Source organism: Pseudomonas sp. Z1-29, from assembly GCF_051131995.1.
Taxonomy (GTDB): domain Bacteria; phylum Pseudomonadota; class Gammaproteobacteria; order Pseudomonadales; family Pseudomonadaceae; genus Aquipseudomonas.
The window spans coordinates 3889402-4120087 of record NZ_CP071645.1; the positions used below are offsets into that span (position 1 = coordinate 3889402).

The 230686-nt window shown below is 62.2% G+C and carries 182 protein-coding genes, 10 tRNA genes and 4 pseudogenes (2 of these 196 running past the window's edge); 79 read left to right on the plus strand and 117 right to left on the minus strand.

Annotated elements, in window-relative coordinates; translation table 11 throughout:
- Together J3P84_RS17555 and J3P84_RS17560 are read left to right on the plus strand one after the other, a co-directional pair.
- On the plus strand, window positions 1–284 hold the 3' end of the coding sequence (locus tag J3P84_RS17555; RefSeq protein WP_434624771.1) for a LysR substrate-binding domain-containing protein. The gene continues 631 nt to the left of window position 1, outside the view; 284 of the gene's 915 nt are visible here — the last part of the coding sequence; its start codon lies beyond the left edge, outside the window; the stop codon is at window positions 282–284.
- Window positions 285–401: 117 nt separating this feature from the next.
- The gene (locus J3P84_RS17560; protein ID WP_305495615.1) at window positions 402–665 is read left to right on the plus strand and encodes a hypothetical protein; all 264 of its coding nucleotides are present in this window, start codon (window positions 402–404) and stop codon (window positions 663–665) included.
- Between the two features lie 216 nt (window positions 666–881).
- Here J3P84_RS17560 and J3P84_RS17565 read toward each other — a convergent pair whose 3' ends face one another.
- Window positions 882–1448, minus strand: coding sequence for a TetR/AcrR family transcriptional regulator (locus tag J3P84_RS17565; protein WP_434624774.1), 567 nt, complete (start codon window positions 1446–1448; stop codon window positions 882–884).
- Between the two features lie 194 nt (window positions 1449–1642).
- On the opposite strand from J3P84_RS17565, the gene J3P84_RS17570 reads away from it, so the two are divergent.
- The 6 genes and pseudogenes from J3P84_RS17570 to J3P84_RS17595 all read left to right on the plus strand — a co-directional run bounded on the left by J3P84_RS17570 (window position 1643) and on the right by J3P84_RS17595 (window position 7470).
- Window positions 1643–2425 (plus strand): SDR family NAD(P)-dependent oxidoreductase, encoded by a 783-nt coding sequence (locus J3P84_RS17570; RefSeq protein ID WP_434603639.1) that lies wholly within the window; start codon window positions 1643–1645, stop codon window positions 2423–2425.
- 106 nt (window positions 2426–2531) lie between these two features.
- Window positions 2532–2714 (plus strand): annotated as a pseudogene (locus J3P84_RS17575) (LysE family translocator); the annotation flags it as partial.
- A 67-nt stretch (window positions 2715–2781) separates the two neighbouring features.
- Window positions 2782–4800, plus strand: coding sequence for a DKNYY domain-containing protein (locus J3P84_RS17580; protein WP_434624776.1), 2019 nt, complete (start codon window positions 2782–2784; stop codon window positions 4798–4800).
- Between the two features lie 69 nt (window positions 4801–4869).
- Window positions 4870–5781, plus strand: coding sequence for a transcriptional regulator GcvA (gene gcvA / locus J3P84_RS17585; protein ID WP_305495621.1), 912 nt, complete (start codon window positions 4870–4872; stop codon window positions 5779–5781).
- Between the two features lie 68 nt (window positions 5782–5849).
- Complete coding sequence (locus tag J3P84_RS17590; RefSeq protein WP_434624778.1) at window positions 5850–6677, plus strand: EamA family transporter; 828 nt, start codon at window positions 5850–5852, stop codon at window positions 6675–6677.
- Between the two features lie 31 nt (window positions 6678–6708).
- Window positions 6709–7470, plus strand: a complete 762-nt coding sequence (locus tag J3P84_RS17595) for an SDR family oxidoreductase (protein ID WP_434624780.1) — start codon at window positions 6709–6711, stop codon at window positions 7468–7470.
- Between the two features lie 277 nt (window positions 7471–7747).
- On the opposite strand, the gene J3P84_RS17600 is transcribed toward J3P84_RS17595, so the two are convergent.
- The 9 genes from J3P84_RS17600 to thrS all read right to left on the minus strand — a co-directional run bounded on the left by J3P84_RS17600 (window position 7748) and on the right by thrS (window position 15214).
- Window positions 7748–7824, minus strand: a tRNA-Pro gene (locus J3P84_RS17600).
- Window positions 7825–7914: 90 nt separating this feature from the next.
- The gene (locus tag J3P84_RS17605) at window positions 7915–8271 is read right to left on the minus strand and encodes a MerR family transcriptional regulator (protein WP_003179985.1); all 357 of its coding nucleotides are present in this window, start codon (window positions 8269–8271) and stop codon (window positions 7915–7917) included.
- Window positions 8252–8554 (minus strand): integration host factor subunit alpha, encoded by a 303-nt coding sequence (gene ihfA / locus J3P84_RS17610; protein WP_002553164.1) that lies wholly within the window; start codon window positions 8552–8554, stop codon window positions 8252–8254. Before ihfA ends, J3P84_RS17605 begins: the two co-directional genes overlap by 20 nt.
- Before the next feature lie 3 nt (window positions 8555–8557).
- On the minus strand, window positions 8558–10936 hold the full coding sequence (gene pheT, locus J3P84_RS17615; protein WP_434624782.1) for a phenylalanine--tRNA ligase subunit beta: 2379 nt from the start codon (window positions 10934–10936) through the stop codon (window positions 8558–8560).
- A gap of 36 nt (window positions 10937–10972) precedes the next feature.
- Complete coding sequence (gene pheS, locus J3P84_RS17620) at window positions 10973–11989, minus strand: phenylalanine--tRNA ligase subunit alpha (RefSeq protein WP_003203624.1); 1017 nt, start codon at window positions 11987–11989, stop codon at window positions 10973–10975.
- Between the two features lie 109 nt (window positions 11990–12098).
- The gene (gene rplT / locus J3P84_RS17625) at window positions 12099–12455 is read right to left on the minus strand and encodes a 50S ribosomal protein L20 (protein ID WP_053121417.1); all 357 of its coding nucleotides are present in this window, start codon (window positions 12453–12455) and stop codon (window positions 12099–12101) included.
- 30 nt (window positions 12456–12485) lie between these two features.
- Window positions 12486–12680, minus strand: coding sequence for a 50S ribosomal protein L35 (gene rpmI, locus J3P84_RS17630; RefSeq protein WP_002553160.1), 195 nt, complete (start codon window positions 12678–12680; stop codon window positions 12486–12488).
- A gap of 60 nt (window positions 12681–12740) precedes the next feature.
- Entirely contained in the window at window positions 12741–13292 is a 552-nt protein-coding gene (gene infC / locus J3P84_RS17635; RefSeq protein WP_169432615.1) for a translation initiation factor IF-3, read from the minus strand.
- The gene (gene thrS / locus J3P84_RS17640; RefSeq protein ID WP_305495660.1) at window positions 13292–15214 is read right to left on the minus strand and encodes a threonine--tRNA ligase; all 1923 of its coding nucleotides are present in this window, start codon (window positions 15212–15214) and stop codon (window positions 13292–13294) included. Before thrS ends, infC begins: the two co-directional genes overlap by 1 nt.
- Window positions 15215–15587: 373 nt before the next feature.
- On the opposite strand from thrS, the gene J3P84_RS17645 reads away from it, so the two are divergent.
- Together J3P84_RS17645 and J3P84_RS17650 are read left to right on the plus strand one after the other, a co-directional pair.
- Window positions 15588–15890, plus strand: a complete 303-nt coding sequence (locus tag J3P84_RS17645) for a hypothetical protein (RefSeq protein ID WP_305495662.1) — start codon at window positions 15588–15590, stop codon at window positions 15888–15890.
- Between the two features lie 289 nt (window positions 15891–16179).
- Complete coding sequence (locus tag J3P84_RS17650) at window positions 16180–16392, plus strand: cold-shock protein (protein WP_003179963.1); 213 nt, start codon at window positions 16180–16182, stop codon at window positions 16390–16392.
- A gap of 68 nt (window positions 16393–16460) precedes the next feature.
- On the opposite strand, the gene J3P84_RS17655 is transcribed toward J3P84_RS17650, so the two are convergent.
- Both J3P84_RS17655 and J3P84_RS17660 read right to left on the minus strand, forming a co-directional pair.
- The gene (locus J3P84_RS17655) at window positions 16461–16775 is read right to left on the minus strand and encodes an I78 family peptidase inhibitor (protein ID WP_434569076.1); all 315 of its coding nucleotides are present in this window, start codon (window positions 16773–16775) and stop codon (window positions 16461–16463) included.
- A 162-nt stretch (window positions 16776–16937) separates the two neighbouring features.
- Window positions 16938–17243 (minus strand): hypothetical protein, encoded by a 306-nt coding sequence (locus J3P84_RS17660; protein WP_434569077.1) that lies wholly within the window; start codon window positions 17241–17243, stop codon window positions 16938–16940.
- A gap of 130 nt (window positions 17244–17373) precedes the next feature.
- On the opposite strand from J3P84_RS17660, the gene J3P84_RS17665 reads away from it, so the two are divergent.
- Complete coding sequence (locus J3P84_RS17665; RefSeq protein ID WP_305495666.1) at window positions 17374–17571, plus strand: hypothetical protein; 198 nt, start codon at window positions 17374–17376, stop codon at window positions 17569–17571.
- Between the two features lie 41 nt (window positions 17572–17612).
- On the opposite strand, the gene J3P84_RS17670 is transcribed toward J3P84_RS17665, so the two are convergent.
- The 8 genes from J3P84_RS17670 to J3P84_RS17705 all read right to left on the minus strand — a co-directional run bounded on the left by J3P84_RS17670 (window position 17613) and on the right by J3P84_RS17705 (window position 25155).
- A complete protein-coding gene (locus J3P84_RS17670; protein WP_434603602.1) occupies window positions 17613–18641 on the minus strand; it encodes a nucleoside hydrolase in 1029 nt (342 codons plus the stop codon).
- Between the two features lie 28 nt (window positions 18642–18669).
- Window positions 18670–19074: a D-ribose pyranase gene (gene rbsD / locus J3P84_RS17675; protein ID WP_434603600.1), complete on the minus strand. Its 405-nt coding sequence runs from the start codon at window positions 19072–19074 to the stop codon at window positions 18670–18672.
- On the minus strand, window positions 19071–19985 hold the full coding sequence (rbsK, locus tag J3P84_RS17680) for a ribokinase (RefSeq protein ID WP_434624787.1): 915 nt from the start codon (window positions 19983–19985) through the stop codon (window positions 19071–19073). The genes rbsD and rbsK overlap by 4 nt, the downstream gene beginning before the upstream one ends.
- A gap of 23 nt (window positions 19986–20008) precedes the next feature.
- Window positions 20009–21028: a LacI family DNA-binding transcriptional regulator gene (locus J3P84_RS17685; protein ID WP_305495672.1), complete on the minus strand. Its 1020-nt coding sequence runs from the start codon at window positions 21026–21028 to the stop codon at window positions 20009–20011.
- A gap of 3 nt (window positions 21029–21031) precedes the next feature.
- On the minus strand, window positions 21032–22009 hold the full coding sequence (locus tag J3P84_RS17690; RefSeq protein ID WP_305495674.1) for an ABC transporter permease: 978 nt from the start codon (window positions 22007–22009) through the stop codon (window positions 21032–21034).
- Window positions 22006–23559: a sugar ABC transporter ATP-binding protein gene (locus J3P84_RS17695; protein WP_434624790.1), complete on the minus strand. Its 1554-nt coding sequence runs from the start codon at window positions 23557–23559 to the stop codon at window positions 22006–22008. The genes J3P84_RS17690 and J3P84_RS17695 overlap by 4 nt, the downstream gene beginning before the upstream one ends.
- Window positions 23560–23614: 55 nt before the next feature.
- Entirely contained in the window at window positions 23615–24574 is a 960-nt protein-coding gene (locus J3P84_RS17700; protein ID WP_434569083.1) for a sugar ABC transporter substrate-binding protein, read from the minus strand.
- 134 nt (window positions 24575–24708) lie between these two features.
- On the minus strand, window positions 24709–25155 hold the full coding sequence (locus tag J3P84_RS17705) for a hypothetical protein (RefSeq protein WP_434624792.1): 447 nt from the start codon (window positions 25153–25155) through the stop codon (window positions 24709–24711).
- 326 nt (window positions 25156–25481) lie between these two features.
- On the opposite strand from J3P84_RS17705, the gene J3P84_RS17710 reads away from it, so the two are divergent.
- The 3 genes from J3P84_RS17710 to J3P84_RS17720 all read left to right on the plus strand — a co-directional run bounded on the left by J3P84_RS17710 (window position 25482) and on the right by J3P84_RS17720 (window position 27727).
- Window positions 25482–26570, plus strand: coding sequence for an asparaginase (locus J3P84_RS17710; RefSeq protein WP_434624794.1), 1089 nt, complete (start codon window positions 25482–25484; stop codon window positions 26568–26570).
- Between the two features lie 162 nt (window positions 26571–26732).
- Window positions 26733–27032 (plus strand): DUF1654 domain-containing protein, encoded by a 300-nt coding sequence (locus J3P84_RS17715; protein WP_434569086.1) that lies wholly within the window; start codon window positions 26733–26735, stop codon window positions 27030–27032.
- Window positions 27033–27037: 5 nt separating this feature from the next.
- Complete coding sequence (locus J3P84_RS17720) at window positions 27038–27727, plus strand: endonuclease (protein WP_434624796.1); 690 nt, start codon at window positions 27038–27040, stop codon at window positions 27725–27727.
- Between the two features lie 135 nt (window positions 27728–27862).
- Here J3P84_RS17720 and J3P84_RS17725 read toward each other — a convergent pair whose 3' ends face one another.
- Window positions 27863–28228 (minus strand): SPOR domain-containing protein, encoded by a 366-nt coding sequence (locus tag J3P84_RS17725; protein ID WP_434603587.1) that lies wholly within the window; start codon window positions 28226–28228, stop codon window positions 27863–27865.
- Between the two features lie 247 nt (window positions 28229–28475).
- On the opposite strand from J3P84_RS17725, the gene csrA reads away from it, so the two are divergent.
- Window positions 28476–28670, plus strand: coding sequence for a carbon storage regulator CsrA (gene csrA, locus J3P84_RS17730; protein WP_003179932.1), 195 nt, complete (start codon window positions 28476–28478; stop codon window positions 28668–28670).
- A gap of 373 nt (window positions 28671–29043) precedes the next feature.
- Here the strand turns inward: csrA and cysS are convergent, their stop codons facing one another.
- Window positions 29044–30426 carry a cysteine--tRNA ligase gene (gene cysS, locus J3P84_RS17735; RefSeq protein ID WP_434624798.1) on the minus strand — a complete coding sequence of 461 codons (1383 nt, stop codon included), beginning with the start codon at window positions 30424–30426 and terminating at the stop codon, window positions 29044–29046.
- Between the two features lie 21 nt (window positions 30427–30447).
- A complete protein-coding gene (locus tag J3P84_RS17740) occupies window positions 30448–32145 on the minus strand; it encodes a glutamine--tRNA ligase/YqeY domain fusion protein (RefSeq protein WP_434624800.1) in 1698 nt (565 codons plus the stop codon).
- Window positions 32146–32395: 250 nt separating this feature from the next.
- Between J3P84_RS17740 and J3P84_RS17745 the strand changes: the two genes are divergently transcribed.
- Together J3P84_RS17745 and J3P84_RS17750 are read left to right on the plus strand one after the other, a co-directional pair.
- Complete coding sequence (locus J3P84_RS17745) at window positions 32396–32899, plus strand: peptidylprolyl isomerase (RefSeq protein WP_434624802.1); 504 nt, start codon at window positions 32396–32398, stop codon at window positions 32897–32899.
- Window positions 32896–33663, plus strand: a complete 768-nt coding sequence (locus J3P84_RS17750; RefSeq protein ID WP_434624804.1) for a UDP-2,3-diacylglucosamine diphosphatase — start codon at window positions 32896–32898, stop codon at window positions 33661–33663. The genes J3P84_RS17745 and J3P84_RS17750 overlap by 4 nt, the downstream gene beginning before the upstream one ends.
- A gap of 109 nt (window positions 33664–33772) precedes the next feature.
- Here J3P84_RS17750 and J3P84_RS17755 read toward each other — a convergent pair whose 3' ends face one another.
- The 7 genes from J3P84_RS17755 to J3P84_RS17785 form a co-directional block, all read right to left on the minus strand.
- Window positions 33773–35302: a DHA2 family efflux MFS transporter permease subunit gene (locus tag J3P84_RS17755; protein WP_434624806.1), complete on the minus strand. Its 1530-nt coding sequence runs from the start codon at window positions 35300–35302 to the stop codon at window positions 33773–33775.
- Between the two features lie 166 nt (window positions 35303–35468).
- Window positions 35469–36665: an efflux RND transporter periplasmic adaptor subunit gene (locus tag J3P84_RS17760; RefSeq protein ID WP_434624808.1), complete on the minus strand. Its 1197-nt coding sequence runs from the start codon at window positions 36663–36665 to the stop codon at window positions 35469–35471.
- A 15-nt stretch (window positions 36666–36680) separates the two neighbouring features.
- A complete protein-coding gene (locus J3P84_RS17765; protein WP_434624810.1) occupies window positions 36681–38150 on the minus strand; it encodes an efflux transporter outer membrane subunit in 1470 nt (489 codons plus the stop codon).
- Window positions 38147–38620, minus strand: a complete 474-nt coding sequence (locus tag J3P84_RS17770) for a MarR family winged helix-turn-helix transcriptional regulator (RefSeq protein WP_305495695.1) — start codon at window positions 38618–38620, stop codon at window positions 38147–38149. The genes J3P84_RS17765 and J3P84_RS17770 overlap by 4 nt, the downstream gene beginning before the upstream one ends.
- 212 nt (window positions 38621–38832) lie before the next feature.
- A complete protein-coding gene (locus J3P84_RS17775) occupies window positions 38833–42507 on the minus strand; it encodes a translocation/assembly module TamB domain-containing protein (protein ID WP_434624812.1) in 3675 nt (1224 codons plus the stop codon).
- A complete protein-coding gene (locus J3P84_RS17780; protein WP_434624814.1) occupies window positions 42504–44231 on the minus strand; it encodes an autotransporter assembly complex protein TamA in 1728 nt (575 codons plus the stop codon). The genes J3P84_RS17775 and J3P84_RS17780 overlap by 4 nt, the downstream gene beginning before the upstream one ends.
- A gap of 65 nt (window positions 44232–44296) precedes the next feature.
- Window positions 44297–44941, minus strand: coding sequence for a GNAT family N-acetyltransferase (locus tag J3P84_RS17785; RefSeq protein ID WP_434569098.1), 645 nt, complete (start codon window positions 44939–44941; stop codon window positions 44297–44299).
- A gap of 177 nt (window positions 44942–45118) precedes the next feature.
- Here J3P84_RS17785 and xthA point away from each other — a divergent pair, with 177 nt between their 5' ends.
- The 4 genes from xthA (at window position 45119) to J3P84_RS17805 (ending at window position 48992) form a co-directional block, all read left to right on the plus strand.
- Window positions 45119–45931 carry an exodeoxyribonuclease III gene (gene xthA, locus J3P84_RS17790; RefSeq protein WP_434624816.1) on the plus strand — a complete coding sequence of 271 codons (813 nt, stop codon included), beginning with the start codon at window positions 45119–45121 and terminating at the stop codon, window positions 45929–45931.
- Window positions 45932–46141: 210 nt separating this feature from the next.
- Window positions 46142–47476 carry a substrate-binding domain-containing protein gene (locus tag J3P84_RS17795; protein ID WP_434624818.1) on the plus strand — a complete coding sequence of 445 codons (1335 nt, stop codon included), beginning with the start codon at window positions 46142–46144 and terminating at the stop codon, window positions 47474–47476.
- A 480-nt stretch (window positions 47477–47956) separates the two neighbouring features.
- Window positions 47957–48235: a DUF6124 family protein gene (locus tag J3P84_RS17800; RefSeq protein WP_434624820.1), complete on the plus strand. Its 279-nt coding sequence runs from the start codon at window positions 47957–47959 to the stop codon at window positions 48233–48235.
- 478 nt (window positions 48236–48713) lie between these two features.
- The gene (locus tag J3P84_RS17805) at window positions 48714–48992 is read left to right on the plus strand and encodes a DUF6124 family protein (RefSeq protein WP_305495705.1); all 279 of its coding nucleotides are present in this window, start codon (window positions 48714–48716) and stop codon (window positions 48990–48992) included.
- 153 nt (window positions 48993–49145) lie between these two features.
- Here the strand turns inward: J3P84_RS17805 and J3P84_RS17810 are convergent, their stop codons facing one another.
- The gene (locus J3P84_RS17810) at window positions 49146–50384 is read right to left on the minus strand and encodes a M20/M25/M40 family metallo-hydrolase (protein WP_434624822.1); all 1239 of its coding nucleotides are present in this window, start codon (window positions 50382–50384) and stop codon (window positions 49146–49148) included.
- Window positions 50385–50459: 75 nt separating this feature from the next.
- Entirely contained in the window at window positions 50460–51539 is a 1080-nt protein-coding gene (locus tag J3P84_RS17815; RefSeq protein WP_434624824.1) for a diguanylate cyclase, read from the minus strand.
- A 203-nt stretch (window positions 51540–51742) separates the two neighbouring features.
- Here J3P84_RS17815 and J3P84_RS17820 point away from each other — a divergent pair, with 203 nt between their 5' ends.
- The 6 genes from J3P84_RS17820 to J3P84_RS17845 all read left to right on the plus strand — a co-directional run bounded on the left by J3P84_RS17820 (window position 51743) and on the right by J3P84_RS17845 (window position 58885).
- Entirely contained in the window at window positions 51743–52672 is a 930-nt protein-coding gene (locus J3P84_RS17820; RefSeq protein ID WP_434624826.1) for an alpha/beta fold hydrolase, read from the plus strand.
- Between the two features lie 150 nt (window positions 52673–52822).
- On the plus strand, window positions 52823–54322 hold the full coding sequence (glcD, locus tag J3P84_RS17825) for a glycolate oxidase subunit GlcD (protein ID WP_434624828.1): 1500 nt from the start codon (window positions 52823–52825) through the stop codon (window positions 54320–54322).
- Window positions 54322–55380: a glycolate oxidase subunit GlcE gene (glcE, locus tag J3P84_RS17830; RefSeq protein ID WP_434624830.1), complete on the plus strand. Its 1059-nt coding sequence runs from the start codon at window positions 54322–54324 to the stop codon at window positions 55378–55380. Before glcD ends, glcE begins: the two co-directional genes overlap by 1 nt.
- Window positions 55381–56601: a glycolate oxidase subunit GlcF gene (gene glcF, locus J3P84_RS17835; RefSeq protein WP_434624832.1), complete on the plus strand. Its 1221-nt coding sequence runs from the start codon at window positions 55381–55383 to the stop codon at window positions 56599–56601.
- A gap of 88 nt (window positions 56602–56689) precedes the next feature.
- Window positions 56690–58066, plus strand: a complete 1377-nt coding sequence (gene hglS / locus J3P84_RS17840) for a 2-oxoadipate dioxygenase/decarboxylase HglS (RefSeq protein WP_434624834.1) — start codon at window positions 56690–56692, stop codon at window positions 58064–58066.
- A 300-nt stretch (window positions 58067–58366) separates the two neighbouring features.
- A complete protein-coding gene (locus tag J3P84_RS17845) occupies window positions 58367–58885 on the plus strand; it encodes an Hcp family type VI secretion system effector (protein WP_434624836.1) in 519 nt (172 codons plus the stop codon).
- Window positions 58886–59060: 175 nt separating this feature from the next.
- Here J3P84_RS17845 and J3P84_RS17850 read toward each other — a convergent pair whose 3' ends face one another.
- The 6 genes from J3P84_RS17850 to J3P84_RS17875 all read right to left on the minus strand — a co-directional run bounded on the left by J3P84_RS17850 (window position 59061) and on the right by J3P84_RS17875 (window position 65846).
- Window positions 59061–59231, minus strand: a complete 171-nt coding sequence (locus J3P84_RS17850) for a hypothetical protein (RefSeq protein WP_434624838.1) — start codon at window positions 59229–59231, stop codon at window positions 59061–59063.
- 189 nt (window positions 59232–59420) lie between these two features.
- Window positions 59421–59663, minus strand: coding sequence for a hypothetical protein (locus tag J3P84_RS17855; protein ID WP_434624840.1), 243 nt, complete (start codon window positions 59661–59663; stop codon window positions 59421–59423).
- A 65-nt stretch (window positions 59664–59728) separates the two neighbouring features.
- A complete protein-coding gene (locus tag J3P84_RS17860; protein WP_434624842.1) occupies window positions 59729–60799 on the minus strand; it encodes a lipocalin-like domain-containing protein in 1071 nt (356 codons plus the stop codon).
- Entirely contained in the window at window positions 60789–63260 is a 2472-nt protein-coding gene (locus tag J3P84_RS17865) for an FtsX-like permease family protein (RefSeq protein ID WP_434624844.1), read from the minus strand. Before J3P84_RS17865 ends, J3P84_RS17860 begins: the two co-directional genes overlap by 11 nt.
- Complete coding sequence (locus J3P84_RS17870) at window positions 63257–63925, minus strand: ABC transporter ATP-binding protein (protein ID WP_305495727.1); 669 nt, start codon at window positions 63923–63925, stop codon at window positions 63257–63259. Before J3P84_RS17870 ends, J3P84_RS17865 begins: the two co-directional genes overlap by 4 nt.
- Window positions 63926–64148: 223 nt before the next feature.
- Window positions 64149–65846 (minus strand): sulfatase-like hydrolase/transferase, encoded by a 1698-nt coding sequence (locus tag J3P84_RS17875; RefSeq protein WP_434624847.1) that lies wholly within the window; start codon window positions 65844–65846, stop codon window positions 64149–64151.
- Window positions 65847–66223: 377 nt separating this feature from the next.
- On the opposite strand from J3P84_RS17875, the gene J3P84_RS17880 reads away from it, so the two are divergent.
- The 16 genes from J3P84_RS17880 (at window position 66224) to J3P84_RS17955 (ending at window position 84684) form a co-directional block, all read left to right on the plus strand.
- Window positions 66224–67579 (plus strand): UDP-glucose dehydrogenase family protein, encoded by a 1356-nt coding sequence (locus J3P84_RS17880; RefSeq protein WP_305495731.1) that lies wholly within the window; start codon window positions 66224–66226, stop codon window positions 67577–67579.
- Entirely contained in the window at window positions 67576–68658 is a 1083-nt protein-coding gene (locus J3P84_RS17885; RefSeq protein ID WP_434624849.1) for an NAD-dependent epimerase, read from the plus strand. The genes J3P84_RS17880 and J3P84_RS17885 overlap by 4 nt, the downstream gene beginning before the upstream one ends.
- A complete protein-coding gene (locus J3P84_RS17890; RefSeq protein WP_434624851.1) occupies window positions 68645–69391 on the plus strand; it encodes a sugar transferase in 747 nt (248 codons plus the stop codon). The genes J3P84_RS17885 and J3P84_RS17890 overlap by 14 nt, the downstream gene beginning before the upstream one ends.
- The gene (locus J3P84_RS17895) at window positions 69392–70036 is read left to right on the plus strand and encodes a CpsD/CapB family tyrosine-protein kinase (RefSeq protein ID WP_434569118.1); all 645 of its coding nucleotides are present in this window, start codon (window positions 69392–69394) and stop codon (window positions 70034–70036) included.
- A gap of 20 nt (window positions 70037–70056) precedes the next feature.
- Window positions 70057–71079, plus strand: a complete 1023-nt coding sequence (locus tag J3P84_RS17900; RefSeq protein WP_434603537.1) for a polysaccharide biosynthesis/export family protein — start codon at window positions 70057–70059, stop codon at window positions 71077–71079.
- 17 nt (window positions 71080–71096) lie between these two features.
- The gene (locus J3P84_RS17905) at window positions 71097–72689 is read left to right on the plus strand and encodes a GumC family protein (protein ID WP_434569120.1); all 1593 of its coding nucleotides are present in this window, start codon (window positions 71097–71099) and stop codon (window positions 72687–72689) included.
- Window positions 72686–73789, plus strand: coding sequence for a glycosyltransferase family 4 protein (locus J3P84_RS17910; protein WP_434624854.1), 1104 nt, complete (start codon window positions 72686–72688; stop codon window positions 73787–73789). The genes J3P84_RS17905 and J3P84_RS17910 overlap by 4 nt, the downstream gene beginning before the upstream one ends.
- Entirely contained in the window at window positions 73786–75153 is a 1368-nt protein-coding gene (locus J3P84_RS17915; RefSeq protein ID WP_434624856.1) for an O-antigen ligase family protein, read from the plus strand. Before J3P84_RS17910 ends, J3P84_RS17915 begins: the two co-directional genes overlap by 4 nt.
- Complete coding sequence (locus J3P84_RS17920; RefSeq protein WP_434624858.1) at window positions 75153–76112, plus strand: glycosyltransferase; 960 nt, start codon at window positions 75153–75155, stop codon at window positions 76110–76112. The genes J3P84_RS17915 and J3P84_RS17920 overlap by 1 nt, the downstream gene beginning before the upstream one ends.
- Window positions 76105–77241, plus strand: coding sequence for a glycosyltransferase (locus tag J3P84_RS17925; RefSeq protein ID WP_434624860.1), 1137 nt, complete (start codon window positions 76105–76107; stop codon window positions 77239–77241). Before J3P84_RS17920 ends, J3P84_RS17925 begins: the two co-directional genes overlap by 8 nt.
- 12 nt (window positions 77242–77253) lie before the next feature.
- Window positions 77254–78258, plus strand: coding sequence for a polysaccharide deacetylase family protein (locus J3P84_RS17930; RefSeq protein WP_434569125.1), 1005 nt, complete (start codon window positions 77254–77256; stop codon window positions 78256–78258).
- Complete coding sequence (locus J3P84_RS17935) at window positions 78255–79559, plus strand: lipopolysaccharide biosynthesis protein (protein ID WP_434603527.1); 1305 nt, start codon at window positions 78255–78257, stop codon at window positions 79557–79559. The genes J3P84_RS17930 and J3P84_RS17935 overlap by 4 nt, the downstream gene beginning before the upstream one ends.
- A gap of 536 nt (window positions 79560–80095) precedes the next feature.
- On the plus strand, window positions 80096–82054 hold the full coding sequence (locus tag J3P84_RS17940) for a hypothetical protein (RefSeq protein ID WP_434624863.1): 1959 nt from the start codon (window positions 80096–80098) through the stop codon (window positions 82052–82054).
- The gene (locus tag J3P84_RS17945; protein ID WP_434624865.1) at window positions 82051–82740 is read left to right on the plus strand and encodes an N-acetyltransferase; all 690 of its coding nucleotides are present in this window, start codon (window positions 82051–82053) and stop codon (window positions 82738–82740) included. Before J3P84_RS17940 ends, J3P84_RS17945 begins: the two co-directional genes overlap by 4 nt.
- 5 nt (window positions 82741–82745) lie before the next feature.
- Window positions 82746–83918, plus strand: coding sequence for a GNAT family N-acetyltransferase (locus tag J3P84_RS17950; protein ID WP_434624867.1), 1173 nt, complete (start codon window positions 82746–82748; stop codon window positions 83916–83918).
- Window positions 83890–84684, plus strand: coding sequence for a ChbG/HpnK family deacetylase (locus J3P84_RS17955; protein ID WP_434624869.1), 795 nt, complete (start codon window positions 83890–83892; stop codon window positions 84682–84684). The genes J3P84_RS17950 and J3P84_RS17955 overlap by 29 nt, the downstream gene beginning before the upstream one ends.
- Window positions 84685–84832: 148 nt before the next feature.
- Here the strand turns inward: J3P84_RS17955 and J3P84_RS17960 are convergent, their stop codons facing one another.
- Window positions 84833–85375, minus strand: coding sequence for a hypothetical protein (locus tag J3P84_RS17960; RefSeq protein WP_434624871.1), 543 nt, complete (start codon window positions 85373–85375; stop codon window positions 84833–84835).
- 96 nt (window positions 85376–85471) lie between these two features.
- Entirely contained in the window at window positions 85472–85699 is a 228-nt protein-coding gene (locus tag J3P84_RS17965; protein WP_434624873.1) for a hypothetical protein, read from the minus strand.
- A gap of 171 nt (window positions 85700–85870) precedes the next feature.
- On the opposite strand from J3P84_RS17965, the gene J3P84_RS17970 reads away from it, so the two are divergent.
- Window positions 85871–86812, plus strand: coding sequence for an alpha/beta hydrolase (locus J3P84_RS17970; protein WP_434624875.1), 942 nt, complete (start codon window positions 85871–85873; stop codon window positions 86810–86812).
- Between the two features lie 182 nt (window positions 86813–86994).
- On the opposite strand, the gene J3P84_RS17975 is transcribed toward J3P84_RS17970, so the two are convergent.
- From J3P84_RS17975 to J3P84_RS18000, 6 genes are read right to left on the minus strand one after another with little or no spacing between them, the layout of a single operon-like run.
- Complete coding sequence (locus J3P84_RS17975) at window positions 86995–88737, minus strand: ABC transporter substrate-binding protein (protein WP_305495764.1); 1743 nt, start codon at window positions 88735–88737, stop codon at window positions 86995–86997.
- Window positions 88738–88788: 51 nt separating this feature from the next.
- Window positions 88789–89061 carry a DUF2160 domain-containing protein gene (locus tag J3P84_RS17980; protein WP_305495766.1) on the minus strand — a complete coding sequence of 91 codons (273 nt, stop codon included), beginning with the start codon at window positions 89059–89061 and terminating at the stop codon, window positions 88789–88791.
- Window positions 89062–89071: 10 nt separating this feature from the next.
- Entirely contained in the window at window positions 89072–89872 is an 801-nt protein-coding gene (locus tag J3P84_RS17985; RefSeq protein WP_305495769.1) for a carbohydrate ABC transporter permease, read from the minus strand.
- A gap of 10 nt (window positions 89873–89882) precedes the next feature.
- On the minus strand, window positions 89883–90749 hold the full coding sequence (locus J3P84_RS17990; protein ID WP_305495771.1) for a carbohydrate ABC transporter permease: 867 nt from the start codon (window positions 90747–90749) through the stop codon (window positions 89883–89885).
- Window positions 90746–91855 carry an ABC transporter ATP-binding protein gene (locus J3P84_RS17995; protein ID WP_434569134.1) on the minus strand — a complete coding sequence of 370 codons (1110 nt, stop codon included), beginning with the start codon at window positions 91853–91855 and terminating at the stop codon, window positions 90746–90748. Before J3P84_RS17995 ends, J3P84_RS17990 begins: the two co-directional genes overlap by 4 nt.
- Entirely contained in the window at window positions 91855–92949 is a 1095-nt protein-coding gene (locus tag J3P84_RS18000; protein WP_305495775.1) for an ABC transporter ATP-binding protein, read from the minus strand. Before J3P84_RS18000 ends, J3P84_RS17995 begins: the two co-directional genes overlap by 1 nt.
- A 334-nt stretch (window positions 92950–93283) precedes the next feature.
- Here J3P84_RS18000 and J3P84_RS18005 point away from each other — a divergent pair, with 334 nt between their 5' ends.
- Window positions 93284–95134 carry a sigma-54-dependent Fis family transcriptional regulator gene (locus J3P84_RS18005; protein WP_434624880.1) on the plus strand — a complete coding sequence of 617 codons (1851 nt, stop codon included), beginning with the start codon at window positions 93284–93286 and terminating at the stop codon, window positions 95132–95134.
- Window positions 95135–95573: 439 nt separating this feature from the next.
- Here the strand turns inward: J3P84_RS18005 and J3P84_RS18010 are convergent, their stop codons facing one another.
- Window positions 95574–96104: an anti-virulence regulator CigR family protein gene (locus J3P84_RS18010; RefSeq protein ID WP_434624882.1), complete on the minus strand. Its 531-nt coding sequence runs from the start codon at window positions 96102–96104 to the stop codon at window positions 95574–95576.
- Window positions 96105–96459: 355 nt separating this feature from the next.
- On the opposite strand from J3P84_RS18010, the gene J3P84_RS18015 reads away from it, so the two are divergent.
- The 3 genes from J3P84_RS18015 (at window position 96460) to J3P84_RS18025 (ending at window position 97658) form a co-directional block, all read left to right on the plus strand.
- A complete protein-coding gene (locus J3P84_RS18015) occupies window positions 96460–96657 on the plus strand; it encodes a hypothetical protein (RefSeq protein WP_305495781.1) in 198 nt (65 codons plus the stop codon).
- A 290-nt stretch (window positions 96658–96947) separates the two neighbouring features.
- Window positions 96948–97376 (plus strand): DUF2628 domain-containing protein, encoded by a 429-nt coding sequence (locus J3P84_RS18020; RefSeq protein WP_434624884.1) that lies wholly within the window; start codon window positions 96948–96950, stop codon window positions 97374–97376.
- A 105-nt stretch (window positions 97377–97481) separates the two neighbouring features.
- Window positions 97482–97658, plus strand: coding sequence for a DUF3606 domain-containing protein (locus J3P84_RS18025; RefSeq protein ID WP_434624886.1), 177 nt, complete (start codon window positions 97482–97484; stop codon window positions 97656–97658).
- 902 nt (window positions 97659–98560) lie between these two features.
- On the opposite strand, the gene J3P84_RS18030 is transcribed toward J3P84_RS18025, so the two are convergent.
- On the minus strand, window positions 98561–99565 hold the full coding sequence (locus tag J3P84_RS18030; RefSeq protein ID WP_434624889.1) for an NAD(P)/FAD-dependent oxidoreductase: 1005 nt from the start codon (window positions 99563–99565) through the stop codon (window positions 98561–98563).
- Between the two features lie 219 nt (window positions 99566–99784).
- Between J3P84_RS18030 and pip the strand changes: the two genes are divergently transcribed.
- The gene (gene pip / locus J3P84_RS18035) at window positions 99785–100765 is read left to right on the plus strand and encodes a prolyl aminopeptidase (protein ID WP_434624891.1); all 981 of its coding nucleotides are present in this window, start codon (window positions 99785–99787) and stop codon (window positions 100763–100765) included.
- Between the two features lie 45 nt (window positions 100766–100810).
- On the opposite strand, the gene J3P84_RS18040 is transcribed toward pip, so the two are convergent.
- From J3P84_RS18040 to J3P84_RS18060, 5 genes are all read right to left on the minus strand, one after another.
- Window positions 100811–101014 carry a hypothetical protein gene (locus J3P84_RS18040; RefSeq protein ID WP_434624893.1) on the minus strand — a complete coding sequence of 68 codons (204 nt, stop codon included), beginning with the start codon at window positions 101012–101014 and terminating at the stop codon, window positions 100811–100813.
- 61 nt (window positions 101015–101075) lie between these two features.
- Window positions 101076–101306 (minus strand): hypothetical protein, encoded by a 231-nt coding sequence (locus J3P84_RS18045; RefSeq protein WP_434624895.1) that lies wholly within the window; start codon window positions 101304–101306, stop codon window positions 101076–101078.
- A 432-nt stretch (window positions 101307–101738) separates the two neighbouring features.
- Window positions 101739–102485: a hypothetical protein gene (locus J3P84_RS18050; protein WP_434624897.1), complete on the minus strand. Its 747-nt coding sequence runs from the start codon at window positions 102483–102485 to the stop codon at window positions 101739–101741.
- Window positions 102486–102620: 135 nt separating this feature from the next.
- Window positions 102621–103169: a DUF2867 domain-containing protein gene (locus J3P84_RS18055; RefSeq protein WP_434624899.1), complete on the minus strand. Its 549-nt coding sequence runs from the start codon at window positions 103167–103169 to the stop codon at window positions 102621–102623.
- Window positions 103170–103385: 216 nt separating this feature from the next.
- Entirely contained in the window at window positions 103386–103598 is a 213-nt protein-coding gene (locus J3P84_RS18060) for a hypothetical protein (RefSeq protein WP_305495793.1), read from the minus strand.
- Between the two features lie 388 nt (window positions 103599–103986).
- On the opposite strand from J3P84_RS18060, the gene J3P84_RS18065 reads away from it, so the two are divergent.
- Both J3P84_RS18065 and J3P84_RS18070 read left to right on the plus strand, forming a co-directional pair.
- Entirely contained in the window at window positions 103987–104238 is a 252-nt protein-coding gene (locus tag J3P84_RS18065; RefSeq protein ID WP_434624901.1) for a hypothetical protein, read from the plus strand.
- Between the two features lie 67 nt (window positions 104239–104305).
- The gene (locus J3P84_RS18070) at window positions 104306–104884 is read left to right on the plus strand and encodes a hypothetical protein (protein ID WP_434624903.1); all 579 of its coding nucleotides are present in this window, start codon (window positions 104306–104308) and stop codon (window positions 104882–104884) included.
- 98 nt (window positions 104885–104982) lie between these two features.
- Here the strand turns inward: J3P84_RS18070 and J3P84_RS18075 are convergent, their stop codons facing one another.
- The 5 genes and pseudogenes from J3P84_RS18075 to J3P84_RS18095 form a co-directional block, all read right to left on the minus strand.
- Window positions 104983–105600, minus strand: a complete 618-nt coding sequence (locus J3P84_RS18075) for a hypothetical protein (RefSeq protein ID WP_434624905.1) — start codon at window positions 105598–105600, stop codon at window positions 104983–104985.
- 130 nt (window positions 105601–105730) lie between these two features.
- A complete protein-coding gene (locus J3P84_RS18080) occupies window positions 105731–106255 on the minus strand; it encodes a hypothetical protein (RefSeq protein WP_434624906.1) in 525 nt (174 codons plus the stop codon).
- 166 nt (window positions 106256–106421) lie between these two features.
- A pseudogene (locus J3P84_RS18085) lies at window positions 106422–106522 on the minus strand (chemotaxis protein); the annotation flags it as partial.
- Between the two features lie 600 nt (window positions 106523–107122).
- A complete protein-coding gene (locus J3P84_RS18090; RefSeq protein ID WP_434624908.1) occupies window positions 107123–107425 on the minus strand; it encodes a hypothetical protein in 303 nt (100 codons plus the stop codon).
- Window positions 107426–107679: 254 nt separating this feature from the next.
- A tRNA-Val gene (locus J3P84_RS18095) sits at window positions 107680–107756 on the minus strand.
- Window positions 107757–107939: 183 nt separating this feature from the next.
- On the opposite strand from J3P84_RS18095, the gene J3P84_RS18100 reads away from it, so the two are divergent.
- Window positions 107940–109223 (plus strand): NAD(P)/FAD-dependent oxidoreductase, encoded by a 1284-nt coding sequence (locus tag J3P84_RS18100; protein WP_434624910.1) that lies wholly within the window; start codon window positions 107940–107942, stop codon window positions 109221–109223.
- 199 nt (window positions 109224–109422) lie between these two features.
- Here J3P84_RS18100 and J3P84_RS18105 read toward each other — a convergent pair.
- The 19 genes from J3P84_RS18105 to leuC form a co-directional block, all read right to left on the minus strand.
- Window positions 109423–109499, minus strand: a tRNA-Asp gene (locus J3P84_RS18105).
- A gap of 89 nt (window positions 109500–109588) precedes the next feature.
- Window positions 109589–109665 (minus strand) — tRNA-Asp (locus tag J3P84_RS18110).
- 58 nt (window positions 109666–109723) lie between these two features.
- A tRNA-Val gene (locus J3P84_RS18115) sits at window positions 109724–109799 on the minus strand.
- 103 nt (window positions 109800–109902) lie between these two features.
- On the minus strand, window positions 109903–110676 hold the full coding sequence (locus J3P84_RS18120; protein WP_305495812.1) for an SDR family oxidoreductase: 774 nt from the start codon (window positions 110674–110676) through the stop codon (window positions 109903–109905).
- Window positions 110673–111884 carry an O-succinylhomoserine sulfhydrylase gene (locus tag J3P84_RS18125; RefSeq protein WP_434624913.1) on the minus strand — a complete coding sequence of 404 codons (1212 nt, stop codon included), beginning with the start codon at window positions 111882–111884 and terminating at the stop codon, window positions 110673–110675. Before J3P84_RS18125 ends, J3P84_RS18120 begins: the two co-directional genes overlap by 4 nt.
- A gap of 56 nt (window positions 111885–111940) precedes the next feature.
- Window positions 111941–113446 (minus strand): amidophosphoribosyltransferase, encoded by a 1506-nt coding sequence (purF, locus tag J3P84_RS18130; protein ID WP_434569205.1) that lies wholly within the window; start codon window positions 113444–113446, stop codon window positions 111941–111943.
- Window positions 113447–113487: 41 nt separating this feature from the next.
- Window positions 113488–114048, minus strand: coding sequence for a CvpA family protein (locus J3P84_RS18135; protein ID WP_039593931.1), 561 nt, complete (start codon window positions 114046–114048; stop codon window positions 113488–113490).
- An 89-nt stretch (window positions 114049–114137) separates the two neighbouring features.
- The gene (locus J3P84_RS18140) at window positions 114138–114806 is read right to left on the minus strand and encodes an SPOR domain-containing protein (protein WP_434603493.1); all 669 of its coding nucleotides are present in this window, start codon (window positions 114804–114806) and stop codon (window positions 114138–114140) included.
- Window positions 114790–116097: a bifunctional tetrahydrofolate synthase/dihydrofolate synthase gene (folC, locus tag J3P84_RS18145; protein WP_434624916.1), complete on the minus strand. Its 1308-nt coding sequence runs from the start codon at window positions 116095–116097 to the stop codon at window positions 114790–114792. Before folC ends, J3P84_RS18140 begins: the two co-directional genes overlap by 17 nt.
- The gene (accD, locus tag J3P84_RS18150; RefSeq protein ID WP_434569208.1) at window positions 116094–117014 is read right to left on the minus strand and encodes an acetyl-CoA carboxylase, carboxyltransferase subunit beta; all 921 of its coding nucleotides are present in this window, start codon (window positions 117012–117014) and stop codon (window positions 116094–116096) included. Before accD ends, folC begins: the two co-directional genes overlap by 4 nt.
- Before the next feature lie 265 nt (window positions 117015–117279).
- Window positions 117280–117903, minus strand: a complete 624-nt coding sequence (locus J3P84_RS18155) for a phosphoribosylanthranilate isomerase (RefSeq protein WP_434569209.1) — start codon at window positions 117901–117903, stop codon at window positions 117280–117282.
- Between the two features lie 63 nt (window positions 117904–117966).
- On the minus strand, window positions 117967–118791 hold the full coding sequence (gene truA / locus J3P84_RS18160; RefSeq protein WP_434605041.1) for a tRNA pseudouridine(38-40) synthase TruA: 825 nt from the start codon (window positions 118789–118791) through the stop codon (window positions 117967–117969).
- A gap of 285 nt (window positions 118792–119076) precedes the next feature.
- Window positions 119077–121659, minus strand: a complete 2583-nt coding sequence (locus tag J3P84_RS18165) for a FimV/HubP family polar landmark protein (protein WP_434624918.1) — start codon at window positions 121657–121659, stop codon at window positions 119077–119079.
- Between the two features lie 208 nt (window positions 121660–121867).
- Complete coding sequence (locus J3P84_RS18170; RefSeq protein ID WP_434624920.1) at window positions 121868–122878, minus strand: aspartate-semialdehyde dehydrogenase; 1011 nt, start codon at window positions 122876–122878, stop codon at window positions 121868–121870.
- Between the two features lie 264 nt (window positions 122879–123142).
- A complete protein-coding gene (gene asd / locus J3P84_RS18175) occupies window positions 123143–124255 on the minus strand; it encodes an aspartate-semialdehyde dehydrogenase (protein WP_434569212.1) in 1113 nt (370 codons plus the stop codon).
- 54 nt (window positions 124256–124309) lie between these two features.
- Window positions 124310–125392, minus strand: coding sequence for a 3-isopropylmalate dehydrogenase (gene leuB / locus J3P84_RS18180; protein WP_434624923.1), 1083 nt, complete (start codon window positions 125390–125392; stop codon window positions 124310–124312).
- A 47-nt stretch (window positions 125393–125439) separates the two neighbouring features.
- Window positions 125440–126204, minus strand: a complete 765-nt coding sequence (locus tag J3P84_RS18185) for a class I SAM-dependent methyltransferase (RefSeq protein WP_434624926.1) — start codon at window positions 126202–126204, stop codon at window positions 125440–125442.
- Between the two features lie 138 nt (window positions 126205–126342).
- Window positions 126343–126987, minus strand: a complete 645-nt coding sequence (leuD, locus tag J3P84_RS18190) for a 3-isopropylmalate dehydratase small subunit (RefSeq protein ID WP_434624928.1) — start codon at window positions 126985–126987, stop codon at window positions 126343–126345.
- 11 nt (window positions 126988–126998) lie between these two features.
- Window positions 126999–128417, minus strand: coding sequence for a 3-isopropylmalate dehydratase large subunit (leuC, locus tag J3P84_RS18195; RefSeq protein ID WP_305495827.1), 1419 nt, complete (start codon window positions 128415–128417; stop codon window positions 126999–127001).
- 157 nt (window positions 128418–128574) lie between these two features.
- On the opposite strand from leuC, the gene J3P84_RS18200 reads away from it, so the two are divergent.
- Window positions 128575–129465: a LysR family transcriptional regulator gene (locus J3P84_RS18200; protein ID WP_434569215.1), complete on the plus strand. Its 891-nt coding sequence runs from the start codon at window positions 128575–128577 to the stop codon at window positions 129463–129465.
- Between the two features lie 67 nt (window positions 129466–129532).
- The gene (locus J3P84_RS18205) at window positions 129533–132811 is read left to right on the plus strand and encodes an EAL domain-containing protein (RefSeq protein WP_434603479.1); all 3279 of its coding nucleotides are present in this window, start codon (window positions 129533–129535) and stop codon (window positions 132809–132811) included.
- 212 nt (window positions 132812–133023) lie between these two features.
- Here the strand turns inward: J3P84_RS18205 and J3P84_RS18210 are convergent, their stop codons facing one another.
- The 11 genes from J3P84_RS18210 to uvrB form a co-directional block, all read right to left on the minus strand.
- Window positions 133024–133476 carry an Hsp20 family protein gene (locus J3P84_RS18210; protein WP_434569217.1) on the minus strand — a complete coding sequence of 151 codons (453 nt, stop codon included), beginning with the start codon at window positions 133474–133476 and terminating at the stop codon, window positions 133024–133026.
- A 118-nt stretch (window positions 133477–133594) separates the two neighbouring features.
- Window positions 133595–134554, minus strand: coding sequence for a tRNA dihydrouridine synthase (locus J3P84_RS18215; RefSeq protein ID WP_434624932.1), 960 nt, complete (start codon window positions 134552–134554; stop codon window positions 133595–133597).
- A 147-nt stretch (window positions 134555–134701) separates the two neighbouring features.
- Window positions 134702–135187 carry an acyl-CoA thioesterase gene (locus J3P84_RS18220; RefSeq protein WP_434624934.1) on the minus strand — a complete coding sequence of 162 codons (486 nt, stop codon included), beginning with the start codon at window positions 135185–135187 and terminating at the stop codon, window positions 134702–134704.
- A gap of 45 nt (window positions 135188–135232) precedes the next feature.
- Window positions 135233–136066, minus strand: coding sequence for an alpha/beta fold hydrolase (locus J3P84_RS18225; protein ID WP_434624936.1), 834 nt, complete (start codon window positions 136064–136066; stop codon window positions 135233–135235).
- A 27-nt stretch (window positions 136067–136093) separates the two neighbouring features.
- Complete coding sequence (locus J3P84_RS18230; protein ID WP_305495839.1) at window positions 136094–136633, minus strand: TetR/AcrR family transcriptional regulator; 540 nt, start codon at window positions 136631–136633, stop codon at window positions 136094–136096.
- A gap of 179 nt (window positions 136634–136812) precedes the next feature.
- A tRNA-Glu gene (locus J3P84_RS18235) sits at window positions 136813–136888 on the minus strand.
- Window positions 136889–136964: 76 nt separating this feature from the next.
- Window positions 136965–137040 (minus strand) — tRNA-Ala (locus J3P84_RS18240).
- A gap of 56 nt (window positions 137041–137096) precedes the next feature.
- A tRNA-Glu gene (locus tag J3P84_RS18245) sits at window positions 137097–137172 on the minus strand.
- A gap of 80 nt (window positions 137173–137252) precedes the next feature.
- Window positions 137253–137328: transfer RNA gene (locus J3P84_RS18250), tRNA-Ala, on the minus strand.
- A 146-nt stretch (window positions 137329–137474) separates the two neighbouring features.
- On the minus strand, window positions 137475–138956 hold the full coding sequence (gene gltX, locus J3P84_RS18255; RefSeq protein ID WP_434624938.1) for a glutamate--tRNA ligase: 1482 nt from the start codon (window positions 138954–138956) through the stop codon (window positions 137475–137477).
- A gap of 229 nt (window positions 138957–139185) precedes the next feature.
- Entirely contained in the window at window positions 139186–141201 is a 2016-nt protein-coding gene (gene uvrB / locus J3P84_RS18260; RefSeq protein ID WP_434569222.1) for an excinuclease ABC subunit UvrB, read from the minus strand.
- A 332-nt stretch (window positions 141202–141533) separates the two neighbouring features.
- Here uvrB and J3P84_RS18265 point away from each other — a divergent pair, with 332 nt between their 5' ends.
- The gene (locus J3P84_RS18265; protein ID WP_305495843.1) at window positions 141534–142730 is read left to right on the plus strand and encodes an amino acid aminotransferase; all 1197 of its coding nucleotides are present in this window, start codon (window positions 141534–141536) and stop codon (window positions 142728–142730) included.
- A 251-nt stretch (window positions 142731–142981) separates the two neighbouring features.
- Here J3P84_RS18265 and J3P84_RS18270 read toward each other — a convergent pair whose 3' ends face one another.
- Entirely contained in the window at window positions 142982–143209 is a 228-nt protein-coding gene (locus J3P84_RS18270) for a hypothetical protein (protein ID WP_305495845.1), read from the minus strand.
- A 232-nt stretch (window positions 143210–143441) separates the two neighbouring features.
- Here J3P84_RS18270 and J3P84_RS18275 point away from each other — a divergent pair.
- From J3P84_RS18275 to J3P84_RS18285, 3 genes are all read left to right on the plus strand, one after another.
- Window positions 143442–143517, plus strand: a tRNA-Asn gene (locus J3P84_RS18275).
- Between the two features lie 254 nt (window positions 143518–143771).
- A complete protein-coding gene (locus J3P84_RS18280; protein ID WP_305495847.1) occupies window positions 143772–143966 on the plus strand; it encodes a hypothetical protein in 195 nt (64 codons plus the stop codon).
- A gap of 89 nt (window positions 143967–144055) precedes the next feature.
- Complete coding sequence (locus tag J3P84_RS18285) at window positions 144056–144238, plus strand: hypothetical protein (protein WP_305495849.1); 183 nt, start codon at window positions 144056–144058, stop codon at window positions 144236–144238.
- Here J3P84_RS18285 and J3P84_RS18290 read toward each other — a convergent pair.
- The 8 genes and pseudogenes from J3P84_RS18290 to J3P84_RS18325 form a co-directional block, all read right to left on the minus strand.
- The gene (locus tag J3P84_RS18290) at window positions 144235–145296 is read right to left on the minus strand and encodes an AI-2E family transporter (protein WP_305495852.1); all 1062 of its coding nucleotides are present in this window, start codon (window positions 145294–145296) and stop codon (window positions 144235–144237) included. The genes J3P84_RS18285 and J3P84_RS18290 overlap by 4 nt on opposite strands.
- A 444-nt stretch (window positions 145297–145740) precedes the next feature.
- Complete coding sequence (locus tag J3P84_RS18295; protein WP_370871133.1) at window positions 145741–146562, minus strand: methyl-accepting chemotaxis protein; 822 nt, start codon at window positions 146560–146562, stop codon at window positions 145741–145743.
- A 36-nt stretch (window positions 146563–146598) separates the two neighbouring features.
- Window positions 146599–147537, minus strand: a pseudogene (locus J3P84_RS18300) (cache domain-containing protein); the annotation flags it as partial.
- A 111-nt stretch (window positions 147538–147648) separates the two neighbouring features.
- On the minus strand, window positions 147649–148965 hold the full coding sequence (locus J3P84_RS18305) for a Na+/H+ antiporter family protein (protein WP_434631417.1): 1317 nt from the start codon (window positions 148963–148965) through the stop codon (window positions 147649–147651).
- Window positions 148966–149208: 243 nt separating this feature from the next.
- A complete protein-coding gene (locus J3P84_RS18310) occupies window positions 149209–150522 on the minus strand; it encodes an ATP-binding protein (protein WP_434624942.1) in 1314 nt (437 codons plus the stop codon).
- Complete coding sequence (locus J3P84_RS18315) at window positions 150519–151187, minus strand: response regulator transcription factor (RefSeq protein ID WP_305495857.1); 669 nt, start codon at window positions 151185–151187, stop codon at window positions 150519–150521. Before J3P84_RS18315 ends, J3P84_RS18310 begins: the two co-directional genes overlap by 4 nt.
- Window positions 151187–151498: a PepSY domain-containing protein gene (locus J3P84_RS18320; RefSeq protein ID WP_434624945.1), complete on the minus strand. Its 312-nt coding sequence runs from the start codon at window positions 151496–151498 to the stop codon at window positions 151187–151189. The genes J3P84_RS18315 and J3P84_RS18320 overlap by 1 nt, the downstream gene beginning before the upstream one ends.
- Window positions 151498–151806, minus strand: a complete 309-nt coding sequence (locus J3P84_RS18325; RefSeq protein ID WP_434569227.1) for a PepSY domain-containing protein — start codon at window positions 151804–151806, stop codon at window positions 151498–151500. The genes J3P84_RS18320 and J3P84_RS18325 overlap by 1 nt, the downstream gene beginning before the upstream one ends.
- A 217-nt stretch (window positions 151807–152023) precedes the next feature.
- On the opposite strand from J3P84_RS18325, the gene J3P84_RS18330 reads away from it, so the two are divergent.
- The 8 genes from J3P84_RS18330 (at window position 152024) to J3P84_RS18365 (ending at window position 159601) form a co-directional block, all read left to right on the plus strand.
- Window positions 152024–153103 (plus strand): patatin-like phospholipase family protein, encoded by a 1080-nt coding sequence (locus J3P84_RS18330; protein WP_434624947.1) that lies wholly within the window; start codon window positions 152024–152026, stop codon window positions 153101–153103.
- 85 nt (window positions 153104–153188) lie between these two features.
- On the plus strand, window positions 153189–153476 hold the full coding sequence (locus tag J3P84_RS18335) for a type II toxin-antitoxin system Phd/YefM family antitoxin (protein ID WP_434624949.1): 288 nt from the start codon (window positions 153189–153191) through the stop codon (window positions 153474–153476).
- Window positions 153466–153753: a type II toxin-antitoxin system RelE family toxin gene (locus J3P84_RS18340; protein ID WP_434624951.1), complete on the plus strand. Its 288-nt coding sequence runs from the start codon at window positions 153466–153468 to the stop codon at window positions 153751–153753. Before J3P84_RS18335 ends, J3P84_RS18340 begins: the two co-directional genes overlap by 11 nt.
- Window positions 153754–153861: 108 nt before the next feature.
- Window positions 153862–154218: a 6-carboxytetrahydropterin synthase QueD gene (queD, locus tag J3P84_RS18345; protein WP_025212792.1), complete on the plus strand. Its 357-nt coding sequence runs from the start codon at window positions 153862–153864 to the stop codon at window positions 154216–154218.
- Between the two features lie 57 nt (window positions 154219–154275).
- Entirely contained in the window at window positions 154276–155106 is an 831-nt protein-coding gene (locus tag J3P84_RS18350) for an alpha/beta fold hydrolase (RefSeq protein WP_434624953.1), read from the plus strand.
- A gap of 277 nt (window positions 155107–155383) precedes the next feature.
- Window positions 155384–156655 carry a cytosine permease gene (codB, locus tag J3P84_RS18355; RefSeq protein WP_305495863.1) on the plus strand — a complete coding sequence of 424 codons (1272 nt, stop codon included), beginning with the start codon at window positions 155384–155386 and terminating at the stop codon, window positions 156653–156655.
- Window positions 156656–156667: 12 nt separating this feature from the next.
- Entirely contained in the window at window positions 156668–157915 is a 1248-nt protein-coding gene (gene codA, locus J3P84_RS18360) for a cytosine deaminase (protein ID WP_434624956.1), read from the plus strand.
- Window positions 157916–158035: 120 nt separating this feature from the next.
- Window positions 158036–159601 carry a glucan 1,4-alpha-maltotetraohydrolase domain-containing protein gene (locus J3P84_RS18365; RefSeq protein ID WP_434624958.1) on the plus strand — a complete coding sequence of 522 codons (1566 nt, stop codon included), beginning with the start codon at window positions 158036–158038 and terminating at the stop codon, window positions 159599–159601.
- Between the two features lie 52 nt (window positions 159602–159653).
- On the opposite strand, the gene J3P84_RS18370 is transcribed toward J3P84_RS18365, so the two are convergent.
- Complete coding sequence (locus J3P84_RS18370) at window positions 159654–160646, minus strand: diaminopimelate epimerase (RefSeq protein ID WP_434624960.1); 993 nt, start codon at window positions 160644–160646, stop codon at window positions 159654–159656.
- Window positions 160647–160826: 180 nt separating this feature from the next.
- On the opposite strand from J3P84_RS18370, the gene J3P84_RS18375 reads away from it, so the two are divergent.
- The gene (locus J3P84_RS18375; protein WP_305495870.1) at window positions 160827–161978 is read left to right on the plus strand and encodes an MFS transporter; all 1152 of its coding nucleotides are present in this window, start codon (window positions 160827–160829) and stop codon (window positions 161976–161978) included.
- A 491-nt stretch (window positions 161979–162469) separates the two neighbouring features.
- Here J3P84_RS18375 and J3P84_RS18380 read toward each other — a convergent pair whose 3' ends face one another.
- From J3P84_RS18380 to J3P84_RS18405, 6 genes are all read right to left on the minus strand, one after another.
- Complete coding sequence (locus J3P84_RS18380; RefSeq protein WP_434624962.1) at window positions 162470–164908, minus strand: TonB-dependent siderophore receptor; 2439 nt, start codon at window positions 164906–164908, stop codon at window positions 162470–162472.
- Window positions 164909–165006: 98 nt separating this feature from the next.
- Entirely contained in the window at window positions 165007–165978 is a 972-nt protein-coding gene (locus tag J3P84_RS18385) for a FecR family protein (protein WP_434624964.1), read from the minus strand.
- A gap of 38 nt (window positions 165979–166016) precedes the next feature.
- On the minus strand, window positions 166017–166517 hold the full coding sequence (locus J3P84_RS18390; RefSeq protein WP_434624966.1) for a sigma-70 family RNA polymerase sigma factor: 501 nt from the start codon (window positions 166515–166517) through the stop codon (window positions 166017–166019).
- Between the two features lie 208 nt (window positions 166518–166725).
- Window positions 166726–167901 (minus strand): hypothetical protein, encoded by a 1176-nt coding sequence (locus J3P84_RS18395; protein ID WP_434624968.1) that lies wholly within the window; start codon window positions 167899–167901, stop codon window positions 166726–166728.
- Window positions 167902–167913: 12 nt separating this feature from the next.
- Window positions 167914–168336 (minus strand): HPF/RaiA family ribosome-associated protein, encoded by a 423-nt coding sequence (locus tag J3P84_RS18400; protein WP_434569238.1) that lies wholly within the window; start codon window positions 168334–168336, stop codon window positions 167914–167916.
- Window positions 168337–168401: 65 nt separating this feature from the next.
- Complete coding sequence (locus J3P84_RS18405) at window positions 168402–169559, minus strand: MFS transporter (RefSeq protein WP_434624970.1); 1158 nt, start codon at window positions 169557–169559, stop codon at window positions 168402–168404.
- A 98-nt stretch (window positions 169560–169657) separates the two neighbouring features.
- Here J3P84_RS18405 and J3P84_RS18410 point away from each other — a divergent pair, with 98 nt between their 5' ends.
- Window positions 169658–170422, plus strand: a complete 765-nt coding sequence (locus tag J3P84_RS18410) for an AraC family transcriptional regulator (RefSeq protein ID WP_434624972.1) — start codon at window positions 169658–169660, stop codon at window positions 170420–170422.
- Window positions 170423–170434: 12 nt separating this feature from the next.
- Here J3P84_RS18410 and J3P84_RS18415 read toward each other — a convergent pair whose 3' ends face one another.
- Both J3P84_RS18415 and J3P84_RS18420 read right to left on the minus strand, forming a co-directional pair.
- Window positions 170435–170875 carry a carboxymuconolactone decarboxylase family protein gene (locus J3P84_RS18415; protein WP_434569239.1) on the minus strand — a complete coding sequence of 147 codons (441 nt, stop codon included), beginning with the start codon at window positions 170873–170875 and terminating at the stop codon, window positions 170435–170437.
- A gap of 155 nt (window positions 170876–171030) precedes the next feature.
- The gene (locus J3P84_RS18420; protein ID WP_434624975.1) at window positions 171031–172473 is read right to left on the minus strand and encodes a mechanosensitive ion channel domain-containing protein; all 1443 of its coding nucleotides are present in this window, start codon (window positions 172471–172473) and stop codon (window positions 171031–171033) included.
- A gap of 386 nt (window positions 172474–172859) precedes the next feature.
- Here J3P84_RS18420 and J3P84_RS18425 point away from each other — a divergent pair, with 386 nt between their 5' ends.
- Window positions 172860–173807: an IS110 family transposase gene (locus J3P84_RS18425; protein ID WP_434623735.1), complete on the plus strand. Its 948-nt coding sequence runs from the start codon at window positions 172860–172862 to the stop codon at window positions 173805–173807.
- A gap of 194 nt (window positions 173808–174001) precedes the next feature.
- On the opposite strand, the gene J3P84_RS18430 is transcribed toward J3P84_RS18425, so the two are convergent.
- Window positions 174002–174868, minus strand: coding sequence for a pirin family protein (locus tag J3P84_RS18430; RefSeq protein ID WP_434624977.1), 867 nt, complete (start codon window positions 174866–174868; stop codon window positions 174002–174004).
- Window positions 174869–174976: 108 nt separating this feature from the next.
- On the opposite strand from J3P84_RS18430, the gene J3P84_RS18435 reads away from it, so the two are divergent.
- A complete protein-coding gene (locus tag J3P84_RS18435; RefSeq protein WP_434631419.1) occupies window positions 174977–175882 on the plus strand; it encodes a LysR family transcriptional regulator in 906 nt (301 codons plus the stop codon).
- A gap of 30 nt (window positions 175883–175912) precedes the next feature.
- Here J3P84_RS18435 and J3P84_RS18440 read toward each other — a convergent pair whose 3' ends face one another.
- The 5 genes from J3P84_RS18440 to J3P84_RS18460 form a co-directional block, all read right to left on the minus strand.
- On the minus strand, window positions 175913–176527 hold the full coding sequence (locus J3P84_RS18440) for a response regulator (RefSeq protein WP_434603435.1): 615 nt from the start codon (window positions 176525–176527) through the stop codon (window positions 175913–175915).
- A 134-nt stretch (window positions 176528–176661) separates the two neighbouring features.
- Window positions 176662–177066 (minus strand): hypothetical protein, encoded by a 405-nt coding sequence (locus tag J3P84_RS18445; protein ID WP_434624979.1) that lies wholly within the window; start codon window positions 177064–177066, stop codon window positions 176662–176664.
- Between the two features lie 171 nt (window positions 177067–177237).
- Window positions 177238–180882 (minus strand): ATP-binding protein, encoded by a 3645-nt coding sequence (locus J3P84_RS18450; RefSeq protein WP_434624981.1) that lies wholly within the window; start codon window positions 180880–180882, stop codon window positions 177238–177240.
- Window positions 180883–181146: 264 nt separating this feature from the next.
- The gene (locus tag J3P84_RS18455) at window positions 181147–182481 is read right to left on the minus strand and encodes a lysine N(6)-hydroxylase/L-ornithine N(5)-oxygenase family protein (protein ID WP_434624983.1); all 1335 of its coding nucleotides are present in this window, start codon (window positions 182479–182481) and stop codon (window positions 181147–181149) included.
- Window positions 182482–182623: 142 nt separating this feature from the next.
- Window positions 182624–183106, minus strand: coding sequence for a sigma-70 family RNA polymerase sigma factor (locus J3P84_RS18460; RefSeq protein WP_305495896.1), 483 nt, complete (start codon window positions 183104–183106; stop codon window positions 182624–182626).
- Window positions 183107–183532: 426 nt separating this feature from the next.
- Here J3P84_RS18460 and J3P84_RS18465 point away from each other — a divergent pair, with 426 nt between their 5' ends.
- From J3P84_RS18465 to J3P84_RS18480, 4 genes and pseudogenes are all read left to right on the plus strand, one after another.
- Complete coding sequence (locus J3P84_RS18465) at window positions 183533–184681, plus strand: efflux RND transporter periplasmic adaptor subunit (RefSeq protein ID WP_434624985.1); 1149 nt, start codon at window positions 183533–183535, stop codon at window positions 184679–184681.
- Window positions 184682–186652: a MacB family efflux pump subunit gene (locus J3P84_RS18470; RefSeq protein ID WP_434624987.1), complete on the plus strand. Its 1971-nt coding sequence runs from the start codon at window positions 184682–184684 to the stop codon at window positions 186650–186652.
- Window positions 186653–186662: 10 nt separating this feature from the next.
- Window positions 186663–188057, plus strand: coding sequence for an efflux transporter outer membrane subunit (locus J3P84_RS18475; RefSeq protein ID WP_434624989.1), 1395 nt, complete (start codon window positions 186663–186665; stop codon window positions 188055–188057).
- Window positions 188058–188615: 558 nt separating this feature from the next.
- A pseudogene (locus J3P84_RS18480) lies at window positions 188616–188822 on the plus strand (DUF6124 family protein); the annotation flags it as partial.
- Between the two features lie 71 nt (window positions 188823–188893).
- On the opposite strand, the gene pvdP reads toward J3P84_RS18480, so the two are convergent.
- Complete coding sequence (gene pvdP / locus J3P84_RS18485) at window positions 188894–190510, minus strand: pyoverdine maturation tyrosinase PvdP (protein ID WP_434624991.1); 1617 nt, start codon at window positions 190508–190510, stop codon at window positions 188894–188896.
- A gap of 401 nt (window positions 190511–190911) precedes the next feature.
- Here pvdP and pvdM point away from each other — a divergent pair, with 401 nt between their 5' ends.
- The 5 genes from pvdM to J3P84_RS18510 all read left to right on the plus strand — a co-directional run bounded on the left by pvdM (window position 190912) and on the right by J3P84_RS18510 (window position 200558).
- On the plus strand, window positions 190912–192282 hold the full coding sequence (pvdM, locus tag J3P84_RS18490; protein WP_434624993.1) for a pyoverdine-tailoring dipeptidase-like protein PvdM: 1371 nt from the start codon (window positions 190912–190914) through the stop codon (window positions 192280–192282).
- The gene (pvdN, locus tag J3P84_RS18495) at window positions 192279–193559 is read left to right on the plus strand and encodes a pyoverdine-tailoring periplasmic protein PvdN (RefSeq protein WP_434624995.1); all 1281 of its coding nucleotides are present in this window, start codon (window positions 192279–192281) and stop codon (window positions 193557–193559) included. The genes pvdM and pvdN overlap by 4 nt, the downstream gene beginning before the upstream one ends.
- Before the next feature lie 20 nt (window positions 193560–193579).
- The gene (locus J3P84_RS18500) at window positions 193580–194455 is read left to right on the plus strand and encodes a formylglycine-generating enzyme family protein (RefSeq protein WP_434624997.1); all 876 of its coding nucleotides are present in this window, start codon (window positions 193580–193582) and stop codon (window positions 194453–194455) included.
- 285 nt (window positions 194456–194740) lie between these two features.
- Window positions 194741–196399: a cyclic peptide export ABC transporter gene (locus J3P84_RS18505; protein WP_434625000.1), complete on the plus strand. Its 1659-nt coding sequence runs from the start codon at window positions 194741–194743 to the stop codon at window positions 196397–196399.
- Window positions 196400–196436: 37 nt separating this feature from the next.
- Window positions 196437–200558, plus strand: coding sequence for an amino acid adenylation domain-containing protein (locus J3P84_RS18510; protein ID WP_434625002.1), 4122 nt, complete (start codon window positions 196437–196439; stop codon window positions 200556–200558).
- A 954-nt stretch (window positions 200559–201512) separates the two neighbouring features.
- Here the strand turns inward: J3P84_RS18510 and J3P84_RS18515 are convergent.
- The 4 genes from J3P84_RS18515 to J3P84_RS18530 all read right to left on the minus strand — a co-directional run.
- The gene (locus J3P84_RS18515; protein ID WP_434625004.1) at window positions 201513–203975 is read right to left on the minus strand and encodes a TonB-dependent siderophore receptor; all 2463 of its coding nucleotides are present in this window, start codon (window positions 203973–203975) and stop codon (window positions 201513–201515) included.
- 333 nt (window positions 203976–204308) lie between these two features.
- Window positions 204309–207515: a non-ribosomal peptide synthetase gene (locus J3P84_RS18520; protein WP_434625006.1), complete on the minus strand. Its 3207-nt coding sequence runs from the start codon at window positions 207513–207515 to the stop codon at window positions 204309–204311.
- On the minus strand, window positions 207512–221104 hold the full coding sequence (locus tag J3P84_RS18525; protein ID WP_434625008.1) for a non-ribosomal peptide synthase/polyketide synthase: 13593 nt from the start codon (window positions 221102–221104) through the stop codon (window positions 207512–207514). Before J3P84_RS18525 ends, J3P84_RS18520 begins: the two co-directional genes overlap by 4 nt.
- Window positions 221104–230686: the 3' portion of a non-ribosomal peptide synthase/polyketide synthase gene (locus J3P84_RS18530; RefSeq protein ID WP_434625010.1), read on the minus strand. The gene runs 2864 nt beyond the window's last position; 9583 of the gene's 12447 nt are visible here — the last part of the coding sequence; the start codon falls outside the window, past its right edge — the gene reads right to left on this strand; the stop codon is at window positions 221104–221106. The genes J3P84_RS18525 and J3P84_RS18530 overlap by 1 nt, the downstream gene beginning before the upstream one ends.

Genomic DNA, 230686 nt, shown 5'->3' on the forward strand with positions numbered 1-230686 from the left:
GCCTGGGCCACCAGGCGCCAGAGCCTCGTCGGCGGATCAACATCAACAGCTACTCGATGCTGATCCAGTCGGCGCTGGCAGGGCAAGGTGTGGCCCTGGCCTGGTCAAGGTTGCTCGGCGACCACTTGCAGACCGGCAACCTTGTCCGCCCGACCGCTAGCCTCTTGCGCACCGATGCGCAGTTTTGCCTGCTGGAACCCTTGGGGCGCGTGCCGAACCGGCAAAGTGTCAATCGCTTCCGCGAATGGCTGATGGCCTACCTTGCGCCGACGGAGGATGCCTGAGCCGTGGCGCGTCGAACCCAGGGGCGTTTATCAAGCCGCTTCAAAAACCGCAACCACGGCCGATAACCCTCACAAGAGCCCAGTGACTGGGTGGCTGGATTGCGGCGGGAACCGGTGATGACAGACATATATCTGCTGATAGCGAGCGGCACGGACCAGAGCGATGCGTACGTGCTGGGTTGGTTCGATGACAGGAACAAAGCCAGGGAAGTGGCCGAGCAGAAAGAATGGGAGGCGTATCGCGCCAGCCTGAAGGCGGAAAACCGTTGGTCAAGCCATAAACCGCTGGCGCCGGACAAGACCGAGTATCGGCGGTACTGGATCAAGACCGTGTCGAAGTTCGAATACGTTTCCGTCCCGAGGTCCCTGGCGGTTCACTGAAGCCTGCGGCCGATCATTCGAAAATTTAACGAACCGCGCTCGCTCGCCAGGGGTCTAGAACACTAAGCCCATCTGAAGAGAGCGTCCTCATGTTGAAATTTCTTGGTGGTACCGTCGGGATCATTTTCCTGATCGGCCTGATCGTGGTCATTGCCTTGTTCAAGTTCATTTTCTGACCCGGACAGCGGTAGCACGTCCTGCGCTACCGCTGGTTTTTCATGGCTCCGATGCTGGCAGGGACGCGAGGATCTGTGCTCGGCAGACCTCAAGTATTTCCCCAGCCAGCGGGGCATCGTCCGGGCACGCGCGCGAAAGCATGATCGCGCCGATAGCCTGGGCGAGCAGGCCAAGCATCTTCGCCCGGGCCTCCTCCTCCTGTGTCCCAAGCTTTTTTTCAAGCGAAGCCAGGGTGCTTTCGACGCCGCTGGCGAAAGTCGCCTTCAACTCGTCTGACTGACGCGCCGCATCCCCGCACAACGCCGCCATCGTGCAACCGTGCCCCCGCGCGTCGCGGTGTTCCCTGGATAGATACATCGCAAAAAATCCGGCTACATCAAGCTCGCCGGTGCTGGCCAGCGACTGCGACAGGCTGTTCGCGGAAGCCTCAGCCATCAGGTCGGCCTTCGAACCGAAATGTTTGTAGAAGCCGCCATGGGTAAAACCCGCAGCGGCCATCAGGTCCGCCACGCCTATTCCGTCAAAGCCGCGCTCGCGGAACAACACGGACGCCGTCTCGACGATGTGCTCGCGGTTTGCCTGTGCCTGGGCCTTGGTCACTCTCATTTGCGTATACCTCGTGGCCGCTCGAATCAAGCCCTCATCATACATAGATGCCGAGCATAATCAAATTCGTTGACAGTTTAGATTTCGGTCATCATCCTAGAAACAAGCGGTACGAAACTGACTGCCCGACGTTCGCTGAGCAGCACCGCAAATGAAGTGATTGCACACTCCCGACCTCTCAAGAGACCAACACCATGACCACTCGCAAAACCGTCCTCATCACTGGCGCCTCCACCGGTATCGGCGCGGTCTATGCCAGGCGCTTCGCTCAACGCGGCCACGATCTGGTGCTGGTCGCCCGCGACAACGCGCGGCTGGAAGCGCTGGCAAGCGAACTGCGCAATGAACACAACGTCAGCGTCGATGTGCTCCAGGCCGACCTCACCCAAACCGGCGATCTGCACAAGGTCGAGGCCCGCCTGCGCGATGACGACAGCATCGGCATCCTGATCAACAACGCCGGCGCCGCCCAGTCCGGCAGTTTCATCGAACAGACCACCGACAGCGTCGCGCACCTCGTTGCGCTCAACACCACCGCGCTGGTTCGACTCGCCAGCGCCATCGCCCCGCGCCTGGCAAACGCTGGCGAAGGCGCAATCATCAACATCGGCTCGGTGGTCGGCCTGGCACCGGAATTCGGCATGTCGGTCTACGGCGCAACCAAGGCATTTGTGCTGTTCCTCTCCCAAGGGCTGAGCCTCGAGCTTTCGCCCAAAGGCGTCTACGTCCAAGCCGTGCTGCCGGCAGCCACCCGTACCGAAATCTGGGAGCGCGCCGGCATCGACATCAATACGCTGAGTGAAATCATGGAAGTGAGCGACCTGGTTGACGCCGCGCTGGTCGGCTTCGATCGCCGCGAAGGCGTGACCATCCCGCCCTTGCAGGACGGCGCGCGCTGGGATGCGTTGCAGGCGGCGCGGCAGGGACTGCTGTCCCAGATCAAGCAATCGACGGTTGCCGAGCGCTACAAAGCCTGACGTTTCACCGCGAAAGTGCTCCGGTGCTGGGGGGTTCGTCCTCGGCGACACCCAGACGGATCCGTCCGGTCAACTCTTCACCATGAAAAGCCGCCCGGGTTTCTACATCATCGCGCAGACGTTGGCCATCGCGCTGACTTACGCGGTTGTCGAGTTTATCGTTGAGTTCGGTGTAGCCAGCGCAGCGCACCGGGTCAGGCCTTGGCTGGCCCGAACCGGGCGTCGATTCAATAAAGTCTGCGGCGGTTTTTTCGTACTTTTCGGGGTGAGCCTGCCGATTCATAACTGAACGGTGTGCTTCCGGCATGTAAAACCGTGATCATTGGCCAACCATCGAACGCTCAGGTCGCAACAACATGACAGACGTAGAGACGGCTATTGCTGAGTGGGAGCCGCTTGATCTCGAATGGCATCAGGGTTTCGCCTTCCTGGAAGGCGTGCTGCTGGGCGACGGGCAAGTGCCGGACGTGTACATCCTGCTCAACCCTGAAGGCGCACACCCCGACGCGATAGCGAAAGCTGCCAGTGACGGGCGTTATCCGCCTTCGCCTCTGGTTGCCGGCCAGCCGGTCTGGCGGCATCGACGCAACCCCTGGGTTTTGCGTGACGCCTTGCGCGACTATTACCTGCTTCCCGCCTACCAACAGCGCTACGGTTATCACGGGCTCCAGAGCCTGGCGTTTCGGTTCGACAAAGCCCTGGAAAACCTTGGCCACCAATATTGGCGCGATGCGTCCGGCGCCTATTGGTTCTGCGAATACGCAATCACCGAAATCCTTCAGGCAAAGCCCGACAGCCTGGCCCTGGTGGCATTGTCGCCAGCCTCGGTGACTGCAGCCTCTGCCCTGTTCAGCGACGGGGTGAGTATCTTTCTTCAAGGCAAATTCATCGCCAGCGCGACGGCGCGGGTGCGTTATTGCAATCACCCTTCCTATCGAGTGATTGACGGCCAGGTCTACAAGGGCTTCAACCCCCTGCATCAGAAGGACGGCACCCCATTGCCGATCAGCAATCCGGACGAGTTCCGGATGCTCGCCGAACGCTGGGGAACCGATGGGCAGTCGATCATCGTGCAGGCGCAGCAAGGTTCGAGCATTGCCTATGAGTATTTCTATCGCATCGACAATGCCGACCTGGCGACCTTCACCGTGCTTAACGAACGTTACGCCAAGGACCAGCAACGCGCCTATTACCTGACCGGCAAGACCCTGCGCTACGTTGGCGATTTTCGGCTGCTGAAGAACTGCCACCCGGCGTTCGACGAGTGCGGCCGCGTGATTGGCAGCAGCGAAAGCGAGGATGAGTATTTCGCCGTGGACGACCTGTACGTCTACGCCGCCGGGACGCGCCTGCGTGACGCCCACGGCCCGAGTTTCCGCCACTTGGGGTTCGATTACTACCGTGATCAACATCACGTCTACAAACGTCAGAAACGCCTGGATGTCGACGTGGAAAGCTTCGTCGTGACCCAGCTCTGTGGCGATGACCTGGACTACTCGCCTGTGCTCGCAGGCGACAGGAATGGTCCGCTGGGTTCTGGCGGAATCATCGATGCGGCAATGCAACAGGCATGGGCGCCCTACTTCGAGGCTCATCCGCAATTGCAGGGTTACTGGTGGCATCGTTTGCAAGCGCCGCCTGAAGTTGCAGAAGCGCAAGCAGAAACGCCGCCGTTACAAGCCATCGGCCTCGGTTTCGAAGTCGGCCGCCAAGTGTATTTTCATGGCCGCGTTATCAATGGGCTGGACGCTGCAAGTTTCCAATTGCTCGACACACACCTGTGCGGCGATGCCCGGGGGCTTTATCTGATCCCGTTTCATAACGCCGAGACACAAGTGCCCGAACGGTTTTCCCAGGAGCCGGTTGAGCACTTCCGCTCACTCGGCGGGCCCTATCTCACCGACGGCAAAACCGTGTTCTGCCACCGGGTCTTCTACCATCCCCCTGAACCGATTCGTAAGGCTCAGGTAGGCAGTTTCGAGTCTTGCGGGCATGGTTGGGCCAAGGATCGGGACGCGGTTTATTACTACGGCGAGGCGAAAAAAAAGCTGCATCCTTGCGACACTCGCATTCTCGGTACCTATGCCGTTAGCCCCACGCTGATCTTCTCGGAAGGCAAGTGGCTGGATGTAGCTTTCGAGCCTGACGAAGTCCGCGTGCCGCATCCCGATTTCCTGCAATTGGGTACACGCAAACTGTTCTGCCATCGGCGGCCGCTGAGTGCCAAGCGTATCGACCTGGGCACCTTGGAATTCCTGACGGAGCGTCATGCCCGAGACAAGCACCGAATCTACCACTACGACGGCTATGCGAGCCTGACCGAGGTCGATGAAGCGCATTATCAGCAATCCCTTCGTGAGCCGTCCCATTCATAGCCGCCGGCGATGTTCTATCATGAGCCAGCGCTCATGACGCGCATCCTCAAATCGCCGGATATCCTTCACATGAGAGACCTGCCGCCGACCGCTACATTACGAGCCTTTGAAGTCGCCACGCGCCATGCGACCTTTACCGCTGCCGCGCAAGAACTACACGTTACCCAAAGCGCGGTCAGTCACCAGCTCAAGCACCTGGAGTCCCTTTGGGGATTGCAACTGTTCGAGCGTGGCAAGTCACTGCGCCTCACCGCCGCGGGGGCCACGCTGGCGCCCATCGTGCGCGAGTTCTTCATGAGCCTTGAAGCGACCCTGGGCGATCTACGCGAACAGAAAGGCAGGGTTCGACTCGAAGTCAGCACCACTTATTCCTTCGCGCTGAAGTGGCTGCTGCCCCGCTTGCCGAATCTCTCCCGCCTGCACCCGGAGTTATTGGTCTCGCTGGACACCACCGACAAGATCATCCACTTCTCCAGTGCCCAGGCCGACGTGGCAATCCGGCTCGGCAAGGGCAACTACCCCGGCCTGTATTCGGAATTTCTCTTCGGCGAGCAGGTTTTTCCGGTGGCCAGTCCTGACTTGCTGCAGCGCTTCGGGACGCCACGCAGCCCCGCCGAACTGTTGCACTACCCGTTGCTGACCCGGGATGGCGCCGAGCTGGTGCCGAAATGGGAGATGTGGTTCGAGAAGGTCGGCCTGGAATTCTTGCCACTCAAGGAAAGCGTCAGGTTCGGCGACACCAACATGACGGTCGAGGCAGCCCTGCTCGGCCAGGGCGTTGCCTTGGTGCGCAGCGGGCACGTTGAAAGCGAAATCAGCGATGGCCGCCTGGTGCGGCTGTTCGACGTGCCATTCCCGTCACCACTGGCCTACTATTTTGTCTGTCCCAAGGGCATCGAATCGCAGCCGCATATCGTCAGCTTCCGCCAATGGTTGATCGGCGAGGCGTCGACCGTCCAACGCGCTTATGAAAATGCATGAGGTTTTACTCATGAAACGATGAGGAGACTTCGCTGTAGTACAGGCATCTGCGCCGCCTAGAATGGCGCATGCCTATCCATATCATTTCACTGGTTCTTTTCGCCGCGCTCCTGCATGCCAGCTGGAACGCCTTGCTGCGCGGCGGTGCCGATCGGCTGTGGTCAATGACGATCATGTGCATCGCCATCGCCGTGACCTGCGTCGTCGCCGCAGCATTCATGGTCCCACCGGCTGCCGCCAGTTGGGGTTATGCGGTGCTTTCAGCCGTACTGCACGTCGGCTACAACCTGTTCCTGGTGCGCAGCTACCGGGTCGGCGACCTGGGACAGGTCTATCCGATTTCCCGTGGCTCATCACCGGCACTGATCGCCCTGGGCGCCGCCGTCTTCGCCGGAGAAAGCATCGCCCCCGGCGTCCTGCTGGGGATTGCGCTGGTGTCCGGCGGGATCATTTCCCTGGCCTTCAGGGGCCGCCAACTGTCGGTGCCCAGCCTGCCCTACGCGCTGGGCACCGGCTGTTTCATCGCCGCCTATAGCGTCGTCGACGGCATCGGTGCCAGGCTCTCCGGCGCGCCGCTCGCCTATACCGTCTGGATGTGCGCCTTGTGGGGCGTGATGATGCCGATGGTCTACATCGGCCTGCGCGACGCACGCAGCCTGTTCTCCGTCCGCCCCGGAATATTCAGCGCCGCGGCCGGCGGGCTGGTCTCCTTGCTGGCCTATGGAATAGTCATCTACGCCATGAACGAAGCGCCCCTGGGGGCGGTATCGGCATTGCGCGAAACCAGCGTGCTGTTTGCGGCGCTGATCGGCGCCATCTTCCTCGGCGAGACACTCACCGCCCGCCGGATCCTGGCGTGCGTAGTGATCGTCAGCGGCACCATCATCATCGGCTGACACAGCCAACTGCTCAGGAGGGCTATTCACCATGGTCAACGACTCGCAGGCACCGCTGATCCTGATAACCGGCGGAAGTCGCGGAGTGGGCGCCGCCACCGCGCGGCTGGCCGCCGCACAAGGCTACGACGTCGCGATCAGCTACGTTGCCAACGAGCCCGCGGCGCTGGCCGTGGTCGCGGATGTGGAGGCACTCGGACGTCGCGCGCTGGCCATGCGCGCCGACAGTGCCGACCCCGAACAGGTCGCCGATCTGTTCGCGGCCATCGACCGCTCGTTCGGGCGCATCGACGTCCTGGTCAATAACGCGGGGATACTGTCGGCTCAGTCACGCCTGGAAGACCTTGGCTTCGAGCGCATGCAGCGCATCTTCGCGGTCAACTCCATCGGCCCGATTCTCTGCGCCCAGCAGGCAGTGAAGCGCATGGCGTACCGGCATAACGGCCCGGGCGGCGCGATCATCAACGTCTCTTCGGCATCGGCACGCCTGGGCAGTCCCAACGAATATGTCGATTACGCGGCGTCAAAAGGCGCCTTGGAGACCTTCACCATCGGCCTCGCCAAAGAAGTGGCCCGGGAAGGCATACGCGTCAATTGCATTCGCCCCGGACACATCTACACCGAAATGCACGCCAGCGGCGGCGAGCCGGGGCGGGTTGATCGGGTGAAGGATTCGATTCCCATGGGTCGAGGAGGCCAACCGGAGGAAGTGGCACGGGCGATTCTGTGGCTGGCGGGTGGAGAGGCGTCGTTTGTGACGGGGACGTTTCTTGATGTGACTGGGGGGAAGTGAGTTTTGCCTGGGAAAGGCTGAGGAGCCTAACGCTGTTCACCCAAGAGAAACGGCAGACCCGTGGCGAGGGAGCTTGCTCCCGCTCGACTGCGAAGCAGTCGTAAAACCAGCGGGTGCGGTGGGTCTGATGCTCCGCGCTCGGCAGGTTTTGGGGCCGTTTCGCGGCCCAGCGGGAGCAAGCTCCCTCGCCACGTCTTTTGCAGGATTGAAGTCCCGCAAAACTCCCGCCCATGAAAAAGCCCAACTGGTTAGAGTTGGGCTAAGTCATTGAAAAATATGGTCGGGACGGAGTGATTCGAACACTCGACCCCTAGCACCCCATGCTAGTGCGCTACCGGACTGCGCTACGCCCCGACTAGGCGTGAATCTTGTTCCGTTTCTCAACGGAACGCTCAGGAATATATCGCAAGCTTTTGAAAACTGGAAGTATTTAAAAGCAGAAATTTATTTCTTGAGCACCACCAGTACATCTTCAAGCTCGGCGATCATCTGGCGGATCATCTGTTTGTACTGGGTTGTGTCGTCTTTGGCCTCATCACCGGAAAGGCGCAGGCGCGCGCCGCCGATGGTGAACCCCTGGTCGTACAGCAGCGCGCGGATCTGGCGGATCATCAGCACATCCTGGCGCTGATAATACCGGCGGTTTCCGCGGCGCTTGACCGGGTTGAGTTGAGGAAACTCCTGCTCCCAATAACGCAGCACGTGCGGTTTTACCGCACACAGCTCGCTGACTTCACCGATGGTGAAGTAGCGTTTGCCCGGGATGACGGGTAGCTCGTCGTTATGACTTGGTTCCAGCATAAGCCTCAACTCGGGCCTTCAACTTCTGCCCTGGACGAAAGGTGACCACACGGCGAGCCGTGATCGGGATTTCTTCTCCCGTTTTCGGATTGCGGCCAGGCCGCTGGCGTTTGTCCCGAAGGTCGAAATTGCCGAAACCGGACAATTTGACCTGTTCGTTGTCTTCGAGAGCGTGCCTGATTTCTTCGAAAAACAGTTCGACCAATTCTTTGGCCTCCCGTTTATTCAGGCCCAACTCCTCATACAGACGTTCCGCCATCTCAGCTTTCGTCAGAGCCCCCATACGTCACTTCCTTAACGTGGCGTTCAACCTGTGTTCGAGCGAGGTGAGGATATTCTGCGTTGCGGTATTCACCTCATCGTCGTTAAGAGTGCGCGATGGATGCTGCCAGGTCAAGCCGACTGCAAGGCTTTTTCTATGCGGATCAATGCCTTTACCCTGATACACGTCAAATAGCCTGAGGTCCGTCAGCCATTCGCCTGCATTTTCACGGATTACTGCCAGTACGTCGCTGGATGCAACGCTGACATCGGCCACCAGGGCAAGGTCACGACGCACTTCAGGAAAGCGCGACAACTCCTGGAATTTCGGCATTTTTCCTTGAGCGACTTCGGCCAGCACCAGCTCGAAAACGAAGACCGGACGGTCGAGGCCCAGGGTCTTCGACAATTCAGGGTGAATCGCCCCGACATAACCGACTTCGCGCCCGTCTCGCTCGATGCGAGCGGTTTGGCCCGGGTGCAGCGCCGGATGCTTGCCCGGCACAAAGGTGAACGCGTCAAGCGCGCCGGCGAAGCCCAGCACCGCTTCCACGTCAGCCTTGACGTCGAAGAAGTCGACAACATCGCGACCTTGCGCCCAGCCTTCCGGAAGGCGGCTGCCACAGACGACACCGGCCAGCATCGGCTCTTGCTTCAAGCCGTCCAGTTGCCCAACGAAGCGCAGGCCACTTTCGAACAGACGCACGCGGTCCTGCTGGCGGTTCAGGTTGTGCTGCAACGACTTGACCAGGCCCGGCCACAAGGACGAACGCATGGCCGCCATGTCGTTGGAGATCGGGTTGGCCAGCAGCAGCGGCTCGACACCCGGGCTGAACAGCTCGAACTGGCGCGGATCGATGAAGCTGTAGGTGATCGCTTCCTGATAACCACGCGCCACCAGCAGGCGGCGCAGTTCCGGCAGCTCGCTGCGCGCCTCAGCCTTGGCCTGTGGGGCCAGGCGGGCTTGCGGGTAGCGAACCGGCAGACGGTTGTAGCCGTACAGGCGGGCCAGTTCTTCGATCAGGTCGACTTCCAGGCTGATATCGAAGCGATGGCTTGGCACTTCAACCTGCCACTGCCCTTGCCCATCGGCGCGGATGCCCAGGCCCAGGGCGCTAAGCAGGCGCTCGACTTCGGCCGAGTCCATTTCCATGCCCAGCATCTGGGTGATGCGTTGGGCGCGCAGGGTCACCGGCGCGATCTTCGGCAAATGCTGCTCGCTGACCGTCTCGATGATCGGGCCGGCTTCGCCACCGGTGATTTCCAGCAGCAGGCCAGTGGCGCGCTCCATGGCTTCACGGGCCAGCTGCCAGTCCACGCCACGCTCGTAGCGGTGCGAGGCGTCGGTGTGCAGGCCGTACGAACGGGCCTTGCCAGCGACGGCGATCTGGTCGAAGAACGCGCTTTCGAGGAACACGTCACGGGTCGTCTTGGAGACGCCACTGTGCTCGCCGCCCATCACGCCGGCAATCGCCAGGGCGCGGGTGTGGTCGGCAATCACCAGTGTGTCGCTGCGCAGGGTCACTTCCTGGCCGTCGAGCAGCACCAGCTTCTCGCCTTCATCGGCCATGCGCACGCGGATGCCGCCGTTGATTTCAGCCAGGTCGAACGCGTGCAGCGGCTGGCCCAGTTCGAGCATCACATAGTTGGTGATGTCGACGGCCGCGTCGATGCTGCGCACGTCGGCGCGCCGCAGGCGCTCGACCATCCACAGCGGGGTCGGCTTCGACAGGTCGACGTTGCGGATCACACGCCCCAGGTAACGCGGGCATGCGGCCGGCGCGAGAACTTCAACCGGGCGCACTTCATCATGCACCGCCGGAACGACCGCGACCGCAGGGCGGGTGACCGGTGCGTCATACAAGGCGCCCACTTCGCGCGCCAGACCTGCGAGGGACAGGCAGTCGCCACGGTTTGGCGTCAGGTCGACTTCGATGCTGGCATCGTCCAGGCCCAGGTATTCACGAATGTCCTGGCCAACCGGTGCGTCGGCTGGCAGTTCCATCAGGCCGTCATTACCTTCGCCGATCTGCAGTTCGGCCTGGGAGCACAACATGCCGTTGGATTCGACGCCGCGCAGCTTGGCTTTCTTGATCTTGAAGTCGCCCGGCAGTTCGGCGCCGATCATGGCGAACGGAATCTTCAGGCCCGGGCGCACGTTGGGCGCGCCGCAGACGACCTGGAAGGTCTCCGTGCCATTGTTGACCTGGCAAACCCGCAGTTTATCGGCGTCCGGGTGCTGCTCGGTGCTCAGCACCTCGCCCACGACCACACCGCTGAACTCACCGGCGGCCGGCGTCACGCTATCGACCTCAAGGCCGGCCATCGACAGGCGAGCAACCAGCTCGTCCTGGCTTACCTGCGGGCTTACCCAGCCGCGCAGCCATTGTTCACTGAATTTCATCCTGCTCCCCTTAATAAATTCGTTACCGACTGCGACCTAGCGAAATTGCGCAAGGAATCGCAAGTCGTTGTCGAAGAACAGGCGCAAGTCATTCACACCGTAACGCAGCATGGCCAGGCGCTCGACGCCCATGCCGAAGGCAAAGCCGGAGAACTCTTCCGGATCGATCCCAGACATGCGCAGCACGTTCGGATGAACCATGCCGCAGCCCATGACTTCCAGCCAGCCGGTCTGTTTGCAGACGCGGCAGCCTTTGCCGCTGCACATCACGCATTCCATGTCGACTTCAGCCGATGGCTCGGTGAACGGGAAGTACGAAGGGCGGAAACGCACGGCCAGTTCTTTTTCGAAGAACACCCGCAGGAACTCTTCGATAGTGCCTTTCAGGTCGGCGAAATTGATGTCGCGATCCACCAGCAGGCCTTCAACCTGATGGAACATCGGCGAGTGGGTGATATCGGAGTCGCTGCGGTACACACGGCCTGGGCAGACGATGCGGATCGGCGGCTGTTGCGATTCCATGGTGCGGACCTGTACCGGCGAGGTATGGGTGCGCAACAGCATGTTCGCATTGAAATAGAAGGTGTCATGCATCGACCGGGCCGGGTGATGGCCTGGGATGTTGAGCGCTTCGAAGTTGTGGTAGTCGTCTTCGACCTCGGGGCCTTCGGCGATGCCATAGCCGATATGGGTGAAGAACTGCTCGATGCGCTCCAGGGTGCGGGTCACCGGATGCAGGCCACCGGAAGTCTGGCCACGGCCAGGCAGGGTCACGTCGATGGACTCGGCGGCGAGTTTGGCAGCCAGATCCGCCTCCTCGAACAACGCCTTGCGCGCATTGAGGACCTCTGTGACACGCTCCTTGGCGACGTTGATCAGCGCACCGACCTGCGGACGCTCTTCAGCCGGCAGGTTCCCCAGGGTCTTCATCACCTGAGTCAACTCGCCTTTCTTGCCAAGGTAGTGAACCCGGATTTGCTCCAGGGCATTGATATCTTCAGCGCTTTGCACAGCCTCTAGTGCTTGAGCGACCAGCGCGTCCAGGTTTTCCATGTACAGACTCCAGATACAAAATAGGGGAAGAGCTTTAAGGCTCTTCCCCTATTTAAGACGTTTGACACCTGGGCCCACAGAGGTGAGCCCTGGTGACTGCCGGGGGTACTTAAGCCAAGATGGCTTTAGCTTTCTCGACAATCGCAGCAAACGCCGCTTTTTCGTTCACTGCCAGATCAGCCAGAACCTTGCGGTCGATCTCGATGGACGCTTTTTTCAGGCCAGCGATGAAACGGCTGTAGGACAGACCGTTAACACGAGCACCAGCATTGATACGAGCGATCCACAGAGCGCGGAACTGACGTTTTTTCTGACGACGGTCACGGTAGGCGTATTGGCCTGCCTTGATTACCGCTTGCTTGGCAACACGGAATACGCGGGAACGCGCGCCGTAGTAGCCTTTAGCAAGTTTCAGAATTTTTTTGTGACGCTTACGGGCAATGACGCCACGCTTTACACGAGCCATGAGTTACTTCCTCTATTCTTGATCCAAAAATTAACGAAGGCGCAGCATGCGCTCGACTTTTGCCACGTCAGACGGATGCAGCAAGCTGCTACCGCGCAGTTGACGCTTACGCTTGGTCGACATTTTGGTCAGGATGTGGCTCTTGAAAGCGTGCTTGTGCTTGATACCGTTAGCAGTTTTCAGAAACCGCTTAGCAGCACCACTTTTAGTCTTCATCTTTGGCATGTTCGGATACTCCGCATTCAGTTGATAAACATAATCGCAAGGCCTGCCGTGCCCTGTTGATTACTTCTTCTTTTTCGGGGCGATGACCATGATCAGCTGGCGTCCTTCCATCTTAGGATGCTGTTCGACCGAACCGTACTCGAGCAGGTCTTGTTCAACCCGCTTGAGGAGTTCCATCCCCAGCTCCTGGTGGGCCATCTCACGGCCGCGGAATCGCAAGGATACCTTGGCCCTGTCCCCGTCACTCAGGAAACGTACCAGGTTGCGCAGTTTTACCTGGTAATCCCCTTCCTCCGTCCCTGGACGAAACTTGATTTCTTTTACCTGAATCTGCTTCTGGTTTTTCTTCGCCGCGGCAATCTGCTTCTTCTTTTCGAAGATCGACTTGCCGTAGTCCATCACCCGGCAAACGGGTGGGACTGCGTCCGCGGAAATTTCCACCAGATCAAGCTTGGCTTCTTCAGCAATACGAAGCGCTTCATCAATCGAGACGATGCCAATCTGCTCGCCATCAGCGCCAATTAACCGAACCTCGCGTGCCGAGATATTCTCGTTGATCGGGGCTTTCGGTGCAGCTCGTTTATCTTGTCTCATTTCACGCTTAATAATAATTACTCCGAATCTGGGCGACCACGCCGGGAAACCGCTTGCGCGAGAAACTCAGCGAATTCGGCGACGGGCATCGAGCCCAGGTCAGCACCTTCACGAGTACGCACAGCGACAGTCTGCATCTCAACCTCCCGATCTCCAATAACCAAGAGAAAGGGAACCTTGAGCAAAGTATGCTCGCGGATTTTAAAGCCGATCTTTTCATTTCTCAAGTCGGACTTGGCACGAAATCCGCTTTGGTTGAGAGTTTTTTCGACTTCAGCGGCAAAATCTGCCTGTTTATCAGTGATATTCATGATCACTGCCTGGGTCGGCGCCAGCCACGCGGGGAACGCACCCTCGTAGTGTTCGATCAGGATACCGACGAAACGCTCGAAGGAACCGAGGATCGCGCGGTGAAGCATGACCGGGTGCTTGCGGCTGTTGTCTTCGGACACATATTCAGCGCCCAGACGGATCGGCAGGTTAAAATCGAGCTGCAGGGTACCACACTGCCAGACGCGACCAAGGCAATCTTTCAGCGAGAATTCGATCTTCGGACCGTAGAAAGCGCCCTCGCCCGGCTGCAGATCGTACGCAAGGCCCGCGCTGTCGAGCGCAGCGGCCAGGGCTGCTTCGGCGCGATCCCACAGTTCGTCGGAGCCGACGCGTTTTTCCGGACGAGTGGACAGCTTCATCTCGACTTCGGTGAAGCCGAAGTCCCGGTAGACGTCCATGGTCAGCTTGATGAACGCGGCGGATTCGGCCTGCATCTGCTCTTCGGTGCAGAAGATGTGGGCGTCGTCCTGGGTAAAGGCCCGCACGCGCATGATGCCGTGCAGCGCACCCGATGGCTCGTTGCGGTGGCAGGCACCGAACTCGGCCAGGCGCATCGGCAACTCACGGTAGCTTTTCAGGCCCTGGTTGAACACCTGCACGTGGCACGGGCAGTTCATCGGCTTGATGGCGTAGTCGCGGTTTTCCGACTGGGTGGTGAACATGTTGTCGGCGTAGTTGGCCCAGTGCCCGGATTTCTCCCACAGGCTGCGGTCAACCACTTGCGGCGTCTTGATTTCCAGGTAGCCGTTTTCGCGCTGGACCTGGCGCATGTATTGCTCAAGCACCTGATACAGCGTCCAGCCATTCGGGTGCCAGAACACCATGCCCGGGGATTCTTCCTGGGTATGGAACAGGCCGAGGCGCTTGCCGATCTTGCGGTGGTCGCGTTTTTCCGCTTCCTCGATGCGCTGGATGTAGGCCGCCAGCTGCTTCTTGTCGGCCCAGGCGGTGCCGTAGACGCGCTGCAACTGTTCGTTCTTCGCATCGCCACGCCAGTAGGCGCCGGACAGCTTGGTCAGCTTGAAGGACTTCAGGAAACGGGTGTTCGGCACGTGCGGGCCGCGGCACATGTCGACGTATTCTTCGTGGTAGTACAGGCCCATGGCCTGCTCGTCCGGCATGTCTTCCACCAGACGCAGCTTGTAGTCCTCGCCACGGGCCTTGAAGACTTCGATGACTTCGGCGCGCGGGGTGACCTTCTTGATGACGTCGTAGTCTTTCTCGATCAGCTGCTGCATGCGCTGTTCGATGGCGGCCATGTCGTCCGGGGTAAAAGGACGCTCGAAGGCGATGTCGTAATAAAAGCCTTCGTCGATGACCGGACCGATGACCATTTTCGCGCTCGGATACAGCTGCTTGACCGCATGGCCAACCAGGTGCGCGCAAGAGTGGCGAATGATCTCCAGCCCCTCTTCGTCCTTGGGCGTGATGATTTGCAGCGTGGCATCGCTGTCGATGACATCGCTGGCATCGACCAGCTTGCCATTGACCTTGCCGGCCAGGGTGGCCTTGGCCAGGCCCGCGCCGATGGATGCGGCGACCTCGGCTACGGAAACCGGGTGGTCGAATGAACGTTGACTGCCGTCGGGAAGAGTAATAGTTGGCATGGCGCCTCCTCTCCTAGTGGTGACCCCTACCAAAGGTCACGTGGGTTGGGATGAGCCAGTACAAGATCCAGTCCAGGCCGTTCAATGAAGAACGCCTGCCTTACAGCGGCAGGAGCCTTGCGGCCAACCGGGAAACCGAACCAGAGTGACTGGGATTCAAATCAGGGTTGATCGAACATTTACCGCCGCCGGGGCCTGTTGCCTCCGGAGCCTGAGAAATACCCGAGCCCGGCATCCTAGCACAGATGAACGGTCATCGCCGCGCCTGGATCGAAGCCGGCGTAAACTGACGATTTTTATGCCAGAGTGCTGAACCGAAGCGTCTGCTACGCCTCAGATAACAAGACATCGACCCACAAAGGAGCATCCCCGCATGCGTCTGAACACCCTATTGGCAGTAGTCGCCCCCCTCGCCCTGCTGCTTCCGCTGAGTGCCCACGCCGAATGGCCCAAGGGCGAGCGTGAGAAATACATGGCGCAGTGCACTCAAGCGGCGACCCCGCAGATTGGCGCAGCGGCGGCCAAGGCCCACTGCGCTTGTGGCGCGGACGCGATCAAATCCTACCCGGCGAGCGATATCCAGGCGCTGATGGACAATAAGGCCACCCCTGAACTGCAGCAGAAAGCGCTCGGTCAGATCGCCAAATGCAAGGCCAATCCACCCGCAAAAAAATGAGTGATCGAGCCTCCAGAGACGGCTCGAAACAGCTGAAAAGGCTTGGATAAGCGGCTTTTTTCAGGATTTATTCAGGTTTTACAGCTTTTTTTATCGTCTTTACGTTCGGCTGAAAGCCTTTGAAACCGGGCCTTCCAGCCGGTTCAGGGGGTAAAGGAAACACGACTGATTGGCAAACAGCTCGTCCGGGGGGCTCCCAAATCGAACATTTCGACTATGATACCCGGGTGTGCCCAGTTGGCCTGAGCAGCACAGTACACTGAAAATATATGTTTCTTGGAGATACACCATGTCTAATCGCCAAACCGGCACCGTTAAATGGTTCAACGATGAAAAAGGCTTCGGCTTCATCACTCCTCAAGGTGGCGGTGACGACCTGTTCGTACACTTCAAAGCTATCGAAAGCGACGGTTTCAAAAGCCTGAAAGAAGGCCAGACCGTTTCCTTCGTGGCTGAGAAAGGCCAAAAGGGTATGCAAGCTGCACAAGTTCGCCCAGAGTAATTTCCCGGCGCGCTAAAAAAACCCCGTCCATGTGACGGGGTTTTTTATGGCCTGCTGGAAACCGCCTGTCAGCCGCAGCTCACCCGATTGACCACCAGCTTGGCATCGGTGTTGAGGTTGAGGCGATCGGAGCGGTACTCAAGCGTGATCATGTCGTTGGGTTTGAGAATCCGGGCATTCTGCGCGCCGGATCGAGCGCGCGCTTGCTCAAGCAACTGCGGCGAAGCCTGCTTGCCGACGGCAAACTCGGCGGCCTTGGCATCGCAGCGGGTATGACCGGCCTCGGCTGCCACGGGATCAGGCGTCGACTCCGACGTGCTACTGCATCCGCTCAAGAACGTGGCGGCCAACAGAATATTCAATGACACGAGCTTCCAAGGCATGAAGCCTCCTTTTTTCGATGGATAGTAGTGAGCGTGCGACAGCCGGGATGACGCTTGGTTTCAACACCGGCGCTATCATTGCGCCCTCACTGGAAAAACCGGCAGTTTGCCCGAGCACGACCGCCAGTCCAGAGCTGAATCGTGCCTGAATATGAACGGTGCTCAATAGATATCGATGTAATCGAAGGGTGGGTTCGGCCAGTTGTCCTTCAGCGCGTTATAGATCTGCATGACCCAGACCTCGTCACTTGCCGCGACCCGGCCAACGTAGCCTGACCCTTTCGCCCATGTCTCGAGCCGGAACCGCAGGCCATCGATTTCAGCACCACCCACGATGCCCGAAGACAGATAGGCGATGCCGTCCTTGGTCACTCGCAGTTGGGTATGCTCGTCATCACTGGCAGAAGCCAGCAATTGGCGAACCGAGTCGAGGGTAAGTCCATCTGGTTTGTTCAGGTCGATCTGCATGCCAGGGCTCCTCGAAAAAATCAAAGGCCAAGTGTCGCATACCGCACTTCTGATGCCTAAGTCGCACTGCCAAACCCGAAGCAAAAATGCTTAACTCAGCCTACTGATCTCCCAACCTGCGAGCCCGACCATGAGCACCGTCAGCATCGAAGCCACCATCAATGCCAAATGGGCCCAGGGCCACAGCTCATACAGCCCGGGCAGCCCCGAGGAATTGGCAATCATCGGCATCGAGTTGTTGGTGAAAGAACTCGGGACGCAAGGCGCTCAGAACTTCATCCAGCAGGCGTTCGAACGCTACCCGAGCATTATCGAGACGGTTGACTAGACCACCGCAGGCCGGCGCCTGCGGGGTCGCTGCGAGAGGGTCTACTTGAGGCGGGCCAGCCGCTCGGTCAACAGGTCGAAGAACCCCTGGGCATCGCCGTCCTTCACCCAGAAGGCATTCTTGGGCGCCTTGAGGCCGTCGTACCAATCGACGACCGTCTGCCCGAACGTCGGACCTTCACGACTGTCCACCACCAGATTGACCGACCGCCCGGTAAACAACTGCGGCTTGAGCAGATAGGCGATCACGGTCGCATCATGCACCGGCCCGCCGGTCATGCCGTAGTGCTCCATATCGCCCTTGACGTACTCATTGAGAATATTGCCGACCAGCTTGCTGGCGTTGTTGTTCAGCGCGGCGATCTGCTTGAGGCGTGCCTCGCTGGTGAGGATCTTGTGGGTCACGTCCAGTGGCAGATACGTCAGCTTCAGCCCGCTTTTGGCGACTATCTCTGCCGCCTGGGGATCGGCGTACAGGTTGAACTCCGCCACCGGCGTGATATTGCCGCCGTTGAAATGCGCGCCGCCCATGATCACCACTTCCTTGATGCCCTGGACGATGTCGGGCTCCTGGACCAGCGCCAGGGCCAGGTTGGTCTGCGGGCCCAGCATCGCAATGGTGATGCTGTGCGGCTTGGCGGCCTTGAGCGTGTCGATCAGGTAGTTGACGGCATTACCCTCGGCCAGTCCTTTCTTCGGCTCATGCACCTCGACACCGGACAAACCTTCCTTGCCATGGATGTTTTCGGCGTAGATCGGCGTGCGCATCAACGGCTTCGGGGCACCGGCGTACACCGGAACCTCTTCACGCCCGGCCCACTCGCGAGCCAGGCGCGCGTTGCGGGATGTCTTGTCCAGGCGCACGTTACCGGCGACGGTGGTCAATGCCCGGATATGCAGCTCTTCGGGGGATGCCAGGGCAAACAACAGCGCAACCACATCATCGGCCCCCGGATCGGTGTCGATGATCAGATCGATTTTTTCCGCCGCCTGGGCGCTTGTAGCCGTGAGCAATGACAAAAGCAGCAGACTCCGCAACAGTTGATGCATTTTCTGAGCATAGCGGTGCATGGCGCACTCCTTGTGCTGGTGGGAAAACCTAGAACGTGACGCCGGCGATCAGCACCACGTTGCAGTATGGAGAACATTCTCCTGTGCGAATGATTGCCCTCGCCTCTCGGCTGAGCGTCTTGAATTGCTCGTGGCTGACCAGCTCCCGCGTACCCAGCGCGCCTTCGGCATGCAGCGCCTGCAACGTGGCCAGGGCCGACGGTTGTCTATCGAGGATTTCCTGAGCCAGCACATGGCGCTCGACCTGCATTTCGCTGAGCACCACTTTCAAGGTACTGACGAAATCCGGAACCCCATGGGTCAGCGCCAGGTCGATCAACTCGACATGGGGCGGCACCGGCAGGCCGGCGTCACCGATGACCACCTTGTCGCCATGACCGAGGGAGGCGATCAATCGCGACAGGGCGATGTTCAACAGAGGAGTTTTTTTCATGCTTCGAACGCCTGTACTTCCTGCAGGGTTGGAACGGAAGGCTGAGCGCCCGCGCGGGTGACCGACAGTGCAGCGGCGACCTGGCCGAAACGAATAGCCTCGACCTCATTCTTGCCGCTGGCCAGGGCCGCGGCAAACCCGCCGACAAACGTGTCGCCCGCTGCCGTGGTGTCCACTGCCTTGACCCGCGGCGCCGGGAAATGTTCGAAGCTCGAACCGTTGGCGAACATCAGCCCTTGGGCCCCCAGGGTCACGATCACCTTGCCGGCACCGGCGGCGATCAACTGGGTCGCGGCGGCTTCGGCGTTTTCCAGGGACTCCACCGCCAGGCCGCTGAGGATCGCCGCTTCACTTTCGTTGGGAATCAGGTAATCGACGCAGGCATACCAGTCGGCGGGCAATGCCCGAGAAGCGGGCGCGGGATTGAGGATGACGGTCTTGCCAAGTTCACGACCACGCTTGAGTGCATGGCCGACGGTGGCATCCGGCACTTCGAGCTGGCAGATGATGACCTCGGCGCTTTGCAGCACCGCGTCGAAACTGTCGAGCACAGCCGGCGTCAGCTCACCGTTGGCGCCAGCGACGATCACGATCGCATTCTGGCTGTTGTCATCGACCACGATCAGCGCCACGCCGCTGGAACCCTCGACGACGCTGACGGCCTGGCAATCAATGCCTTCGGCCACCAGCGCACCGCGCAGTTGCTGACCGTAGGCGTCACCGCCGACGCAACCGACCATGGACACTTGCGCCCCGAGGCGCGCGGCAGCCACCGCCTGGTTGGCGCCCTTGCCGCCGGGGATGGTCGAAAACGATTCCCCGATCAGCGTTTCACCGCCACGGGGCAGACGTGGCGCACGCGTCACCAGGTCCATGTTCAGGCTGCCTATTACCACTACTTTTGCTGGCATACATCATTACTCGTCAATTCGGTTCAGCGGTATTGGGCGAATGTACCGGACAGCGGTGCAGTCGATTCTCGCAAGACAATGCTGGGCGTCACGATCCGCTGGTCGGTGGCAAGCGTCGGCGTGGCGATCCGGCGTAGCAGCACTTCGGCCGCCATCTCGCCGAGTTGCAGGATCGATTGCCCCACCGTGGTCAGCGCCGGGTAGACGTAACGGCTCATCTGGATGTCGTCGAAGCCGATGATCGACAGCTCGCCGGGCACCCGCACGTTGCGTTCGGCGGCGGCGCGCAGCGCACCGATGCCGATCATATCGTTGGCGGCGAAGATCGCGCTGGGCGGCTGCTGCTCAAGCAGTTGCGCCGCCGCGCGATAGCCGCCGGTACTGGTGAAATCGCTTTCGAGCATGCGCTCTACGGGCAATTCGATCCCCGCCTCTTTCAGCGCACGGCAGTAACCCGCCAGGCGCATCTGCGCCACACTGGTGTCCGCCGGCCCACCGATAAAGGCAATGTCGCGGTGCCCCAGCTCCAGCAGGTGCCGGGTCGCCAGGTACGCGCCATATTCGTGGTCGATACGCACCAGGTCGGCGTCCACCCCATCGAGCCCGCGGTCGACGATCACCATGGGCGTGCGCACGTTGGCCAAGCCCTCGGCCAGGCCGACATCGCCGCCGGCCGACGCCACGATCAAGCCGTCGATGCGTTTTTCCAACAGCACCCGCAGGTAACTGCGCTGCTTGTCCGGGTTGTCGTCGGAATTGCACAGGATCACGCAATAGCCATTGCGCTCGCAGTAATCCTCGATCCCACGGGCCAGTTCGGCGAAGTACGGGTTGAGGCTGTTGGGCACCAGCAGGCCGATAGTCGCCGTGGTCTTGGCCTTGAGTGAACGCGCCACCGCGCTGGGCACGTAGTCCAATCGCTCGATGGCCGCCTCGACTTTGCGTCGCACCTCGTCACTGACCGGTCGCGTCTTGTTCACCACGTGGGACACCGTCGTGTAGGAGATCCCCGCGAGCGCCGCCACATCCTTGATCGTTGCCATGCTTCAAGCCCGCCGACTGGCGCGCTGGCTGCGGTACGTATCGAGCACCACCGCCACCACGATCACCGCACCGGTAATGATCCTTTTGGTCGGCTCGGTCGCGCCGATCTGGGCCAGGCCCGCCGCCAGCACCGAAATGATCAGCACGCCGAAGAAGGTACTGATGACCGAGCCACGCCCGCCCATCAGGCTCGTACCGCCGATGACCACCGCGGCGATGACTTGCAGCTCAAGCCCTGAACCGGCGTTGGGATCTGCCGCCTCCAGGCGCGAAATCTGGAACAGCGCGGCGACACCAGCGAGCAGCCCCATCAGGCTGAACACCAGGATCTTGTAGGGTTTGGGATTGATGCCGGCCAGGCGCACAGCCTCTTCGTTGGTGCCGATGCCGATCAGGTAGCGACCGAACACGGTACGGGTCAGCACGGCCTGGGCAATGAAAATCACCAGCAAGGCAATGATGAACGAAGGGGAAATACCGAAGGCGATCGGGTTGGACAGCCAGGCGAAGGAGTCGCCGATATAGGCGGTCCGCGAGCCGGTCATCTGGTACGCCAGGCCACGGGCCATTTCCAGCACGCCCAGCGAGACGATGAACGACGGGATGCGCCACGCCACGGTAATCGAACCGGTCACCGTCCCGGCCAGCGCCGCCACGGCCATGCCGAGCAAGGCCGACGGCCAGACGCTCCAGCCCCAGCCGAGCACCGCGACGCTGACGGTCGAGGCCGCCAGCGCCAGCACCGAGCCCACCGACAGGTCGATGCCGCCGATGATCAGGATGAACGTCATGCCGACCGCCAGTACCATCAGGTCCGGAATCTGGTTGGCAAGGGTGCTGAAGGTGTCGTAGGAAAGGAAATGGCTGCTCAGGACCGAGAACAGCGCGACCATGGCCAGCAAGGCGCCGGCCAGGCCCAGGTAGGTGCCAAGGCCATAAAAGTTGCCATTCGATTTGCCGACGGCAGGAGCGGTTTTCATGAGAGTTCCCTAGGCGCTGCTTCGTTGAGCAACGCATCACGTTTCTGGTAGCCGGCGAACGCGGCGGCAAGCAAGTCATCCTGGGTCCAGCTGTCGCGCTCGAAGGTGTCGATCAGGCGCCCGGCGGACAGCACGCCGATCCGGTCGCAGATCAGCATCAGTTCCCGCAGGTCACTGGACACCACGACCAGCGCCTTGCCCTGGCGAGTCAACTCACCGAGCAGCGCATAAATGTCGAATTTGGCGCCGACGTCGATGCCCCGGGTCGGCTCGTCGAACAGCAATACCGAGCAATCACGTTCGAGCCAGCGGCCGATCACGACCTTCTGCTGGTTACCGCCGGACAGCTCCGACACCAACTGCGTCGGGCTGGAGCTGCGGATGCGCATGGCATCGATCTGCCGCTGCGCCAGCGAGAGTTCCTCGCTGCCGTTGACGAAACCGCCACTGGAAATCTCCGGCATGTTGCCCAAGGCAATATTGGCCGCGATGGATTGGGTCAGCAGCAAGCCTTCGCCCTTGCGATCCTCGGTAATCAAGGCGATGCCATGGGCCACCGCGTCGGACGGCGAGCGAATGCTCACCACCTGCGCCGGTGAACCCAGCGCCACCGTGCCGCTGTCGGCCGCATCGGCGCCGAAGATCAGCCGCAGCAGCTCGGTGCGCCCCGCCCCGATCAGGCCGGAAATACCGAATATTTCGCCACTGCGCACTTCAAAGGACACATCGCGAACCTTGTCGGAACGGCTCAGGCCCTTGACCGTCAGTGCCGGTGCGCCGATCTGGCGCGGGCCCAGGTCGATGTGCTCGCCCAGCTCGCGACCGACCATCAGCGTCACCAGTTGCTCGCTGTTGTAGTTGGCCATCGGCTCGACGCAGACCAGGTTGCCGTCGCGCAACACCGCAATGCGCTGGGCCACCCGCGCCAGTTCTTCGAGGCGATGGGAAATGTAGATGATCGACACGCCGCGGGCTTGCAGACGGGTAATCTGTTCGAAAAGCATCTCGACTTCACGGGCCGTCAGCATGGCGGTCGGTTCGTCGAGGATCAGCACATGGCAATCGCCGATCAGGTTGCGGGCGATCTCGACCATCTGTTGGTGACCGATCCCCAGCTCACCGACCAGCGTGTCAGGATCGATGGCATCCAGCCCCACCTGGGCCATGGCCTCGACTGCCGCCTTGCGCAATTGCTTGCGGCTGATCCAGCCAGCGTGGCTGGGCAGGTTGTCGAGGAACAGGTTTTCAGCCACGGAAAGGGTCGGCAGCAGGTTGAGCTCCTGCATCACCATGCGCACGCCCAACGATTCAGCCTGGGTCCGGCTGCCGGGACGGTAATCCTGCCCCTGGAATTGCATCTGCCCGGTTGTCGGCGTGACCAGCCCGCCGATGATCTTGGACAAGGTACTTTTGCCGGCGCCATTTTCGCCGGTCAGCGCCAGCACTTCACCGCGCATCAACGTCAGGGTGATATCGCTCAGTACCGGCTGCGCATAGGTCTTGCCGATACCGCTGACGCAAAGGACAGCGTTCGGATCACGAACGGACATAACAAACTCTCCAATGCGCCCGCCCGGACGGGCGAGCGCCGTTGTGTCGCCAGGGTTACGGCTTGGTCACCAGCTCGACCGGAGTTTCGATGACGCCGTTGGTGCCGCTGTCGACTTTTTCGCCCTTGAGCATCTTCAGCGCGGTTTCGATGCCGAACACTGCCTGCCTGGCAGCGAACTGGTCGGCTGTCGCCAGGACGCGACCGTCCTTGAGCATCGGCTTGATGGCGTTGATGTTGTCGTAGCCGACCACTTGCACCTTGCCCGCCTTGCCCGCGGCACGAACGGCCGAGACCGCACCGACCGCCATGCTGTCGTTGCCGGCCAGCAATGCCTTGATGTTCGGATATTCGCTGAGCATCGACGCGGCAACCTGGTTGCCCTTGTTGATTTCCCAGTCACCGGATTGCAGGGAGACGACTTTGATCTGCGCCGCCTCCATCGCATCCTTGAAGCCTGCGGTGCGCGCCTGGGCGTTGGTGGTGGTCGACACGCCTTCGATGATGCCGACCTCGTCACCGGCCTTGAGCTGCTTGGCCAGGTATTCACCTACCAGGCGGGCGCCCTTGCGGTTGTCCGGACCTACGAACGGCACGTTGATGTTCTTGCTCTTGACCACGGCCGGATCGAGCTGGTTATCGATGTTGATCACCGTGATGCCGGCATCCACGGCTTTCTTGATCACCGGCACCATAGCCTTGGAGTCGGCCGGCGCGATGATCAGCGCATCGACCTTGGACACGATCATCTGCTCGACGATGCGAATCTGGTTGGCGGTGTCGGTTTCATCCTTGATCCCGTTGGAGATCAGGTCGAACTCGGCGGAGTGTTCCTTCTGATAAGCCTTGGCGCCATCTTCCATGGTCAGGAAGAATTCGTTGGCCAGGGATTTCATGACCAGGGCGACCTTGGGTTTTTCGGTGGTCTGGGCGAGCGCCGAGGAGAATGGCAGCGCTGCGGATGCGGCCGCGAGCATGGCGACGGCGAGAAGGCGTCCAGCGAATGGCAGCTTCATGGGTTCACTCCGATTTTATGATTATTGTGAGCAAAATCGTCGCACGACAGCCGCGCAAACGTTTGCGTGGAATGAACTATGGTAAAGCATCAGGGTTTTGTCAACGTTGCGGTTTCATCCGCAACGTTGAAACGTCAAGCGGTGGTATTCACCAGCGCCCCCGAACCCGAATCCTTGGCCAGTTCCTTGATCAGGTTGCCGGTGACCTGTTGCAGCGCGCCGGTGGTATCGGCGATTTGCCCTTGGATAGCCATGATAGCGGTCGTCTTGGCTTCGGGCGTTGAATAGGCACGCGTCTGTGCAGCGGCAAGTTGTTGCTGCTGCTCCCGCAATTGCTGCTGGAGTTCCTGCATTCGCTTGAGCAGCACTTGCATAGCGATACTTTGCGTGCTGCCACTTTTCTCGGTCTTGCCCTCGGCTTCGGTCGCCAGGTTCGCACGGACCGTGCCGGTTTCCTGCGTTTCGCCCAGCGCCTCGTCAGCCGCGTCGGCGCTCGCCTCCCTCAAGGCATTCAGCGTGGAGATGGATCTACCACCGATGGTGATGGTCGCGGCATTGGGAAAGCCGATGGAAAAGGACATGTCTCGCTCCGTGAATGAATTCCTACAAAGGCATCGTCCGCCGGAGCATTTTCTTTAGGGCTTCAGACCTTTCTTTCAGCCCTTTCCCTTTCGGGTAACCGAACAGTAAACACTCGCGGCATTCGGAAACCCGTCCCCGGACTGCTTGCCCGGGCCCCTCACTTAATACACATCGTTATGGATCTCAACATCTTAGGCCCTGATCAGCGGCGCCGACCGGGCTGGTACGGATCATGCTCCTCCAGCTGTGTTCCCGGCATTCAGGTCTGCCGGAACATCTAGATGAATCCTCATGACTAGATTCCTCATGACTAGAGAGAAAAATAATGACATCTGCTTTCAAGACTCTTGTTCCGGGCGCCTTGGCCCTTCTGCTCCTGCTGCCCGGCGCGCTCCAGGCAAAAGAAACCCAAACTGAGCAAAAGCTCGCCAACGTCGTCATCCTCGCCACCGGCGGCACCATCGCCGGCGCGGGCGCCAGCTCGGCCAACAGCGCCACTTACCAGGCGGCGAAGGTGGGCATCGAACAACTGATCGCCGGCGTGCCCGAGCTCAGCCGACTGGCCAATGTGCGTGGCGAACAGGTCATGCAAATCGCCTCGGAAAGCATCACCAACGACAATCTGCTGCAGCTGGGCCGGCGCGTCGCCGAGCTCGCCGACAGCAATGACGTCGATGGCATTGTCATCACCCATGGCACCGACACGCTGGAAGAAACCGCGTACTTCCTCAACCTGGTGGAAAAGACCGAAAAACCGATCATCGTCGTCGGCTCGATGCGTCCCGGCACTGCGATGTCGGCCGATGGCATGCTCAATCTCTACAATGCCGTGGCCGTGGCCAGCAGCAAGGAAGCACGGGGCAAGGGCGTGCTGGTGACCATGAACGATGAAATCCAGTCCGGTCGCGATGTCAGCAAGATGATCAACATCAAGACTGAAGCCTTCAAGAGCCCATGGGGTCCGCTGGGCATGGTAGTGGAAGGCAAATCCTACTGGTTCCGCCTGCCGGCCAAGCGTCACACCCTGGACTCGGAATTCGACATCAAGACCATCAAGAGCCTGCCGGACGTGGAAATCGCCTACTCCTACGGCAACGTCAGCGACACGGCTTACAAGGCCCTCGCCCAGTCCGGCGCCAAGGCGATCATTCATGCCGGAACCGGCAACGGTTCGGTGTCGTCGCGGGTTGTGCCTTCGTTGCAGGCCTTGCGCAAGGAAGGCGTGCAGATCATTCGTTCGTCCCACGCCAACGCCGGCGGTTTCGTGCTGCGCAACGCCGAACAGCCTGACGACAAATACGACTGGGTCGTGGCCCACGACCTGAATCCGCAGAAGGCGCGCATCCTGGCCATGGTCGCCCTGACCAAGACTCAGGACAGCAAGGAATTGCAGCGGATGTTCTGGGAATACTGATGGCTGCGCCCGGCCACTTTCGGTCGGGCGACTTTCGCCACCTGCTTCCTACAACCAGGTGGCGCTTCGCCTACACACCCCGCTAAAAAAGCGTATTTCTCCTACACCAAAGTCGGAAAAGTGTTGTCAGACGATTTTCTTGAATTTTAAGCAGTTGCGTAATTGCCTACGGTTAAATACTGTATGCCCGTACAGCTTAATAAGGATAATCCTGTGGCAACGCCTCTCGCTGCAACTACCCCCTTAGATTCCTACACTCGACTCGGCCTGCGCGTCTCGAAAATCATCAATTCGCCCACCGCGCAAAAGGCCAAGGCCGCGCTGATCTTCCGCCTGCCCGACGAGCCGATCGACGAGTGGGAACGCCTGCTCGAAGAAATCGACGAGAACGACAACGTCACCCTCGCTTATCGCGACGATGGCGGTGTGCAGGTTTTCTGGGTTGTGCCGAAGGAAGATTGAGCCCGATGATTGTTCGCTGTTTAGCTTTATTGCTCGTCTTCGTTGCCACGGGTGCACAGGCTGGTGCGCCGCGCACCTTCAACGAAGCCAAGAAAGTCGCCTGGAAACTCTATGCGCCACAATCCACCGAGTTCTACTGCGGGTGCAAATACACCGGCAACCGGGTGAACCTCGCGGCATGCGGTTATGTACCGCGCAAGAACGCCAATCGCGCCTCCCGCATCGAGTGGGAGCATATTGTCCCGGCCTGGCAGATCGGTCATCAGCGCCAATGCTGGCAACAGGGCGGGCGCAAACAATGCACCCGCTACGACCCGGTCTATCAACGGGCCGAGGCGGATCTGCATAACCTGGTGCCGAGCATTGGCGAGGTGAACGGTGATCGCAGCAACTTCAGCTTCGGCTGGTTGCCGGTGCAGAAAGGCCAGTACGGCTCATGCCTGACTCAGGTGGACTTCAAGGCCAAGAAGGTCATGCCGCGCCCGTCCATTCGGGGGATGATCGCCAGGACGTATTTCTACATGAGCAAACAATACGGTTTGCGCCTCTCCAAACAGGACCGGCGTCTGTATGAAGCCTGGGACAAGACCTATCCGGTGCAGGCCTGGGAACGCCAGCGCAACCAGAGCGTGGCGTGTGTCATGGGCCGCGGGAACGAATTCGTCGGCCCGGTGGACCTGAAGGCCTGCGGCTGACCTGGCATTCGTTAACAGCACAAAACAATGTAGGAGCGAGCTTGCTCGCGATAGCGGAGTGACAGACAACAGGTTTGTCGACTGATATACCGCTATCGCGAGCAAGCTCGCTCCCACAGGTTCTGTATTGACCGATTATTGAGCAGGCGGGAAGTCCACCACCAAGGCTTCGATATTGCGTTTCTTCGCACGGACCAGGGCAGCGGTGATCTGTTCCTGCTTCGCTTCGGCTTCAGCCTTGGAGCTTAACGGCCCTACCAGGACGCGATCCTTGCCGTTTTCCCTGACGACGGTGGACATGAAGCTGTGCTCGATCAGCCATCCGGTCAGGTCGCTGACGGCCTGGGGCGTCTGGCCTCGAACCTCGACGGCCCACTGCGGTGCGGCAGCGGCGGCCGGCGTGGAGCTCGCCACGGGCTTGGGCTTGGGTGCCGCGACGTCACGTCCTTCACCGCATCCCGCCAGCGCCAATACCACCAATACCCAAGCCAATTTACGCACAACGATTCCCCCGAAAGACATGAGGCGGGAATTTTAGCACTCACTGTCGCCAAAAACGCCGCAAACGGAGCTCAAAACACGAGAAACCTCTCCGGCGTCTCTGTATAGTCGCACCCTGGGAATTAATGCAGCATCTGCACGTCAGAAAGAGGCACCCACATTGTGACACTTAGCACTAATCTATAAGCAGTACCGACATCTGCACTGTCTGAATCAGGTGCCCTATAAAGCAATCAAGGAGAACACCATGCTGATACTCACCCGCAAAGTCGGTGAAAGCATAAACATTGGTGACGACATCACGATCACCATTCTGGGCGTAAGCGGCCAACAAGTCCGGATCGGCATCAACGCCCCGAAAAACGTTGCGGTGCATCGAGAAGAAATCTATCAGCGTATCCAGGCCGGCCTGACTGCTCCTGACAAGCCACAAACGCCCTGAGCCCCTGCCGCAATCCGCAGCCAGCCCGTTTGCAGCAGCGCAGTGGCTGGCTAAAGATCAGGCCGACCGAGCCTCACCCTGCTCTATCCCGCCTCTGACGTTCCGTTAAAACCGATACTACTGGCATGTCTCACAGCATGGCTGTCAGACGTTTCGTTTTAATGGCGACGAAGCAGGCGTTCGTGACCGGTTCCGGCATGGGGACTGCTGTCAGCGCGAGGGTCGAAGCGACCTGTTCCAGCGTAGACATACAAAAAACTGTGGGAGCGAGCCTGCTCGCGAATGCGGTATATCAGTCAAACCATTGTTGGCTGATATTGCGCTTTCGCGAGCAGGCTCGCTCCCACAGGGGCATTGCAAGGACTGGAAGGACTCAGTCCGCCAACCGCCAGGTCGTCCCGCCCTTGCCGTCTTCGAGCACCACGCCCATGGCGGTGAGCTGGTCGCGGATGCGGTCGGATTCGGCCCAGTCCTTGTTGGCCCGCGCGGTCAGGCGCGCCTGGATCAAGGCCTCGACCTCGGCGGCGTCCACGCGGCCCTCGGCGCCGGCTTGCAGGAAGTCGTCGGCTTCAAGCTGCAACACGCCCAACACGCTGGCCAGTTCCTTCAGCCGCGCTGCCAGGCCCGCCGCCGCATCGAGATCACTCTCGCGCAGGCGGTTGATCTCACGCACCATCTCGAACAGCACCGCGCAGGCTTCCGGCGTGCCGAAGTCGTCGTTCATCACTTCGGTGAACCGCGCCACGAACGCTTCGCCACCGGCGGGCGCCACGTTCGGCAGGCCCTTGAGTGCGTGGTAGAAACGCTCCAGGGCGCCCTTGGCATCCTTGAGGTTGTCTTCCGAATAGTTGATGGCGCTGCGGTAGTGGCTGGACACCAGCAGGTAACGCACAACTTCCGGGTGATACTTGTCGAGCACGTCGCGGATGGTGAAGAAGTTGTTCAGGGACTTGGACATCTTCTCGCCATTGATGCGGATCATGCCGCAATGCATCCAGGCATTGGCGTAGGTCTTGCCGGTAGCCGCTTCACTCTGGGCGATTTCGTTTTCGTGGTGCGGGAATTCCAGGTCGCTGCCGCCGCCATGAATGTCGAAGGTCTCGCCCAGGCAGCAGGTCGACATCACCGAGCATTCGATGTGCCAGCCCGGACGCCCGGCGCCCCACGGTGAATCCCAGCTCGGCTCGCCCGGCTTGGCGCCTTTCCACAGCACGAAGTCCAGCGGATCTTCTTTCGACTCGTCGACCTCGATGCGTGCGCCGATGCGCAAATCTTCGATCTTCTTGCGCGACAGCTTGCCGTAGCCCATGAACTTGGCGACGCGGTAGTACACATCGCCGTTGCCCGGTGCGTAGGCATAGCCCTTGTCGATCAAGGTCTGGATCATCGCCAGCATGCCCGGGATGTGGTCGGTGGCCCGCGGCTCCAGGTCCGGCTTCTGGATGTTGAGACGCGCCTCGTCCTCGTGCATGGCCTTGATCATGCGCTCGGTCAGCGCATCGAACGCTTCACCGTTCTCGTTGGCCCGATTGATGATCTTGTCGTCGATGTCGGTGATGTTGCGCACATAGGTCAGGTCATAACCGCTGAAGCGCAACCAACGGGTCACCAGGTCGAAGGCGACCATGCTGCGGCCATGGCCGAGGTGGCAATAGTCGTACACGGTCATGCCGCAGACGTACATGCGGACCTTGTTGCCATCCAGCGGCTTGAAGACTTCTTTGCTCTTGGTGAGCGTGTTGTAGATCGTAAGCACAGGGTTTCCCTTAAGACTTGATCACTGACCCCAGGAGTCGCGCAAGGTCACGGTACGGTTGAACACCGGAGCACCGGGTTTCGAGTCCTTGATATCCGCGCAGAAGTAGCCTTCGCGCTCGAACTGGAAACGGTCTTCCGGCTGTGCGTTGCCCAGCGAAGGCTCGGCACGACAACCGGTGAGTACTTGCAGGGAGTCAGGGTTGATGTTGTCCAGGAAACTGGCGCTGTCCTCGGCCTTCTCCGGGTTCGGCGAACGGAACAGGCGATCGTACAGGCGCACTTCGCACTCGACGCTGGCGGCGGCCGGCACCCAGTGGATCACGCCCTTGACCTTGCGGCCTTCCGGGTTCTTGCCCAGGGTGTCGGGATCGTACGAGCAACGCAGCTCGACGATGTTGCCGTCGGCGTCCTTGATCGCCTCGTCGGCGCGGATCACGTAGCTGCCGCGCAAGCGCACTTCGCCGGCAGGCTCCAGGCGCTTGTAGCCTTTGGGTGGCTCTTCCATGAAGTCGTCACGGTCGATGTAGATTTCCCGGGCGAACGGCAGGACGCGCACGCCCATGTCTTCTTTCGGGTGGCACGGCAGTTCGAGGTTCTCGACCTGGCCTTCCGGGTAATTGGTGATGACGACTTTGAGCGGCCGCAACACGCACATGGCGCGCGGCGCGCTGTGGTCCAAGTCCTCGCGAATGCTGAATTCCAGCATGCCGAAGTCCACCACGCCGTCAGAACGGTTGGTGCCGATCATCTCGCAGAAATTGCGGATCGATTTCGGCGTGTAACCACGACGGCGGAAACCCGACAGCGTCGACATGCGTGGGTCATCCCAGCCGTTGACGTGCTTCTCGTCCACCAGTTGCTTGAGCTTGCGCTTGCTGGTGATCGTGTAATTCAGGTTCAGCCGGCTGAATTCATACTGGCGCGGGTTGGCCGGCACCGGCAGATGCTCGAGGAACCACTCGTACAGCGGACGATGGCTTTCGAATTCCAGGGTGCAGATCGAATGCGTGATGCCTTCGATGGCGTCCGACTGGCCATGGGTGAAGTCATAGTTCGGGTAGATGCACCATTTGTCGCCGGTCTGGTGGTGATGAGCGTGACGGATGCGGTACATGATCGGGTCGCGCAGGTTCATGTTCGGCGAGGCCATGTCGATCTTCGCGCGCAGCACGCGGGCACCATCCGGGAACTCACCGGCGCGCATGCGGGCAAACAGGCCGAGGTTCTCTTCCACGCTGCGGTCACGGAACGGGCTGTTCCTGCCCGGCTCGGTCAGGCTGCCGCGATATTCCTTGGCCTGCTCCGGCGTCAGGTCACACACGTAGGCGTTGCCGGACTTGATCAGTTCCACCGCCCAGTCGTGCAACTGGTCGAAATACTGCGAGGCGTAGCGCACTTCGCCGGCCCATTCGAAGCCCAGCCACTTGACGTCGCTCTTGATCGCGTCGATGTATTCCTGGTCTTCCTTGGCCGGGTTGGTGTCATCGAAACGCAGGTGCGTGACGCCACCGAACTCCTCGGCCAGGCCGAAGTTCACGCAAATGGATTTGGCGTGACCGATGTGCAGATAGCCGTTGGGCTCCGGCGGAAAACGGGTGACGATCTGCGTGTGCTTACCCGAATCCAGGTCCGCCTGGATGATCGGGCGCAGGAAATTGACCGGCACGGCCGGGCCGGTCTTGGAATTCGAGGTAGGGTCGACAGTGGGCTTGCTCATAGGATCCTTGAACATACAAGTGCGCGGCCGGGTGCGGCCTGATAAATCAAAGCCCGTATCATAGCCGATGCTGTCAAGCACCTGACAGGCCAGGCCGGCAAACGATTGAATTTATTCGACAGCCAGATGAAAAACAGCCTCGAAATTCGCGCATGGCGCGCTAAACTGCCCAGCCTGGCCGATTACAGCCAGACCGGTTGCGGGCGTCTGCGCCCCCGAAACCCACGAATTCCTTGAAAGAGTAGTGATCATGACCCAAGTCAAACTGACCACCAACCATGGCGAGATCGTCCTGGAGCTGAACGCCGAAAAGGCACCGCTGACCGTTGCCAACTTCGTCGAGTACGTCAAGGCCGGCCATTACGAAAACACCGTTTTCCACCGTGTCATCGGCAACTTCATGATCCAGGGCGGCGGTTTCGAGCCAGGCATGAAGGAAAAGAAAGACAAGCGTCCAAGCATCCAGAACGAAGCCGACAATGGCCTGCCGAACGAAAAATACAGCGTCGCCATGGCCCGTACCATGGAGCCGCATTCGGCTTCCGCGCAGTTTTTTATCAACGTGGCGGACAACAGCTTCCTGAACCACAGCAGCAAGACCACCCAGGGCTGGGGCTATGCTGTATTCGGCAAAGTGGTCGAAGGCACTGACGTGGTCGACAAGATCAAAGGCGTCTCCACTACTTCCAAGGCTGGCCACCAGGACGTCCCGGCAGAAGACGTGATCATCGAGAAAGCCGAGATCATTGAGTGATATTGCTGATTTCAGACCTGCATCTGGAAGAGGAGCGCCCGGACATCACCCGGGCGTTTCTGGATTTACTCGCCACACGCGCCCGCTCGGCGCAAGCGTTATACATTCTGGGCGACTTCTTCGAAGCCTGGATCGGCGACGATGCCATGACGCCGTTCCAGCGCTCCATCTGCCAGGCCCTGCGCGAATTGAGCGACAGCGGCACGGCAATTTTCCTGATGCACGGCAACCGCGACTTCATGCTCGGGCAGGCCTTCTGCAAAGCGGCCGGCTGCACCCTGCTCAAGGACCCGACCGTCGTGCAATTCAGCGACGAGCCGGTGCTGCTGATGCACGGCGACAGCCTGTGCACGAGGGATGTCGGCTACATGAAACTGCGGCGCTGGCTGCGCAACCCGGTCACGCTGTTCATCCTGCGCCACCTGCCCTTGGGCAGCCGCCAGAAACTGGCGCGCAAGCTGCGCAGTGAAAGCCGCACGCAGGTGAGGATGAAAGCCAACGACATCGTTGACGTCACGCCAGAAGAGGTCCCGCGCGTCATGCAGCACTATGGCGTAAAAACCTTGGTCCACGGCCACACCCACCGCCCCGCCATCCACAAGCTGCAACTGGGCGAACACGCCGCCCGGCGCATCGTGCTGGGAGATTGGGACAAGCAGGGCTGGGCGTTGCAGGTGGATGAGCAGGGCTTTTCGCTGGCGCCGTTCGAGTTTGCCCCGCCGCCACAACTGCCGGCACCCGACACAATCCCCGACTACATATAGATCCCTTGTGGGAGCGAGCCTGCTCGCGAAAGCGCTGTGTCAGTCAAACATCACTGACTGATAATCCGCATTCGCGAGCAGGCTCGCTCCCACAGGGGTTGTGTTTGGTTTAATGACCGCTGGCGGCAGGCCCGGCCTTCGCCGCAAACGGCGGTTTCGCCAGCCACACCAGCAGGATCAACCCCATGAACGCCCAGCCCAGCAGCGTGAAGTAATCCACGGTGGAGAGCATGTACGCCTGGCTGGTGAGGATCTGGTCGAGCTGGGCGTACACCGGCGTGCTCGCCCCGCCGAGCTGGTTGATCGTCTCGCGCGTGGCCGGTTCGAAAGTGCTGATGCTTTCGCTCAGGTAGGCATGGTGCTGGTCGGCGCGGCGGATCCAGATCCAAGTGGTCAGCGACGCGGCAAAACTGCCGCCCAGGGTCCGCAGAAACGTCGCCAGCCCCGCGCCGTCGGCGATCTGCTGGGGCGGCAGGTCCGACATCAGGATGCTCAGGGTCGGCATGAAGAACAGCGCCACGCCGATGCCCATGAACAGCTGCACCAGGGCGATGTGCTGGAAATCCACCTCGTTGGTAAACCCGGCGCGCATGAAGCAACTCAAACCGATCGCCAGGAACGCCAGCCCGGCCAGCAGGCGCAGGTCGAACTTGTGGGCGTATTTGCCAACGAAAGGTGACATCAACACCGGCAGGATCCCGATGGGCGCAACCGCCAGGCCGGCCCAGGTGGCGGTATAACCCATCTGGGTCTGCAACCACTGCGGCAGGATCAGGTTGATGCCGAAGAATCCGGCATAACCGCCTACCAACACAATCGTCCCGATGCGAAAGTTGCGATAGGCAAACAGCCGCAGGTTGACCACCGGATGGCGGTCGGTCATTTCCCAGATCACGAACACGGCCAGCGCAACGACCGAAATCAGCGCGCCGACGATGATGAAGTTCGACTCGAACCAATCCAGGTCGTTGCCCTTGTCGAGGATCACCTGCAACGCCCCGACACCGATGATCAGGGTGATCAACCCGACGTAATCCATCGGCTGGCGACTGGTGACCACCGGCCGCGCCTTGAGCTGCTGACGCACCACCAGCACCGCGAAAATCCCGATCGGCACGTTGATGAAGAAAATCCACGGCCAGCTGTAGCTGTCGGTGATCCAGCCGCCCAGGATCGGCCCGGCGATCGGCGCCACCACCGTGACCATCGCCAGCAAGGCCAAGGCCATCCCGCGCCTGGCCGGCGGGTACACGGCAATCAGCAAGGTCTGGGTCATCGGATACAGAGGCCCGGCCACCAGGCCCTGAACCACACGAAAACCGATCAGCTCGGGCATCGACGTGGAAACCCCGCAGAGGAACGAGGCCAGGACGAACAGCATCGTTGCCCACAAAAACAGTTTCACCTCGCCAAACCGGCGGCTCAGCCAACCGGTCAGCGGCAGCGCGATCGCATTGCTCACCGCAAACGAGGTAATGACCCAGGTGCCCTGCTCGGAACTGACGCCCAGGTTGCCGGAAATGGTCGGCAAGGCGACGTTGGCGATGGTCGTATCGAGCACCTGCATGAACGTCGCCAGCGACAACCCGATGGTGCTGAGCAACAGGCTGGGCGGCGTGAAGGACGCGTTATTGCTCATTGCGAGAATCCTGAATCGGAGGTGGTTAAATTGTCAGGTCAAGACACGAACCCTGTGGGAGCGAGCCTGCTCGCGAAAGCGCTGTGTCAGTCACCATGGAGGCAAGCTGGCCCGCCGCTTTCGCGAGCAGGCTCGCTCCCACAGGGCCGGTCCGTGCCGTCATTGACTAGCGCTGTGCGGTCTTGCTCGCCGCCGCGCTGTTCTCATGAATCAGTCGAGTGATCATCGCGTCGGCATCGGCCAGCTGGCGGGCGTAGACCTGAGTGCTGAACGAGGCTTTTTGTGGTGGCTGCTGGGCCAGTACCGGGCCGCTCTGGTCGTGGAGATTGACGTTGACCTGGGTCGACAGGCCGACCCGTAGTGGATGCCTGGCCAGCTCCTCGGCATTGATATGAATGCGCACCGGCACCCGCTGGACGATCTTGATCCAGTTACCGGTGGCGTTCTGCGCTGGCAGCAAGGCAAACGCGCTGCCGGTACCGGCGCCCAGGCTGTCCACCGTGCCGCTGTACTTCACGTCGCTGCCATAAAGGTCGGTCTCGATGTCCACCGGCTGGCCGATGCGCATGTCACGTAGCTGGGTTTCCTTGAAGTTGGCGTCGATCCACAACTGGTCCAGCGGGATCACCGCCATCAGCGCCGTGCCCGGCTGCACGCGCTGCCCGAGCTGAACGGTGCGCTTGGCGACGTAACCGGTCACCGGCGCAATCAAGGTGCTGCGAGCATTGCTCAGGTAAGCCTGGCGCAATTGCGCGGCCGCCGCCTGTACGTCGGGATGGTTCGACACCACGGTGTCATCCACCAGCGCGCTGGTCGTCATGAGTTGTTGCCGGGCGTTAGCCAGGGCGTTCTGCGCCGAGGTCAGATCGTCCCGGGCGTGGGACAGTTCTTCCTGGGAAATCGCCCCGCCGGCCGCCAGGTTCTTGCGTCGGTTGTAGTTTTCCCGAGCCTTCTGCACTTCCGCTTCCTGCGCATGCACCTGCGCTTTCATGCCGTCGACATTGCTGTACAAACCACGCACCTGGCGCACGGTATGGGCCAGGTTGGCCTGGGCACTTTGCAAGGCAACTTCGGCGTCGTTCGGGTCGAACTGCACCAGCACCTGGCCTTCGCGCACCAGGTCACCGTCATCGGCACCAATGCTCACCACGGTGCCGATGACTTGCGGGGTGATTTCCACCACGTTGCCGTTCACGTAGGCATCGTCGGTGCTTTCGCTCCAGCGTCCATAAAGTTCATGCCAGGCCCAGACACCGACGCCGGCGAGAATGACGATCAGGGCCAGGGCCAGCAGCAACACCTTGCGCTTGCGCGGGTTGCCGCTGTCCTGTTGGGTTTCCTGGGTAGTTTCGGCAGTTGCCATGACAAGTACCTCGAATCAGTGAGTCGGCGCGGTGGCGGCCGGAGTGGCCGAAGCGATGGTCTGGGTATCGAAACCACCGCCCAGGGCCTGCATCAGTTGGATCGACAGATCGATCTGCTCGGCATTGAGGGTCGCCAGTTGGCGCTGGGCCTGGAGCAGTTGTTGCTCGATGCTCAACACGTCCAGGTAATTGCCGATGCCGGAACCGTAGCGCTGGACCACGGTGTCGTAGGAGTTCCGGGCGATATCCACCGCGTGTTGCTGGGCGCCGAGCTGCCGACCGATGTCGCGCAACTGGTTGATGGTATCGCTGACGTCGCCAAGGGCCGCGACCAGGCTCTTGTTGTATTGCGCCACCGCCAGGTCGTAATCGGCGTCCCGGGCATCCAGGTCCGCCCGCAGGCGGCCGCCATCGAAGATCGGCAACGACACGGTCGGCGCCACGTTGAAGAAACGACTGGGCGCGCCGAACATCGCGTCACCCAGCAGCGATTGCGCCCCCGCCGCCGCGCTCAGGTTGAGGTTGGGGTAGAAGTTGGTCTTGCCGGCCTCGATGTTCTTGCTCGCGGCCTCGACCCGCCACCGCGCCGCGACCAGGTCGGGACGGCGACCGAGCAACTCGGCCGGCAGATTCGACGGCAGGGCAACCGCGCTGGCCTGCAGCACGTTGGGCCGGGCGATGTCGTTGCCCCGGTCGGGACCTTTGCCCAGCAGCACCGCCAAGGCGATCTTTGCGCTTTGCAGGCGTTTTTCCGCGTCGATCAGCGTCGCATCGGCGCTGGCTTCGAGGCTTTCGGTCTGCTGGAACTGGTATTCGCTGTCGATCCCGGCACCGAGACGGCGTTTGCCCAGGTCGAGCATCTGCCGCGTGCGCTTGAGATCTTCATTGGCCAGGTCATAAATGATGTGGGCCTGGCCCAGGTCGCTGTAGGCCCGGGCCACGTCGGCGGCGAGGGTCAGTTGCGCGGCCTGGCGATCGATCTCGGCGGCGCGGGCCTGGCCCAGGGCCGCTTCCCAGGCGGCACGTTGGCCGCCCCAGAGGTCGAAGTTGTAATTGAAATCGACGCTCAGCGAACGCAGGGTGCTATAGGCGCCGCCCTGCCCTTGCGGGTCCTGGTCACGAGCCAGGCGCGAACGGCTGATACTGCCGCTGGCGTCGAGGGTCGGCAGGCGCGCGGCATTTGCGGCATAGGCAGCGGCGCTGGCCTGGTGCACCCGGGCGCTGGCGATCTGCATGTCCGGGCTGTCGCGCAGCGCTTCACGGATCAGGCCGTCGAGTTGCGGGTCGCCAAGGCTTTTCCACCAGTCGTTTTTCGGCCACGCCGCGGGCGACAGTTTGACCCCGGTCAGCGATTGCCCAGCCTGCAGGCTCTTAGCCTCCAGGCTGACGCCCTCGGTCTTCAGGCCGCTGTAGCTGGCACAACCGGCGAGGCTCATGGCCAACAGCACAAGGCTCAGGCGGCTACGCAAGGTTTGATGTTTCATTTGGCCCCCAATCGCAGGACGGTGATGGGGTCACCGGCGGCGAGCAGTATTTTCTTGAGGATGTCTTCGAGGGTTTGCAGCTCCTCGCGGCTGATGGCGCCGGCCAGTTGATTCATGGCGTCGGCACCGATGAACGGCAGGCGATCGGCGAGGGCCTGGCCGGCGTCGGTCAGCACCAGACGAACCTGGCGCCGATCCTGTGCCGAGCGCTGGCGAACCAGAAAGCCCTTCTGCTCCAGGCGGTCGAGCATGCGGGTCATCGAGCCGCTGTCCAGCGACAGGTACCGGCACAGCTCGACCGGCGTATCGATGCCGTGCTGGGCCATGATGATCAACACCTTGAACTGCGCGGCGGTGATGCCGACAGGCTCCATGTGGGTGTCGATGATCCGGTCCTTGAGCGCCGCGGCGCGGCCAAGGAGCATGCCGAGATGGCAATTGTGGAATTCGTCCGGGGTGAAATGCTTCATCTGGATACCGTTAGCTGCCTAGGCAGTGAATGTATGTCCAGATGTTACTGCTTAGGCAGCAAATGTCAAACAAATAGTTAGTTAGCTATGCATAAACCTCTGTGGGAGCGAGCCTGCTCGCGAAGGCGGTACGTCAGTCAGCAGAAATCTTGGCTGTCAGACCGCATTCGCGAGCAGGCTCGCTCCCACAAGGAGGGCAGGGTTGGGGTAAATCAGAAATCGCGCTTGTAGAAGATATCCAGCGAGCTGGCGACGCCGCTGGCGGCTTCGAGGTAGACCTTCTTGCTCAGCTTGTAGCGCAGGGCAATGGTATTGGCCGGTTCGAACACTCCGACGCCGTAGCGCAGGCTGAGTTTTTCCGACAGGTTGCCGCTGGCGACCACGCTGGTTTCGTTGCCGCTGCCCTGGGTGTCGAGTTGGAAATCCTCGATTCCCAGGTTGTTGGCCAGGCTGGTGGTCACGCCGGAACTGCCCATCAAGCCCAGGCCCAGTGCGGCCTGGGCGAGCATGTTGTTGTCTTCGCCAGTGGTACTCAGCGGCCGGCCCAGCACCAGGTACGACAACGCCTGCTCCTGGCTCATGGCCGGTTCCGAGAAGATTTGCGTGGTGGGTTGCTCGGCGCTGCCGCTCAAGCGGATGCCGGCGATCACATCGTCGGTCTGGCGGATCGCCTCGATGTCCAGGTACGGCTGATCGATAGGCCCGGCGAACAACAAGCGCGCCCGGCGCACCGTCAACCGCTGCCCATAGGCCCGATAGCGGCCGTCGTTGAGCCAGAGTTCGCCGCGAGTGTCCATGTTATCGCCAATGTGCACCTGCCCCTGGACGTTGGCGGTGAGCCCGAATCCCGAAAAGGCAAGCTTCTCCTGGCCGACGAGCACGTCGATGTCCATTGCCATGGCCATCGGTGCCTTGCCCTCTTCGGTCTGGTGGCCGACGATCACCGTGTCGTCCGAAACCTTGACGGTTGACGGCGGCAATTCGCGAATGGTGATCTCGCCCTTCGGCACCAGGACCTTGCCGGCAATCGCCAGCCGCTCGCCCTGCAGCGTGATTTTCAAGTCCGGCGCCACGTCCAGCACCGCATAGGGTTCGACGGTCACCGGCAGTTGCGAGCCCTTGAGTGCCAGGTCCATGGTCAGCGCCTCGCCCCAGCCGATGTTCCCGGTCAGGCGGCCCTGCCCGCTCTTGCCACTCTTCCAATCGCCATCCAGACGCACCGTTTCACCGGCGATCATCGCCCGCAGTTGCAAGGCTTCGAGGCTGACCGGCAGTTCGGGGCCGGACACTTCGCCGTCGCTGAGCACCAGGTTGCCGTTGACCTGGGGCGCGAGCAGCCCGCCGGACAGCGTGCCACTGCCGTTCAAGTGACCCGTGAGGGTTTCCACCATCGGCACGAACGGACGGGCGACGGACAGGTCCAGGCCACTCAGGCGGAACGAACCGCTCAGCGGCTTGCTCGCTGGCAACGGATTGATCCGCGCCTGGACCATCAGTTCGCCGAGCCTGGCGCCGACGAAATTCAGATCGGTATCGATGCGCGTGGGTGTCAGGCGGCTGTCGAGCGTCAGGGTCTGGTAGGGGAAGTCCAGCCACTGTTCTTTATCCCGAATCCGCAACGTGCCGCCGCTGGCATCCACCAGCACCCGGCCATTCGGGCCGCTGGCCGGCAGGTCCAGTTGCAGGTCGGCGTTGAGCCGGCCTTGCCAGGCAAAATCCTTGGGCATCCACTGGGCCAGGCTTTCGATGGGGAATTGCTTGAGGTGATAGCGCAGCTTCGGCTCCGGCATCAGCCGTTGGTCTTCGCCGCACAGGCTGGCCTGGCCGGAGCGCCAGCAGTGGGCACCGAAGTTCAGCGTACCGTTGGCCAGCCGTTCCAGCTTCGCCGGCGCTTGCAGGCGCCAGTCCTGACCGCCGACCCGCAGGTCGCCACTGGCCAGGCGTCCACGCCAGCTGCCCTGATCCAGCGTGCCATCAAGGGCCAGGCTGGTTTTCAACTGGGGCCCTTGCAGGTCGACCGTCAGTTGCTGTTGCTTGATATCGCCCCGCCCGCTCAACGTCAGGACGCCAAGGGAAGTTTCGCCGCTGCGGATACCGCTGGCCTTGAGATCGACTTTGCCCCGTTGCGCGCCGTCGAGCGTCGCGTCCAGGTTCAGGCTTTGCAGATGGTTGTCCTGAAACGCCAGTTGCGTGCCTTGCAAGTCGAGCTTGCCCTGGGGGGCCTTGAGCGTGCCGGCCACGTCGACACGCCCGCTGACCTGACCGCGCAACTGCGGCCAGAGCTGGGCCAGGCGCGAGAGCTTGATGTCGATCAGGCCGGTCAGCTGCTGTTGCAGGTTGCCCGTACCGTTGATGCGGTTGTCGCCGAGGCGGATATCCAGTGCGCCGAGGTTCCATTGCTCGCCGGCGCCGCTGGCCTTGGCCTGGAACAGTGCCGGCTGGCCGCGCAGCTTGCCCTTGAGGTCCACGTCCGCGTCGAGTTCCATGCGCTGGTTTTTCATCGAGCCTTTACTGCGCAACGGCCCGGCCAGCGTGCCGGGCAGTTCGGCGAGCCAGTACGCCGGATTGACCGATGACAGTTGCAGCGCGGTGTCCCAGGCGATGCCGTCGGCAAACTGCAGGTCCAGATGCCCTTCGGCCTTGCCCTGTCCGGCGGCAAGCTTGAGTTCAGGCAAGTGGATTTGCCTCAGGTTGCCGCTGAACGGGCTGCCCAGGCTGAACGCCCCGGCGGGACCGTCCAGCGCCGCCTGGAAATTGCCCAGGTACTGGCCGTCGGTGTACGAGACTTCGCCATTAAAACTGCGCAGCGTGACTTGCGGCTCGTCGATCAGCGGATAAAGGCGATGCCAGGGGAAATCCAGCCAGGCGACTTTTGCTTCGGCGTTCAGCCCTTCACGCCAATCCAACTGCCCGGTGAGCTTGAGGGTCTGCTGGTTGCCGGCGTCGAGATCCAGCCCGGCGACTTGCGCGCCATTGGCGTCCACCTGGCCTTGCAGCAGCAACGCCACCGGCCCCTTGTCGGCGGGCAGAGTCGCCTTGCCGAGCAGTTGATAACCGTTCTTCAGGTCGCCTTCGCCGGTCAGTTCCAGTTGGTTGAGCAGCAGCGTGTCCGGCAGATCGGCGCTGGCCTTGAAGCCGTCGGCGGTGATGCGCACTTTGGCCGGCAGGTTATCCGCCAGCGGTTGCAGTTCGCCCGTCAGGCGGCCTTGCAGGTAACCACTGCTGTCGGCCGTAAGGTTGAGGGTCTTGAGCAGGTCGCCGGCGACTTTTAGGTCCAGCGCCCAAGGCGTCGCGCCCGGCGCTGGCAGGGTCAGCTGGCCCGTCGCGTTCAGCGGCCAGTCGCCGTGCGGTTGCAGCAGGCCGGATAACTTCAGGCTCAGTTCGTCGCGCTGCAACTGCACCGAGTCGATCTGCAAACCCTCGGCGGTCCAGTGCGCCACCAGTTGCAGCCCCTTGAGCTGCTCGCTACCGTTGAACGACAGGCTGCCCACCTGCACATCGCCCAGTTCGATCGCCAGCGGCAAGTCCAGGTCCGGCAGGCTGATCGGGCCGCTGCTCGGTTCATCGGCGGTGGCTGGCAACTGCACGGCGATGGCGTCGGCCTTGAGCTGTTCGATGCACAGGGTCATGCGCAGCAGGCACGACGGCGACCAGGCGAAGTTCGGCCGCTCCAGCGCCACCCGGCGGGTATCTTGCTGCCACAGCACCCGATCGGCGCTCCACCGCCCGCCCAGCCGCCCCTGGAAATTCTCCACGCTCAGGCCCGGTACCAGGCCGAGAGCCCAACGGCTGCCAAAGGCGGTGCCCAACACAATGCTCAAGGCCAGGACGACCGTCAGCAGTAACCCGGCGAGCGCCAGGAGCACTAATTTCAAACCGCGATTCACAACTCGGGCCCCATGGAAAAGTGCAGTCGAATGCCGCCGTCGTCGTCCATCGCATGGGCCAGGTCGAGACGGATCGGGCCGACCGGCGAGACCCAGCGCACGCCGACGCCGACCCCGGTCTTGAGGCTTGGCAGTTCAAGGCTGTTGAAGGAGTTGCCCTGGTCGACGAAAGTCGCCACGCGCCATTTCTCCGCGACCGAATATTGATACTCGACGCTGGCGGCCACCATGTAGCGACCGCCGATGCGATCGCCCTCGGAGTTCTCCGGCGACAGGCTCTGGTAGTCGTAGCCACGCACGCTCTGGTCGCCACCGGCGAAAAAGCGCAGGGACGGCGGGATCGACTTGTAGCCGTTGGTGGCGCTGCCGCCCACCTGGGCCCGGGCCAACAGGCGATGTTTGTCGAATACCGTGGTCAGGCCCTTGACCATGGCCGTGCCATACAAGAGGTTGTTGTCCGAGCCGAGTCCTTCCTTGGCGACCTTGGTGTCGAATTGCAGGCGATAGCCGTTATGCGGGTCGATGCGGTTGTCGCTGCGCAGGTACGAATAGCTGACGCCGGGCATCAGCAAGGTGCTCAGGCCCGAATCGTCGCCGAGGCGGTATTCTTCGCGCTGCCATTTGAGCGACACCACCCGCTGCCAGCCGCTGGGCAGCTTGCTGTGCCACTCGGGGCCCACGGTCAGCAGTTTGCTGAGGGTGTCGGTGCCGGACAGTTCTTCATATTGGTAGCCGCCGGCGTAGCGCATCTTGTCAGTCAGTGGCGGGTCGAGCGGCACGTCGTACCAGAGGCCGACGTTTTGCCGGGGCGCCGATATTTCCGCTTCCCAGCCATAGCTGTGGCCTTGGGGATTGACCCAGTGACGCGTCCAGTTGGCCTTGGCGCGCGGGCCGACGTCAGTGGAAAATCCCAGGCCCAGGCCCATGGTGCGCGGCTTGCGGGTGTCGAGCTTGACCGCCACCGGGATCACATTCTCGGTGGCCGCGGTGGGCGCCGCATCAACGCGCACGCCTTCGAAATAACCGCTCGACTGCAAGGCCTGGTTGAGTTCGGCAATCAATTCGGAATCGTAGGGCGCGCCCGCCTTGAACGGCACCATGCGCTGCAGCAGGTCCTCGTCGAACGGCGTATCGCCCTCGAAACTGACCGGTCCCAGGGCGTAACGCGGGCCGCTGTCGTAGATCAGCTCGACATCGGCAACGCCAGCCTTGGGATCCACGCGCAACGTCTGGCTGACAAACTTTCCGCTGAAAAAACCATAACGCGAGGCCTGGTTCTGGATCGTCCGCTTGGCATCTTCATAGCGTCCGTGATTGAGCACCGCACCCGGTTTGAGACCGGCGTTGGCCGGCACCCGGAAACTCTTCAGCGAAGCCGCCGGGCCGTCGATGCGGATCGTGACATTGCGCAGGTGCACCGGCTCGCCGGGGTCGATGGTCAGGATCAGGCGCGGGTCCTTGCCAGCCTTGACCTCGCTGTCGATCTGCGGCTGGTAATAGCCGAGCGCCTGGGCCGCCTTGCGCGCCTGCTCCTCGGCGCCGCGACTGAAACGCAGCAGTGCCTCTTCGTCACGCTCACCGAGGCCACCGATATAGCCCTCTACATTGGCCTTGAGCTCGTCATTGGACGGTTTGACCCGTACATCCAATACACTTTGTGCCAGCGCGGCGCAGCTGAGGGACAGCAAGAGCGCGCCACTGGTCATTCGTCCTGGGAAATTCATGGCGCGGATGCTATCACGAGCTTGGGAGCCTGATAGAGCCGGACGCTTCGCAAAAGTTCGTCCGATTATGCCGTCGCGCTGTGTAAAACCTGCGGGTTGGCGTGAAAGAACACATGCTCGCGGACCGGTCCTACCGCGATTTCGCCGATTTCCTCATAGCCCTGGCGTTTATAAAATTCCAGGTAGCGCGGGTTGCCGGTATCGAGCACGACGCCTTGGGAATGCTCGTCCACCGCACACCAGTTATGGACTGCCTCAAGCAACTGTTCGCCGTAATGCTGGCCCTGGAACTGCGGATGAACCCCCAGCAGTGGCAGCACATGGACCGCGTCCGATGGCAGGCAGGCCAGCACCGCGGCGTGATATTCCAGATAACGCCGGGTGCAGCGAAACCCCGTGCTCAAGACCATGCGCAGGCGCCAGGCCCAGCTTTCGGTAATGCCCAGGCGCCGCTGCGGCGGGGCAATCAGGGCGATGCCGATCAGGCGGTCGTTGACCAACAGGCCGATCGCTGGCAGGTCCTGGAAGAAATGCTGCTTGACCAGTTCACGCACCGTCGCCCGCACCCGCTGTTCGTAACCGGGACGCTCGGATTCGAACAGGTAGCTGAAGGTCGGCTCATGGCGGTAGGCCTGGTACAGCAATGAACGCGCTTCGCGGGAATAGCCGCTGTCGAGCATGTGGATATCAGCGGTAATGGCGTCAGGCATGGTGGTGGATCTCCTGGGCGAGGCTCGGTGAGGCCCTGCTCTTATTGACTACGAACCCGTCAGGGCTGTGATCGTTCCTACATGCCAGAGGACATTAGCAGTGCATTTGTCCTACCGCCACGCTGGCTCCCTTCCGACATGTCAGCTAGCATCGCAGTTTTGCCAGGACAGCCGACCATGAAGATCGTCTCCTTCAACATCAACGGGCTGCGTGCCCGTCCCCATCAGTTGGCGGCACTGATCGACAAGCACCAGCCTGACGTCATCGGGTTGCAGGAAACCAAGGTTCACGACGAACAATTTCCCCTGGCCGAGGTGCAAGCCTTGGGTTATCACGTGCATTACCACGGGCAGAAAGGCCATTACGGCGTCGCCCTGCTCTCGCGCCAGGCGCCGCTGACCCTGCACAAAGGTTTCGAGACTGACGACGAAGACGCCCAGCGGCGTTTCATCTGGGGCACCTTCGCCGATGCCAATGGCGTGCCGGTGACCATCATGAACGGTTATTTCCCTCAAGGTGAAAGTCGCGACCATCCGACCAAGTTCCCGGCCAAGCAGCGCTTCTACAGCGATTTGCAGCAACTGCTGGAAGCCCGCTTCAGCAACGACCAGCCGGTGGTGGTGATGGGCGATGTGAACATTTCTCCGGAAGACTGCGACATCGGTATCGGCCCGGACAACATGAAGCGTTGGCTGAAGACCGGCAAATGCAGCTTCCTGCCGGAGGAACGCGAATGGATGGCGCGCCTGAAGAATTGGGGTCTGGTGGACAGCTTCCGTCACCTGAACCCGGACGTCAGTGACCGCTTCAGCTGGTTCGACTACCGCAGCCGCGGTTTCGAGGACGAGCCCAAGCGCGGCCTGCGCATCGATTTGATCCTTGCGTCCCAAGGCCTGCTGCCACGGGTCAAGGACGCCGGCGTGGATTATGAATTGCGCGGCATGGAAAAACCCTCGGACCACGCGCCGATCTGGCTGGAACTGAGCTGATCCAAAGCTGCATCCATTCCTGTGGGAGCGAGCCTGCTCGCGAAAGCGCTATTCCTGTCGCAATGATGGCGCCTGACACAGCGCTTTCGCGAGCAGGCTCGCTCCCACATTCGACCGCGTCGGTCATCGCTCCGCGTCGCAACCTCGTCATCTTTAAGTAACCTGACTGACTTAATCTTCCGGCACCTCCCTGGTTCAAAAGGTGCCGGCATGCGGCTGTGCGTTGTGTTTTTCATGAGCTTCTGGCTGCCGCTCATGGCATGGGCCGGCGCCTTGCCCGTTCCCGAACACGGCCCGGCCCTGCGCATCCAGGGCTCCAACACCATCGGCGCGGCACTGGGGCCGGCCCTGGTCAAGGGCCTGATGCAAGGCCAGGGGCTGCTCAGGGTCAGCAGCGAAATAACCGGCCGGGACAATGAGCAACGGATCGTTGGCTGGACCGCCGAAGGCAAACGCGTCCAGATCGACATCGCGGCCCACGGTTCCAGCACCGGATTCGCCGCTCTCAAGCAAGCCAGCGCTGATCTGGCAGCCTCTTCCCGACCGATCAAGGACGGTGAACTGAAGGACCTGTCGGCCCTCGGCGACTTGAAAAGCCCGATGGCCGAGCAGGTCATCGCCATCGACGGCCTGGCGATTATTCTGCATCCGCAAAACCCGTTGCGTCAGCTCGACACCGTGCAACTGGCGCGCATTTTCAGCGGTGAGGCAAAGACCTGGGAAGCGGTGGGCAGCGTCGGCGGGGCCATTCATTTATACGCGCGGGACGAACAGTCCGGCACCTACGATACCTTCAAGGAACTGGTACTCAACCGACAAGGAAAAAAGCTCGATCCTGCGGCCCAGCGCTTCGAATCCAGTGAGCAATTGTCCGATGCGGTCAGCCAGGATCCGCAAGGCATCGGCTTCATCGGTTTGCCCTATGTGCGTCAGGCCAAACCCCTGGCGCTCGTTGACGGCGCCTCGCAGCCCATGTTGCCGCTGAACAACCTGATCGCCACCGAGGATTATCCCCTGTCCCGGCGCTTGTTTTTCTACTTGCCGCCAGCGCAAACCAACCCGTGGGCCGAAGCCCTGGTCGACTTCAGCCAAAGTGAACAAGGCCAGGCCATCGTCGCGGCCAACGGATTCATCGCCCAGACCATCCAGGCCATGTCCGTCACGCCCAACGCGCTGATGCCGGAGGGTTACCAGGCCTTGAGCCGCCATGCCCAGCGCCTGACCGTGAATTTCCGCTTCGAGGAAGGCAGCGCCAGCCTGGACAACAAGGCCCACCAAGACCTCGGCCGGGTACTCGACTATATAAGGCAACACGGAAAACTCGATCGGCGCGTGACCCTGGTGGGTTTTGGCGACCTCAAGGACGACCCGGCGCGAGCCGACCTGCTGTCGAAATTGCGCGCCATGGCGGTGCGGCGGGAATTGGTCAAATACGGCGTGACGTTGCGCGAGGTCCGCGGCTTCGGCGCGCTGATGCCAGTGGCGGCCAACAATGAAGACGAAGGCCGGGTGCGCAATCGGCGGGTGGAGGTTTGGGTTTACTGAACCCCTTGTGGCGAGGGAGCTTGCTCCCGCTGGACTGCGCAGCAGGCCCAGGTTTTTGTATCAACACAAAATTCTTGGGGCCGCTTCGCGGCCCAGCGGGAGCAAGCTCCCTCGCCACGAAAAGCCTCAGGGTTTACCGAGCGGGCCTCTGTGTAGGACCGAACTCCCGCGTCTTGCGCCTTTGCCTACAACTACGCCAGAATCGGCCGGCTTGTGCGCCTTGGGGCTGGGCTTTACTGTGGCCCGGTCGTTGAAAGATCAGCGATCGGGTTTAGCGATCCGGCTCCAGACTCAGAAGCTACAAGCCCAGTCTCGATTGCAGTTTTTTAACTCTGCAATTTGCGTCATGGTGGCTGTGCGCGGGAGACCTTCTGGTCTACCCGGGGTTTCTGTGACCCGGATCGCTAACCTGCGTACAGCCGCCACCTTACTTGTTTAGCGATAGGTCGTGGCGGCTCAACCCGTTCACGGAGACTCACCATGTTCAAACCAACACCCAACCCACCGGACACCGATCCAGCCACCGCCGATCCAAGAGAAACCGATCCCGGCCAACTCTTCACCGTCATCAACGGCATCGACACCGAATCCCTGCTCGCCAACCTCAGCGAAACCCTCGCCTCGGCCAACGCCATGGTCGGTTACCTGGCCTTCGACCTGGAAGATTCACGACGCCACATCGCCTTGGGCATCCAGCAACTGATCGAACTGGGCGCACTCCTGGCAAACCGCGCGCTGGACAACGTCGACCCACGCTAGCCAAGCACAACCCTATTGTGGCGAGGGAGCTTGCTCCCGCTGGACTGCGCAGCAGGCCCAGGTTTTTTGTTTCAACACAAAATCCTTGGGGCCGCTTCGCGGCCCAGCGGGAGCAAGCTCCCTCGCCACGAAAAGCCTCTGGGTTTACCGCGTGGGCCTCTGTGTAGGACCGAACTCCAGCGTCTTGCGCCTTTGCCTACAACTACGCCAGAATCCGCCGGCTTGTGCGCCTTGGGGTTGGGCTTTACTGTTGTCTGGTCGTTGAAAAATCAGCGATCGGGTTTGGTAGCCCGGGCTTTCGGTGCATAGCGTCACCTCTTGTGAGTGCAATCATGCGCTTCGCTTTATGGTGGCCCTGCGCAGGGTCTCTCCGGAGACGCCGGCTTCCGATGCCCGGTCTACCAACCTTCGTATGGCCACCACCCTTCGTTTGGTAGCGAGAGGGTTACGGCTCCTTCAGACGCATCGGAGATTCACCATGTTCAAACCAACACCCAACCCACCGGACACCGATCCAGCCACCGCCGCTCCAAGAGAAACCGATCCCGGCCAACTCTTCACCGTCATCAACGGCATCGACACCGAATCCCTGCTCGCCAACCTCAGCGAAACCCTCGCCTCGGCCAACGCCATGGTCGGTTACCTGGCCTTCGACCTGGAAGATTCACGACGCCACATTGCCCTGGGCATCCAGCAACTGATCGAACTGGGCGCACTCCTCGCAAACCGCGCCCTGGACAACGTCGACCCACGCTAGCCAAGCACAACCCTGTCGTGGCGAGGGAGCTTGCTCCCGCTGGACTGCGCAGCAGGCCCAGGTTTTTTGTTTCAACACAAAATCCTTGGGGCCGCTTCGCGGCCCAGCGGGAGCAAGCTCCCTCGCCACGAAAAGCCTTTCTTCCGCGGGATACTACCGTGCCGCCAACTCCATGATCATTCGCGTCAGCAGATAAATCCTCGGCACCACGCTTTCGACCTCGGCATATTCCTCGGGCGTATGGATATTGCCGCCGACGATGCCAAATCCGTCCAGCGTGGGTGTACCAACGCCGGCGGACAGGCTGGCGTCCGCCGCGCCGCCGCTGCCTTCCTCGGTCAGTTTGCGGCCCAGCTCGCCATAGATGCCCTGGGCCATGGCCATCAACCGGTCCGACTCGGCGGTCTGGGGCATGGGCGGCAAACCGCGATGCAGGCTGGTGGTGACTTCGGTGTCGGCGATCAGCTTGTCCTTCGAGACCCGGGCCAGGTCTTTTTCGATGCGGTCGAATTCTTCCGGCACCGCTGCGCGCACGTCGGCCTTGGCCGTGGCCTGGTCGGGGATCACGTTGGTCCGGTCACCGGCCTTGAGCACGGTGAAGTTGATGGTGGTCTTCTTTTCCGCGTCGCCCAGCTTGCCCAGTTGCAGTATCTGATGCGCCGCTTCCATTGCCGCGTTACGCCCCAGTTCCGGTGCGACGCCGGCGTGGGCCGCCTTGCCCTTGACCTCCACCAACGCGGTTGCGCTGCCCTTGCGCCACACCACCAGGCCGTCGGCCGGGCGCCCCGGTTCAAGGTTGAGGGTCACGTCATGGGCCTTGGCGGTTTTCTTGATCAGGTCGGTGGCGACGTCCGAACCAGTCTCTTCGCTGGCATCGAGCAGGAACGTGATCTGCGCGTAATTCTTGAAATCCAGGTTCTTCAGCACCTTCAGCGCATAGATGCCCGCAACGATGCCGCCCTTGTCATCCATCACCCCCGGCCCGTAGGCGCGGCCATCCTTGATACGGAAGGGACGTTCGGCCGCCGAGCCTTCCTTGAACACCGTGTCCATATGGGCCATCAGCAGGATTTTCGCCTTGCCGGTGCCCTTGAACGTCGCCAGGACATGGTGGCTGCCGTCCGAATTGGGCACTTTTTCAATGGTGGCGCCGAGCTTCTGCAACTCGTCGATGGCGATGTCGCCGACCTGGGTCAGCCCCGGCACATAACCGGAACCGGAGTCGATGTTCACCAGGCGTTCAAGCAATTTCAGCGCCTCGCCCTTGTACTGCTCGGCATCGGCCAGCACCTGTTGATGGGGCTGCGCCAGGGCGGCAGGGGCAAAGGCGCCAAGGGCCAGGCTCAGGCCGAGGCTGACGGCGAGACGGGAGCGACGAGCGATAACGGTCATGAGTTCATCCTTGTTTCATTGGAAAGCATCATCGGGAAGGTCAACCAGCACCCTACCCGACAATGCGCCAAGGCTCTAGACCGCGGACGCCTCCAGCACCGGCCGATGTCGCTGACAGACAACCCGGTTGCGTCCGCTGGTCTTGGCTTCATAGAGCACCTGGTCGGCGTCGTCGAGCCAGGCGGTCGCATCGGCATAATCCGCCGTGAAGGCCGCCAGGCCGATGCTCAGGCTCACTTTCAGCGCCGGGTCACGTCCGTAGTCCTGCGCGGTGAAGCGTTCGCGTAGCCCCTCCATCGCCTGCACCGCGCTGAGCAGCGTCAGGTCCGGCAGGATCACCCCGAACTCGTCGCCGCCATAGCGCCCGACGATGTCCGTGGCCCGCAGGTTCTGCCCCAGCAGCTTGCCGAGCTGACGCAGCACGACATCACCGGCGCCATGGCCGTAGGTGTCATTGATGGCTTTGAAGTGGTCGATATCGATCAGCGCGATCACGCCATGCCCTGCCCCGTCCGGTGACTGGCGTCGGCAGTGCTGGAATGCCTCGTTGAGCCGGTCCTTCCAGGCGCCATGGTTGAGCAGGCCGGTCAGGCTGTCGGTACGGCTCAGGGCCAGCAATTCGCGTTTCTGTCGGCCCAGGGTGTGCGCCTGGCGAAAGCAGATCCAGCCCAGCGCCAGCGGGTACAGGCATAGCAACGGCAAGCAGGCGTATAGCTGCGCCGGGCTGGTCATGGGTACGCTGGCAAAGGGGAACATGAATATCCCGACGGTGATACCGGCAACCTGGGCCACAGCCCCGACCAACAGGAAACGCAGGCCGCCGATGGCCACGTTGTTCATTGCCATCATCGCCAGTGTCACGGCCGTGGGCAGCGGGTTGAATTGCATCGCGGCGACCCAGAAGCCACCGAGGAAGGCGTCGATCACCAGGTTGCGGTGCTCGGCATGGTACGGCACCGTCGAACGACGGGCCCATTGGTAGGACACGTGCGGCCAGAGCAACCCGTTGGACAGCATGAAGCCCCAGACCCAGGGCGCCGGGTCGAGGGGATAGAGCGCGGCGCTCACCACCAGCAACCCCAGCGCAAGGCCGAGGATTCGGGATGTGTAGAGCCTCCTGGCCAGCGACAATCCCTTTTTTCCCGTTTTATGCATAGAGGCCTCTGCACCACCGGTCTCCCGGGGCCGGGATAGGTTTTGGGCAGTCTATCAGGGCGAGGTCAAATAGCCACTATCGATGCAGGGGTATTTATTCCGACCGATCAGCGTGGTTCCCCGCGGATTTTGGCTATACATGAAAAAGGGAAATTCGTTGGTACAGGGTCTCGATCGCCTTGTCCTGATATGGAGGCAACAACATGCTGGTGTTGTGGGTGGTCCTTGCGGTGTTCATCGCCTGGAGCTGGTTGACGTATCCGGGCATCGGCCATGTGCTGTATGACCTGGGCATGGCGCTGGAGGCGCGTCTCTACCGGCTGCATAAAATTACCGTGCCGATCAGCGAAATGACGGTGTCGACCTGGCAGGGCGGGCCCTATGAAGCGTCCGGCAGCGTGCTGATGCTGCATGGCTACAGCGCCGACAAGAACCTCTGGTTGCGCTTCGCCCGGTATTTCGTCGGCGATTACCGGGTGGTGATTCCCGACCTGGCCGGCCATGGCGAAACCGGCTTCAAGACCGGCGGCGGTTATGACATCCCGACCCAGGCGCGGCGAGTGATCGAATTGCTCGATGCCTGTGGCCTGGACAAGGTCCATGTGATCGGCAACTCCATGGGTGGTTACCTCGCAGCCTGGCTGGCGGCGACGTCACCTGAGCGGGTGTTGACCCTGGCGCTGATCGATCCGGCCGGTGTCACCGCCCCCGAACCCAGCGACATGGAACGCCACCTGGCCGCCGGCCACAATCCGTTCCTGGTTGATTCTCGAGACGATTTCGCGCCGTTCTACGCCATGACCATGGCCTCGCCGCCCTGGCTGCCCAGCGTGGTGCTGGCGGCGCTGGCCGAGCGTTATGAACAGCGCCGGGAGGAATTGGCGGAGATCTTCGTCGATTTACGCGCCAGCCCACCAATGGAACCGCGCCTGGCCGACATCCGCGCCCCTTCGTTGCTACTCTGGGGACGCAAGGACCGGTTGATCGACGTCAGCAGCGTACCGGTATGGAGCAAGGGCATCACCGACCTCAGGGTGGAAATCTGGGACGGGGTCGGGCATATGCCGATGGTTGAAAAACCAGGCAAGACTGCGGCGTTGTACCGGGATTTTCTGAAGGGGTTGGGGCAGTGACGTCAGCCGGGTTAAGTACCGTGGCGAGGGAGCTCGCTCCCGCTGGACTGCGCAGCAGGCCCAGGTTTTTTGTTTCTACACAAAATTTTTGGGCCGCTTCGCGGCCCAGCGGGAGCAAGCTCCCTCGCCACAGGTTGAGGCAACCATCCGATGAACATCCTCTACGACGAGCAGCTCGACGGCCCGCTGCCGAAAGTGCACAAGCAGGCCCTGCTCGACGCCATGCAGGCACGTATTCCGGACTTGGATATCCTGCACCGCGACGAAGACCTCAGGCCCTACGAATGCGATGGGCTGTCTGCCTACCGGACCACGCCCCTGCTGGTCGTGCTGCCGCGGCGGGTCGAGCAGGTGCAGGCCTTGCTCAAGCTGTGCCATGAACAGAATGTGCCGGTGGTGGCCAGGGGCGCCGGGACCGGCCTGTCCGGTGGCGCCCTGCCCCTGCAAAGCGGCGTGTTGCTGGTCATGGCGCGCTTCAACCAGATCCTGCACATCGACCCCGACGCCCGCACCGCGCGCCTGCAGCCAGGGGTGCGCAACCTGGCGATTTCCCAGGCGGCGGCGCCGTTCGGGTTGTACTACGCGCCGGACCCTTCCTCGCAGATCGCCTGCTCCATCGGCGGCAACGTCGCGGAGAACGCCGGTGGCGTGCATTGCCTGAAATACGGCCTGACGGTGCACAACCTGCTGAAGCTGGAAATCCTCACCATCGAAGGCGAACGCCTGGTGCTGGGCAGCGAGGCCCTGGACTCGCCAGGCCTGGACCTGCTGGCGTTGTTCACCGGCTCCGAAGGCCTGCTGGGGATCATCACCGAAGTCACCGTCAAGCTGTTGCCCCGCCCCCAGGTTGCCAGGGTGCTGCTGGCCAGTTTTGATTCGGTGGACAAGGCCGGACGAGCGGTGGCCGAGATCATCGCAGCCGGGATCATCCCCGGCGGCCTGGAAATGATGGACAACCTGGCGATCCGCGCCGCCGAGGATTTCATCCACGCCGGCTACCCGGTCGACGCCGAAGCGATCCTGCTGTGCGAGCTCGATGGCGTCGAGGCCGATGTCCACGATGACTGCGAACGGGTCCGCCAGGTGCTGCAACGGGCCGGCGCCACCGAGGTGCGCCTGGCCCGGGACGAGGCCGAACGCCTGCGGTTCTGGGCCGGACGCAAGAATGCGTTTCCGGCGGTAGGCCGCCTGGCTCCGGACTATTACTGCATGGACGGGACCATCCCCCGGCGGGCATTGCCCGAGGTCTTGCAGCGCATCGCCAGCCTGGGCAGCGAACACGGCCTGCGGGTCGCCAACGTGTTCCATGCCGGCGACGGCAACATGCACCCGCTGATCCTGTTCGACGCCAACCAGCCGGGCGAGCTGGAGCGCGCCGAAACCCTGGGTGGGAAGATCCTCGAACTGTGCGTCCAGGTGGGCGGCAGCATCACCGGTGAACACGGCGTCGGCCGGGAGAAAATCAACCAGATGTGCACGCAGTTCAACAGCGACGAGCTGCTGCTGTTCCACGCGGTGAAAGCCGCGTTCGATCCGCATGGCCTGCTCAACCCCGGCAAGAACATACCGACCCTGAACCGCTGCGCTGAATTTGGCGCGATGCATATCCATGGCGCGCAATTGCCATTTCCTGAACTGGAGCGATTCTGATGATCGCGCAAGTCGACCGCGACGCCAGCGAGCTGCTGCTGGAGCAGGTCAATCGCGCTCGCGCGAGCGATACGCCGCTGCGCATCCAGGGCTCCAACAGCAAGGCTTTCCTGGGACGCCAAGTGGCCGGCGAGGTGCTGGACACCCGTGCGCATCGAGGGATCGTTGACTACGACCCCACGGAGCTGGTCATCACCGCCCGCGCCGGCACCCCGCTGCGGGAACTGTTGGCCGCGCTGGACGCCGCCGGGCAGCGGCTGCCCTGCGAGCCGCCGGCGTTCGGCGCGGACGCCACGGTGGGCGGCATGGTCGCCGCCGGATTGTCGGGGCCGCGCCGTCCGTGGGCCGGCTCGGTGCGCGACTATGTGCTCGGCACGCGGATGATCAGCGGCCACGGCCACCTGTTGCGCTTTGGCGGCGAGGTGATGAAAAACGTCGCCGGCTACGACCTGTCGCGCCTGCTGGCCGGCAGTTTCGGTTGCCTGGGGGTGATCACCGAAGTGTCCTTGAAAGTGCTGCCCAAGCCCCGCCACGGCTTGAGCATCCGCCTGGAAATGGACAGCCGCGAAGCCCTGGAAAAACTCGCCGAATGGGGCCGACAACCCTTGCCCATCAGCGCAGCCAGCCACGACGGCGATTGTCTGCGCCTGCGCCTGGAAGGCGGCGAGGGTTCGGTCAGCGCGGCCCATCAGCGCCTGGGCGGCGAAGCCATCGACGATCAATACTGGACCGAGCTGAATGAACATCGCCTGCCATTCTTCGCTGAAGACCTTCCCCTGTGGCGCCTGTCGCTGCCCAATGCTACCGGCCCGCTCGACTTGCCCGGTGCGCAACTGATCGATTGGGCGGGCGCGCAGCGCTGGCTGAAAACCGAAGCCGATACGGTCCAGGCCCTGGCGCGGGAATGGGGTGGCCATGCCGTCTGCTATCGTCCTGGCGCAACCGCAACGCCGTTCCAACCGTTGGCCCCGGCGCTGCTGCGCTACCACCGTCAACTCAAGGCGAAGCTTGATCCCCAGGGCCTGTTCAATCCTGGCCGAATGTACGCGGAGTTCTAGATGCAGACCCGGTTCAGTGAAAAAAGCCAACGCCTGCCTCGCGCCGAAGAGGCCGAACGGATCCTGCGCAGTTGCGTGCATTGCGGCTTCTGCAACGCCACCTGCCCCACTTACCAGTTGCTCGGCGATGAACTGGACGGCCCGCGCGGACGCATCTACCTGATCAAGCAGGTGCTCGAAGGCCAGCCGCCAACCGCCAGCACCCAACTGCACCTCGATCGCTGCCTGTCGTGCCGCAACTGCGAAACCACCTGCCCGTCCGGCGTCGATTATCACAACCTGCTGGACATCGGCCGGGCCGTGGTCGACGCGGCAGTGCCCCGCACCGCCGGCCAACGGGCCCTGCGTCTCGGCTTGCGTGGCCTGGCTGCGAGTCCCGAACGATTCAAGAATCTGCTGCGCCTGGGAACGCTATTCCGCCCGCTACTGCCGGCGAACCTGGAGGCCAAGCTGCCACGGTCGGCGGCGTCCCCCGGCACGCGCCCGGCCGTGCGGCACTCGCGCCGCGTGCTGATGCTCGAAGGCTGCGTGCAGCCGGGCCTGTCGCCGAACACCAACGCGGCCGCCGCCCGGGTGCTGGACCGGCTCGGCATCAGCGTCGTTGCGAGCCCTGAAGCCGGCTGTTGCGGCGCGCTGGATTATCATCTCGACGCTCAACCCACCGGGTTGGACCGCGCCCGACGCAACATCGATGCCTGGTGGCCGCACTTGCAAGACGGCGCCGAGGCGATCGTCCAGACCGCCAGCGGCTGCGGCGCGTTTATCAAAGACTACGGGCATCTGTTGGAGCACGACCCGGTTTATGCCGCCAAGGCGAAACACGTCAGCGAACGCGCGCTGGACCTGGTGCAGGTACTCGGCAACGAACCGCTGGAAGCAATCTGCGCCGCCAGGGATCAACGCATCGCCGTCCATTGCCCCTGCACCTTGCAGCACGCGCAGAAACTCGGTGGCGCCGTCGAAGCCCTGCTCACAAGGCTGGGCTTCAACCTCACCGAGGTGCCCGACGGCCACCTGTGCTGCGGCTCGGCCGGGGCCTATTCGCTGACCCAGCCGGCGCTGGCGCGACAATTGCGGGACAACCGTCTCAACGCGCTGGAAAGCGGCCGGCCGGAGCTGATCGTCACCGCCAATGTCGGCTGCCAGAGCCACCTTGACGGTGCCGGTCGCACGCCCGTGCGGCACTGGATCGAGCTGGTGGATCAGTCCCTGGCAGAATGAAGTCGTGAAGATTCTTCGTTTGCCGGCACTGGCGAAGGCTGCGATCTTTTGTCCATCTTTCCCACAGCCCTCGCCAGGAATTCCCACGATGAGCTTCGTCAGCCCCGACCTGATCCGCCAACGCTTCTCCAAGGCGATGTCCGACATGTACCGCGACGAAGTACCGCTGTACGGCGCGTTGATGAACCTGGTGGAGCAAACCAACGCCCGCGTGTTGGGAAACGATCCGCAACTGGCCGAACACCTGTGCAACACCGGCGAACTGCAGCGCCTGGACCTGGAACGGCATGGCGCGATCCGCGTCGGCACCGCCGCCGAGCTGGCGATGCTGGGTCGGCTGTTCGCGGTCATGGGCATGCAGCCGGTGGGCTATTACGATCTGACGCCGGCCGGGGTGCCGGTGCATTCCACGGCCTTCCGCGCCGTGCATGAAACCGCACTGCAAGTCAGCCCCTTTCGCGTGTTCACTTCGCTGTTGCGCCTGGAGCTGATTGAAAACGCCGAGCTTCGGGCCTTTGCCGAATCGGTGCTGGGCAAACGGCAGATCTTCACTTCCGGCGCCCTTGAACTCATCGAGTTGGCCGAACGTCAGGGCGGCCTGACCGAGCCCCAGGCCGAGGAATTTGTGCTGCAAGCGCTGGAAACCTTTCGCTGGCACCACAGCGCCACCGTCACCGCCGAACAATACCGTCAACTGAGCGCCCAGCATCGGCTGATTGCCGACGTGGTGGCGTTCAAGGGCCCGCATATCAATCACCTGACGCCGCGCACCCTGGACATCGACATTGTCCAGGCCCAGATGCCGGTGCATGGCATCACGCCCAAGGCCGTGATCGAAGGCCCGCCCCGTCGCCAATGCCCCATCCTGCTGCGCCAGACCAGTTTCAAGGCGCTCGATGAACCCGTCGCGTTCACCGACCAACCAGAATCCCAAGGCAGCCACAGCGCCCGGTTTGGTGAAATCGAGCAACGCGGCGCGGCGCTCACGCCCAAGGGCCGGGCGCTCTACGATCAACTGCTGAACGCGGCGCGGGACGCCCTGGGCGCGTTTCCCAACGAAGCCAATGCCGAACGCTACAACGCGCTGATGGCTGAACACTTCGCCAACTTCCCTGACACCCTCGACGAACTGCGCCGACAAGCGCTGGCGTACTTTCGCTATTTCGTGACGCCAGCGGGGCTGGCCGCCAAGGGCACGATTGAACGGTCGAGCTCGCTGGAGCACTTGCTCGAACAGCAATACCTGCGCGCCGAACCCTTGGTGTACGAAGATTTCCTTCCGGTCAGCGCCGCGGGCATCTTCCAGTCGAACCTGGGCGATGCCGCGCAGAATCACTACGCCGGACAGTCCAATCGGCACGCCTTCGAAACGGCGCTGGGGCGGCCGACCATCGATGAACTGGGGCTGTATGCCGAGACGCAGCAGCGCTCCGTCGATGAATGTCTGTATACGCTGGGGCTCTGAAAACCAGCGCAGGAAGGAGGGGCAGCAAGTTGCGCAAGTCCGACAGCAGCATCCGCTCGACTTACGCGCCTTGCTCCCGGCAACACGGTGGCTCGTGGTTGGGCAGATCAATGCGAGGCAGCGTGCAGCCGTTTGCGTGATTTGCCGGGCGCGCGACCCGAGGCTCGCCCAGAAAACAAGCTAATACCTTGATTTGGATATATTTTCTTGCCGATGGCACGGCTCTTGATAACGCTCAGACCGCCTTCGGACGATTCGCGTCCCGGGGCTTCTCAGTTTATCCAGGAAGGAGAGCATCCATTGGCTACCCCCGCTTACATGTCCATCGAAGGCACCAGACAAGGCCTGATCACCGCCGGCGCGTTCACCGCCGACTCGGTAGGCAACATCTATCAGGAAGGTCATGAAGACCAGGTCATGGTGCAGGGCTTCGAGCATCAGGTGAACATCCCCCGCGACCCGCAATCGGGCCAGCCAACCGGCCAGCGCGTGCACAAACCCCTGGTCATCACCAAAGTCTTCGACAAGGCTTCGCCCCTGCTGCTGGCAGCCCTGACCAGCGGCGAGCGCCTGACGAAGGTGGAGATCCAGTGGTACCGCACATCGGCCGCAGGCACCCAGGAGCACTACTACACCACCACCTTGGAGGACGCGACCATCGTCGACATGAAAGATTACATGCTCAATTGCCAGGACCCGGGCAACAGCCACTTCACCCATCTGGAGGACGTTCATTTCAGCTACCGCAAGATCACTTGGACTCACGTGGCCTGTGGCACCTCGGGCTCGGATGACTGGCGCATCCCGACAGCGGGCTGAGTCATGCAGGTGTTCGCCCAGTGTGACGGCCTCGGCATTCCATGCACTGGTAAAGAGCCTGGCACTGGGCGAACGAAAACAATGATAGTGGAGCTTGCCAGGTCTGTCCGTGAGGCCCGCTTAAATAATTATTCACGTAGCGTGGCGAGGGAGTTTGTTTCTCGCCACCCAAGATTCAATCGCCCCGTGCGGTTTTTTGCGCATCGGTTTCCTGCGCCTCGGCATTGCCTTGCTGCTCTCGCTTGGCCGGGTCGTTCGGTCGTAGCGCGTCGTTGTCTCGCTCCACTTCGCCGGGCAACGCCGGCTCGTCGGGGTTGTGTTGGGTCTGATCGGGACCGGGCTTCATGGTGGACTCCTTGGATGGTGGTGCCAGTGGCTGGCGTTTGGTTGGATGGATGGCGGCAAGGGCTGTCATCAGGACCGGGTTGTCTTCTTCGCGAGCAGGCTCGCTCCCACATTGGGATGCACTCTCTGTGGCAGAGCCCGCTCACGCTTCTGTGGGAGCGAGCCTGCTCGCGAAGGGGCCCGCGAAGAATCAGGCGTCAGGATCGGCCACTTCCTCCGCCACATTCGCATCCGGCGAGCGCTGGTGCAGTTCCTCCGCCTTGGTCTTCAGCTCCTGCCAGCGGTCCAGGTCAATGGCTCCCTGGCCGAACAGGTCGTCGGCCAGCCGCATCAGCTCGGTGAAATGAACGTCGGGCGACTGCTGGAAGTAGGCCTTGTCGTCGAACAGCCGCTGCCAGTCGGCCAGCGACGGAGGTTTGAGGTCATCGCTCATGAGGGGCTCCCGCGAGGCATTCATAAAGTATGAGAGGCGACGCTTGTCGGGAGTTCCGGTGATTGTCAGTAGCCGGTCATTTCCAGGTAACCGATGCCGCCACGATTGCCGCTCAGTTGCACCGGCCCTTCCCAATAAGGAATACGCAGGTTCATCCAGGCATCGGGGTTCAGCGCCTGAGTGGTGATTTCGAGCTGCCTGGCGGGAATCCTGATCGACCAGCGCACCGGCATCGAGCGTCCCGCGACCTCGGCGGTGTCCAGCGGTTCGAGGCTGATTTCGCTGGCGCTCAGAGTCGTTGCCTGGCCCTGGGCGTCGATCCAGGTGCCGGTGAGGTACGGCGCGCCCTTCTTGTGCCGCATGCGGTAGAGCATGACGTGTTCGCCATTATCCAGATGCAGCGAAAACCAGTCCCATCCGGTCTGGTTTTCGGTCAGCGGCTGGCTGCTCCATTCACGGTCGAGCCAGGCCGGACCGCTGACCTGATAGCGCTGGCCATCGATTTCCAGCTGGCCGTTGGCCTGGAAGAAAGGTTGACTGTAGTAATACGATGCCTGGCCCTGCTCGGATTTCTGGCTGAAGCCCTGATTGCCTTGCAGGATCAGCGGGCGCGTCGAAGTGAGCTGCAGCTCATAGCCGAAACGTGCATCCCGCGCCTTGAGCTGCATCGCCGCCAGGGGATCAGTGCCCGCGCTTCGGGTGGTCAATTGCCAATCGTCGATCCAGGCATCGAACGGGGTCGTGCGCACTCCGGCCTGCCCCACTCCGCCGCGGGCATAACGTTCGGCGGCGTGATGGACGGTCGCGGAAGTGACCGCGGCGTGACCGAGCCAGATGGACTGGTTACGCCAGCCACTGGCCTGGGGAGCGGCATCCTGGCTGCTGCGGAACAACGTCCACTGCACGCCGAAATCCCGCCCCTCGGCATCCTTGAGATTGGCGGTGACGTACCACCACTCGATCCGAAACCCGTCATGGGCACCATGATCGGCCGGAAAACTGAACACGCGCCCCGGCACCACAGGCGTAAATGCAACGGCCTGGTTGCCGAGGCCGGCAAAACCTTTTTCCGGCGCCGACGAGTCGTCGCAGCCGCCGAGCAAGGCCAGCAGCATCAGGCCGATTCTAATTTTCATGGGCGAAGGTCCTGAGCAGATCCGCCGGTTGCGTGCGGTACAGCGCGTACAGCGGCCACGCCGACGCCAGCAGCGTGGCGAACATTGCCAAGCCCAGCAGCTGCGCCAATTGCAGCGGGAACACCCGCAACGGCAAGCGCCAGCCAAAGGCCTGGACGTTGATCACCGCATCCAGGCACCAGGCCAGGGCGATGCCCAGCGGCACGGCCAGCAGTAAGGTCAGCAGCGCCAGCAACCAGGTCTGGCCGAGGTTGAGCAGCATCAGTTGCCGACGCGTTACCCCCACGGCCCACAACGGCGCCAACTGACCGAGACGGCTCTGGCTCTGGGTCAGCAGGCTGATGAACAACGCCACCCCGGCGACCGCCAGGGTCAGGCTGTTCAGCGCCGCGGTGGCGGCAAAGGTGCGTTCGAATACCTGGGTCGACCAACCTTTGAGGCGAGCCTGGTCGACGATGTGACTGTCGTCCAGGCTGAACCGGCTTTGCAACGCCGCCAGCAATGGCCCGATGGCGGCCGGCTCGATGCGCAGGTTGAAGCGATTTGGCGTCAGTTGCGGCCAGTGCGCCAGCAGGTGATCGGCGTTGATCAGCACATGCCCCTTGGGATTACCGTAATCGGCATAAATCCCGACAACCCGCGGCGTCCACGGCCCTTGTGGGGTCGGCAGGGTCAACCGGTCGCCGACATCCACTTTCAGGCGCCGGGCCAGTTGTTCGCTGAGCATCAGCGTGTCGGCGCCGGCCAGTTGGTCCCAGGCCTGCTCACCGGCCGACTCCAGCAAGGGCCAGTGCAGGCGATAGGAAGGGTGATCGACGATGCCGTAGATATCCGTCGGCCAGCCTTGCAGAGGGACCGATACCTGCCAGTTAGGCAGCACGGCGTTGATAATCGGTTGTTGCTTGAGCCATTCGTACAATTTACCTGCCTGGGCCGGGGTCTGTGGGTTGATGTACAGCTCGGCGGTGAGCCGCTGTTCGAGCCAGTCGCTGAAGGTCTGGCGGAAACCGGCGGTCATGCTGCCAGCGCCGATATTCGCCGCCAGTGCCAGCAACAACGCCATCAGCGCCAGGCTCAACGTCGGCAATTGCTGGCGGCAATCGGCGAGGAACCATTGGCCGAGCACGGAACGGTTGCCGCGCAACAACCGGTTCAACACAGCGTTGAGCAGCACCGGTAGCGCCAGCGCCGCGCCCAGCAACAACGCGGTCATCAGGACAAAACCGCTCGCCAGGCTGTCGCCCCAGACCAGCGCCGCCACCGCGATCAGCGCGGCCATCAGTGCCACCCCGCCCTGGCGCCGCAACCACCGCGCGTGGGCCTGGTGCCAGGCCTGGGGATTAGCCAGCGCCAGCAAGGGCAGGCGCGCCGCCCGCAACAGGCTTTGGCCCCCGGCCAGCAACGCACCGAGCAGGCCCAGGCCCACGCCGCCGAGCCACCACCAAAGGCTGAGGTGCAATTGCCCCGGCACTTCGGCGCCGTACAGACCGCGCAGGCTCGCCGCGACATCAGGCAATAGCAGGCTCGCCAGCCAGTAACCGCTGAGCACCCCGGCAACCCCGCCGAGCAAGGCCAACGCGCCCAACTCCAGCGCCAGGCTGGCGACCAGTACCTGCGCACTGACGCCACAGGCGCGCAAGGTTCGCAGCAGGCTGCGCCGTTGTTCCAGGGCCAGGCCGATGGCGGCATGGACGATAAACAGTCCCACCACGAATGACAGGAACCCGAGTGCGTCGAGGTTCAAATGAAAGCTCTCGGTCAGGCGCGTCAAGTTGTTCTCCTCGTCCGCGCGCTTGAATTGCAACAGGCCGTTGAATGCCTCGGGCAAGGGCGCGGTGAACGTGGCCGGCAACAACATTCGCGAGACCTGCTCCGGCAATCCAAGGAGCTGCTGGGCGAAACCGATGTCCATCAACAGCATGCCTGGCGCCATGTCCGGCTGTACGTGCAGCGGCGGCAAGGCCTGGCCGTCGGCGCTGCGGGGCCGGTCGCCCACTTTCAGCCCGAGGGCCTGCAACGTCTGCGGGGCGATCCAGGTACGACCGGGGCCGGTGAAGAAGTCCACCACCTCGGCGATCTCCCGCGCTTGCCCCGCGACGGCCGAACCCGGCGGCAGCGACACCGGGTCGATGCCCATCAATTGCAGGCGCTGGTCTTCATGCCCCGCAAGCGTCAGCCGACCCTGCAACACCGGCGATACGGGCCAACCCTGACGCCGCAGGTCGACAAACCATTGCTGTGGGAACGAGCCCCCGCCGGGAGCACTGAGGCTGGCCTGGGGTTCGCCGCCGATCAGCTGGCTGGCCCGGGCGTAGCTGTCCCGGGCCTGGCTGTTCAAGGCCTGCACGCCAGTGAGCAGGCTGGTGGCCAGCCAAAGCCCGGTCAACACACTGAAAAATTGCACTGGGTGTCGACGCCAGTGACTGAGCAGGGCCTTGAGGGTCTGGCGAAAGATCATCACGCCGGACCCGCTTGCGCCAGGCGCCCGCCTTGCAATACCACGCGATGTGCCAGGCGCGCCGCCACCCGCTGGCTGTGGGTAACCATCAACAGGCTGGTGGGGCTGCCATCGAGCAATTCCAGAAGCAATTGCAGCACCTCGTCGCTGGTGGCTTCGTCGAGGCTGCCGGTGGGTTCATCGGCCAGCAACAACGGCGGCCGTGAAGCCAGCGCCCTGCCGAGGGCTACCCGTTGTTGCTGACCACCGGAAAGCTGCTCGGGATAACGCCGCAACAGCTCCGACAACCCGAGCCGCTGCACCAGATGCGCTTGCCACGTAGCGTCGAACCGACCGCAAAGGCGCGCCTGGAACGCGAGATTGTCTTCCACAGCAAGGCTGCTGATGAGGTTGAACTGCTGGAACACCAGGCCGATCTCGGTACGCCGCCAGTTCGCCAACTGGCTTTCGCTCATGTCTTCGAGCCGGTGCCCCGCGCTGTGGATGCTGCCCCGATCGACCTTGTCGAGGCCAGCGACCAGATGCAGCAAGGTGCTCTTGCCGCTGCCGGATTCCCCCATCAGCGCCAGGCTGCTGCCGGGAGGCAGCGTCAGGTCGATACCTTGCAGCACCGCCAGGGGGCCTTGGGGCGTGGTGTAGCTTTTGAAGACGTTTCGGACCTCAAGCATGGGCAACTCGGCTGATCGACAAGGGCATCAGGATAGCGGAGGTTGCGCTGTGCGCAGAGTTCCAAAAACATGTGATGCGGGTTTGCTTATTCGCTTCCGGAATCTTCGGCGATTGATACTGCGCTTTCGCGAGCAGGCTCGCTCCCACAAGGATTCCTCGGTGAACCTGACTCAATGTGGGAGCGAGCCTGCTCGCGAAGAGGCCGGTCCATTCAACCGCTGATCAATGCCCCACCGCCATCTCACCCTGAACCGGTTTCGGCGTAACGATGTTGTCCAGGTCAATGTGCTTCCACGCCGGCTTGGCCCCCAGCCGCGCATTAAAACGGTAGTTGAAGGTGAAGTCGTCTTCGGTCGGCTGGTCGAGGGATTTTCCATACAGCGCCGTGACGCCGGCCGACTCGTAGCCCATCAACCGCAGCAGCGTCGGGAAGATGTTGTAGTGGCTGGAGCGGTCCTTGTTCTGCGCCCAGGCGCTGCGCCAATCGAGGGTTTGCAACCGGCTTCCCTGGATCACCAGCAACGGTACCAGCCCTTCTTCTTCCACCGGATCTCCGCCGCAATGGGTGTTGAGGCCGGGGTTGCCACGTTCGTGCAGGTCCTGGCCATGGTCGGAGGTGTAGATCAGCACCGCATTGTCGAGATTGCCCTGTCGGAATAGGCGTTGGAAAAATTCGCCGACGTTCCACAGCAAGGTGTTCTGGTAAGCATTGCGATACAGCACCCAATCATTCGCTTCGCCACTGAAGCCGTCGCGCCGGCCGGTGTCGGCCACCTCCTCGAACTGCCCTCGCGGTAAGGCCGGACGGTAGGTCATGAAAGCATCGGGGTATTTGTCGTGGACCGGGAAATGCGCGCCGACTTTATTGACCACCACGAGTTCGGCCCGGTCGTTGCCCATCAGCTCGATCAGTTTCGCCACAGCCGCCATGTCACGGTCGCGCACACGGACCTGGTCGAACTGGACAAATTCGTCGATGTCCTGTTGTTCCAGCTCGGTCATCAGGTTCTGCCGCTTGCCGCCGGTGGTCTGGCCGTCGATATAGACGGTGCGCAACCCGGCGTTGCGGGCGTACTGCCAGATCGACGGCTGGGTGCTGTTGATGCGCATGTAGTCGCCACGGGTGCCGCCATAGCGCAGGGTAACGTTGGTATCCGCGCTGCAATTGGCGATCGAGGCGGCGTAGCCGTAATTGAGGATTTCCACGCCGGGAGGGGGCGTCTTGAGGCCGGTAGCGACGCCGGACGGCGTGTTGATATCAAGATAGTTCCCGCCAATGCTTTCGTCGATGATCAGCACGATATCGTGCCCGATTGCCGCTGTTTGCCGCACGAGGCTGACTGGCGCCCGTGGGCCCACGGTGTTGTGCACGGCTTCATAGATGAACAGGTTCAGATAGGCCAGCGGCGTGTACATGATCGGCAAACCGCGCGCGCCCTCGCCTGCCCGTACGAACAGTACGCCACTGAGCAGCAGCACGCCGAGCAATGGCGCAGTGATCGCGACGTAACCGGGCAACGGCAGACGCCGCCGGGGCTTCAGGCCGATCCCCAGCAGCAGCAACAAGCCCCCGGCAACCGCACTGATGATCACCTCGCGGTACTGATAAGCCGCCTCCTGGATGAACCCGCCGGAATAGACCATCGACACGAACTGGCTGTAGGTCAGGTAGCTGTCGGTTACGCGCGTGTAGACCTCGAAGAACACCGCCGAGGCAAACATCGCCAGGGCAAACAGATGCCGCACCAATGCCTGGCGAATGTACGCGGTCATCCACAGAGCCAGCACCAGCGCAACGAACATCGCGCCGAACAGCAGCGTTGCAAAGCCAAAACCCAGCGCCGCAAGACGGTCGAGGTAATAGTCATGTGCCCTGAGCAGGTATAGAAGCAGTAGCAGTTCCTTGAGGTATCGCGCCATGTTTTTCCCAGCGTTACGAGGAGGTTGAAAACGGCTTGGTTTCTGCACACTAGCAGCGGGTTTGCAAAGCGCAAGAAAGCCGATCAACGGCTAGAGCGTCAAAAAAAAGTTAGCTCAAAAATGACACCTGAAGCCAACAAAAAACATAAAAATCTATGGATGGATACCGTTCATCGGCTACTCAAACCCCTTTAAAGCCCTTTAAAAACGGCACTTTTCCAATTCCGTCAAGGACTTGATATCAAAAAGCCCTACTCTTTCGAGTTTGCCAACTCTGACAACTGTCATTTTGCTGACACGCTTTTCTGAGGCTGCGCTATACCCCTCTAAACAGTTTCATCCGAGTTACATCAACGGGTCTGCGAGGCGCGCCAAGAATGGACGTGAGCGTATTTGGAACGGGGTACGTTGGGCTGATTCAAGCGGCGGCGCTGGCAGACGTCGGACATCGCGTCCTGTGTGTCGATATCGATCCGAACAAGATCCGGCAACTGCAACAGGCGGTACCGCCCATCAGCGAGCCGGGACTGTCCGGGTTGCTCGAAGACAACATCAAGGCCGGGCGCCTGTCGTTCAGTTGCCAGGCCAGTGATGCGGTCAACCATGGCGAGCTGATCTTCATCGCCGTGGGCACGCCCGCCGATGAAGATGGCTCGGCGGACCTCAGCCATGTCCTGGCCGTGACCCGGCAGATCGCCGACTTCATGGACAGCGACCGCACCCTGATCATCAAGTCGACCGTGCCGGTCGGCACGGCTGACAAGGTCGCCGAATGCGCCCGCCAGGCGTTGGCCCGTCGCGGCCTGCAACAACTGAATGTGCGCGTGGTGTCCAACCCGGAGTTCCTCAAGGAAGGCAGCGCACTGGCCGATTGCATGCGCCCGGACCGGATCATCGTCGGCACCGTCGACGCCCTGGCCCGCGACCAGATGAGCGAGCTCTACGCGCCCTTCTGCCGTAACCACGAAAAGCTGATGTTCATGGACAACCGCAGCGCGGAACTGACCAAGTACGCCGCCAACGCCATGCTCGCCACGCGCATCAGTTTCATGAACGAACTGGCCAACCTCACCGAACACTTGGGCGCCGACATCGAGGCCGTGCGCAAGGGCATCGGCTCGGACCCGCGCATCGGCTACCACTTCATCTATCCCGGCTGCGGCTTTGGCGGCTCGTGCTTTCCCAAGGACCTGCGCGCCCTGCTGCACACCGCCGAACAAAGCGGCATGCCACTGCGCCTGCTGCGCAGCGTCACCGATGTGAACGACAGCCAGCGGCACATTCTTTTCGAAAAACTCACGCTGCAGTTCCCCGACGGCCTGGCGGGCAAGTCGATTGCCATCTGGGGCCTGGCATTCAAACCGAACACCGACGACATGCGCGAAGCGCCCAGCCGCTACCTGATGGAGGCACTCTGGCGCGAAGGCGCCCGCGTTCAGGCCTACGACCCGGAAGCCATGTCCGAATGTCGGCGCCTCTATGGCTATCGCAAGGACCTGAACCTTTGCGCTACCCGCGACGACACGCTGGAAGATGCCGACGCCCTGGTGATCTGCACCGAGTGGAAGAATTTTCGCGTGGTCGATTTCGACCTGCTTGCCAGCAAGCTGCGCGCGCGGGTCATCATCGATGGTCGCAACCTGTACAACCCGGAACACCTGGCCGCCGCCGGGCTGCTGTATCGCGGCATCGGGCTGCGCCACACCGTGCCCGTTCAGGGGCCACAAGCATGAACATCCTGGTGACCGGCGCGGCCGGTTTCATCGGCGCCCATTGCGTGCTGCGGCTGCTGCGCGACGGCCATGACGTGTGCGGACTGGACAACTTCAACGACTACTACGACCCGCAACTCAAGCACGACCGCGTGGCGTGGGTCAAAGGCCAGGCCGGCGACTTCCACCTGGCGCGAATCGACCTGACCGACGCACCGGCCCTCGACCAACTGTTCCAGTCCCATCGCCCCGACGTGGTGATCCATCTGGCAGCCCAGGCCAGCGTGCGTTATTCGCTGGAAAATCCGCGGGCTTATGTCGACAGTAATCTCAGCGGGTTCCTGAACATTCTGGAGAGCTGCCGCCGCCATCCGGTCAGGCACCTGATCTACGCCTCTTCCAGTTCGGTGTACGGCGCCAACCAGCGCACGCCGTATTCGGTACAGGACGGCGTCGACCATCCGTTGTCGTTGTACGCGGCCACCAAAAAGGCCAATGAACTGATGGCCCACAGCTACAGCCATCTGTTCGGCATCCCCTGCACCGGCCTGCGTTTCTTTACCGTCTATGGCCCCTGGGGCCGGCCAGACATGTCGCCGATCCAGTTCGCCCGGGCCATTACCGAAGGCCAGGTGCTGAAGCTGTTCAACCATGGCGAGCACGAGCGCGACTTCACCTGCATCGACGACATCATCGAGAGCATCGCCCGGCTGATCGAGCGCCCACCTCATGCAAACCCGGACTGGAATCGCCACCAGCCGGACCCGGCCACCAGCCTGGCGCCGTGGCGCGTCTTCAACATTGGCGGACAGCATCCGGTGACGCTGCGGGCCTACGTGGCGCTGCTGGAAAAACACCTGGGCCGGAGCGCGCGAGTCGAGCTGCTGCCCCTGCAACCGGGCGATGTGCTGAACACCTGCGCCGATGCCAGCGACCTGGCCCGGGCCACCGGTTTCCAGCCTTGTATCGAACTGGATGAAGGCCTCGGCCGTTTCATCGACTGGTTCCTCGATTATTACGCACCGCCCATCGCCCACGCACCGCTTGCGACAGAACGCTTGCGGCCCAACCTCAACGGAGGAGTCTATGACCCGACATGAGCAAGACATCCCGACCCGGACCCTCGGCCGTGACAAACGAGTCGACCCCGAGCACCGCAGGCGCCTGGACGCGGCTATTCACCGCCAGGGTCGTGGCTGGATGACCGGCCGCGACGGCGGCCGGCCCTGGACCGTCTCGCGCACCAACCGGGTGGTGGCCTGCCTCGGCGCCTTGGCCCTGTTGCTGATGCTCAGTCCGCTGCTGCTGGGCCTGGCACTGCTGGTGAGGTTCTCCAGCCCTGGCCCGGTGCTGTTCGTGCAGAAACGCACCGGCTATCGCGGCCGCGTTTTCGGCATGTACAAGTTCCGCACCATGGTCGCCGACGCCGAGGCCTTGAAAGAATCGCTGCGCCACCTCAACAAGCACGGCGCCGACGCCATTGACTTCAAGATCGACAACGATCCGCGCATCACCCCCATCGGCCGGTTCCTGCGCCGCAGCAGCCTCGATGAACTGCCGAACCTGATCAACGTCGTGACCGGCGACATGCGCCTGGTGGGCCCGCGGCCGACCTCGTTCAACGCCTACCGCTACAAGGACAACCATTTGGTGCGCCTGAGCATCTACCCCGGCCTCACCGGCCTCTGGCAGATCTCCGGACGCAGCAATATCGACTTCGACCAGCGCGTGGAACTGGACCTCAGCTATATCGCCGAGCAGAGCCTTTTGCTGGATTTGAAGATCCTGATCATCACCCCCTTCAAAGTCTTCAGCGGCCACGGAGCGAGTTAAATGGACGGTTCAACGAATATCCTGACCATAGCAAGCCCGAGCGAGACCAACCTGACCTCGACCGTGCTCGACCCTTCCTTGCGGATCCTGCTCCTGACGGCAGCGAATATCGGCACCGGCACGAGCACCAGCGCCATGGCGCTGGCCGCCCAGTTGGCGCAGATGAGCAGCGGCCGTGTGCTGCTGGTGGACGCCAGCCGGTCGCCGCGCAACCTCAGCCAGCAGCTGTCGCTGCAAAAAGAGCGCGGCTTCAGCGACCTGCTGTTCAACAGCCTTTCTCCGCCGCTGTTGCAGGACTGCGTGGTGCAGGTTTCCAGCCTGCCCTTCGACGTGCTGCCCAACGGTCGCCTGGGCCATAACGCCGAGCGCCTGAGCCCCGAGCGACTGCGCCCGCTGTTCAGGCAACTGGCCGCGCAGTACCGCTTCGTGGTGATCGACGCCGACGCGGTGTATTCGGCCACCGACACCCTGGTCATGGGCACTCAGGTGGACGGCGTGGTGCTGGTGGTGCGGGGCGAGGACACCCGCTGGGAAGTCGCCCAGGCCGCCCGGCAACGCTTGGCCCAGGCCGGCGCGAAGGTGGTCGGCAGCGTGTTCAATCGCCGCAAGTACTACATGCCCAAGTGGCTCTACAACAACCTGTAAGCCTGCAAAAGGATGACGAGATGAACGCCAGAATGCTTGTCCTGCTGTTGCTGCCGCTTGCCGGTTGCTCCAGCACCACCGATACCCGCTCGATGCCGGTGCAGATCCTCACGGCCGCGCCGGCCAACGCCCAGGCCACCGACATGCCCAAGGTCGAACAGACCCTGCGGCCCCAGGACGTGCTGGATGTGATTTTTCATATCAGCACCACCGCTTCCCAGGCTTATCGTGTACAGCCGGGCGACCAGGTAGCGCTGAACTTTACCGCCGCCAGCCAGCTCAACGGCACGCAACAGGTGATGCCCGACGGCAGCATCGAACTGCCGGGCGCCAACACCTCGGTGAAACTCGCCGGCCTGACCACCGACGAGGCCCGCCTGGCGGTACAGCGAGCCTATGACCAGAAGATGCTGTTCCAGCCCAATCGCAACCAGTTGACGGTGCTGGTGACCAGTCCGCTGGCCGGCGAGACGACCCTGCGCAATACCCTGACCCACCCTGGCACCGGCATGAGCCGGGAAATCACCGTGGGCCGGGACGGTTACGCCAGCTTTCCGGAAATCGGCGCCGTACCGCTGCAGGGCATGACCGTCACCCAGCTGGAAACCTTCCTCAACGAGCGTTACGCCAATCTGCCCGGACGCATGACCGTCGATGTGCTGCTCAAGTCCACCGCCGGCAATGAAATCTATGTCCTCGGTGAAGTGGCCCAGCCCGGTTCCTATCCGATCCGCCGGCCCATCTCGGTACTGGAAGCCCTGACCCTGGCCCGTGGCGCAAACGTCAAGGCCCGGCTCGACTCGGTGGTGATCATGCGCCGCAACGGCAATCAGGTCGAAGCCCGCCACTACGACGTCGAAAAAGCCTTGAGCGGCGACGCCTCGCAAATCGCCTACCTGCAGCCCGAAGACATGCTCTTCGTGCCCAAGACCGGGCTGGCCAAAGCCGGCGAAACGGCCCGCCAATTGGCCGACGTGGTGCTGTTCCAGGGCGTGGGGTTCGGCTTCGGCTACCGCGTCGACAACAAAGGCAGCGACAACTGAGATTCAGGTGACCGATCATGAACCCCAAGGAAAATTATCTGCACGAGTTTTTCAGGATCTTCTTTGCCAACAAGCAGTGGGTGAAGCGCATCTTCCTGATTTTCGCCGTGATCGCCCTGGTGCTGCCATTGATGCTCAAGCAGAGCTTCGATATCACCGCCCAGGTGATCGTCCAGTCGAAAAAACTCTCCCAGGGCGACGCCACCACGTCGCTGAACCAGGAAAACGCCACGTTTATCCCGCCGTCCCTGGCGGACATGGAAACCGAGAGCAATATCCTCCGCTCGCCGGCGTTGATTCGCCAGACCATCCAGACCCTGCGCGACCAGGGCGAGTACACGCCAAGCCCGGGCATCCTCAACAAATGGGTCAGCGAGCCGCTCAAGCGCTACATCACCCAGCCGCTGCGTGAGTATGTGGTCAACCCGTTGCGCGACGGCCTGGGGCTTGAGGTCGATCCGGTGCGCGACACAATGCTCGATACGCTGACCGATCAGGCCATCGAAAATCTGAAGATCGAAACCCTCCCCGGCTCCAATGTCATTTCCATCGTCTACAGCTTCGGTGACCCGGCCCAGGGCACGCGGTTCGTCGCGCAACTGCTGAAGAACTACCTCACCGGCCGCCAGGAACTGCAATCGATCGAACTGCCGCAGACCTTCTACGAGCAGAAAAAAGCCCAATACCAGACGCGTCTCGACGGCCTCGAAGACAAACGACTCGGGCTGCTCGAGGGCATCGGTTCGTCCGATCCGAAGGAAGAAGTCACTTTCCGCCTGAACGCCATCAATACCGAAGAGCAGGCGCTGAACCTCTATCAGGATCGCCTGCTGCAAAGCCAACGCTGGCTCGACTACCTCAAGAGCAGCCTGGCGGCGACGACCAGCTCGCGGTTCAACGACTACACCTTCCCGTTCACCTTCACCACCACGGTGGACAACATCGCCTTCGAAGACCGGGAAATCCGCCAGTTGGGTGAGCAATTGACCGGCCAGGTCAGCCGCTACATGAATGACCTGGCGATTTTCCAGCCCGGCAGCGAACCGATGCTGCTGGCCCGGGAGCAGATCGTGCGGACCCGCCAGCAGTTTCTAAAAGTGGTGAACAACCGCATCCAGGAACGCACCACCGATCTTGCGGTGGTCAGCTCGGTGATCGAGCAGAAAAAAGCGCGCATCGGGGCGTTCAAGGAGCGCATCCACCAGTTGCAGGAAACCCAGAGCAAGCTGCGGCAGATGGACACCGAGATCAACGCTCTGCACGCGGCGTTCTCCACCTACGCCCAGCGATTCGCCGAAGCCAGCACCGCCCGCTCGCTGGACAACGACCTGTCCAACGCCCGGGTCCTGAGCCCGCCTTTCGAACCGACCGCCGCGGCATTTCCCAAGCCGATGCTGATCATTGTGTTCGGCCTGTTCAGCGGCCTGCTGCTGGCCATCGCCCTGGTCTATGTGCGTGAGTTCTTCGACCATCGCTTCAAGCATCCGGCGCAGATCACCCAGCAACTGGATCTGCCGGTGTTGCTGGTGATCAACGAGCAGTCACCCGAGCAGGTCAATCCGCATCGCAACTGGAGCTTGCCCAGCCTTGTCCATTGGGTGAGAAATTGAACGCGCCGTTCGGCCCGTCCCACCGCAGCAGCCCCCTGTCGATCATTCATCTGCTCGACAGCGGCGGCTTCTACGGGGCCGAGCGGATGCTGCTCGATCATTGCCTGGCCACGCCCGGCCAGCACCAGGTGGTGTTTTTGGCGGCGCCGCCGACCTTGATCACGCGCTTTCGCCAGGCCGGGGTCGATTGCCGTCACTGCGCCAACTGGGCCGAGCTGCTGCAGCATTTGCGGCAACGGCGCGCCGAACGACCGCTGATCAACACGCACAACTTCAAAGGCCTGTTGTTCGGCTGGGCCGCGGCCACGCTGCTGCGCCTGCCCCTGGTGATTACCCAGCACGGCTTTACGCCGCGCAGCACCAAGCAGCGTTTCTATACCTGGCTGAGCCTGCAACTGTGCCGCACCGCCTCGGTCAAGCGAGTGGTATGCGTGGCCGAAAGCATCGCGGCGTTGCACCGCCAGGCCAGCGTGCAGGCGGACAAACTCGACGTGATTCCCAACGGTCTGCCGGCGGTCGCCACACCCCTGCCGCATCGCGATGACCGGCAGCGCTGGCGGGTCGGCTACGTCGGCCGCTTGAGCAGCGAAAAAGGCCCGGACCTGTTTCTCGACGCCATGATCCCGCTGTGCCAGCGCCATGCTTCGCTGCACGCGGTGATGCTCGGCGACGGCCCGGAACGCCAGCTCCTGCTCAAGCGCATCACCGATGCCGGGCTGCCCACGCGCATCGAATTGCCTGGCTACCAGACCGACATGAATGCCTGGTGGAGCCGCCTCGATGTACTGGTGATCAGCTCACGCACCGAGGGCACGCCGATGATTCTGCTCGAAGCCATGCAAGCCGGAGTGCCGGTGGTGGCGTTCGGCGTCGGCGGCATTCCCGATGTCGTGCAGGACCGCCATAACGGCCTGCTCGCCACGCCCGCCGACAGCGACGAGCTGGCTCGGCAGATCGAGACACTGTTCAGCGAACCACCGCTGGCGCAGATCCTCGCCGACAACGCACGGCGCACCCAACGCGACCGCTACGACCTGCGCACGCTGGCCGAACGCTGGTCGCAACTGTATATCCGCACCGCACGGGAGGCCCGGCCATGATTGTCCCGCTCTCGATCGTCAGTCTCTTGGGCCTGGTTTGCCTGATGTTGCTGGCCAGCCCTTATCCGTACCTGGCACCCGGCGCGGTGCTCGGCCTGGTCGGTGTTGCCGTGCTCTATCGCAAGCCCGGCTGGGGCTTGCTGGGGATTGCCGCGCTGGTGCCGTTCGAAGGCCTGTTCAAGGAAAACGCCTTTTCCGGCAGCAAGTTCCTCGGGCTGGCGCTGATCCTGATCCTGGCGTTGCAACTGGCCCTGCATCAGATTCCCGCCACTCGCCTGCGCAGCAACATCTGGAAGCCGCTGATCGGCTTCATGCTGTTCTATGGCCTGAGCCTGCTGCTATCGGAAAACCCGGGCCTCTCCACCACCCACTTCCGGGAACTGGCGGTGGGCCTGGTGCTGTTCGCGATCACCCTGCTGATCGGCCGCGAGCTGAACCTGGACCTGTTCTGCCGGTTGGTCACCCTGAGCGTCACGACGACCTGCGTGCTGGCGATGTTCTCCGCCCGGTACCAGGATCAGGGCCGCGCTTCCGGCCTGTTGGAAGATCCGAACACCTTCGCCCTGCTGATCGCCTTCACCGTGCCGCTGGCGTTGTTGCTGATGGTGCGCAGTCCGAACCTGCTGCACCGGTTGTTCTGGGGTGGCTGCTTCATCCTGCTGCTGGGCGGCATGACCAAGACCGAATCGCGTTCGGGACTGGTGGTGCTGCTGCTCAGCCTGATGATCGGCTTGTATCACTACCGCGCGCAGCTGCCGCGCATCCGCCCACGGCACCTTGGCTTCGCGATGCTCGGGCTGGCGCTGCTGATTCCCCTGGCAATCGCGGTGATGCCGGCCGGCTACGTGGCGCGCATCCAGTCACTGAGCATCCTCAGCGCTGGCGCCAGCGCGCACAAGGACGAATCCCTGGGCCGCCGCGCCTCGTACATTGTCGTCGGCAGCCAGATGCTTCGCGAAAATCCGCTGCTCGGCTCAGGTCCCGGAACGTTTCCCCTGCACTACGCCCCCACCGGTTACGCCAAGGCTTTCTCGGCCAACCGCAAGCTGGGGGACCTGTATCGCCGGGCGCATAACACCTACCTGGAAATCTTCAGCGAGATCGGCATTCCCGGCGGGTTGATGTTTGTCGGCATGATCGGCCTGGGTCTCTACAACCTGTTGCGCGCACGCCAGCTCTGGCTCCAGCGGCGGGACTGGGCGCAGGCGGACCTGCTGACGCACCTGGGCATGAGTTTCCTGTCGCTGGCGTTGTTCCTGATGTTTCTCAGTGCACCGAACCACAAGTTGCTGTGGATCATGCTGGGCTTGACCAGCGTATTGCGCTACGACGCCGAACGGTCCGCGCCGCAGGAGACCCGTTGATGAAACGCGTGAGCATTGTGATCCCGATGTACAACGAGGCCCGGCACATCGGCCGCACGTTGCTGGCGGCGCAGGAAGCTGCGCGCCAGGCGCAGCTGGAGTGCGAGCTGATCGTGGTCGACAACGGCTCGGACGACCATGGCCCGCGCATCGCCAACGAATTGGGCGCCCGGGTGCTGATCGTGCCCGGCGTGCACATCGGCGCCCTGCGCAATCGTGGCGCGGCGGCCGCCAGCGGCGACTGGCTGGCATTCATCGATGCCGACATCGAAATGCCCGCCGACTGGCTCAGGTTGTTGATCGAAATCGAAGGTCGCCAGGGCGATGTGCTCGGTCTCGACCTGGATACTCCCGAGCAGGCGCCGTGGTTCGCCCGGGCCTGGCAACGGCGCGGCCAACGCCCGGGGTCGCGTCCGCTGCACCGGGTGCAGTGGCTGCCCAGTGCCAACCTGCTGATGCGCCGCGCCTGGTTCGATCGCGTCGGTGGCTTCGATGAAACCCTGCGCACCGGTGAGGACAAGGATTTTTCCCTGCGCCTGCGCCAGGCCGGAGCGCAGTTGTTGCTGGTGAGCGAAAGCCTTGCCCTGCACTGGGGTTACGAAGGCAGCTGGCGCGAGTGGATGAGCAAGGAACTGTGGCGCCAGGGCAGTCACTGGCAGCTGCTGCGCAGCCACGGGCCGAGCCTGCGGCTGTTGCGCTTCCCCGCCTTGTCCATCGGTGCCTGGGGCCTGGATTTCCTGGCGCTGGTCGCGCTGTTCCAGGGCCAGGCGCGCCTGGGGCTGATGCTGCTGTTGACCAGCACATTGCCGGCCCTGGTTCTGAGCCTGCGCCAGAGCCAGCGCGACCCGCGCCTGACCTTGCAACTGTGGGCCCTGCATGGGGTGCGCCTGCACCTGACCGGCGCGGCGCTGCTGCTCAATCTTTTTCAATGGAACGTCAGGAGACCTGCCCGTGGCTGAGTTTTTCTATTGGTCTTGCCTGTTGCTGCCGGTGTACGCGTACCTCGGCTACCCGCTGTTGCTGACCTTGCTGGCGCCGCTGTTTCCGCTACGGCGCTACACCACGGCAGTGCCGATGGACGTGAGCATTGTGATTGCCGCCCACAACGAGGCGCGGCACATCGAAGAAAAATTGCGCACGCTGCTGGCTCAGGATTATCGCGCGCGCTCGCTGCAAATCATCCTCGCCAGCGACGGTTCCACCGATGACACGGTGGCCTGCGCACGCAAGGTCAGCGATCCGCGGATCAGCGTGCTCGACCTGCCGCGCCAAGGCAAGGCTGCCGCCCTCAACACGGGCGTGGCCCATAGCAGCGGCGAAATCCTGGTGTTCACCGACGCCGACAATCAATGGGCCCACGATACCCTCGGCCACCTGTTGGCGCCGCTGGCCGACCCGGAAGTCGGCGCCTGCGCCGGGCACATGGAAATCCCCGTGCCAGGCAAGGGCCTGAGCCTGGGCGACAGCCTGTATCGGCACTACGAAGGCTGGCTGCGTCGGGTCGAGAGCCGCACCGGCTGCATGGTCTCCGCCGACGGTGCTCTGCTGGCCCTGCGCCGGGAGTTGTTCCAGGCGATACCGGCGCAAGTCAACGATGACTTTTTTCTCAGCACCTGTGCGCCGGTGGCCGGCAAGGCGATCGTCTACGCCCCGCTCGCCCGAGTGACCGACCAGGGCGTGGACGAAGCCGACAAGCAGTTCCGCCGGCGCCAGCGGGTCACCGTCGGTGGGCTGCAGAGCCTGGCCCAGCGCCGGGAACTGCTCAATCCCTTGCGCCATGGGCTCTACGCCATTGGCTTGATCAGCCACAAGTTGATCCGCCGCCTGGCGCCGGTGTTGCTGGTGCCGCTGCTGCTGAGCAACGCCTGGCTGTGGAACGAGCATGGGTTCTATCGCCTGAGCCTGGTGGCGCAGTTGCTCGGTTACGCCATCGCCTTGATCGGGTTGCTGGACGTCGGCCACCGTCTGCCCAGGCCTTTCCGCCTGGCCGCGTTCGTGCTGGTGACGTTGGCGGGCATGAGCATCGGGTTGTGGCAGTTTCTGCGCGGCCACCGCTATAGCCAATGGAATCCCGAGCAGAACCGCTAAGGAGCAACGCCGATGTCGATCAAACACGTCTTCAAGCGCACCGGCGGCTGGCTGTACCTGAACACGTCGATGGGGCGCCATCCCTTGCGTGGCGCCGGCGTGATCCTGATGTTGCACCGGGTGTTGAACAACGACCGCGCCGCCGAACTGCCGCATCGCAACGAGCTGTGCGTGGGGCCTGACGCGTTCGAACACCTGTTGATCTGGCTGCAACGGCATTTTGAATGCGTGCCGTTGATGAGCTTGCTGCTGGCCGACCCGGAAAGCGTTCCGAACCGTCCGCGGGTGGCCCTGACGTTCGACGATGGCTGGCGCGACAACGCCATGAATGCCTTTCCCCTGCTGCGCCAGTACCAGGTGCCTGCGAGCATTTTCCTGTCCACCGATTTTGTTGGCAGCCGCCAGCATTTCTGGTGGGAAAGCATCGGCGAAACCCTCTGGGGCAGCCATGGGCAGCTGGCGCGGCATTCGCTCATCGAACATTTGCAGCAGGTCGGCCGGCCATTGCCGGTGCTGCTCGATGACATCGACGACGAGCGCCGCAGCCTGGCGCTGCTGCATTTCCTGCAAAGCCTGAAAACCCTCGATGCGCGAACCCTGAGCGATCTCACCGAGGCCTGTCCGCAGGGCTCGCAACCCCAGGCATTGGACTGGACCCAGGTGCGCATGCTCGAAGATTCCGGCCTGATCCGCTTCGGCCCCCACGGTGCCAGCCATGCGATCCTGACCGGGCTGGACGACCAGCGTTTGCACGAGGAACTGACCCGCAGCTGGATAGCTTTGGAAAATGGCTGCGCGCAACCCTTGCCGGTGTATTGCTACCCCAACGGTGATCATGATGCACGGGTACGCGAGCAGGTGGCGGCCCACGGTTTTCCGTTTGCCCTGGGCACCGAGGCCGGGCTGTATCGCCACGATGGCGACCCCTTGAACCTGCCACGCTTCGGCGTCAGCCAGCGCAATGCCTGCCACCCCGAGTTGCTGGCCTGGCGCATCCGCCGAGGAGCCCGCTCATGAGCCGAGCCCATTACCTCAAGCATCTGGCACTGAGCATGGGCACGCGCCTGGCGATGATCGCTCTGCGCCTGCTGCGCAACGTGTTGCTGGCAAGGATCCTCGGGCCCAGCGAGCGTGGGCTGTTTGCATTGCTCAGTACCCTGCCCGACCTGATCAGCGCCGCCACCAGCGGTGGCCTGAATTCCGCCGTCGGTTACCAGGCGGCGCAGCAGCGCTCGATGGGCTTGTTGCTCAGCCAGGTGCTGGTGTTCGGTTGTTTGTTGGCCGGGTTGTTGACCTTGTTGGTGGTGGCGCTGGTGCGGGAATTCGGCGGTGAGCTGGACATCACCACGCAATTGGGATTGCTGGCCTGGCTGCTGTTGCTGGCCGTACCGCTGACCGTGCTCAAGAGTGGCCTGCTGACGCTGCACAATGCCTCGGGTGGCGTGGGCGCATTCAATGCATTGCGGCTGATGGAATCGCTGGCACCGCTGTTGTTGTTCGTGGCGCTGTTCTGGATGTGGCAAGACAAAGCGCTGGAGGCGGCGCTGATCAGTTGGCTGGCGGGCTTGAGCCTGGTGGTGCTGGCCGGCTGGATGTGGTTGCGCCGCGATCATGCGGTCGAGCTGCAGTGGGACCGCGCCGGCCAGAACGAGCTGTTGCGCTACGGCGCCCGCAGCCATCCGGACCTGCTGTTCCAGCAAGTGGTGCTGCGCTCGGATTTCCTGTTCATCGGCGCCCTGCTGGGCAGCACGGCGCTGGGGCATTACGCCATGGCCAGCGCCGCGGCGGAACTGCTGCTGATCGTGCCGGAAGCGGTCACCACGCCGCTGATGAAACGCCTGCTGCAGCAAGACCGCGACATGCAGCGCCTGACCCCGCTGGCCTTGCGCCTGACCGCCACAGTGATGCTCGGTGCCTGCCTGGGCATGGCGCTGATTGGCGAATGGTTGATCGTCACTCTGTTCGGCGCCGCCTATCAACCGGCCTACCCGGCCCTGCTGGCGCTGCTGCCGGGGCTGTTCGGGCTCTGCTACGCAAGCATCCTGCGCCTGGATCTGCTGGGCAAGGACCGACCCGGCACGGTGTCGCTGCTGATGGGCGTCGGCGCGCTGCTGAACCTGGCGCTCAACCTGGTCCTGATACCGCGCTACGGCATCGTCGGCGCGGCCGCCGCGTCGTCGATCGCCTATCTGGGGGTAACGCTGGCGCTGCTGGGCATGTACTGCCGCCTCAGCGGCGTGGCGCTGTGGCAGACACTGATCATCCTGCCCAGCGATTTGCTGCCGATGCGCCAGATGCTGCTGGGGAAATCCGCGTGAACACCGCCGCCCGCCAGACCGCCATCGCGAGCAAGCTCGCTCCCACAGGGTCCAGGGTTGGCAACGGTATTTATATCCACCACACCTCCCCTGTGGGAGCGGGCTTGCTCGCGAAAGCGCTGGGTCAGCTGGCGGTGATGTTGGAGGTGACGGCCCCTTCGCGAGCAGGCTCGCTCCCACAGGGGGGCGGGGTTGGGTATGGTATTTGTGTTCACCACATTCCCACTGTGGGAGCGAGCCTGCTCGCGAAAGCGCTGGGTCAGTTGGCTGGGAGGTTGAAGGTGATGGCCTCTTCGCGGGCAACCCCGCTCCCACAGGGGGGCGCGGTTGGGCAGGGTATTTGTGTTCACCACATTCCCACCGTGGGAGCGAGCCTGCTCGCGAAAGCGTTGGGTCAGCTGGCTGGGAGGTTGAAGGTGACGGCCTCTTCGCGAGCAGGCTCGCTCCCACAGGGGGCTGGGGTTGGGCTCGGTATTTGTGTTCACCACAGACCACCTGTGGGAGCGAGCTTGCTCGCGATGGGGCCCGTGGGGTGCATGGGAAAAATCGGCGCCGGTCTGTGCCTTCTGGCCCTCGCAGCCTCGGCCCATGGCGCGTCCATGCAATGGACCGGCATCCGCGACGGCAGCCTGTACCTGCAGACCGACCAGCCAAGCACTGTGACCGTGCGCTGGGTGCCCGCCTGGCAGGCCGATGCCAATACCGAACACCTCTACCTGCTCGACGGCCAGGGGCGGCTGGCCGGTGAGCGCCTGGTCGAGGCGGCACAGACCCGTGGCGAGCAGCAGTGGCCGCTGCGGCCTGGTGCCGCCAGTTATCGCCTGGAAATTCCCGGCTACAGTTTCCGCCGCTATACGGTAGAGCACGACGCGCGCACCCGTGCCCTGTTCGCTCCGGCCAAAGTGCATTTCAGCGCCGAAGCCCACGATGGCGACGAGTTGTACTTCAAGGTGGCGGCCGGCGAACGCGCAGTGCTGGCGGGTAAATTCCATGGCGGTGTGCACGCGCTGCAAGCCCGGCGCGTCGGCGACGGCAAACAGCTCCAGCTGAATCTCAAACCGTATCGCGCCTATTGGCAGTTCGACCAGATCGCCCTGCCGGTGGCGGATGTCGAGCAAACCTGGCGTCTGCACTTGCAAGGCAACGGCAAGGTAGCGTTCTGGCTCGACGGTAGCGCCAACCTGTTCGCCCAGGACCCGGCGCAGTTGCAGCCGCTGCGCCAGGATCCGGGCCAAACCCACCTGACCCTTCATGACGATGTGCTCGGCCCCACCCCCAGCCTGGGCATGTCCCTGCCCTATGTGTTGCCGCCACCGTCCGCCTACGCGGTGATCGATACCCTCAAGCCCCGAGCGGCCACCTACTACAGTTTCGTCGATGTCACGGCGGCCAAGGCCGACCACGAAGATGCGTTCCGGCGCCTGTACCAGGATCGCTTCGGCATCACCCGGGACATTACCCTCTTGGCCGGCAGCCAACGCAAGGCCGATCTGCGCGCCGACCGGACCAGCAGCAGCGGCTTGCAAGCCTGGCTCGACACGACCCGCGCCCTGGGCGGCAAGGGCCTCCATTACCTGAGTTTCGCCGACGAGCCGAACCTCAACTATCCGGACTTCGCCAGCTTCCAGCAGATGTTCGAAAGCCTGGCCGCCCAGGTCCGCGCCAACGACGCCAATGCCCGCGCCGGAGTGCGCATCGCCATGCCGGCCAGCTCCCGATTCACCAATGGCCCGCTGGCCGAAAACGCGGCGGATCGGCGCGGCATCGATTGGGCACGGCGCCTGCTGGAAACCTCCGGCGACCGGATCGACGCCCTGGCCTGGCATGAATGGATGGTCCGCGACTTGCTGGCGACCCGGGTCTATCGCAACAGCGTCCGCCAGGCCGCCGACCTGGTGGGCCTGGACAGCCAGGGCCGGCCGCGCAAGGCCTTGCTGCTGGATCAGACCAACATTTCCAGCGGCTCGAGCCTCAGCCCCTACGATCAGGAAACGCACTACGCCGCGCTGTGGTGGGCGTCGGTGGCGATCAACGCCTCCGCCGACGGCTGGCTGGACATGCTCAACTGGTTTCAGTCCGCCGACGAGCCGCAATACCCCAAAGGCATGGTGCGAGTGCTGGAGAACCAGCGCTTCGAACTCAAGCCGGTGGGCCTGGCCCAGCAATTCATTCAGCAGCACTGGCTCGACCAGGTGCTGCGCCTGGACAACGACGCGTTTGAAGTCGACGCGCTGGCCATGGCCACCGGGCAGCAGCGCAGCCTGCTGGGCGTGAACAAAAGCACTCGCGCCCATCAAGTCAGCCTGCAGGGCGCGGGCTGCCCGCAGCCCGGCGCCAGCCTGATGTATTTCGGCCCGGACAACATCAGCCGCAATGCCCCGTTCAACTGCAAGGCCGGCCAGGTCGGATTTCTCTTGCCAGGAGAAACCGTATTCGCCCTGCGCTGGACTGCCACCCTTCCCCCCCAACCCGCTATCCGTCAGGAGGCTCCATGAACGCTCTGCAAAAATTGCGTGATCGCATTCAGAAAAAAGGCCTGCGTTCCGTTTTCAAACTGCTGGTACGTCGCTTCGTGTTTTTCCATTCGCAACTGGTATGGCTGGAACACGATGTGAGAATCCCGCTGCGGCCGCACACCCTCAGGCCCTACCCACCGGTACGTCGCGAGTTCATCACCGTCGAAAACGCCGACGCTTTCGCCAGGCATTTCGGCGACCGCGTCGAAACCATGCGCGAGCTGGCCGCCGAAGGTTATACCGGCCTGATGTACCTGGACGACAAGGGCGACACCGTGGGCTTCGTCTGGGCCAGTACACGAGACTATTTTGACCGCCATTTCTATGGCTGCTGGTTCCCGGTCAAGCCTGGCGAATACTTCCAGTTCGGCGGAGAAATGATCCGTGCGTACTGGGGCTCCCAGCTGTCGGCGGACGTACAGACCGACATGTGGAAAGTCATGGCGGACAAGGGCTGCGAAAAAATGGTCGATGTTTGCGACTTGCAGAACACCCCAGCGATCAAGATGCACATCCGCATGGACTTCCAGGAGTGCGGCCAGATCACCCATGTGTATTGCCTGTTCGGTCGCTTCCGGTTCTTCCGCGACACGTTCTACAGCGGCTCGGTACTCGACGCCTTCCGTAAACCGGCCCGGCCGGTTGCATCGGCTGCGGCGGCCTGACGTCCATGGCGATCCGGTTCCAGTGGTGTCGCTCCATGAGCGCGGCGGAGTTTCCTGCAACGGCTTATGAAGAGCTGCGGACCCAGGTGGTCGACGCTACGCCGTTCAATACGCTGGCCTGGTTGCAAGCGGCGGAGTTTGCCCTCGCGCCCGACCAGCAACTCCATGTGCTGCTGGGCTGGCAGGACCAGACACTGTGCCTGTGCCTGCCTCTGGTCGCGGGGCGCGAGCGCATCGGCGGGCTGCGCTTTCGGGTGTTGCATCACTTGGGGTTTCCACTGGCTGACCGTATCGCCCTGTTGGTGCGCCTGGACGCCGACGCCATGGGCCAGGCGCTGATACAGATCCGCCAGCAGGTGCCCCACGCGTTGCTGCAATTGAATGAAGTGATCGAGCCGGTCGGCGAACAAAGTGTGCTCAGTGCCTGGATGGCGCAGAGTTCCACCGGCGAACGGCGGCTCAGTTGCCGGGTCCCGGTGCACCTGATCAGCGACAGTGACCATCAGGAAATCACCGGCGATCCGCGTTACAAGTTGCGCCGCGCGCGCAAGCGGATCGCCGCTTGCGGTGCCGAAATACGTCGGGTGACGCCGGATGCCATCGGCATGGGGCAACTGCTGCGGGCTCTCGCTGAAGTCGAGGCGGCCAGTTGGAAAGGCGAGGAAGGTGTCGGCATCTTCGCCGACCCCGGGCGCCGGCAATGGATGAACCTTGCCTTCACCGCCCTCGCCGCCCAAGGCCTGGTGCGGGTGGTGATGCTGGAGCTGAACGGCGAGTGCATCAGCTATCGCCTCGGCCTGCTCGACCAGGGACGGCTGTATGACTACAACCTGGCGTTCCTGCCGCGGCACGCCGACCTGGGCAGCGGCCGGGTCTTGCTCGAAGAGTGGATCCGCTGGGGGCTGGACGAGAACTGGCGGTGGATCGATGCATCGCGCGTCAGTCTGGAGAATTCCAGCCATCAACTGCACGAACGCATGACCGGCCAACTTGAGCACTGGCGCTGGAGTTTCTATTCCTGGCGGCCCGATGGCCTGCTCCTGGGGTTCGCCCTGCGGCTATGGAAAAGCCTGAAGCCCTGGCTCGGCAAGCGCCGCGCCAAAGCGCCCGCGACAACGTCGCCCACTGCCAAAAAGCCGGAGGACACGCATGCCTCGCCAAGTGATCGTCAACGCTGATGACTTCGGGCTCAGCCTCGATGAAAACGACTTGATTCTGCGAGCCTTCGAGGCAGGCGTGATCAGCTCCGCTACGGCCATGGCCAACATGCCGGGGTTTGACCAGGCGTGTGAGCTGGCCCGACACCCACTGCTTGAAGGGCGCATCGGCCTGCATTTCAATCTCAGCTACGGACCGCCGCTGAGTCAGGCAATCAGGACACGGCAGACATTCTGCAATGCAACCGGCGAATTCGACCTCAACCTGTCGCGCTACAGCCTGCGGCTGAGGACGGATGATCTGGCGGCCGTGGAAGAAGAACTCCAGGCGCAGTGGCAATACTGCCTGGACCGTGGCCTGCGTCCGAGCCATCTGGACTCTCATCAGCATGTACATAACATCTGGCCCGTTGGCGAACTGGTGGCTCGCTTCGCCGCCCGGCAAGGCGTGCCCATGCGCCTGGCACGTAACCTGGGACCGAACCTGAGCGTCGCCAAACGCATCTTCAAAACCCTGCTCAACCGCCGCCTGCGCAGGCTCTGCGGCGCAACGGCGGATTATGTCTGCACGCCAGCGGACCTGCATCACGCGGCGCCACCGAAGCATGGTTCGCTGGAAGTGATCGTTCATCCGCTGCAACTGGACGGGGATTTTGGCGACGCCAGCCTGGCCCTCGACAACTCGCTGACCCAAGTGCTGCACAGGCGCCTGGCGGGGGTGCCGAAGGTGGGGTATGGCGAGAGTGGGCGGGAGTTTGAGCGAGTTGAGTTTGGGGATCTGTACTGACAACGACCCACCAAAGGCTGGTTTGCCGCAGACCCTGTGGGAGCGAGCCTGCTCGCGAAAGCGGAGCGTCAGTCAATGATGATGTCGACTCACCGGGCGCCTTCGCGAGCAGGCTCGCTCCCACAGGGATAACGGTGCTCCGCTTTCCTCAACTGCCCAGGCACGCTCGGGCCAGGGAGGCCCGCCGATCAATGGCTTCGCACAGCCGACGCTTCTGCGTCTCCCAGACGTCGGCCTCGACCCGGGCCGAACGCATCAGCGCCAGCATCGCTTCCTTGGCGTGGACGTACTCTGCCCAGGCATCCCGGATCTTGAGGTTGCGGCGCTCTTCATCGCTCATGTCCATGCGCCTCAGGGCCAGGGTGCATTCGTCGCGGATCAATGGCCCAAGGGTCATCTGAATCTTGTGGGGCGCCTTGAAACATCCGCTACCGGCGACGATGTCCCCGGCCCGGGCCAAGCCCCATTCGAGCGCTTGGCACAACGGTTCGCGCAACGCGCGATCATGGAATTCCTCGACCCAGACGGATCCGTTCGGCCGATAAACACAGATGAATAGTTGCGTCACGCTCTGCTGGTTGATCCGCGCCTGGACCTCGACCTGCGTGCCGTCCTCTAGGACCTCTTCGTGGTTGCGCCCCGCCAGCCGACGGTTCACCCACAGCCAATACGCTGCGCTTCTACGTCGCATCCCGTTGCCCTCCCCCTAAGGAACAGGGAGTAAGGCACACGGATGGGACAAATTCCAGCGATGCAAAGCGGGCTTCTGACGAATGACAGTCGCCACTCAGCGGCCGAGCTTTTTCTCCACCTGCCCGACCTTGTCGCGCAATTTTTCAGCGTCCTGCTCATGGCTCTTGATCGACTTGGGCGTGATCGTCTTGTCGACTTTGTCAGTGGCTGGATCCGGGTGGCGCACATCGCGTTCCACGACGTCCACCGGGTCGCCGGCAGCATCCTTGGCTGGCGCATTGTTGCCGACTTGGCTGGATGTTTTCGAATGTTCGCTCGTCATGACATCGTCCTCGACAGGGTTGAGTATTGAATTTCGAGTGGGGCGAAACGGCGAGAGTTCGATCGGGTTGCATGAAGCCCCGCGCCACAGGCAAACCGTCCGAAATCCCTGCGCGCCCTCCGAGGAATCTGCTAAAACGCAGCTTCTGTCCCCGAGTAGCGAATCGCGTCGATGCCTTCATCCTTACTTTCTCGCCTCAGGCAACGCTGGCTGGCCTGGTTGTTCATGGCCGCGATGGTGGTCGGCCTGCCGGTGGGCTGCGCGGTGTTGCAGCACAAGGAACGCGAGCTGGTGTTTCGCATCGAGCCGGGGACGGCGAGCTGGTTCAGTGGCCTTCCCAGCGGCGTGCAGGAGTTCGACCTCAAGCCCAAGAGCTTCAAGGCCGGGGAAAATATCCACGGCTGGTGGTGGCCGGCCGAACGCAAGAACGCGCCCGCCATCCTGTACCTGCACGGCGTGCGCTGGAACCTGACCGGCCAGCTGTTTCGCATCCAGCAATTGCGGGCGCTGGGCTATTCGGTCATGGCGATCGATTACCGTGGCTTTGGCAAAAGCCAAGGGGGGTTGCCCTCTGAAGCCAGCGTGTACGAGGATGCAAGAATCGCCTGGGAACGTCTTGCGGTGCTGCAACCAGACCCGGCCCTGCGCCTGATCTACGGCCATTCCCTGGGCGGTGCCGTCGCGGTGGATCTTGCGGCGGAGCTGGGTCAGGAGGCGGCAAAAAATGGCACCACCGTGCCCGCCCGAGGCCTGGTCATCGAATCGACCTTCACGTCCTTGGGCGATGTCGCCACCGCCATGGCCAACACTTCCCTGCCGGTACGCTGGCTGCTGTCGCAGAAGTTCGATTCCATCGACAAGATCGGCGAGATCAACATGCCGCTGCTGATCGTGCACGGCGCCGCCGACCGCTACGTACCACCACGCTTCAGCGAGCAGCTGTTCAATGCCGCCCGGGAACCCAAGCGTTTGTTGTTGGTGCCGGGCGCCACGCATAACAACAGCATGAGCCTGGCGGGCCGCACGTATCGGCAGGCGTTGGATGCGTTGATGCATACCCGCCCATCCCCGGTGGCCGGAAACGCCCAGGCAAGCCCGGCCAAGGCGGGCTAGATCAACAATCCCCCTGTGGGAGCGAGCCTGCTCGCGAAGGGGCGAGTACATTCAACATCGGGGCGAACTGACACACCGCTTTCGCGAGCAGGCTCGCTCCCACAGGGGATTGGGTTTACTTCAGAACCGGGGGCAAAAAAAACGGCACCCTTCGGTGCCGTTTCTTCATTGCGGGTGCAGATTTACTTACGCGCCGCCTCCCAAGATTTCAGCAGTTCGGCATAGTTGACCGTCTCGCCTTTAGGCTTCTCGTTCGCCAGTTTCGGCTTCGGTGCGCCCGGTTGATCGAACCAGTATTGCGCGTCGCGCTCAGGGTTCATCTTAGGTGCGCAGGTGGCCTGGGCCTTGGAGCGTTCCAGACGCGTCATGATCGCGTCCTGATCCTTGGCCAGCCCGTCGAGAGCCTGTTGCGGGGTTTTCTCGCCACTGGCCGCTTCGGCGATGTGGCTCCACCACAGTTGCGCCAGGCGTGGATAGTCCGGCACGTTGGTCCCGGTTGGCGACCATTGCACACGGGCCGGGCTGCGATAGAACTCCACCAGGCCACCAAGTTTCGGCGCCAGGTCGGTCATCGCCTGGGAGTTGATGTCCGATTCGCGAATCGGCGTCAGGCCAACGATGGTCTTCTTCAGCGACACGGTCTTGGATGTCACGAACTGCGCGTAGAGCCAGGCCGCGAGGCGCTGTTTCTCAGGCGTCGACTTCATGAAGGTCCAGGAACCCACGTCCTGATAGCCCAGCTTCATGCCCTCTTCCCAATACGGACCGCGTGGCGACGGCGCCATGCGCCATTTCGGCGTGCCGTCGGCGTTCATCACTGGCAGGCCCGGCTTGGTCATGTCGGCGGTGAAAGCGGTGTACCAGAAAATCTGCTGGGCGATGTTGCCTTGGGACGGCACCGGACCGGACTCGGAGAAGGTCATGCCCGCCGCTTCCGGTGGCGCGTATTTCTTCATCCAGTCGACGTACTTGGTGGTGGCGAACACGGCGGCCGGGCCGTTGGTGTCGCCGCCACGGGTGACGCTGGAGCCGACCGGATGGCAGTCTTCGACGCGAATGCCCCACTCGTCCACTGGCAAGCCGTTAGGCAGGCCCTTGTCACCGCCGCCGGCCATGGAGAACCAGGCATCGGTGAAGCGCCAGCCCAGGGACGGATCTTTCTTGCCGTAGTCCATGTGGCCATAGACGCGCTTGCCGTCGATCTCCTTGACGTCTTCGGAGAAGAACTTGGCGATGTCTTCATAGGCCGACCAGTTCACCGGTACACCTAGCTCGTAGCCGTATTTTTCCTTGAACTTGGCCTTCAGGTCGGCACGCTCGAACCAGTCGGCGCGGAACCAGTAGAGGTTGGCGAACTGCTGGTCGGGCAGTTGATAGACCTTGCCGTCCGGCGCGGTGGTGAAGGAGATGCCGATGAAATCCTTGAGGTCGAGGGTCGGCGAGGTGAAATTCTTGCCTTCGTTGGCCATCAGGTCGGTGATCGACTCGGTCTTGCCGTAGCGAAAATGCGTGCCGATCAGGTCCGAGTCATTGACCCAGCCGTCGTAGATGTTTTTGTCGGACTGCATCTGGGTCTGCAGCTTCTCCACCACGTCGCCTTCCTGGAGCAGGTCGTGGGTCAGCTGGATCCCGGTGATTTCGTTAAAAGCCTTGGCCAGTACCTTGGATTCATATTCGTGGGTAGCGATGGTCTCCGAGACCACGTTGATTTTCATCCCGCGAAATGGCTCGGCGGCCTTGATGAACCACTTCAGTTCTTCGAGCTGCTGCTCGGCTGTCAGGGTCGACGGCTTGAATTCGCTGCCGATCCATTTTTTCGCGGCGTCTTCATAGGCGTCGGCCCAGGCCGTAGCGCTCAGCCCGCTGAGTGCCAGCATGGCTGCCAATGAAACGCTATGTCGCAGCTTATTGTTTTTATCGAACATAGAGACCTCCTGTTTGGGTTTAAGAGCCTGATCGTCGTCGAACTTTCGCGACTAGCCCCACCGCATCACTGCCAACAGCCACACCAGAGACAACGCGAACGCTATCCAGATGCTCCAGTCGGTAACGCCGATCACCAGCAGGTGCAGGTAGGCGCTACCGAGAAGACCGATAAACAACCGATCGCCACGGGTCGTGGCAATCGGCAGGAAACCACGCCGAGGGATACTCGGCGAACGCAATTCCCATGTCGTCATGCCCGCCAGCAGCAAGGCAATGACCCCAAAAAACGTCGCCGTCGGGGCGGTCCAGTTCATCCATTCCATCATCGACTCCTCAGACCCGGCCCAGGGCAAAGCCCTTGGCCACGTGGTTGCGAACGAACCAGATCACCAGCATGCCCGGCAGGATGGTCAACACCCCTGCCGCCGCCAGCACGCCCCAGTCAATACCGGACGCCGACACCGTGCGGGTCATGACCGCCGCGATCGGCTTGGCATTCACCGAGGTCAGTGTCCGGGCCAGCAACAGCTCGACCCAGGAGAACATGAAGCAGAAAAACGCCGTGACGCCGATGCCGGAACCGATCAACGGGATAAAGATCTTGGCGAAGAACTTGGGGAAACTGTAGCCGTCAATGTAGGCGGTCTCGTCAATTTCTTTCGGCACGCCGGACATGAAGCCTTCAAGGATCCACACCGCCAACGGCACGTTGAACAGACAGTGGGCCAAAGCTACGGCGATATGGGTGTCGAACAGGCCGATGGACGAGTACAGCTGGAAGAACGGCAACAGGAAAACCGCCGGTGGCGCCATGCGGTTGGTCAGCAGCCAGAAGAACAGATGCTTGTCGCCAAGAAAGCGGTAGCGCGAGAACGCATAGGCCGCCGGCAGCGCGACCGCCAGGGAAATCACCGTGTTCAGGCTCACGTAGTACAGCGAGTTGAGGTAACCGGTGTACCAGCTCGGATCGGTGAAGATCACTTTGTAGTTCTGGAAGGTGAAATCCTGTGGCCACAGCGTCAGGCCACCGAGGATTTCGGTGTTGCTCTTGAACGACATGTTCAGCAGCCAGTAGATGGGCACCAGCAGGAACAGGATGTAGATCAAAAGCGGAATCAGCTTTCTCTTGCTCATTGTGCGGGCCTCAACGGTTGGCGTCGGAGTGCGTCATGGCGGTATAGAACAGCCAGGACACCAACAGAATGATCAGGAAGTACACCAGGGAAAACGCCGCCGCCGGGCCCAGGTCGAATTGACCGATAGCCATCTGCGTCAGGGTCTGGCTGAGGAACGTGGTGGCGTTGCCCGGCCCGCCGCCGGTGAGGACGAACGGCTCGGTGTAGATCATGAAGCTGTCCATGAAGCGCAGCATCACCGCGATCAGCAGCACGCTCTTCATCTTCGGCAACTGGATGTGCCGGAACACCGCCCAGTTCGACGCCCGGTCGATTCGCGCCGCTTGATAATAAACGTCCGGAATGGCCCGCAGCCCCGAATAGCACAGCAGTGCCACCAGCGAAGTCCAGTGCCAGACGTCCATCACCAGCACCGTGACCCAAGCGTCCATGGTGTTGGCCGCGTAGTTGTAGTTGATGCCCATGGCGTTGAGCGTCGAGCCCAGCAGGCCGATGTCGGCGCGCCCGAAAATCTGCCAGATGGTGCCCACCACGTTCCACGGAATCAGCAACGGAATCGCCAGGATGATCAGCACCAGGGACGACCACTTGCCCTTGGTCGGCATGGTCAGGGCGATGGCGATGCCCAGCGGAATTTCAATCAGCAGGACACACGCCGAGTAGATGAACTGGCGCAACAGCGAATCGTGCAGCCGTGGGTCGAGCAGTACCTGCCTGTACCAGTCGGCGCCGACGAAGTAGCGGCTGGACTGGTCGAAGATGTCCTGCACCGAATAGTTGACCACGGTCATCATCGGGATCACGGCACTGAAGGCCACCAGCAGGAACACCGGCAACACCAGCCACCAGGCCTTGTTGTTCTGCACCTTGTTCATGGCTGCACCTCGCCTGCGGATTCAAGCAGATATTCATCGGCATAGACCATCAGCCATTGACCCGGAAAACTGATGTACGCGGTGCCTTCCGGCACAGGCTTGTCTTCGGCGAGGCGGACCTTCAGCGGTGCGCCATCAAGGTTGAGGGTCAGGATCTTGTAGGTGCCGAGGTCTTCGACGTGCACCACGTCAGCCCGCATCGCGTCGTCGTAAGGGCCGTCCCAGACATGCACGAATTCCGGGCGGATGCCGACCTTCAGGCTCTTGCCTTGCGCGTCGGCGACACGCCGCTGCAGGGTTTCGGACAGCGGCAAGTGGGTCGAGGCGAAACCGACGCCACCGGGCTGCGCCTGGACCTCGATCAGGTTCATGCCGGGGCTGCCGATGAAGTAGCCGACGAAGGTGTGGCTCGGACGCTCGAACAGTTCACGCGGTGTGCCGAACTGCACGATCTGGCCGCCGTACATCACCGCGATCTTGTCGGCGAAGGTGGAGGCCTCCAACTGGTCGTGGGTGACGTAGACCATGGTGATGTTGAACTGCTCGTGGATCTGCTTGAGCTTGCGCCGCAGTTTCCATTTCAGGTGCGGATCGATCACCGTCAGCGGCTCGTCGAACAGGATCGCCGAGACATCGTCGCGCACCAGCCCACGGCCCATGGAGACTTTCTGTTTTTCATCGGCGGTGAGGTTGCGGGCCTTCTTGTCCAAAAGGCTCTGCAGGTCGAGAACCTCGGCGATTTCCTGCACCTTGGTGTGGATCCGCGCCTCGGCCATGCCCTGGTTGCGCAGCGGGAACGCCAGGTTGTCGAACACCGTCATGGTGTCGTAGACCACCGGGAACTGGAACACCTGGGCGATGTTGCGCCGCTCCGGGGACAGTTCGTTGACGACTTTGCTGTCGAACATCACCTGCCCTTCGGAAGGGCTGAGCAAGCCGGAAATGATGTTGAGCAAGGTCGACTTGCCGCAACCCGAAGGCCCGAGCAGCGCATAGGCGCCGCCCTGCTCCCAGATGTGGTTCATCTCGCGGATCGCGTAGTCCTCGGGGCCCGCCGGGGTGCTGGTGTAGCTGTGGGCGAGGTTCTGCAAACGAATTTCGGCCATCAGGCAACCCTCGCGATACGTTGCCCTGGGGCTTGGACCAGCTTGCCCTGGGCATCGAAGACAAACAATTTATGGGTCGGGATGTAGATGCGGATCGGCGCGTCGACGTCGTATTCGTGCACGCCGGGCAAATGCAGGACCAGCAGGAAGTGTTCGTTGCGCACGTGCAGGAAGGTCTCGGAACCGCTGATCTCGGCCACCTCGACGGTCACCGCCAGTTCCAGGTCGTCATCGTTGCTCGGCACCAGGGAGATATGGCTGGGACGCACGCCGAAACGGAACTCGCCCTCGCCCACCGGGCGCAGGTCGACGTTCAGCGGGAAGTGCACAAAGTTGGCGAAGCTGACTTCATTGCCGGCAATGCGTCCCGGCATGAGATTGATCGGAGGTTCGGAAAACAGCTCGGCGGCCAGCACGGTTTGCGGTTGGTGATAAACGGAAGACGACTTGCCGCTCTGGATCACCCGGCCCTCATGCAGGATCGTCGTGGTGCCACCCAGGGCCAGCGCTTCGTTCGGCTCGGTGGTGGCGTAGACGGCGATGGTGTGACGAGCCTGAAACAGCTCGCGCATTTCCTGGCGCAGTTCTTCACGCAGCTTGTAGTCGAGGTTCACCAGCGGCTCGTCGAACAGGATCAGTTCGGCGTCCTTGACCAGCGCACGGGCCATGGCGGTCCGTTGCTGCTGACCACCGGACAGCTCCAGCGGATGACGCTTGAGGAATTTTTCGATCCGCAGCATCTTCGCGGTTTCCAGGACCTTGCCCTGGATGATTTCTTCGGAAATACCGGCCTGGCGCAGCGGCGAGGCGATATTTTCGAATACGGTCATGGTCGGGTAGTTGATGAACTGCTGGTACACCATCGACACATTGCGCAGCCGCACCGGCCGTTTGGTGACATCGACGCCGTTCATCAGGATGCGGCCGCTGTCGGGCTTGTCCAGACCGGCCATCAGGCGCATCAGGCTGGTCTTGCCGGACAGCGTGCGGCCCAGCAGAACGTTGAAGGATCCGGGTTCGAAACTCAGATTGGCATCGTCGATCCAGGTCTGGCCTTCGACGGTGCGACAGATGTGCTCAAGCTGTAATGACATGGCTCGGCCTTTTTATTATTTGGAGTCAAGCGACCTGAGTGCAAAAGCGAAAGCCGTGCCAGAAATCACAAGCTATTGATTCTGTTTGTTTTTCTGCTATCGACGGTAAAACTGGCGTTCATTGCTGAACAGAAGTGAACAATCAGGGATGAACAATTGAACAACGAGCCGGTTGACAATGAACAATATTGAACAACACTGAATGAACGCTACCAGCTGGCCTGACGATATCCCTTGTGGCCGAACACATATGTAGTGTTTGGGCCTGCCCCAGCACAAGGACTCTGTGCGAGACTTGCCACAACAATAAAAACAGCACCTGCGAGAGTGCCCCATGGCCGCACCAGCTCCTGCCTTGTCCCACGAAGCCATCATTCAGGCTTCCTGGTCCCGTTGCCGCGCCTTTGGCCTCAATCACCAGAGCGTACCGGCGTTCGACCCATTGCCGGCCGAGGGCATCGCCCAGTTACTGGAAAGCCAGCATTCACTGGTGCAGACCACCCACCAGGAAGTCCTGCCTTACTACGAGAACATCCTGAGCAATTCCAATTGCCTGATCATGCTGGCCGACAACCAGGGCCAGGTGCTGACCTCCTGGGGCACCCAACGCTTCATCGAACCGAAGCTGGCCCACGGTTTCAGCGCCGGAGCGACCTGGATGGAGCGCTGCACCGGCACCAACGCCATCGGCACCGCGCTGGCCTGTGAACAGGCGGTGCACATCGAACACGATGAACATTTCCTCAAGGCCAACCGTTTCATGACCGGCTCCGCCGCGCCGATCTTCGATGCCGAGCGCAAGGTCATCGCGGTGCTGGACGTCTCCAGCGACAGCTACCTGCCGCCGTCCCACACGCTGGGCATGGTCAAGATGATGAGCCAGACGGTGGAGAACCGGCTGATCCTCAACCTGTTTCGCGGTGAACACTTCCAGCTCACCTTCAACACCGGACTGAACAACCTCGACAGCCAATGGGCCGGGCTGTTGATTTTCGATGAGAGCGGCCAGGTGCTCTCGGCCAACCGCCGCGCCGACAACCTGTTGGGCCTCAGCCTGTCGCGGGTAAGCATCGAAAGCCTGTTCAAGGTCTCGCTGATGGAATTGCTCAACCAGCCCGACGGCCTGCCGTTCGCCTTGCAGGCGTCCGGGCGCAATCGGTTCCAGTGCCTGCTCAAGCGGCCGAAGCAGGTGTCGGTCAAGCCGCGCATCTTTGCCGAAACGACCCCCTCGCCAGCACCCGCCCCTGCCAATACCACCATCAGCCTCAACACCCTGCACTTCGGTGACAGCAGGGTGGAAAAAGCTGTGCGCCAGGCCGAGCGCCTGTTGGAGAAAGACATTCCGCTGCTGATCCACGGCGAGACCGGCGTCGGCAAAGAAGTCTTCGTCAAGGCTTTGCACCAGGCCAGTTCGCGTTGCAAGCAGGCGTTTATCGCAGTCAACTGCGCGGCGATTCCCGCCGAGTTGGTCGAGTCGGAATTGTTCGGTTATGAAAAAGGTGCCTTCACCGGCGCCAACCAGAAGGGCAGCATCGGCCTGATCCGCAAGGCCGATCGCGGCACGTTGTTCCTTGATGAGATCGGCGACATGCCGCTACCGACCCAGGCCCGCTTGCTGCGGGTCTTGCAGGAACGCTGCGTGCAACCGGTGGGCAGCGCCGAGCTGTTCCCGGTGGACATCCGCATCATCTCCGCCACCAACCGCTCGCTGCGCGAACAGGTGCAACTGGGGCGATTTCGTGAAGACCTCTACTACCGCATCGGCGGTCTGACCCTGGAATTGCCGCCCCTGCGCGAACGCAGCGACAAGCAGGCGCTGTTCAAGCGCCTCTGGGAACACCACCGCGAGCCGACCCAATGGGCCGGCCTGAGCCGCGAAGTCCTGGAGCTGTTCGAACGCCACCCCTGGCCGGGCAACCTGCGGCAAGTCAGCAGCGTGCTGCAAGTGGCCCTGGCAATGGCCGAAGAACAACCGATCCGCCCGGAACATCTGCCCGATGACTTTTTTGTCGACCTGGAAATGGAGCCGGTGGAAACACCGGAACCGCTGGCAGTAGACCTGAACGACGCCGAAGACCTGAACCGCCAGTTGCAGGCCGTCGGCGGCAATATTTCCCACCTGGCACGACGCCTCGGCGTGAGCCGCAATACCTTGTACAAACGCCTGCGGCAGTTGGAAAGCTGATACAAAACCTGTGGGAGCCAACCCCACAGGAGATTTTGGTGAATGCGAAACCTTAGGACATCTCGGGAAAATGTGGGAGCGGGCTTGCCCGCGAAGGCGTCGGGTCAGCCAACATCAACGTTGACTGACACTCCGCTTTCGCGAGCAGGCTCGCTCCCACCGGGGATCTGTAGTGGATGCGAAATCTGAGAACAACTCGGAAAATGTGGGAGCGGGCTTGCCCGCGAAGACGTCGGGTCAGCCAACGCCTACGTTGAATGACACTCCGCTTTCGCGAGCAGGCTCGCTCCCACCGGGGATTTGCGGTGGATGCGAAATCTGAGAACAACTCGGAAAATGTTGGAGCGGGGTGGATGCGAAATCTGGGAACAACTCCCACAGAAGTTTTGCTTATCTGCCTGGCACTCCGAAGCGATTGCCATTGCACTCAAGCAGCAGATCAGTCGAAGGCACCGTTGAGCACTTCGTAAATGATGCCGCTGGCGATCGCCACCAGAATCAGGTCGGTACCGACCTGCTGCCATTCGTAACCGTCATAGCGCGGCAGATGTCCCAGCAAACGTCCGTCGAGCTTCTTGGCGATACCGGGGGGCAGCGGCTTGCCCCGGGCGAGGTTCTTCTGGATACCTGGCGGCAGTGCCGGGCCAGGGCTCCAGTAATCGCGATAACCGCCAATCACCCCCAGAACACCGCCACGGTCGATGCTCGGCCCGTTATGCCAATCGCTGCCGCCACCGCCCTGGTTGCCTTTGCTTCCCTGGTTGCCTTTATTGCCAGCATTGCTCTGGTTACCCTTATTGCCATTACCCTGGCCGCCCTTGTTGCCCTGCCCGCCCTTGCCTCCTTGTCCCTGACCTTGATCGACTTGAGCGTTTCCCTTGCCATTGCCCGGGTCCGCGACAGCAAGGCCAGGGCCCGCCGCCAAGGCAAAACAGGTTACTGCAGCAATCAACGAGCGCGATTTGAACATGGCAGTACTCTCAAAAAAGGGAAGAGTCCCTGTAAAGATATAGAGACTAACGGTGATATTAGTTCCATATCACGCTGCGTGTCGGTTACCTGCACCCGGTGCCGCCCTGAACCAAGCAATCAGGCGGCAATTGACCCGGTTTTGTCGTATCAGTGACTTATTCCTGAGGCATGGTTGGAACGCTGCCGCCCCGACAGGCGCCGAAACTTGCCACTGGTCGCCTGTGACAAGTCGCGCACATGACACGGGCCCGTCTGGCTCAAGGTTTGCAGCGGACCTTGTACGCAGCGCAGGACGACGTCTTTCTGGCGCGGCAGCAAATTCTCAACGCTTGGTCAGCCACCGGAGATGTACCGTGTCAACTCTCAATGAAATCGCAGCGAACCACGCGAGAATGGCAAAATTAAAGGAAGAAGAGTCGATGCGGTTGAGCGCGCTTCAAAGCCAGATAGTTGGCAGTCTTGAGTTGCCAGCGACGCAAACGGAACAGCAGATGCCGCTGCACTTTCTGACAATCGTCCCTGACCACGCTTTTGCAGATGCCATGCTCTGAGTGTGTCCCGAATGTTGGATGAAATCCGTCGCCCGTTTGATTGAGCGGGCGATTCAGGATGACCTGCCTTTGCGGTTTCCAGCGCCGTCGTGAACTTCCCGCCTGCCCTCGCAAGACCAGCGTGATGCCCATCACAGATCAGAAAGCCATTTAAGCAACTGTTGCGGTATTTTTGCGCGCGAACGCTTATAAAGCGGGCAGCAAAAGCGCATTAGCCAAAAGACCAAGAAAAATAGCGCAGGATTCTCGGAAGAACGATCTCTTTGATGGAACACCAGGAGCAGCGAAAAATGAGCACGACTGAACAAATACAAAGCAGCGGAAAATACAGCGCCAAATGGCAGGAACGTTTCGACTTCTTCGATACCTACGGCGCGCCAAACGACCCGCGCTACAAGGAAGCCGTCAAGACCCTGCCGGATTTCAAAAAGAAAATCCTGATCAACGCCAACGTGATCGCGTTTTTCTTTGGTCCTATCTACCTGTTTGTCTTGGGCCTGTGGAAAAAGAACCTGGCGCTGCTCGGAATCTTCCTGGCGATCAACATCGTATTGAGCGTGATTTTCGCCATCATCGGCATGGAATTTCCGCGTCCGTTGAGCATGGGTCTGAACATCGCCATGTCGATGATGTATGCGCTCATGACCAACTATGCGTACTACCTGAAGGAAATCAAAGGCGAGCAAGGCTGGAATCCGCTCAAAGGCATGCGTCTCTGATTACCGGCTCAGCCGCAGCGCCCTATAAAAATGGCGCAAACAGCCCCGCCTGATGGTCCATTGAGTGTCGCCTGGCGTTTCCAGGCCTTTCACAGGAACTCGACAATGGCTGACGACTTGAGCAATCGCGGACCCCAGGACCGGAACCGCATCAACACTTCCGAAGACTGGGAATTGAGATACTGGGCGAAAGAATTCGGCGTGACCGAAGAGCAGCTCAAGGCAGCGGTCAAGGCTGTTGGGCCGGTGGCCGATGATGTTCGCGAGCATCTGAAGAAGTGAAGTAACAAAAGGCCCTACATTGCTGTAGGGCTTTTTTTTTCGACGTACTTCGTCTTCGCCCTGCTCGATAACCGCGTCAGAAAAAATGAATTACCCGTCAAGGCGTTCGGTCAACAATTATGAACGCAGTAATCTGACGAGGTAACAGCGATGACTATCGAAGCAGAGACACTCGTACAACTGACCGAAGCACTTCAGAAGCGTGGGATGGTGCTGGTATCCGACGTGGCGTTTATCCGAGCGCCTTACAGGGAGGATCATCATTGGATTTGCATGGTGGAATAATCGGCAAGTTGTGCTGGCGGCGCTGATAACGTCTGCGCCGCCAGCCTCCGTCTAACGGGGTGTAAATCCGCACCGAGGCAGTGCGCAATTCCCGAGGCCGATCACGAAGAGCCCGGTGGAATACCCTCTTTGTTGAAGTCCTTCAAACGCTCACGCTCCTGCTCGGTGGAGTGGGCGGGCGTGTCGTCCTTGGGTTGTTCTTTTTTCTTCTCGTCGGTCATGGGTTTGCCCTCTCGTTGATAACAGGTTGGGCACATCAGGGCGCTGGCAGTTCAATCAATACGTGGTTCTACGGTACGTCGTCCCGCACGTTCCCCAGCCTCAATTCTCGCAGGCCGCTGTTCCCCATGAATCGAATCACGACACCCTCCCCCCGCGTCAAGGCAAGCACATGGTCGATCAACTCACCTTGGCTGTCAGCCTGCAGGATCGGTTTGTAGCCATGGGATTTATAAAGTGTCCAACGGTCGTTTTCGAATTCGATCCTGTACACATCCACTGCCAGGCGCTCCGATTGTGTTGTTGGTAGATACGCCAAGGTGCGTCAGTGTTCCGGTTGGGTGTCGAGTGGAACCGACGAGATTCCCAGCGACCAAGTAGCGCCGCCTGGTGCAAGCTCAAGCCGAATCGAAAGGCATCTTCTTGTCACGCGCTCGATCCCATAAACGCACTTCCAGGCTGTTATGCACCGCCGTCGCACATATTGCCGCCTGGCCGGTAGCGACACTGATCTGCTTGAGCGAATTGACCACGTCTCCAACCGCATACAGACCTTCTACGCAGGTGCGCTGGTGCGGGTCGACGACCAGCGCACCTTGCTCGTCGGTTTCGGCACCGAGTTGCACCGCGAGTTCGGAGCATATTTGCGAACCCAGACACGGATACACAATGTCGAAGCAGAGGCTTTCGCCCTTGCACGTTTCAACCTGGACTTGATCGCTGCCAGCCTCTATATGCTCGACACGATCGGCTACCAAGCAAATACCGGCATGCCTCGCTACCGCAACGGCTTCTTCGCAAGCCTGGCTATCTCCATGAATCAATACCGTTACCCGGTCAGTGAAGTTTCGCAAAAACAATCCATGATTGATCGCACAGCTCGCCTCGCCATAAACCGCGACGTTGTCGCCGTTGACTTCGTAACCATCACAGATCGCGCAAAGTCGGATCACCGATTGCGCAACCGCATCGTAAGGCCGCTCCATGTGTGGCAGCGTGTCGACGATTCCGGTCGCCAGCACCACGCGACGCGCAACCAGTTCACGGCCGTTGAGTTGCGCAACAAAACCTGCACGGTGCTTGAGCAGGCGCTTGACCCTCCCTGATTCGATGATCGCGCCGTAACGCAACGCCTGCTCTCGCAGCCGGGCGAGCAAGTCCGTGCCGGAAATGCCCGGTGGAAAACCCGGATAGTTATGGGAACGTGGAATGAGACTCGCACGGCTGCGCCCACCGTCGGCGACCAGGACCTGCCGGTGGAATCGACTCAGGTAAACGGCTGCGGTCAATCCAGCGGGGCCGGCGCCGATGACCAAGCAATCAAGATCAACGTCCCCACCCTCAGTGGAAGCTGATTCTGGCCGAGCGAACAGCTCTTCATATTCATCAGGCTCCAGTGGCATCGCCGGTTCCTCGTGCTTGCGGTGTTCTTAGCAATGACCGCGAACTGAGCGACAACGATTGCCTGGCCCGACAAACGGCCGTTTATTCCCGCTTTATCAATAACTTATGCGCCTTCCGTTTGTCCTGTGCGCCGACGCCGCGTGTGAACTTGCGGCAGGCGGCTCTTTCCGAAACTGAAAGAGACCTTGCTGGACAACACATACATCAGGAGCCGCCCAATGGATGCCCCCCGCCAGATTACCTACAGCCAATTTCCCCCTATCGAGCAGCCTCGGCGCAGTGGCATGCTGCCCGTCGACGATCTGCATACGCTTTATTGGGAAGAAAGCGGCAACCCCGACGGCGTACCGGTGATTTACCTCCACGGCGGACCCGGCGAAGGCGCTCCGCCGACCAAACGACAGTTCTGGGATCCCGATCATTACCGCATCGTACTGTTCGATCAGCGCGGCGCCCTTCGCTCGACACCCTTGGCGGAACTGCGCGACAACACTACCCAAGCGCTGGTCAACGACATCGAGGCGTTAAGGGAGCATCTGGAAATCGATCGTTGGCTGATCACCGGTGGCTCGTGGGGCACCACCTTGGCCTTGGCCTACGGCGAGACGCATCCGCAACGCTGCCTTGGCTTCATCCTGCGAGGGGTATTCCTGGGCACAGCCGACGAGATCGACTGGTTCATCCACGGCATGCGGCGCTTCTTTCCCCGCGCTCATGAAGACTTCGTGAATTTCATTCCCGAAGCCGAACGCCACGACCTCTTGAAAGCCTATCTGGACCGCATGACCGGTGACGACGAGCACCTACGCGTGGAAGCCATTCGCTGCTGGGTGCGCTACTCCGCCAGTTGTTCGCTGTTGCGGCATGACCCTGACGGCGTCGAAGAACAAGCGTCAGACGATCAGACCAGCACTGGCATGGGATGCCTGGATGCCTGGTACTTCAAGAACCAGCTATTCTTGGAGGAAGATCAGCTCATCCGAAACATCGCGGCGATTACCCATCTGCCGTGCAGGATCATCCAGGGCGGGCACGACATGATTGCTACGCCAAACTCGGCCTTTCGCCTGCATAAAGCGTGGCCAGGCTCGGTGCTGACCGTGATCAATGATGCCGGGCATTCACCTTCGGAAACCGGGATTGTCAGTGCTTTGATCGAGGCGACGGAGCAGTTCAAGGTGGGTGGGAAATTCGGTTAGGAGCAACGCACAACAAACCAGAAGGCCCAGCACCAACGCCAGGCTTCAGTGAAGCACTCTGCGACTCTCCCCGATCCTTATGCGATCAAGCGCACGGTTTAACGCATCCAGCGCCTTTAACAGCGCCTCGGCTTCCGCTTCCCGGCCATCACCCCACAGGCGCTCAGCCATGTTGTTGAGCGCCAGAATTGATCGCTCGATTTCGGCAGCACTCGCTGTCGTTTTGTCATCTGGCTGTTTCTTTGGCATTGCCTTGGCGCTTTTTAAAGTTGATCGGGGTCTTGCGATGAATCGCCAGGCAGCGCCACGCTCAAGTCCAAATGGCCGTCTCGGTATTGATCTCCGCGACAGACGTAGCGTTGAACTGCCGCTGGCGGTGCAGATCATCGCGCATTTTCGGATAATCGAATTTCCTGGCCCCCAGCTCTTTCAGAACAAGGCCTGAAATCTTGTAGGTGCCGCAGTCAGCGCAGTTGACGAGCTCACCACCTTGGTTCTCTTCGGACTGTTGTGCTTCCAGCCCGCATAGATAACATTTCATACCTGATCTCCTGTTAGCCGATGCTTAGAAGATCGTCTCGTAATGGTTGAAGTTTCAACGGCTTGATCGCCTGCACCTCATGATTGCAGGATCCCGGACCCTCCAACCTGCTTCCGGGGGCGCCTATGGACAGGTAACAGCCTCGTGAGACTGCCGCTTGGTCCACAAAGTACGACCGTTGATTGCGCTCTTGAACCATGCCTCGGTAACCGCATAGCATTTGCCCTCCCAGGTCTCAACAAACGTCCTTGGATAACCCTCAGGCTCATATCCACCCAGACGCATCCAGTTTGGATCTGGCGAGGTGACTGTCCTATAGGGCATGCAGGCTGCCAGTGCGACCAGCGAGAGTGCAAAGACTAGCGTTTTCATATGAATCCCAGTGAATTGGAAGGCGTGTGTAGCACACCGCGCTCTTGAGATTTACCGCGGCTAGAAACGCGGGGTATAGACGGAGGGGATGTTTTCCCAACGTGGGTTACGACGAGGAGCTTCTGCGAGTGACGCAGTACAACCCACCTTGATCGGCGGAAAGCGGAAAGCCAGGGACAGACCGTAATAGGAGTTCACCTGTAACCGGACCGTCGCGTAATTGTTGTATGGCCGCGTTTGCCTGGTCCTTGCATCTGTTGCCCATAAGCTCATTGGCGCAAGTGATGATGAGGAGACAGCGACAGACCTCGATTTGAACTCATGATCGTTTTCTAACTCACCGCGACGCCAACCTGGTGATGCTCGCTCCCTGCGGGCTCGGCTCGTGAAGAAGGCACGGAAACGCCGGAAAGGGTTTGAATCGGACATGGCCATCTCTATCCGTTCCTGCGCCATCTCGTTCTTCGCCTGAACGATTTGCCTTGCCAGGTTTATCGCCGTCTTTTTGAACACCCTGTGAAGCGCCTGCTCCTCGGTTTCGTTTTCCAGTGGTTTAACGTTCATCTCGGAAAACGTGAACAGCGTTCTGTCGCCGAGCACGTAAAACGTGTCGCGAATTTTTTGTATATTGCCCTGAAAGGTAAAGTCCATCGAACAGAACGCATGTTCGTCCATGTTTATGTAGTAGAGCGGCTCACCCTGCAGGTTTCGAACGGTTCCGTCCTGGTGAATCCTGCCCAAAGGCGCCCCATCGTTGCCGTTGCCTTTGAAGACCAGGTAGCGGCCGTTCATGTAGTTGTACGGCATTAACGGTTCCAGTTTGCCCATTCTCTGCACACACCCATGCTCCTTTCCCGCAACGCTATCAGGTCAGGACCACCGATGCTCATTATCTTCTAACGGCTGCGTGTCTAACTGGCGAAGTGCCCGTTGGAAACTGATCTACACGGGGACACTGCGCTCTGAGGCGCAGGTAGCCAGAGGCCAACCGACGCGCGCTGCACGGAGCAAGCTGGCCCTGACAACCAAGCGATGAAACGGGGCGATAACGAAGATATAGGCCCGGCCAAGACGGTTGTGGCACTGAACCACGGTTGAAAACACCAGTTGGCGATTGCCTTCTGGCTCCGTCTCTTCAGAACACAGGATCGATATCCGAAAGTCGAGGTGCTTGTCGTCCTCTCCCAACACGATTTCAGTCTGGTTTGTACTGTAGACCTTGAAGACGCCAACCCGATTGGCAAGCGATGCCAGATGTCTGGCTGTCTTCAGGCCAAAACAGGCAACGATAGTGTCCCGGACTGTCAGGAGCCATCCGATCCAGGAGGGCTGGTGTGAAAGAATGAATCGAGCTAGCAAATCCGGATCGCTGGATGTGCCCGCAGGGAGCCGAACCGCAAAAGCGTCCGCCAGGTTCATCGGGTTGTAAAGATGGGTAATGCCGGACCTTGAGGGGACTGGAACGGACTTAATGAGCTCAAATTCTCGCATCGGGGATCCTTCCTTAGTTTCCAGCACGAATTGGACGACCTGCCGTGTCGATAAAGGCGAGATAGAGCTCTAGCTGCCCATTGGCAGACGATAGAGCAACGTCGCACTTAGCCTGTTAACGTTCGCTGGTGTTCGCAGCATATCAGTCAGCTGCGCACCATACGCAGTCTGTATGGCGCGAAATGTCGAGCGAAATAACCGGTGAAAACCTGACTCTTAGGGCAGAGGCGGATCCGACACGAAACCCGTCGGAATATTGAGAAAGGAATGCCAGGCATCTACAGCGTCATGATGCCGCTGGGCAGCGTCCTCCCAAAAAGGACCGGATACCTCTTTCGCAGAGACCAGCATCATCATCTTTATCGTCGCGGCGTCCAGCTCTTTGAGAAGCTCATGGGATGTAGCCCTGAATTCTTCGAACGACGTCATTGCATCTGCCTCGGGCGGTGTTCACCGCCATTGAGAAATAGATATTCCTCGATGAATGGAGTCCCGCCAGCGGCAGTAATTCCGAACGGCCGGACCGCCGGTAAATTCATTTCGAAGCGATGTTCAAAACCCGCGGACTTGGCTTGCGAAGAAGACCAGGAAAAACGATGGTTACTACCTCGCTAAGAACACCTTACGGTGCACTCTTCTGAAGGATAGTTCCTACATATCAGAAACAACGAAAACCAATACAGACGTATTCGACGCCAGAAGCGGAACACCGCGTAACATTTGCTAACGCTTAAATCATGATATGTATTGAAGTTCTGTAACAACTTCCCAGATCATGAATTGCAAAAAAAAAGCCAACCAAAAGCAAGGATCAGCCATGAAAGTATTTTTCTACGCTTCTTTCAACGACGAAGGGAATAGAACTCACTTGGTTCGCACGGCCGAAACACCCTTCGAGAGCCTCCCTGGCAATATTCAGGACATCTACAAAAAGATTGAGGTTAAAGAATACGACGTCAATCCAGATGATCTATCAAGCCACTGGTGGTTATGCAAGGAGCTCGTTGACAACCTTTGCACGAAAGGCTGGGACGCGTGCGTTTGGGCGCGAGTTAACAGCTACGCCTGAATAAAACCTCCCGCAGACGTTTGGCCTGCCATATTGACCGCCCCAAAACCAACAAAAGGATTCGTTAGTGACTTCAGTTTATAAGCGCGTGGTGACTTATCGCTGCCTTGGTACTATTTACCATCAAGGCTTGGCATTTGGTGAAGCGGGGCGAAAGCTAATTGACTCGAAGCAGAGTAATCTGTTCGTGCCAGGAATGATCAACATCTGTCTCGCCACGGAAATATTTTTAAAGTCAATCAACGCAACGATGACTTATGTTCTCGATGAAGAGGACGAACTGCCTGGCGGAATTGCGATATCCCAAGGACGTGATGAATCTCTCAAAATCGCACCTGGCGGACAAGGACATCATCTCAGCAAACTGTACGAAAATCTGCCAGACGAAGCTAAAGAGTCAATCAAGGCATTTGCCATCAATGAAGGATACAGTGGCGATATCGCCTACGGACTACGGCAATATGACAAGGTTTTCGTAGAGTGGCGTTATATCTACGAGAAAAATGACCCTGGCGCCTTAGGCACGCATCCCCTCTTCCCGATTTGCAATGCCATCGACGCCTACTGCCGAGGGAATATCGAGAAGGCATTTGGGGCAGTTGACGAAAAGCTCGAAGAGTCTCATCCGGATTTCGAGGCCAGGTAATCTGCAAAGAAAGCCCTAGCGCAATCCGCTAGGGCTTTTCTTCCGATCAGCGCTGCCACGAGTTCTAAAGAATTATCTCGTGGTGTGACGCTTCGTGTTTAGCACATGAAAAGAACATTGCACCGGCTGCACCAGCCTTCAGCTGCGCTCCGGCTCATCGGGAAACGGAAGAGAGGATGATTTGTATCGGCAACCGTCAAAACCAGTGTGAATTTTATGAACCTACGCCGAATTTCGTCGGCTGGAACGCTCATGCCTGCCCCATCGACTATTTGAAGAACGCCGCCCGATACCCTGCTGTCAATCTGTTGCCACTCGAACTGCCAGCCTGTTACCCACGTGAAGTCTCGAATTTGATAGTCGCCGGTGACACTTTGGCATTGAGCGAGTTTCCTGTTGGACAGGTCAAAGACAAAAAACAGGGAGTTTGGATAGCCGAGCATCCGAGCACCGTCCAGGCTCAGACCTTCTTTCAGGTTGATGGATGTCACAAGTGCTTTTGCTCGTCGCTTACGCCATATCAAGTACCCTATGGCGAGACAAAAGATAGAAAAAGAAGCCCCGAAGAGCTGACGTCCTTCGATTGTAAGCTTATCGGGCGAAAACCGTATCATGCCCCACACGAGTCCTATCGTTACAAACCCCGATAACCAAGCGGCGGGGATCACTATCTTGTTAGCGAGGCTAACTCCGAGCGTCCTCAAACAGCTTTCCATGACTGTATCCAATATCACTTAAAGAAGAACTCGCAGGTTATCACTCACAGAGCGCCAGCTCATAGGGCTTGGCCCACAATGCGGGTATGCGCCTCAACAGGGCTTCGTTTGCTTGCTCGCGGCGGAAACCTCACCGTTGACCGGCTAATTTCTTCAGTCTTCCAGAGCCATCATCCACGTATGCAAATAAGCCCAGAAACGCGGCGAGCTCGCTGGCGAGCTGTTTCTGTTGGTTGACTTTTTTCCCGACGACACGGCGAGCGATTAACAAACGCCCGTTTTCATACTCGACATAAATACTGTAGGACTTGCTAAAAACAGCCAGGTGGCCGTCGGGTTTGAGCACTATTCGAAGCGGTGTGCGTTTCGTTAGTTGATACCGTCCGAGAAAAGCCACACCAGACGCCTGCACGGCCAGTGGAGCGCGCTCGCTGATATCTCTGCCCAGTTGATATACCCACCACATCACAACCAGGCTTGCGAGGATGATGCCCGGCCATTCCCTCCCCGGTAACGACAGTCCGGTCGCTAAGCTGATACAAAAGATCGCCGTGATCGCCCAAGGTGTCTGGCGAAGCAGTGGAACAAAGAATAAACGACCGATGCCGATCTTCGGCCGGATGATGAAAACCTCGTTGGAGCCAAGTGATGTCATCCGTAATCCTCTGTCGATACCTGGGCACGCGGCCATCTACTCACCGGCCTGAAGAGCGAGTGTATAGCGGATAGACCATATTTAAGTTCATCTGTGATCTCTTCACCCTCACCTCATTCACTCGCACCATAGGGAAAAGGGGCAGTGGAGAAGGGGACGGACTTACCTTTGAAAGAAATTTACGCAGCCACAGAAAGCCGCCCAGCAAATGGTTCCAGTACCGCCCGGCCAGGTAGCTGAGCCTGGGCCGAGGTCAGAAGGATCCATCGCAACTCCATCAGGAAAAGTTGGCCGCTGCAGGCCTGGTCAAACAAGTCAGCTCCAGCAGCGCTCCAGCTCGGGGCGAAAGGTGTGGTGGAACCGAAAACGAAAAAAACCGGAAAATGCCGAGGCTCATGAATATGTTGAGATGTCTTCAAGCTGAGGCCACGACCCCCGCAGTGAGCAAAACAACTCCCAAATACCAACCCCAGAGGAACACCTTCGCTTGTGAATCTTTCTTCGCATAGACATACACGTAAAAGGGTATGACTAAGCAGAGCATGGCCTGGGGTAACGAATTTTTGATGGCAACGCAGAAAATGACCAGCTGCATAGCAACCATTAAGCCGAGCCCCGACAGGAGCAAGTACATGACCATCCGATTACATCCATTTGAAAATGAGTGGTGAGTGTATCGGCGGCCCAATCAGAAACTAAAAGTCTGATAAGAGGGAAAAGGAAGGAAAAGGGAACAGATTTATTTTCTAGCGGCTGCCAGCTCCAAGTGAATCCATTCGATGAGAACTCAGAACACCGGAGCAAAAAAATAAATCCGTCCCTTTTCTTTTTCTATAGAAGAAGTGGTTTCTTAAGAAAGGGCGGATCTCATCTCTTGTCGTGATCCCCGTAGGCATACCCCATCTTCTTGGTCATCTCCTGGCTCTGCCTGTGGTAGATGTCACTCAGCGTCCACCTCAGCCTTCCGTTCTCAGCCTTCAACGTCCCAATCTCCTTTAGTGCACTCCGGTACACGACGATCAGCCCTGCAAGCTCCCTGTGGGCTGCTCTGAGGTTACGGCGTGTCAGCTCCAGGTCTGAACAGAGTATGTCCACTTGATGCTTAAGCATCTCCTCACGGCTAGGTAGCCCAAGCTCAAAACCAGTGTCATCGATCAGATCGTCATGCATTGCCATCACACCAAATACTGTACAAATGAACAGTATCGGTACAACGAAAGACACTCAAGACAAGGAGGATGAACGGTGGTTCGGCGGGAATGAACGGAGAAATCGCCTTACGAAAGCTCGCTAATCCAGCGTTCACATTGCCGATGTGAACGAACCCGATATTTTGTGAACGTTCTGCATGAAATCCAAGACAACAAAAAAGGGCCCACCTTTCGGTGAGCCCTTCTAGACCGCCCAGCAGAGCGGATTTTGTTTGGTAGGCGCGATTGGACTCGAACCAACGACCCCCACCATGTCAAGGTGGTGCTCTAACCAACTGAGCTACGTGCCTGCTGTGAGGCGGCATTCTACGGAATTCCAAAAGGGTGTCAACACCTTTTTTTCACCTAACCCTATGAATATGCAAAATATTTAATTGCGCCAACGCGACGAAGATTTTGCGCCAGCTGGCGGCGGATTTTTATCTCGGGTAGGATCGGCGCATTCGTAAAAAATATAAAACAGAGGTTCCAGAATGGCGAACACATCCTATCCAGCGTCCTATTACGCCGCATCGGCGAATCCGGCGCCGTCGCGCCCTGCCCTGCAGGATGACGTCGAAACCGATGTTTGCGTCATCGGTGCGGGTTATACGGGGTTGTCTTCTGCATTGTTTCTGCTGGAGCATGGCTTCAAGGTCACGGTTGTCGAGGCGGCCAGGGTCGGCTTTGGCGCCTCGGGTCGTAACGGCGGGCAGATCGTCAACAGCTATAGCCGCGACATTGATGTGATCGAACGCAGTGTCGGCCCTCAGCAGGCGCAGTTGCTGGGCAACATGGCGTTCGAGGGTGGCCGGATCATTCGTGAGCGGGTGGCGAAGTACCAGATTCAGTGTGATCTGAAGGACGGCGGTGTCTTCGCCGCTCTCACCGCCAAGCAGATGGGCCATCTGGAGTCGCAGAAGCGTTTATGGGAGCGTTTCGGGCACACCCGGCTGGAACTGCTCGATCAGCGGCGTATCCGCGAGGTGGTGGCTTGCGACGAGTATGTCGGCGGGATGCTGGACATGAGCGGCGGGCATATTCATCCACTCAACCTGGCCTTGGGCGAAGCGGCAGCGGTCGAGTCGCTGGGCGGGGTGATTTATGAACAGTCGCCGGCGGTGCGCATCGAGCGCGGCGCCAGTCCGGTTGTGCATACCCCGCAGGGCAAGGTCAGGGCCAAGTTCATTATCGTGGCGGGTAATGCTTACCTGGGCAATCTGGTGCCTGAGCTGGCGGCCAAGTCCATGCCTTGCGGTACGCAGGTGGTTGCCACCGAGCCGTTGGGCGATGAGCTGGCTCAACGTCTGCTGCCCCAGGATTATTGCGTCGAAGACTGCAACTACTTGCTCGATTACTACCGGCTGACAGGCGACAAGCGTCTGATCTTCGGTGGCGGCGTGGTGTACGGCGCGCGGGATCCGGCGAATATCGAAGCGATCATCCGGCCGAAGATGATCAAGGCGTTTCCGCAGCTCAAGGATGTGAAGATCGATTACGCCTGGACCGGAAATTTCCTGCTGACACTGTCGCGTCTTCCGCAGGTCGGACGGTTGGGGGACAACATTTATTATTCCCAGGGCTGCAGTGGCCATGGCGTGACGTATACGCATCTGGCGGGCAAGGTCCTGGCCGAGGCACTGCGAGGTCAGGCGGAGCGTTTTGATGCGTTTGCGGACCTGCCTCACTACCCGTTCCCGGGCGGGCAGTTGTTGCGTACGCCGTTTGCGGCGATGGGGGCCTGGTATTACGGGTTGCGGGATCGGTTGGGGTTCTGAGGCGAGTTCGACATTTCACTGAAGGGCTGCTTTGCAGCCCAGCGGGAGCAAGCTCCCTCGCCACAGGGGCTTGTTCCAATCTTCAAATCCCAGAAACAAAAAACCCCGGTCTTTCGACCAGGGTCTTTGCTATCGATTGGAAGAAGCTTTACAGCTTTCTTCTTAGCTTCAAGGCGTTCAGTGGGCCTCGAAGCAGATATGGCGCAGCGGACGGGACTCGAACCCGCGACCCCCGGCGTGACAGGCCGGTATTCTAACCGACTGAACTACCGCTGCGTATCGCTGTGGACTTGCGTCCAGTTAACTCGTCTGATCAAAACCCTAAGGCTTGGATCTCGAACCAGGCGAACCTGCTTCGGAAAATATGGCGCAGCGGACGGGACTCGAACCCGCGACCCCCGGCGTGACAGGCCGGTATTCTAACCGACTGAACTACCGCTGCGCGTCGGTGGAGGCTTTTGACAGCTTCCATCTTGCTTTCGCAAGACTCTCAAGAAACATGGTGGGTGATGACGGGATCGAACCGCCGACATTCTGCTTGTAAGGCAGACGCTCTCCCGGCTGAGCTAATCACCCTTTGCTGCGTTGAGGCCGCGAAATTTACGCAGGTACCGATGCTAAGTCAATAGCAGCGTTGAAGTTTTTTTAAAAACAGTTCAAACAACGCGCGGGCAGCCTTTCACTCGTAGATCATTTTCTTGGTCATGCCACCGTCCACGACAAACTCCTGCCCGGTAACAAAACCGGCGTTGCGCGACAACAGCCACGCCACCATCGCCGCCACGTCCTCCACCGTGCCTACCCTGCCCGCCGGATGCTGGGCATGATCGGCGTCGGTCAATGGCTGCGCACGACGTTGCGAGGGGTCTCGCGCATCGATCCAGCCGGGGCTGACGGCGTTGACGCGGATCTCCGGCCCAAGGCTGATCGCCAGGGCATGGGTCAGCGCCAGCAGGCCACCCTTGCTCGCCGCATACGCCTCGGTGTCGGGCTCCGATTGCGCGGCGCGGGTCGAGGCCAGGTTGACGATGGCGCCGTTATGGGCACGCAGGTAAGGCGCGCAATGCTTGGCCAGCAGCATCGGCCCGCCCAGGTTCACCGCCAGGACCCGGTTCCAGTGAGCCAGGTCGAGGCTTTCCAGGGTGATGTTGTGCGGGTCGGCAATGGCCGCGTTGCATACCAGCGCGTCGAGCCGGCCGAACTGCCCGAGCACTTCGGCGATGCCGGTGGCGACCTGCCCTTCATCCGCCACGTCCATGCCGATGAACCAGGCATTGTCGCCCAGGGCCTTCGCCACCCTGGAGCCGCGCTGGCGGTCCAGGTCGGTCAAGACGACCTGCCAACCTTCGCAGATCAGCCAGGCGGCAATGCCCAGGCCGATCCCCCGTGCCGCGCCCGTTACCAGGGCAACCCGGCCATGAGTACCGCTCGGCGGCGTTGCCAGCTCGATCACAAGGCCGCCAACCCGCGGGCCAGGTCGGCTTGCAGGTCCGCTACGTCTTCCAGGCCGACCGCGACGCGGATCAGGCTGTCATGGATGCCCGCTGCTTCACGCTCTTGTGGCGAGAGACGTCCGTGAGAGGTGGTGCTTGGGTGCGTGATAGTGGTCTTGCTGTCACCCAGGTTCGCGGTGATGGAAATCAACCGGGTGGCATCGATGAAGCGCCAGGCGCCCTCCTTGCCGCCCTTGACTTCGAAACTCACCACCGCGCCAAAACCACGCTGCTGACGCGCCGCCAGCTCATGTTGCGGATGACTCTTGAGGCCGGCGTAATGGACTTTCTCGATGCCGTCCTGCTGTGCCAGCCACTCGGCCAGGACCTGAGCGTTGGCACAATGCGCTTTCATCCGCAGACCGAGGGTTTCCAGGCCCTTGAGGAAGATCCAGGCGTTGAACGGGCTGAGGGTCGGCCCGGCGGTGCGCAGGAAACCCACCACTTCTTTCATCTGCTCGCCACGACCGGCGACAACGCCGCCCATGCAACGACCCTGGCCGTCGATGAACTTGGTGGCTGAGTGCACCACCACATCCGCGCCCAGCTTGAGCGGCTGTTGCAGCGCCGGCGTGCAGAAGCAGTTGTCGACCACCAGCATGGCGCCTTTGGCGTGGGCTATTTCCGCCAACGCGGCGATATCCACCAGCTCGGCGAGCGGGTTGGACGGCGATTCGACGAACAACAGTTTGGTGTTGGCCTTGATTGCCGCATCCCAACCCGACAAATCCGCCAGCGGTACGTAGTCGACTTCGACACCGAAGCGCTTGAAGTACTTTTCGAACAGGCTGATGGTCGAGCCGAAGACGCTGCGCGACACCAGTACATGATCACCAGCGCTGCACAGGCTCATGACCACGGCCATGATCGCAGCCATGCCGGTGGCGGTGGCAACCGCTTGCTCGGCGCCTTCCAGGGCGGCGATGCGCTCCTCGAAAGCCCGCACGGTGGGATTGGTGTAACGCGAATAGACGTTGCCCGGCACTTCACCGGCAAATCGCGCCGCGGCATCGGCAGCGGTGCGGAAGACGTAGCTGGAGGTGAAGAACATCGGATCGCCATGCTCGGCTTCCGGTGTACGGTGCTGGCCCGCGCGAACCGCCAGGGTATCGAACGCTACACCTTCAAGGTCGCTGTCCAGCCGACCGGCATCCCAATCCTGACTCATGCTCCACTCCTTCTATCGCTTGAACGCAAACCGGCCCCTCGGGGCCGGTTCGTTACTCAGTTGTTGTACAGATCGATGATCGCGCTGACCGCCTGGGTCTTGGCTTTGGAAGCATCATTACGGGCGTTCTCGATCCGGTTCAGATAGACCTCGTCGATATCGCCGGTAACGTACTTGCCGTCGAATACCGCGCAATCGAACTGCTCGATCTTGATCTTGCCGCCACCGACCGCTTCGATCAGGTCCGGCAGGTCCTGGTAGATCAACCAGTCGGCGCCGATCAGGTCGGCCACTTCCTGGGTCGTGCGGTTATGAGCGATCAGCTCGTGGGCACTCGGCATGTCGATGCCGTAGACGTTCGGGTAACGCACGGCCGGGGCCGCGGAGCAGAAATACACATTCTTGGCGCCGGCTTCGCGGGCCATCTGGATGATCTGCTTGCAAGTGGTGCCGCGCACGATGGAGTCGTCCACCAGCATCACGTTCTTGCCGCGAAATTCCAGCTCGATGGCGTTGAGCTTCTGGCGTACGGATTTTTTCCGCGCGGCCTGGCCCGGCATGATGAAGGTGCGGCCGATGTAGCGGTTCTTCACGAAGCCTTCGCGGAACTTCACGCCCAGGTGGTTCGCCAGCTCCAGGGCCGCGGTGCGGCTGGTGTCCGGGATCGGGATGACCACGTCGATGTCGTGGTCCGGACGCTCGCGCAGGATCTTGTCGGCCAGTTTCTCGCCCATGCGCAGGCGCGCCTTGTAGACCGAGATACCGTCGATGATCGAGTCCGGACGCGCCAGGTAGACGTGTTCGAAGATGCACGGGGTCAGGCTCGGGTTGGTCGCGCACTGGCGAGTGAAAAGCTTGCCGTCTTCAGTGATGTAGACCGCTTCGCCCGGTGCCAGGTCGCGAATCAGAGTGAAGCCGAGCACGTCCAGGGACACGCTCTCGGAGGCGATCATGTACTCGACGCCTTCGTCGGTGTGGCGCTGGCCGAACACGATCGGACGGATGCCATGGGGGTCGCGGAAACCGACGATGCCGTAGCCGGTGATCATCGCCACTACCGAGTAGCCACCGACACAACGGTTATGCACGTCGGTCACGGCGGCGAACACGTCTTCTTCGGTTGGCTGCAGCTTGCCGCGCTGGGCCAGCTCGTGGGCGAACACGTTGAGCATCACTTCCGAGTCGGAACTGGTGTTGACGTGGCGCAGATCGGATTCGTAGATTTCCTTGGCCAACTGCTCGACGTTGGTCAGGTTGCCGTTGTGCGCCAGGGTGATGCCGTACGGCGAGTTGACGTAGAACGGCTGGGCCTCGGCCGAGGTCGAGCTGCCTGCTGTCGGGTAGCGCACATGGCCGATACCCATGTGGCCGACCAGGCGCTGCATGTGACGCTGATGAAACACGTCACGCACCAGTCCATTGTCCTTGCGCAGGAACAACCGGCCGTCATGGCTGGTCACGATACCGGCAGCGTCCTGGCCGCGGTGCTGGAGCACGGTTAGCGCGTCATACAGCGCCTGATTGACGTTCGACTTACCGACGATACCGACGATGCCACACATGCGACGCAACCCCTACTTAATGGATCTGAACTGAACAACACTCACTGCGGCGTTTTGGCCATCGGCAAGAGCTGTTCCTTGAACGGTATTTCAGCGGGTACGCTGATACCGCTGGCAAGCCACTGACTGCTCCAACCCAGGATCAGGTTCTTGGACCAGTCTGCGACCAAAAGAAATTGTGGCACGAGCCGGGACTCCTGCCACCACGTATCCTGCTGTACCGGCCCCAGGCTCAACAGCCCGACGGCCACGACCACCAGCAATGCGCCACGCGCCGCGCCGAAGGCCATGCCCAGGAACCGGTCCGTCCCGGAAAGCCCGGTGACGCGAATCAGTTCGCCGATCAGATAATTGATCATTGCGCCAACCAGCAAGGTGGCGATAAACAAGATGGCACAGCCCGCGATGACGCGGGCCGACGGTGTTTCGATGTATCCGGCGAGGTACTGGGACAGCGAGCCACCAAACATCCAGGCCACGACTCCCGCAATGATCCAGGTCAGCAGCGAGAGCGCTTCCTTGACGAAGCCGCGACTCAGACTGATCAATGCAGAGATGGCGACGATTGCAACGATCGCCCAATCAACCCAGGTAAATGGCACGGTGCAGCCTACAGACGGATAAGGCGGCGCATTTTAGCAGAGCGCAGGGCTGTCGGTAAGCTGCGTGATTCAAATCAGCCAAATGGCGTTCAACCACGCTCCGGCTGGAAGCGCACCACGAAACCCTTGAGGTTTTGCTGGCGATTGAGCAAGTCGCGCAGGCGGTCAGCCTCGGCACGCTCGATCAGCGGACCGACAAACACCCGATTCTTGCCATCGGCGGAACGGATATAGGCGTTGTAACCCTGGCTGCGCAGGTTCTTCTGCAGTTTTTCCGCGCTTTCGCGGCTGGTCAGGCTGGCCAGTTGCACCGACCAACTGACCGACAGGCCATTGGCATCGACGCGGCTTTGCGTGGTATCCGGTTTCGGTGCCGCCGTGATCGGCTGGGTCGGGGCTGGCTTGACTGCCGGCGCTGCTGGAACAGGCGTCGGCGCGGCAGCCGGTTTGCTCGGCGTGGCCGGAGCCGGTGCGGTCGGCGCGGGCGCAATGGGCGCAGACGGCGCGGCAGGTTCCTGGGCCAGTTCCTCGTCACTCGGAACAGGTTCCTGAGGCAATGCTTGCGGCTCGGGCACCGCCACCGGTTCGACCTGCACCGGCGGCACGGCGGGCGCCTGGGGCGCGGCGGGTGCATCAACCGTGACCTGGCGCTGCTCGTCCTGACGGGAAAACAGCATCGGCAGGAAGATCACCGCCAGGGCCACCAACACCAGGGCCCCGACCATGCGCTGCTTGTACGCCTTATCCAGCAATGCCATCTGCAGCTTCCTCCGAGGAGCGCCGGGCCAACCATTGAAGGGCCTCGGCTACGCAAAAAAATGATCCGAACAACAGAATCTCGTCGTCGGCCGTCGCCAGGGCGCACTGCCCTTCCAGCGCGTCGGCCACACTGGCGTAAGCATCGACCGAAGCGCCACGACCCTGCAAGGCTGCCTGCAACTCGCTGGCCGGACGAGAACGCGGCGAATCCAGCGGAGCGACGGCCCAGTGCTGGACAGTACCATCCAAGGCATCGACCACGCCATCGAGGTCCTTGTCGGACAACAGCCCGAACACCGCCAGGCGCTTGCCTGCCACCGGCCGCCGCGCCAGGCGCTCCGCCAGGTACTGGGCGGCATGAGGGTTGTGGCCGACATCGAGCAGCAGGTTGAGACGCTTGCCTTGCCAATCGAACGAACGACGATCAAGACGACCGACGACGCGAGTCGCCTGCAACGCCTGGACAATCCGTCCCGCGTCCCACGGCAGATCCGCGAGCAAATAGGCCTGAAGCGCCAGCGCAGCGTTTTCCATCGGCAGGTCCAGGAGCGGCAGGTCGTGCAGTTCCACCGGATTGCCCTTGGCGTCACTGCCGCGCCATTGCCAGTGCTGCTCGGTCATGGCCAGGTCGAAATCCCGCCCACGCAGAAAAAATCGGCAATCAAGCTCGCGAACCTTGTCGAGCAAGGGCTGCGGTGGGTCAAGGTCGCCACACAGCGCAGGCGCGCCCGGGCGGAAGATGCCGGCCTTCTCGAAGGCCACGGATTCGCGGGTATCGCCCAGGTAATCGGCATGGTCCACGCCGATACTGGTGACCAGCGCGATGTCCGCATCCACCAGGTTGACCGCGTCCAACCGCCCGCCCAGGCCGACTTCCAGCACGACGGCGTCCAGGCCGGCACGGGCGAACAACCAGAACGCCGCCAGCGTGCCCATTTCGAAATACGTCAGGGAAGTCTCGCCCCGCCCGGCTTCCACCGCCGCGAAGGCTTCGCACAGCTCGGCATCAGAGGCTTCGATGCCATTGACCTGCACCCGCTCGTTGTAGCGCAGCAGGTGCGGCGAACTGTAGACACCGACACTCAGGCCCTGGCCCCGCAACAGCGAAGCCAGGAAGGCGCAGGTCGAACCCTTGCCATTGGTGCCGGTAACCGTGATGACCCGGGGCGCCGGCCTGGCCAGTCCCATGCGGGACGCTACCGCTTGCGAGCGCTCCAACCCCATGTCGATGGCGGATGGATGCAACTGCTCAAGGTAGGCAAGCCAGTCGCCCAGGGTACGTTGGGTCATAGGCCTGCAGGCACCGGCGGAACCACGATCGGCTCGATCGGCGTGGCGACGAACTTCGGCGTCGGCAGGCCCATCAGTTGCGCCAGCAGGTTGCCCAGGCGCGGGCGCAGTTCCTGACGGTGGATGATCATGTCGATGGCGCCGTGCTCAAGCAGGAATTCACTGCGCTGGAAACCTTCCGGCAGTTTTTCCCGCACGGTCTGTTCGATCACGCGAGGGCCGGCAAAGCCGATCAGCGCTTTCGGCTCACCGACGATCACGTCACCGAGCATCGCCAGGCTGGCGGAGACGCCGCCGTAGACCGGGTCGGTCAGTACCGAAATAAACGGAATGCCTTCTTCACGCAGACGCGCCAGCACCGCGGAGGTCTTGGCCATTTGCATCAGCGAGATCAGCGCTTCCTGCATCCGCGCACCGCCGGAGGCGGCGAAGCAGATCATCGGGCAACGGTTTTCCAGGGCATGGTTGGCCGCGCGAACGAAGCGCTCGCCGACGATCGCGCCCATGGAACCGCCCATGAAGGAGAACTCGAACGCCGACACCACCACCGGCATGCCCAGCAGGGTACCGCTCATGGACACCAGCGCATCTTTTTCGCCGGTCTGTTTCTGGGCGGCGGTCAGGCGGTCCTTGTATTTCTTGCCGTCGCGGAATTTCAGGCGGTCCACGGGCTCCAGTTCGGCGCCCAGTTCAACGCGGCCTTCGGCGTCGAGGAAAATATCGATACGGGCACGCGCGCCGATGCGCATGTGGTGGTTGCACTTGGGGCAAACGTCCAGGGTCTTTTCCAGCTCGGGGCGGTAAAGCACCGCTTCGCAGGATGGACATTTGTGCCACAGACCTTCAGGCACCGAGCTTTTCTTCACCTCGGAACGCATGATCGAAGGGATCAGTTTGTCTACCAACCAGTTGCTCATGCTTCTTTCTCCAGTACCGGCGGCCCGAACGCTCTGGTTCGCGGCCCCGCGTATGCCCTTGAGCTCAAATTCATTGTGCGGCGAGGGTTGCGGACCGTCGCGGTCAGCGCGAAACATGACCTGCGTCCAGCCCCACCATCCCCTGCCATCCCGACAACCGCTGCACGGCGATTGCCACTACGCTATCGGCCCGCCCGGAGGCGGCGCCTGCCTGCTTTGTACAGTGCAGGTATGGACGGCGGCAGTCTGCCAGCCGTCACATTGACTACTGGCTGCTGCGCACAGCGGCCATGAACGCGCGAATCTTTGCCGGATCTTTGAGGCCCTTGGCCTGCTCCACGCCACCACTGACGTCCACCGCATAGGGGCGGACCTGGGCAATGGCTGCCGCCACGTTGTCCGCCGTCAGGCCACCGGCGAGGATGATCGGCTTGGCAAGATCTTGCGGGACCAGCGACCAGTCGAACGCTTCGCCGGTCCCGCCGGGAACGCCCTCGACGTAGGTGTCCAGCAAGATCCCGCTGGCACCGGCAAAGGCCTCGCAAGCCGCGGCGATGTCGTCGCCGGCCTTGACCCGCAGGGCCTTGATATAAGGGCGATGCCAGCCTTCACAATCGGCTGGCGTCTCGTCGCCATGGAACTGCAACAGCGCCAACGGCACCGCATCGAGTATCTCGCCCAGCTCGCAACGGCTGGCGTTGACGAACAGACCGACCGGCGTCACGAATGGCGGCAAGGCCTGGATGATCGCCCTCGCCTGCTGCACCGTCACCGCCCGCGGACTCTTGGCGTAAAACACCAGCCCGATGGCGTCCGCCCCGGCCTCGACCGCCGCCAGCGCGTCCTCGACGCGAGTGATCCCGCATATCTTGCTGCGAACGACCGGCATGATGGGGAAAACCTCAGGCAATTCCATGGAAGTTCCGGATGGTAACAAATGCAACGGAAGGCGTCAGCCGTCGAGTTCCGAGAAGCCTGTCAGGAAATGTGGCCCGATGTAACGCTCCGGCAGTTCGAACTCATCGTGATATTCCACCTGTACCAGGTACAGGCCAAACGGATGCGCCGTGACGCCTCCGGAACGACGGATGCGGCTTTCCAGCACTTCCTTGATCCACTCCACCGGTCGCTCGCCCGCGCCGATGGTCATCAGCACGCCGGCGATGTTGCGCACCATGTGATGCAGGAAGGCGCTGGCACGGATGTCGAGCACGATCATCTTGCCGTGACGGGTCACGCGCAAGTGATGCAGCTCCTTGATCGGCGATTTGGCCTGGCATTGGCCGGCGCGGAAGGCGCTGAAGTCGTGGACGCCGACCAGATATTGCGCGGCCTCGGCCATGCGTTCGACGTCCAGCGGGCGGTGGTTCCAGGTGATTTCTTCGTTCAGGTGCGCCGGGCGGATCTGGTCGTTGTAGATCACATAGCGATAACGCCGGGCGATAGCCTTGAAGCGGGCATGGAAATGCGCCGGCATGGCCTTGGCCCAACTGACGCTGACATCGTGCGGCAAGTTGATATTGGCGCCCATGACCCAGGCCTTCATCGAGCGCTCGACCTGGGTATCGAAATGCACCACCTGCCCGCACGCATGCACGCCGGCATCGGTACGCCCGGCGCAATGCAGCGACACGGGCGAGTCGGCGACTTTGGACAGGGCATTTTCAAGGGTTTCCTGCACCGTCAGGACACCGGAGGCCTGACGCTGCCAGCCGCGATAGCGCGAGCCTTTGTATTCAACGCCCAGGGCGATCCGGAAAAAGCCGTCAGCCGCCATTTCTGCGGCCGGGTTGTCTATGTTTGCCAAGGAATTACAGCCTGCTGAGGTACGCAAAGGCGGGCATTATAAGGCGGGCGGGGCGCGATGCCAGTGCAACCGGTGGTTCTGCGCTGGTTCTACTGGCGCTTTCGCGAGCAGGCTCGCTCCCACAGGGTTCTCTGAGCGCCGCAAAACCAATGTGGGAGCGAGCCTGCTCGCGAAAGCGCCCGCCCAGACACCATCCAACCCCTGCAAACAAAAACGGCAGCCTCACCGGCTGCCGTCTCTGTTTAACCAATCACCTCAAGCCAGGCGTGACAACATTTCCTGCGCTTCACTCTTCTGCGTGGCATCGCCTTCGTTGAGGACTTCGCCGAGGATATCCCGGGCGCCATCGTCGTCGCCCATGTCGATGTAGGCCTGGGCCAGATCGAGCTTGGTCGCCACTTCGTTGGTGCCGCTGAGGAAGTCGAAATCCGGCTCGTCGTCAGCGGTCGCCAAGGCATCATCGGCCGTGAAGGTCGGCTGACCGAGGCTGTCAGACAAACGATCCAGCTCGGCGTTGACATCATCCAGCTCGGATTCGAAGGCATCCTTGGGCTGGTCATGGGCATCCATTTCGTCCGCCAGGGACAGGTCGAAATCCGCCGGCAGCTCAAGATCGTCGGCCGGGGTGTCGTTCAGGGCCGGCGTTTCGGCAGCCGGGACGTCCAGGCCCTTGAGGTCATCCTCCAGGCCCAGCAGGAAGTCGTCATCCTCCAGGGCGGGTGCCGGAGCGTCGGCGCCCAGGTCCAGATCGAACTCCGACAGGTCGTCGAGGCTTTCGTTGGCCTCGGTCTGCTGCTTGAGCACCGACTCGAAACTCAGGTCATCGTCTTCCGGAAACGCGTCCAGTTCGTTGAGCGGCTCGGGTGCCGGCGCTGCGGGCGTCGTATCAAAGTCGTCCAGGCTCAGGTCAAAAGCGTTGTCGAGTTCTTCATCGGTCGCCGGCTTGTCTTCCAGCAGTTCCTTGACGTACTGCGCATCCAGTTCGGCAGCCACGGCTGCGGCTGCCAGGCCTGCGCCAGCGGCGACCGCCATGGCCGGGAAACGGCTCTTGAGCTGTTCGACCTGGGCGTAGTTTTCACCATTGGCGACCAGTTGGCGTTCCTGGGCAACAAAGGCGTCTCGATCGCCCTGTTGGCCGTAGACTTCCATCAACTTCAGACGCAGATCGCTGCGCTGAGGCTCAGCCTTGATGCCTTGCTCCAGCAGATCGGCCGCCTGGTTCAAGCGACCGCGGTCGATGTGCGACTGGGCCTGAGGCAGTACGTCGTCGGAACGATCGGCGGCCGGGGCCACCAACGGTGCGGCGATAGGCGGCGTGACAATCACTGGCGCAATCACCGGAGCCGGCTTGGGCGCTGGCGCCGGGGCTGGCTTGGGTTCGAGTTTTACGCTAGGTGGTGGAACCTCAATGCCCTCGAAGCTGCTCGGGGGCAGATCGAGCTCCGGGGAGAAGTCGGCCTCCTCCTCGAGGGCTCGGGCCATGCGCAGATGTTTCTCGGCTTCCTGCTGGGCCTTGCGGCGACGGGCAAGCAGCAACAGAAGCAGCAACAGGATCAACGCGCCGCCGCCAATCAGCCCCAGGAGGATCGGATTGGTCAGCAGGTCGTTGTATTTCTTTTCATCGGAAGCGGCAGGTGTCGGCTCGACCGGTGCGGCGGGCGGCGTCGCTTCCGGGGCGGCCTCGGGTGCTGGTGTTGGCGCCGGTGGCTGCGCCGTCGGCGCCGGGGTCAGCTCGGCCGACATCGTCGGGGTCGACTCGCCCGCAGGCGGTACAGCAGCGCCGTCAGCCTGCATTTTCGCCAGTTGGTTGTTCTTCAGCTCGATCAGACGCTGCAGCTTGTCCAGCTGGCTCTGCAAGTCGGCCATGCGGCTTTTCAGTTCTTCGTTGTCGCGGCGAGCCGCATCCAGGCTTTCCTGGGTCACTGCAAGCTGGTTGCTCAGTGCCTGGGCATCACCGGCAGCGCCCTTGCCCTTGGCGCCGGCCTTTGCCGACTCGGCGGAAACCAGGCTCAGGTTGTCGCGCGCGGCGGCCTGGGCTGGCGCGCCCTCGGCAGCGCCCCGCTTGGTCGCGTCCAACTGTTGCCGGCCGTTACCCGCCACACCCCGACGCCCCTGGCGCCAGGCAGCGTTCTGTGCAGCCACTTCGGCGATGGCCTGGGGTTGCGGCAGCGCCGTGCTCTGCACCGGATCCGGCAGGCGCAACACCTGGCCGGTCTTGAGCAGGTTGATATTGCCGTTGATGAAGGCATTCGGGTTCAGCGCCTGAATCGCCAGCATGGTTTGTTGCACCGAACCGCCGTTGCGCACCTTGGCGGCGATTTCCCACAGGGTGTCGCGCGGCGTGGTGGTGTATTGGGACGGCTTGGTGGCCCCGGTGACCGGTGTGGAAACCGCTTGGGACGGCTTCGCCCGCGCAGCATCGGCGGCCTGCGGCGAGAATTTGGACGGATCGAGCAGCACGCTGTAGTCGCGCAGCAAGCGGCCGTTGGGCCACATCACCTGCACCAGGAACTTGACCATCGGCTCGGACAGCGGCCGGCTGGACGTCACCCGCAGGACACTGCGGCCGTTGGCGTTGATCACCGGGGTGAAGCTCAGGTCATTGAGGAAGGCTTGGCGGTCAATGCCCGCCTTGGCGAACTCTTCGGGGGGAGCCAGGCTCGGCACGACTTCGGCGGCGGTCAGTTGCTGGACATCGAGCAGCTCGATCTCGGCGACCAAAGGCTGGTTCGGCGGCGACTTCAGGGTCAACTCCCCGAGCCCGAGCGCTTGCGCCATACCGGAGGACAGCGCCGAGGCGGCCGCTATTGCTAACACCAGTTTGCGAACTTGAACCATAGCCTCTTCCTTTGTTTGAACATTCCTCGGCCAGCGAGAAGGTGTTGATGCCGCTGCCGTAAGGCATTGCGCGCAGCCCCGAAGCGACGGCGCGCGCGATCGTTTCACTCATGCCCGAGGACGCCCCGGGGAGGAGGTTCGCCTTCAGCACTCTGGCCAAGCATAGCGCCCAGCTAGACTCATTCGACAAATTGTTGCCAAGTATCTTTTACAGCAAGTCTTTTATCAACAACTCAGCCACCTGCACGGCATTGAGCGCCGCGCCCTTGCGCACGTTATCCGACGTCAGCCACAGATTCAGTTCCGCCGGATCGTCCACGCCACCGCGCACACGCCCGACATAAACCACATCCTGGCCGACCGCATCGCCCACCGGCGTCGGGTAGTCACCCGCCTCCACCAGCTCAATTCCGGGCGCCGCCTCCAGGGCCGCGTTGACCTTCGCCAGGTCAACGGCGCTCGCGGACTGTACGGTCACGCTAAAGCTATCGCCGAAAAACACCGGCGCTTGAATGCAAGTGACGGAAATCTTTAACAAAGGTTGCGCAAGCACTTGGCGCAGCTCGTGGACCAGGCGCTTCTCCAGCAGCGTATGACCCTGCTCATCCGGGACACCGACCTGGGCCAGCAGGTTGAACGCCATCTGCCGATCGAAGAATTTCGGCTCCAGCGGACGGGCATTGAGCAACTCGGCTGTCTGGCGCGCCAACTCGCTCACCGCTGCGCGCCCCTGGGCGGAGACGGCGAGACTGGCGGTCAGGCTGATGCGTTGCAGGTCCAGGCAATCGCGCAGCGGCGCCAGCACCACGGCGAGCGCAGTGGCCGAGGCGCTGGGGCTGCTGACCTGGAACGGTTTGCTCAGGCCGGCCAGCAACCGGGCGTTGGCCTCTGGCACGATCTGCGGCGCCTGCTCCGGCGGCAGCGCGCCGGAGAGGTCGATCAGCGCACAACCGGCAGCCGTGGCGCGTGGTGCAAAACTCAGGGTGACCGCCGGGCCGGCGGCGAAGAACACCAGTTGGACCTTGCCGAAATCGAATTCATCGACCTCGCGCACCCGCACGTTCTTGCCGCGAAACAGCACCGAGCTTCCCGCCGATTCGCTGCTCGCCAGCAGGTGCAGGGTGCCGATCGGAAAATCCCGCTCTTCGAGGATCTGCACCAGGGTTTCGCCGACAGTACCGGTGGCGCCGATCACGGCAATATCAAAGGACTGGCTCATGGGTCTACCTCAGGTAAAACGTGGGGAGCGGCACTTTACCGGGTGGTGGGGTGGGCAGGCAATTGGCAGGAAATCTCGTGGTGATTGTGCCGGCCTCTTCGCGAGCAGGCTCGCTCCCACAAATGATCTTCAGCGAACACAAAACCTGTGGGAGCGAGCCTGCTCGCGAAGAGGCCAGCTCAGACACCCGACACCTCAAGGCGGTTTTCCAATAAAAAACCCGTGCCTCTCGCAAGGCACGGGTTCTTCAACAGCAGCAACCGATCAACGCTCGAGCAGGATCCGCAGCATGCGCCGCAGCGGCTCGGCCGCGCCCCACAGCAACTGGTCGCCGACGGTGAATGCACCGACGAACTGCGAGCCCATGTTCAGTTTGCGCAGGCGGCCCACCGGCACGTTCAGGGTGCCGGTGACCTTGGTCGGGCTCAGCTCTTGAATGCTGGTTTCGCGGTTGTTCGGCACCAGCTTGACCCAAGGGTTGTGCTGGCTGATCAACCCTTCGATGTCGGCGATCGGCACGTCCTTGTTCAGCTTGATGGTCAGTGCCTGGCTGTGGCAGCGCATGGCGCCGATGCGCACACAGATGCCGTCCACCGGGATCGGGCTCTTGAAGCGACCGAGGATCTTGTTGGTTTCGGCCTGGGCCTTCCACTCTTCACGGCTCTGGCCGTTAGGCAGTTCCTTGTCGATCCACGGGATCAGGCTGCCAGCCAGCGGCACGCCGAAGTTCTCGGTCGGGTAGGCATCGCTGCGCATCGCCTCGGCGACCTTGCGGTCGATGTCGAGGATGGCGCTGGCCGGGTTGGCCAGGTCATCGGCGACAGCGGCGTGGGTCGCGCCCATCTGCTTGATCAGTTCACGCATGTTCTGCGCGCCGGCACCGGAAGCCGCCTGATAGGTCATGGCGCTCATCCACTCGACCAGGCCAGCCTCAAACAGCCCGCCCAGGCCCATCAGCATCAGGCTGACGGTGCAGTTGCCGCCGATGTAGTTCTTGGTGCCCGCGTCCAGTTGCTGGTCGATGACCTTGCGGTTGACCGGGTCGAGGATGATCACCGCGTCATCCTGCATGCGCAGGCTGGAAGCGGCGTCGATCCAGTAACCCTGCCAGCCGGCTTCACGCAGCTTGGGGAACACTTCGCTGGTGTAGTCGCCGCCCTGGCAGGTCAGGATCACGTCGAGGGTCTTGAGCTCTTCGATGCTGTAGGCATCCTTGAGCACACCGGTGTCCTTGCCCACGGACGGGCCCTGGCCACCGACGTTGGAGGTGGTGAAAAACACCGGCTCAATGAGATCGAAATCCTGCTCTTCCAGCATTCGCTGCATGAGCACGGAACCGACCATGCCGCGCCAACCGATCAGACCTACACGTTTCATCGCAACTACACCTATACAAAAGTGGGCCACCGTCGAAGCAGTGGGCCCGAAAGATTACAGATTCCGCAGCGCGGCGACTACTGCATCGCCCATTTGCTGCGTACCGACCTTGGTGCAACCTTGTGACCAGATGTCACCGGTGCGCAAGCCCTGGTCCAGGACCACGCTGACGGATTTTTCAATCGCGTCGGCGGCATCGTTCAAGTTGAAGCTGTAGCGCAGCATCATCGACACCGACAGGATGGTCGCCAACGGGTTGGCAATGCCCTGCCCGGCAATGTCCGGCGCCGAGCCGTGGCACGGCTCGTACATGCCTTTGTTGTTGGCATCCAGGGAGGCCGACGGCAGCATGCCGATGGAACCGGTGAGCATCGACGCTTCGTCGGACAGGATGTCGCCGAACATGTTGTCGGTGACGATCACATCGAACTGCTTCGGCGCGCGCACCAGTTGCATCGCGGCGTTGTCGACGTACATGTGGCTCAGCTCGATGTCCGGATAATCCTTGGCCACCTGCTCGACCACTTCGCGCCACAGTTGGCTGGACGCCAGCACGTTGGCCTTGTCCACCGAGCACAGCTTCTTGCCACGCACGCGGGCCATGTCGAAGCCGACCCGGGCGATACGGCGGATTTCGCTTTCGCTGTACGGCAGGGTGTCGTAGGCCTGGCGCTCGCCGTTTTCCAGCTCACGGGTACCGCGCGGGGCACCGAAGTAGATACCGCCGGTCAGCTCACGCACGATGAGGATGTCCAGGCCGGAGACGATTTCCGGCTTCAGGCTCGATGCATCGGCCAGTTGCGGATAAAGAATCGCCGGACGCAGGTTGCCGAACAGGCCCAGTTGCGCGCGAATCTTCAGCAGCCCGCGTTCGGGGCGGATGTCGCGTTCGATCTTGTCCCATTTCGGCCCGCCCACGGCGCCCAGCAGCACGGCATCGGCGGCACGGGCACGGTCCAGGGTTTCATCGGCCAGCGGCACGCCGTGCTTGTCGATGGCGGCGCCACCGATCACGTCGTGGCTGAGTTCGAAGCCCAGGCCGTACTTGGCGTTCGCCAGCTCCAGGACCTTGACCGCCTCGGCCATGATTTCCGGGCCGATGCCATCACCTGGGAGAATCAGAATCTGCTTGCTCATGCTTTCCTCATTAACTGTCGGCGCCCTTGGGCTAGCCGGGAAAAATGCTATCGCTCGGCCCACAGCACCAGTACATCCGTACTGAACGATCCATCGGCCTCAATCTGAAAATATTCACGCACTTCATCGCCCATCGAGCGCTGCAGCTCCAGAATCGCCGCCCGCATTACCTCCGGAGTACGCATGCGCTCGACCCACGAACGGTATTCCAGGCGCAGACGCTGGCGCGAGGTGGTACGGGTGTGCAGCCCCGCGTCGCTGACCTGCTGCAACCACTCGGCAGCCGAATAGTCGCGCACATGACTGGTGTCCCGCAGCACTTCGACGCTTTGCAGGTAGGTATCGAGCAGCGGCATGCCCGGCGACAGGATATCAATGAACGCCGCTACGCCGCCCGGCTTGAGCACCCGGCGCACTTCCCGCAAAGCCAGGCCCACGTCACTCCAATGATGCGCCGAATAGCGACTGAACACGAAGTCGAACTCGCCGTCGGCGAACGGCAGCCGCTCGGCGGCGCCACGTACCGTGCCGATATTGCCCAGGCCACGCTCGGCCGCCGCCGCGGCAACCACGTCGAGCATCTGTTGGGACAGGTCGTAGGCCACCACCTCGCCGGCCAGCGGCGCCACATGGAAGCTCACATGCCCGGCGCCACAGCCCAGGTCCAGCACACGGGCATTGGCGTGACCGGCCAGCTCGGCCTGCAGCAGCACGAATTCGGCGCCCTGGGCATGCACGGCGCTGCTCAGGTAGGCCGAGGCCTGTTCGCCGAATTGCTTTTGTACGACTTGGCTGTGGGCGGTGCTGGTCATGGGATGTCCTTGTGGTTTTATATTGCCTGGGCGGGCGCCATCGCGAGCAAGCTCGCTCCCACAGGGGTTTTGTGAACGCCGCAAATCCAATGTGGGAGCGAGCTTGCTCGCGATGGCGTCTTTACGCCTTACGCAAAATCAAGCATCACGAAACAACCAAGGCTGGCTCGCCCGGTGCTTGGCTTCGAACGCGGCAATCGCCTCGCCGTCCTGCAGGGTCAGGCCGATGTCGTCCAGGCCGTTGAGCAGGCAGTGCTTGCGGAACGCGTCGATTTCAAAACCCAGCACCTTGCCGTCGGGACGGGTCACGGTCTGGGCCGCCAGGTCGATCTGCAGTTGATAGCCAGGGTTGGCCTCGACCTGCTGGAACAGCTCGTCCACTTCGGCATCGCTGAGAATGATCGGCAGCAGGCCGTTCTTGAAGCTGTTGTTGAAGAATATGTCGGCGTAGCTCGGCGCGATGATGCTGCGAAAACCGTACTCTTCCAGGGCCCATGGCGCGTGCTCGCGGCTCGAGCCGCAACCGAAGTTCTCGCGGGCCAGCAATACGCTGGCGCCTTGGTAACGCGCGGCATTGAGCACGAAGTCCTTGTTCAACGGCCGCTTGGAGTTGTCCTGGTACGGCTGGCCCACATCCAGGTAACGCCATTCGTCAAACAGGTTCGGGCCGAAGCCGGTGCGTTTGATGGACTTCAGGAATTGCTTGGGGATGATCTGGTCGGTGTCGACGTTGGCACGATCCAAAGGCGCGACAAGACCGGTGTGCTGGGTGAAAGCTTTCATGCTGCGCTCCTTCAGATCAATTCGCGGACATCGACAAAACGGCCGTTGACGGCAGCGGCGGCGGCCATCGCCGGGCTCACCAGGTGCGTACGCCCACCGGCGCCCTGGCGGCCTTCGAAGTTTCGGTTGGACGTCGAGGCGCAGTGCTCGCCCGACTCCAGGCGATCCGGGTTCATCGCCAGGCACATCGAGCAGCCTGGCTCGCGCCATTCGAAACCGGCCTCGAGGAAAATCTTGTCCAGCCCTTCCGCTTCGGCCTGGGCTTTCACCAGCCCCGAGCCCGGCACCACGATCGCCTGCTTGATCGTCGAGGCAACCTTGCGGCCCTTGGCGATCACGGCGGCGGCGCGCAAGTCTTCGATCCGCGAGTTGGTGCAGGAGCCGATGAACACACGGTCGAGCTGAATGTCGGTGATCGCCTGGTTGGCGCTCAGGCCCATGTATTTCAAGGCGCGGACGATGGAGTCACGCTTGACCAGGTCCATTTCCTTGGCCGGATCCGGCACGTTCTGGTCCACGGCCAGGACCATTTCCGGCGACGTGCCCCAGCTGACTTGCGGCTTGATCTGCGTCGCGTCGAGCTCGACCACGGTGTCGAACCTGGCGTCCGGGTCGGAGACCAGGTCTTTCCAGGCTTCGACCGCCATGTCCCATTCGGCGCCTTTCGGGGAGAACGGCCGGCCCTTGACGTATTCCACGGTTTTTTCATCGGCGGCCACCAGGCCGACGCGGGCGCCGGCTTCGATGGACATGTTGCAGATGGTCATGCGGCCTTCGACGGACAAATCGCGGATCGCGCTACCGGCGAATTCGATGGCGTGGCCATTACCGCCGGCGGTGCCGATCTTGCCGATCACGGCCAGGACGATGTCCTTGGCGGTCACGCCGAAAGGCAGCTTGCCCTCGACGCGCACCAGCATGTTTTTCATTTTCTTGGCGACCAGGCACTGGGTAGCGAGCACGTGCTCGACCTCGGAGGTGCCGATACCGTGGGCCAGCGCACCAAAGGCGCCGTGGGTCGAGGTATGCGAGTCACCACAGACCACGGTCATGCCCGGCAAGGTCGCGCCCTGCTCCGGGCCGATCACGTGGACGATGCCCTGGCGGACGTCATTCATCTTGAATTCGACGATGCCGTATTCATCACAGTTGTCGTCAAGGGTCTGGACTTGCAGGCGCGAAACCTGGTCGGCAATGGCTTCGATGCCACCCTTGCGCTCCGGCGTGGTCGGCACGTTGTGGTCCGGGGTCGCGATGTTGGCATCGATGCGCCAAGGCTTGCGCCCGGCCAGACGCAGACCTTCGAAGGCTTGCGGCGAGGTCACTTCGTGAATGATGTGGCGGTCGATGTAGATCAGCGCCGAGCCATCGTCGCGCTGCTTGACCAAATGCGAATCCCAGAGCTTGTCGTAGAGCGTTTTGCCGGCCATCAGACGGTTTCCTCATCAGCTTGTTTCTATGCCCTGGGTTCTGAGCGGATCAATAACCCCTTGGCTTGTGAGGCTGATGGTAAGAGGCTACATTAAATAACTCAAATTCATATTTTTCATGCTTTGCATAACCAACTGGAATCCGACCAGAAACGCCATGGACCTCGCCAACCTCAATGCCTTTATTGCCATTGCTGAAACCGGCAGTTTTTCCGGTGCCGGTGAACGCCTGCACCTGACGCAACCGGCCATCAGCAAGCGTATCGCCGGCCTCGAGCAGCAGCTCAACGTGCGCCTGTTCGACCGTCTGGGCCGGGAAGTGAGCCTGACCGAAGCCGGTCGGGCCCTGCTGCCACGGGCCTATCAGATTCTCAACGTGCTGGACGACACCCGCCGCGCCCTGACCAACCTGACCGGCGAAGTGACCGGGCGCCTGACCCTCGCCACCAGCCACCATATCGGCTTGCACCGGCTGCCACCGCTGTTGCGGGAGTTCACCCGACGCTACCCGCAGGTGGCACTGGATATTCAGTTCCTGGATTCGGAAGTGGCCTACGAGGAAATTCTCCATGGCCGGGCGGAACTGGCGGTCATCACCCTGGCCCCCGAGCCCCACACGCTGGTACGGGCCACGCCGGTGTGGGACGACCCGCTGGATTTCGTGGTGGCGCCGGAACACGCCCTGCTGGAAAACAGCGCCGTCAGCCTGGCGGACATTGCCCTTCATCCGGCGGTTTTCCCGGGAGGCAACACGTTTACCCACCACATCGTGCAGCGGCTGTTCGAAGCCCAGGGCCTGACGCCGAACATCGCAATGAGCACGAATTATCTGGAAACCATAAAGATGATGGTGTCCATCGGCCTGGCCTGGAGCGTTTTGCCGCGCACGATGCTTGATGATCAAGTGGCGCGTGTGCCTTTGCCGGGCATACAGCTCAGTCGCCAGCTAGGCTATATCCTGCACACCGAAAGGACGCTGTCGAACGCTGCACGGGCTTTCATGGCTCTATTGGACGCACAAATCGATCTGCCAGGGACAAGGGCATAAGTTGTGCTAATCCTACAGGGCCATTACGCCTGCGCCTAACACCCAACCGCCCAAGGCCCGCTAGAGAATGCCCAAACCCGCCGACCATACTCCGCCCCTGCCGCGTATCCAGGCGCTCGACCCGAAACGGTCGGAGCAAAGCTGGGAAAGCGCGCCACAGTTGCTCGCCGCCCTGAACGGAGCGCGGCTGGGGGCCTGGTCGTGGGACATCGATACCGGCCAGATCAGCTGGTCCCGAGGCACCCAGGCGTTGTTCGGCTTCGACCCGCGCCAGCCATTGCCGGCGGACGTCGACTACCTCGACCTGCTGCTGCCCGAGGATCGGGCCAGGGCCGTGCGGGCCTTCCATGCAGCCGTGTCCGGCGTGCCGCTGGAACAGGCGATGCACCACCGCATCGTCTGGCCCGATGGCAGCCTGCACTGGCTGGAAATCAGTGGCAGCGTACTGCCTGACAAGCACGGTCGCCCGCGCATGATCGGGGTGATCCGCGAAATCACCCACCAGCGCGAACGGGAACAGGCGCTGCGCAGCTCGGAGAAACGCTTCGCGACACTGTTCCACCTGTGCCCGAACATGGTCCTGCTGACCCGCCAGGAAGATGGGCTGATCAGCGAAGCCAACCAGTATTTCGAAAGCCTGTTCGGCTGGCCGGTCCACAATGTGATCGGCCGCACCACCCTGGAACTGGGCCTGTGGGTCGACCCCACGCAGCGCGCCAAACTGGTAGAGGCCACCAAGGCCAAGGGCGAGCTGGTGAGCATGGAAGTGCAATTCCGCGCCAGTAACGGCCAGGTCCACAACGGTATCCTCAGCGCCCAGAAAGTCGAACTCGAAGGCCAGCCTTATTTACTGAGCACCTTCCTCGACACCACCGAACGCAAACTTGCCGAACAGGCCCTCAAGGACAGCCAGGAGCGCCTGGACCTGGCCCTCGACTCGGCGCAACTGGGTACCTGGGACTGGCACATCCCCAGCGGCATGCTCTACGGCTCGGCCCGGGCCGCGCAGCTCCATGGCCTGGAGCCCCAGGCGTTCCACGAATCGTTCGATGCGTTTTTCGAGGGCGTGCCTACCGAAGAACGCAACAACATGCGCAACGCCTACCGCAGCCTGCGTGAAGGCCCGGCGGGCAATTACCAGCTGACCTACCGCGTGCAACTGCCGGACGGCAGCTCGCGTTACCTGGAAAGTCGCGCCCGTCTCTACCGCAACGACGACGGCAGCCCGCTGCGCATGGCCGGCACCTTGCTCGACATCACCGACCAGGTGGAGCGCGAACAGAGCCTGGCGGCTTCGGAAGAAAAATTCGCCACGTTGTTCCAGGTCAGCCCCGATCCGATTTGCCTTACCCACCAGGACGACGGCACGTTCCTGGAAATAAACTCCAGTTTTACCCAGACATTCGGCTGGGCGGCCAATGATGTGCTGGGCCGCAGCGCCGACGAGATCGGCCTGTGGGAAGCTTCGGGCAGCAGCCTGCAGCGCATCGAACGGGTGATCCGCGAGCAGTCGCTGAGCAATGTCGCCATCGTCGTCCACCACAAGAACGGCCAGCCGCTGACCTGCGTGATCTCCAGCCGGCAGATCAGTGTCGGCAACCAGCCCTGCATCGTCACCACCCTGCGGGACATCACCCAGCAACAACGCTCCGAAGCGGCACTGAAAGCCAGCGAGGAAAAATTCGCCAAGGCATTCCACTCCAGCCCCGACGCGATCACCATTACCGAATGCGAAAGCGGCCGCTACCTTGAGGTCAACGATGGCTTCTGTCGCCTGACCGGTTATCGCGCCGACGAAGTCATCGGCCATACCGTCTACGAGGTCGGCATCTGGGCCGAAGAAAAGCAACGGACGGCGCTGCTCGCCGAATTGCAGCTCAAGGGCCGCGTTCTCCACCAGGAAATGCTCGGGCGCAACAAGCGCGGGGAAATCCTCACGGTGGAAGTATCGGTCGAGCCCATCACGCTCAACGAAACCGCGTGCCTGCTGCTGACCGCCCGTGACGTGAGCCTGCTGCGCAACGCCGAGGCGCAGATCCGTCACCTCGCCTATCACGACCCGCTGACCAACCTGCCCAACCGCGCGCTGCTGCTGGACCGGCTCAGCCAGCAGATCGCCCTGCTCAAGCGGCATAACCTGCGAGGGGCCTTGCTGTTCCTCGACCTCGACCATTTCAAGCACATCAATGATTCGCTCGGCCATCCGGTTGGCGACACGGTGCTGAAGATCATCACCGCGCGCCTCGAAGCCAGCGTGCGCCTCGAAGACACCGTGGCGCGCCTGGGCGGCGATGAATTCGTCGTGCTCCTCAGCGGCCTGGAGGGCACGCGTGGCGCGGTCAGCCAGCAGGTGCAGACCCTGGCCGACACCCTTCGCGAACTGCTCTCCGAGCCGATGTTTCTCGATGGGCAACGACTGCAAGTCACCCCCAGCATCGGCATGGCGCTGATACCGGACCACGGCTCCACGCCCACTGACCTGCTCAAGCGCGCCGATATCGCCCTGTACCGCGCCAAGGATTCGGGACGCAATACCTCGCAGATGTTCCACGCCACCATGCAAAAAGCCGCCAGCGAACGGCTGCGCATGGAAACCGACCTGCGCCAGGCCCTGGCTCGCAACGAGTTCAGCGTGCATTTCCAGCCACAGGTCGATGCCCGGGACAACCGCATCGTTGGCGCCGAAGCCCTGGTGCGCTGGCATCATCCGGACCTGGGCGCGCAATCACCCAATGAGTTCATCAAGGTGCTGGAGGACAGCGGCCTGATCCTGGAAGTCGGCACCTGGATCCTCGACGAAGCCTGCGATGGCTTCAAACAACTGATCGCCAAGGGCAAGGTCGACCCCCGACGGTTCAAACTGTGCGTGAATATCAGCCCCCGGCAGTTCCGCCAGAGCGACTTCGTCGAGCGCATCGAAACCAGCCTCGCCAGCCATGGCCTGCCCTATTCCCTGCTGAAGCTGGAAATCACCGAAGGCATCGTGATCCACAACCTGGACGACACCATCGGCAAGATGCGCCGCCTGAAGAAATTGGGGGTGAGCTTTGCCATGGACGACTTCGGCACCGGTTATTCATCGCTGACTTACCTCAAGCGCCTGCCGGTGGACACGCTGAAAATCGACCAGTCGTTCGTACGTGACGCCACCAGTGACCCCAACGACGCCGAGATCATCCGCGCCATCGTCGCCATGGCCCGCAGCCTGAATCTGGAAATGATTGCCGAAGGCGTCGAGACGCTGGAGCAACTGAAGTTTTTGCAGGGGCTCGATTGTCATTTGTACCAGGGTTACCTGCACAGCCGGCCATTGCCGCTGGAGGCGTTCGAGCGGTTGTTGCCTTAGCTAGGAGCTTTTGTGGCGAGGGAGCTTGCTCCCGCTGGGGTGCGCAGCAGCCCTGAAACCTGCCACCTCGGTGTATCAGGTCGGTTTGAGTCGTACCATTTGGGGCCGCTTCGCGGCCCAGCGGGAGCAAGCTCCCTCGCCACAATTTATCCTTCACTGCTTGCCAAGACAAAAAAGGGCGCCATTCGGCGCCCTTCTTCAACTGCGATGCATCAATTTTCCAGCGCGGCTTGCTGTTGCGCACCGTTGATCGGGATGCGCTTGGCTTTCGCCTCTTCCGGCACCACACGCAACAGGTCGATGCTCAACAGACCGTTGCTCAGGCCGGCGGATTTGATCTCGATATGATCCGCCAACCGGAAGGACAGCTTGAACGCACGCTGGGCGATGCCCTGGTGCAGGAAGGTGACGCTGTCGTTGCTGGCCTCGCGCTTGCCGCCGCTGATGGTCAGCACACCTTTTTCCACTTGCAGGTCCAGGTCCTCTTCGCGGAAACCGGCGGCGGCGACTACGATGCGGTATTCGTCATCGCCATGTTTTTCCACGTTGTAGGGTGGATAGCTGCTGCCCGGTTCGTTACGCAGCGCGGTTTCGAACAGGTCGTTGAAACGGTCGAAGCCCACCGAGGAACGGAACAGAGGGGCCAGCGAAAATGCAGTACTCATGATTCAAATCTCCTGAAAGTTCAGCAAGTTTTTTTGTCTCCGCGACCCGAATCCGGCATCGCGTACTCCCTATCTAGGGACCGCCAAATACTTTTCAAGAGCTTTTTCGGAAATTTTTTCAGGCCGCTTCCGTGCGCTGCACACCCAGCAAACGACCCACTGCGTCCAGGTCGGTTTCCCGGCGCAGGGCACTGAACAGCTCGACCGCCTCGGGGTAGTTGCGGGTCAACATCGCCAGCCACTGCTTCAACCGACCGGGCGCCTGGCGTGGCGTCAGTTGCTCGACCACTTGCACCCAGAAGTCCTGGAGCATCGGCTGCAGTTCAGCCCAGGACATCTCGACCACCTCCTCGCCGGCCCGGGCGGCGGCGATCTGCCGAGCCAGGTCAGGGCGGGAAACCAGGCCGCGGCCGAGCATGATGTCTTCAACGCCGCTGATTTCCCGGCAACGACGCCAGTCTTCCACGCTCCAGATATCACCGTTGGCGAACACCGGTACCTTAACCACGTCCTGGACCCGCGGAATCCATTCCCAGTGGGCCGGCGGCTTGTAGCCGTCAACCTTGGTCCGCGCATGCACGACGATGTGCGCCGCGCCGCCCTCGGCCAGGGCCGTGGCGCAGACCAGCGCGCCGTCCGGGCTGTCGAAGCCCAGGCGCATCTTGGCGGTGACGGGGATGTGTTTCGGCACCGCGCGGCGGACATGCTCGACGATCTGGTTGAGCAGCTCCGGTTCCTTGAGCAACACCGCCCCGCCCCGGGATTTGTTCACGGTTTTGGCCGGGCACCCAAAATTCAAGTCGATGACTTCCGAGCCCAGCTCACAGGCCAGCGCGGCGTTTTCCGCCAGGCACACCGGATCGGAACCCAGCAACTGCACCCGCAACGGCACTCCGGCAGCCGTCCTGGCACCGGTCAGCAGTTCAGGGCCGAGCTTATGGAAGTAGGCCGGCGTGAGCAGACGGTCGTTGACGCGGATGAACTCGGTGACACACCAGTCGATACCGCCAACACGGGTCAGGACGTCCCGCAGGATGTTGTCGACCAACCCCTCCATGGGCGCCAGGGCAATTTGCATGGAAAACACACTCAACGAAAAAACGTGCGGCAGTTTAGCGGATTTTGCTCACCTATCCGGCATTCACCACAAAACCTGTGAGGTGCCCAAAAACTTGAGCTCACCACTTTTCACTGTGGGAGCGAGCCTGCTCGCGAAAGCGGTGGCTCAGCTTGCAAAGCTGTTGGATGTTTCGCCGCCTTCGCGAGCAGGCTCGCTCCCACAGGGGTTCAGCGCCACTGCGTAGCCCTCGATAAACTCCGGCGGCATGCGCTTGGGCCTGCCGGTGGACAGTTCGATGCAGACGAAAGTGGTCTGGGCGCGCAGTAATGTGGCGTTGTCGCTGGGGCGGACCAGTTGAAAGTGTCGGGTCATTTTCAGCCGCTGATCCCAGTCGACGATCCAGGTCGCCAACTGCAATTCGTCGCCTTCATAAGCCGCCGCCAGGTAATCGATCTCATGCCGCACCACCGCCATGGCCCGGTCAAGCCGGCGGTACTCCACCAGGTCCAGGCCCAGGCGCTGGGAATGGCGCCACGCGCAGCGCTCCAGCCAGGTAACGTACACCGCATTATTGGCGTGACCCAGCCCGTCGATGTCTTCGGCATTCACTTGAAGATCAATGATGAACGGCGTTGCCCGATCCCAGCCCATGCCCGTCTCCTGGTCGAATTTGGATCGGCGCAGTGTACCGGAAGCTCAGGCCGATTGCCGCGCCTGCAGGCTGCGTCCGGCCAGCAGTGATAACACACCATCAATGACACGGGGATCGGCCAGTACCCGTTGATGCCCGCCCTGCCCCAGGCGCAGCAAGCGGCTGTCGAACCAGGCTTCATGGATCAGTTGTGATTCCTTGACCGATACCGAAGTATCGTCCTCGGCGTGGACAATCAAGCCAGGAATATCCAGCTGATATTGCGCGACATCCATCTTCGAAGCCTGCATGCCGACGTCCTGCTCCACCTGGCGAATAAAGGCCGAACGCGCCCTGGGTGGCAACCCCATCATCCGCGCGAAGCCACGCAGGACGCCGAGGATACGCGCCGGCGCGGCGATGCTGACCAGTGTCTCGGTCCGCAACCCAAGCTGAACCGCCAGCATGGCACTGGCGCCGCCCATGGAGTGGCCGATCACTGCTTGCAACGGCGGCAACTCGGCTGCGGCTTCAAGCATCGCCCTGGCGAACAGCAGCACATTGGCCTCGCGACCCGGCGAGCGACCATGGGCCGGCCCATCCAGCGCCACCACCGTGTAACCGTCCTCCACCAGCGCATTGATCAATGCCGCGAACTGCGTCGGGCGCCCTTCCCAGCCGTGCATCAGCAGCACCGCCGGGCCTTTGCCCCAGCGCAACGCAGACAGGCCGAAGCGCAAGGTGATGCGCTCGGACGAGGCCAGCAATGGCAGCTCCCAGTCCCGCGGCGGCAGGGCCCGAGGACTCATGAACACTCTGCGCATTTGTTTCGCTACCAGGCGCGGGGCTATCCGGCCAAGCGTGCCATTGACACCACGAATCCAGCTCAACCTGTCCATGCTCATCTCCAGGGCTTGCGCCTTAGCTCAGCGCACCGCCGACTTGGCGGCGCGCAGCAAACGATCCGATAACTCGCCCGGGCCCAACGCCCGGGCCAGGGCCAGGCCGCCGACCATCAAGGCGATGTCGGCCAGGGCTTTATCCGCATCCTCGGGGCTGGCGGCCAACTGCGCGACCATCAGCTCGATATGCTCACTGAGAACCTCACGAAACGCGTCCGGCAGTCGCCCGAGCTCGCCGACCGAGGCCGGGATCGGGCACGCCTGCTCGGTGGAATCACGATGTTTGCGCGACAGGTAGAACGCCGCGACCAACGCGCGCCGCTCTTCGCCTGTCAGCTCGGCATCCATGTCGGCGATCAGGCCACGGCGGCGATTGAGCAGTTGCTTGAACGCCTCCAGCATCAAGGCGTCCTTGCTTTCGAAGTGGGCATAAAAACCGCCCACCGTCAGCCCTGCCGCGCCCATCACCTCGCCCACGCTCGGCTCGGCCGGCCCGCGCTGGATCAGCGCATCGCTGGCGGCCTTGAGAATGCGTTCACGGGTTTGTGCTTTTTTATCGCTCATCGCTGCCTCCGAATATTACGATTGAAATATTATCCACATAATAATTTTCCGCAAGCGAAATCTTCACCGCTGGTCGGAAGGATTCATCGAGGATAAGGGAATTGGCTGAACGCCAGACAAACAAAAGGGCCATTCAAGAATTGAATGACCCTTATAAAATCCCGCATAGCGGGTAATCGTGGCGTCCCCTAGGGGACTCGAACCCCTGTTACCGCCGTGAAAGGGCGGTGTCCTAGGCCACTAGACGAAGGGGACACAAACCTTCTGAACATGATCAGCGCTGAGAACTGATCGCTTCAAGGCCGGTGTGGCCAGACCTCGAAGTGTAAATTGGTGGAGCTAGACGGGATCGAACCGTCGACCTCTTGCATGCCATGCAAGCGCTCTCCCAGCTGAGCTATAGCCCCGGATTTTTCGCCTCGCGGCGGAGCGACATCCTGCTGCAACATCGCTTCTGTAAAACTGGCGTCCCCTAGGGGACTCGAACCCCTGTTACCGCCGTGAAAGGGCGGTGTCCTAGGCCACTAGACGAAGGGGACGCAAACCCTTCTAACATCTGATCAACGCTGAGTGTTGATCGCTTCAAGGCCGGTGTGGCCAGGCCTTGAAGTGTAAAAATTGGTGGAGCTAGACGGGATCGAACCGTCGACCTCTTGCATGCCATGCAAGCGCTCTCCCAGCTGAGCTATAGCCCCTCATCGCTGAGGACGGGGCGAATCTTAAGGGCGTATCCGAGGGCTGTCAAATTTATTTTCAACAAAATTGAAAATTTTTTGCCGGGATAACAATCACTTACCGACAAACCCCGGAAAACCGGGGTATGCCTTGTTCCATCGACCGCTCAGGCAATCGCGCCCAGCAGTTTTTCCCACTCCTTGTTCTCCTTCTTCGACACGCCACCGAGCAGATCAATGGCCTGGCGCAGACGGAAACGGGTCAGGTCCGGCCCGAGGATTTCCATCGCATCGAGCACCGACACCGAGCTCGCCTGGCCGGTGATCGCGGCAAACATCAGCGGCATCGCATCGCGCAATTTCAGCTCCAGGTGTTCAACCACCGCCTGGATGGTCGCGGTGATGCTGTCCTTTTCCCACTGGCGCAGGCTTTCCAGCTTCCACAAGATCAATTGCATCAACTGCCGCACCTGATCGCCGGAGAGTTTCTTCGATTCGAACAGCTTCACATCCGGGGTAACGCCACCGGCAAAAAAGAACCCGGCCAATGGCGCGATCTGGCTGAAGGTCTCTACCCTGCCCTGCACGTGCGGGGCGATCTTCATCATGTACTCGGGGTTGAACGCCCACTTCTGCACCCGCGCGGCAAACTCTTCCACCGGCAGGTCGCGCAGCCACTGGCCGTTGAGCCAGGACAGCTTCTCGACGTCGAAGATCGGCCCGCCCAGGGAGACGCGGGACAGGTCGAAGTGCTCGACCATCTCCTCCAGCGAGAACTTCTCGCGCTCGTCCGGCATCGACCAGCCCATGCGGCCCAGGTAGTTGAGCATCGCCTCGGGCATGAAGCCCATGCGCTCGTAGAAGGTCACCGAGGTCGGATTCTTGCGCTTGGACAGCTTGCTCTTGTCCGGGTTACGCAGCAGCGGCATGTAGCACAACTGCGGTTGCTCCCAGCCGAAGTACTCATAGAGCAGGATCAGTTTCGGTGCCGAGGGCAGCCATTCTTCGCCGCGCAGCACATGGGTGATGCCCATCAGATGGTCGTCGACCACGTTGGCCAGGAAGTACGTCGGCAGGCCGTCGGTCTTCATCAGCACTTGCATGTCCATGCGGTCCCATGGGATCTCGACATCGCCACGCAACATGTCCGGCACCACGCAGACGCCCTCGCTCGGCACCTTCATGCGGATCACATGAGGTTCGCCCGCGGCCAGGCGACGGTTGACTTCTTCCTTCGACAGCAGCAGCGCACGGCCGTCGTAGCGCGGGGTCTCGCCCCGGGCGATTTGCTCGGCGCGCATCTGGTCCAATTCTTCGGCGGTGCAGAAGCAAGGAAACGCGTGGCCCATGTCCACCAACTGCTGGCAGTACTGCTTGTAGATCTCGCCACGCTCGCTCTGGCGGTACGGACCGTGCGGCCCGCCGACGTCCGGACCTTCGCTCCAGTCGATGCCGAGCCAGCGCAGGGCGTCGAATATCTGCTGTTCCGACTCGCGGGTCGAACGCAACTGATCGGTGTCCTCGATCCGCAGGATGAACTCACCGCCGTGCTGCTTGGCAAAGCAATAGTTGAACAAGGCGATGTAAGCGGTGCCGACATGGGGATCGCCAGTAGGCGAAGGCGCGATGCGGGTACGGACGGTGGTCATGGCATGTCTCGGAAAGAATATAAAAGCGAAGATGAAACAGGGGGCGAATGGTAACAGGCGATGATGGGCGGGCTCCAGTGAGAGGGGATTTGTGTGGCCAACATTAAGACTGAGCTGCCCCATTCGCGAGCAGGCTCGCTCCCACAATGGACCGCATCCAGTCCAGACGACTTGGTTTCCTGTGGGAGCGAGCCTGCTCGCGAAGAGGCCTGTGAGGACACCTCAATACTCAGACAGTCAACAACCGCTCACGCAACTTGCCAATCTCGTCACGCAACTGCGCCGCTGCTTCGAACTCCAGATCCCGGGCGAGCTGGTACATCTTCTCTTCCAACTGCCGGATACGCTTGGTGATTTCGCTCGGTGAACGCAGTTCGGCTTCGTAGCGGGCGCTCTCTTCGGCGGCCTTGGCCATGCCCTTGCGCTTTTTGCTGCGCGAACCGGGCACGGTGGCGCCTTCCATGATGTCGGCGACATCCTTGAACACGCCCTTGGGCGTGATGCCATTGGCCAGGTTGAAAGCGATCTGCTTGTCGCGACGGCGCTCGGTCTCGCCGATAGCGCGCTCCATCGAGCCGGTGATGCGATCGGCATACAGGATCGCCCGGCCGTTGAGGTTACGCGCCGCGCGACCGATGGTCTGGATCAACGAGCGCTCGGAACGCAGGAAACCTTCCTTGTCCGCGTCGAGAATCGCCACCAGCGACACCTCGGGCATGTCCAGGCCTTCACGCAGCAAGTTGATCCCCACCAGGACGTCGAAGGTGCCCAGGCGCAGGTCGCGGATGATCTCGACCCGCTCCACCGTGTCGATATCCGAGTGCAGGTAACGCACCCGCACGCCGTGGTCGGCGAGGTAGTCGGTGAGGTCTTCGGCCATGCGCTTGGTCAGCGTGGTCACCAGCACCCGCTCCTCCACCGCCACGCGCTTGGTGATCTCCGAGAGCAGGTCATCGACCTGAGTCAGCGCCGGGCGCACCTCGACCTGCGGGTCCACCAGCCCGGTCGGCCGCACCACTTGCTCGACCACCCGTCCGGCGTGCTCGGCTTCGTAGTTGCCGGGCGTGGCCGAGACGAAAATCGTCTGCGGGCTCACGCCTTCCCATTCGTCGAAGCGCATCGGCCGGTTATCCAGCGCCGAGGGCAGGCGGAAGCCATATTCCACCAGGGTTTCCTTGCGCGAACGGTCGCCTTTGTACATGGCCCCGACCTGAGGCACGCTGACGTGGGATTCGTCGATCACCAGCAGGGCATCGGCCGGCAAATAGTCATACAACGTGGGCGGCGGCGCACCCGCCGGACGACCCGACAGGTAGCGCGAGTAGTTCTCGATGCCGTTGCAGTAGCCCAGCTCCAGGATCATTTCCAGGTCGAACCGGGTCCGCTGCTCCAGACGCTGGGCTTCCACCAGTTTGTTGTTCGAACGCAGGTATTCCAGGCGTTCCTGCAACTCGGCCTTGATGCCCTCGATGGCGCCCAACAGGGTTTCCCGCGGCGTCACGTAGTGGCTCTTGGGGTAGAACGTGAAGCGTGGCAGTTTGCGGATCACCTCGCCGGTCAGCGGATCGAACGCCGAGATGCTCTCCACCTCGTCATCGAACAGCTCGATACGAATCGCTTCCAGGTCCGATTCGGCCGGATAGATGTCGATCACATCGCCGCGCACCCGAAACGTGGCCCGGGCGAAGTCCATGTCGTTGCGGGTGTATTGCAAGTCCGCCAGGCGCCGGAGCAAGGCGCGCTGGTCGAGTTTGTCGCCACGATCCACGTGCAGGACCATTTTCAGATAGGTTTCCGGGCTGCCCAGACCGTAGATGCACGACACCGTGGTGACGATGATGGCGTCCTTGCGCTCAAGCAACGCCTTGGTCGCCGACAGCCGCATCTGTTCGATGTGGTCGTTGATCGAGGCGTCCTTCTCGATGAAGGTGTCCGACGAAGGCACATAAGCCTCGGGCTGGTAGTAGTCGTAGTAGGAGACGAAATACTCGACCGCGTTGTTCGGGAAAAACGCCTTGAACTCGCCATACAACTGCGCCGCCAGGGTCTTGTTAGGCGCCAGCACCAGGGTCGGCCGCTGCACCTGGGCGATCACGTTGGCGATACTGAACGTCTTGCCCGAGCCGGTCACACCGAGCAAGGTCTGGTGCGCCAGCCCGGCCTCGATGCCTTCCACCATCAGGCGGATGGCTTCCGGCTGGTCGCCGGCGGGCTGGAAGCGAGTGACTAGCTGGAATTCAGACATGACATAACCCCTGGGTTCACTCCCGTCGGCCAGGCGACAGGAACGAGAAAGACCGAAGCGACTGACGTCGCCCGAGGAAAAAGCTGGAATGCACACAATGTGGAGGTGATTGCCTTCGCTTTCAAGACGAACGTCCTACACGCCTTGCAGACTTTGACGCTGCGAAGGGACTAACGGTCGAAAAAAATCGAAAATACTTACGCTAAACGCCGAATAGCCTGTCGCCCTGTCCGGTGATGGCCTCTATACTAGCTCCCCGTTTGTGCACCGCTCTAGTGCATTCGGCTGGAGCGCGACACGTCCTCTCACCCTCCATTCAGAGCCGCGCAATAATGAGCCTGTTTTCCGCTGTCGAATTGGCACCACGCGACCCCATCCTGGGCCTCAACGAAGCTTTCAACGCCGACCCCCGTACCAATAAGGTCAACCTGGGCGTGGGTGTTTACTGCAACGAGGAAGGGCGCATTCCGTTGCTGCGCGCCGTGGTCGAAGCCGAGACGATTCGCGTGGCTCAGCATGTTTCTCGCGGCTACCTGCCGATCGACGGCATTGCCGCCTATGACCAGGCAGTCCAGACCCTGCTGTTCGGCAAGGATTCCCCGCTGATCGCATCGGGCCGCGTCATTACCACCCAGGCCGTGGGCGGCACGGGCGCACTGAAAATCGGTGCCGACTTCCTCAAGCAATTGCTGCCAGACGCGGTCGTGGCCATCAGCGACCCAAGCTGGGAAAACCACCGCGCGCTGTTCGAAACCGCCGGTTTCCCGGTGCAGAACTATCGCTACTACGACGCCGCTACCCACGACGTGAACCGCAGCGGCCTGCTGGAAGACCTCAACGCCCTGCCCGACCGTTCGATCGTTGTGCTGCATGCCTGCTGCCACAACCCGACCGGCGTGGACCTGAGCCCGGAAGACTGGAAAAACGTCCTGGCCGTGGTCAAGGCCAAGAACCACGTGCCGTTTCTGGACATGGCCTACCAGGGCTTCGGCAAAGGCATCGACGAAGACGCGGCGGCCGTGCGCCTGTTCGCCGAGTCGGGCCTGACCTTCTTCGCCTCCAGCTCGTTCTCCAAGTCGTTCTCCCTGTACGGCGAGCGTGTCGGCGCGCTGTCGATTGTCAGCGAGTCGAAGGAAGAAAGCACCCGCGTGCTGTCCCAGGTCAAGCGCGTGATCCGCACCAACTACTCCAACCCGCCGACCCACGGCGCCAGTATCGTCGCCGCCGTGCTCAACAGCCCTGAGCTGCGCGCACAGTGGGAAGAAGAGCTGGCCGAAATGCGCCTGCGCATTCGTGGCATGCGTGAGCAGATGGTCGACATGCTGGCCAAGGCCGCGCCGCATCACGACTTCAGCTTCGTCGCCCGCCAGAGCGGGATGTTCTCCTACTCCGGCCTGACCGTTGAACAAGTGACCCGCCTGCGCAACGAGTTCGGCATCTATGCCCTGGACACCGGCCGCATCTGCGTGGCCGCGCTGAACCAGAACAACATCGATGCGGTGACCAAGGCCATCGTCCAGGTGATCTGACGCTCGATGAAATGAAAAACGGGAAGCCTTCGAGCTTCCCGTTTTTTTTCGGTTGAATCCGCCCCCGTGGCGAGGGAGCTTGCTCCCGCTGGGCTGCAGAGCAGCCCCAAAATCAGCCACCGCGGGATATCAGCCTGGTTGGTTGGAACAGCCTGGGGCTGCTTCGCAACCCAGCGGGAGCAAGCTCCCTCGCCACAAAAGCGGGCCAGAAAAGGCAGGCCACAAAGCAGCGAACGAAATGCTCGTCGAGCCTACAGCTCCGTCGCCCGCTGGCTCGCCGCATCGTCGTAGATGACATACAACGACTCGGCGACCTGGCTCTTGATCGCCTTGGTACTTTCGAGCCCCAGGACAAATCCCTCGGCCTTGCCACCGGCGCGGTTCAGTTCTTCCGGGGTGCTGGCCTGGGTGATGGCGTCGTACAGCTTTTCAGCGTGAGGCCCCACGCCCTTGGGCAGACTGATCTGGGCGGTGCTCACAGGAACACCTCGGTGCAATCGATTGTGTGAAGTGGTAACAGATGGTTCATGGCGCGTCCCTTGATGTCGGCGAATGGCCGGCAGCGCGTCCTGCCACTTCCGGGCGACCATGGTAGCCTCTCTCGCCGTCGCGGTAACTGCCAATTGTTGATTGGTCACCGATGGGCTTCAAGCCGCTCCGTACGCAACAGATGCTTGACTTCTCTTTTCCAATCAGTAACATACGCGCCATTCCGCGATAGCTCAGTTGGTAGAGCAAGTGACTGTTAATCACTGGGTCCCTGGTTCGAGTCCAGGTCGTGGAGCCAGACAGCAACAGAAAAAGCCCCTGAATCGAAAGATCCAGGGGCTTTTTTGTGGGCGTTTTTCAGCCAAACGGCGACTGATCGCCGTATACCGCCTGGCTGAGGTCGCTACCGGAACAATAATCTGGCGCCAACCAGGCACTATGGTCTGAATCCTGCTTTATGTTTTGACGACTCAAGCTGTCACGAGCGTGTCATGGCAGTGCCGCAAACTGTCAACGTCCGCCGCCGCAGCTCATAACAACAAGGACGAAGCCATGCCCACACAAAATCCCCACCGCATCGTCGGCCTGTGCACTTCCAGCAAGGTCTACAACGTACTGACCGAGCTCAAGCACCTGGAAGGCCACCGCAGCGCCAAGTTCCTTTCCCTGCTCGCGGAAAACCTGGTTCGCAAGGGCCTGCTCAATGAACAGGAAGTGGTGCACATGCTCGATCTGGTGGTCGATTGAGCGGCATCGATTCCGACTATTGAAGCGGTTGATTTTTCCCCATCCCGCATGAGCCGTAAGGTAACCCCATCGACTGATGGAGGTTTCCCATGCCCAAGGTTCAAATCATGTCTGTCATTGGCAGCGCCGTCCCCGCCCCACTTCGGGAGCGCGGACTGTTGGCTTGCTGGTATCTGGTGCAGGATGGCGTCACCGTCAGCGGCCCGCTGACTTCCCTGCCCGCCGCCCAGGCCCTGTCGCAACGTATCGGTCCGTACCTGTTGAGCGCCTAGGGCAACTGCACCCGCGGCTTGCCCTCGACGAACAGCGCCCAGCAGGACATGAACAGCGCGGCGATCAGTGGCCCGATGACAAAACCATTGAGGCCGAATACGGCCAACCCACCAAGCGTCGAAATCAGGACCATGTAGTCGGGCATCTTGGTGTCCTTGCCGACGAGGATCGGGCGCAGGAAGTTGTCCACCAGGCCGATCACGAAGACCCCGAACAGCGCCAGCACCACGCCCTGCCAGATCGCCCCCGACAGCAGGAAATACACCGCCACTGGCACCCAGACAATGCCCGCCCCCACCGCCGGCAGCAGCGACAGGAAAGCCATCAGCACCGCCCACGGCAACACCGTCGGGATACCCAGGATCCAGAAAATCAGGCCGCCCAGGGCGCCCTGAGTGATCGCCACCAACAGGTTGCCCTTCACCGTCGCCCGCACCACCCGGTTGAACTTCAATTGCAGGCGGCGCTTCTGGTGCTCGGCAAGCGGAACGGCCGAGCGCACCTTGCGCACCAGCTCCGCGCCGTCACGCAGGAAAAAGAACAACAGGTAGAGCATCACGAAGAAGCTCACCAGAAACTGGAACGTACCCTGGCCGAAACTGAACGCCTGGGTGGCGAAAAATTCGCTGCCCTGCATGGCGCTCTTGACGATCTTGTCTCGCAGGCCACTCAGGTTGCCCAGGCCGAAGCGGTCGAGCAGGTGCTGGAAGAACGGCGGCAACGCCTCCTTGAAACGCGCCAGGTAGTCGGCGACGTCCAGCTCGCCACTTTCCAGGCTCTTGTACAGCGCCGCCCCTTCCTGGACGAGCAAGGTACTGATGACGATCACCGGCAAAATGGCGATCACCACGCAGATGCTCAGGGTGAACAGTGCCGTGACATTGCGCGGCCAGCCGAACTTGAACTGCAAGCGACGTTGCAGCGGCGCAAAGACGATGCCCAGGATGACGGCCCAAAATACCGCCCCATAAAACGGCAGCAGAATCCAGACGAAGGCAATGCTGACCAGGATCAGCAACAGCATCTGCGACTTGTTTTGGAGGTTCTTTCGGTTCATGTGCTTTCCATGTCATTGGCAGATAGACATTAGTCCGCCAGGACTCGCCGGAGTGCCGTCGCGTCTGCCATATGCCGGCCTTCGAGGTCGCGCCGGGGGATGGGAATGTGGTTCGGGCTGTTGATGCGCGATGCGCGCGAGCTGCCTGCCTGATTACTGTGGCGAGGGGATTTATCCCCGCTGGGCTGCGAAGCAGCCCCTAAGACAGACTGCGCGGAACATCAGGCAAGTCGTATTGGCTTTTTTTGGGGCCGCTTCGCAGCCCAACGGGGATAAATCCCCTCGCCACAACAGTGCACGACATGAATCGACGGAACGATTTGCCCGGCAGAAACTGCCGAAGGCTGCGATCCTCCGCTTCCGATAGGGCCTGGTAGCCCAGGCGAAAACATCTGGATCGAAAGCGAAAGATCGCAGCCTTCGGCAGCTCCTGCTGCGCTCGGATCAGATCCGGAACTGCCCCACCAGTTTGCCCAGGCGCTGGCCCAGATCGGCCAGGCTGCGAGAAGTCTGGGCGCTGAGCTGGGTTTCGTCGGCGACAGTGTCCACCGCCACGGCAATCTGATGCACGCTGCGGTTGATTTCTTCAGCCACCGCGGTCTGCTCCTCGGCGGCGCTGGCGATCTGAGCGTTCATCGAGTTGATGGTGCCGATCAGTTGCGCCATGGTGTCGAGGGAGGCGCCCGCCTCGTTGGCCCGTTCCGAGGTGCCGTCGCCGGCCTCGCTGGAACGGCGCATCGCTTCCACCGCGGCATGGGTACCCGATTGCAGGCGATCGATCATGCCCTGGATTTCCTGGGTGCTTTGCTGGGTCCGGCTGGCGAGGGCGCGGACTTCGTCGGCCACCACCGCAAACCCGCGGCCCGCCTCACCGGCACGCGCAGCCTCGATGGCCGCGTTGAGGGCCAGGAGGTTGGTTTGCTCGGCAATCGAACGGATCACACCGAGTACGCTGACAATCGAGGCCACGTCCTGTTGCAGGCTGTCCAGGGACACGCCGCTGCTGCGGATATCGTTCACCAGCGCGTGAATTTGCTGGATGCTGCCGGCCACCACGCGCTTGGCGGACTGGCCTTCTTCATCGGTCTGCTGGGCCGCGACGGCTGCGCCCTGGGCACTGCGGGCGACTTCCTGGGCGGCGGAGGACATTTCGTTGATCGCCGTGGCGACCTGGTCGGTCTCGTGGCGCTGGCGCTCCATGGCCTGCTCGGAACGCTGGGCCTGCTCGGACACTTGCGTCACCAGGCCAGTCAGTTGCGACGTCATGTCGGTGATCTGCCGCACCAGGCCATGGATCTTGTCGACGAAGCGGTTGAAGGAACCGGCCAGTTGGCCCAGTTCGTCCTGGCTGGTAATCTCCAGGCGCCGGGTCAGGTCGCCCTCGCCCGCCGCGATGTCGTCGAGGTTGTCCTTCATCAGGTGCAGCGGACGCAGGATGGTATTGGCGAGCACCAGGCCCACCACCGCGATCACCAGCAGCACCACGGCGGCGATCCCGACGATACTCAGGATCACGCCCTGCAGGCGATCGTGGACCTTGGCTTCCACCAGCGCCACCTGGCCTTCGATACCGTCGAGGTTGACCGAGCTGCCGACCGCCAGGTCCCACTTGGCCAGATATTCGGTGTAGCCGAGCTTGGGCACCAGGTCCTTGCTCCCGGGCAGCGGCGAGCTGTATTCCAGGTAATGCGTGCCGTCCTTGGCGACTTTCACCAGGTCGCGGTTGACGTAGACACCGTTCGGGTCGCGGTTGTCCTTGAAACTCTTGCCCACGCCGTCGGGGCTGTTGGCCTTGAACAGGCGAATGGTCTCGGAGTCGTAGCCGAAGAAGTAGCCGTCCTTGCCGTAGCTGATGTTCGACAGCAGCTTGATCGCCTGGGCGCGCGCCTCGTTATCGCCAGGCGCGGCGGCATCGTAGAGCGGCTTGATGGCGGTAAGGCCGACCGCGACGTAATTCTGCAGCGTGGCCTTGGCCTCGCTGAGCAGACGTTCGCGGGTTTGCTGGACTTCCTTGCTGGCCTGTTCCTTCAAGATGAACGCCGTGGTCAGGCTGATGATCACCGCGGACAGCAATACCGGCAGGATTGCCAGGGACAGGACTTTAGCCTTCAGGCTCAGGCGCATGCTGTTCACTCTTGTTGGTTTTATGGCGTGGTTAACTGGGTTAACGGCAGCGCACGATAAAACTGTAGGACAAGGTGGACAGTCGGTTGGCAGGGTCGGTGGACTCAAGGGTCCCATCGCGAGCAGGCTCGCTCCCGCAGGGTTTGGTGGTGTCCACAACTGCTGTGTTCACACCGATCCCCTGTGGGAGCGAGCCTGCTCGCGAAGAAGACAACCCGGTCTCTGAAGCTACAACACCATCGCCGCCACCCAACCAAACGCCAGCAATGGCAGGTTGTAGTGGAGGAAGGTCGGGACCACGGTGTCCCAGATGTGGTGATGCTGGCCGTCGATGTTCAGGCCGGAGGTCGGGCCGAGTGTCGAATCCGAAGCAGGCGAGCCGGCATCGCCCAGGGCGCCGGCGGTGCCGACGATGCAGACGATCGCCAGCGGGCTGAAGCCCAGTTGCAGGCACAGCGGCACAAAAATGGTCGCCAGGATCGGCACCGTGGAAAACGACGAGCCGATCCCCATCGTCACCAGCAGCCCGACCAGCAACATCAACAGCGCACCGATGCCCTTGTTGTGGCCGATCCAGGCCGCCGAGGTTTCCACCAGGCTTTGCACCTCACCGGTGGCCTTCATCACTTCGGCGAAGCCCGAGGCGGCGATCATGATGAAGCCGATCATCGCCATCATCTTCATGCCTTCGGTGAACAGGTCGTCCGTCTCGCGCCAGCGCACCACGCCCGACACCGAGAAAATCAGGAAACCGGCCAGGGCGCCGATGATCATCGAATCGAGCAGGAGCTGGATGGCGAATGCCGCCGCGATTGCCAACCCGGCGACCAACAGGCTGAGCGGGTTGTAGCGCACGGCCACCTGCTCGGCCCTGGCGATCTTTTTCAGATCGTAGACGCGTTTCTTCCGATAGCTGATAAACGACAGCACCAGCCCGAACACCATGCCCAGCGCCGGGATGCCCATCGCATGGGTGACGTTGATGCCACTGACATCGACACCGCTGCGGGCGATGTTGGCGAGCAGGATTTCGTTGAGGAAGATATTGCCGAAGCCCACCGGCAGGAACATGTAGGGGGTGATCAGGCCGAAAGTCATGACGCAAGCGATCAGCCGACGGTCCAGTTGCAGCTTGGTCAGCACATAAAGCAGTGGCGGCACCAGCAGCGGAATGAAGGCGATATGGATCGGCAGGATATTCTGCGAGGCCACCGCGACCGTACCCAGCAGGCCGATAAGCAGCCATTTGACGCCCGTGCCGCCGGCGGTGTCCTGGCGGTCGACCATGGCCAGGACCTTGTCGGCCAAGGCATGGGCCATGCCGGATTTGGCGATCGCGACCGCAAAGGCGCCCAGCAGAGCGTAGGACAACGCCACCGTCGCGCCGCCGCCAAGGCCCGCATTGAAGGCCTTGAGCGTTGCCTCGATCCCCAGGCCACCTACCAAGCCACCCACCAGCGCGCCGATAATCAGCGCGATCACCACATGCACGCGGGACAGGCTGAGTACCAGCATGACGCCAACCGCGGCAATTACTGCATTTATCATCGTTACCTCAAAGCACAGCGATGGAAAGCCACCGGACAAAAAGGTCGCGACTTTGCAGCAAGCGGCGGCAAGCTGCAAGGGTCATGCGGCGGGATTTGCAGTCACTCGCAGCGTTTGAGTCCACCACATTGCCCCTGTGGGAGCGAGCTTGCTCGCGATAGCGTCGGGTCAGTTACGAAAGTGTCGACTGACAAGCCGCTATCGCGAGCGAGCTCGCTCCCACAGGGGTTCGTGCGGATTTCAGCGCTTGGGCAGCTCAATCATTACTTTCAACCCGCCCCACTCGCTGTCGCCCAACGCTAATGTCCCGCCCCAGGTGTCGACGATGTCGCGCACGATGCCCAGCCCCAGGCCATGGCCATCGGTCTGCTCATCCAGGCGCGTGCCGCGGCTGAAGACCTGGTCGCGGCGATCCGGCGGGATGCCGGGGCCATCGTCTTCCACCGCCAGGTGGAAACCCACGAGCGTCTCGCTCACGGTCAGGCGCACTTCGGCGTCGGCCCATTTGCAAGCGTTGTCCAGCAGGTTGCCCAGCAGTTCCAGCAGGTCTTCGCGATCCCAGGGCAGGTGCAAGCCGGGCGGCGCGACATAAGCCAGGTGCAGATGCTCGCCGTGGATCATGTTCAGCGTCGCCAACAAACCCGGCAGTTCGGTGTCGCAATCCAGGTGCGCGCCGGGCAAGGCATCGCCGGACAGGCGGGCACGGTTGAGTTCGCGGTTCAGGCGCTGGCGAACCTGCTCGAGTTGATCCAGCAGCAACTTGCGCAACTCGGGATAAGGGTCGAGCTTCTCGTTCGACGCCAGGCTTTGCAGCACCGCCAGAGGTGTCTTCAAGGCATGGCCAAGGTTGCCCAGGGCGTTGCGCGAACGCTTGAGGCTGTCTTCGGTATGGGCCAGCAAATGGTTGATCTGCGCCACCAGCGGCTCCAGTTCCCTGGGCACTTGTTCGTCAAGTTGCGAACGCTGGCCGCGTTGCAGCTGGGCAATCTGCTCCCGGGCCTTCTCCAACGGCCGCAAGGCGCGCTGCACCGTGAGCCGCTGCAACAGCAGGATCAGCAGCAACCCCGCCAAGCCGAGGCCGAGGCCGACCTGCTGCATCCGCAGGAAACTGTCGCGCACCGGCGTGTAGTCCTGCGCCACGCTGATGGAAATCGCCTGGCCCAGGCGTCGGTAGTCCGTGCGCAGCACTAGCAGTTTCTGGCCTTCGGGGCCCAGTTGCAGGTTGCTGTGCAGCCCCGGATGGTCGAGCCGCGGCAGTTCCTGGTCCCAGAGGGAACGGGAGCGCCAATGCTCGTCGGCAAAATCGATGCGGAAATAATGCCCGGAGAATGGCCGCAGGTAAGCCGGCGACAAGCGTCGCTCGTCCAGTTGCAACCCTTGCGGGCCACGGACCAGGGCCACCAGCAGGTTCTCGCTGTCATTGCGCAACCCCGCTTCGAGGTAGCGCTGCAAACCCAACTCGAACAACCACAGGCTGGTCTGCGCGAGGACCAGGCCGACCACCACCATCACACCGATCAGGCCCAGGCTCAGGCGCCGCTGGATGGATCTCACTGCGCCTGTCCGCCGAACAGGTAGCCCTGGCCGCGACGGGTTTCGATCACGCTGCGTCCGAGCTTGCGCCGCAGGTGATTGACGTGGACTTCCAGCACATTCGAATCGCGCTCGGTTTCACCATCATAGAGGTGCTCGGCGAGGTGGCTTTTGGAAAGGATTTGCTCGGGGTGGAGCATGAAATAGCGCAGCAGCCTGAATTCGGCGGCGGTCAGCTGGATCTCGGCGCCGTCGCGAATCACGCATTGCCGGCCTTCGTCCAGGTGCAACCCCGCCGCTTGCAGCGTCGGCTGGTTGACCTGGCCGTGGGAGCGTCGCAACAGCGCCTGGATGCGCAGGTGCAGTTCTTCAGGGTGAAAGGGTTTGGTCAGGTAATCATCGGCCCCGGCCTTGAGTCCTTCGATGCGCTCGGCCCAGGAGCCACGCGCGGTGAGGATCAGTACCGGGGTGGTCAAGCCGCCAGCGCGCCATTGCGCCAGCACCTCGAGCCCCGGCACTCCTGGCAGCCCAAGGTCGAGAATGATCAGGTCGTAGGGCTCGCTGCTGCCCTGATACACCGCGTCGCGCCCGTCGGCGAGCCAATCGACCGCGTAGCCCTGCCGGGCGAGCCCGGCCATCAGTTCGTCGGCCAGGGGAACATGGTCTTCCACCAGTAGCAGGCGCATCAGTCTTCCTTATCTTTGAGTAAACGGCCGGTCGCGGCCTCGAGGTCCAGTTCGCGCACGACGCCGTCGGTGTCCAGCAGCTCGACTTCGTAGATGTAGACGCCGTGCTTTTCTTCCAGCTCGGCTTCCAGTAACTTGGCGCCGGGATGGCGATCCAGGGCCTGTTGCAGCAGGTGTTCCAAGGGCAGGATCACGCCCTGCTGACGCAGTTGCAGGGCCTCGTCCTGGTCCAGGTCGCGGGCCACGGCCACCGAACAACACACCAGCAGCGCCAGCGCCCAACGATTGCGGGCGCGCAGATTAAGCTTCATTACGTATCCTGATGATTCTTGAGCACCTCGCCAGTGACGGCGTCGAGTTCCAGATCCCACTCGATGCCCTTGGCATCACGCAGATCCACTTTGTAGCGGTACTTGCCGTATTCCTCTTCCAGCTCGGTATCGGTCACCGTGGCGCCAGTGTGTTTGGCCAGGGCAGCGGCGTTGAGCTGATCAAAAGGCAGGATGGTACCAGCGTCCAGTAATTTTTGGGCTTCAGTGGCATCGAGATCCCTGGCTTGAGCCGGACCTGTACCGATGACCATGAGCGCCGCGATGAAAAAGGCAGTGAGGCGGTTCACGGGTTATCTCCTTTTTATAATCTTCAGCGGGGAACTGTATCGGGACGAACTTAACTGAAACTGAATTGCCATCATTGAATCCAGGTCAATTTTGCTCGCGCCAGCGTCAGGTCAGTCATCAAAACTGACAACTGACACAGCGTCATCGCGAGCAAGCTCGCTCCCACAGGGTTTCTGTGTCGCTATAATCAGCCGCTTGCACGTATTCGAGACCGGTATGACCGCCATTCACATCAAGTTCCCCGCGCTGACTCTGAAGGCCGGCCCTCGCGCCTTCAAGCGCATCCGCCAGGCAGGCCTTCAGGCCGCCGATGTCGGCATCCTGCCGGGTGCCGCCGGAGGGCCGAAAGCCTTGGGTATCCAAGGGCTGGACCTGGCGCTGTTCGGCGAATGGCTGCCCGCCGCGCCGCGGGAGCGCTCGCTGATCGGTGCATCGGTCGGCTCCTGGCGCTTCGCCAGCGCCTGTCTGCCGGACGCCGCCGAGGGCATTCGCCGCCTGGGCATCCTGTACAACGAGCAGAGCTTCGCCAAAGGCGTGACCATGGCCGGGGTCAGCCAGAGCTCGCAGCGCATGCTCGACGACCTGCTTGAAGGACGCGACCTGACGATCCTCGACAATCCGCATTACCGGCTCAACATCATGGTAGTCCAGAGTCATGGCCTGTTGGCGCAGGACCATCGCGGCCGGCTGGGCCTGGGGCTGTCCTCGGTGATCGCCGACAACCTGCGCGGCCGGGCGCGGCTGTCGCGGCATTTCGAAAGGCTGATCATCCACGACCCGCGCCTGGCTCCCCCGCTCCATCCGTTGACGGACTTCCCCTCGCGCTTCGTGCCGCTGGAGGCCGGCAACCTGCGCCAGGCACTGCTGGCGTCGGGCTCGATCCCGATGATCATGGAAGGCGTGCGCGACCTGCCCGGCGCCGGCGCGGGCACCTACCGCGATGGCGGCCTGCTGGACTACCACCTTGACCTGCCCTATAGCGGCGAGGGCATCGTGCTCTATCCGCACTTCACCGATCGGGTCATTCCCGGCTGGTTCGACAAAGGCCTGCCATGGCGCCGAGGCGATACCTCGCGCTTGCAGGATGTGCTGCTGCTGGCGCCGTCCCGCGAATACCTGGCTCGCCTGCCCTACGGCAAACTGCCGGACCGCAACGACTTCAAGCGTTTCATGGGCGATGACCCGGCCCGCCGCAAATACTGGCGAACCGCAATGGACGAAAGCCGCCGGCTCGGCGACGAGTTCCTCGAACTGACCGCCAACGGTGGGCTGGGAGAGCGTTTGCTGACCCTTTAGTCAGCACGCCCGCGGGCCCGGATGGAGTGCTTGCCTGAACGCGCAAAAAAAGACCAAAATAAAGCACTTTTAAAGGAGCCTGGTCATGCAAATCGTCTTGGCTGATGTGGCTGTCAGCGTATCGGAACTGAAGAAAAATCCGTCCGCGGTCCTGAGTGGCGCGAACGGCTCACCTGTGGCAGTGCTGAACCATAACCGCGTGATGGGCTACATGGTACCGGCGGAGGTCTACGAAGCGATGATAGAGCGCCTGGACGAGTTGGAGCTGGCCCAAGTAGTCAAAGCGCGGATCGAGGCCAACGAATCGCGGGTACGCATATCGCTCGATGACCTTATTGGCGAGGCTGAAGCTGATATCGCCAATGGGCGTTGAATATGATGTCCAATGGGATCCGAAGGCCCTGAAAGAGCTGCGAAAACTGGACGGTGCGGTCCGTCTGCAGCTTTTGAAAAAACTCCAAGAGCGACAAGGGCACCCTCGCGTACCGGGTGATGCTCTTCACGGGATGAAGGATTGTTACAAGATCAAGTTACGCGGGGCTGGGTATCGACTCGTGTATCGCATAGAGGAGGAGCGGATCGTCATTCTGGTAATAGCGGTTGGCAAGCGAGAGCGCAGCGGCGTCTACGCTTCAGCCAAGACCCGGTAGGACAGCCAGGTTTGCTGACCCTTTAGTCAGCACGCTCGCGCAACGCGGGGATCAAACTGATAAACTGCGCCGCCTGCCTCGCGACCGTCCATTTAAAGAGCCAAATCTGTGGAAATCTTCAAAGAGTTCACCTTCGAATCCGCCCACCGCCTGCCCCACGTACCGGAAGGCCACAAGTGCGGACGCCTGCATGGTCACTCGTTCAAGGTGGCGATCCACCTCAGCGGCGACATCGACCCGCACACCGGCTGGATTCGCGACTTCTCGGAAATCAAGGCGATTTTCAAGCCGCTCTACGAGCGCCTGGACCACAACTACCTCAACGACATCCCCGGTCTGGAAAACCCCACCAGCGAAGTCCTGGCCAAGTGGATCTGGAACGAGTTGAAGCCGCTGCTGCCGGAACTCAGCGCCATCCGCATCCACGAGACCTGCACCAGCGGCTGCATCTACCACGGCGAATGAACCTGGCGGCCTTTGTGTCTATCCTCCTTGGTTCGGATCTACCAAGAGGACACCATCATGACCCACTGGCCGCTGGATCAGGTATACGACTTCAACGGGCACTCCATCCGCTACGCCATTCACGGCGACGGCCCGCCGTTGCTGTTTGTCCATGGCACGCCGTTCTCCTCTTATGTATGGCACCGGATCGCCCCGCTGTTTTTCGCCACGCACAAGGTTCATTACTTCGACCTGTTGGGTTATGGCCAGTCCGCGCAACCCGATGCAGACGTGTCCCTCGGCGTTCAGAACCGGCTGCTTGCCCGACTGCTGGAGCATTGGAAGCTGGATTGCCCGGACGTCATCGCCCATGACTTTGGCGGCGCCACGGCCCTGCGCACCCATCTGCTCGATGGCAAGGATTACCGCAGCCTGACCCTGATCGACCCGGTAGCCTTGTCGCCTTGGGGCTCCGCGTTCGTGCAACACGTACGCCAGCACGAAGCGGCGTTCAGCGGCCTGCCCGACTACATCCAGCGGGCCATCGTGCCGACCTATATCCGTGGCGCGATCAAGCGCTGCATTACCGATGAAGAGCTCTCCCCGTACGTCCAGCCCTGGCTCGGCGAAACCGGCCAGGCCGCGCTCTACCGGCAGATTGCGCAGATGGACGAGCGTTACACCGACGAGGTCCAGGACCTTTATCCGAAGGTACGCTGCCCAACGCAGATCCTTTGGGGCGAGGATGACCAGTGGATCCCCATCGAGCGCGGCCGGGCGTTGCACAAGATGATCCCGGGGGCGCTGTTCCATCCTGTACCGAATGCCGGGCATCTGGTCCAGGAGGACGCGCCGGAAGCGATCGTCGCGGCGGTGATGCGGTTCTTGCCGTCGCACTCGCCTGCCTGAGGGCCCCCCTACAACCTTTTGTGGGAGCGAGCCTGCTCGCGAAAGCGTCCGATCAGTCACATAGTCATCGACTGATCTACCGCATTCGCGAGCAGGCTCGCTCCCACAAGGTACTTCTGGGTAACACGATCCGTGTTCCAACTTGATCCACTCCCTGCACCGCTTTTGCTCCTCGAAGCCCACCCGACCCACCCGTTGGCTATAAATAACCGGCAATCACTCGTTTGGCACGGCCGCTGCACGCTTGCGGCATTCCCTCCTCTGCAAGGACCGCCACATGACTCAGAACGATCCCGGTAACGACTACCCCTTGAGCGAAGTCCCGATGCACGCCCGCAAGGGCCTCGCCTCCACGGCCATGGTGCTGCTGGGTTTCACTTTTTTCACCGCGACCATGTTTGCCGGCGGCAAGTTGGGCGTGGCGTTCGGTTTCGCCGAGATGCTCGGCGTGATTGTCATCGGCAACCTGCTGCTGGGGCTGTACGCGGCCAGCCTGGGTTACATCGCCTTCAAGAGCGGGCTCAATTCAGTGTTGATGGGCCGCTTCTGTTTTGGCGAGGTGGGCAGCAAGCTCAGCGACTTGATCCTGGGCTTCACCCAGATCGGCTGGTACGCCTGGGGCACGGCCACTGCGGCGGTGGTGCTGGGCAAGTATTTCGAATTGAGCCAGGGCACCGTTCTGGGGTTGATGGTGCTGTTCGGGCTGGGCTTCTGCGCCACGGCCTACATCGGCTATCGCGGGCTGGAAATCCTCTCGTACGTCGCCGTCCCGGCGATGATGCTGTTGCTGATCCTCTCGATGTGGGTTGCCACGCAGCAGGTCGGTGGCCTCGATGGCCTGCTCGCGGTAGTGCCCACCGGCAGCCTCGACTGGTCGACCGCGATCACGCTGGTGTTCGGCACGTTCGTCAGCGGCGCCACCCAGGCGACCAACTGGACGCGCTTTTCCCGTTCGGCAAAGGTCGCGGTGCTGGCCAGCCTGATCGGTTTTTTTCTCGGCAATGGCCTGATGGTGCTGATCGGCGCCTACGGAGCCATCGTCTACCAGCAGCCCGATGTGGTCGAAGTCTTGCTGCTGCAAGGTTTCGCCATGGCGGCGATGGCGATGCTTCTGCTCAACATCTGGAGCACCCAGGACAACACGATCTACAACTTTGCCGTGGCCGGCTGCAACCTGCTGCGCACCCGCCGACGCAAGACCGTCACACTGGCCGGCGCGGTGATCGGCACGCTGCTGGCGCTGCTGGGCATGTACGATTTGCTGGTGCCGTACCTGATCCTGCTCGGCACCGTGATCCCACCGATTGGCGGGGTGATCATGGCCGACTTCTTCTTCCGCTGGCGTGGTCGCTATCCGCGCCTGGCCGCGGCGCAACTGCCGGCCTTCAACTGGCCCGGGCTGTGTGCTTACGGCGTCGGCACGGTGGCCGCCTTCAATTCACCCTGGGTCGCGCCGCTGGTAGGAATCGCCACCGGCGCGCTAACGTATGTGCTATTGATCGGCGTGATGGGTATTCGCACCGCTGACGCGCCTCTACAAGACCTATAAAGGACTCGCTTGATGCACATCATCAACGCCCGCCTGCGCAACCGCGAAGGCTTGCATGAACTGCACCTGGAAAACGGCCTGATCGCCAGCATCGCCCGCCAGACCGAGGCCCCCAGCCTGGGCCCCGAAGACCTCGACGCCGGCGGCAACCTGGTGGTGCCGCCCTTCGTCGAGCCGCACATTCACCTGGACGCCACCCTGACTGCCGGCGAACCGCGCTGGAACATGAGCGGTACGCTGTTCGAAGGTATCGAGTGCTGGGGCGAACGCAAGGCCACCATCACCCACGAAGACACCAAAACCCGCGCCAGGAAGACGCTCCAGGCCCTCGCCGCCCATGGTATCCAGCATGTGCGCACCCACGTCGACGTGACCGACCCGACGCTCACCGCGCTCAAGGCAATGCTGGAAGTGCGCGAGGAAAGCCGTCATCTGGTCGACATGCAGATCGTCGCGTTTCCCCAGGAGGGCATCGAGTCCTACCGCAGCGGTCGCGAACTGATGGAAGAAGCCATCCGCATGGGCGCCGACGTGGTGGGCGGCATTCCGCATTTCGAGTACACCCGCGATCAAGGCGTCAGCTCGGTGAAATTCCTCATGGACCTGGCCGAGCGCACCGGTTGCCTGGTGGATGTGCATTGCGACGAAACCGACGACCCGCACTCGCGCTTCCTCGAGGTACTCGCCGAAGAGGCCCGCAGCCGCGACATGGGCGCCCGGGTCACCGCCAGCCACACCACGGCCATGGGCTCCTACGACAACGCCTACTGCGCCAAGCTGTTCCGCCTGCTCGGGCACTCGGGCATCAGCTTTGTATCGTGCCCCACCGAAAGCATTCACCTGCAAGGACGCTTCGACAACTTCCCCAAACGCCGTGGCGTCACCCGGGTCAATGAACTGCTCGAAGCCGGGATGAACGTCTGCTTCGGCCAGGACTCGATCGTCGACCCGTGGTATCCGTTGGGCAATGGCAACATCCTGCGCGTGCTCGAAGCCGGGCTGCACATCTGCCATATGCTCGGCTACCGCAACCTGCAAAGCGCTTTGGACCTGGTCACTGACAACAGCGCCAAGGCCATGGCCCTGGGCGAACGTTACGGACTGGAACCCGGACGCCCGGCGAACCTGCTGATCCTCTCGGCCGACAGCGACTACGAAGTGATCCGCAGCCAGGGCCTGCCGCTTTACTCGATTCGCAATGGTGAAGTGTTGATGAAGCGGCAGATGCCGGTGGTGGAGTTTCCCCCCCGGGCAGGTTGACGTAGCGGAACCAACGGCAACGACTCCAAGAAAAAAACCATCGACCTGTCAGGTCTGACAGGTGACCGCGCTCCGAGCCCGCCTCAAAGTGATCATCACCGATCACTTGAGGAAACGGCCATGAAAAGGACGTCACTGCCGGGCTTGCTGCTGGGCATTGTTTTAGCTTTGCCAGCGATGGCTGCAACCGATGCCGTGCGTAATGGCAGCGCAGAGGAAATCCTGCTGCAAGGCTTTCACTGGAACTCCAGCCGCAACACGGAAAAGTGGTACCCGGTGCTCTCGCGCATGGCCAACACGATTGGCGCCGACGGCTTTACCGCCATCTGGATGCCACCGCCATGGGCGGATCAATCAAGTTGGAACAACGGGACCGTTTCGGGGGGCGGCGAAGGTTACTTCTGGCACAGCTTCGAGAAGGACGGCCGCTACGGTACCGACGCACAGCTGCGTCAGGCAGCGGCCGCGCTGAACAAGGCCGGGGTCAAGGTCATCTACGACGTGGTGCCCAATCACATGGCTGAACGAGACGGCCCTTCGATGTTTGTTCGAGGCAGCGGGGAGTGGCGGCAGGACTGCCGCCCTGCATGCGATGAAGGCGACGCATTCGACGAGGGCGACCCGGATCTGAATACCGGCAACCAGCGAGTAGCTGAAACCTTCAAGAATGAGTTCATCAACCTGCGCGACAACTACGGCGCGCAAGGCCTGCGCTTCGACTTCGTCCGGGGTTACGCTCCCGAAACGGTGGATAAGTGGATGGAGGCCTTCGGCAGCCAACAGTTCTGTGTCGGCGAAAACTGGAAAAGCCCTAACGAGTATCCACCGAGTGACTGGCGGCACGGCGCAAGTTGGCAGGAAGTATTAAAAGACTGGTCGGATCGCTCACACTGCCCGGTGTTCGACTTCGCGCTCAAGGAGCGCATGCAGAACGGTCCGATCGCCGAATGGCGCCATGGCCTGAACGGCAATCCAGACCCGGCCTGGCGCCGAATCGCAGTCACCTTCGTCGATAACCACGACACCGGTTACTCACCCGGCGCCTATGGCGGCCAACATCACTGGCCGGTCGCCGATGCGTTGATCAACCAGGCCTACGCTTACATTCTCAGCAGCCCCGGTACGCCGACCGTGTATTGGGCTCACATGTACGACTGGCAACGGGATGAGCTGATTCGTCGGCTGATCAAATTGCGCAAGGACGCGGGTATTCGCGCCGACTCGCCAATCCGCTTCCACCCCAATTACTCGGGATTGGTGGCGACTACCAGCGGCAGCCGAAAAGCCCTGGTAATCGCCCTGCAGTCGGATCTCCAGCAGTTGCCTCAAGGTATGCAGGCAGCGGCACTGGAGTGGGACAACGGCGCCATCCGCATCTGGAGCATCCCTGCCGAACCGCCGCAGGTTTCGGTCAGCTTTCATTGCGACAACCCAGGCGCTCAGCACGGCGAAAGCGTTTACGCCGTTGGGTCGTCCCTGGAATTGGGGGCGTGGGATCCTCGCCACGCCGTGCCGCTGGAGGGCTCCAATAATCGCCGGAGCAGCGTTATCCAACTGCCTGCGCAGCAACAAGTGGAATGGAAGTGCATGGTTCGCCGCCAGGACTCTGCGGAGATTCGTTGGCAGCCAGGGCCGAACGTTTCATTCACCAGTGACACGGCCTACGAGACGACCGGGCGACTTTAAGCAGTACAGCAAAGTGGGACGAGGTTGCACCGGCCTTTACCGCCATCGACGCCTAACGCATGGCGCTGGCCGTGCCAAACAGGCTGACCCGTACCAACTCACCCTCCCGCTCTTGCAACAGGATTGGCGCAGTACCGCCGGGCATCATGACGCTCACCGTCCCGGCCTGCACCCAGCCCACCCACCACGCGGCACACGCGACGGCGCAAGCGCTGGTGCCGGAGGACGCGGTTGGGCCTTCGCCCCGCTCGAACACCCGGGCGGCGATTTGTCCGTCGGCGGCGCGCCAGGCCCATTGCAGGTTGACGCCCGCCGGACAAGGTATCCCCGCCCCGCCAGGCGCTGCGTAGGCAATGTTAGTCAGGCTTTGCGCCAGCGCCTCGGCGCGCATCTGCGCAAGACCTGGCAACGCCTCCACGTCATCCACCAGCGTTACGCAATGAGGATTGCCGATGCGCACGAATTGGCTGTTGCCCCACGCCGGACTCAAGCCATGCAGCGCAGGCACCCGGCTTACCGCGCATTGGTTGAAGGTCACCTCTGCCACGCCTTGAGCGCCCACGGCAGCGGGCCCGAACAGCGGTGTCCCCAGGTCCAGCCAGAAGCCTGGGACGCCGCCCAATTCAGCGGCGCGAACCGATGTCCGCAGCGGTGAGATACCATCGGGTTTGTCGTGGTGAACCTGCAGTACGCAATCGTCATCGCCCACCAGCAACCCTCGCTCTTGCAGAGCCAGGGAAAAAATCGTCAGGCCATTGCCGCTACGCTCGGCCAGCGTCCCGTCGGTATTGACGATCAGCAGGTCGAAGGGCGGCGTGTCCTGGAACGGGCCGACCAGCAGCCCATCACTGCGATGGGCTTTGGCATCCGGCGGCGCCTCCCCCGGCGCCCAGGCGCAGAAGGCCTGCACGGCGACGCAGGCCCAGGATTGGCGTAACAAGGCCGCCTCGGCGGCGGACGACGGCAGGCCGATGCCCTGGGCGCGCACCTGCTGCGGTGAGACGACTCCGTAGAGGTTGCCGCGTGCGTTGTAGAACTGCGTCATGCATCAGGTCCGAACAGGCCAGGAAGAACCGTTACTTTATGCCGGCAAGCCCGGCAGGAGCAAAGCCTGCTCCAGACGGGAACATCGGGTCGGCACCTTGGGGTCGCGGTGCGGTCAGTGGATATGCAAGCATAGGCCCCTGCCTGCATCACCGCACCGCACCAAAGCCAAGGACGTTTCATGACTGCCATCACGCCCCCACCCACTTTTGTTCCCGGACGCCTGGAACAGATGTCCACCCGCATCGCCTATCTCATTGCTGGAATCGGTATTGCCGCCTGGGCGCCGCTGGTGCCTTATGCCAAGGCGCGGGCGAACCTGGATGAAGGGACCCTCGGCTTGCTGCTGTTATGCCTTGGGGTCGGGTCGATCCTGGCGATGCCGATCTCCGGTGCGCTGGCGACGCGGTTCGGCTGCCGTCGGGTACTCAGTGGCGGTACGATTCTGATCTGCCTGGCGTTGCCGCTGCTGGCGTCGATGAGCTCCTTGCCCTGGTTGGTGGCGGCATTGTTCGTGTTTGGCGCCGGGCTCGGCACCGTCGATTCGACCGTGAACCTGCAAGCGGTGATCGTCGAGCGCGCCAGCGGCAAGACCATGATGTCGGGTTTCCACGGCATGTTCAGCCTCGGCGGAATCATCGGCGCGGCCGGCGTGAGCGCCCTGCTCGGCCTCGGGCTTTCGCCGCTGGCGGCAACCCTGGTGGTCAACGCGGTCTTGCTGGTGGCGTTGTTCAAGGCCGCACCGCACCTGTTGCCCTACGGCAGTGAAAGCTCGGGACCGGCGTTTGCCATTCCGCATGGCGTGGTGCTGTTCATCGGCATCCTCTGCTTTATCGTGTTCCTGGCCGAAGGCGCGGTACTGGACTGGAGCGCGGTGTTCCTGACCACCGAGCGTGCGGTGGATACCGCCTACGCCGGGTTGGGTTATGCCGCGTTTGCGCTGACCATGACCGTCGGCCGGTTGACAGGCGATTCGGTGGTGCATCGCCTGGGTGCCAAGCGCGTGATCATCTACGGCGGCTCGATCGCCGCAGCGGGGTTCTTCCTGGCGACCCTCGCACCGATGTGGCAAGCGGCGCTGCTGGGGTATGCGCTGGTCGGCGCCGGGTGTTCGAACATCGTGCCAGTGCTGTACACCGCGGTCGGCAAACAGACCCTGATGCCCGAAGCCATCGCCGTGCCGGCCATCACCACGATCGGTTATGCCGGCATCCTCGCGGGGCCGGCACTGATCGGCTTTGTCGCTCATGGCAGCAGCCTGGCCATTGCGTTCGGATTGATTGCGCTGTCGCTGGTGGCGGTGGCGGGCAGCGGGAAAGTGTTGAAGGTCTAAGCCCTGCAGATTCCCCGTGGCGAGGGAGCTTGCTCCCGCTCGGCTGCGAAGCAGTCGTAACCCGGCGGACGCGGAGTACCTGATGCTCCGCGTTCGACAGGTTTTGGGGCCGCTTCGCGACCCAGCGGGAGCAAGCTCCCTCGCCACGGGAATGTATTTGAGCCTTGGGACTGCGTTTCAGGCCGCTGGGTATTTGCTCAAAACCCCACGCTCGCCTGCACGAAAAACGTACGCGGTGCGCCGACGTAGATACGCCCGTTGGGCGGTGGTTGCGGGAAAGTGTTAAGAGTCTAAGCCCTGCAGATTCCCCGTGGCGAGGGAGCTTGCTCCCGCTCGGCTGCGAAGCAGTCGTAACCCGGCGGACGCGGAGTACCTGATGCTCCGCGTTCGACAGGTTTTGGGGCCGCTTCGCGACCCAGCGGGAGCAAGCTCCCTCGCCACGGGATTGTATTTGAGCCTTGGGACTGAGTTTCAGGCCGCTGGGTACTTGATCAAAACCCCACGCTCGCCTGCACGAAAAACGTACGCGGCGCGCCGACGTAGATACCCGAGTTGTTGTCGCTGGAACGCGTGTAGTACTGATGGTCGAACAGGTTTTTCACCCCCGCGCCGAGTTTCAGGTTCGACAGCTGCGAGCCGAAATCATAGCCGCCCCGAACGTTCCAGAGCATATAGCCCGGCATGTCGCCGTACTGCCCATCGGCGGTGCCGTCGGTGATGTAGTTATCGCTGAAACTGCCATCGGGGTTCACGCTGTTGCCCGGTGAACGTTGCCCGGACTGGGCAAAGCCATCGAGGTTGTAAGTCCAGCGATTGACTTCGTAGCGCAGGCCCACGGTGGCAATCTGGCGCGAATAGAACGGCAGGTCACGACCCTTGAAGCTCGGGATGTCCCCTTCATAGGTGGCCCGGGTATAGGTGAAACCAGCGCTGGCGGTCAGGCCGTCGAGGCGCGGGTCCAACGCGGCCATGTCGTAGTGCACCGACGCTTCCAGCCCCTGATGCTTGGTGGCGCCCATGTTGGTCCAGCCCACATCGTTGCTGATGTATTGCAACTCATCGTCGAAGTCGATGTAGAACAGCGTCACTTCGCCGCCCCACACGTCATCGTTGTAGCGCGTACCGACCTCGTAGGTCTTGGCCTTTTCCGGGCTCAGGCCATTGGCGGTGTTGTTGCCGTCGCCGCCCTGGCCGAGTTGAAAATACTGCAGGCTGCCGAACGAGGTCTCGTAGTTGGCGAACAATTTCCAGGCGTCGGACAGGTGGTACATCACGCTCAAGGCCGGCAACGGTTCGTTGCTGTCGATGCTGCGGCGCTTTTCCTGCACCGGGCGGCCGGCGGTGTCGAGCACCGGGCGGTCGTGCCATTCGGTGCTGATGCTTTCGAAGCGGATGCCCGGAGTGATGGTCCACTTGCCCACGTCGATCTTGTCGTCGATGTAGACCGCATGGGCTTCGGTACCACCGGTCCGGTCCTGATAGACGTGACCGTCGGCGCCCGGACGCACCACCGGTTCGTTGTTGCGCAGCGCCAGGCGGCTGGCCTCCTCGTGCATGCCTTCCTTGAGGTAGCGATAACCGACACTGGCCTCCTGGGTGGTCGGCCCCAGGTCGAACACATGGGACACCCGCGGCTCGATGCCAAAGGTGTAATAGCTACGCGGGTAGGACACCAGGTTGCGCTGGTCCCGCGAGGCGATGGTGCTGCCGCGGAAGCTGTCGGAGTAATAGGTCAACACTTCGGCCTGGGTGCGCTCGCCGATTTCGCGGATCCACTTGAACGACACGTCCTTGCGGCGGCCGCTGAAACTGTCCCAGTCGCGATCGGACTGGTACGGGTCGGCGTCGTATTGTGCCTGGGTCAGGCCGCCGGGCATGTCGGCCTCGGCGTCGTAGTAGTGGAAGTTCAGCGAGAAATCATCGACGTCGGTCGGTGCCCAGTGGGTCTTGAGGATCACGTCGTCGATGTCGTTATCGTTGTTGCTCTTGCGATATCCGTTGCCGTTGATGCCCGAATACAGCAGCGCCACGCCCAGCCCGTTATCGGCGGTACCGCCCAGGAACGCCGTATCGATGTGCTTCCAGCCGCCGTGCTTGGAGGTCTCCAGGGTGCTGCCGATTTCCCCGGTGGCTTTTTCCGGGATGGCACGGGTCACGAAGTTGATCACGCCGCCGACGTTCTGCGGTCCGTAGCGCACCGAGCCGGCACCGCGTACCACGTCGATGCTGTCCAGGTTGCCCGACGAGATCGGTGCCATGGACAGTTGCGGCTGGCCGTACGGCGCGAAGGCCGCCGGTACGCCGTCAATCAGTACCGTGGAGCGCGGCGACAGGCGCGAGGTCAGGCCGCGCACGCCGACGTTCAGGGCGATGTCGCTGCCACCGGTGCCGTTGGCGTCTTGCACCTGCACGCCCGGGACCCGCCGCAAGACATCGCCGACGTTCATGGCGCCCTGCTCGACCATCGCTTCGCGGCGGATCACCGTCCGCGCGCCGGCGTGGTTCTGTACCACTTCGGCGTTGGCGTCGCCAAGCCAGTCGCCGACCACTTGGATCTCGGTGGCGCCCAACTCCAGTGGGCCATCGGTAGACGTCGAAGGAGCCGGCAGTACAGTCACCGAGCCGTCATCGATCTGGTATTGCAAACCGCTGCCCTTGAGCAATTGACCCAGGGCCACCTCGGGAGACAGGTTGCCCTGCACCGCCGGGGCCTGTTTGCCGGCCACCAGCTCCGCGCTGAAAAACACCTGCAACGAGGTCTGCTGGCCAAGCTGGCTCAGCGCCTGGCCCAAGGGTTGCGCCTGGATGTGGATCGCCGTGACGGTCTGGTCGGCAAAAGCTTCGGGCAACGCGGCGCTGACCGCCAGGGTCAGCGCCAGCGGTAGCCAACGGGTGGCGGTACGTTTGTTGTTCTTGGCGGAAGTTTTCACGTCGAACCTTGTCCTGTCGAATCGCAAGAATACGCGTCTGTTAATGCAAACCAGTTGCAGTTGGACAAGAAGACGAAGAACTCGAAAAAAACCTGAATCTATTTCGCAATTATTTCCTGGCTGCCGTCGTCAAGTGTGCGCACGGCCACCGGCAGGATGTTCGGCAAGGCCTTGAGCAGCGCCTCGGGATTGTCCGAACGAAACACACTGGTCAGGCGCAGGTTGCCCACCGCGGCACTGGCAACCCGCAGGGGCCTGGCGCGATAACGGGAGACCTCCTCGGCGACTTCACTCAACGGCGCGTTGTTGAACACCAGCTTGCCGTTGCGCCACGCGGTGAGTTCATCGGCGTTGATCGGGTACGGTGACGCGACCTTGCCTTGAGCATCGATCCGGGTACCCAGGCCGGCCGTGAGATTGATGGGGAAATCACGCCCTTGGACCTTGACGCTACCCTCCTCCACCGCCACCCGGGTGCTGCCGGCATCGCGGCGCACGTCGAAGCGCGTCCCGGTCACCGTCACCTGGCCGTTGCCCGCGTCAACGGTGAACGGGCGCGCGGCATCATGCTCGACCCTGAACAGCGCCTCCCCCTCGACCAGCTCTACCCGACGTTGGCGATGTTCGAAGACAACACGCACATGGCTGCGGCTGTTGAGGTCGATCAGCGAGCCATCCGGCAGCGCGACATGTCGACGCTCACCGAGGGCAGTGGCGAATTCGCTGCGGTAATCGCTCGACGCACCCAGGCCACTGAACAGCCCCAGCCCGACCGCCACCGCCACCAATCCGGCGGCCACCGCATAGCGCAGCAAAGGCCTGCGTCTCGGGCGTTCGGCAGGCCGCTCGCACAGCGCTTGCAAGCGCTCCATGGACAGCAGGTCCGTTGCGCTCCAGATCCCTTGCAGCAATTGAATTTCATCGCGGTGGTTGGGGTGTTCGCCCAGCCAGGCCTCGAAACGCTGACGCTCGTCGAGGCTCATGACCGGGTCCTGCAGACGCACGAACCATTGCGCCGCCTCGTCGCGAACCCTGCTCTGCCCGCACGGGCAGTCACGGCTATCCATCATGGAAGGGTCCTGTGGCTCGGGTGGAAAAGGACGACCGCTCATTGATCCGGTCCGTCGAGGCGATCACGCAGATGGCGCAGGGTGCGGATCATATACTTTTCCACCATGTTTTTTGACAGGCCCAGGCGCTCGGCGATTTCCGCCTGGGTCAGGCCTTCGATCTTCTGCCAGACAAACACCGTGCGGCAATGGGCCGGCAGCTCGGCAAGCGCCCGTTCGATGGAGTCCGCCAGCTGGATCGCGTGCATGTAGTGCTCCGGGTCGCCCGCAAACGAATAACCAGGGTCAAGCGCCGCTTCCTCCATGGCGCCCCGTCGATCTTCACGCCGATAGCCGTCCACTGCAATATTGCGCGCTGTCTGGTGCAGATAGGCACGTGGCTGCTCGACCTGCGCCGAATCGGACTCGAGCACGCGCACGAAGGCGTCGTGGGCCAGGTCCTCGGCCTGCTCGCGGTTGCGCAGGCGGCGGGTCCAGGTGCCGATCAACTCTTCGTAATACTCGAAAAAGCCGGGTCTGCGAGGCAGCTTGGGAATCATCGCGGCGTGCTGTGGGGACGGGGCACGAATAGTAATCGTTCTTATTAATTGGAAGCAAACGCCGTCCGACCGCCTGGGCAGAAAAAATACAATGTGGGAGCGAGCTTGCTCGCGATGGCGGTATATCAGTCAACATTTATGTTGAAGGTCAGTCCGCTATCGCGAGCAAGCTCGCTCCCACAGGGTTCGACACTGCCTCTGGGATTGCCTAGAACCGGCACACCGCCGCCGCCCCCGTATCGGTCGGCATGACATGCTCAGGCGGCACGACGATGACCTCGCCGCCCTGCCGGGTCACGGCCAGGATCAATTCGTCCAGCACGTCAGGCGCCTGTTCATCGCCGGTCTCGTCAATGATCAAGCGGCCCTTGTCTGCGTCGAGCTGGCCGGGCACCTGGCGCTCCGCCTCCACCAGCAACAGCGCAATGCGGCTTTCCCAAGCGGCCTTGGCGATCTCGGCGAGGTTGTCCAGCGCCCGTCCCTGGCCGACCGCGACGCCATAACGATTGAGGCTGTCGACGACCCGATCCGAATGGCTGTGGGCCATGACCTTGGAGCACTGGACGCGCAACTCCTCCACGCTCAACCTCGAAGGGTCCCCATCGATGCCCTGGGCCAACAACTGCGAGTTATGGCTGACCGCGCGAAACACCGCCTGGTTTTCCGGCAGGGCCACGAGGATCATCGGCAAGCCCGAAGGCTGCGAGTAATGTTCCAGGATGGCTTTGTCTACGGCGCGAAAAAAACGCTCGCGGTCGAGGTTGATTTCGTCCTGCTTACCGCCGCCGGCGGATTCATGCATCATCGGATCGCCGCGCTCACTGCTGCGGCTGAAGCCGTTGGGAAAACCCTGCTGGTCACCTGAAGTCAGTTCATCGCCGAGCGCCTCGTTCTGGTTGCGCGGCACCTCGTCGGCCAGCTCGACTTTTTCCAGTTGTTGGGAGGAGCCCTCGTACAACCACACCTCGTTACGGGTCAGGCACAGCACCTGATAACGTTCGGTCGACTGGACCAGACGCAACAATGGCTTCAGATAAGGATGGCTGTTGGCGAATGCGCATTGCGGCAGGCGCTGGTTCACCGCGATGACCTTGAAGTAGTCACGGGCGCCGAATACGGCGATGCCGTCCCGATTGGAGTTCCAGAAATCCTGGTCGTCCACCAGCGCATGAAAAGGCTCAAGCAACGGCGCGCAATCGACGCCCGGATGCTGTTGTTCCAGTTGCGTCTGCAGTTCGCGCACCAGGTTCTTGTAGCGGATCGGGTCCTGGCTGCGTTCGGGGAATGTACGGTGGGTAGGCATATACAACGAAAGGCTCGGCTGTTCGTCGAATGCCAGAAGCTCGGCCAATACCTGCCGGCTGAAGGGTTGATGAGCGGTCATGATCGTCTCCTTTTATTCTTTGCCACGAGCCTCTTGGTTTGCGAGGAAGTCTTCCTCCAGCATGGCGTCCACCAATTCCGGTGGCGCTTCATCCACCGGAGCGGTCACGCGCCCCATGGATTCGACGGCGGGGTTGAGCTTGCCAACCTGATGATCGAGCGCATGCAGCATTTTCTCGGCGGCGCCCTCGACCGCCAGCTCCAGGCTTTCGGCCTTGTGGCTTACGGAGATGGCCGCAACGCCTTGCAGGCGCGCCTCGATCTGGCAGCGTTTGTCAGCGGCGCCGCCCTTCTGGGCGTTCTCGTCGCTGACGTGGATTTCAACCCGGGCCAACTGGTCTTCGAAACGCTGTAGCGCGTCCACCACCGTACTGCCGACCCACTCCTGCAATCGGACACTGCCTTCGATATGGTTGCTGTTGACTTGAACTTGCATGATCGACTCCTCTGACAAAGGCGGCTTTGGGCCGCCTATTGTGGGTAGAAGAAATGTGATCGGGCTTAGTTCCCGGCACGGGATGACTGGCGTTTGGCACGCAGCAACTGGCGCACCGTCAAGCCCACCGCCAGCGTGCCGCAAAGGATCAAGGTCCAGCCCAGCGCCTGGAACCAGGCGGCGAGCATCAGCGCAGCGCCGATCAGCACGTAGTAGAACAGGCCGAACAGCGCGCCGGCCGTGCCCAGGCAATCCTTGTAATGTACGAGCGCCGCACCCAGGACGTTGGGGATCGCCATGCCGAACGCCAGCACTACCAGCAACATCGGTGCGACAAAGCTGCCGCTGTCGAGCAGGCCTTGCACGCCCGAACCGCCCACCAGCAGGACAATCGCCGCCAGGGCCGACAATTGATTGCCGTCGAATCCGCGTGCCAGCAGGCGTTTGTTGAGCCAGGCGCCCAAGCCTGAACCCAACGCCAGAACTACTCCGCTGTAACCGAACATGGCGGGACTCAAGCCGAGCCGTTCGAACTGGAACGGTGCGAGGTTGTAGTAGCTGAACAGCGCCACGTTGAACGCAGCCACCAGCCATGCCGAACGCCAGATGGCCGGGTCCACCAGCATGCGCCAGAGGATTTTCAACAGCGGCGGTGGAGGCAGTCGGACCGGCAAGGTTTCGGGCAAGGCACACACGCACCACAGCAGCAGGATCAACGACAGCAGCAAAAGTGCGCCGAGTACGCCTTGATACCCGAAGAGCTCCACCAGGCCCGCGCCGCTGAACAGACCGATAGCCGGACTGGCCGCCAATGCGATACCGATGATCGAGAAGACCTGGCCCAGTTCGGCGCCTTGGAAGCGGTCACGCAAAACCGTTTGGGTCACTACCGAACCGACTGCGGCGCCGAACGCGGCCAAGGCCTGAAAGGCCAGCAACGCGTCAAAGCTTGAGGCGTTCAAACCGAGCACGGTCGCAGCCCCGTACAACGCGAGGCCGGCCAGCATGACGGGCCGACGGCCCGCGCGATCGCAGAGGCGCCCCCATACCACCACTCCGAGAGCGAACCCCAGGAAAAACACCGAAAGCGTCTGCGCCGCCATTTGGGCGCTGACGGCAAAGGCCTGGCTGATGTCTGCCAATGCAGGGCTGTAAAGGGTCTGGGCGATCTGGGGAAACATGACCAGGGCGATCGCCAGATGAAGCAGGGGACGGGATGTCATGGAAAGTGCTCGCTGAAAGAATGGCGAGCAGTCTATAAACGCTATGGCTGTCGTATTATCCAAGGCCTGACAATAAATCGCTGAAATCGGACAAACTCATGGCTTGGCTCGACGCTCACGCCCGCTTCGACCCCGATCGCCATCACGCGCCGGTCGTTGGCATCGCCGCAACGCTGGGTCATCACGATTCTGGCTTGCACGCTCACCGGCGTGGGCAATTGCTGTTCACCTTTCACGGCTGCACGCGCATCACCTTGCAACGGCAACTTTGCCTGCTGCCCCCCTCACGAGCGGCCTGGATTCCACCGGGCACGCCGCATCGCGCAGTGATGCAACAGAGCGTGGAGTATCGATCAATCTACCTGACGCCGGCTTTGTGCGCCGATCTACCTTCGCAAGTGCGCATCATCGAGGTTTCGCCACTGCTGCGCGCCGTACTTGAACCGATCGCCCACGCTGCGTTTGACAGCGACTGGATGCAGGGCCGCAACGCGCATCTGCTGGGCCTGTGCGTGGAGGAAATCCGCCAGGCGGCACCACAGCCGATGCTGCTGCCGCTGCCTCAAGACAAGCGCCTGGCGCCGCTGCTCAAGACTCTGGAACAACTGCCACCGGCGCTGGCTGTGCTGGAGCAGCAGATCGGCGCGAGTGGCCGGACCATCGGGCGAATCCTGCAACGGGAAACCGGCATGAGCTATCAGCAGTGGCGTCAGCAATGGCGCTTGATGCGCGCCATTGAACTGCTCGCCACTGGCCGCAGCCTGAGCTATTGCGCTTTCGAACTGGGCTTTGCCAGCGACAGCGCCTTTATCGCTTTCTTCAAGCTCATGACCGGTCTCACGCCCAAGAACTACCTGAGGTAAGCAGGGCTCGAATCAAACCTCGGGCATTTTCCGAAAGCCCACTGCCAGCCGATTCCAGCCGTTGATGGCATTGATCGCCACGGTCAGATCGACCATCTCCTTGGGCGTGAAATGCTCGCTCAGCAGCGCGTAGTCCGCGTCTGGCGCATGGGTCTCGCTCAGGCGTGTCAGCGCTTCGGTCCAGGCCAACGCGGCGCGTTCACGGCCGGTAAAGAACGGTGCTTCGCGCCAGGCGGTCACCGCGTACAGGCGCCGCTCGGTCTCGCCGTCCTTGCGCGCATCGGCGGTGTGCATGTCGATGCAGAATGCGCAGCCGTTGATCTGCGAGGAACGCAGCTTGACCAACTCCAGCAGGGACTTTTCCAGGCCCAGTTTCGACACCGTGTTTTCCAGCGTCAGCATGGCTTTGTAGGCGTCGGGGGAAGCGGTGTAGAAATCGATACGCGGTTGCATGGTGAACTCCTGAAACAATTTGGTGTGGCGCTACGTTAGCCCTGCCCTGGCGCTGGACAAATAGCCAATTGTTGGGAAGTTCGGGTGGCCAATGGTCCGGAAATCAAAGAATACTTTCGTGGCGAGGGAGCTTGCTCCCTCGCCACAAGTACTACTCAGGCCCGGCTGCGCAACCACTGCAGAAAACGCTTCTTGGCCACCGGCTTGGGCACGTCGCGAGTCAGGTTCTGGGCCAGGTGCATGCGCACGTCCAGCAGGTTCTTCATCGCGTCGTTGATATCGCGACGGGCTTCGAGGCAGGGCTTGAGGTAGCTGTTCTCGATGCGATACAGCGTGCAGAAGGTCTTGGCAGAGAAGTTCGCCAGTGCGGCCTGTTCGGCGACGATTCCGGCTTCGCCGATAACTTCCCCCGGTCCCATGCGCCCGCCCTCCAGCGGCTGGCCTTTACGCATGAGCGTCACGCTGACCACCCCGGACTCGATGATGAACAGATGATCGCTGACCTCCCCGGCCGCCAGGATCACGTCGCCGGCGCGGAAGGTTTGCAAGGTCATGTTCTGGCTGAAGGTGTCTTTTTCATCCTGGCGCAGGGTCGAGAAAATGTTCGAGCTCTCCAGCAATGCCCGGGGCCGCGACACCACGGCGGGAGCCGCACTTTCACTAGTGGACAGCAGGCTCACGCCGGACGCCTGCAAATGCCGGAACGCCAGGTCGAACAACTGGTTGCGCACCCCGCGCTTCTGGCCCATCGAGGCAACGAACCCACTGATCTCGTATTCCGCCCCGCCACTGCCGGTGCTTTTCAGCGCCACGCAGGGCTCCGGGCTCGACAGCAACGCACGGCAGCCGACCATCGCCCGCTCCAGTGCGTCGATTACCGTTTGCGGCCGTGCGTGAGGGCTCACCTGGATGCTGATCGACAAGCCATGGACATCGCTGGGTCGGCTGAAATTGATGATCTTGGCCTTTGCCGCCAGCGAGTTGGGGATCACCGCCATGCTCCCTTGGGAGGTCTGCAGCCGTGTAGCCCGCCAATCGATGTCGGTGACCCGGCCTTCGGTGCCGTCGATGGAAATCCAGTCATCGACCTGATAGGGCTTTGTGGTATTGAGCACGATGCCGGAGAAAACATCGCTGAGGGTGCTCTGCAACGCCAGGCCGACGATGATTGCCATCGCGCCGGACGTCGCCAGCACGCCTTTGACAGGCAGGTCGAGCACGTAAGCCAACGCGGCGATCACCGCGACCAGGAAAATCACCGCACCGAGCAGGTCCTGCAATAGCCGCCCGGTATGGCCGACCCGTTGCATCATCACCGCACCGATCATCACCGTCAGAGTGCGCGCGGCGAACAACCACCAGCCAATCTGCAAGCCGGTCGCCGCGAGGTGCCGGGGCACGTCGTCGACCCACTGGGCTTTTTCCATGGGATTGAGGCCTTCGTTGAACAGCAGCACGCTGAACAACGAAAAGATCAGCAGCCGTACACCGATTTTCCAGTAGGTCCGGTCGGCGCTGACAAGCCGCCACAACACCAGATCGAGCACAAGCAGTGCCAGGGCACAGAGCAGCGGGTGGTCGGTGAACAGAGACAGCATCGGGACAGCTCCAGGAAGGCCATTGGCGAAGATTGGCACAGAATGAACACGCTGTAGAGGTCACCCCACGACAAATCCCAGGCACGCCCCAGCCCCCCTGTGGGAGCGAGCCTGCTCGCGAAGAGGCCAGTCCAATCGACAACTTTTTCGACTGTGATACCGCATTCGCGAGCAGGCTCGCTTGTATGGTAGGACTTGAAGGGAGGAGGAGGGACTAGGCTCGATTCTGACTGTTAGCCGCAGTACAGACCGTGGGAGATTTCACCCCTCCTCCTTTCACCCAAGCGCCGATAAAGAATGCATCTGGCCTAGACCGACGATAGGAACAAGCCTGCGCCTCTGGGTGAACCCTTCAAGTGTTCAAACCTTAGCCCGGAGGATTTTCAATGGCAATGCCCGTCGCCACCGCCCAGCCGATCGTAGGTGTGGATGTCGCCAAAGATGAGTTGGTGATTTATCACGCCCAATCCGATCGACTCGAAACGATCCCCAACACCAAAGCTGATATTAAGAAGTGGCTCAAGGCATTACCTGCGCCAGTGGATGTCGCCATCGAAGCCACCAATATCTATCACCAGGACTTCGCCGATCTGGCTTATGCGCATGGCTGTGTGATTTATATGATCGGCGGTTACGAACTCAGTCATTACCGCAAAGGTGTGAAAGTGCGCGCTAAAACCGATGCGCTGGATGCTCGGTTGTTGGCTCGCTACTTGAACAACGAAGGCCACCAGTTGCACCCTTGGTCCCCGCCATCGCCCCTGTATTGCAGGCTTATAAGCCTTTTCCGGCGACGGGCAGCCTTGGTTCAGGCGCGTGTCAGCCTCAAGCAAAGCTGGTCGAACGAACCGTTGCTCAAAACGGCCTTCGAGAACCAGATAAAGGCCATGCAAAGACTCGAAATTTTGCTTGAGAAAACAATCCAGACGCAGTTGGATGCAGCCGGTTTGGGCAGTCAGCTCAAGCGCTGCATGAAAGTCGAAGGCATCGGTCTGTTAAGCGGTGCCCGTTTACTTACGTCGTTTCAGCGTGGAGATTTCAGAAATGCCGATGCCTTCATCGCTTTTCTGGGTCTGGACCTGCGCATATCGGACTCGGGAAAAAAGAAGGGACGCCGCTGCCTGTCTAAGCGAGGTGATCCGGAGGCACGCCGATTGATGCACAACGCCGCGATGTCGGCGAGTCGCACAGCGGCGTGGAAGGGATTTTACGAGGGTTTGAGGTCCCGAGGGCTCAGCACAACCGAGGCATTGGTAGCGCTGGCCCGCAAGCTTGCCCGAGTGGTATTCGCTCTGTTGAAGAACCAGAGCGAATACTTACCAAAAGGCATTTAGGGGCTAGCCCTGCACCATAGAATCTCCCACAGTGGCTCTGTGACGAACACAAAACCCAAGTACACCGCAAAACCATGTGGGAGCGAGCTTGCTCGCGAAGGCGGCCGCCCATTCAACATTGATGCAAGCTGAACCAGCGCTATCGCGAGCAAGCGCGCTCCCACAGGTGAGGTCTACAGGGCTATGCGACCACTTCAGCCCTGCATCCGGCCGAAGCGCCCGGAATGGAAATCCTCGAAGGCCTGGAGGATTTCCTGCTGGCTGTTCATCACGAACGGGCCATGGCCGACGATGGGTTCATCGATGGGCTCGCCACTGAGCAACAGGACCACCGCGTCATGGTCGGCTTGCAGGCTCAATTGGTCGCCGGCCCGTTCGAACAGGGCCAGTTGCCCTTGCTCGACGCGTTCACGGCCGTTGACCTGGACGGTACCGCGCAGCACAACCAGTGCGGTGTTGTAACCGTCATGCACGGCCACGGCCAGGTGCTTCCCGGCGTTCAGGCGGATGTCCCAGACGTCGATCGGGGTAAAGGTTTTCGCCGGGCCTTGATGCCCTTCGAAGGACCCGGCAATCAGGCGCAAGCTACCGGCTCCGTCCTTCAGAGCGATCTGTGGGATGTCGCCCTTGAGAATGGTCTGGTAGCCGGCCGGCGCCATCTTGTCCTTGGCGGGCAAGTTGACCCACAGCTGGACCATTTCCATGAACCCGCCCTGCCGGGCGAAGGCTTCGGAGTGGAACTCTTCGTGAATGATGCCGGACGCAGCGGTCATCCATTGCACGTCACCGGGGCCGATCTTGCCGCCGCTGCCAGTCGAATCACGATGTTCCAGTTCGCCCTGGTAGACGATGGTCACGGTTTCGAAACCACGATGAGGGTGCTGGCCTACGCCGCGTCGCTCGGTGGTCGGTGCGAATTCGCTGGGGGCCGCATGATCGAGCAGCAGGAACGGGCTGACATGTTTGCCCAGATTATCGTAGGAAAACAGCGTGCGAACCGGAAAGCCGTCGCCGACCCAATGAGGCCGCGGACTGGTATAGACGCCGGTGATGTTTTTCATGCTGAGTCTCCGATCGGGTGTTGCCATTCGATGGAACAGCTTAAAACCGCGCCCCTTGATGCGCTAGACTGCAAAAATCGGCCGTAGCGTTCCATCAGGAGAACGATCATCGAAGACCTCAACACCCTGTACTACTTCACCCAAGTTGTCGAACACGGCGGCTTCGCCCCCGCTGGCCGGGCGCTGGACATGCCCAAGTCCAAGCTCAGCCGGCGTATCGCCCAGCTGGAGGAGCGCCTGGGCGTCAGGCTGATCCATCGCACCAGCCGGCATTGTTCGTTGACGGAAATCGGCCAGGCCTATTACCAGCGCTGCCTGGCCATGCGGGTCGAGGCTGAAAGTGCCGCCGAAGTGATCGAACGCAACCGCTCAGAACCCCAGGGACTGGTGCGCATCAGTTGCCCGACGGCGCTGCTCAACAGCTGGGTCGGACCGATGCTGACCCGCTACATGGTCAAGTACCCGCGGGTGGAGCTGTTCATCGAGAGCACCAACCGCCGCGTCGACCTGCTCCACGAAGGGTTCGATATCGCGTTGCGGGTCCGTTTCCCCCCGTTGGAAAACACCGACATGGTCATGAAGGTGCTGAGCAACAGCACCCAGTGCCTGGTGGGAAGCCCGGTCTATCGTGAAGGCCTGTCGTCCCCCGCCTCGCCGGCGGACCTCAATGGCCTGCCCAGCCTCCACTGGGGTTCGGCGCAACGTGAATACCAATGGGAGCTGTTCGGCCCGGACGGCACCCGCGCGCTGATCCGCCACGCACCGCGCATGGTCACCGACGACCTGCTGGCCTTGCGTCATGCGGTGCTGGCGGGCATCGGCATCGCTCACCTGCCTACGGTCGTGGTACGCGAAGACCTGGCCGCCGGACGCCTGGTGGAACTGGTGCCGGGCTGGACACCGAAATGCGGGATCGTCCATGCGATATTCGCCTCACGCCGTGGCTTGCTGCCCTCGGTGCGCACCCTGATCGACTTCCTCGCCGAGGAGTTCAGCCAGAGCGACATGGCCTAGCGCATGCGGCAAGGCGCTCCCCACGGTGCCCTACAAGTGATTGCGCTTGGCGAAATCCGACAGGCCCACCAGGGTTTTCAAGCCAAGCTTCTCCAGCAGGCGGGTCTTGTAGGTGCTGACCGTCTTGGGGCTCAGGAACAAAGCTTCGGCGACGTCCTTGCCGCGCATGCCCATGGCCAGCATCCGCAGGATTGACAACTCGCGGATCGAGAGACTCTCCAGCGCCTGCTGTTCGGTGCGCTGCTGGAAATCCAGGCGGACGGACATCTGTGGGAAATAGGAATAACCGGACTTCAATGCATGAATGGCCTTGGTCAATTCCTTCAGGTCGCTTTTCTTGGTGACAAACCCTCGGGCCCCCGCCGAGATACAGCGATTGCAGAAATGCTGGGCATCCTGGGAGGTAAACACCAGCACCCCGCATGACGGGAACTCAGCCATGATCCAGCTCAACAGTTCAAGGCCGTCGAAACCGTTCATTACCAGGTCCAGGATCACCAGGTCGGGTATGCCTTCCTTGATCAAGGCCCTGGCTTGCGCCACGCTGCTGGCATCGCGGACCTGCGCAGCCCCTTCATTCTGGCAAATGAGCCGCAACGCTCCTCGAATGACAGGGTGGTCGTCCACGATCAACATGTCTTTCACGGCAACTCCCTGGGTAATGACAAATGACATTGGTGCCAGACGGCATCGAACTCTTGCACAAGCGGTGGGCAGGATTCACCTGTCAGATCTGACAGGTGCGACCAGTGGTCATTGGCCCGGCGATAACCACCTCGTCAAGAGCGCGCCCGCTCGCTGATACGCGCTCCCTCGACACGAGCCATCAGGCAGGCCAGTGCAACAGGATCGGGCAACGCGGCCTGGCTCAGTTGCACGTGAGACCGGCGCCCACCTACCTGCGGCGACACGCCAGCCTGTGGCATGTTGTAGATCAACCCGTGAAGCACCTGGGGGTTGTCGACCAGGAAATCGGCTAACTCCACTCCGCCACTTGCCAGTCGGGCATTGGCGACGATCACGTCGAACGGCTCGCTGCCATACTCCACCAGCAGCAACAATTCCTCCATGTCGTTCACCGGCGCAATCCGGAAATAACCCTGCTGGTTGAACAGGCGCTCAAGCTTCATTCGATGAAAATGCTCTGAATCAGCGATCATGATACGTAATGCTTTGTTCGGCATGACGGGCATCCAATGGCAACGCGACGGGTACGGCGGCCCATGAACGTCAGGAGGCGTCAGGCTAGAGAAAGCTTCCAAAGGACGCTGTAGGAAAAATCTTAAAAACCGGGTAAATGGCGCCCATGGCGCCGTCCCGCGGTCAATATCCCCTCATGCCGGTCAGGAACCACTTCAACCTGGCCAGAGCGACGAAGCACGCAGCCGCCCGGTCAAATGTTCGAGCGCCTGCTGCAAGTCGCCCACCGCATCGGCCAACAACGACGCATCCCGGCCCCGGCAAGCGTCTTCCAGGGCATCGCACGCGCTAACCAGACCTTGCGCCCTGACCATCCGCGCCCCGCCCTTGATCCGATGCGCCAGGTCGGCGAGTCCGGGCAGATCATGCCGGGCGGACAAGTGCAGCAATTGCGCGGTGTCTTCGGTATTGCAGGTGACCAGTTCGCTGATCAGGCTGTTCAGCGCCTCCGTATCGCCGCCGGTCAACTGCGCCAGGCCGTCCAGGTCGAAATCATCCGCGGGCGCCTCGGCCTCCGTTCCAGGAAACCCTGCGGCCGGTTCCGGAAAAACCTGCGCCAGACGCGCACCGAGGACTTCGAGACCGATGGGCTTGAACAGGCAGTCGTTCATTCCCGCGTCGATGCAACGCTGCTTTTCTTCTGGCTGGGCATTGGCGGTGAACCCGAGTATCAATATCGGCGACAGGCCTCGCGCGTGCTCCTCTTCACGAATGGCTCGGGTCAATGCGTAGCCATCCATCAAAGGCATGTTGCAGTCGGTAATGATCATGTCGAAGCGCCCGGCGCGCCACGCATGCAGGCCTTGCACGCCTTCCGAGGCCTCCTGCACGCGGTGGCCCAGGTAACTCAGTTGCTGGCACAGCAACAGGCGATTGGCCGGATAGTCATCGACCACCAGAATGGCCAGCGCCCGCATCGGCAACGGCGTCTTGCCCCCGGCAAGTGGGGCCAGGAGCAAGGCGTCGAGCAGCGGCAGATCCAGCCGGATCTCGACCTGCGTGCCCTCCCCCGGCAGGCTGCTCATCGTCAGGGTGCCGCCCATCATTTCGCACAAGGTCCGGCTGATGACCAACCCCAGCCCGGAACCGCCGCGGGTCGACTCGCGGTTGTCGCCGACCTGGGTGAACGGCTGGAACAGCCGCTGCTGGTCTTCAAGGGAAATTCCGCTGCCGGTGTCTTCCACCCGCAGGCAAACAGCGAGTCGCCGGTCTTCGCTGCCGGGGACGGCCTCGGCGATCAAGCGCACCTGGCCCTGATCGGTGAACTTGATCGCGTTGCTGAGCAGGTTCGACAGCACCTGCTTGAAGTGCAACGGATCGATCAGCACGTCGCGGTCGAGCTCATCGTCCAGGGCCAGCTGCAGGCCCAGGTGTTTCTGCCGGGCCAGGCCTTCGAAAACCCGCGCCACCGACTCGACCAGCTCCCGCAGGTTGGCGCGCTCCGGCGCCAGCGACATCCGCCCGGACTCGATACGGGCAACATCGAGGATGTCGCCGATCAGCGCCAGCAAGCCATGGGCGGCGCCCGAAGCGACCTCGATGGCCGCCCGATCGACAATGCCTTCTTCGGCCTTTTTCAGCGCCAGTTCGAGCATGCCGATCACCGCGTTCATCGGCGTGCGGATCTCGTGGCTCATCGTCGCCAGGAACGTGGTCTTGGCCCGGTTGGCGTCATCAGAACCGTCCTTGGCAATGCGCAATTGTTCGAGCAGGTGCTGGCGTTCGCTGACGTCGATCCAGCCGCCAATCATGCCGCTGACCGCGCCGTCGCTGCCGCGATACGGCAGCATCCATTGATAGATGGTCAGCACCTCGCCGTTGGCCACAGTCAGGCGGCGGTCCTGGACCCGTGGCAAGCCCTCCTCCATGACCCTTAGATAGTCATGGTGGTAGAGCCGCGCTTCGACCGGATCCCCCGGCGCGCTTTCGAGCAGGGTCTTGCCGACAACGCTCTGCCGTTCGGCACCGAATACCTCCAGGTAGCCGCTGTTGCACAACACCAGCCGCGCCTCGCGATCACGGACATAGATCGGATGCGGCGTACCATCGATCAATACCCGCATGAATTCCAGTTGGTCGTTGAGGGCGACTTCGGCCTGCCGACGCTTGCATATCAGATGGCGCAGATAGCCGATCCAGCCCAGCGCCAGGAGCAACAGCAGTGCAGCGATGGCGAAGCCTTGGAGAACGGTGGCGCGGTGGCGCAGCCAATAACTGTCTTCCACAACGATTTCCGTACGCCAGCGGTTGGTCAGTTCGTCCATTTCCTCAGGTGCAACGCTGAGCAGCGCCTTGTCCAGGATCGAATGCAGCTGCGGCGCGTCCCGGCGGGTGCCCAAGGCGATCAGCGCCGGCTCGGTGCCGACGGTGCAGGTGATCTGCAGCGTGTCGCGGTACTGACGGGAGATCATGTAGCTGGCACTGAGCAGCGGGCTGATCGCCGCGTCCACCGCGCCGGAAGCCACCATGGCCAGGGCATCGGCGGCGTTTTGCGCCGGCACCAGTTGGACCTCGGGAAATTGCTGCAGCAGGTAATCGCGCAGCCCATTTCCGCGCACCAGCGCCAGACGCTTGCCGGCCATCTGCTCCGGCGTGACGGGGGCCTGGGTATCCAGGGCGGCCACGAGCACGTAGGGATTGCTCAAATAAGGTCGGGTGGAACTCAGTTCATCGGCGTAGTCGGAACCCGGCGGGAACGCCGCCACGACGTCGGCCTCGCCGCCCTTGACCTGCGCGATCAGATCCTCAAGCGACTCACCGTGCTGGATATCGAATTTCAGCCCGGTGCGCAGGCTGATTTTCGCCAGCACATCGGCACTGATGCCGCGAAAGTGCCCCTGTTGGTCAATGAACGTGAGCGGCATGAAGTGATCATTGATCACCACCCTGATTCGCGGATGCGTGTCCAGCCAGCGTTGTTCGCTGACGCTGAAATGCAGCCGTTGGTGGCCGGGCATGCTTGTGCCACCGGCGCTCCAGCGGCGCAGGATCGCCATGCGCTCGGTGCCGGGAATGGCTTGCAAGGCGCTGTTGATGATCCGCAGCAGGCGCGTGTTGTCACGCGCCAGGGCAAACGCGAACGGCTGCACTTCCAAGCGTGAAAAATCGGCCAACTGGACGTTGTTCAGGTAGTTCTTGGTGATCAGGTAATGGGCGCTGATCGAGTCCCCCAGATAGACGTCGGCCTGGCCGAAAGCCACGGCACCGATGGCGCTCAGCGTCGACGGGTACAGCTGCAGCGAAGCCTTGGGGTAAAAAGCCTTGACCGCTTCAGGGGGCAGATAGTGATAAAGCATCGCCACCCGCTTGCCCGCCAGGTCCGGCGCGAGCTTGCGATTGTCACCGGCACGGGTCACCAGGGTCGGCTGGTCATCGGCGTAGGCCTGGGACATCGCCAGTTCCGGATCGCCCGCCTCGAAGCCATTGGCGCTGCCGAGCATGTCGATTGCACCGCCGCGCAGGGCCTGCAGCGCCTCGGCCCGCGACGGGTACCGGCGCACCTGCACATCGACCTGCAACAACTGACCGAGCAACCCGGCGTAATCGGCGGTCAGGCCTTCGTATTCATGGCCATTGCCGGTGATACCGAACGGCGCATAATCCGGCGCCGAGGCGCCCAGCAGCAACGAGCCCTTGTCGCGCAGCCAGGCCCGGTCGGCTGCGTCCAGCGACACCGAATAACCGCTCACGGTGGAACGCCCAAGCACCTGCAGTGACTCGGGCGCAGCGACGACCTGCGGTGCCATGCTCAATAAACCCAGCGACAACGCCGCCAGGCTCATGCGTGAAAACACAATCATCGGATCAGAGGGTTTCGCCTGGCCTTGGCAGAGTTGGCGCGAAAGCGCCACCGAACCTGTGTGAAAATAAGGTTCTGCCTGCCAAAGCAAGGGAACAGCGAACCGTCAGCGTGCCTGTCGAAAATACAGCAAGCGTGACTGGAGTGTAGGAAGTTTCTGAGGAATTTCCTGATGTGTTATCGAGAAATAGCATCGCTCAGGCGCAGACGGTGATCCGTGGTATTGCGCCCAAGCGCAGCCCGGGATCGCCGCCTGCGGCACACCTTATGCCGTGGCCAGCAACTGTCCCCGTACCGATTGGCCCAGGCCGCGTTCCTTGCCGTGCTCATAGAGCGAGCCGGCGATTTCGTCGGCGCGCACCGGCAGGATCGACAGCAAGGTGTCGCTCAAACCATGGCTGGCCTGACAAAAGCCCTGCATGTAGATGGCGGCCTTGCAGCGCTCATCGGTGATCAGTTTGTAGTTGCGATCCACCTCGAAATCGCCGAGGTATTGCGCCAGCGGCTCCAGCAAGGTGCGGTGCATCTGGCGCTCGTAGCCGGTGGCGAGCACCACCGCGTCATAGCGCCGGTTTGTCAGTTCGCCGGTGGCGTTGTTGCGCATGGCCAACTCCACGCCATTCTCCGTGGCCGTGGCTTTTTCGATCGTGGTCAGGGTACGGAACGCATGGCGGGCGATGCCCGAGACTTTCTGGCGATAGAAAATCCCGTAGATGCGTTCGATGAGATCGATGTCCACCACCGAATAATTGGTGTTGTGGTATTCATTGACCAGCCGCTCGCGCTCGCTGTGGGGTTGCTGGAACACCAGGTCGGTGAACTCCGGCGAAAACACTTCGTTGACGAACGGGCTGTCGTCGGCCGGCTTGAGGGCCGAGCCGCGCAGGATCATGTCGACCTGTGCCGATGGGAAGCTGTCGTTGAGGTCGATGAAGGCTTCGGCTGCGCTCTGGCCGCCGCCGATGATCGCGATTTTCATTGGCTGGCCGCTCACGCACGGTTGGGTTGCCATGCGCTCCAGATACTGCGAGTGATGGAACACCCGCGCATCTTCCCTGAACCCTTTGAACGCCTCGGGAATGCGCGGCGTGCCGCCAGCGCTGACCACCACCGAACGCGTGGCGCGCACACACTCCTCGCCCCGTCCGTTGCGGGAAATCACCCGCAGCGCTTCAACCTGCTGGTTGTGCAGCACCGGCTCGATGCGCAGCACCTCTTCGCCGTAGCGGCTCTGGCCGGCGAACTGCGCCGCCACCCAGCGCAGGTAGTCGTTGTACTCCATGCGACACGGGTAGAAGGTGCCGAGGTTGATGAAATCCACCAGGCGGCCATGGTGCTTGAGGTAATTGACGAACGAGTACGGGCTGGTCGGGTTGCGCAGGGTCACCAGATCCTTGAGGAAGGAAATCTGCAATTCGCTCTGGGTCACCAGGGTATTGCCGTGCCAGCGGTAGTCGGCCTGTTTGTCGAGGAACAACACATCCAGTTCGCCCTGGACCGGGCCACGTTCCTGAAGCGCGATGGCCAGCGCCAGGTTCGAAGGGCCGAAGCCGATGCCGATCAAATCGTGAACGGTGGGCGCTGCAATTGCCTGTGTCATGTCCAGTGTCCTCTGGAAAAGCCCCTCAACAGGGCGCGAAAGCCTGGGTGACTTGAGCGGCCCGCACTAGGCCGTCAGTCGTCTGTTGAGAGGAACGAGGACAACGAAGGAAAATTTACCACCGAGAATCAGCGAGGGTGAATCAGGACGCGTCCCACTGCCGTACGCGAATACGACAATGCTTCATGGCATTGACGATGTGTTTCTCCACCAGCGCCCTGGAAATACCCAGGCGCCCGGCGATCTGCGAGTGAGACAGGCCTTCGAGCTTGCGCAGCAGGAAACTCTCGCGGCACAGCGGCGGCAACTCGGCCAGGGCCCGTTGCAGCATGTCCAGGCGCTGGCCGTGGTCCAGGCTGGTATGGGGCGATGGGGTGAAAAACCGTTCTTCGCTGTCGAGCACATCGAGGGATTCGACCTGGCGCAGGGTGTTGCGCCGATGCCCGTCGATCACCAGGTTCAGCGCGGTGCGATATAGGAACGCCCGGGGCTGCTCGATGGGGGTATCGCTGGCGCGCTCCAGCACCCGCACATAGGCGTCATGCACCACATCTTCGGCCGCCTGGCGGTTGCCTAGCCTGGCGTTGAGGAAACACACCAGTTCGCGATAGTAGTTTTCCAACATGACTCCCGTGCGCAGCGACTGCGACAGCTATCCCTGTGCCACTCGGCATGCCTGGAAAAGGCATGGCAGGATAGTGGCAGGCTCAATCGCGTAATTTATAGTAATTCTCATATAGATTTAAAGCGTTGGTTTGTATCAAGGCCGATTCGTTCATCTGATTGGGCGTCTGAAACCGCTTCTGTGGCGAGGGAGCTTGCTCCCGCTGGGGCGCGAAGCGGCCCCAAAACCTGAGTGCACAATTTTTTATCGGGCTGCCTGCCTTGGGCCTGCTGCGCAGACCAGCGGGAGCAAGCTCCCTCGCCACGGGGTTCAACTGTTACCCAGTATTTCCCCCGCTAAATTCCCGCCCGGAACGCTCGTTTACCAGAACAGCCCCCGTCCCTGCTGCTCTTGCGACGGACCCGATATCACCGGCCGGAACCCTGCATGAAACGTCCCCGCCTCACCCGCCCCGCCTGGCTCCTGACTTTCGCCCTGCTACCGGCCGTGGCCTTCGCCGCCTGGCAAGCGGTTACGCCGGACCACGGCCCCGTCGCCACCGCGGCCGTCACCCGCGGCGATATCGAAAACAGCGTCACCGCCCTCGGCACATTGCAACCGCGGCGTTATGTAGACGTCGGCGCCCAGGCCTCCGGGCAGATCCAGAGGATCCATGTCGAGGCCGGCGACGAGGTTCGCGAAGGTCAGTTGCTGGTGGAAATCGACCCGTCCACGCAGAAAGCCCGGCTCGACGCCGGACGTTTTTCCATCGAAAACCTCAAGGCCCAACTCCAGGAACAACGCGCCCAGCACGACCTGGCGCAACAGAAGTTCCGCCGTCAACAACAGCTCAAGGCCGGCGGAGCTACTCGCGAAGAGGATGTGCAGACGGCGCAGGCCGAGGTGCGGGCGACCCAGGCGCGCATCGACATGTTCCAGGCGCAGATCCGCCAGGCCCAGGCCAATCTGCGCAGCGACGAGGCGGAATTGGGCTATACCCGGATCTATGCGCCGATGAACGGCACCGTGGTTGCCGTCGGCGCCCGGGAAGGCCAGACCCTCAACGCCCAGCAGCAAACCCCGCTGATCCTGCGCATCGCCCGGCTGTCACCGATGACGGTCTGGGCCGAAGTCTCGGAAGCCGACATCGGCCACGTCAAGCCGGGCATGACCGCCTACTTCACCACCCTGGCCGGCGGCAACCGGCGCTGGAGCAGCACCGTGCGACAGATCCTGCCGGTGCCGCCGCGTCCGCTGGAAGCCAGCCAGGGCGGCAGCCCCTCCGGCGGCCGCAGCGGCAGCGAACGGGTGGTGCTCTACACCGTGCTGCTGGACGTGGACAACGCCGACCGCGCCCTGATGACCGACATGACCGCCCAGGTATTTTTCGTCGCTGCCCAGGCCAAGGACGTGTTGACCGTGCCCATCGCCGCGTTGCAGGACGCAAGCCAGGTGCGGGTGCTGGCCGACAATGGCGACATCCAGCCAAGGACCGTTCGCACCGGCGTCAGCGACCGCTTGCGCACGCAGATCCTCGACGGCCTGAGCGAAGGCGATCGCGTGCTGATCGGCCCGGCCAGCGGCAGCGGAGGCTGAATGAGTACGCCCCTGATCGAACTGCGGGACATTCGCAAGGCCTACGGCGGTGGCGACAGCCCACGGGTGGAAGTGCTGCGGGGTATCGACCTGTCGATTCACGCTGGGGAGTTTTTGGCGATCGTCGGGGCGTCCGGCTCCGGCAAATCGACGCTGATGAACATCCTCGGCTGCCTCGACCGTCCCACCAGCGGCGAGTACCGCTTTGCCGGTGAGAACGTCGCCCGACTGGGCAGCGACGAACTGGCCTGGCTACGCCGGGAGGCGTTCGGGTTCGTGTTCCAGGGCTACCACCTGATCCCGTCCGGCACGGCCCAGGAAAACGTCGAGATGCCGGCCATCTATGCCGGCATCTCGGCCGCCGAGCGTCATGCCCGGGCCAGCGCCCTGCTCGAACGCCTGGGCCTGGCGAGCCGCACCGGCAATCGTCCCCACCAGCTGTCCGGCGGGCAGCAACAGCGAGTGTCGATTGCCCGGGCCTTGATGAACGGCGGCCACATCATCCTCGCCGACGAACCCACCGGCGCCCTCGACAGCCAGAGCGGCATCGAAGTCATGGCGCTGCTCGACGAACTGGCGAGCCAGGGCCACGTGGTGATCCTGATCACTCACGACCGCGAAGTGGCGGCCCGGGCCAAACGCATCATCGAAATCCGCGATGGGCTGATCATCAGCGACAGCGCCACCACCACAGCCAGCGCACCACAAGCCAACCCCAAGGCGTTGCAAGCGGTGGATCTGCGCCAGCGCCTGAGCGCCGGCAGCGAACACAACGGCGCCTGGAAAGGCGAACTGGTGGACGCCGTCCAGGCCGCTTGGCGAGTGATGTGGATCAACCGTTTTCGCACCGCCCTGACCTTGCTCGGCATCGTCATCGGCGTGGCCTCGGTGGTGGTGATGCTGGCGGTGGGCGAAGGCAGCAAGCGCCAGGTCATGGCCCAGATGGGCGCCTTCGGTTCCAACATCATCTACCTCAACGGTACGGCGCCCAACCCGCGCGCCGCCAAGGGCATCATCAGCGAACAGGACATCGCCGCCCTCGCCGCCCTGCCCGAAGTGCAACGCATCATGCCGGTCAACGGCAACAACGCCAACGTGCGTTTCGGCAACCTCGACCACACCAGCTACGTGGGCGGCAACGACACCCATTTCCCGATCATCTTCAACTGGCCGGTGGCCCAGGGCAGCTACTTCAGTGACACCGATGAGCGCAGCGCGGCGGCGGTGGCGGTGATCGGCCACAAGGTCCGGCAGAAGCTGCTCAAGGACGTCGCCGATCCCATCGGCCGCTACATCCTGATCGAAAACGTGCCGTTCCAGGTGGTTGGCGTACTCGCCGAAAAAGGCGCCAGCTCGGGGGATTCGGACGCCGACAATCGCATCGCCGTGCCCTACTCCGCCGCCAGCGTGCGTCTGTTTGGCAGCCGTCATCCTGAATACGTGGTGATCGCCGCTCGCGACGCGGCCAAGGTCAAGGAGGCCGAGCAGGCCGTTTCCCGTACCTTGCTGCGACTGCACAACGGCAAGCAGGATTTCGAGCTGACCAACAACGCCGCGATGATCCAGGCCGAGGCCCGCACCCAGGGCACGCTGTCGTTGATGCTCGGGGCCATTGCGGCAATCTCGCTGCTGGTGGGCGGCATCGGCGTGATGAACATCATGCTCATGACAGTGCGCGAGCGGACCCGGGAAATCGGCATCCGCATGGCCACCGGTGCCCGCCAGCGCGACATCCTGCGCCAGTTCCTGACCGAAGCGGTGATGCTCTCGGTGGTCGGTGGATTGGCCGGCATCGGCCTGGCCCTGCTGGTGGGCGGCGCGTTGCTGCTGGGCAAAATCGCCGTGGCGTTCGAATGGCTGGCGGTGTTCGGCGCCTTCGGTTGCGCGCTGGTCACCGGCGTCGTCTTCGGTTTCATGCCGGCCCGCAAGGCCGCTCGCCTCGACCCGGTCGCGGCCCTCACCAGTGAATGAATCCTTCTCTATGAAAGCGCACCTGACCCTCCTGGCCGCCAGCCTGCTGCTGGCGGCCTGCGGCACACCTTTGTCGACACCCGACAGCGGCATCGAGCCGCCCTCGGCCTGGCAAACTGTCGATACGCCCAGTGCTCATGTCGATAACCAACAATGGTGGAAGCAGTTCGGCAGCCCGCAGCTCGATAAATTGATCGAACAGGCGCGCCAAGGCAGCTTCGACCTCGCTGCCGCCATGGCCCGGGTTCGCCAGGCCCAGGCCAGCGCGGTGATCGCTGGCGCACCGTTGCTGCCGGAAATCCGCGCCGGGCTCAACGGCAATCGCCAGGAGTTGCTGCGGGGCAAGGGCTACAGCCAGTTGGACGTGGATCGGAACAACCGCACCATCGACTACTACGATGCCCACCTCAGCGCCAGTTATGAAGTGGATTTCTGGGGCGGCAAACGGGCGGCGCGGGACAGTGCGCTGAGCGCGTTGTCGGCCAGCCGGTTTGACCGGGCGACCGTGGAGCTGACTCTGCTCAGCGCTGTCGCCAACAACTACACCCAGGCCTTGTCGCTGCGCGAACAGCAGCGCATCGCCGAACTTAACCTGGCCAACGCGCAAAACGTCCTCGACCTGGTGCAGACCCGCTACGATGCCGGCAGCGCCACGGCCCTGGAACTGTCCCAGCAAAAAAGCCTGGTGGCGACGCAGCGGCGCCGATTGCCCCAGGTGCAACAGCAGGCGCGGGAGGCGTTGATCACCCTGGCGGCGTTGCTGGGCCAGCCGGTGCAATCACTCAAGCTCGACGATGAAACCTTCGACGCCTTGCACTGGCCCGCCATCGACGCGGGCGTACCCAGCGACCTGCTGCGCCGTCGCCCCGACATCGCCGCCGCCGAAGCACGCCTCGCCGCCGCCCAGGCCGACATCAGCGTGGCCCGCGCCGCCCTGCTGCCCTCGGTCACCCTGGGCCTGAGCCTGGCCACCGGCGCCGACATTGCCGACCAGTTGCTGCGCAACAACGTCTACAACCTCAGCGCCGGCCTGGCCGCGCCGATCTTCAACAACGGTCGCCTGCGGGCCGAACGGGACAGGGCCACCGCGCGCCAGGAAGAACTGCTGGAAACCTACCGCGCCGCCATCGTCAATGGTTTCGCCGATGTCGAGAAAGCCCTGAACGGCATCCAGGGCCTGGACCAGCAGCGACAATGGCAGAGCGAAGAGCTGCACCAGGCGCAAACCGCCTTCGACATCGCCCAAAGCCGCTATCAGGCCGGCGCCGAAGACTTGCTCACCGTACTCGAAACCCAACGCACGCTGTACGCCGCCCAGGACATGAACGTGCAATTGCGCCTGGCACGGGTGCAGGCGAGCGTGGCGTTGTACAAGGCGCTGGGTGGGGGTTGGCGGGTGATGTAGGCCTAAAGCCGAGCGCCCTATTAGGGACGGGGTAATACCCGTGGCGAGGGAGCTTGCTCCCGCTCGGTTGCGCAGCGACCGCAAGATTTTAGGGCCGCTACGCGGCCCAGCGGGAGCAAGCTCCCTCGCCACGGGGGATTCGTATACTCACAAATTGTGTTCGGCTTCGGTTCTGTTTATCCGGCCATGTAAGCCGTCCGAGCGAGGCTACGTTGCCTTGCGTCATTGCCTACAACTACGCCAGAATCCGCCGACTTGTGCGCTTGGCTCGTGGCTTTTACTGTTTCCGGGTCGCTGATTGCAGTGATCGGGTTTGGTAGCCCGCGAGTCAACTAGGCGCAAGCGCCACCTTCTGCAGATGCTGTCTTGGCATCTGCTTCATGGTGGCCGTGCGCAGGGCGTCTTCGGGCGCGCCGGGTTCCTAGTGCTCCGGTCTACCAACCCGCGTACGGCCGCCCCCCAATCGTTTGGTAGCGATGGTGTCGGCTCCTGAAAATGCATACTAGGAGTTACATCATGTTCAAGCACACCCCCAATCCCCCCGAAGAATCCCCCAGCCCGTTATTCACCGTCGCACCAGACGCCGACATCGAATGCCTGCTCGCCAACCTCAGCGAAACCCTCGCCTCGGCGAACGCGATGGCCAGCGACCTTGCCTTCGCCCTGGAAGGCTCGCAACGGCATTTGGCGTTGGGGATCCAGCAGATGATCGAGCTCGGTGAGCTCCTGGCAAACCGCGCCCTGGACATTGCCGCGCCGCGCTAGCCACCTCAAGCCAAGTGAAATCCGTGGCGAGGGAGCTTGCTCCCTCGCCACAAAAGCAGCTGTCGCGTAAGTTAAACCGGCTTGGACTTCAGATTACGCGCGTACCACGGCCGTTGCGGCACGCGGCGCAACAGTCTGGAGAGTTTGTCGTCATCACTGCCAAAGGTGATGCGCAGCGCCAGTTTCATGGTTTCCGGGTCCATTTCCACCGAGCGGCCGACCTGCAGCCCCGGCGTGGTACTGCAACCATGGGTGTCCGGGCCCAGCCAGGGGTCGGCGATTTCCACCCAGCGGCCCGGGGCGAACCAGGGCACGCCGTTGACTTGCAGCCGGCTGACTTCGCCCGGATGGAAACGCTCGTGGGCGCGGAACCAGTCTTCGAGGCGATCGTCGATCCAGCCGTGGAAGGCCCAGAATACCGGGCTCACGTGAGAGGAAAACGGATCGCCCAGAAAATCGTTCTCCGGTTCGAACCAGCGCTGGGCGAAGTCCGCCTGATCACGGGCGAACGGCACCGGATGACCGTTGGACGGGTCCCTGGGCACCGAGGCCCAGCGCATGTGCAGCCAGTCATGCAGGCCCAGTTCCACCTCGGAACCGAACTGGCCCAAGGTCAGCTTCGACAGGTAGCGCGGATCGTGATAGCGCGACTCCCAGACCTGGAAATTGCTGTGGTAGGTCTCGGCGGTCTTGATGTCGCTGACCCATTGGGCGTACTGCTCGTCGCCACGGGCCAGCCATGTCGGCGGCAGTGCCGTGCCGTCGAGGTTATCGAAATACCGGGCAAAGCCTAGGCGATCGCGTTCCAGCTCCGGTTGCGGCAAGGGGAAACGCGGCCACGACGGTAACGGCTGGAACGAACGCGCCGTGCCGAGCATGTGCCGATGCATGAAAAAGAAATCCACCCCCGAGCCGTTGCGATCCTTGCGCGGCCCACGGGCGTCACGCTCGTTGTCTCGCGGCCCGGGCTGCCAGCCAAGGCCGCGCAGGGCGTTGCGTTTGTCTTCGTCGAGGGTGTGCCATTTGTCCCGCGAGGCGTGCCAGAGCTGGTGAAACAGACGGTGCTCGGGCGAGACCAGCCAGGCCAGGAGCTTCGGGCTCAGCGGTATGCGCTCCCTGGCTTCGGGAAAGCGCTGCTTGACGGCGATGAACTGGTTGTCGAGTTCCGGCTGTGCCAGCGGGCGGTCCAGGCGCAACACCCGGCCACTGAGGGTGGCGGTGCCGGCATTGCCGAAACCGGCCCAGACTTCGTCAACGGTCATGATGAACTCGTAATCCGGCGCGGCATGTTCGCTGCCGATCAGTCGCCAACTCAACTGCTTCGGGTCGCTGCCGGCCAGGTCGCCCAAGACCCGATAACGCGGTTCGTCCCCGGCACGCAGGCGTTCGCCGGTGTCCAGGCAGCCCACTAGGCCACGGCCCTTGTGGGCGATGTCGAGAAACACTTGCAGGCCGTCGCCGGGCATACCGTCGAGACCGGCATCGCGACCGATGAAACGGATCGTCCAGATACCCCGCAGCGTGTTGGCCCGGCGCTGGCCCGCCACATCCGCCACATCGAACGACGCCTCGCCGGGAGTGATGGTGGGGTCCGGCCGGGTCAGTTCACGGTGCCCGTAATACACCGCAGGCACGGCGGCACCGGTCAGCGCCAGGCCTGCCATGAACCATCGTCGAGAAATCGTCATTGCCTTACCTGTGTTCGCCCTCGCACGGGCTTTATCCAAGCTAGGACGATGGCTGGGCGGACAAATTTATAGCGAGCTGTGAGGGCCTCATCGCGAGCAAGCTCGCTCCCACAATGGGTCTGGGTACATTCGCAGAAGATAGGTGGGTTTCACGGCCGCCTTCGCGAGCAGGCTCGCTCCCACAATGGGTCTAGGTACATTCGCAGAAGATAGGTGGGTTTCACGGCCGCCTTCGCGAGCAGGCTCGCTCCCACAGGTGGATTGCATTTCAATGTGGGAGCGAGCCTGCTCGCGAAGAGGCCCTCGAGGGCGCCTAAATTTCCCCGCCGACCACTCGTTCCCCCCAGATAGCAAAGGCCCCCGCGCCTGTCCTTCCAAGGCGAACCAGACTGAGATCGGCAATGACCACACCACGTTCGAAAAAGGCTCTTTTCACCGGCGTATCCCTGGCCCTGGCGCTGGTCGTCGGTGGTGGGCTCGCGGCCTGGGACCATTGGTGGCGGGACAATCCCGGCTACCCGGTGAAGGTGATGAAAGAAGCCCGGGAGTTGCACGAGCGCCTGTTGTCCTTCGACAGTCACATCACCGTGCCGCTGGATTTCGGCACCGCCGGCAATGAAGCGGACAAGGACGGCAACGGCCAGTTCGACCTGGTAAAAGCCAATCGCGGTCACCTCTCCGGCGCCGCGCTGACCATATTCGGCTGGCCCGAACTGTGGAACGGCCCCAACGCGCCGCACAAGCCCACCGCCGGCTTCGTCGAGGAAGCGCGCAACCAGCAGGAAGTGCGCTACAAGATCATCACCGGCATGGTCCGGGATTTCCCCAACCAGGTCGCCATCGCCTACACCCCCGACGACTTCCGTCGCCTGCACGGCGAAGGCAAGTTCGCGATTTTCATCAGCATGCTCAACGCCTATCCCCTCGGCCACGACCTGAGCCTGCTGGACCTGTGGACGGCGCGGGGCATGCGCATGTTCGGCTTCAGCTACATCGGCAACAACGACTGGGCCGATTCTTCGCGACCGCTGCCGTTTTTCAACGATTCGCCCGACGCCCTTGGCGGCCTCTCGGACATTGGCAAGCAAGCGGTGAAACGCCTGAACGACCTCGGCGTGATCATTGACGTATCGCAAATGTCGACCCTGGCCCTGGAGCAAGTCGCACAACTGAGCCGCACCCCATTGGTAGCTTCTCACTCGGCGCCACGGGCCATGGTGGACATCCCGCGCAACCTCAGCGACAAGGAAATGCAGTTGATCAAGGCCAGCGGCGGCGTGGTGCAGATTGTCGGTTTCTCCCAGTACCTGCGACCGCTGACGCAAAAGACCCAGGACAAACTCAACGACCTGCGCGAGCGCTTCGACCTGCCGCCGCTGTCCAACCTGGCGATGGCGCTGATGCCCGGCGATCCGATCATCGCCGCGTGGCCGGAACAGCGATTCGGCGAATACGCCGGCCAGCTCTACGCCATTCTCGAAGAGGAGCCCAAGGCCAGTCTCAAGGATCTGGGCGATGCCATCGACTACGCCGTGCGCAAGATCGGTATCGACCATGTCGGCATCAGCTCGGACTTCAACGAAGGCGGCGGCGTTAAAGGCTGGGAAGACGTCGGCGACATCCGCAACGTGACCGCCGAACTGCTGACGCGCGGCTACTCCGAAGCCGACATCGCCAAGCTTTGGGGCGGCAACTTCCTGCGCGTCTGGGACCAGGTGCAGAAAGCCGCCCAGCCAGCGATTGCCGCGACGCAGAAGGCGGCCCAGCGATGAACGAGCGCCGTACCTTTCTCAAGCAAGCCGGGATCCTGACGGCCGGCCTGCCGTTTGCCGCCAGCCTGCCGTCCATCGCCGCTGCCGATCCATTGTCGCCGCTGCCCCGGGACAAATGGGCGCAACTGCGCTCGTTGTTCTACCAGGACCCGGACTACCTGCATTTCTCCAATTTCCTCATCACCACTCACCCACGTCCGGTGCGCGAGGCCATCGAACGCCACCGCGCCGCCCTCGATAAAAACCCGGGATTGTTGATGGACTGGGACCTGGGCGTCACCGAAGAGCGCGAGGAAAACGTGCGGACCTGGGCCGGGCGCTACCTGCAAGCGACACCGAAACAGATCGCCCTGACCGGCAGCACCACCGAAGGCCTGGCGATGATTTATGGCGGCGTCCATGTACGGCCCGAACAGGAAATCCTCACCACCGCCCATGAACACTATGCCACCCACACCATCCTCGACTTGCGCAAGCAACGGGACGGCACCCGGGTGCGCAAGATCAAGCTGTTCGAAAACGCCCGCGACGCCAGCGAGGCGCAAATCCTCGCGGCCATCGACCGCAACATCCGCCCCGAGACCCGCGTACTGGGCATGACCTGGGTGCACTCGGGCAGCGGCGTGAAGCTGCCAATCGGCAAGATCGGCGCCCTGGTGGACAAGCACAACCAGGGCCGCGGCGATGAGCAGCGGATCGTGTATGTGGTGGACGGCGTGCACGGTTTCGGTGTCGAGGACCTGAATTTCCCGCAGATGAATTGCGACTTCTTCATCGCCGGCACCCACAAATGGATGTTCGGCCCGCGGGGCACCGGCGTGGTGTGCAGCCGCAGCGAAGAGGTCAGGTACGTCACGCCGATCATCCCGACCTTCTCCGAGGCGACGGCGTTTTCCACCACCATGACCCCGGGCGGCTACCACGCCTTCGAGCATCGCTGGGCGGCGGACGAGGCCTTCAAGCTGCATCTGCAATTGGGCAAGGCCGAGGTGCAGGCGCGCATTCACGCGCTCAACAGCTACCTGAAGAAACAACTGCTGGCGCTGCCGCAGATCGAGCTGGTCACGCCGTTGAGCCCGGAGCTGTCGGCCGGCTTCACCTTCTTCCGGGCCAAGAATCGCAAAAGCGATGAGATCGCTGCCTACCTGATGCAAAACCGCGTCATCGCCGACGCCGTGCACCGCGATGCCGGGCCGGTGATCCGCACCGCGCCGGGGCTGCTCAACACCGAAGTCGAAATCGACCGCTTCATGGCGCTGTTGAGCAAAACACTCTGATGACTGATCGAGAGCAATCGATGAACCGATTTTTATTGAAGACGCTTCCGGCATTGGCCCTCACCGCCCTGCTGCCCTCCAATGCCCAGGCGTCGCAACCGGGCCAGGTATTTCGCGACTGCAAGGACTGCCCGGAGATGGTCGTGCTGCCCACCGGCACCTTCCAGATGGGCACGCCGGACAACGAGGTCGGCCGCGAGCCCGACGAAGGCCCGATGCACCCGGTGACGTTCGACAAGCCGGTGGCAATCAGCCGCTTCCAGGTGCTCAAAGGCGAGTGGTTCGCCTACCTGCGCGACAGCGGCTACGTGATGCCTGACGGCGACAAGCGCCCCGGCCGTGCGTGCCGGGCCGGCGTCCCGGATTACCAGGGTAGCGATCCGCGCAAGCAATACACCGACCGGCACCCGGCGGTGTGCATGGATTTCGCCGAGGCCAGCGCCTACGTGGCGTGGCTGTCGAAAAAAACCGGCAAGCCGTATCGGTTGGTCAGCGAGTCCCTGCGCGAATACGCAGCGCGCGGCGGCAGCGATGGCCCGTTTCCCTTCCCGTTCGATGAAGGCAAGGACTACAGCATCGCCCAGCACGCCAATACCTACGGCGCCGCCGACGGCTACAACTTCACCGCGCCGGCCGGCAGCTTCGCGCCCAATGCCTTCGGCGTGTACGACATGCACGGCAACGTCTACGAATGGACCGCCGATTGCTTCAACGAAAACTACCTCAATGCTCCAGGCGACGGCAGCGCCGCACTGACGGGCAACTGCAAAGTGCGGCGCATCCGTGGCAACGACTGGGGCGAAGCACCGGTGTTCTCCCGTTCGGGCAACCGCAACGCGGTGTTCTCCGATGCCCGCGGTGATTGGCTGGGGTTCCGGGTCGCCCGGGATATGTAGATCAACCTGCCGGACACGCTTTTGTGGCGAGGGAGCTTGCTCCCGCTGGGCCGGTCCGACGCTTCGGGCGAAGCGACCCCAAGATTCTTGCGGTCGCTGCGCAACCGAGCGGGAGCAAGCTCCCTCGCCACAGGTGTTTTGCTCATCTGGAGCATCGCTAAATTCCCCTTCCCCCTAATCGTTTTACAGGTGGGCGCGTCCCAATCCGGCGTGCCGCTGTCCTTCAGCCCATGCGGTGAATGCCCGCGATGGTCTTCGCCTTTTTCTTCAAGCAGGGAAACCTCCATGAGCCAACCAATCCGCGGGGTGATCAGTGAACTGTTCATCCTGCTCAAACCCTTCCGGCTGATTGTCGTAGGCTCCATCCTCTTGGGCATGCTCGGTGGCCTGAGCATCACCGCCCTGCTGGCGACCATCAACGACGCGCTGAACGCCGATGCCGGGCCCTCGCCACACATGCTCGGGACCTTCGCCGGGCTTTGCGCGGCGGCGCTGCTGACCTCAATCCTGTCGGACATCGGCACCAACCACGTCGGCCAGAACATCATCGCCAGCCTGCGCAAATCCCTCGGCCAGAAAGTCCTGCTGGCACCGATCGAACAGATCGAGCGTTTTCGCAGTCATCGGCTCATCCCGATACTGACCCACGACGTCAACATGGTCAGCAACTTCGCTTTTTCCTTTGCGCCATTGGCGATTGCCTTCACCGTCACCCTCGGCTGCCTGGCCTACCTGGCCTACCTGTCATTGCCGATGTTTGCGCTGCTGCTGGTGGCATTGGTGATCGGCACCGTCATCCAATACGTGGCGCGAGCCCGTGGCATTCGCGGTTTCGAAGCGGCCCGCGAGGCTGAAGACGCCCTGCAAAAGCACTACAGCGCGATCGCCGCCGGCGCCAAGGAACTGCGTATCCATCGGCCTCGTCGCCAACGCATGTTCAGCCAGCGCATCGAAGCCACCGCCGAGCAGATCTGCGATACCAACATCCGCTCGGTCAACACCTTCGTGGTCGCCAAGACCTTCGGCTCGATGCTGTTCTTTGTGGTCATCGGCCTGGTCCTGGCCCTGCAATCGCTGTGGCTGGGCATCGACAAGGCGGTGCTCAGCGGTTTTGTGCTGGTGCTGTTGTATATGAAAGGGCCGCTGGAATACCTGGTGATGACCTTGCCGGTGATCAGCCGCGCCAACATTGCATTCAAACGCATTGCGGAGTTGGCCGAGCAGTTCTCCTCGCCGGAGCCACACCTGCTGCTCAATGATAAGAGCGTGCCCAAGCCGACGATCCAACAGCTTGAATTGCGTGACGTGCACTACGCCTTCCCGGCGGTCGACGGCAGCCAGGCCTTCGCCCTCGGACCGGTCAACCTGTCCATCGCCCAGGGCGAGATCGTATTCATCGTCGGCGAGAACGGCGGGGGCAAGACCACGCTGATCAAATTGCTGCTGGGCCTCTATGCGCCCCAGGGCGGTGAAATTCTGCTCGATGGCAAGCCGGTGCTGGCTGCGCAGCGTGACGATTATCGCCAGTTGTTCACCACGATTTTTGCCGACTACTACCTGTTCGATGAACTGGTGCAAGGCGACCAGCAAGTGCCGGGGACCGCCAATCGCTACCTGGAGCGCCTGGAGATTGCCCACAAGGTCAGCATTCACGACGGTGTCTTCAGCACCACCGATCTCTCCACCGGCCAACGCAAGCGCCTGGCCCTGCTCAACGCCTGGCTGGAAGAACGCCCGGTGCTGGTCTTCGACGAATGGGCCGCCGACCAGGACCCGGTGTTCCGGCGGATCTTCTACACCGAGCTGCTGCCGGAGCTGAAGGCCCTGGGCAAGACCATCATCGTCATTTCCCACGACGACCGTTACTTCGACATCGCCGATCAGCTGGTGCGGATGCAGGCCGGTCAGGTCGTCACTGAAAAGGTCCCGGCAGCCTTCGCCTGAGCCTGCCCGACGCAATGCTGTCTACCGCGAGAACACCATGAACGAATTGCTAGATGATGATCTGCTGGCGCTGCTGCTCGATGACGCCGCCGACGATCTGCACGCGCGGTCCAACCGCAGCCGGCTGGACCGCGCGCCCTTGTCTTTCGCCCAGCAACGCTTGTGGCTGGAACAACAGCGCGACCCGACCCGGTCGGCCTACAACCTGCCACGTGCCCTGCGCCTGACGGGCGAGCTGAATGCCGATGCCCTGGAGCAAGCGCTGAATCGGGTCATCGACCGGCACGATATCCTCCGCACCGCGTTCATCGAAATCGACGGCGCCGCGACCCAGGTGGTTGAGCGCAACGCCTGCCTGGTCCTGCATCGCGAAGACCTCGCCGGGCTCGACCAGCCGACGCTTTCGCAGCGCATCGAGCAACACGCCCGGCGACCGTTCGATCTCACCCAGGCGCCGCTGATGCGGGCCACCCTGCTCAGGCTGAGCCCTGCGGAACATGTGCTGTTGCTGAATATGCATCACATCGTGTCCGATGCCTGGTCCAACACGATCCTCATGCAGGACATGACCCAGGCCTATGCCCAGGGCTTGCTGGGCGATCCGTCACCGCTGCCGCCGTTGCCCCTGCAATACGCCGACTACGCGAAGTGGCAACGCGGCGAGTACTTGCAGAGCCTGGCCTGCCGGCGCGGCGGCGAATACTGGAGCGAGTACCTGGGCCACGACCTGCCCACACTGGAACTGCCACAGGATTTTGCGCGCACCGCGAGCCAGACACACATGGCCGGCCGTGTGCAGGTGGCGCTGGCCCCGGCGATGGTCCATGCGCTCGACACGTTCTGCCAACGCCAGGGGCTGACGCCGTTCGTGGTAGCACTGGGTGCCTGGCAATTGCTGCTGGCCCGCTACAGCCGCCAGACCGACTTCACCGTCGGCGTTCCCAACGCCAACCGCAACAACCATGAAAGCCAGGACCTGGTAGGTTTTTTTGTCAGCAGCCAGGTGTACCGGGCGCGGATCGACTCGACCCGCAGCGCGCTGGATTTTCTCCGCGATCTGCGCGTGCAGTCCCTCGCCGCGCTGGAGCATGCCGATTACCCGCTGGAATTGATCCTCGATCAATTGGGCGCCAACCCGCTGTTTCAGGTCCTGTTCAACTGGCGCACCGGATCACAGGCGGCGTCGCTGCCAAGTCCGCATCAATTCATGCTGGAGTTTCTCGACACCGGCGAAAACCAGGCCAAGTTCGACGTGTCGCTGGATGTCGACTATTCACAACAGCAGACCGTGGCGACCTTCGAATACAGCCGTGACCTGTACCGCACACAAACCATCGAGCGCATGGCCGAGCATTGGCAGAACGTGCTTCGCGGCCTGATCGAAACGCCCGGCTGCGCCCTCGGCGAGCTACCGTTGTTGAGCGCCGATGAACAGCGGCTGACCCTGAACGACTGGAACCGTCGGCCGACCCGGTTGCGCCAGGAAGAGTGCCTGCACCAGGTGATCGAAACCCACGCCGCCAACACCGCAGAGGCGATAGCGCTGACGTTCGAAGGGCAGCACATAAGCTATGCCGAGCTCAATCGACACGCCAACCAATTGGCCCATCGTTTGATCGAACAAGGCGTCGGGCCCGACGTACTGGTCGGCATCGCCGTCGAACGCACGCCACGGATGATCATCGGCCTGCTGGCGATTCTCAAGGCCGGCGGCGCCTACGTACCACTGGACCCGGCCTACCCGGCCGATCGCCTGGCCTACATGATCGAGGACAGCGGCGTCAGGCAGATCCTGACCGAGGCCCACCTGCTTGATTCGCTGGCGCTGCCCGCCGGCGTCGACTGCCTGTTGCTGGATCCGGTCGATGCCGTCAGCACCTATCCCGAACATAATCCGCACGTGCCGATGGATCCGGACAACCTGGCCTATGTGATCTACACCTCCGGTTCCACCGGCAAACCCAAAGGCGCACTGCTCGCGCACCACAACGTCAGCCGATTGTTCCAGGCCACCGACCATTGGTTCGGTTTCGGCCAGCAGGACGTGTGGTGCCTGTTTCACTCCTACGCTTTCGATTTTTCCGTGTGGGAGATCTTCGGTGCCCTGCTGCATGGCGGTCGACTGGTCATCGTGCCCCACGCCGTGAGCCGTTCGCCCGAGGATTTCTACGCCCTCCTCTGCCAGGAAAAGGTCACGGTGCTCAACCAGACGCCATCGGCATTCAAGTCATTGCTGCAGGTGGCCTGCGCCGCTCAACAGACGCTCGTCCACCGGTTGCGACAAGTGATTTTCGGCGGTGAAGCGATTGATGTGCAAAGCCTGCGTCCCTGGTTCGAACGTTTCGGCGACCAGACACCACAATTGATCAACATGTACGGCATCACCGAAACCACGGTGCATGTCACCTGGCGGCCGCTGTCGTTGCAGGATTTGCATGGCGAGGCCGCCAGCCCCATCGGCGAGCCCATCGTCGATCTGTCCTGGTATTTGCTCGATGCGCACCTGAACCCGGTGGCCAAGGGTTGCATCGGCGAGCTGTATGTCGGTCGCGCGGGCCTGGCCCGCGGTTATCACCAGCGCGCCGGCCTGACCGCCAGCCGTTTCATTCCGGACCCGTTCGACCCACTGTCGGGCGGACGCCTGTACCGCACCGGCGACCTGGCCCGCTACCTCAGCGACGGCAGCATCGAATACATCGGACGCCTCGATCACCAGGTCAAGATCCGCGGCTTCCGCATCGAGTTGGGCGAGATCCAGGCGCGCCTGCAAATGCTCTCGGCGGTCCGCGATTGCGTGGTGTTGGCCCATGAAGGCCCGGGCGGCCTGCAATTGATCGCATACGTCATCCCGACGCAACCGGCCTCGGCCGAGTTGCGCGAAGGCCTGCTGACTGCGCTGAAAACGCAGATGCCGGACTACATGGTGCCCAGCCATCTGTTATTCATCGATCACCTGCCGCTCAATGCCAACGGCAAGCTCGATCGCAAGGCCTTGCCGGAACCGGACGCCGACCTCCGGCATTCGACCTACGTGGCGCCCCGCACACAGTTGGAACAGGCCCTGGTGCAACTCTGGCAACAGTCGCTGAAGGTCGAGCGCGTGGGTATCAGCGACAGTTTCTTTGAGCTGGGTGGGCATTCGATCCTGGCGATCGAGCTCATCGCCAACCTCAAGGCACGCCTGAACCACACGGTGCGCCTGCAAGAACTGCTGGCCAACCCGAGCATCGCCGAACTGGCCCGGTTCATTTCGCAAAAACACCGCGAGCAGACGCAGTGCCTCGTCGCCCTGAACAACGCGCCCGCCAGCGCACCGCAGCTGTTCTGTCTGCACCCCAGCGGGGGCATCGTCTTCTGCTACCAGCCACTGGCGCGCAAACTGCAAAATCGCGCACGCACCTTCGGCGTCATGCACCGCGGCTTCAGCGAACCCCATGCGGGCCCCGAGGCCTGGCACCAGATGATTGCCGACTACAGCCAGGAAATCGTCTCGGCTCAGCCAGAGGGTCCGTATTACCTGATGGGATGGTCCCTGGGCGGGGCGATCGCCCTGGACATCGCGGCAACCCTGGAAAGCCAGGGTCATACGGTGGGTTTCCTGGGGCTGGTGGACAGCACGATTCCCGAGCACCTGTATCCCGCGACATTGCCGCGTCATCGAGAAGGGCTTGCGGAGGAAAAAACCGACCCGGCCTCGCAGGATCTGCAGGAGGCAATCGAGTATTTCGATCTGCTGTTCCCTGCTCTTACGGAACGCACCGCGGCCTTTCGACGGGAACACCCTGACAGCTCGGTCAAGGCCTTCCACGAGTGGGCCGCCGGCCAGATCGAGCCTGAGCGAGGCGACTTGCTGTCGGTCGTGCAGAGCGTCAAGGAAGAGGTCATGAATGCCCAGGCGTTCTCGGTGCATGACCGGTTGCTGGAGGCCTTTGAAGGGTTCACTTTCAAGCCGGTACGGGTACGTCCCAGCTGCTGGTGGACCGAGGCGGAGAAAACACCGCAAGAGCTGGCGTTTTGCGAGGCGTTGGTCAGGGAACATAGCTTGACTGGCGAGTTGCAGTGCTCGGTGCATTCTCCGTTGCGCCATCGGGGCATGATCTTTGATGAGGGGTTGCTTGATTCGTTGGTTGAGGTGTTTTTGGGGGGCTTGGCGGGGTAGCGCTTGATTAGTTGATCGGTGTGTATATCCGGTTTTTCGGTAACGGCTGCTTAGGGTTCCGCCCTTACGGCGGCTCACTTTTGAGAAGCGCAAAAGTAAGCAAAACGCTTTTGCCCCACCACTTGGTGCCTCGCCTAGGCTCGGCATGCCCTCACTCCGGCATTGCTCCGTGGGCCGCCGCGAAGGGCCGTCCCTGGCCCAGCGCGGCTACCTCGGCATCCATGCCGAGGTGCCCACTGCGCAATGCCTGCGTTCGGCCAGCGTGGTTAATGGGGCGCCGAAATCAACGTCCACGGCGAGGCGGCCTTAGAGCCGACCTGGTTCTTGCTGGGGTCCGCGTTCCTTCTGTGGGAGCGAGCCTGCTCGCGAAGGCGGAGTGTCAGTCGATGAAGATGTTGGATGTGCCGGCCTCTTCGCGAGCAGGCTCGCTCCCACAGTGATTCCCTGTGGGCCGTGAAATCGGTGTCTGTCGAAAATCCAATGTGGGAGCGAGCTTGCTCGCGAAGGCGGAGTGTCAGTCGATGAAGATGTTGGATGTGCCGGCCTCTTCGCGAGCAGGCTCGCTCCCACAGAAGGAACGCGGACCCCAGCAAGAGCCAGGTCGGCTATAAGGCCGCCTCGCGGTGGACGTTGATTTCGGGCGCCCCGTTAACCACGCTGGCCGAACGCAGGCATTGTGGAGTGGGCATCCCGGCATGGATGCCGGGATAGCCGCGCTGGGCCAGGGACGGCCCTTCGCGGCGGGCCCACGGAGCAATGCCGGAGTGAGGGGACACCGAGCCTTGGCGAGGTGCCGAGTGGTGGGGCAGAAGCGTTTTGCTTACTTTTACGCTTCATAAAAGTGAGTCGCTGTAAAAGCGAAACCGCCAGCGGCCATAACCAAAGAAATGGATATGCACAAAAAAAACCGACCCGCAAAACCACAAGCGGATCGGCCTTCCACCCCAGATCAGATCAAAACTGCGGTGTATATTTCACGGTAAACATCAAATTCCTAGGATCGCCGAAGTTGTTGTTACCGTTGATCTGGTTGTAAGCCGGCGTGATATACGTCTTGTCGAACAGGTTGTTGGCATTGACCGCCAACCCGATCTCCGGCGTCAACTGATAGCCGACACGGGCATTCCACACGGTATAACCCGGAACGTCATAGTTGAGGTCGAAGACCTGCGTATGGCTTTGGGTGGTGAAGCCCAGGCCCGCATTGACACGGTTCCAGTCACCGGTGAACTGATAGTTGCCCCACACCCGCAGCATGTGTTTCGGCGTCCAGGTACTGAAGACACTGCCTTCGTTGGTCGGGTCTTCCAGGTACTTGGTGGTGTTGTAGGTGTAGCCCGCGAACAGCTGCAAGTTGTCTACCACTTCACCGCTGATCTCGGCCTCGATGCCCTGGCTGCGGACTTTCCCCGCGGCTTCGGAGCAGTTCAACCCGGTACAGCTGGGGATGTTGACGGCACGGTTCTCATGGTCGTAGCGAAAGACCGCCAGGGAGGTGTTGACCCGCCCGTCCATCAACTCACCCTTGAGGCCGATTTCGTAGTTGGTACCGACGATGGGCTTGAGTACCGAACCGTTCGGATCAACGTTGGTCTGCGGCTGGAACACGTCGGTGTAGCTGGCGTACACCGCCCACTCACGGCTCAGGTCATAGACGATACCGGCGTAGGGCGTGACCACCCCGGTTTCAGTCGCGGTACTTGGCGCGTTGCGGGTAATACCGGTTGCCCGTTCCGTTTTCGACTTGTAGCTGAAGTCATACCAGCTGACCCGGGAGCCGAGGATCAGCGTCAGGTCGTCCACCGGCTTGACGCGCCAGGTACCGTATATACCTTTCTGGCGAATGTCATATTTGCTCAGTGTGCCCATGCCACCCGGGCTGTTGATCAGACCCTCATAGCTGATGTCCGGACGGTTGTTGTCGAGGTCGAAGATATCGTCGGTGCTGCTGTTGAAGGTCCGGGCGTATTTGTCGTCCGTCTCCAGCTGGGAGTAGTTGCCGCCGAGCATGACCTCCTGCTCCATCGACAGGGCTTCGAACTTGCCGACCAGGTTCATGTCCAGACCCACTTTGGTGGACTGGAAGTCAGTCACGAAGTCGGCATATTGCACACGGCTGCCATCCGGTAGCAGGCCGCCAGGACTTTGCGTGCGCTGGTTTTTTGCCTGGTTGTCTTCGGTCATCTGCACTGCACCGACCTTGAACGCCCAATCCTCGTTGAAGCGATGCTCCAGGTCGGCGTACAGCGTGGTGACGTCGATATCGGAACGGTTCCAGCGCGCGCCGGTGTAGGTCGAGCGCGACACGTCCGGCATCGAGCCATCGGCGTAGCGTGGCAGGCCGCGGATGTTGCCACGCGACTCGCCGTTGGATTGGCTGGCCGCGAAGCCCAGGGTGGTGTCTTCGCTCAGGTCGATGTCCAGCGAGCCGTAGAGCGAGTGGGTCTTGTTCCAGGCATGATCGACGAAGGAATTGCTCTGGTCTTCATCGGCGACGATACGACCGCGGATATTGCCCGCTTCGTTCAGCGGGCCGCCGGCGTCCAGTTGCAGGCCGTAGTGGTCCCAGGAGCCGGCCTTGCCGGTCAGGGTCACGGTCGGGGCGCTCTGGCCACGCTTGCGCACCAGGTTGACGGCGCCACCCGGGCTGCCGGTGCCTTGCAGCAGGCCGGACGCACCACGGAGAATTTCCAGGCGGTCGAAGAAGATCAGGTCCTGGGTCGCCCAGTTGCCCAGCGAGTAGGTGTTACGCGGGATCGGCACACCGTCGTACTGCCAGTCGTCAATCTGGAAACCGCGCGACGAGAGGATCATGCCCTGACCAACGCCCTGCAGGCCGACGACGCCGGTGGTCTGGTTGACGGCGTCCTTGAGGCTGACCAGGTTCTGGTCATCCATCTGCTTGCGCGTCATCACCGTGATCGATTGCGGAATCTCCTTCAGGGTATGAGTGCCCTTGCCGATGGTCACCGCATTACTGGTGTACGAGTTGCTGCCTTCGGTGGTGGCCTCCGGCTGCTTCGCGTTGATGGTGGTCGCGCCCAATTCCAGGCCTGCGCCGGAGCCCTTTACCAGCATCAGGGTATTGCCCTCGAGGCTGTGGCGCACGCCGGTGCCCTTGAGCAATTCGGCGATGGCCGCTTGCGGGCTCATCTTGCCGCTGACGCGATTACTTTTCAGGCCGGCCAGTTCGTCGGCGTTATAGATGACTTGTTGGTTGGTCTGCTCGCCGAACGCTTTTAATGCCTGCGGCAGCGGTTGCGCAGGGATGTTGATGCTGACGTTTTCAGCCATCACCTGGGTGCTCAATGGCAACACGCAGACCAGACCCAGGCCCGTCAACACCCGGCGCGAACGCAGGCCGCGGGACATGACCAATGCCTTGAACAGCGGTTTCAACTCATGAATTGCCGACATCGTGCTCTCTATTATTGGTAGAAGTTAAAAGTCCATGGCGGCCGAAGGGCCTGCCGCTCGCCAGCACGGTGTACCTGCTGACCGACCCCTCCCCGGGTACGGTCATCCGGCTGGACGACAGCTAAATTTTTCCTGGACACAACCGGCGCCTGGGCAGCCCTGCCCGAGCCGATTTGCCCGCATACCTTAGTAAGACGCAGCAACTGGGAAAAACCGGAATGAGTTTATTTATCATTCGCGCAAAAGCTCAAAAAAAAGCCGATGCGAACGGGCACCGGCCTCTTGTTGATTGAAGCGATCGTTCCTACGCGGAGCGTGGGAACGATCTCCATTTCAGCGGCCTTGCGCAGCCTTGGCGGCTTGCAGCTGTTGAGCCTGTTCGGTCAGCCGGGCCTTTTCCTCGGGACTCAGCGCTTCCATGCGCAAACGCACCTGAGCGATTTTTTCCAGTTGCCCCGGACTGCCCTCCACCGCTCGCAAGGCCATGGCCAGGGACGCCACGGTCGGATGATCGAAGACCAGCCCAGGATGGATGTCGCACTGCAACAACTTGCGAATGCCGGCCACCAGCTTGATCACCAGCAGCGAATGGCCGCCGGCGGCGAAGAAGTCGCGCTCGATGCCCAATCGTTCAAGCCCAAGCAATTGAGCCATGCGCGCGGCCAGCAGCTGCTCCAGCGCATCGCGGGGCGCGGCATCCTCCTCATCGCTGATCGCGACCGCCAACTGCTGCAGCGCCTTGCGATCGATCTTGCCGTTGGCCAGCCGAGGGAAACGTTCGATCAATTGCAGCTGCTGCGGCACCATCACCCCAGGCAGGCGCGCGCTCAGTTCGACGCGCGCGGCGTCGAGCACGCCCGAAGACAGGCCTTGCCGGGGCACGACAAATGCCAACAAGCCCTGCTCGCCGGGCAATACCAGCGCTTCGGCCACCTGCGGTACACGTAGTAGCTCGGCCTCGATTTCCGCCAGTTCGATGCGGAACCCGCGCACCTTGACCTGTTGGTCGCGGCGACCGTGCAACTGGATCCCGCCGTCCGGGCGATAACGCGCCAGGTCGCCGGTGCGGTACAGGCGCTGCGCCGGGTCGAACGGGCTCGGGATGAACGTCTGCTCGTCCGCCTTGGCATTCACGTAACCCCGGCACAACTGCGCACCGCCCAGGTACACCTCGCCCAGCACACCCACCGGCGCCAGGCGCCTGTCAGCGTCCAGCACGTAGACCTGGTTATTGCCCAGCACCTGGGTCAGCGCCGAACAGTCATCCGCAGCGCCATCCAGCGCCAACCGATGGATCATCACTCCGACCGTGGCTTCGGTCGGCCCATAGTGGTTGAACACCCGGCAATCGCTGCGCAACCGGGCGATACGCTCGACCAGCGTTGGCGCAATCGGCTCGCCGCCAAGTACCAGGATGTGCGGCAGCGTCGCCTGCTCACTGTCGAGCAACGCCGCGAGGTGCGACGGCACGATTTTCAGGCAGTCGATCTGTTGTTCTCGCAGGAACCCGGCAAAGAGCGCGCCGTCCTGCATCTGTTCATCACTGGCCACATGCAAGGTCGCGCCATTGAACAACGCGCCAAACAGCGCCGTATTGCCCAGGTCCGCCGCCACGGTAGAGCTCAAAGCGACGTGTTTGCACTGGCTCAGCCCCAACGCCTGGCTGGCCTGGGCGGTGTAGTTGAGCAATTGCCGATGCTCGATCACCACGCCCTTGGGCACGCCGGTGGAGCCTGAGGTGAACAACACATAGGCAATGTCATTGCCCTTGGTCGTGAGGGCCGGCAACGGCGTGCTTGAAGGACGATCAAGCTCGGCGATTGCCAGCGCCTTGAAAGGCTGCGCCTGCCAGGCAGGAAAATGCGTTGCATCGGTGAGCAACACAGCGGCGCCGGCCTGCTCCAGCATCAACGCCTGACGGGCCTGGGGCCACTGGATATCCAGCGGCAGATAAGCCGCGCCGATGCGCCAGCTCGCCAGCATCGCGGTCACCAGTTCCGCCGAGCGCGGCAAGGCCAGGGCGACAATCGACCCTTCGCCCAGGCCTTGGTCCAGGAGGCCCTGGGCGACGCGCTCGACCTGATCTTTCAGTTGACCGTAGCTCAGCGATTGACCAGCCTCGCTCAGGGCGATGGCGTCCGGCGTCTGCAGCGCCAGCTCGGCGATGCGCTGCGGCAGGTAGCGGTTAACCTCCAATGCCTGCATCGCCGGGTTGATCGCCCGCAAACGCTGCTCCTCGGTGTCGCCGAGCAAGTTGAGCTGCGCCAGTGGCGTGTGCGCAGCCGCGAGGATCGAGGCCAGCAGCACCTCGTATTGTTCGAGCACGCTGCGGACCGCGGCTTGCGAATAACCCGAGCGGGCGTAGCAGAGGTCGACCGCAACCAGTTGTTGGGTGTCGTCCAGTTGAATTTGCAGCAGCAATTCGAACGCATCCCGCCCAGGCAAGGGCTCAGTCGCCCACGTCAGGCCAGCGCCGCTGCGAACAGAATTCGCCGGGGCAATCGCGAAGCCATAGGCCGGATACGCCGCCTCCGACGCCAGTTCCGGCGTCCAGTATTCCTGCCAGGTGCGATGAGTTTCGAGCCGCGTCGCCAGCTCCGCCAGCCACTCGCCGAACGGCGCGTCGGCGGGCAATGGAACGCAAAGCGGCAGGTTCTTTTCGAACACGCCGAAGGCATTGGCGAAGTAGTCATAGTCGCCACGGCTGTCGTGGCGCACGCCGACCAGCGCTTGCTCAAGGCCACCCAGGCGTCCCAGCAGCACCCACCATGCGCCTTGCAGCAACGTCGCCAGCGGTTGGCCGAGCTGCTCGGCCAACCGTTGCAAGGCGTCGCGTCGGGCCGGCTCGAAGATCAGCGAAATCTGCGCATCGGCTGTTCCACCACCAGTGCGACGCGCAGCCAGCCACGGCGTGTCGATCGCCGTCTGCAGGCCGTGCAAATGCTGCTGCCAGTAATTTCTTGCAGTGCCGGCATCTTCATCCAGCACCACTTCGCTGCGCCACTCCAGGTACTGGGCAAACTCGCCGGGCGCCTCTTCCTCCGCCACATCGCCGGCGTAAGCCTGCCGTAGCTGTTCAAGCAGCAGGTTCATCGACGGCGCATCCGCGCTGTGGCGGGCGACGCCCAGCAGCAGTTGCCATTGCCGAGACGCCAGACGATAAAGCACCGCCTGGACACTGGCCGATTCGCCGAGCACAAAAGCCCGGCCGAGCGTCTCGCTGATCTGCGCCCGGACTTCCTCGGCCGGTTGTTCGCTGGCTTGTATCGTCAGTGGGAAGCGTCCCGCATGGGCCACCTGACGCAAACCGTGGAAACCGCCGACCTTGGTCAGTCGCGCGAGCAACATCGGCTGCTGCGCCACCAGCGTGTCGAAGGCGACCTGCAATCGCTGCGGGTCGAGATCAACGTCGATGACCACGTTCAGCCAACGCAAGGCCTCGCCACAGGTCACCGTGCCCGACAGTTGCTCAAGTGCCCGTTGCTGTTCGGGCGTCAGGGCGAAACCCGCTTCCTGCGTGTCCATCGTCACCTCGTTCATGCTCCGCTTTCCTCGGTATTGAATGCGCCACGGACCGATCGCCCGGCGCCCGCTGGACGCTCCAGGCTGGCGTGGTCGTACATATCGCCCATGGCGACGACGATCTTGCGCGGTCCCTCGTACGGGTCGCGGGCGTGGGCCACGAGCATGTTGTCCAACAGGATCACGTCACCTTTCTGCCAGTCGAAACGCACCGCGCAGGCTTCGTACAACTCACCGATACGCGCCATCACCTCGTCTTCGATCGGCGTGCCGTCGCCGTAGTACACATGCCGGGGCATGCGCTCCAGGCCGTACATCGACAACAGGTCCTGGCGCACGTCCGGCTCCAGCCAATGGATGTGATGCAGCTGCACCTGGTTGAAGAAGGATTTTTCCCCGGTGATCGGGTGCGTGATGATCGCCGGCCCCGGCGTGCGGGTCTGCAGTTCATCGTTATCGAGCCAGCGCCACTGGATGCCGCCAGCCCGGCAGCGGGCCTCCACTTCAAGGCGATCCTCGGTCTTGAAGAAGTGCTGCCACGACACGTCGAGTTTGTCGGTGAAGGTGCGCACGTACAGCAAGCCCTTGTCTTCGAACTTCTCGCGAAGGTCCGCCGGCAGCTTTTCGTACATCAGGCGGCAATCCACCACCGGGGTCGCGCCGCCCACGGGTGCGGCCTGCTCGCAATAGAACATCTGCTTGCGCGGCCAGCGGTCCTGGTGGGAGCTCTCGTTGTGAAACAGGATCATCTTGCGTTCCGGGTACGGCGTGGACCGGTAGGTGTTCTTGCCGCCTTCCTTCTTCGGCAGGTCGCCGTACTGGCCGTACAGCCCCGGCTGGATCGCTTCGGCGAACGCTTCAAAGCCCTGGATACCGTCCAGTTCGAAGCCACGGAAGAGGATGCCGGCGTGCTCGGCCAGCTTCTGCTCGATCAACGGCCGGTTCTGCCGGATCCACTCGATGACGTCCAGGTGCGGCTCGCCAGGCTCCAGCATCAGCGGGAAACGCTGGGGCGCCGCCACCAGCGATTCGCGCACCAACGCCGGACGCGGCCGCGCGGCCGGGGTCGCCGAACGCTTGAGAAACTTGCCCAGTTTGTCGGCCTTGGGCCCCGGGACGTTGGCAGGCGTGGCGGCTGTCGCCACGTTGTCGACTGGCATGCTGATAGCTCCCAATTGAATGTCCTGATCAGCGACGATCTGTTCCAACAGGGCCGTCCAGGCCCGGATCAGGTACTGGATGCGCTCATGTCCGAACAAGCTTGTGGCGAATTGCCAATTACCGCGCAACTGCCCTTCTTCTTCGTCAACGAACAATGCCATGTCGAATTTAGAATGGTTCTGCAGCGCCGGCATGAACTCGACGCTCAAGCCGGCCATGGAACGCGTGCGCACCGGCACGTTGTTCATCACGAACAGCACCTGCAGCAACGGGTTCATGCCCTTGTGTCGCGGCACGCCCGCGGCCTCGACGATCTGGTCGAACGGCAGGTCCTGATGCTCCAGCGCGCCGAGCAGATGGTCCTGGGTTTGTGCCAGGAACCGGTTGAAGGCGACATCGGCGGCAAAGCGCGAACGCAACGGCAGGACGTTGACGAAGAAACCGATCAGGCGCTCCAGCTCGGGTTGTTCGCGCCCGGCCACGTCAGCGCCGACGACAAGATCCTGCGCGTCGCAGAGGCGATGCAACAACACCTGGAACGACGCCAGCAACGTGCTGTACAGCGTGACGCCGGCCGCGCTCGACACCCGGCGCAACGCCGCGCTAAGCCCGGCAGGCAGCTCGAACTGCAGCGCATCGCCCGCAAAGGAGGCCGTCTGGCCGCGTGGATTGTCCAAAGGCAAATCAAGACGCCCGTGGTAACCGTCGAGCCGCTGCTTCCAATAATCGCCCTGGCGCGCCAGCACGCCTTGGTCTTCCAGCGCCTGCTGCCACAAGGCGAAGTCATGGTACTGGACCTCCAGCGGCGCCAGCGGCATGGGCTCGCCGCGCAGGGACGCTTCGTAGATCTGCACCAGTTCATTGATCAACAGCCCCATCGACCAACCATCGGAAATGATGTGGTGCATGGCGTACAACAACACGTGCTCGGTCGGCCCCAGGCGCAGGATCCGCCCGCGCAGCAATGGCGCCTGTTCCAGGTCAATCGGGGTACTGGCATTGTCCAGGATCGCCTGGGCCACTTGCTCTTGCCGGGTGCCGGGGGACAGGTCGGACAGATCGACCAGCGGGAAATCCAGCCGGACCTCATCGGCGATCAGCGCCAGCGGATCGCCTTCGTCATCCTGGACATACGCGGTGCGCAGCACGGCGTGACGGCGTGTCACTTCGGCAAAGCTGCTCATCAGCCGCTCGACGGACAACTCGCCGCACAACCGCAGCGCCATGGGCATGCCATAGGCGGAGGTGCCGCCGGCCAGCTGCTCGGCGATCCACAACCGTCGCTGCACCAGCGACAGCGGTGCCGATTGCCGTGGCCCATGGGCCTTGAGTCGGACCTGGCTGGAATCGCCGGCCCGCGCCGCGCCGTCGCCGGTCTCGCTCATCAGCGCCGCCAGTGCCTTGAGTTGCGGATGGTCGAACAAGTCGCGCAGGCTCAGCGGATGACGCGTGAGCTTGCGCAACCGGGAGATGGCCTGCGTCGCCAGCAAGGAGTGACCGCCGCGCTCGAAGAAATGGTCGTTGCGCCCGACCTGTTGCACTTCCAGCACTTCTTGCCAGATACCGGCGATCCGGTGCTCCAGCTCGCTGGCCGGCGCCTCGTAACCGCCCTGCGAAGACCCGGTTTCGATGCTCGGCAAGGCCTTGCGGTCGAGCTTGCCGTTGGGGGTCAGTGGCAGGTGATCGAGGAACAGCCAGTGGGCCGGGATCATGTGGTCGGGCAGGTGTGCCTTGAGATTGGCCTTGAGTTGATCGCGCAGAGTATTCGCGTCGGTCGAAGCAACCACGTAAGCCACCAACTGCTGCCCGCCCGGCCCTTCCTGGGCCAGCACGGCGACGTCGCTTACCTCGGCTTGCTGCAACAGCCGCGCCTCGATTTCCCCCAGCTCGATGCGGAAGCCGCGGATCTTCACCTGATGGTCGAGTCGGCCCTGGTATTCGAGCACGCCATCGGCGCGATAGCGGCACAGGTCACCGGTGCGATACAGGCGTTCGCCGGTGGTCGAGAACGGGTTCGGCACGTACTTTTCGGCGGTCATCGCCGCGCGCCCGAGATAACCCCGGGTGATGCCCGCGCCGCTCAGGTACAGCTCCGCCGAGACGCCTTGCGGCACCGGTTGCAGGTTGGCGTCGAGCAGGTAACTGGCGGTGTGCTTGAGCGGGCGACCAATGTTCGCCGTGCCGCCGGCGGTGCGGCGGGTCCAGGTGGAATAGGTGGTGTCTTCCGAGGGGCCATACAGATCATAAACATGCTCAACCCCACCGACCTGTTCACCCACCACCTGTGGGAGCGAGCTTGCTCGCGATGGCGTCCTGGCAGTTAGCCCCTCATCGACTGACCCACCGCTATCGCGAGCAAGCTCGCTCCCACAGGTTTGGGGTGTCGGGTAGAGGGCATCCACCAGACTCTGCTTCAGCGGCTCACCGGCCAGATTAATGATGCGCACGCTGTCCGGGATCTCGCCGCTGCGCTGCAACGCGGCGATCGCCGAAGGCACGCTGTTGATCAGGCGCACCTGATCGCGGGCCGGCAGGTGCGGCAGTTCCAGGGCGTTGCGGGCGATGATCAGCGAGCCGCCGTTGGCGAGGGTGACAAACAGCTCCCACACCGACAGGTCGAAGCACACCGAGGTGGAAGCAAGCACGCCCTGGATGTCGTCGCGGCTGTAGACGGTTCTGGACCAGTCGATCAGCGCCAAGACGTTGCGGTGGGCGATGGCCACGCCCTTGGGTTTGCCGGTGGAACCGGAGGTGTAGATGACGTAGGCGAGGTTGTCTGGGGTGACCGTTGTGCCCGGTGCGTTGAAGGGATATGAGCTCAACTCAATCCGGTCCAGCATCAGCACTTCGGTGCCAGCCGGAACCGTCAGCGTCTGCGCCACCGCCTGCTCGGTCAACAACACCCGCGCACGGCTGTCCTCAATCATGTAGGCCACGCGCTCGGCCGGGTAATCCGGGTCCAGCGGCACGTACGCGCCACCGGCCTTGAGCACCGCCAGCAAGGCGATCAGCAACTGCTCGGAGCGCGGCATCGCCACGCCCACCCGCACTTCCGGGCCGACGCCCAGTTCGATGAGCTTGTGGGCCAGGCGATTGGCGCGGCCGTCGAGTTCGCTGTAGCTCAGGCGCGTGTTGGCGAAGGTGACCGCCAATGCGTCAGGAGTGGATTGCGCTTGGCGGGCGATCAGTTGGTGGATGCACAGGTCCTGTTCGAACGGCGCATCGACCGGGTTCCAGTCATGGGTCAAACGTTGATGCTCATCGAATTCCAGCATCGACAGTTCACCGAGGCAGCGCTCGCCATTGGCGCTCATCTGCCCGAGCAACTGCGCCAGATGCGCCGCCAGCCGTTCAACCGTATCCGGCGCAAAGCTCGCCCGTTGATAACTCATGTGCACCGACAACTGCCGCTCCAACCCCACCAGCAGCGTCAACGGATAGTTGGTCTGCTCCTGGGTCACTGGCGAACCAAAACGCAAACCGTCCGGCGCGCCCTGCTCCAGCGCCTGGGCAATTGGGTAGTTCTCGAACACCAGCAGGTTGTCGAACAGCGCGTCGCCGCCCTGCCCGGCCCAGCGCTGGATGTCGAGCAACGCGGTGTGCTCGAACTCGCGCAAGGCCAGGTTCTGCGCCTGCACCGCTTGCAGCCAGCTGTCCAACGTCTGCTCGGCCCGAGGACTGGCGATCACTGGCAAGGTGTTGATGAACAGGCCGATCTGCTGCTCGATGCCGGGCAAGTCCGCCGGACGCCCGGCCACGGTCGCCCCGAAGGCCACCGTTTCTCGACCGGTGTAGCGCTGCAACAGCAGCAGCCACGCCGCTTGCACCAGGGTGTTCACGGTGACTTTCGAGGCGCGGGCGAAAGCTTCCAGGCGACGGGTCGACGCTTCGTCCAGCACGTGGATATGATCGCCGTAACCACTGCCCATGTCGGCCGGTTTGGCCACCGCATCGGCCAATCGTGTCGGCGCCTCCAGCTGTTGCAGCGCCGGTTTCCAGAACGCTTCGCTGGCCGCCGCGTCCTGGCGTTGCAGCCAGGCGATGTAGTCGCGGTAGCGGCTGCCGGACACGGCAACGGGTTGACCGCTGTAGCGTTGCAGCACTTCGCCGAGCAACTGCGAATTGCTCCAGCCGTCCATCAGGATGTGATGGCTGGTATAGATCAAGTGATAACGCTCCTGCGCCACGCGCACCACCACCAACCGCAACAACGGCGCCGCATCGAGGGCAAAACCTTGCTCGCGCTGGGCCGTTGCGAGGGTGTTCAGGTGCTCAGGCAGGTCAGCCTGCGTACGTGCGTCATGCAGCTGTAACGCGACCGCTACGCGCTTGTGCACCACCTGCAATGCACGCTTGAAATCACCCTCCCAGACAAAACCGCTGCGCAGCACGTCGTGGGCGTCGGTCGCCGCTTGCCAGGCCTGGCGGAAGCGCTCGACGTCCAGCCCTTCGACATCCACGCGCATCTGGTTGATGTAGTGGCCGGCCTGCTGCTCGTACAGCGTGTGGAACAGCATGCCCTGCTGCATCGGCGACAGCGGATAGATGTCTTCCACGTCGCGCGCCACCAGCGGCAAGGCGTCCAACTGTTGCTGTTGCAATTCGGCCAGGGGGAAGTCCGACGGCGTGAACCCGTGGTGCCGCGGCTCGCAACAGTGGTCGATCAATGCCTGCAATTCCCCAGCGTAATCCTCGGCCAGCGCCTGGATCGTCGCTTCATCGAACATTTGCGAGCTGAACGTCCAGTCGATGCTCAACTCGCCGGCATAGACGCTGCCGTTGAGCGTCAGCCAGTTGTCCAGCGGCGCCAACGGACTCTGCGCCGCGCCCGCCGATTCGCTGGCCGGGACAAACAGGCCGTCGGCGTCGTCGGCAAAGCCGCTGTCGAACTGGCCCAGGTAGTTGAATGTGATGCGCGGCACCGGCAGCGCCGCGAGGGTGCGCCGCGTCGGTTCATCGCCCAGGTAACGCAACACGCCGAAGCCGAGCCCTTTGTCTGGGATCGCCCGCAGTTGCTCCTTGATGACCTTGATCGAGCCTTCGGTGGTGGCCGTCGGGCTCAAGCGCACCGGGAACAGGCTGGTGAACCAACCGACGCTGCGGCTCAGGTCAATGTGGTCATCGAACAGCGCCTCGCGGCCATGGCCCTCCAGCTGAATCAAGGTCGAGGCCTGGGAAGTCCAGCGGCCGATCACCCGGGCCAGCGCGGTCAGCAGCAGGTCGTTGACCTGGGTGCGATAAGCCGCCGGCGCTTGCTGCAGCAGGCGTCGCGTCTGGTCCTTGTCCAGCCGCGTCTGAACCTGGGTCGCGTAGCACCTGCGCAAATCGCCCCCTGGGCGGTCGCAAGGCAAGTCATGACCGGCGCCTTGCAGTTGCTCTTGCCAATACTTCAGCTGGGACTGCAACGTCGCGCTGCCGGCATGCGCCTGCAACCGTTGCGCCCAGGTCTGCGCAGCCGTGGTCTTGGCCGGCAACGCTGGCGTCTGGCCGGCCTGCAACTGCTCGTACGCCTGTTGCAGGTCCTCCAGCAGTACACGCCAGGACACGCCGTCCACCACCAGGTGATGGATCACCAGCAACAGCCGCTGGCTGCCGTCGGCCAGGCTCGCCAGCACCCCGCGCAGCAGCGCGCCATCCTGCAGGTCGAGGCTGCGTTGGGCTTGTTCGGCCAGGCGTTCAAGGGCCGGCGCATCGGCCACCTCGGCGGTCCACAACAGCGGCGAGCGTTGCCAGAGCGTGCGCTGTTCGGCCAAGGTAGTGTGGCGAGCGGTCCAGGTGCCTGCCTCGCAGACGAAGGCCAGGCGCAACGCATCGTGATGCTCGACCAGAGCCTGCAAGGCCTGCTCCAGATGCGCGGCATCCACGGCGCGCAAGCTCTTGAGCAACACCGACTGGTTCCAATGATGAGGCTCGGCCATGGCCTGTTCGAAAAACAACTGCTGGAACGGCAGCAATACCGTCTGCCCGATCACCGGGCCCTGATCGATGACCGGCCCGTTGTCACCGGTCGTTGCCACCCCGGCGAGGCCCTGGATGGTCTGGTGCAGGAACAGGTCCTTGGGACTGAAATGAATCCCGGCCTGACGGGCGCGACTCACCACCTGGATGGAAATGATCGAATCGCCGCCCAGCTCGAAGAAATTGTCGGTCCGCCCTACGCGTTCGCGCCCGAGCACGCTTTGCCAGATCGCGGCCAAAGTGTTTTCCACGGCGGTGACCGGGGCACTGTAGCTCTTCGGGCTGGCGCTCGGATCGGCCTTCGGCAGAGCCTTGCGCTCAAGCTTGCCGTTGGGGCTGACCGGCATTTTCTCCAGCCACACCCAGTGTTGCGGCACCATGTAGTCGGGCAGGGATTGGCTCAGATGTTCCCTGAGGCGCACTTGCAGCGCCTGGCGAACGGCGTCATCGGCGACCATCAGCTCGGCGCGCGCCGGCACCACGTAGGCCACCAGCAACGTGCCGTCCTGGGCCAGGACCACGGTTTCGCGTACCGCCTCGTGTTCGGCCAGACGCGCTTCGATTTCGCCCAACTCGATGCGCAAGCCACGGATTTTCACTTGATGGTCCATCCGGCCGGCGTATTCGACCACGCCATCGGCCCGATAACGCGCCAGGTCGCCGGTGCGATACAAGCGCTGGCCAGCGCCGAACGGCGCGGTGACGAACCGTTCGGCGGTCAACGCCGCGCGCCGATGGTAACCGCGCGCCAGCCCTTCGCCCGCCAGGTACAGCTCGCCGATCACCCCGACCGGCACCGGCGACAGCTCATCGTCGAGAATGTAGGTGCCGAGGTTGGCGATCGGCTGTCCGATCGGCACGCTGTCGCGGCCCTCCTCGACGCAGGTCCAGTGGGTCACGTCGATGGCCGCCTCGGTCGGGCCGTAGAGGTTGTACAGGCTGGCATCCGGCAGTTTGGCGAACACCTGCTGCTGGGCATCCACCGGCAGCGCTTCACCGCTGCAGACGATCCGCTTGAGGCTGGTACATTCGGCCACGCGCGGGTCCTGCACGAACGCCTGGAGCATCGACGGTACGAAGTGCAGCGTGGTGATGCGCTGCGCGGTGATCAGCTCGATCAGTTGCGCCGGGTCGCGATGGGCCCCCGGCGCGGCCACCACCAGCGTCGAGCCGGTCAGCAGCGGCCAGAAGAATTCCCACACCGACACGTCGAAACTGAACGGCGTTTTCTGCAACACACTGTCAGTCGCATCGAGGCCATAGGCCTGCTGCATCCAGCACAGCCGGTTGACCAGGGCGCAATGGCGATTGCCCGCACCCTTGGGCTTGCCGGTGGAACCGGAGGTATAGATGACATAGGCCAGGTTTTCGCCGTGCACCTTGACGTCGGGATTCTCCTCACAACCGGCATGCGACTCCTCAGCGGGCAGGTCCAGTAGCAGACTGCGCAGTCCTTGCGGAATCGGCAAAGCATCAAGCAGGTGTTGCTGGGTCAGCAGCAGACCGATGCCGCTGTCTTCGAACATATAGGCCAGGCGATCCTGCGGGTACTCAGGGTCCAACGGCACGTAGGCGCCACCGGCCTTGAGGATCGCCAACAGCCCGAGCACCATCTCCACCGAACGTTCCACGGCGATGCCCACCAGCACATCGGGGCCGACGCCCAGGTCGATCAAGCGATGGGCCAAGCGGTTGGCCCGGGCGTTGAGTTCGCGATAGCTCAGGCGCTGCTCGCCGAAGACCAGCGCAGGCGCATCCGGGGTCCGGCGCACCTGCTCCTCGATCAGCGCCTGGACGCTGCGGTCGAGCGGGTATTGCCGCGCCGTCGCGTTCCAGTCGATGAGCATGTGCCGACGCTCATCCTCGCCCAGCAGCGACCATTGCGCCACCGGGCGGTGCAGGTCCTGCACCAGGCTGCGCAACAGGTTGAGCCAATGCGCGGCCATGCGTTCGATGGTCGCCGGCTCGAACAGGTCGGTGGCGTAGGTCAGGGCAGCGTGCAGGCCCTGGGGACTTTCGACGGTGTCCAGGCTCAGGTCGAATTGCGCGGTGCGCTGCGTCCAGCCTACGGGTTCGACGTCGAGCCCCGGCAAGGCCTTGGCAAACACCGCGGCGGTTTCGTTGCGGTGGTTGAACATCGCCTGGAACAGCGGGCTGTGGCTCAGGTTGCGCTGCGGCTGCAGGGCATCTACCAGTTGCTCGAAGGGCAGGTCCTGGTGCATCTGCGCGGCCATGGCCGTCTGCTTGAGCTGTTGCAGCAAAGCGGCGCCGGTCAGGTCGCCAGAGAACTCGCTGCGCAGGACCTGGGTATTGACGAAGAACCCGATCAAGCGCTCGGTTTCCAGTCGCTGGCGGTTGGCGATCGGCACGCCGACGCGGATGTCGGCCTGGCCGCTGTAGCGATGCAGCAATGCCTGGAACGAGCCGAGCAACAGCACGAACAGCGTGACGTTTTCTTGCCGGGCCAGGGTCTTGAGGTCATCGCTCAAGGCGCGATCCAGCACGATCGGCAGGCGTGCCCCGCGCAGGCTTTGTTGCGCTGGGCGCGGGTGGTCGGTGGGCAGTTCCAGCAGCGGCTGTTCGCCGCCCAGTTGCGCCGACCAGTAGGCCAGTTGGCGGTCGCGCTCACCGGCCGCCATCCATTGCCGCTGCCAGACCGCGTAGTCGGCGTATTGCGCCGCCAATGGCGGCAGTTGTGCCGGTTGACCCTGGACGAAAGCCGAGTACAGGCTCATCAGGTCATCGACCATCACCTGTAACGACCAGCCGTCGGAGACGATGTGATGCAGCGTCAGCACCAGCAGATGATCCTCCTCGGCCACTTCCAACAGCGCCACGCGCAGCAGCGCGTCATTCAGCAGATCGAACGGGCGTTGCGTCTGCTGTTCGAGGAAGGCCTGGATATCACGCCCTTCCAGACGCTGCTCGATATAGTCGACTTCGCCCTGCTCACAAATGACCTGGCCAGTGCGTCCATCTTCTTCCACGAATGCGGTGCGCAAGCTTTCGTGGCGCTGGACCAGTGCGGCAAAGCTCTTGCGCAGCGCGTCCTTGTCCAATGCGCCGCGCATCCGCAACGCGGTCGGTATGTTGTAGGCGGCGCCGTCGGGGTCCATTTTCCAGAGGAACCACTGGCGCTCCTGGGCAAAGGACAACGGCAACGGCGCGTCGCGAGGCACCGGCGTCATGGCCGGGGCCTGTTCGCCTGTCGTGGTATCGAAGGCGGCGACGAACGCCTGCAACGTGCTGTGTTCAAACAGGCTGCGCAGCGGCACTTCGATGCCAAGCACCCGACGGACCCGCGAGACCACCTGGGTCACCAGCAGCGAATGCCCGCCCAGTTCGAAGAAATTGTCTTCCAGCCCCACGCGTTCAAGCTTGAGCACGTCCTGCCAGATTGCCGCGACCTGTTGCTCGACCTCGCTGCGCGGCGCCACGTAGGCCTGCTGCAAATCGCTGGCCTCGGGCGCCGGCAAGGCCTTGCGATCGATCTTGCCGTTGGGCGTCAGCGGCAGTTGCGCCAGGAACAACAGGTGCGCCGGCACCATGTATTCCGGCAACTGCGCCTTGAGGGCCGCCTTGAGTGCGGTGCGCAACGGCGCGTCCGGCTCCGGCACTGCGCCGCTGGCGGGCACCACGTAGGCAACCAATTGCGCGCCGGTCGGGCCTTGGTGGGCCACCACCACGGTTTCGCGCACGCGGTCCTGGGCCAGCAGCGCGGCTTCGATTTCCCCCAGCTCGATACGCAGGCCGCGGATCTTCACCTGATGGTCGATCCGACCGAGGTACTCGACCACGCCTTCGGCGCGATAACGGCACAGGTCGCCGGTGCGGTACAGGCGCTCGCCCGTGGCGGAAAACGGGTCCGGCACGAAGCGTTCGGCGGTCAGCGCCGGACGCTGGAAATAACCACGGGCCAGGCCGGCGCCCCCGATCAGCAGCTCTCCCGGCGCACCGGGCGGGTTGAGGGTCAGGTCGCTGCCAACGATGTACAGCGCGGTGTTGTCCAGCGGTTTACCGAGGAACGGACGGTCGCGCTCCAGGCTCAACGGATGCAGCGCCGACCAGATGGTGGTTTCGGTCGGGCCGTAGAGGTTCCAGACGTTCGGCGAGAGCGCCAGCAAGCGCTGCGCCAGTTCCAGCGGCAACGCTTCGCCGCCGCAGAGGAAGGTCCGCCCGGCCAGCAGCGAAGCCTGCTCATGGTCGAGCAACATGCGCCAGCTCGACGGTGTGGCTTGCAGCACGCTGACAGCGTGTTGTTCGATCAGCGCCAGCACCGCTTGCGGGTCCTGGTGCACGTTCTGGCCGGTCAGCACCACGCTGGCGCCGGCTGACAGAGGTCCGTAGATTTCGAGGCCGAAAATATCGAAAGAGAACGTCGTCAATGACAGCATGCGGTCGCCAGGCGCGAGGCCCGGCTCGGCGATCATGCTGTGGATGAAATTGCTCAGGGCGCCATGGCGCACCATTACGCCCTTGGGCTTGCCGGTGGAACCGGAGGTGTAGATGACGTAGGCCAGGTGTTCGCCAGTCAGCGGCACCACCGGGCAGGTTTGCGGAGCTGCTTGCAGTTCGGCGTCCGGCTGGTCCAGCAACAGAGTCCGAAGACTTGGCGGGATCGGCAAGCGAGCCTGCAAACGGGCCTGGGTCAGCAGCAGTCCGATGCCGCTGTCCTCGATCATGTAGGCCAGGCGCTCCTCGGGGTACGCCGGATCCAGCGGCACATAGGCGGCGCCGGCCTTGAGGATCGCCAGCAGGCCGACAATCATCTCGACGCTGCGCTCGACCGCGATGCCCACCAACTGGCCGGGCATCACGCCCAGGTCGATCAGGCGATGGGCCAGTTGGTTGGCGCGCGCGTCCAGTTGTGCGTAGCTCAGGGCCTGGTCGTCGATGGTCAGCGCCAGCGCCTCGGGGTTGCGGCGCACCTGTTGGGCGATGCGCTGGTGCACGCAAACGGCTTCGTCAGTGTGGTCGGCCACCCGCAGCCATTGCTGCTGCGTGAGTTGCTGTTGCGCCGGGTCGAGCAGCGGCAGTTCGCCGATACGCTGGCGTGGCGCATCGACGATGCCGTGCAGCAGGTTCTGCCAGTGCCCGGCCAGGCGCTCGATGGTCTGCGCGTCGAACAGGTCGGTGGCGTAGGTCAGTTCCGCAGCGATGCCCTGCTCGGTTTCATAGGTGCCCAGGGTCAAGTCGAACTGGGCAGTACGCCCTTCCCATACCAGATCCTCGACCCGCAGCTGCGGCAGGTGCATCTGCCGGCTTCGAGTGGCGTCGGCGTTCTGGTGGTTGAACATGACCTGGAAGATCGGGCTGTGGCTGAGGCTGCGCTCAGGTTGCAGGGCCTCGATCAATTGCTCGAATGGCAAGTCCTGATGGGCCTGGGCCGCCATGGCCGATTGCTTGACCTGGGCGAGCAACTGATCAAACGGCAGTTGCCCGTCAACGTCGGCACTGAGCACCTGGGTGTTGACGAAAAAACCGATCAGCCCTTCGGTCTCGACCCGGTTGCGGTTGGCCGTCGGCACGCCCACGCGGATCTGCGGCTGGCCGCTGTAGCGGTGCAGGAGCGCCTGGAACGAGGCCAGCAAGACCATGAACAGGCTGGCGCCTTCACGCTGGGCCAGCTGCTTGAGCGCGGTGGCCAGTTCCGCGCTCAGGGTCAAATCCAGGCGCGCGCCACGAAAGCTCTGCACCGGTGGGCGCGGATGATCGAACGGCAGTTCAAGCACCGGTTGCTCGTTACCGAGGGTCTGGACCCAATAGGCCAGTTGCCGCTCACGCTCCCCCGCCTCCAGCCAGTGCCGTTGCCAGATCGCATAGTCGGCGTATTGCACCGGCAGTACCGGCAGTGTCAGCGGCTGACCGCCAATGTCGGCGGCGTAGTGCCGGACCAGTTCATCCACCAGCACCTGCATCGACCAGCCATCGGCAATGATGTGGTGCTGGATGAGCACAAGGACATGGTCGTCTTCGGCAATTTTCAACAGCGAAACCCGCAGCAACGGCCCTCGGCGCAGATCGAACGGACGCGCGGTTTGACCTTCGACGCAGGCCTTGATGCGTTCGTCCTGGCTGACCGTAGAACCGGCGGGCAGCGCCTCGACCGCGATGCTCAAGGGCATATGTTGATGAATGATCTGCAGGGTTTGCTCGCCGTGCTCGGCGAACGTGGTGCGCAAGCTTTCGTGGCGCTCGACCACGGCATTGAAGCTGCGCTCCAGCGCCGGCACGTCCAGTTGCCCTTTGAGGCGCAAGGCGCTGGGGATGTGGTAAGCCGAGCTGTGGCGGTCCATCTGCCAGAGGAACCACTGGCGCTCCTGGGCGTAGGACAGCGGGACCTGTTCAAACCCGGAACGCACCTCGGGGATCGGCAGGTTGGCCGGCGAGACGCCCTCTTCGAGCATCTTTTCCAGGTACAGCCGGCGTTTGTCCAGCGGCAGAGTGATAAAGCGCTTGGCAACCCTCAAAGCAACACTCTTGTCCATCAGACTTCCTCCATTTCATCAAGCAGGGCGTCCAGCTTGTTCAGTTTCTGTTCGTTGATCGGCCCGTCGCCGCTGTCGAGTCGGGCGACGAAATCCTTCAGGACGGGGTGCTGGAATAACAGCTGCGGGGTCAGGCTCAACCCCAGTTCGAGGGCCATGCGCGAAACGGCGGTGACCGCCAGCAACGAGTGGCCGCCCAGCTCGAAGAAGTGATCGTGCAGGCCCACGCGCTCGACGGTGAGCACCTGGGCCCAGATCGCTGCGACTTGCAGTTCAAGGTCGCTGACCGGTGCTTCGTAAGCGTTTTCTGAGCGCCCGGCCTCGATGCCCGGCAGTGCCTTGCGGTCGAGCTTGCCGTTGGGGGTCAGTGGCAGGTGGTCGAGGAACAGCCAGTGGGCCGGGATCATGTAGTCCGGCAAGTGTGCCTTGAGCGGGTCGCGCAGCGTTTTCGCGTCCTGCTGCAGCGCCGGGGCAACCACGTAAGCCACCAACTGCTGCCCGCCCGGCCCTTCCTGGGCCAGCACGGCGACGTCGCTTACCTCGGCTTGCTGCAGCAACCGCGCCTCGATTTCGCCCAGCTCGATGCGGAAGCCGCGGATCTTCACCTGATGGTCGAGTCGGCCCTGGTATTCGAGCACGCCATCGGCGCGATAGCGGCACAGGTCACCGGTGCGATACAGGCGTTCGCCAGTGGTCGAGAACGGGTTCGGCACGTACTTTTCGGCGGTCATCGCCGCGCGCCCGAGGTAACCTCGGGTGATGCCCGCCCCGCTCAGGTACAGCTCCGCCGAGACGCCTTGCGGCACCGGTTGCAGATTAGCGTCCAGCAGGTAACTGGCGGTGTGCTTGAGCGGGCGACCGATGTTTGCCGTGCCGCCGGCGGTGCGGCGGGTCCAGGTGGAATAAGTCGTGTCTTCCGAGGGGCCATACAGATCATAAACATGCTCAACCCCACCGACCTGTTCACCCACCACCTGTGGGAGCGAGCTTGCTCGCGATGGCGTCCTGGCAGTTAGCCCCTCATCGACTGACCCACCGCTATCGCGAGCAAGCTCGCTCCCACAGGTGATGTGTGATGGGTAGAGGGCATCCACCAGGCTCTGCTTCAGCGGCTCACCGGCCAGATTGATGATGCGCACGCTGTCCGGGATCTCACCGCTGCGCTGCAACGCGGCGATCGCCGAAGGCACGCTGTTGATCAGGCGCACCTGATCGCGGGCCGGCAGGTGCGGCAGTTCCAGGGCGTTGCGGGCGATGATCAGCGAACCGCCGTTGGCGAGGGTGACAAACAGCTCCCACACCGACAGGTCGAAACACACCGAGGTCGATGCCAGGACGCCCTGGATGTCGTCGCGGCTGTAGACGGTTCTGGACCAGTCGATCAGCGCCAAGACATTTCGGTGGGCGATCGCCACGCCCTTGGGTTTGCCGGTGGAACCGGAGGTGTAGATGACGTAGGCGAGGTTGTCTGGGGTGACGTCTGTAACGGGCGAGCTCAGTTGATAACGTGAAAGGTCGAGCTGATCGAGCATCAGCATTTGCGTCTCGGCCGGAACCGTCAGCGTCTGCGCCACCGCCTGCTCGGTCAACAACACCCGCGCGCGGCTGTCCTCAAGCATGTAGGCCACGCGCTCGGCCGGGTAATCCGGGTCCAGCGGCACGTACGCGCCACCGGCCTTGAGCACCGCCAGCAAGGCGATCAGCAACTGCTCGGAACGCGGCATCGCCACGCCGACACGCACTTCCGGGCCGACGCCCAGTTCGATGAGTTTGTGGGCCAGGCGATTGGCGCGGCCGTCCAGTTCGCTGTAGCTCAGGCGCGTGTTGGCAAAAGTCACTGCCAGGGCATCCGGCGAAGCGTCGGCCTGGCGCGCAATGACTTCATGAATGCACAGGTCCTGTTCGAACGGCGCATCGACCGGGTTCCAGTCATGGGTCAAACGTTGATGCTCATCGAATTCCAGCATCGACAATTCACCGAGGCAGCGCTCGCCATTGGCGCTCATCTGCCCGAGCAACTGCGCCAGATGCGCCACCAGCCGTTCAACCGTATCCGGCGCAAAGCTCGCCCGTTGATAACTCATGTGCACTGACAATTGCCGCTCCAACCCCACCAGCAGCGTCAACGGATAGTTGGTCTGCTCCTGAGTGACCGGCGAACCAAAGCGCAAACCGTCCGGCGCGCCCTGTTCCAACGCCTGGGCAATCGGGTAGTTCTCGAACACCAGCAGGTTGTCGAACAGCGCGTCGCCGCCCTGCCCGGCCCAGCGCTGGATGTCCAGCAACGCGGTGTGCTCGAACTCGCGCAAGGCCAGGTTCTGCGCCTGCACCGCTTGCAGCCAGCTGGCCAAGGTCTGCTCGGCCCGAGGGCTGGCGATCACTGGCAAGGTGTTGATGAACAGGCCGATCTGCTGCTCGATGCCGGGCAAGTCCGCCGGACGCCCGGCCACGGTCGCCCCGAAGGCCACCGTTTCTCGACCGGTGTAGCGCTGCAACAGCAGCAGCCACGCCGCTTGCACCAGGGTGTTGACGGTGATTTTCGAGGCGCGGGCGAAAGCTTCCAGGCGGCGGGTCGACGCTTCGTCCAGCACGTGGACGTGATCGCCGTAACCGCTGCCCATGTCGGCCGGTTTGGCCACCGCATCGGCCAATCGTGTCGGCGTCTCCAGCTGTTGCAGCGCCGGTTTCCAGAACGCTTCGCTGGCCGCCGCGTCCTGGCGTTGCAGCCAGGCGATGTAGTCGCGGTAGCGGCTGCCGGACACGGCGACGGATTGACCGCTGTAGCGTTGCAGCACTTCGCCGAGCAACTGCGAATTGCTCCAGCCGTCCATCAGGATGTGGTGGTGGCTGTAGATCAGGTGATAACGCTGTTCGTCGAGGCGCACGATCATCAGGCGTATCAGTGCCGACGCGCTCAGGTCCAGTTGCTCGCGTTCGGCATCGGCCAGGGCCTGCAAGGCCTGGTCAGGCAACGGATCGCTGCGCAGATCCTGCACGCTGTAAGGCAGCTCCAGGTATTTGCTGACCACCTGCACCGGCGCCGGCAAATCCCCTTGCCAGACGAACCGCGTGCGCAGGATGTCGTGGGCGTCCACCGCCGCTTGCCAGGCCTGGCGGAAACGCTGCGGGTCCAGCCCTTCCACGTCCAGGCGCAATTGGTTGATGTAGTCGCCGGTGGCGTCGCCATACACGCCGTGGAACAGCATGCCTTGCTGCATCGGCGACAACGGATACAGGTCGACGATCTGCGCCATCGGCAGCGCCAGCCCGTCCAGTTGCTGCTGGCTCAGGCTCGCCAGCGGGAAGTCCGATGGCGTCACACCGTGATGTCCGCCCTGGCAGCAATGCTCGATGAGCTGCTGTAACTCAAGCGCATACTCGTCGGCCAAGGCCTGGATGGTCGCCTCGTTGAACTGCTCGCGGCTGAAGGTCCAGCCCAGGTTCAGTTCGCCATTGAACACCTGGCCGTTCAACGCCAGCACATTCGACAACGGTGCTTCAGCGTCCAGCTCATCGCCGGCCGCTTCGTTGGCCGGCACGAACAAGGCGCCGTCGGCTGCATCGAAGCTGGCGTCGAACTGGCCCAGGTAGTTGAAGGTCACGCCTGGCGTCGGCAGCCGCGCCAGACTTGCCCGCGTGGCGTCATCCGCCAGATGCGCCAAGGCACCAAAGCCGAGGCCTTTGTCCGGGATCGCCCGCAGTTGTTCCTTGATCTGCTTGAGGCTATCCCCAAGGTCGGCCTGCGGCGTGAGTCGGGCCGGGTACAGGCTGGTAAACCAGCCGACGGTGCGGGTCAGGTCGACCTCGTCGAACAGCGCTTCGCGGCCGTGGCCTTCGAGCTGGATCAGCGCACTGTCGGCGCCGGTCCAGCGCACCATGACCCGCGCCAGCGCCGTCAGCAGCAAGTCGTTGACCTGGGTGCGATAGGCCTTGGGCGCGTCTTGCAACAGTTGTCGGGTCAGTGCGGCGTTCAGTCGCGTACGCACGGTCAGCGCGAGGCGGTTCTGCTGGCCGCCCTGTGGATGATCCATCGGCAAGCGCGCATCGATGTCTTCGAGCTGGGCCTGCCAGAAGGCCAGTTGCCGTTGCAGCGCCGGGCTGCGGGCATGGTCTTGCAGGCGCTCGGCCCAGACCTGCGCTGAGGTGGTTTTGTCCGGTAGCTGCAACGTTGCCCCACTGGACAGCTGTCGGTAGGCGCGTTGCAGATCCTCGAACAGGATGCGCCACGACACGCCATCGACCACCAGGTGATGCACCGCCAACAACAGACGCTGGCTGCCATCGCTCAAGGTCGCCAGTACCGCCCGCAGCAGCGGCCCGTCTTGCAGATCGAGGCTGCGTTGGGCTTCGTTGGCGATGCAGTGCAAGGCCGAGGCGTCAGGTGCGTCGACGGTCCAGAGCAGGTCTTCGCAGTGAACGTCCGCAGGACGGTAGGCCGCCTTCCAGCCTTCGCCCTGCTCCGTGAAGCTCAAGCGCAGGCCATCGTGATGCAGCACCAGCGCGTTCAGCGCCTGGTTCAGAGTCGACACCTCCAGAGGCTCGGTCGGCTTGAGCAGCACCGCCTGGTTCCAGTGATGACGCTGCGGCACCGTTTGCTCGAAGAACACTCGTTGCACCGGCAGCAGCGCCAGCTCACCCGTCACCGGGCCCTGATCGATGACTTGCGCGGCTTCGCCCTGGCGGGCCACGGTCGCCAGCATCTCAAGCGTCTGGTGCTGGAACAGGTCCTTGGGCGTCAAGTGAATCCCGGCCTGACGGGCGCGGCTGACCACCTGGATCGAGACGATGGAATCGCCGCCCAGTTCGAAAAAGTTATCCCGCAGGCCCACCCGCTCAAGCTTGAGCACGTCCTGCCAGATCGCCGCGAGTTGCTGTTCCAATGGGCTGCGCGGTGCCCTGTAGCTTTGCTGCAATTGGCTGGCGTCGGGCTTGGGCAGGTTCTTGCGATCGAGCTTGCCGTTGGGGGTCAGCGGCAGCCGTTCGAGCAACAGCAGATAGGCCGGGATCATGTGCGCGGGCAGGGTTGCCTTGAGTTGTTCGCGCAGTTGCTCGGCAAAATCTCCAGGCGCAGCTTCGGCAGCCACGACGTAGGCCACCAGGCGCTTGCCGCTGCCGGCAGCACCCTCCTGGGCCACGACCACCGCTTCGCGCACGCCGTCGAGGGCTTGCAGGCTGGCTTCGATTTCACCCAGTTCGATGCGGAAGCCGCGGATCTTCACCTGGTTGTCGATACGGTCGAGGTAATCGAAGGTGCCGTCGGCGCGCTGGCGCACCAGGTCGCCGGTGCGGTAGAGCAAGCCGCCGACGCTGAACGGGTCGGCGACAAAACGCTCGGCGGTCAGCCCCGGACGGTTCAGGTAACCGCGGGCCAGGCCGCTGCCGCCCAGGTACAGCTCACCGGGCATGCCCTGTGGCAGCAGGTTCAGGTCGGCATCGAGCACGTAGGCGCTGCGGTCGCCGATGCGGCTGCCGATCGGCGCATAGGCCGCGCCACAAGCCACCTCGCGGCCGGCCTTCCAGATCAGCGGCGTGACCACGGTTTCGGTCGGGCCGTAGCCGTTGATGATGTACTCAGGCTGCAAGGCGCGCTTGACCCGTTCGAAGCTGGCGTTGGCCACCGCGTCGCCGCCGAAGCAGTAGATGCGCACTTTCGGCGGGTTGCCTTCACGCTCGGCGTGCTCGGCCAGTTGTTGCAGGTACACCGGCGGGAACGCCACCACCGTCACGCCGTGCTCGCGCATGGCGTTGTAGGTTTGCTCCGGGGTCCACAGGCTGTCATCGCGAACCAGCAGCGAGGCGCCGTGGGTCAGGCTGGTGAGCCAGCGCTCATGGGCACCGTCGAAAGCGAACGACATGAAATGGAACTCGCAATCGCTGTCGCGCATTTCATAACGCTCGCCGATGGCCTGGCAGTGCATCGCCAGCGGACCGTGCGCCACGCTGACGCCCTTGGGGTTGCCGGTGGAGCCGGAGGTGTAGATGACGTAGGCAAGGTTCTGCGGATCGAGTCGCACCTGCGGCGCACTGACCGGCAGTTCGCGCAGATCGACCCGATCCAGCTCCAGCAGCGGTAGCGATTCGGCCACTGGCAATTGCGCCGCCACCGAGGTGTCACTGATCAACAAGGCCAGGCCGGCGTCTTCCATCAGGTACGCCAGGCGTTCCCGGGGATAACTGATGTCCAACGGCACGTAGGCGCCTCCGGCCTTGAGCACCGCCAGCAGCGCGACGATCACGCTTTCGCTGCGCGGCAGGGCCACGCCGACGCGGGTTTCGGCGCCGACGCCACGGGCGATCAAGGCATGGGCCAGTTGGTTCGCGCGCTGGTCGATTTCGCCATAGCTGAAGTGCCGGCCATTGAAGATCACCGCCGTGCGCTGCGGGCGCTCGTTCGCCAACGCGGCGATCCGCTGATGCACGGCGATGTCCACCGGATAAGGCTGCGGGTGATTGTCGGCCTGTTGCCGCGCGTGTTCCGCGACGCTGGCCAAGGCGATTTCGCCCAGGCTGCGTTCGGCGTCCTGGCTGAATTGCTCAAGCAGGTGCAGCAGGTGAGCGCTGATCTGGTTGATGACCTCGTCGGCGAACTGTCGACGCTCGTAGCTGTAGTGCAACGCCAGTTGTTCACCGAGGGTGACCGCCACGCTCAGGGCATAGTGGGTCTGCTCAAGATTGGCCACGTCGCCAAAGGTGACATCGCTGTCGGTGCCCTGCTGCAAGGCTTGGGCGATCGGGTAATTCTCGAACACCAGGAGGTTGTCGAACAGCGCCTCCCCGCCCTGCCCGGCCCAACGCTGGATGTCCGCCAACGGCGTGTGCTCGAAATCCCGCAGGCTCAGGTTCTGCGCCTGCACCGCTTGCAGCCACTGGCCAACCGTCTGGTCGGGGCGCGGCGTGCCGATCACCGGCAAGGTGTTGATGAACAGGCCGACCTGCTGCTCGATACCGGGCAGATCCGCCGGCCGCCCGGCCACGGTCGCGCCAAATGCCACGGTCTGGTGCCCGGTATAGCGTTGCAGCAACAGCAGCCACGCCGCTTGCACCAGCGTGTTGACGGTGACTTTCTGCCGGCGGGCGAAAGTCTCCAGTGCCTTGGTGCGTGGCGCATCCAGCGTCAGGAAGTGATCGCCATGGCCGCTCTGGCCTGCATCGCCCAAGGCTGCGCGGGCGAGCCGGGTCGGTTCTTGCAGCGCGGCCAGTTGCTCGCTCCAGAAGTCCTGGCTGAGCTGGCCGTCCTGGCGTTGCAGCCAGGCGATGTAATCGCGATAACGTCCGGCGATGCGGCCCGGCGCGTGGCCGTTGTAGCGTTGCATGACCTCGCCGAGCAACTGCGAATTGCTCCAGCCGTCCATCAGGATGTGGTGATGGGTGTAGATCAGATGCCACTGCTCGGCGCCGGTCTGCACCAGCACCAGGCGCAACAATGGTGCCTGGCTCAGATCGAAACCTAGCGCGCGTTCTGCGTCAGCCAGGGCAGCAAGTGCCTGGGCCTGAGTCTGGGTCTGCTCGGCTCGCTCGCGCCAGTCGAGCACCGTGAACGGCAACTGCACCTGCTTGTGGACAATCTGCAGCGGCTGCGGCAATTCGCCCTGCCAGACGAAGCCGCTGCGCAGGATGTCTTGCGCAGCGACGGTGGCCTGCCACGCCGCACGGAATCGCTCGGCATCCAGGCCTTGCACGTCCACCCGCAGCTGGTTGACGTACTCGCCCGCCGCCTGCTCGTACAGCGTGTGGAACAACAGGCCCTGCTGCATCGGTGACAGCGGGTAGATATCGTCGAGTTGGCCAGCCGCCACCGGCAGATGGTCGAGCTGCGCCTGGCTGATTTGCGCCAGCGGGAAGTCCGACGGCGTCGCTTGCGGCGTCGCCAGACTGACGCAATGTCGAATCAGCGCCTTGAGCTCGAGGGCGTATTGATCGGCCAGTTGCCGCACGGTCGCGCTGTCGAACATTTCACGGCTGAACCCCCAGCTCAGCGCCAGCTCGCCGCCATGCACCTGGCCTTCCACGGTCAGCCAGTTGGCCAGCGGCGCGGTCGGGTCCTGGGCGACCCCACTGCCTTCGCCGGATGGCAGCAACAGCGCCGTTTCGTCGAACTGACGGTCGAACTGGCCGAGGTAATTGAAGGTGATGCGCGGTTGCGCCAGACCGGCCAATGTCGCTTGTACCGAAGGTGCCGCCAGATGCCGCAGCACGCCATACCCCAGGCCTTTGTCCGGCACGCCGCGCAGTTGCTCCTTGACGCTCTTGATCGAACCGTCGAGGTCGTCGGTAACGGTGAGCTTCACCGGGAACAGGCTGGTCAGCCAACCGACCGTGCGGGTCAGGTCGATGTCGTCGAACAGCTCTTCGCGGCCATGGCCTTCCAGTTCCACCAGCGTGTCCGACTGTCCACTCCATTGGCTGATGGTGCGGGCCAGCGCGGTCAGCAACAGGTCGTTGACCTGGGTGCGATAGGCCGCTGGGGCCTGTTGCAGCAACTGCCGGGTCAGCTCGGCGTCCAGGCGCCATTCGATCTTCGCGCCGTGGATATTTTGCAGGCTGCCCTGCGGACGATCACAAGGAATGTCCGCCGCGCCCTGGTGCTGGGCTTGCCAGTAGGCCAACTGATCGTCGAAGCGCGACGCTTCGGCACTGAGCCGCGCGGTCCAGCTCTGGAACGCGCTGGTCTTGGCCGGCAACGTGGCCGCGCCGCCCGCCGCCAGTTGTTCGTAGGCTTGCTGCAAGTCTTCCAGCAACACGCGCCACGACACACCGTCCACTACCAGGTGATGAATGATCAGCGCCAGCCGCTGGCTCCCGTCGGCCAGGTCCACCAGCATGGCGCGCAGCAGCGGACCGTCCTGCAGCTTCAGGCTGCGCTGCGCCTCGTCGCACAGTGCAGCGAGGTCTTCGATGGATCGGGCTTCGCGTTGCCAAAGATCGGCGTTTTGCACAAGCGGCCCGTGGCCCTGCCGCCAACCGTCGGCGTCTTCGACAAAGCGCAGACGCAAGGCGTCGTGGTGGTTGATGACGCAGGTCAGCGCCGCGTCGAGCCGCTGTGCATCCAGCGGCTCGCGGGCGGTCAGCAACAGCGACTGGTTCCAGTGGTCACGGGCCTGCATCGCCTGGGAGAAGAACTGCCGCTGGATCGGCCCGAGCACAGCATCGCCGGTAACTGGCGCCTGATCCACAGCACTGTGGCTGTCGCGAGTGGCGACCAGCGCCAGGCTGCGCACGGTCTGGTACTGGAACAGATCGCGGGGATGAATGCGGATACCGGCCTGCCGCGCGCGGCTCACCACCTGGATGGAAATGATCGAGTCGCCGCCCAGCTCGAAGAAGTTGTCTTCGAGGCCGACGCGCTCCACGCCGAGTACGTCCTGCCATATTTCGGCCAGGGCAACTTGCAGCGCATCCTGCGGGGCGACGAATGTTTGTCGGGGCGCGGCGTCCGGTTGTGGCAGGGCCTTGCGGTCGAGCTTGCCGTTGGCGGTGACGGGCAATCTGGCCAGCGGCATCAGATAGGTCGGCACCATGTATTCCGGCAGGCTCGCCAGCAGCCAAGCCTTGAGGTCCTGCTGCCACTGCTCGTGCGGCCCG

Bases quoted from the DNA above. Each gene is read 5' to 3' on its own strand.
- J3P84_RS17560 (WP_305495615.1), top strand. From the start codon at position 402: ATGACAGACATATATCTGCTGATAGCGAGCGGCACGGACCAGAGCGAT.
- J3P84_RS17565 (WP_434624774.1), bottom strand. From the start codon at position 1,448: ATGAGAGTGACCAAGGCCCAGGCACAGGCAAACCGCGAGCACATCGTC.
- J3P84_RS17570 (WP_434603639.1), top strand. From the start codon at position 1,643: ATGACCACTCGCAAAACCGTCCTCATCACTGGCGCCTCCACCGGTATC.
- J3P84_RS17580 (WP_434624776.1), top strand. From the start codon at position 2,782: ATGACAGACGTAGAGACGGCTATTGCTGAGTGGGAGCCGCTTGATCTC.
- gcvA (WP_305495621.1), top strand. From the start codon at position 4,870: ATGAGAGACCTGCCGCCGACCGCTACATTACGAGCCTTTGAAGTCGCC.
- J3P84_RS17590 (WP_434624778.1), top strand. From the start codon at position 5,850: ATGCCTATCCATATCATTTCACTGGTTCTTTTCGCCGCGCTCCTGCAT.
- J3P84_RS17595 (WP_434624780.1), top strand. From the start codon at position 6,709: ATGGTCAACGACTCGCAGGCACCGCTGATCCTGATAACCGGCGGAAGT.
- J3P84_RS17605 (WP_003179985.1), bottom strand. From the start codon at position 8,271: ATGCTGGAACCAAGTCATAACGACGAGCTACCCGTCATCCCGGGCAAA.
- ihfA (WP_002553164.1), bottom strand. From the start codon at position 8,554: ATGGGGGCTCTGACGAAAGCTGAGATGGCGGAACGTCTGTATGAGGAG.
- pheT (WP_434624782.1), bottom strand. From the start codon at position 10,936: ATGAAATTCAGTGAACAATGGCTGCGCGGCTGGGTAAGCCCGCAGGTA.
- pheS (WP_003203624.1), bottom strand. From the start codon at position 11,989: ATGGAAAACCTGGACGCGCTGGTCGCTCAAGCACTAGAGGCTGTGCAA.
- rplT (WP_053121417.1), bottom strand. From the start codon at position 12,455: ATGGCTCGTGTAAAGCGTGGCGTCATTGCCCGTAAGCGTCACAAAAAA.
- rpmI (WP_002553160.1), bottom strand. From the start codon at position 12,680: ATGCCAAAGATGAAGACTAAAAGTGGTGCTGCTAAGCGGTTTCTGAAA.
- thrS (WP_305495660.1), bottom strand. From the start codon at position 15,214: ATGCCAACTATTACTCTTCCCGACGGCAGTCAACGTTCATTCGACCAC.
- J3P84_RS17645 (WP_305495662.1), top strand. From the start codon at position 15,588: ATGCGTCTGAACACCCTATTGGCAGTAGTCGCCCCCCTCGCCCTGCTG.
- J3P84_RS17650 (WP_003179963.1), top strand. From the start codon at position 16,180: ATGTCTAATCGCCAAACCGGCACCGTTAAATGGTTCAACGATGAAAAA.
- J3P84_RS17655 (WP_434569076.1), bottom strand. From the start codon at position 16,775: ATGCCTTGGAAGCTCGTGTCATTGAATATTCTGTTGGCCGCCACGTTC.
- J3P84_RS17660 (WP_434569077.1), bottom strand. From the start codon at position 17,243: ATGCAGATCGACCTGAACAAACCAGATGGACTTACCCTCGACTCGGTT.
- J3P84_RS17665 (WP_305495666.1), top strand. From the start codon at position 17,374: ATGAGCACCGTCAGCATCGAAGCCACCATCAATGCCAAATGGGCCCAG.
- J3P84_RS17670 (WP_434603602.1), bottom strand. From the start codon at position 18,641: ATGCACCGCTATGCTCAGAAAATGCATCAACTGTTGCGGAGTCTGCTG.
- rbsD (WP_434603600.1), bottom strand. From the start codon at position 19,074: ATGAAAAAAACTCCTCTGTTGAACATCGCCCTGTCGCGATTGATCGCC.
- rbsK (WP_434624787.1), bottom strand. From the start codon at position 19,985: ATGCCAGCAAAAGTAGTGGTAATAGGCAGCCTGAACATGGACCTGGTG.
- J3P84_RS17685 (WP_305495672.1), bottom strand. From the start codon at position 21,028: ATGGCAACGATCAAGGATGTGGCGGCGCTCGCGGGGATCTCCTACACG.
- J3P84_RS17690 (WP_305495674.1), bottom strand. From the start codon at position 22,009: ATGAAAACCGCTCCTGCCGTCGGCAAATCGAATGGCAACTTTTATGGC.
- J3P84_RS17695 (WP_434624790.1), bottom strand. From the start codon at position 23,559: ATGTCCGTTCGTGATCCGAACGCTGTCCTTTGCGTCAGCGGTATCGGC.
- J3P84_RS17700 (WP_434569083.1), bottom strand. From the start codon at position 24,574: ATGAAGCTGCCATTCGCTGGACGCCTTCTCGCCGTCGCCATGCTCGCG.
- J3P84_RS17705 (WP_434624792.1), bottom strand. From the start codon at position 25,155: ATGTCCTTTTCCATCGGCTTTCCCAATGCCGCGACCATCACCATCGGT.
- J3P84_RS17710 (WP_434624794.1), top strand. From the start codon at position 25,482: ATGACATCTGCTTTCAAGACTCTTGTTCCGGGCGCCTTGGCCCTTCTG.
- J3P84_RS17720 (WP_434624796.1), top strand. From the start codon at position 27,038: ATGATTGTTCGCTGTTTAGCTTTATTGCTCGTCTTCGTTGCCACGGGT.
- csrA (WP_003179932.1), top strand. From the start codon at position 28,476: ATGCTGATACTCACCCGCAAAGTCGGTGAAAGCATAAACATTGGTGAC.
- J3P84_RS17740 (WP_434624800.1), bottom strand. From the start codon at position 32,145: ATGAGCAAGCCCACTGTCGACCCTACCTCGAATTCCAAGACCGGCCCG.
- J3P84_RS17745 (WP_434624802.1), top strand. From the start codon at position 32,396: ATGACCCAAGTCAAACTGACCACCAACCATGGCGAGATCGTCCTGGAG.
- J3P84_RS17755 (WP_434624806.1), bottom strand. From the start codon at position 35,302: ATGAGCAATAACGCGTCCTTCACGCCGCCCAGCCTGTTGCTCAGCACC.
- J3P84_RS17760 (WP_434624808.1), bottom strand. From the start codon at position 36,665: ATGGCAACTGCCGAAACTACCCAGGAAACCCAACAGGACAGCGGCAAC.
- J3P84_RS17765 (WP_434624810.1), bottom strand. From the start codon at position 38,150: ATGAAACATCAAACCTTGCGTAGCCGCCTGAGCCTTGTGCTGTTGGCC.
- J3P84_RS17770 (WP_305495695.1), bottom strand. From the start codon at position 38,620: ATGAAGCATTTCACCCCGGACGAATTCCACAATTGCCATCTCGGCATG.
- J3P84_RS17780 (WP_434624814.1), bottom strand. From the start codon at position 44,231: ATGAATTTCCCAGGACGAATGACCAGTGGCGCGCTCTTGCTGTCCCTC.
- J3P84_RS17785 (WP_434569098.1), bottom strand. From the start codon at position 44,941: ATGCCTGACGCCATTACCGCTGATATCCACATGCTCGACAGCGGCTAT.
- xthA (WP_434624816.1), top strand. From the start codon at position 45,119: ATGAAGATCGTCTCCTTCAACATCAACGGGCTGCGTGCCCGTCCCCAT.
- J3P84_RS17795 (WP_434624818.1), top strand. From the start codon at position 46,142: ATGCGGCTGTGCGTTGTGTTTTTCATGAGCTTCTGGCTGCCGCTCATG.
- J3P84_RS17800 (WP_434624820.1), top strand. From the start codon at position 47,957: ATGTTCAAACCAACACCCAACCCACCGGACACCGATCCAGCCACCGCC.
- J3P84_RS17805 (WP_305495705.1), top strand. From the start codon at position 48,714: ATGTTCAAACCAACACCCAACCCACCGGACACCGATCCAGCCACCGCC.
- J3P84_RS17810 (WP_434624822.1), bottom strand. From the start codon at position 50,384: ATGACCGTTATCGCTCGTCGCTCCCGTCTCGCCGTCAGCCTCGGCCTG.
- J3P84_RS17815 (WP_434624824.1), bottom strand. From the start codon at position 51,539: ATGCATAAAACGGGAAAAAAGGGATTGTCGCTGGCCAGGAGGCTCTAC.
- J3P84_RS17820 (WP_434624826.1), top strand. From the start codon at position 51,743: ATGCTGGTGTTGTGGGTGGTCCTTGCGGTGTTCATCGCCTGGAGCTGG.
- glcD (WP_434624828.1), top strand. From the start codon at position 52,823: ATGAACATCCTCTACGACGAGCAGCTCGACGGCCCGCTGCCGAAAGTG.
- glcE (WP_434624830.1), top strand. From the start codon at position 54,322: ATGATCGCGCAAGTCGACCGCGACGCCAGCGAGCTGCTGCTGGAGCAG.
- glcF (WP_434624832.1), top strand. From the start codon at position 55,381: ATGCAGACCCGGTTCAGTGAAAAAAGCCAACGCCTGCCTCGCGCCGAA.
- hglS (WP_434624834.1), top strand. From the start codon at position 56,690: ATGAGCTTCGTCAGCCCCGACCTGATCCGCCAACGCTTCTCCAAGGCG.
- J3P84_RS17850 (WP_434624838.1), bottom strand. From the start codon at position 59,231: ATGAAGCCCGGTCCCGATCAGACCCAACACAACCCCGACGAGCCGGCG.
- J3P84_RS17855 (WP_434624840.1), bottom strand. From the start codon at position 59,663: ATGAGCGATGACCTCAAACCTCCGTCGCTGGCCGACTGGCAGCGGCTG.
- J3P84_RS17860 (WP_434624842.1), bottom strand. From the start codon at position 60,799: ATGAAAATTAGAATCGGCCTGATGCTGCTGGCCTTGCTCGGCGGCTGC.
- J3P84_RS17870 (WP_305495727.1), bottom strand. From the start codon at position 63,925: ATGCTTGAGGTCCGAAACGTCTTCAAAAGCTACACCACGCCCCAAGGC.
- J3P84_RS17875 (WP_434624847.1), bottom strand. From the start codon at position 65,846: ATGGCGCGATACCTCAAGGAACTGCTACTGCTTCTATACCTGCTCAGG.
- J3P84_RS17880 (WP_305495731.1), top strand. From the start codon at position 66,224: ATGGACGTGAGCGTATTTGGAACGGGGTACGTTGGGCTGATTCAAGCG.
- J3P84_RS17885 (WP_434624849.1), top strand. From the start codon at position 67,576: ATGAACATCCTGGTGACCGGCGCGGCCGGTTTCATCGGCGCCCATTGC.
- J3P84_RS17890 (WP_434624851.1), top strand. From the start codon at position 68,645: ATGACCCGACATGAGCAAGACATCCCGACCCGGACCCTCGGCCGTGAC.
- J3P84_RS17895 (WP_434569118.1), top strand. From the start codon at position 69,392: ATGGACGGTTCAACGAATATCCTGACCATAGCAAGCCCGAGCGAGACC.
- J3P84_RS17900 (WP_434603537.1), top strand. From the start codon at position 70,057: ATGAACGCCAGAATGCTTGTCCTGCTGTTGCTGCCGCTTGCCGGTTGC.
- J3P84_RS17905 (WP_434569120.1), top strand. From the start codon at position 71,097: ATGAACCCCAAGGAAAATTATCTGCACGAGTTTTTCAGGATCTTCTTT.
- J3P84_RS17915 (WP_434624856.1), top strand. From the start codon at position 73,786: ATGATTGTCCCGCTCTCGATCGTCAGTCTCTTGGGCCTGGTTTGCCTG.
- J3P84_RS17920 (WP_434624858.1), top strand. From the start codon at position 75,153: ATGAAACGCGTGAGCATTGTGATCCCGATGTACAACGAGGCCCGGCAC.
- J3P84_RS17930 (WP_434569125.1), top strand. From the start codon at position 77,254: ATGTCGATCAAACACGTCTTCAAGCGCACCGGCGGCTGGCTGTACCTG.
- J3P84_RS17935 (WP_434603527.1), top strand. From the start codon at position 78,255: ATGAGCCGAGCCCATTACCTCAAGCATCTGGCACTGAGCATGGGCACG.
- J3P84_RS17940 (WP_434624863.1), top strand. From the start codon at position 80,096: ATGGGAAAAATCGGCGCCGGTCTGTGCCTTCTGGCCCTCGCAGCCTCG.
- J3P84_RS17945 (WP_434624865.1), top strand. From the start codon at position 82,051: ATGAACGCTCTGCAAAAATTGCGTGATCGCATTCAGAAAAAAGGCCTG.
- J3P84_RS17950 (WP_434624867.1), top strand. From the start codon at position 82,746: ATGGCGATCCGGTTCCAGTGGTGTCGCTCCATGAGCGCGGCGGAGTTT.
- J3P84_RS17955 (WP_434624869.1), top strand. From the start codon at position 83,890: ATGCCTCGCCAAGTGATCGTCAACGCTGATGACTTCGGGCTCAGCCTC.
- J3P84_RS17960 (WP_434624871.1), bottom strand. From the start codon at position 85,375: ATGCGACGTAGAAGCGCAGCGTATTGGCTGTGGGTGAACCGTCGGCTG.
- J3P84_RS17965 (WP_434624873.1), bottom strand. From the start codon at position 85,699: ATGACGAGCGAACATTCGAAAACATCCAGCCAAGTCGGCAACAATGCG.
- J3P84_RS17970 (WP_434624875.1), top strand. From the start codon at position 85,871: ATGCCTTCATCCTTACTTTCTCGCCTCAGGCAACGCTGGCTGGCCTGG.
- J3P84_RS17975 (WP_305495764.1), bottom strand. From the start codon at position 88,737: ATGTTCGATAAAAACAATAAGCTGCGACATAGCGTTTCATTGGCAGCC.
- J3P84_RS17980 (WP_305495766.1), bottom strand. From the start codon at position 89,061: ATGGAATGGATGAACTGGACCGCCCCGACGGCGACGTTTTTTGGGGTC.
- J3P84_RS17985 (WP_305495769.1), bottom strand. From the start codon at position 89,872: ATGAGCAAGAGAAAGCTGATTCCGCTTTTGATCTACATCCTGTTCCTG.
- J3P84_RS17990 (WP_305495771.1), bottom strand. From the start codon at position 90,749: ATGAACAAGGTGCAGAACAACAAGGCCTGGTGGCTGGTGTTGCCGGTG.
- J3P84_RS17995 (WP_434569134.1), bottom strand. From the start codon at position 91,855: ATGGCCGAAATTCGTTTGCAGAACCTCGCCCACAGCTACACCAGCACC.
- J3P84_RS18000 (WP_305495775.1), bottom strand. From the start codon at position 92,949: ATGTCATTACAGCTTGAGCACATCTGTCGCACCGTCGAAGGCCAGACC.
- J3P84_RS18005 (WP_434624880.1), top strand. From the start codon at position 93,284: ATGGCCGCACCAGCTCCTGCCTTGTCCCACGAAGCCATCATTCAGGCT.
- J3P84_RS18010 (WP_434624882.1), bottom strand. From the start codon at position 96,104: ATGTTCAAATCGCGCTCGTTGATTGCTGCAGTAACCTGTTTTGCCTTG.
- J3P84_RS18020 (WP_434624884.1), top strand. From the start codon at position 96,948: ATGAGCACGACTGAACAAATACAAAGCAGCGGAAAATACAGCGCCAAA.
- J3P84_RS18025 (WP_434624886.1), top strand. From the start codon at position 97,482: ATGGCTGACGACTTGAGCAATCGCGGACCCCAGGACCGGAACCGCATC.
- J3P84_RS18030 (WP_434624889.1), bottom strand. From the start codon at position 99,565: ATGCCACTGGAGCCTGATGAATATGAAGAGCTGTTCGCTCGGCCAGAA.
- pip (WP_434624891.1), top strand. From the start codon at position 99,785: ATGGATGCCCCCCGCCAGATTACCTACAGCCAATTTCCCCCTATCGAG.
- J3P84_RS18040 (WP_434624893.1), bottom strand. From the start codon at position 101,014: ATGCCAAAGAAACAGCCAGATGACAAAACGACAGCGAGTGCTGCCGAA.
- J3P84_RS18045 (WP_434624895.1), bottom strand. From the start codon at position 101,306: ATGAAATGTTATCTATGCGGGCTGGAAGCACAACAGTCCGAAGAGAAC.
- J3P84_RS18050 (WP_434624897.1), bottom strand. From the start codon at position 102,485: ATGCCGTACAACTACATGAACGGCCGCTACCTGGTCTTCAAAGGCAAC.
- J3P84_RS18055 (WP_434624899.1), bottom strand. From the start codon at position 103,169: ATGCGAGAATTTGAGCTCATTAAGTCCGTTCCAGTCCCCTCAAGGTCC.
- J3P84_RS18060 (WP_305495793.1), bottom strand. From the start codon at position 103,598: ATGACGTCGTTCGAAGAATTCAGGGCTACATCCCATGAGCTTCTCAAA.
- J3P84_RS18065 (WP_434624901.1), top strand. From the start codon at position 103,987: ATGAAAGTATTTTTCTACGCTTCTTTCAACGACGAAGGGAATAGAACT.
- J3P84_RS18075 (WP_434624905.1), bottom strand. From the start codon at position 105,600: ATGGAAAGCTGTTTGAGGACGCTCGGAGTTAGCCTCGCTAACAAGATA.
- J3P84_RS18080 (WP_434624906.1), bottom strand. From the start codon at position 106,255: ATGACATCACTTGGCTCCAACGAGGTTTTCATCATCCGGCCGAAGATC.
- J3P84_RS18090 (WP_434624908.1), bottom strand. From the start codon at position 107,425: ATGCATGACGATCTGATCGATGACACTGGTTTTGAGCTTGGGCTACCT.
- J3P84_RS18100 (WP_434624910.1), top strand. From the start codon at position 107,940: ATGGCGAACACATCCTATCCAGCGTCCTATTACGCCGCATCGGCGAAT.
- J3P84_RS18125 (WP_434624913.1), bottom strand. From the start codon at position 111,884: ATGAGTCAGGATTGGGATGCCGGTCGGCTGGACAGCGACCTTGAAGGT.
- purF (WP_434569205.1), bottom strand. From the start codon at position 113,446: ATGTGTGGCATCGTCGGTATCGTCGGTAAGTCGAACGTCAATCAGGCG.
- J3P84_RS18140 (WP_434603493.1), bottom strand. From the start codon at position 114,806: ATGGCATTGCTGGATAAGGCGTACAAGCAGCGCATGGTCGGGGCCCTG.
- folC (WP_434624916.1), bottom strand. From the start codon at position 116,097: ATGACCCAACGTACCCTGGGCGACTGGCTTGCCTACCTTGAGCAGTTG.
- accD (WP_434569208.1), bottom strand. From the start codon at position 117,014: ATGAGCAACTGGTTGGTAGACAAACTGATCCCTTCGATCATGCGTTCC.
- J3P84_RS18155 (WP_434569209.1), bottom strand. From the start codon at position 117,903: ATGCCGGTCGTTCGCAGCAAGATATGCGGGATCACTCGCGTCGAGGAC.
- truA (WP_434605041.1), bottom strand. From the start codon at position 118,791: ATGGCGGCTGACGGCTTTTTCCGGATCGCCCTGGGCGTTGAATACAAA.
- J3P84_RS18165 (WP_434624918.1), bottom strand. From the start codon at position 121,659: ATGGTTCAAGTTCGCAAACTGGTGTTAGCAATAGCGGCCGCCTCGGCG.
- J3P84_RS18170 (WP_434624920.1), bottom strand. From the start codon at position 122,878: ATGAGCCAGTCCTTTGATATTGCCGTGATCGGCGCCACCGGTACTGTC.
- asd (WP_434569212.1), bottom strand. From the start codon at position 124,255: ATGAAACGTGTAGGTCTGATCGGTTGGCGCGGCATGGTCGGTTCCGTG.
- leuB (WP_434624923.1), bottom strand. From the start codon at position 125,392: ATGAGCAAGCAGATTCTGATTCTCCCAGGTGATGGCATCGGCCCGGAA.
- J3P84_RS18185 (WP_434624926.1), bottom strand. From the start codon at position 126,204: ATGACCAGCACCGCCCACAGCCAAGTCGTACAAAAGCAATTCGGCGAA.
- leuD (WP_434624928.1), bottom strand. From the start codon at position 126,987: ATGAAAGCTTTCACCCAGCACACCGGTCTTGTCGCGCCTTTGGATCGT.
- leuC (WP_305495827.1), bottom strand. From the start codon at position 128,417: ATGGCCGGCAAAACGCTCTACGACAAGCTCTGGGATTCGCATTTGGTC.
- J3P84_RS18200 (WP_434569215.1), top strand. From the start codon at position 128,575: ATGGACCTCGCCAACCTCAATGCCTTTATTGCCATTGCTGAAACCGGC.
- J3P84_RS18205 (WP_434603479.1), top strand. From the start codon at position 129,533: ATGCCCAAACCCGCCGACCATACTCCGCCCCTGCCGCGTATCCAGGCG.
- J3P84_RS18210 (WP_434569217.1), bottom strand. From the start codon at position 133,476: ATGAGTACTGCATTTTCGCTGGCCCCTCTGTTCCGTTCCTCGGTGGGC.
- J3P84_RS18215 (WP_434624932.1), bottom strand. From the start codon at position 134,554: ATGCAAATTGCCCTGGCGCCCATGGAGGGGTTGGTCGACAACATCCTG.
- J3P84_RS18220 (WP_434624934.1), bottom strand. From the start codon at position 135,187: ATGGGCTGGGATCGGGCAACGCCGTTCATCATTGATCTTCAAGTGAAT.
- J3P84_RS18225 (WP_434624936.1), bottom strand. From the start codon at position 136,066: ATGGACAGGTTGAGCTGGATTCGTGGTGTCAATGGCACGCTTGGCCGG.
- J3P84_RS18230 (WP_305495839.1), bottom strand. From the start codon at position 136,633: ATGAGCGATAAAAAAGCACAAACCCGTGAACGCATTCTCAAGGCCGCC.
- gltX (WP_434624938.1), bottom strand. From the start codon at position 138,956: ATGACCACCGTCCGTACCCGCATCGCGCCTTCGCCTACTGGCGATCCC.
- uvrB (WP_434569222.1), bottom strand. From the start codon at position 141,201: ATGTCTGAATTCCAGCTAGTCACTCGCTTCCAGCCCGCCGGCGACCAG.
- J3P84_RS18265 (WP_305495843.1), top strand. From the start codon at position 141,534: ATGAGCCTGTTTTCCGCTGTCGAATTGGCACCACGCGACCCCATCCTG.
- J3P84_RS18280 (WP_305495847.1), top strand. From the start codon at position 143,772: ATGCCCACACAAAATCCCCACCGCATCGTCGGCCTGTGCACTTCCAGC.
- J3P84_RS18285 (WP_305495849.1), top strand. From the start codon at position 144,056: ATGCCCAAGGTTCAAATCATGTCTGTCATTGGCAGCGCCGTCCCCGCC.
- J3P84_RS18290 (WP_305495852.1), bottom strand. From the start codon at position 145,296: ATGAACCGAAAGAACCTCCAAAACAAGTCGCAGATGCTGTTGCTGATC.
- J3P84_RS18295 (WP_370871133.1), bottom strand. From the start codon at position 146,562: ATGACGTCGCAACTGACTGGCCTGGTGACGCAAGTGTCCGAGCAGGCC.
- J3P84_RS18315 (WP_305495857.1), bottom strand. From the start codon at position 151,187: ATGCGCCTGCTACTGGTGGAAGACCATGTTCCCCTGGCCGACGAACTG.
- J3P84_RS18320 (WP_434624945.1), bottom strand. From the start codon at position 151,498: ATGAAGCTTAATCTGCGCGCCCGCAATCGTTGGGCGCTGGCGCTGCTG.
- J3P84_RS18330 (WP_434624947.1), top strand. From the start codon at position 152,024: ATGACCGCCATTCACATCAAGTTCCCCGCGCTGACTCTGAAGGCCGGC.
- J3P84_RS18335 (WP_434624949.1), top strand. From the start codon at position 153,189: ATGCAAATCGTCTTGGCTGATGTGGCTGTCAGCGTATCGGAACTGAAG.
- J3P84_RS18340 (WP_434624951.1), top strand. From the start codon at position 153,466: ATGGGCGTTGAATATGATGTCCAATGGGATCCGAAGGCCCTGAAAGAG.
- J3P84_RS18350 (WP_434624953.1), top strand. From the start codon at position 154,276: ATGACCCACTGGCCGCTGGATCAGGTATACGACTTCAACGGGCACTCC.
- codB (WP_305495863.1), top strand. From the start codon at position 155,384: ATGACTCAGAACGATCCCGGTAACGACTACCCCTTGAGCGAAGTCCCG.
- codA (WP_434624956.1), top strand. From the start codon at position 156,668: ATGCACATCATCAACGCCCGCCTGCGCAACCGCGAAGGCTTGCATGAA.
- J3P84_RS18365 (WP_434624958.1), top strand. From the start codon at position 158,036: ATGAAAAGGACGTCACTGCCGGGCTTGCTGCTGGGCATTGTTTTAGCT.
- J3P84_RS18370 (WP_434624960.1), bottom strand. From the start codon at position 160,646: ATGACGCAGTTCTACAACGCACGCGGCAACCTCTACGGAGTCGTCTCA.
- J3P84_RS18375 (WP_305495870.1), top strand. From the start codon at position 160,827: ATGACTGCCATCACGCCCCCACCCACTTTTGTTCCCGGACGCCTGGAA.
- J3P84_RS18385 (WP_434624964.1), bottom strand. From the start codon at position 165,978: ATGATGGATAGCCGTGACTGCCCGTGCGGGCAGAGCAGGGTTCGCGAC.
- J3P84_RS18390 (WP_434624966.1), bottom strand. From the start codon at position 166,517: ATGATTCCCAAGCTGCCTCGCAGACCCGGCTTTTTCGAGTATTACGAA.
- J3P84_RS18395 (WP_434624968.1), bottom strand. From the start codon at position 167,901: ATGACCGCTCATCAACCCTTCAGCCGGCAGGTATTGGCCGAGCTTCTG.
- J3P84_RS18400 (WP_434569238.1), bottom strand. From the start codon at position 168,336: ATGCAAGTTCAAGTCAACAGCAACCATATCGAAGGCAGTGTCCGATTG.
- J3P84_RS18405 (WP_434624970.1), bottom strand. From the start codon at position 169,559: ATGACATCCCGTCCCCTGCTTCATCTGGCGATCGCCCTGGTCATGTTT.
- J3P84_RS18410 (WP_434624972.1), top strand. From the start codon at position 169,658: ATGGCTTGGCTCGACGCTCACGCCCGCTTCGACCCCGATCGCCATCAC.
- J3P84_RS18415 (WP_434569239.1), bottom strand. From the start codon at position 170,875: ATGCAACCGCGTATCGATTTCTACACCGCTTCCCCCGACGCCTACAAA.
- J3P84_RS18420 (WP_434624975.1), bottom strand. From the start codon at position 172,473: ATGCTGTCTCTGTTCACCGACCACCCGCTGCTCTGTGCCCTGGCACTG.
- J3P84_RS18425 (WP_434623735.1), top strand. From the start codon at position 172,860: ATGGCAATGCCCGTCGCCACCGCCCAGCCGATCGTAGGTGTGGATGTC.
- J3P84_RS18430 (WP_434624977.1), bottom strand. From the start codon at position 174,868: ATGAAAAACATCACCGGCGTCTATACCAGTCCGCGGCCTCATTGGGTC.
- J3P84_RS18445 (WP_434624979.1), bottom strand. From the start codon at position 177,066: ATGCCGAACAAAGCATTACGTATCATGATCGCTGATTCAGAGCATTTT.
- J3P84_RS18450 (WP_434624981.1), bottom strand. From the start codon at position 180,882: ATGATTGTGTTTTCACGCATGAGCCTGGCGGCGTTGTCGCTGGGTTTA.
- J3P84_RS18455 (WP_434624983.1), bottom strand. From the start codon at position 182,481: ATGACACAGGCAATTGCAGCGCCCACCGTTCACGATTTGATCGGCATC.
- J3P84_RS18460 (WP_305495896.1), bottom strand. From the start codon at position 183,106: ATGTTGGAAAACTACTATCGCGAACTGGTGTGTTTCCTCAACGCCAGG.
- J3P84_RS18465 (WP_434624985.1), top strand. From the start codon at position 183,533: ATGAAACGTCCCCGCCTCACCCGCCCCGCCTGGCTCCTGACTTTCGCC.
- J3P84_RS18470 (WP_434624987.1), top strand. From the start codon at position 184,682: ATGAGTACGCCCCTGATCGAACTGCGGGACATTCGCAAGGCCTACGGC.
- J3P84_RS18475 (WP_434624989.1), top strand. From the start codon at position 186,663: ATGAAAGCGCACCTGACCCTCCTGGCCGCCAGCCTGCTGCTGGCGGCC.
- pvdP (WP_434624991.1), bottom strand. From the start codon at position 190,510: ATGACGATTTCTCGACGATGGTTCATGGCAGGCCTGGCGCTGACCGGT.
- pvdM (WP_434624993.1), top strand. From the start codon at position 190,912: ATGACCACACCACGTTCGAAAAAGGCTCTTTTCACCGGCGTATCCCTG.
- pvdN (WP_434624995.1), top strand. From the start codon at position 192,279: ATGAACGAGCGCCGTACCTTTCTCAAGCAAGCCGGGATCCTGACGGCC.
- J3P84_RS18500 (WP_434624997.1), top strand. From the start codon at position 193,580: ATGAACCGATTTTTATTGAAGACGCTTCCGGCATTGGCCCTCACCGCC.
- J3P84_RS18505 (WP_434625000.1), top strand. From the start codon at position 194,741: ATGAGCCAACCAATCCGCGGGGTGATCAGTGAACTGTTCATCCTGCTC.
- J3P84_RS18510 (WP_434625002.1), top strand. From the start codon at position 196,437: ATGAACGAATTGCTAGATGATGATCTGCTGGCGCTGCTGCTCGATGAC.
- J3P84_RS18515 (WP_434625004.1), bottom strand. From the start codon at position 203,975: ATGTCGGCAATTCATGAGTTGAAACCGCTGTTCAAGGCATTGGTCATG.
- J3P84_RS18520 (WP_434625006.1), bottom strand. From the start codon at position 207,515: ATGAACGAGGTGACGATGGACACGCAGGAAGCGGGTTTCGCCCTGACG.
- J3P84_RS18525 (WP_434625008.1), bottom strand. From the start codon at position 221,104: ATGGACAAGAGTGTTGCTTTGAGGGTTGCCAAGCGCTTTATCACTCTG.